Source organism: Paenarthrobacter sp. NPDC091669, assembly GCF_044756725.1.
Taxonomy (GTDB): domain Bacteria; phylum Actinomycetota; class Actinomycetes; order Actinomycetales; family Micrococcaceae; genus Arthrobacter; species Arthrobacter bambusae_C.
In genome coordinates this window covers 114483-343463 of record NZ_JBIVTK010000001.1, presented here as the reverse complement: position 1 = coordinate 343463, position 228981 = coordinate 114483, and the positions used below count along the sequence as shown (strand labels likewise).

211 protein-coding genes, 1 tRNA gene, 1 other RNA gene and 1 pseudogene (2 of these 214 running past the window's edge) are annotated in these 228981 nt (G+C 63.3%); 121 read left to right on the top strand and 93 right to left on the bottom strand.

Annotation, left to right across the window (positions count from 1 at the left end; translation table 11 throughout):
* From ACIQLI_RS01575 to ACIQLI_RS01555, 5 genes are all read left to right on the top strand, one after another.
* Positions 1–243 carry the 3' portion of a hypothetical protein gene (locus tag ACIQLI_RS01575; protein ID WP_089593422.1) on the top strand. Its footprint begins 138 nt before the window's first position, so the window shows 243 of its 381 coding nt (coding positions 139–381); its start codon lies off the left edge, out of view; its stop codon occupies positions 241–243.
* On the top strand, positions 240–905 hold the full coding sequence (locus ACIQLI_RS01570; RefSeq protein ID WP_400384326.1) for a DUF6286 domain-containing protein: 666 nt from the start codon (positions 240–242) through the stop codon (positions 903–905). Before ACIQLI_RS01575 ends, ACIQLI_RS01570 begins: the two co-directional genes overlap by 4 nt.
* Positions 902–1513 (top strand): hypothetical protein, encoded by a 612-nt coding sequence (locus ACIQLI_RS01565; RefSeq protein WP_400384322.1) that lies wholly within the window; start codon positions 902–904, stop codon positions 1511–1513. Before ACIQLI_RS01570 ends, ACIQLI_RS01565 begins: the two co-directional genes overlap by 4 nt.
* Before the next feature lie 99 nt (positions 1514–1612).
* On the top strand, positions 1613–1948 hold the full coding sequence (locus ACIQLI_RS01560) for a hypothetical protein (RefSeq protein ID WP_400384320.1): 336 nt from the start codon (positions 1613–1615) through the stop codon (positions 1946–1948).
* A gap of 139 nt (positions 1949–2087) precedes the next feature.
* Complete coding sequence (locus ACIQLI_RS01555; RefSeq protein ID WP_400384317.1) at positions 2088–2774, top strand: DNA alkylation repair protein; 687 nt, start codon at positions 2088–2090, stop codon at positions 2772–2774.
* 11 nt (positions 2775–2785) lie between these two features.
* On the opposite strand, the gene ACIQLI_RS01550 is transcribed toward ACIQLI_RS01555, so the two are convergent.
* Entirely contained in the window at positions 2786–3187 is a 402-nt protein-coding gene (locus ACIQLI_RS01550; protein WP_026542619.1) for a helix-turn-helix transcriptional regulator, read from the bottom strand.
* 251 nt (positions 3188–3438) lie between these two features.
* On the opposite strand from ACIQLI_RS01550, the gene ACIQLI_RS01545 reads away from it, so the two are divergent.
* From ACIQLI_RS01545 to ACIQLI_RS01530, 4 genes are all read left to right on the top strand, one after another.
* Positions 3439–4785 carry an extracellular solute-binding protein gene (locus ACIQLI_RS01545; RefSeq protein WP_354228660.1) on the top strand — a complete coding sequence of 449 codons (1347 nt, stop codon included), beginning with the start codon at positions 3439–3441 and terminating at the stop codon, positions 4783–4785.
* A gap of 96 nt (positions 4786–4881) precedes the next feature.
* Positions 4882–5847, top strand: coding sequence for a sugar ABC transporter permease (locus tag ACIQLI_RS01540; RefSeq protein WP_354228662.1), 966 nt, complete (start codon positions 4882–4884; stop codon positions 5845–5847).
* Positions 5844–6806, top strand: a complete 963-nt coding sequence (locus tag ACIQLI_RS01535; RefSeq protein WP_354228663.1) for a carbohydrate ABC transporter permease — start codon at positions 5844–5846, stop codon at positions 6804–6806. The genes ACIQLI_RS01540 and ACIQLI_RS01535 overlap by 4 nt, the downstream gene beginning before the upstream one ends.
* A gap of 113 nt (positions 6807–6919) precedes the next feature.
* On the top strand, positions 6920–7975 hold the full coding sequence (locus ACIQLI_RS01530) for a LacI family DNA-binding transcriptional regulator (protein WP_400384313.1): 1056 nt from the start codon (positions 6920–6922) through the stop codon (positions 7973–7975).
* A gap of 69 nt (positions 7976–8044) precedes the next feature.
* On the opposite strand, the gene ACIQLI_RS01525 is transcribed toward ACIQLI_RS01530, so the two are convergent.
* The 5 genes from ACIQLI_RS01525 to ACIQLI_RS01505 are packed head-to-tail and all read right to left on the bottom strand — an operon-like array spanning position 8045 to position 12297.
* Positions 8045–8989, bottom strand: a complete 945-nt coding sequence (locus tag ACIQLI_RS01525; RefSeq protein ID WP_354228667.1) for a hypothetical protein — start codon at positions 8987–8989, stop codon at positions 8045–8047.
* 31 nt (positions 8990–9020) lie between these two features.
* The gene (locus ACIQLI_RS01520; protein WP_400384309.1) at positions 9021–9827 is read right to left on the bottom strand and encodes an exodeoxyribonuclease III; all 807 of its coding nucleotides are present in this window, start codon (positions 9825–9827) and stop codon (positions 9021–9023) included.
* Positions 9828–9887: 60 nt separating this feature from the next.
* Complete coding sequence (locus ACIQLI_RS01515) at positions 9888–10454, bottom strand: HdeD family acid-resistance protein (RefSeq protein WP_400384306.1); 567 nt, start codon at positions 10452–10454, stop codon at positions 9888–9890.
* 26 nt (positions 10455–10480) lie between these two features.
* Positions 10481–11107, bottom strand: a complete 627-nt coding sequence (locus tag ACIQLI_RS01510; protein WP_354228670.1) for a response regulator transcription factor — start codon at positions 11105–11107, stop codon at positions 10481–10483.
* The gene (locus tag ACIQLI_RS01505; protein WP_400384303.1) at positions 11104–12297 is read right to left on the bottom strand and encodes a sensor histidine kinase; all 1194 of its coding nucleotides are present in this window, start codon (positions 12295–12297) and stop codon (positions 11104–11106) included. Before ACIQLI_RS01505 ends, ACIQLI_RS01510 begins: the two co-directional genes overlap by 4 nt.
* A 179-nt stretch (positions 12298–12476) precedes the next feature.
* Between ACIQLI_RS01505 and ACIQLI_RS01500 the strand changes: the two genes are divergently transcribed.
* Both ACIQLI_RS01500 and ACIQLI_RS01495 read left to right on the top strand, forming a co-directional pair.
* Positions 12477–13061 carry a heme-binding protein gene (locus ACIQLI_RS01500; RefSeq protein ID WP_400384300.1) on the top strand — a complete coding sequence of 195 codons (585 nt, stop codon included), beginning with the start codon at positions 12477–12479 and terminating at the stop codon, positions 13059–13061.
* Positions 13062–13141: 80 nt separating this feature from the next.
* Positions 13142–13867, top strand: coding sequence for an ankyrin repeat domain-containing protein (locus ACIQLI_RS01495; RefSeq protein ID WP_400384297.1), 726 nt, complete (start codon positions 13142–13144; stop codon positions 13865–13867).
* 14 nt (positions 13868–13881) lie between these two features.
* On the opposite strand, the gene ACIQLI_RS01490 is transcribed toward ACIQLI_RS01495, so the two are convergent.
* From ACIQLI_RS01490 to ACIQLI_RS01480, 3 genes are read right to left on the bottom strand one after another with little or no spacing between them, the layout of a single operon-like run.
* A complete protein-coding gene (locus ACIQLI_RS01490; RefSeq protein WP_400384294.1) occupies positions 13882–15096 on the bottom strand; it encodes an acetyl-CoA acetyltransferase in 1215 nt (404 codons plus the stop codon).
* Entirely contained in the window at positions 15093–15779 is a 687-nt protein-coding gene (locus ACIQLI_RS01485) for a CoA transferase subunit B (protein ID WP_400384291.1), read from the bottom strand. Before ACIQLI_RS01485 ends, ACIQLI_RS01490 begins: the two co-directional genes overlap by 4 nt.
* A 19-nt stretch (positions 15780–15798) precedes the next feature.
* Positions 15799–16530, bottom strand: coding sequence for a CoA transferase subunit A (locus tag ACIQLI_RS01480; protein ID WP_354228681.1), 732 nt, complete (start codon positions 16528–16530; stop codon positions 15799–15801).
* 177 nt (positions 16531–16707) lie between these two features.
* Here ACIQLI_RS01480 and ACIQLI_RS01475 point away from each other — a divergent pair, with 177 nt between their 5' ends.
* Entirely contained in the window at positions 16708–17469 is a 762-nt protein-coding gene (locus tag ACIQLI_RS01475) for an IclR family transcriptional regulator (protein WP_400384288.1), read from the top strand.
* On the opposite strand, the gene ACIQLI_RS01470 is transcribed toward ACIQLI_RS01475, so the two are convergent.
* The gene (locus ACIQLI_RS01470) at positions 17462–18034 is read right to left on the bottom strand and encodes a GNAT family N-acetyltransferase (protein ID WP_400384285.1); all 573 of its coding nucleotides are present in this window, start codon (positions 18032–18034) and stop codon (positions 17462–17464) included. The genes ACIQLI_RS01475 and ACIQLI_RS01470 overlap by 8 nt on opposite strands.
* Before the next feature lie 210 nt (positions 18035–18244).
* Here ACIQLI_RS01470 and ACIQLI_RS01465 point away from each other — a divergent pair, with 210 nt between their 5' ends.
* Complete coding sequence (locus ACIQLI_RS01465) at positions 18245–18931, top strand: fasciclin domain-containing protein (protein WP_207596042.1); 687 nt, start codon at positions 18245–18247, stop codon at positions 18929–18931.
* A gap of 99 nt (positions 18932–19030) precedes the next feature.
* On the opposite strand, the gene ACIQLI_RS01460 is transcribed toward ACIQLI_RS01465, so the two are convergent.
* The 10 genes from ACIQLI_RS01460 to purU form a co-directional block, all read right to left on the bottom strand.
* Entirely contained in the window at positions 19031–19225 is a 195-nt protein-coding gene (locus ACIQLI_RS01460; protein ID WP_400384282.1) for a hypothetical protein, read from the bottom strand.
* Between the two features lie 51 nt (positions 19226–19276).
* Positions 19277–21307 (bottom strand): BCCT family transporter, encoded by a 2031-nt coding sequence (locus ACIQLI_RS01455; RefSeq protein ID WP_400384279.1) that lies wholly within the window; start codon positions 21305–21307, stop codon positions 19277–19279.
* A gap of 385 nt (positions 21308–21692) precedes the next feature.
* Positions 21693–22499, bottom strand: a complete 807-nt coding sequence (locus ACIQLI_RS01450) for an IclR family transcriptional regulator (protein WP_354228687.1) — start codon at positions 22497–22499, stop codon at positions 21693–21695.
* A gap of 128 nt (positions 22500–22627) precedes the next feature.
* On the bottom strand, positions 22628–23863 hold the full coding sequence (locus ACIQLI_RS01445; RefSeq protein ID WP_400384276.1) for a molybdopterin molybdotransferase MoeA: 1236 nt from the start codon (positions 23861–23863) through the stop codon (positions 22628–22630).
* Between the two features lie 124 nt (positions 23864–23987).
* Entirely contained in the window at positions 23988–25205 is a 1218-nt protein-coding gene (fdhA, locus tag ACIQLI_RS01440) for a formaldehyde dehydrogenase, glutathione-independent (RefSeq protein WP_026005570.1), read from the bottom strand.
* A gap of 199 nt (positions 25206–25404) precedes the next feature.
* On the bottom strand, positions 25405–27723 hold the full coding sequence (locus tag ACIQLI_RS01435; protein ID WP_400384273.1) for an FdhF/YdeP family oxidoreductase: 2319 nt from the start codon (positions 27721–27723) through the stop codon (positions 25405–25407).
* A gap of 10 nt (positions 27724–27733) precedes the next feature.
* A complete protein-coding gene (locus ACIQLI_RS01430; RefSeq protein WP_400384270.1) occupies positions 27734–28618 on the bottom strand; it encodes a bifunctional 5,10-methylenetetrahydrofolate dehydrogenase/5,10-methenyltetrahydrofolate cyclohydrolase in 885 nt (294 codons plus the stop codon).
* Positions 28615–29241, bottom strand: a complete 627-nt coding sequence (locus ACIQLI_RS01425) for a cyclodeaminase/cyclohydrolase family protein (protein ID WP_400384268.1) — start codon at positions 29239–29241, stop codon at positions 28615–28617. Before ACIQLI_RS01425 ends, ACIQLI_RS01430 begins: the two co-directional genes overlap by 4 nt.
* Before the next feature lie 134 nt (positions 29242–29375).
* Positions 29376–31868, bottom strand: coding sequence for an FAD-dependent oxidoreductase (locus ACIQLI_RS01420; protein WP_400384265.1), 2493 nt, complete (start codon positions 31866–31868; stop codon positions 29376–29378).
* Positions 31869–31915: 47 nt separating this feature from the next.
* Complete coding sequence (purU, locus tag ACIQLI_RS01415; RefSeq protein ID WP_354228697.1) at positions 31916–32830, bottom strand: formyltetrahydrofolate deformylase; 915 nt, start codon at positions 32828–32830, stop codon at positions 31916–31918.
* A gap of 120 nt (positions 32831–32950) precedes the next feature.
* Between purU and ACIQLI_RS01410 the strand changes: the two genes are divergently transcribed.
* The 4 genes from ACIQLI_RS01410 to ACIQLI_RS01395 all read left to right on the top strand — a co-directional run bounded on the left by ACIQLI_RS01410 (position 32951) and on the right by ACIQLI_RS01395 (position 36480).
* Positions 32951–33631 (top strand): GntR family transcriptional regulator, encoded by a 681-nt coding sequence (locus ACIQLI_RS01410; RefSeq protein ID WP_400384262.1) that lies wholly within the window; start codon positions 32951–32953, stop codon positions 33629–33631.
* A 160-nt stretch (positions 33632–33791) separates the two neighbouring features.
* Positions 33792–34706 (top strand): pyridoxal 5'-phosphate synthase lyase subunit PdxS, encoded by a 915-nt coding sequence (gene pdxS, locus ACIQLI_RS01405; RefSeq protein WP_400384259.1) that lies wholly within the window; start codon positions 33792–33794, stop codon positions 34704–34706.
* A 6-nt stretch (positions 34707–34712) separates the two neighbouring features.
* Positions 34713–34937, top strand: a complete 225-nt coding sequence (locus ACIQLI_RS01400; protein WP_354514149.1) for a hypothetical protein — start codon at positions 34713–34715, stop codon at positions 34935–34937.
* Positions 34938–35142: 205 nt separating this feature from the next.
* Complete coding sequence (locus ACIQLI_RS01395) at positions 35143–36480, top strand: MFS transporter (protein WP_400384257.1); 1338 nt, start codon at positions 35143–35145, stop codon at positions 36478–36480.
* Between the two features lie 102 nt (positions 36481–36582).
* Here ACIQLI_RS01395 and ACIQLI_RS01390 read toward each other — a convergent pair whose 3' ends face one another.
* Positions 36583–37515 (bottom strand): LysR family transcriptional regulator, encoded by a 933-nt coding sequence (locus tag ACIQLI_RS01390; protein ID WP_400384254.1) that lies wholly within the window; start codon positions 37513–37515, stop codon positions 36583–36585.
* A 171-nt stretch (positions 37516–37686) separates the two neighbouring features.
* On the opposite strand from ACIQLI_RS01390, the gene ACIQLI_RS01385 reads away from it, so the two are divergent.
* Together ACIQLI_RS01385 and ACIQLI_RS01380 are read left to right on the top strand one after the other, a co-directional pair.
* Complete coding sequence (locus tag ACIQLI_RS01385; protein WP_400384251.1) at positions 37687–38988, top strand: SRPBCC family protein; 1302 nt, start codon at positions 37687–37689, stop codon at positions 38986–38988.
* Complete coding sequence (locus ACIQLI_RS01380) at positions 38985–40397, top strand: ferredoxin reductase (RefSeq protein ID WP_400384249.1); 1413 nt, start codon at positions 38985–38987, stop codon at positions 40395–40397. Before ACIQLI_RS01385 ends, ACIQLI_RS01380 begins: the two co-directional genes overlap by 4 nt.
* On the opposite strand, the gene ACIQLI_RS01375 is transcribed toward ACIQLI_RS01380, so the two are convergent.
* The gene (locus ACIQLI_RS01375; protein WP_400384246.1) at positions 40398–42551 is read right to left on the bottom strand and encodes a glycogen debranching N-terminal domain-containing protein; all 2154 of its coding nucleotides are present in this window, start codon (positions 42549–42551) and stop codon (positions 40398–40400) included.
* 278 nt (positions 42552–42829) lie between these two features.
* On the opposite strand from ACIQLI_RS01375, the gene ACIQLI_RS01370 reads away from it, so the two are divergent.
* From ACIQLI_RS01370 to ACIQLI_RS01325, 10 genes are all read left to right on the top strand, one after another.
* A complete protein-coding gene (locus ACIQLI_RS01370; RefSeq protein WP_400384243.1) occupies positions 42830–43168 on the top strand; it encodes a hypothetical protein in 339 nt (112 codons plus the stop codon).
* A gap of 91 nt (positions 43169–43259) precedes the next feature.
* Positions 43260–44651, top strand: coding sequence for a cryptochrome/photolyase family protein (locus ACIQLI_RS01365; protein ID WP_400384240.1), 1392 nt, complete (start codon positions 43260–43262; stop codon positions 44649–44651).
* 162 nt (positions 44652–44813) lie between these two features.
* Positions 44814–46313, top strand: coding sequence for a CoA-acylating methylmalonate-semialdehyde dehydrogenase (locus tag ACIQLI_RS01360; protein WP_400384781.1), 1500 nt, complete (start codon positions 44814–44816; stop codon positions 46311–46313).
* Positions 46313–47386, top strand: coding sequence for an enoyl-CoA hydratase/isomerase family protein (locus ACIQLI_RS01355; RefSeq protein WP_400384237.1), 1074 nt, complete (start codon positions 46313–46315; stop codon positions 47384–47386). The genes ACIQLI_RS01360 and ACIQLI_RS01355 overlap by 1 nt, the downstream gene beginning before the upstream one ends.
* On the top strand, positions 47383–48324 hold the full coding sequence (gene mmsB / locus ACIQLI_RS01350) for a 3-hydroxyisobutyrate dehydrogenase (protein WP_400384234.1): 942 nt from the start codon (positions 47383–47385) through the stop codon (positions 48322–48324). Before ACIQLI_RS01355 ends, mmsB (ACIQLI_RS01350) begins: the two co-directional genes overlap by 4 nt.
* 53 nt (positions 48325–48377) lie before the next feature.
* Complete coding sequence (locus ACIQLI_RS01345; protein WP_400384232.1) at positions 48378–49157, top strand: enoyl-CoA hydratase; 780 nt, start codon at positions 48378–48380, stop codon at positions 49155–49157.
* 62 nt (positions 49158–49219) lie between these two features.
* Positions 49220–49507 (top strand): DUF4190 domain-containing protein, encoded by a 288-nt coding sequence (locus tag ACIQLI_RS01340; protein ID WP_400384229.1) that lies wholly within the window; start codon positions 49220–49222, stop codon positions 49505–49507.
* Positions 49508–49631: 124 nt separating this feature from the next.
* Positions 49632–49772, top strand: a complete 141-nt coding sequence (locus ACIQLI_RS01335; protein ID WP_400384226.1) for a hypothetical protein — start codon at positions 49632–49634, stop codon at positions 49770–49772.
* Positions 49773–49847: 75 nt separating this feature from the next.
* Positions 49848–50039 carry a hypothetical protein gene (locus tag ACIQLI_RS01330; protein WP_400384224.1) on the top strand — a complete coding sequence of 64 codons (192 nt, stop codon included), beginning with the start codon at positions 49848–49850 and terminating at the stop codon, positions 50037–50039.
* A complete protein-coding gene (locus ACIQLI_RS01325; protein WP_400384221.1) occupies positions 50039–50173 on the top strand; it encodes a hypothetical protein in 135 nt (44 codons plus the stop codon). Before ACIQLI_RS01330 ends, ACIQLI_RS01325 begins: the two co-directional genes overlap by 1 nt.
* Here ACIQLI_RS01325 and ACIQLI_RS01320 read toward each other — a convergent pair.
* Complete coding sequence (locus tag ACIQLI_RS01320; protein ID WP_400384219.1) at positions 50170–50832, bottom strand: TenA family protein; 663 nt, start codon at positions 50830–50832, stop codon at positions 50170–50172. The genes ACIQLI_RS01325 and ACIQLI_RS01320 overlap by 4 nt on opposite strands.
* A gap of 106 nt (positions 50833–50938) precedes the next feature.
* Here ACIQLI_RS01320 and ACIQLI_RS01315 point away from each other — a divergent pair, with 106 nt between their 5' ends.
* Both ACIQLI_RS01315 and ACIQLI_RS01310 read left to right on the top strand, forming a co-directional pair.
* Complete coding sequence (locus ACIQLI_RS01315) at positions 50939–51808, top strand: universal stress protein (protein WP_400384216.1); 870 nt, start codon at positions 50939–50941, stop codon at positions 51806–51808.
* A gap of 59 nt (positions 51809–51867) precedes the next feature.
* A complete protein-coding gene (locus ACIQLI_RS01310) occupies positions 51868–52764 on the top strand; it encodes a helix-turn-helix transcriptional regulator (protein ID WP_400384214.1) in 897 nt (298 codons plus the stop codon).
* Positions 52765–53267: 503 nt separating this feature from the next.
* Here the strand turns inward: ACIQLI_RS01310 and ACIQLI_RS01305 are convergent.
* Positions 53268–54056 carry a hypothetical protein gene (locus ACIQLI_RS01305; protein ID WP_400384211.1) on the bottom strand — a complete coding sequence of 263 codons (789 nt, stop codon included), beginning with the start codon at positions 54054–54056 and terminating at the stop codon, positions 53268–53270.
* Between the two features lie 275 nt (positions 54057–54331).
* On the opposite strand from ACIQLI_RS01305, the pseudogene ACIQLI_RS01300 reads away from it, so the two are divergent.
* A pseudogene (locus tag ACIQLI_RS01300) lies at positions 54332–54466 on the top strand (SOS response-associated peptidase family protein); the annotation flags it as partial.
* A 21-nt stretch (positions 54467–54487) separates the two neighbouring features.
* Here the strand turns inward: ACIQLI_RS01300 and ACIQLI_RS01295 are convergent.
* Positions 54488–54745 (bottom strand): metal-sensitive transcriptional regulator, encoded by a 258-nt coding sequence (locus ACIQLI_RS01295; protein ID WP_014920545.1) that lies wholly within the window; start codon positions 54743–54745, stop codon positions 54488–54490.
* Positions 54746–54867: 122 nt separating this feature from the next.
* Between ACIQLI_RS01295 and ACIQLI_RS01290 the strand changes: the two genes are divergently transcribed.
* The 7 genes from ACIQLI_RS01290 (at position 54868) to ACIQLI_RS01260 (ending at position 60450) form a co-directional block, all read left to right on the top strand.
* Positions 54868–55488, top strand: a complete 621-nt coding sequence (locus ACIQLI_RS01290; protein WP_400384208.1) for a rhodanese-like domain-containing protein — start codon at positions 54868–54870, stop codon at positions 55486–55488.
* A complete protein-coding gene (locus ACIQLI_RS01285) occupies positions 55488–56387 on the top strand; it encodes a sulfite exporter TauE/SafE family protein (protein WP_400384205.1) in 900 nt (299 codons plus the stop codon). The genes ACIQLI_RS01290 and ACIQLI_RS01285 overlap by 1 nt, the downstream gene beginning before the upstream one ends.
* Positions 56388–56413: 26 nt before the next feature.
* The gene (locus ACIQLI_RS01280) at positions 56414–56710 is read left to right on the top strand and encodes a rhodanese-like domain-containing protein (protein ID WP_400384202.1); all 297 of its coding nucleotides are present in this window, start codon (positions 56414–56416) and stop codon (positions 56708–56710) included.
* A 64-nt stretch (positions 56711–56774) separates the two neighbouring features.
* Positions 56775–57137 carry a thioredoxin family protein gene (locus ACIQLI_RS01275; RefSeq protein ID WP_400384199.1) on the top strand — a complete coding sequence of 121 codons (363 nt, stop codon included), beginning with the start codon at positions 56775–56777 and terminating at the stop codon, positions 57135–57137.
* Positions 57138–57141: 4 nt separating this feature from the next.
* The gene (locus tag ACIQLI_RS01270) at positions 57142–57552 is read left to right on the top strand and encodes a rhodanese-like domain-containing protein (protein ID WP_400384196.1); all 411 of its coding nucleotides are present in this window, start codon (positions 57142–57144) and stop codon (positions 57550–57552) included.
* Positions 57553–57643: 91 nt separating this feature from the next.
* A complete protein-coding gene (locus tag ACIQLI_RS01265) occupies positions 57644–59053 on the top strand; it encodes a rhodanese-like domain-containing protein (RefSeq protein WP_400384193.1) in 1410 nt (469 codons plus the stop codon).
* Between the two features lie 110 nt (positions 59054–59163).
* Positions 59164–60450, top strand: a complete 1287-nt coding sequence (locus ACIQLI_RS01260) for an MFS transporter (RefSeq protein WP_400384190.1) — start codon at positions 59164–59166, stop codon at positions 60448–60450.
* 394 nt (positions 60451–60844) lie between these two features.
* On the opposite strand, the gene ACIQLI_RS01255 is transcribed toward ACIQLI_RS01260, so the two are convergent.
* Positions 60845–62041 carry an MFS transporter gene (locus tag ACIQLI_RS01255; protein ID WP_400384187.1) on the bottom strand — a complete coding sequence of 399 codons (1197 nt, stop codon included), beginning with the start codon at positions 62039–62041 and terminating at the stop codon, positions 60845–60847.
* Positions 62042–62189: 148 nt separating this feature from the next.
* Here ACIQLI_RS01255 and ACIQLI_RS01250 point away from each other — a divergent pair, with 148 nt between their 5' ends.
* On the top strand, positions 62190–63518 hold the full coding sequence (locus tag ACIQLI_RS01250) for an HNH endonuclease (protein WP_400384184.1): 1329 nt from the start codon (positions 62190–62192) through the stop codon (positions 63516–63518).
* A 25-nt stretch (positions 63519–63543) separates the two neighbouring features.
* On the opposite strand, the gene ACIQLI_RS01245 is transcribed toward ACIQLI_RS01250, so the two are convergent.
* Entirely contained in the window at positions 63544–64053 is a 510-nt protein-coding gene (locus ACIQLI_RS01245; RefSeq protein ID WP_024819327.1) for a MarR family winged helix-turn-helix transcriptional regulator, read from the bottom strand.
* A 42-nt stretch (positions 64054–64095) separates the two neighbouring features.
* Positions 64096–65814 carry an AMP-binding protein gene (locus ACIQLI_RS01240; protein WP_400384180.1) on the bottom strand — a complete coding sequence of 573 codons (1719 nt, stop codon included), beginning with the start codon at positions 65812–65814 and terminating at the stop codon, positions 64096–64098.
* 134 nt (positions 65815–65948) lie between these two features.
* Here ACIQLI_RS01240 and ACIQLI_RS01235 point away from each other — a divergent pair, with 134 nt between their 5' ends.
* The gene (locus ACIQLI_RS01235) at positions 65949–67166 is read left to right on the top strand and encodes an acyl-CoA dehydrogenase family protein (RefSeq protein WP_400384177.1); all 1218 of its coding nucleotides are present in this window, start codon (positions 65949–65951) and stop codon (positions 67164–67166) included.
* A 25-nt stretch (positions 67167–67191) separates the two neighbouring features.
* On the opposite strand, the gene ACIQLI_RS01230 is transcribed toward ACIQLI_RS01235, so the two are convergent.
* From ACIQLI_RS01230 to ACIQLI_RS01215, 4 genes are all read right to left on the bottom strand, one after another.
* Positions 67192–68769 (bottom strand): APC family permease, encoded by a 1578-nt coding sequence (locus ACIQLI_RS01230; protein ID WP_400384174.1) that lies wholly within the window; start codon positions 68767–68769, stop codon positions 67192–67194.
* A 146-nt stretch (positions 68770–68915) separates the two neighbouring features.
* Positions 68916–70571, bottom strand: a complete 1656-nt coding sequence (locus ACIQLI_RS01225; protein ID WP_400384171.1) for a GMC family oxidoreductase — start codon at positions 70569–70571, stop codon at positions 68916–68918.
* Positions 70572–72083, bottom strand: a complete 1512-nt coding sequence (locus ACIQLI_RS01220; RefSeq protein ID WP_400384168.1) for an aldehyde dehydrogenase family protein — start codon at positions 72081–72083, stop codon at positions 70572–70574. It abuts the gene before it with no gap.
* Between the two features lie 81 nt (positions 72084–72164).
* On the bottom strand, positions 72165–72902 hold the full coding sequence (locus tag ACIQLI_RS01215; RefSeq protein WP_400384165.1) for a hypothetical protein: 738 nt from the start codon (positions 72900–72902) through the stop codon (positions 72165–72167).
* Between the two features lie 125 nt (positions 72903–73027).
* On the opposite strand from ACIQLI_RS01215, the gene ACIQLI_RS01210 reads away from it, so the two are divergent.
* Positions 73028–74614, top strand: a complete 1587-nt coding sequence (locus ACIQLI_RS01210) for a molybdopterin-dependent oxidoreductase (RefSeq protein WP_354228761.1) — start codon at positions 73028–73030, stop codon at positions 74612–74614.
* Positions 74615–74925: 311 nt separating this feature from the next.
* On the opposite strand, the gene ACIQLI_RS01205 is transcribed toward ACIQLI_RS01210, so the two are convergent.
* On the bottom strand, positions 74926–75564 hold the full coding sequence (locus tag ACIQLI_RS01205) for a LysE family translocator (protein ID WP_354228763.1): 639 nt from the start codon (positions 75562–75564) through the stop codon (positions 74926–74928).
* Positions 75565–75682: 118 nt separating this feature from the next.
* Entirely contained in the window at positions 75683–76456 is a 774-nt protein-coding gene (locus ACIQLI_RS01200) for an SAM-dependent methyltransferase (RefSeq protein WP_400384162.1), read from the bottom strand.
* Between the two features lie 154 nt (positions 76457–76610).
* Here ACIQLI_RS01200 and ACIQLI_RS01195 point away from each other — a divergent pair, with 154 nt between their 5' ends.
* Entirely contained in the window at positions 76611–76862 is a 252-nt protein-coding gene (locus tag ACIQLI_RS01195; protein ID WP_400384159.1) for a hypothetical protein, read from the top strand.
* A 56-nt stretch (positions 76863–76918) separates the two neighbouring features.
* Here ACIQLI_RS01195 and ACIQLI_RS01190 read toward each other — a convergent pair whose 3' ends face one another.
* The 7 genes from ACIQLI_RS01190 to ACIQLI_RS01160 all read right to left on the bottom strand — a co-directional run bounded on the left by ACIQLI_RS01190 (position 76919) and on the right by ACIQLI_RS01160 (position 85566).
* Positions 76919–77119, bottom strand: a complete 201-nt coding sequence (locus ACIQLI_RS01190; protein ID WP_400384779.1) for a GNAT family N-acetyltransferase — start codon at positions 77117–77119, stop codon at positions 76919–76921.
* A 610-nt stretch (positions 77120–77729) separates the two neighbouring features.
* Positions 77730–80720, bottom strand: a complete 2991-nt coding sequence (locus tag ACIQLI_RS01185; RefSeq protein WP_400384157.1) for a carboxypeptidase regulatory-like domain-containing protein — start codon at positions 80718–80720, stop codon at positions 77730–77732.
* A 209-nt stretch (positions 80721–80929) separates the two neighbouring features.
* Positions 80930–81355: a peptidase inhibitor family I36 protein gene (locus ACIQLI_RS01180; RefSeq protein ID WP_400384154.1), complete on the bottom strand. Its 426-nt coding sequence runs from the start codon at positions 81353–81355 to the stop codon at positions 80930–80932.
* 100 nt (positions 81356–81455) lie between these two features.
* Positions 81456–82409, bottom strand: a complete 954-nt coding sequence (locus tag ACIQLI_RS01175; RefSeq protein WP_400384152.1) for a carbohydrate kinase — start codon at positions 82407–82409, stop codon at positions 81456–81458.
* A 119-nt stretch (positions 82410–82528) separates the two neighbouring features.
* Positions 82529–83323 carry an ATP-binding cassette domain-containing protein gene (locus ACIQLI_RS01170; protein ID WP_089593486.1) on the bottom strand — a complete coding sequence of 265 codons (795 nt, stop codon included), beginning with the start codon at positions 83321–83323 and terminating at the stop codon, positions 82529–82531.
* Positions 83320–84366 (bottom strand): ABC transporter permease, encoded by a 1047-nt coding sequence (locus ACIQLI_RS01165; RefSeq protein ID WP_400384150.1) that lies wholly within the window; start codon positions 84364–84366, stop codon positions 83320–83322. Before ACIQLI_RS01165 ends, ACIQLI_RS01170 begins: the two co-directional genes overlap by 4 nt.
* A gap of 87 nt (positions 84367–84453) precedes the next feature.
* Positions 84454–85566, bottom strand: coding sequence for a substrate-binding domain-containing protein (locus ACIQLI_RS01160; protein ID WP_354228780.1), 1113 nt, complete (start codon positions 85564–85566; stop codon positions 84454–84456).
* Positions 85567–85742: 176 nt separating this feature from the next.
* Between ACIQLI_RS01160 and ACIQLI_RS01155 the strand changes: the two genes are divergently transcribed.
* Together ACIQLI_RS01155 and ACIQLI_RS01150 are read left to right on the top strand one after the other, a co-directional pair.
* Positions 85743–86753: a LacI family DNA-binding transcriptional regulator gene (locus ACIQLI_RS01155; RefSeq protein WP_400384777.1), complete on the top strand. Its 1011-nt coding sequence runs from the start codon at positions 85743–85745 to the stop codon at positions 86751–86753.
* Positions 86754–86790: 37 nt separating this feature from the next.
* Positions 86791–87084 (top strand): putative quinol monooxygenase, encoded by a 294-nt coding sequence (locus ACIQLI_RS01150; RefSeq protein WP_400384147.1) that lies wholly within the window; start codon positions 86791–86793, stop codon positions 87082–87084.
* A gap of 24 nt (positions 87085–87108) precedes the next feature.
* Here the strand turns inward: ACIQLI_RS01150 and ACIQLI_RS01145 are convergent, their stop codons facing one another.
* Positions 87109–89712, bottom strand: a complete 2604-nt coding sequence (locus ACIQLI_RS01145) for a GH32 C-terminal domain-containing protein (protein WP_400384775.1) — start codon at positions 89710–89712, stop codon at positions 87109–87111.
* A gap of 309 nt (positions 89713–90021) precedes the next feature.
* On the opposite strand from ACIQLI_RS01145, the gene ACIQLI_RS01140 reads away from it, so the two are divergent.
* On the top strand, positions 90022–90813 hold the full coding sequence (locus ACIQLI_RS01140; protein WP_400384144.1) for an NAD-dependent epimerase/dehydratase family protein: 792 nt from the start codon (positions 90022–90024) through the stop codon (positions 90811–90813).
* A 9-nt stretch (positions 90814–90822) separates the two neighbouring features.
* Here ACIQLI_RS01140 and ACIQLI_RS01135 read toward each other — a convergent pair whose 3' ends face one another.
* The 5 genes from ACIQLI_RS01135 to ACIQLI_RS01115 all read right to left on the bottom strand — a co-directional run bounded on the left by ACIQLI_RS01135 (position 90823) and on the right by ACIQLI_RS01115 (position 95110).
* Entirely contained in the window at positions 90823–91416 is a 594-nt protein-coding gene (locus ACIQLI_RS01135) for a TetR/AcrR family transcriptional regulator (RefSeq protein ID WP_400384141.1), read from the bottom strand.
* Between the two features lie 44 nt (positions 91417–91460).
* Positions 91461–92219 (bottom strand): MerR family transcriptional regulator, encoded by a 759-nt coding sequence (locus ACIQLI_RS01130; RefSeq protein ID WP_400384138.1) that lies wholly within the window; start codon positions 92217–92219, stop codon positions 91461–91463.
* Between the two features lie 77 nt (positions 92220–92296).
* Positions 92297–92947 (bottom strand): PadR family transcriptional regulator, encoded by a 651-nt coding sequence (locus ACIQLI_RS01125; protein ID WP_354228792.1) that lies wholly within the window; start codon positions 92945–92947, stop codon positions 92297–92299.
* Between the two features lie 243 nt (positions 92948–93190).
* Positions 93191–94012, bottom strand: a complete 822-nt coding sequence (gene nadE, locus ACIQLI_RS01120) for an ammonia-dependent NAD(+) synthetase (protein WP_400384135.1) — start codon at positions 94010–94012, stop codon at positions 93191–93193.
* 75 nt (positions 94013–94087) lie between these two features.
* Positions 94088–95110: a LacI family DNA-binding transcriptional regulator gene (locus ACIQLI_RS01115; RefSeq protein ID WP_400384132.1), complete on the bottom strand. Its 1023-nt coding sequence runs from the start codon at positions 95108–95110 to the stop codon at positions 94088–94090.
* Between the two features lie 135 nt (positions 95111–95245).
* Here ACIQLI_RS01115 and ACIQLI_RS01110 point away from each other — a divergent pair, with 135 nt between their 5' ends.
* The 16 genes from ACIQLI_RS01110 (at position 95246) to ACIQLI_RS01035 (ending at position 115315) form a co-directional block, all read left to right on the top strand.
* Positions 95246–96604, top strand: a complete 1359-nt coding sequence (locus ACIQLI_RS01110) for an ABC transporter substrate-binding protein (RefSeq protein WP_400384129.1) — start codon at positions 95246–95248, stop codon at positions 96602–96604.
* Positions 96605–96616: 12 nt separating this feature from the next.
* Positions 96617–97678, top strand: a complete 1062-nt coding sequence (locus ACIQLI_RS01105) for a carbohydrate ABC transporter permease (protein ID WP_400384126.1) — start codon at positions 96617–96619, stop codon at positions 97676–97678.
* Positions 97675–98610: a carbohydrate ABC transporter permease gene (locus tag ACIQLI_RS01100; RefSeq protein ID WP_400384123.1), complete on the top strand. Its 936-nt coding sequence runs from the start codon at positions 97675–97677 to the stop codon at positions 98608–98610. Before ACIQLI_RS01105 ends, ACIQLI_RS01100 begins: the two co-directional genes overlap by 4 nt.
* A 2-nt stretch (positions 98611–98612) precedes the next feature.
* Entirely contained in the window at positions 98613–99461 is an 849-nt protein-coding gene (locus tag ACIQLI_RS01095; protein WP_400384121.1) for a sugar phosphate isomerase/epimerase family protein, read from the top strand.
* Positions 99458–100654: a Gfo/Idh/MocA family protein gene (locus ACIQLI_RS01090; RefSeq protein ID WP_400384118.1), complete on the top strand. Its 1197-nt coding sequence runs from the start codon at positions 99458–99460 to the stop codon at positions 100652–100654. The genes ACIQLI_RS01095 and ACIQLI_RS01090 overlap by 4 nt, the downstream gene beginning before the upstream one ends.
* A complete protein-coding gene (locus ACIQLI_RS01085; protein WP_400384115.1) occupies positions 100651–101583 on the top strand; it encodes a sugar phosphate isomerase/epimerase family protein in 933 nt (310 codons plus the stop codon). Before ACIQLI_RS01090 ends, ACIQLI_RS01085 begins: the two co-directional genes overlap by 4 nt.
* Before the next feature lie 3 nt (positions 101584–101586).
* A complete protein-coding gene (uxaC, locus tag ACIQLI_RS01080) occupies positions 101587–102993 on the top strand; it encodes a glucuronate isomerase (RefSeq protein WP_400384112.1) in 1407 nt (468 codons plus the stop codon).
* Positions 102990–104360 (top strand): mannitol dehydrogenase family protein, encoded by a 1371-nt coding sequence (locus tag ACIQLI_RS01075; protein WP_400384109.1) that lies wholly within the window; start codon positions 102990–102992, stop codon positions 104358–104360. Before uxaC ends, ACIQLI_RS01075 begins: the two co-directional genes overlap by 4 nt.
* A 35-nt stretch (positions 104361–104395) precedes the next feature.
* Positions 104396–105625 carry a D-mannonate dehydratase ManD gene (manD, locus tag ACIQLI_RS01070; protein ID WP_089593517.1) on the top strand — a complete coding sequence of 410 codons (1230 nt, stop codon included), beginning with the start codon at positions 104396–104398 and terminating at the stop codon, positions 105623–105625.
* Complete coding sequence (locus ACIQLI_RS01065; protein WP_400384106.1) at positions 105615–107894, top strand: gluconokinase, GntK/IdnK-type; 2280 nt, start codon at positions 105615–105617, stop codon at positions 107892–107894. Before manD ends, ACIQLI_RS01065 begins: the two co-directional genes overlap by 11 nt.
* A gap of 377 nt (positions 107895–108271) precedes the next feature.
* Complete coding sequence (gene chvE / locus ACIQLI_RS01060) at positions 108272–109420, top strand: multiple monosaccharide ABC transporter substrate-binding protein (protein ID WP_280626368.1); 1149 nt, start codon at positions 108272–108274, stop codon at positions 109418–109420.
* 142 nt (positions 109421–109562) lie between these two features.
* Entirely contained in the window at positions 109563–111092 is a 1530-nt protein-coding gene (gene mmsA / locus ACIQLI_RS01055) for a multiple monosaccharide ABC transporter ATP-binding protein (RefSeq protein ID WP_400384103.1), read from the top strand.
* A gap of 5 nt (positions 111093–111097) precedes the next feature.
* Positions 111098–112381, top strand: a complete 1284-nt coding sequence (gene mmsB, locus ACIQLI_RS01050) for a multiple monosaccharide ABC transporter permease (RefSeq protein ID WP_354228824.1) — start codon at positions 111098–111100, stop codon at positions 112379–112381.
* A gap of 117 nt (positions 112382–112498) precedes the next feature.
* Positions 112499–113485 carry a LacI family DNA-binding transcriptional regulator gene (locus ACIQLI_RS01045; RefSeq protein WP_400384773.1) on the top strand — a complete coding sequence of 329 codons (987 nt, stop codon included), beginning with the start codon at positions 112499–112501 and terminating at the stop codon, positions 113483–113485.
* 26 nt (positions 113486–113511) lie between these two features.
* Complete coding sequence (gene pyrE / locus ACIQLI_RS01040; RefSeq protein ID WP_159735654.1) at positions 113512–114084, top strand: orotate phosphoribosyltransferase; 573 nt, start codon at positions 113512–113514, stop codon at positions 114082–114084.
* Between the two features lie 106 nt (positions 114085–114190).
* Complete coding sequence (locus ACIQLI_RS01035; RefSeq protein WP_400384099.1) at positions 114191–115315, top strand: thioesterase domain-containing protein; 1125 nt, start codon at positions 114191–114193, stop codon at positions 115313–115315.
* Between the two features lie 30 nt (positions 115316–115345).
* Here the strand turns inward: ACIQLI_RS01035 and ACIQLI_RS01030 are convergent, their stop codons facing one another.
* The gene (locus tag ACIQLI_RS01030; protein WP_400384096.1) at positions 115346–116095 is read right to left on the bottom strand and encodes a tyrosine-protein phosphatase; all 750 of its coding nucleotides are present in this window, start codon (positions 116093–116095) and stop codon (positions 115346–115348) included.
* A 12-nt stretch (positions 116096–116107) separates the two neighbouring features.
* Positions 116108–116929, bottom strand: coding sequence for an HAD-IIA family hydrolase (locus tag ACIQLI_RS01025; RefSeq protein WP_035761154.1), 822 nt, complete (start codon positions 116927–116929; stop codon positions 116108–116110).
* A 303-nt stretch (positions 116930–117232) separates the two neighbouring features.
* Between ACIQLI_RS01025 and ACIQLI_RS01020 the strand changes: the two genes are divergently transcribed.
* Entirely contained in the window at positions 117233–118354 is a 1122-nt protein-coding gene (locus ACIQLI_RS01020) for a hypothetical protein (RefSeq protein ID WP_400384093.1), read from the top strand.
* A 96-nt stretch (positions 118355–118450) separates the two neighbouring features.
* The gene (locus ACIQLI_RS01015; RefSeq protein WP_354229240.1) at positions 118451–119119 is read left to right on the top strand and encodes a TrmH family RNA methyltransferase; all 669 of its coding nucleotides are present in this window, start codon (positions 118451–118453) and stop codon (positions 119117–119119) included.
* A 35-nt stretch (positions 119120–119154) separates the two neighbouring features.
* On the opposite strand, the gene ACIQLI_RS01010 is transcribed toward ACIQLI_RS01015, so the two are convergent.
* On the bottom strand, positions 119155–120237 hold the full coding sequence (locus ACIQLI_RS01010; protein WP_400384090.1) for a hypothetical protein: 1083 nt from the start codon (positions 120235–120237) through the stop codon (positions 119155–119157).
* Between the two features lie 187 nt (positions 120238–120424).
* Here ACIQLI_RS01010 and fbaA point away from each other — a divergent pair, with 187 nt between their 5' ends.
* The gene (gene fbaA / locus ACIQLI_RS01005; protein WP_400384087.1) at positions 120425–121444 is read left to right on the top strand and encodes a class II fructose-bisphosphate aldolase; all 1020 of its coding nucleotides are present in this window, start codon (positions 120425–120427) and stop codon (positions 121442–121444) included.
* A complete protein-coding gene (locus ACIQLI_RS01000) occupies positions 121444–121866 on the top strand; it encodes a DUF3151 domain-containing protein (protein WP_011773312.1) in 423 nt (140 codons plus the stop codon). Before fbaA ends, ACIQLI_RS01000 begins: the two co-directional genes overlap by 1 nt.
* Positions 121867–121948: 82 nt before the next feature.
* Here ACIQLI_RS01000 and ACIQLI_RS00995 read toward each other — a convergent pair whose 3' ends face one another.
* Genes ACIQLI_RS00995 through ACIQLI_RS00985 form a run of 3 tightly spaced genes read right to left on the bottom strand, consistent with a single transcriptional unit; the run spans position 121949 to position 124868 of the window.
* Positions 121949–122770 (bottom strand): ABC transporter ATP-binding protein, encoded by an 822-nt coding sequence (locus tag ACIQLI_RS00995; RefSeq protein ID WP_354228838.1) that lies wholly within the window; start codon positions 122768–122770, stop codon positions 121949–121951.
* Complete coding sequence (gene fepG / locus ACIQLI_RS00990) at positions 122767–123813, bottom strand: iron-enterobactin ABC transporter permease (RefSeq protein WP_400384083.1); 1047 nt, start codon at positions 123811–123813, stop codon at positions 122767–122769. Before fepG ends, ACIQLI_RS00995 begins: the two co-directional genes overlap by 4 nt.
* On the bottom strand, positions 123810–124868 hold the full coding sequence (locus ACIQLI_RS00985; RefSeq protein ID WP_400384080.1) for a Fe(3+)-siderophore ABC transporter permease: 1059 nt from the start codon (positions 124866–124868) through the stop codon (positions 123810–123812). The genes fepG and ACIQLI_RS00985 overlap by 4 nt, the downstream gene beginning before the upstream one ends.
* A gap of 195 nt (positions 124869–125063) precedes the next feature.
* Here ACIQLI_RS00985 and ACIQLI_RS00980 point away from each other — a divergent pair, with 195 nt between their 5' ends.
* Positions 125064–126056, top strand: coding sequence for an iron-siderophore ABC transporter substrate-binding protein (locus tag ACIQLI_RS00980; protein ID WP_354229242.1), 993 nt, complete (start codon positions 125064–125066; stop codon positions 126054–126056).
* A 158-nt stretch (positions 126057–126214) separates the two neighbouring features.
* Here ACIQLI_RS00980 and ACIQLI_RS00975 read toward each other — a convergent pair whose 3' ends face one another.
* On the bottom strand, positions 126215–126847 hold the full coding sequence (locus ACIQLI_RS00975) for a uracil-DNA glycosylase (protein ID WP_354228844.1): 633 nt from the start codon (positions 126845–126847) through the stop codon (positions 126215–126217).
* 352 nt (positions 126848–127199) lie between these two features.
* Between ACIQLI_RS00975 and ACIQLI_RS00970 the strand changes: the two genes are divergently transcribed.
* The 6 genes from ACIQLI_RS00970 to ACIQLI_RS00945 all read left to right on the top strand — a co-directional run bounded on the left by ACIQLI_RS00970 (position 127200) and on the right by ACIQLI_RS00945 (position 131786).
* Positions 127200–127841, top strand: coding sequence for a SipW-dependent-type signal peptide-containing protein (locus ACIQLI_RS00970; protein ID WP_400384077.1), 642 nt, complete (start codon positions 127200–127202; stop codon positions 127839–127841).
* Between the two features lie 3 nt (positions 127842–127844).
* Positions 127845–128504 (top strand): SipW-dependent-type signal peptide-containing protein, encoded by a 660-nt coding sequence (locus ACIQLI_RS00965; protein WP_400384074.1) that lies wholly within the window; start codon positions 127845–127847, stop codon positions 128502–128504.
* Complete coding sequence (locus ACIQLI_RS00960) at positions 128501–129025, top strand: signal peptidase I (protein WP_400384071.1); 525 nt, start codon at positions 128501–128503, stop codon at positions 129023–129025. The genes ACIQLI_RS00965 and ACIQLI_RS00960 overlap by 4 nt, the downstream gene beginning before the upstream one ends.
* Positions 129012–129743 carry a hypothetical protein gene (locus tag ACIQLI_RS00955; protein ID WP_400384068.1) on the top strand — a complete coding sequence of 244 codons (732 nt, stop codon included), beginning with the start codon at positions 129012–129014 and terminating at the stop codon, positions 129741–129743. Before ACIQLI_RS00960 ends, ACIQLI_RS00955 begins: the two co-directional genes overlap by 14 nt.
* Positions 129740–130270 carry a hypothetical protein gene (locus ACIQLI_RS00950; RefSeq protein WP_400384065.1) on the top strand — a complete coding sequence of 177 codons (531 nt, stop codon included), beginning with the start codon at positions 129740–129742 and terminating at the stop codon, positions 130268–130270. Before ACIQLI_RS00955 ends, ACIQLI_RS00950 begins: the two co-directional genes overlap by 4 nt.
* A gap of 226 nt (positions 130271–130496) precedes the next feature.
* Positions 130497–131786 carry an adenylosuccinate synthase gene (locus ACIQLI_RS00945; RefSeq protein ID WP_089593539.1) on the top strand — a complete coding sequence of 430 codons (1290 nt, stop codon included), beginning with the start codon at positions 130497–130499 and terminating at the stop codon, positions 131784–131786.
* 40 nt (positions 131787–131826) lie between these two features.
* On the opposite strand, the gene ACIQLI_RS00940 is transcribed toward ACIQLI_RS00945, so the two are convergent.
* Complete coding sequence (locus ACIQLI_RS00940; protein WP_400384062.1) at positions 131827–132570, bottom strand: DUF2306 domain-containing protein; 744 nt, start codon at positions 132568–132570, stop codon at positions 131827–131829.
* 120 nt (positions 132571–132690) lie between these two features.
* Here ACIQLI_RS00940 and ACIQLI_RS00935 point away from each other — a divergent pair, with 120 nt between their 5' ends.
* From ACIQLI_RS00935 to ACIQLI_RS00910, 6 genes are all read left to right on the top strand, one after another.
* The gene (locus ACIQLI_RS00935) at positions 132691–133401 is read left to right on the top strand and encodes a TetR/AcrR family transcriptional regulator C-terminal domain-containing protein (RefSeq protein ID WP_400384059.1); all 711 of its coding nucleotides are present in this window, start codon (positions 132691–132693) and stop codon (positions 133399–133401) included.
* Positions 133402–133496: 95 nt separating this feature from the next.
* Entirely contained in the window at positions 133497–134954 is a 1458-nt protein-coding gene (locus tag ACIQLI_RS00930) for an MFS transporter (RefSeq protein ID WP_400384056.1), read from the top strand.
* A 10-nt stretch (positions 134955–134964) separates the two neighbouring features.
* Positions 134965–135846, top strand: a complete 882-nt coding sequence (locus ACIQLI_RS00925; protein ID WP_400384053.1) for an SMP-30/gluconolactonase/LRE family protein — start codon at positions 134965–134967, stop codon at positions 135844–135846.
* Between the two features lie 97 nt (positions 135847–135943).
* A complete protein-coding gene (locus ACIQLI_RS00920) occupies positions 135944–136177 on the top strand; it encodes a DUF6480 family protein (protein WP_214815640.1) in 234 nt (77 codons plus the stop codon).
* Positions 136178–136238: 61 nt separating this feature from the next.
* Positions 136239–137159: an NADP-dependent oxidoreductase gene (locus ACIQLI_RS00915; protein ID WP_400384050.1), complete on the top strand. Its 921-nt coding sequence runs from the start codon at positions 136239–136241 to the stop codon at positions 137157–137159.
* Between the two features lie 59 nt (positions 137160–137218).
* Entirely contained in the window at positions 137219–140038 is a 2820-nt protein-coding gene (locus tag ACIQLI_RS00910; RefSeq protein ID WP_400384047.1) for an FAD-binding and (Fe-S)-binding domain-containing protein, read from the top strand.
* A 5-nt stretch (positions 140039–140043) separates the two neighbouring features.
* Here ACIQLI_RS00910 and ACIQLI_RS00905 read toward each other — a convergent pair whose 3' ends face one another.
* Positions 140044–141792 (bottom strand): L-aspartate oxidase, encoded by a 1749-nt coding sequence (locus tag ACIQLI_RS00905; RefSeq protein ID WP_400384045.1) that lies wholly within the window; start codon positions 141790–141792, stop codon positions 140044–140046.
* A gap of 71 nt (positions 141793–141863) precedes the next feature.
* Between ACIQLI_RS00905 and ACIQLI_RS00900 the strand changes: the two genes are divergently transcribed.
* On the top strand, positions 141864–142805 hold the full coding sequence (locus ACIQLI_RS00900; RefSeq protein WP_400384042.1) for a LysR family transcriptional regulator: 942 nt from the start codon (positions 141864–141866) through the stop codon (positions 142803–142805).
* Between the two features lie 6 nt (positions 142806–142811).
* On the opposite strand, the gene ACIQLI_RS00895 is transcribed toward ACIQLI_RS00900, so the two are convergent.
* The 3 genes from ACIQLI_RS00895 to ACIQLI_RS00885 all read right to left on the bottom strand — a co-directional run bounded on the left by ACIQLI_RS00895 (position 142812) and on the right by ACIQLI_RS00885 (position 146382).
* Positions 142812–143798, bottom strand: a complete 987-nt coding sequence (locus ACIQLI_RS00895) for a malate dehydrogenase (protein WP_400384039.1) — start codon at positions 143796–143798, stop codon at positions 142812–142814.
* Positions 143799–143939: 141 nt separating this feature from the next.
* A complete protein-coding gene (locus tag ACIQLI_RS00890; RefSeq protein WP_400384036.1) occupies positions 143940–145307 on the bottom strand; it encodes an MFS transporter in 1368 nt (455 codons plus the stop codon).
* 241 nt (positions 145308–145548) lie between these two features.
* Complete coding sequence (locus ACIQLI_RS00885; protein WP_400384033.1) at positions 145549–146382, bottom strand: alpha/beta fold hydrolase; 834 nt, start codon at positions 146380–146382, stop codon at positions 145549–145551.
* A gap of 96 nt (positions 146383–146478) precedes the next feature.
* On the opposite strand from ACIQLI_RS00885, the gene ACIQLI_RS00880 reads away from it, so the two are divergent.
* The 3 genes from ACIQLI_RS00880 to ACIQLI_RS00870 all read left to right on the top strand — a co-directional run bounded on the left by ACIQLI_RS00880 (position 146479) and on the right by ACIQLI_RS00870 (position 149957).
* Positions 146479–147057 (top strand): TetR/AcrR family transcriptional regulator, encoded by a 579-nt coding sequence (locus tag ACIQLI_RS00880; RefSeq protein ID WP_400384030.1) that lies wholly within the window; start codon positions 146479–146481, stop codon positions 147055–147057.
* A gap of 418 nt (positions 147058–147475) precedes the next feature.
* Entirely contained in the window at positions 147476–148777 is a 1302-nt protein-coding gene (locus tag ACIQLI_RS00875) for a cation:proton antiporter (protein WP_400384027.1), read from the top strand.
* Positions 148778–148814: 37 nt separating this feature from the next.
* Positions 148815–149957: an App1 family protein gene (locus ACIQLI_RS00870; protein WP_400384024.1), complete on the top strand. Its 1143-nt coding sequence runs from the start codon at positions 148815–148817 to the stop codon at positions 149955–149957.
* 3 nt (positions 149958–149960) lie between these two features.
* Here ACIQLI_RS00870 and ACIQLI_RS00865 read toward each other — a convergent pair whose 3' ends face one another.
* The gene (locus ACIQLI_RS00865) at positions 149961–151682 is read right to left on the bottom strand and encodes a PHP domain-containing protein (RefSeq protein ID WP_400384021.1); all 1722 of its coding nucleotides are present in this window, start codon (positions 151680–151682) and stop codon (positions 149961–149963) included.
* A 220-nt stretch (positions 151683–151902) separates the two neighbouring features.
* On the opposite strand from ACIQLI_RS00865, the gene ACIQLI_RS00860 reads away from it, so the two are divergent.
* Positions 151903–153408, top strand: coding sequence for a CoA-acylating methylmalonate-semialdehyde dehydrogenase (locus ACIQLI_RS00860; RefSeq protein ID WP_400384018.1), 1506 nt, complete (start codon positions 151903–151905; stop codon positions 153406–153408).
* 22 nt (positions 153409–153430) lie between these two features.
* Here the strand turns inward: ACIQLI_RS00860 and ACIQLI_RS00855 are convergent, their stop codons facing one another.
* A complete protein-coding gene (locus ACIQLI_RS00855; protein WP_400384015.1) occupies positions 153431–154960 on the bottom strand; it encodes a PucR family transcriptional regulator in 1530 nt (509 codons plus the stop codon).
* A 128-nt stretch (positions 154961–155088) separates the two neighbouring features.
* On the opposite strand from ACIQLI_RS00855, the gene ACIQLI_RS00850 reads away from it, so the two are divergent.
* On the top strand, positions 155089–156417 hold the full coding sequence (locus ACIQLI_RS00850) for an aspartate aminotransferase family protein (RefSeq protein WP_400384012.1): 1329 nt from the start codon (positions 155089–155091) through the stop codon (positions 156415–156417).
* A 72-nt stretch (positions 156418–156489) separates the two neighbouring features.
* Here the strand turns inward: ACIQLI_RS00850 and ACIQLI_RS00845 are convergent, their stop codons facing one another.
* Complete coding sequence (locus ACIQLI_RS00845) at positions 156490–158121, bottom strand: metallophosphoesterase (RefSeq protein WP_400384009.1); 1632 nt, start codon at positions 158119–158121, stop codon at positions 156490–156492.
* Between the two features lie 330 nt (positions 158122–158451).
* On the opposite strand from ACIQLI_RS00845, the gene ACIQLI_RS00840 reads away from it, so the two are divergent.
* Positions 158452–158907, top strand: coding sequence for an iron chaperone (locus ACIQLI_RS00840; RefSeq protein WP_400384006.1), 456 nt, complete (start codon positions 158452–158454; stop codon positions 158905–158907).
* Positions 158908–158937: 30 nt separating this feature from the next.
* Here ACIQLI_RS00840 and ACIQLI_RS00835 read toward each other — a convergent pair whose 3' ends face one another.
* Positions 158938–160074, bottom strand: coding sequence for an AI-2E family transporter (locus ACIQLI_RS00835; protein WP_354228919.1), 1137 nt, complete (start codon positions 160072–160074; stop codon positions 158938–158940).
* A 405-nt stretch (positions 160075–160479) separates the two neighbouring features.
* Here ACIQLI_RS00835 and ACIQLI_RS00830 point away from each other — a divergent pair, with 405 nt between their 5' ends.
* The 14 genes from ACIQLI_RS00830 (at position 160480) to ACIQLI_RS00765 (ending at position 173289) form a co-directional block, all read left to right on the top strand.
* On the top strand, positions 160480–161526 hold the full coding sequence (locus ACIQLI_RS00830) for a saccharopine dehydrogenase (protein ID WP_400384003.1): 1047 nt from the start codon (positions 160480–160482) through the stop codon (positions 161524–161526).
* On the top strand, positions 161523–162137 hold the full coding sequence (locus tag ACIQLI_RS00825) for a TetR family transcriptional regulator (RefSeq protein WP_400384000.1): 615 nt from the start codon (positions 161523–161525) through the stop codon (positions 162135–162137). Before ACIQLI_RS00830 ends, ACIQLI_RS00825 begins: the two co-directional genes overlap by 4 nt.
* Entirely contained in the window at positions 162134–163453 is a 1320-nt protein-coding gene (locus ACIQLI_RS00820; protein WP_400383997.1) for an alpha-L-fucosidase, read from the top strand. The genes ACIQLI_RS00825 and ACIQLI_RS00820 overlap by 4 nt, the downstream gene beginning before the upstream one ends.
* 98 nt (positions 163454–163551) lie before the next feature.
* Entirely contained in the window at positions 163552–164892 is a 1341-nt protein-coding gene (locus ACIQLI_RS00815) for an HNH endonuclease (RefSeq protein ID WP_400383994.1), read from the top strand.
* Positions 164893–165198: 306 nt separating this feature from the next.
* A complete protein-coding gene (locus ACIQLI_RS00810; protein WP_400383991.1) occupies positions 165199–165753 on the top strand; it encodes an RNA polymerase sigma factor in 555 nt (184 codons plus the stop codon).
* Positions 165750–166622, top strand: coding sequence for a hypothetical protein (locus tag ACIQLI_RS00805; RefSeq protein WP_400383988.1), 873 nt, complete (start codon positions 165750–165752; stop codon positions 166620–166622). The genes ACIQLI_RS00810 and ACIQLI_RS00805 overlap by 4 nt, the downstream gene beginning before the upstream one ends.
* A gap of 71 nt (positions 166623–166693) precedes the next feature.
* Entirely contained in the window at positions 166694–167119 is a 426-nt protein-coding gene (locus tag ACIQLI_RS00800) for a CoA-binding protein (RefSeq protein WP_354228933.1), read from the top strand.
* 63 nt (positions 167120–167182) lie between these two features.
* Positions 167183–168076 (top strand): polysaccharide deacetylase family protein, encoded by an 894-nt coding sequence (locus tag ACIQLI_RS00795; protein ID WP_400383985.1) that lies wholly within the window; start codon positions 167183–167185, stop codon positions 168074–168076.
* A gap of 74 nt (positions 168077–168150) precedes the next feature.
* Complete coding sequence (locus tag ACIQLI_RS00790; protein WP_089593574.1) at positions 168151–168561, top strand: MmcQ/YjbR family DNA-binding protein; 411 nt, start codon at positions 168151–168153, stop codon at positions 168559–168561.
* 96 nt (positions 168562–168657) lie between these two features.
* The gene (locus tag ACIQLI_RS00785; RefSeq protein ID WP_354228940.1) at positions 168658–169284 is read left to right on the top strand and encodes a hypothetical protein; all 627 of its coding nucleotides are present in this window, start codon (positions 168658–168660) and stop codon (positions 169282–169284) included.
* A gap of 175 nt (positions 169285–169459) precedes the next feature.
* Positions 169460–170869, top strand: coding sequence for an N-acetylglucosamine/diacetylchitobiose ABC transporter substrate-binding protein (ngcE, locus tag ACIQLI_RS00780; protein ID WP_354228942.1), 1410 nt, complete (start codon positions 169460–169462; stop codon positions 170867–170869).
* 5 nt (positions 170870–170874) lie between these two features.
* Entirely contained in the window at positions 170875–171891 is a 1017-nt protein-coding gene (locus tag ACIQLI_RS00775; protein ID WP_400383980.1) for a carbohydrate ABC transporter permease, read from the top strand.
* The gene (locus tag ACIQLI_RS00770) at positions 171891–172784 is read left to right on the top strand and encodes a carbohydrate ABC transporter permease (protein WP_172324320.1); all 894 of its coding nucleotides are present in this window, start codon (positions 171891–171893) and stop codon (positions 172782–172784) included. Before ACIQLI_RS00775 ends, ACIQLI_RS00770 begins: the two co-directional genes overlap by 1 nt.
* Positions 172785–172968: 184 nt before the next feature.
* Positions 172969–173289, top strand: coding sequence for a putative quinol monooxygenase (locus tag ACIQLI_RS00765; RefSeq protein WP_354228947.1), 321 nt, complete (start codon positions 172969–172971; stop codon positions 173287–173289).
* Positions 173290–173355: 66 nt separating this feature from the next.
* On the opposite strand, the gene ACIQLI_RS00760 is transcribed toward ACIQLI_RS00765, so the two are convergent.
* From ACIQLI_RS00760 to ACIQLI_RS00735, 6 genes are read right to left on the bottom strand one after another with little or no spacing between them, the layout of a single operon-like run.
* Positions 173356–173880: a flavin reductase family protein gene (locus tag ACIQLI_RS00760; protein ID WP_311211378.1), complete on the bottom strand. Its 525-nt coding sequence runs from the start codon at positions 173878–173880 to the stop codon at positions 173356–173358.
* A 1-nt stretch (position 173881) separates the two neighbouring features.
* Positions 173882–174253 carry a cupin domain-containing protein gene (locus ACIQLI_RS00755; RefSeq protein ID WP_172324323.1) on the bottom strand — a complete coding sequence of 124 codons (372 nt, stop codon included), beginning with the start codon at positions 174251–174253 and terminating at the stop codon, positions 173882–173884.
* A gap of 2 nt (positions 174254–174255) precedes the next feature.
* Positions 174256–175728: a 4-hydroxyphenylacetate 3-hydroxylase family protein gene (locus ACIQLI_RS00750; protein WP_400383975.1), complete on the bottom strand. Its 1473-nt coding sequence runs from the start codon at positions 175726–175728 to the stop codon at positions 174256–174258.
* Positions 175725–176411: a DUF2848 family protein gene (locus ACIQLI_RS00745; RefSeq protein ID WP_400383972.1), complete on the bottom strand. Its 687-nt coding sequence runs from the start codon at positions 176409–176411 to the stop codon at positions 175725–175727. Before ACIQLI_RS00745 ends, ACIQLI_RS00750 begins: the two co-directional genes overlap by 4 nt.
* A 35-nt stretch (positions 176412–176446) precedes the next feature.
* On the bottom strand, positions 176447–177241 hold the full coding sequence (locus tag ACIQLI_RS00740) for a carbon-nitrogen family hydrolase (RefSeq protein WP_400383970.1): 795 nt from the start codon (positions 177239–177241) through the stop codon (positions 176447–176449).
* Positions 177238–178605, bottom strand: a complete 1368-nt coding sequence (locus ACIQLI_RS00735; protein ID WP_400383967.1) for an MFS transporter — start codon at positions 178603–178605, stop codon at positions 177238–177240. Before ACIQLI_RS00735 ends, ACIQLI_RS00740 begins: the two co-directional genes overlap by 4 nt.
* 219 nt (positions 178606–178824) lie before the next feature.
* Between ACIQLI_RS00735 and ACIQLI_RS00730 the strand changes: the two genes are divergently transcribed.
* The gene (locus tag ACIQLI_RS00730) at positions 178825–179466 is read left to right on the top strand and encodes a GntR family transcriptional regulator (RefSeq protein ID WP_400383964.1); all 642 of its coding nucleotides are present in this window, start codon (positions 178825–178827) and stop codon (positions 179464–179466) included.
* Between the two features lie 6 nt (positions 179467–179472).
* Here ACIQLI_RS00730 and ACIQLI_RS00725 read toward each other — a convergent pair whose 3' ends face one another.
* Positions 179473–179766 (bottom strand): DUF503 domain-containing protein, encoded by a 294-nt coding sequence (locus tag ACIQLI_RS00725; RefSeq protein WP_400383962.1) that lies wholly within the window; start codon positions 179764–179766, stop codon positions 179473–179475.
* A gap of 161 nt (positions 179767–179927) precedes the next feature.
* Between ACIQLI_RS00725 and ACIQLI_RS00720 the strand changes: the two genes are divergently transcribed.
* The 6 genes from ACIQLI_RS00720 to ACIQLI_RS00695 all read left to right on the top strand — a co-directional run bounded on the left by ACIQLI_RS00720 (position 179928) and on the right by ACIQLI_RS00695 (position 188853).
* Positions 179928–181964 carry a cellulose biosynthesis cyclic di-GMP-binding regulatory protein BcsB gene (locus tag ACIQLI_RS00720; protein WP_400383959.1) on the top strand — a complete coding sequence of 679 codons (2037 nt, stop codon included), beginning with the start codon at positions 179928–179930 and terminating at the stop codon, positions 181962–181964.
* Complete coding sequence (locus ACIQLI_RS00715; RefSeq protein ID WP_400383957.1) at positions 181954–183660, top strand: ArnT family glycosyltransferase; 1707 nt, start codon at positions 181954–181956, stop codon at positions 183658–183660. Before ACIQLI_RS00720 ends, ACIQLI_RS00715 begins: the two co-directional genes overlap by 11 nt.
* A complete protein-coding gene (locus tag ACIQLI_RS00710) occupies positions 183660–185618 on the top strand; it encodes a glycosyltransferase (protein WP_400383955.1) in 1959 nt (652 codons plus the stop codon). The genes ACIQLI_RS00715 and ACIQLI_RS00710 overlap by 1 nt, the downstream gene beginning before the upstream one ends.
* A gap of 96 nt (positions 185619–185714) precedes the next feature.
* Complete coding sequence (locus ACIQLI_RS00705) at positions 185715–186932, top strand: GGDEF domain-containing protein (RefSeq protein ID WP_400383953.1); 1218 nt, start codon at positions 185715–185717, stop codon at positions 186930–186932.
* Positions 186929–187432, top strand: a complete 504-nt coding sequence (locus tag ACIQLI_RS00700) for a hypothetical protein (RefSeq protein ID WP_354228973.1) — start codon at positions 186929–186931, stop codon at positions 187430–187432. Before ACIQLI_RS00705 ends, ACIQLI_RS00700 begins: the two co-directional genes overlap by 4 nt.
* The gene (locus tag ACIQLI_RS00695) at positions 187429–188853 is read left to right on the top strand and encodes a putative bifunctional diguanylate cyclase/phosphodiesterase (protein WP_400383950.1); all 1425 of its coding nucleotides are present in this window, start codon (positions 187429–187431) and stop codon (positions 188851–188853) included. The genes ACIQLI_RS00700 and ACIQLI_RS00695 overlap by 4 nt, the downstream gene beginning before the upstream one ends.
* A 76-nt stretch (positions 188854–188929) precedes the next feature.
* On the opposite strand, the gene purL is transcribed toward ACIQLI_RS00695, so the two are convergent.
* From purL to purS, 3 genes are read right to left on the bottom strand one after another with little or no spacing between them, the layout of a single operon-like run.
* Positions 188930–191239: a phosphoribosylformylglycinamidine synthase subunit PurL gene (gene purL, locus ACIQLI_RS00690; protein WP_400383948.1), complete on the bottom strand. Its 2310-nt coding sequence runs from the start codon at positions 191237–191239 to the stop codon at positions 188930–188932.
* Entirely contained in the window at positions 191236–192018 is a 783-nt protein-coding gene (gene purQ / locus ACIQLI_RS00685) for a phosphoribosylformylglycinamidine synthase subunit PurQ (protein ID WP_400383945.1), read from the bottom strand. Before purQ ends, purL begins: the two co-directional genes overlap by 4 nt.
* 1 nt (position 192019) lies before the next feature.
* On the bottom strand, positions 192020–192271 hold the full coding sequence (purS, locus tag ACIQLI_RS00680) for a phosphoribosylformylglycinamidine synthase subunit PurS (protein ID WP_011773385.1): 252 nt from the start codon (positions 192269–192271) through the stop codon (positions 192020–192022).
* 340 nt (positions 192272–192611) lie between these two features.
* Between purS and ACIQLI_RS00675 the strand changes: the two genes are divergently transcribed.
* Both ACIQLI_RS00675 and ACIQLI_RS00670 read left to right on the top strand, forming a co-directional pair.
* A complete protein-coding gene (locus ACIQLI_RS00675) occupies positions 192612–192797 on the top strand; it encodes a hypothetical protein (RefSeq protein WP_354228983.1) in 186 nt (61 codons plus the stop codon).
* Between the two features lie 161 nt (positions 192798–192958).
* Positions 192959–193249, top strand: coding sequence for a DUF1540 domain-containing protein (locus ACIQLI_RS00670; RefSeq protein ID WP_018779990.1), 291 nt, complete (start codon positions 192959–192961; stop codon positions 193247–193249).
* A gap of 63 nt (positions 193250–193312) precedes the next feature.
* Here ACIQLI_RS00670 and ACIQLI_RS00665 read toward each other — a convergent pair whose 3' ends face one another.
* The gene (locus ACIQLI_RS00665) at positions 193313–194284 is read right to left on the bottom strand and encodes a manganese catalase family protein (RefSeq protein ID WP_354228986.1); all 972 of its coding nucleotides are present in this window, start codon (positions 194282–194284) and stop codon (positions 193313–193315) included.
* Between the two features lie 128 nt (positions 194285–194412).
* Entirely contained in the window at positions 194413–195360 is a 948-nt protein-coding gene (locus ACIQLI_RS00660; RefSeq protein ID WP_400383942.1) for an NAD(P)-dependent oxidoreductase, read from the bottom strand.
* Between the two features lie 180 nt (positions 195361–195540).
* On the opposite strand from ACIQLI_RS00660, the gene ACIQLI_RS00655 reads away from it, so the two are divergent.
* Together ACIQLI_RS00655 and ACIQLI_RS00650 are read left to right on the top strand one after the other, a co-directional pair.
* Positions 195541–198483, top strand: a complete 2943-nt coding sequence (locus ACIQLI_RS00655; protein ID WP_400383940.1) for an exo-alpha-sialidase — start codon at positions 195541–195543, stop codon at positions 198481–198483.
* A 295-nt stretch (positions 198484–198778) separates the two neighbouring features.
* Positions 198779–201865 carry a S8 family serine peptidase gene (locus ACIQLI_RS00650; protein WP_400384770.1) on the top strand — a complete coding sequence of 1029 codons (3087 nt, stop codon included), beginning with the start codon at positions 198779–198781 and terminating at the stop codon, positions 201863–201865.
* A 75-nt stretch (positions 201866–201940) separates the two neighbouring features.
* On the opposite strand, the gene ACIQLI_RS00645 is transcribed toward ACIQLI_RS00650, so the two are convergent.
* The 4 genes from ACIQLI_RS00645 to ACIQLI_RS00630 form a co-directional block, all read right to left on the bottom strand.
* Positions 201941–202342 carry a serine protease inhibitor gene (locus ACIQLI_RS00645; RefSeq protein ID WP_400383938.1) on the bottom strand — a complete coding sequence of 134 codons (402 nt, stop codon included), beginning with the start codon at positions 202340–202342 and terminating at the stop codon, positions 201941–201943.
* A gap of 29 nt (positions 202343–202371) precedes the next feature.
* Positions 202372–203310, bottom strand: a complete 939-nt coding sequence (locus tag ACIQLI_RS00640; protein WP_400383936.1) for a 3-methyladenine DNA glycosylase — start codon at positions 203308–203310, stop codon at positions 202372–202374.
* Positions 203297–203830, bottom strand: a complete 534-nt coding sequence (locus ACIQLI_RS00635) for a serine protease inhibitor (protein ID WP_400383934.1) — start codon at positions 203828–203830, stop codon at positions 203297–203299. Before ACIQLI_RS00635 ends, ACIQLI_RS00640 begins: the two co-directional genes overlap by 14 nt.
* Positions 203831–203966: 136 nt before the next feature.
* Positions 203967–204434 (bottom strand): MarR family winged helix-turn-helix transcriptional regulator, encoded by a 468-nt coding sequence (locus ACIQLI_RS00630; protein WP_400383932.1) that lies wholly within the window; start codon positions 204432–204434, stop codon positions 203967–203969.
* Between the two features lie 105 nt (positions 204435–204539).
* Between ACIQLI_RS00630 and ACIQLI_RS00625 the strand changes: the two genes are divergently transcribed.
* The 3 genes from ACIQLI_RS00625 to ACIQLI_RS00615 all read left to right on the top strand — a co-directional run bounded on the left by ACIQLI_RS00625 (position 204540) and on the right by ACIQLI_RS00615 (position 205599).
* On the top strand, positions 204540–204764 hold the full coding sequence (locus ACIQLI_RS00625) for a hypothetical protein (RefSeq protein ID WP_026541816.1): 225 nt from the start codon (positions 204540–204542) through the stop codon (positions 204762–204764).
* A 168-nt stretch (positions 204765–204932) separates the two neighbouring features.
* Positions 204933–205169 (top strand): hypothetical protein, encoded by a 237-nt coding sequence (locus ACIQLI_RS00620; RefSeq protein ID WP_159705659.1) that lies wholly within the window; start codon positions 204933–204935, stop codon positions 205167–205169.
* A gap of 70 nt (positions 205170–205239) precedes the next feature.
* Positions 205240–205599 (top strand): LapA family protein, encoded by a 360-nt coding sequence (locus ACIQLI_RS00615; protein WP_354228999.1) that lies wholly within the window; start codon positions 205240–205242, stop codon positions 205597–205599.
* Positions 205600–205722: 123 nt separating this feature from the next.
* On the opposite strand, the gene ACIQLI_RS00610 is transcribed toward ACIQLI_RS00615, so the two are convergent.
* The 3 genes from ACIQLI_RS00610 to ACIQLI_RS00600 all read right to left on the bottom strand — a co-directional run bounded on the left by ACIQLI_RS00610 (position 205723) and on the right by ACIQLI_RS00600 (position 209954).
* Positions 205723–206022: a DUF4193 domain-containing protein gene (locus ACIQLI_RS00610; protein ID WP_011773410.1), complete on the bottom strand. Its 300-nt coding sequence runs from the start codon at positions 206020–206022 to the stop codon at positions 205723–205725.
* A gap of 155 nt (positions 206023–206177) precedes the next feature.
* On the bottom strand, positions 206178–208673 hold the full coding sequence (locus ACIQLI_RS00605) for a beta-glucosidase (RefSeq protein ID WP_400383929.1): 2496 nt from the start codon (positions 208671–208673) through the stop codon (positions 206178–206180).
* Positions 208674–209954 carry an MFS transporter gene (locus ACIQLI_RS00600; protein WP_400383927.1) on the bottom strand — a complete coding sequence of 427 codons (1281 nt, stop codon included), beginning with the start codon at positions 209952–209954 and terminating at the stop codon, positions 208674–208676.
* A 136-nt stretch (positions 209955–210090) separates the two neighbouring features.
* Here ACIQLI_RS00600 and ACIQLI_RS00595 point away from each other — a divergent pair, with 136 nt between their 5' ends.
* Positions 210091–210687, top strand: a complete 597-nt coding sequence (locus tag ACIQLI_RS00595) for a TetR/AcrR family transcriptional regulator (RefSeq protein ID WP_400383925.1) — start codon at positions 210091–210093, stop codon at positions 210685–210687.
* Positions 210688–210757: 70 nt separating this feature from the next.
* Here the strand turns inward: ACIQLI_RS00595 and ACIQLI_RS00590 are convergent, their stop codons facing one another.
* Both ACIQLI_RS00590 and ACIQLI_RS00585 read right to left on the bottom strand, forming a co-directional pair.
* Positions 210758–212104 (bottom strand): aspartate kinase, encoded by a 1347-nt coding sequence (locus ACIQLI_RS00590; protein ID WP_400383923.1) that lies wholly within the window; start codon positions 212102–212104, stop codon positions 210758–210760.
* 145 nt (positions 212105–212249) lie between these two features.
* Entirely contained in the window at positions 212250–212777 is a 528-nt protein-coding gene (locus ACIQLI_RS00585; RefSeq protein WP_400383921.1) for a DUF427 domain-containing protein, read from the bottom strand.
* Between the two features lie 105 nt (positions 212778–212882).
* On the opposite strand from ACIQLI_RS00585, the gene ACIQLI_RS00580 reads away from it, so the two are divergent.
* Positions 212883–213968, top strand: coding sequence for a hypothetical protein (locus ACIQLI_RS00580; RefSeq protein WP_400383919.1), 1086 nt, complete (start codon positions 212883–212885; stop codon positions 213966–213968).
* Here the strand turns inward: ACIQLI_RS00580 and ACIQLI_RS00575 are convergent.
* The 6 genes from ACIQLI_RS00575 to ACIQLI_RS00550 form a co-directional block, all read right to left on the bottom strand.
* Positions 213965–214555, bottom strand: a complete 591-nt coding sequence (locus ACIQLI_RS00575) for a dihydrofolate reductase family protein (RefSeq protein ID WP_400383917.1) — start codon at positions 214553–214555, stop codon at positions 213965–213967. The genes ACIQLI_RS00580 and ACIQLI_RS00575 overlap by 4 nt on opposite strands.
* A 37-nt stretch (positions 214556–214592) precedes the next feature.
* Positions 214593–215192 (bottom strand): recombination mediator RecR, encoded by a 600-nt coding sequence (gene recR / locus ACIQLI_RS00570; protein WP_354229015.1) that lies wholly within the window; start codon positions 215190–215192, stop codon positions 214593–214595.
* Positions 215193–215225: 33 nt separating this feature from the next.
* Positions 215226–218444, bottom strand: coding sequence for a DNA polymerase III subunit gamma and tau (locus tag ACIQLI_RS00565; protein ID WP_400383915.1), 3219 nt, complete (start codon positions 218442–218444; stop codon positions 215226–215228).
* A 33-nt stretch (positions 218445–218477) separates the two neighbouring features.
* Positions 218478–218574: signal recognition particle sRNA small type (gene ffs / locus ACIQLI_RS00560), an RNA gene on the bottom strand.
* Between the two features lie 98 nt (positions 218575–218672).
* Positions 218673–219218: a M15 family metallopeptidase gene (locus ACIQLI_RS00555; protein WP_400384768.1), complete on the bottom strand. Its 546-nt coding sequence runs from the start codon at positions 219216–219218 to the stop codon at positions 218673–218675.
* 230 nt (positions 219219–219448) lie between these two features.
* Positions 219449–219772, bottom strand: a complete 324-nt coding sequence (locus ACIQLI_RS00550; protein WP_400383912.1) for a hypothetical protein — start codon at positions 219770–219772, stop codon at positions 219449–219451.
* Between the two features lie 304 nt (positions 219773–220076).
* On the opposite strand from ACIQLI_RS00550, the gene ACIQLI_RS00545 reads away from it, so the two are divergent.
* Positions 220077–220161, top strand: a tRNA-Ser gene (locus tag ACIQLI_RS00545).
* Between the two features lie 65 nt (positions 220162–220226).
* On the opposite strand, the gene ACIQLI_RS00540 is transcribed toward ACIQLI_RS00545, so the two are convergent.
* A complete protein-coding gene (locus ACIQLI_RS00540; RefSeq protein WP_089593622.1) occupies positions 220227–221156 on the bottom strand; it encodes a LysR family transcriptional regulator in 930 nt (309 codons plus the stop codon).
* 123 nt (positions 221157–221279) lie between these two features.
* Between ACIQLI_RS00540 and ACIQLI_RS00535 the strand changes: the two genes are divergently transcribed.
* The gene (locus ACIQLI_RS00535; protein ID WP_400383909.1) at positions 221280–224741 is read left to right on the top strand and encodes a bifunctional proline dehydrogenase/L-glutamate gamma-semialdehyde dehydrogenase; all 3462 of its coding nucleotides are present in this window, start codon (positions 221280–221282) and stop codon (positions 224739–224741) included.
* Positions 224742–224956: 215 nt separating this feature from the next.
* On the opposite strand, the gene ACIQLI_RS00530 is transcribed toward ACIQLI_RS00535, so the two are convergent.
* Together ACIQLI_RS00530 and ACIQLI_RS00525 are read right to left on the bottom strand one after the other, a co-directional pair.
* A complete protein-coding gene (locus ACIQLI_RS00530) occupies positions 224957–225880 on the bottom strand; it encodes an oxygenase MpaB family protein (protein ID WP_400383907.1) in 924 nt (307 codons plus the stop codon).
* Positions 225881–225980: 100 nt separating this feature from the next.
* A complete protein-coding gene (locus tag ACIQLI_RS00525; RefSeq protein ID WP_400383904.1) occupies positions 225981–227423 on the bottom strand; it encodes an MFS transporter in 1443 nt (480 codons plus the stop codon).
* Positions 227424–227538: 115 nt separating this feature from the next.
* Here ACIQLI_RS00525 and ACIQLI_RS00520 point away from each other — a divergent pair, with 115 nt between their 5' ends.
* The 3 genes from ACIQLI_RS00520 to ACIQLI_RS00510 all read left to right on the top strand — a co-directional run.
* Entirely contained in the window at positions 227539–227916 is a 378-nt protein-coding gene (locus tag ACIQLI_RS00520) for a MarR family transcriptional regulator (RefSeq protein ID WP_354229031.1), read from the top strand.
* Positions 227917–227979: 63 nt separating this feature from the next.
* The gene (locus ACIQLI_RS00515; protein ID WP_400383901.1) at positions 227980–228435 is read left to right on the top strand and encodes a prevent-host-death protein; all 456 of its coding nucleotides are present in this window, start codon (positions 227980–227982) and stop codon (positions 228433–228435) included.
* A gap of 314 nt (positions 228436–228749) precedes the next feature.
* On the top strand, positions 228750–228981 hold the 5' portion of the coding sequence (locus ACIQLI_RS00510; protein WP_400383898.1) for a M23 family metallopeptidase. The gene runs 1436 nt beyond the window's last position; only the first 232 of its 1668 coding nucleotides appear in the window; its start codon is at positions 228750–228752; the stop codon falls past the right edge of the window.

Sequence of the window (228981 nt, the reverse complement as noted above, 5' to 3'; positions counted from 1 at the left end):
TGGGCGGACGACGACGGCCTGCTGGCTTTGTCGATCGTGGCACCTATCAGCATCCCGGCTTTGACCGAGGTCCTGCGGGACCCGTTGCGCGTCCAAGGCTTCGGCGGCTCCATCTGGGACCGTGCAGTAGCTGCCAAGGCCGCTGTTCTTGAAACGGTCACACGACTCAGCGGATCCCAGTTAAGCAGGGTGGACATCAGGATCAGTGGAGCCCACGTCACGGAGGGTGGCCGCGTTCAGTGACTCAGGACCAGGAAACCCAGAACAGGAACACCCGGGATCAGCAAGCTCAGCTGGAGGGATATGCAGGAGCTGGACCGGTGGCGGGCGAAGACCCCGAAATGAGCCGAATCCTGCGCCGTGAAACCCACTCTTCCCGGGCCGCTGCTGCCGCCATTGCCGCCGTCCTGGTCATTGTTCTCTGCCTCTACGCCCTGCTTGAGGCAGGCGTGCGGGCAGTTGGTCAACCCCCGTGGCTGATCGATCCCACCACTGCGGCCGGGCGCATCATCGCTCTCCCTGAAGGTATTTCCCCACTGTTGCTTGGTGCCAGTGGCGCCGTAGTTGCCATGGTGGGACTGTTCTTCTTCCTGCTCGCAGTGCTGCCCGGCAGGCGGGCCCGGCATCTGCTCAGGGACGCGCGGACCGCCGTCGTGGTTGATGACGAGGTTCTTGCCTCAGCGCTGGCACGTCGTGCACGAACTGCTGCGAACGTTACCCAGGAACAGGTCATGGTGATCGTTTCCCGGCAGCTGGTGGTGGTCAATGTGCGGCCTACATCCGGCAGCAGGGTGAGCGAGGAAATTGTGCTGGCAGCAGTGCAAGCAGAACTTGAGGAGATGTCTCCCGTGCCGATGCCTTCGGTGCGGGTAAACCTGGCGTCGTCGGGGGTGATTGGTGCGTGAACGGAACACCGCGGGCTCTTAATCGTGTGCTGTTATTCATCATCGGGGTGAAACTCCTGGCCGTAGGGGTGCTTCTCCTGCTGCTGGCCACCGTGCCCGCTGTTGCGGCTTGGTGGCATGGCTGGTCCGCCGCTGCCTGGGCAGGGATGGAAAGTGCCTTCCGCCAAACGCGCTTCCCCGGACGTGAGGAAAGCTGGCTGTGGATTGTGGCAGGGGCGGTCCTGGTGGCGATCATCATCGCCATGATCGCCTGGCTGTCGCAGCAAGGTAAGGGCAGGGCCAACCTCCTGATCGCCAGCGATGACGACAGCCACATCAACGGAGAAGTACGGATCGGTGGCGGTGTCGCCGAGCAAGCGCTGAGGGCGGCACTCGCTGGGAGGACCGACCTCGCGGCCGCCTCAGTGGCGACCTACGAGGTACGGGGAAGACCAGGCCTGCGCATCCGGATTCAACCCAGGCAGGGAGTTGCGCCGCACCTGCTGGCTGCCGAAATATCGCAACTGGTTGACGCATTGGACCTGGTTATCGGCCAAAAAACCCCGGTACTGGTACACATGGTTTCCGGTGCCAGGTCCAGGTTTACCAAAGCGGAGCGCGTCCGCTGATATTGCAGAACGCAAGCCCAAGCCCTTAAGTTGACTCCAAGGGGGAAAACCTCCAATGGCACGCTACGTCATATATTCGACCGTAAAGAGGAGAACACCATGAGTGAAGAGACCACGGGAGCCGAAGCGGTGAACGGCGCAGCAGGAAACGCCAAGGACACGGCAGGTGAAGTGCTGGGGAATGCCAAGGAATTCGCGGGTGAAGCTGTAGAGAACGTCAAGGAATTCGCCGGTGATGCAGCTGAAAATGTCAAAGATTTCGCGGGTGACGCCGCTGAAAATGTCAAAGAATTCTTCTCCGGCGATGTAGGAGAAAATGCCAAGGAATTGGCGGGAGACGTCGCGGAGAAATCCAAGGAAATCGCCGGAGACGTAGCCGAAAACGTCAAGGGACTGGGTTCGAAGATTGCCGGTTTGCTGAAGGGCGACAAGTAGCAACTCCACAAAACGGGATGGCAGTTCGCAGCCGCCGCGGAATTCCGCGCGGAAGCGGGCTGCCATCACGCTGTTCGGGGCCAACAGGCGGCCCGAACCTAGTAACCTGAGGTCCATACGCGATGGACAGGAGACCGCAGTGGCTGGAACAACGGTGCTCGACACCACAGTGGCCGGGCTCATGGCCGAGCTGGCGGCGCTGGAAGAACCCCGTGCGCGGGAAATCAACGAAAAACACGGTGACGACCACGGCGTGAACCTCAGCAAGCTGCGCGCTGTCGCTAAGAGACTGAAAACGCAGCAGGAACTATCACGTGAATTGTGGACCACGGGTGACACCGCGGCCAGGCTGTTGTCCCTGCTGATCTGCCGGCCCAAGGCCTTTGAGCGGGACGAATTGGACAGCATGCTCCGGGAAGCGCGGACCCCCAAGGTGCAGGACTGGCTGGTGAACTACGTTGTCAAAAAGAGTCCGCACTCCGAAGGGCTGCGGGTGGCCTGGTTCGCCGACGCCGATCCTGTTGTGGCCAGCGCCGGGTGGGCTCTGACGTCGGAACGCGTGGTCAAGAAGCCGGACGGACTGGACATTGTGGTCCTGCTGGACATTATCGAGGCCACCATGAAGGACTCGCCGGACCGTCTCCAGTGGGCCATGAACCAATGCCTTGCCATGATCGGGATTGAATTTCCGGAACACCGGGCCAGGGCCCTGGACATTGGTGAGCGTTTGGAGGTCCTGAAGGACTACCCCACCCCGCCCAACTGCACCTCACCGTTTGCGCCCAGCTGGATCAACGAGATGGTCCGGCGCCAAGCGGGTAGTTGAGGCGACGATACTCAGCCTCTGTTGCGGTGCATCATCCGGTAGGTGAGCTCAGCGAGGAGTTCTTCGTCGGAAAGGTGCGACGCCCGGGCGATGGGAGCAGCGGGGACAGCGATGCGGGGAGGCCCCTGCCGTGGTTCGTCTCCCGAGCGCATGTCGTCCGGAGTGATCATTTCCGGAGCAAACGTCGATTTTCCCTTGAGGACCTCTGATACGGACCCCGCACGCCATCCCAGCGCATGCTCAAGCTTGCGCTGGTTGATTTCCTGGGTGCGCCGCGTTCCTGATTCCAAGGTTCGGACGGTCTTGATGGCGGTACCTGCCTGCTTGGCCAACTGCACCTGGCTCAATCCTTGGGCCAGGCGTTCTTCCTTGATCAATCGGCCGATGGTCTGCAGTGCTTCAAGTTCATCCACACTTCCTATTTTTCCATAGGCAACATTGGGTAACCAAATCGAATCCGGTTCCAGCCGGCAGGGGAGATGATTCATCTGCCCTGCCACAACGGGCCACGGCAGCCTTCCGGTCGATATCGGCAGGTTACTTGGTATCGATGCGGTTACGTTCGGTGTAAGCGCTTGCATTTTGACGCATATCCTAGCTAGTGTGAGCGTCACCACATCAATTGCGCCGCCGAATCACTTGTACTCAGCGAGGAGTCTTTAGCATGAAGAAAACCAAGTACCTGCTACCGGTCGCAGCCGCCGGTGTTCTGGCACTTACCCTTTCCGCCTGTAGCGGAGATGGAGGCGGCGGGGGATCGACCGCAGGCTCGGATGATTGCTCCGCTTACGAAAGCTACGGAAAACACGATGGCAAGACGGTCTCCGTCTATTCGACGATCGTGGACATTGAAGCAACCAACCTCGAGGAATCCTGGAAGCAGTTCGAAGACTGCACCGGCATCACCATTAAGTACGAGGGCAGCAAGGAATTCGAGACGCAGATCGGTGTTCGTGCCCAGTCCGGTACCGCCCCCGATGTCGGGATCTTCCCGCAGCCCGGCCTCCTTGCCACCCAGGCCCGGGCCGGTTACCTGAAGCCCGCTCCGCAGACCGTTTCGGACCTCGTGGACAAGAACTGGTCCGCGGACTGGAAGAAGTACGGCACGGTTGACGGCAAGTTCTACGCCGCTCCGATGCTCGCCAACGTCAAGGGTTTTGTTTGGTACGCGCCCAAGACCTTCAAGGACAAGGGCTGGGAAGTCCCCAAGACCTGGGACGAAATGATCGAGCTGTCCAAGAAGATCGCCGCGGATGACAAGAACATGAAGCCGTGGTGCGCCGGATTCGAATCCGGTGAGGCGACGGGCTGGCCCGGCACGGACTGGATCGAGGACGTGGTTCTGCGCGAACATGGCCCCGAGGTCTACGACCAGTGGATCACCCATCAGATTCCTTTCAACGACCCCAAGATCGTTGATTCCTTCGACAAGGCCGGCGACATCCTGCTGAACCAGGACATGGTTAACGGCGGCTTCGGTGACGTCCGCTCGATCCTGAGCACCGGTTTCGCCCAGGCCGGCCAGCCGGTCCTTGACGGCACCTGCGCCATGCACCACCAGGCCAACTTCCAGGCCGCCAACTGGCCTGCAGGAACCAACGTTGCTGAAGATGGCGATGTCTGGGCCTTCATCACCCCGCCGATCGACGAGAGCAAGGGCAAAGCAGTCACCGGTGGCGGCGAAATGGTAGGCGCCTACAAGGACACCCCTGAGGTTCAGTCCTTCCTGGCATACCTGGCCAGTGCCGACTTCGCGAACAACCGCGTGAAGCTGGGCGGTGTGGTCAGTGCCAACAAGGGCCTGGATCCCGCCAACGCCCAGTCCGACCTCGACAAGCTGACTGTCCAGATCCTCCAGGACCCGGACACCGTCTTCCGGTTCGACGGCTCGGACCTGATGCCGAGTGCCGTAGGTTCCAACTCCTTCTGGAAGGGCATCGTGCAGTGGATCAACGGCACGTCCTCCCAAGAGGTTGCCAACAGCATCGAATCCAGCTGGCCTAAGAGCTAACTCCCAAAGTGCTGCCTCCCCTGGCTGGGTTACCCAGCCGGGGAGGCAGTGCTTTTCCCGGAACTTAGTGATTCACTCACGCCCCGGAGGTTGGGTATGGAATTTATTGGAGAAAAACTCCTACAAGTAGTGATAGCCCTGGCGATATTCGCCGCGGTCATCGGCCTCATCATGTTGCTGGTGGACAGGGCTCCTAAATCAGTCAAAGACAAGGTCACGGTGGCAGGCTTCCTTGCTCCTGCCGCGATCCTGATGGTCGTGGGCCTGGTCTATCCGGCAATCCGCACGTCAATGCTCGCTTTCACGGATGCCGGTGGAAATGCCAACGGATTCGATAACTTCGTCTGGATGTTCACGCAGCCCGAGGCCTTGACCACACTGCGGAACACCGTCATCTGGACAGTCCTGGTGCCGTTGCTGTCTACCAGTTTTGGCCTTGCCTACGCGGTGTTCATCGACAAGGCCCGGGGCGAAAAGGTTCTGAAGTCGTTGGTCTTCATGCCTATGGCCATCTCCTTTGTGGGTGCCGGCATTATTTGGAAGCTCGTATACGACTACCGCGGACCCAACATCGAGCAGACCGGTGTCATCAACTTCTTCAGGGATGCCTTGGGCATGGACCCCAAGCAGTTCCTGCTGGATGCCCCGGAGAACACGATCTTCCTGATCATCGTGATGGTCTGGATCCAGACCGGCTTCGCCATGGTGATCCTGTCGGCAGCAATCAAGGGTGTCCCGGTGGAACTCATCGAGGCAGCCCGACTGGATGGTGCCAACGCGTGGCAGCAGTTCCGCAACGTCACAGTCCCCGGTATCCGTGGGGCCCTGGTAGTGGTGTTGACCACCATTACCATCGCCACACTGAAGGTCTTCGACATTGTCCGGACCATGACCGCCGGCAACTACGACACGTCCGTGGTCGCCAACGAAATGTACACGCAGGCTTTCCGCGCCGGTGAGCCGGGACGTGGTGCCGCTTTGGCCCTGATCCTGTTCCTGATGGTGCTGCCCATCGTTGTGTACAACGCTCGAGTCCTTCGCAAGCAAAGGGAGATCCATTGACAGCCACGCCAGCCCCGAAAGAGGCCTCGAAGGCCACCCGGCAGCGTCCTGGATCCGACCCCACGGAGGACGCCCAGCCGATCATGCGCCGCGTCAAGACCAAGCTCACCTCCAAGTGGGCCACAGCGGCAGCGATCATCATCGCCGTCGTATGGTCTGTGCCGACGTTCGGCCTCTTTGTCACCTCGTTCCGTCCTGCCGCCAAGCAGGTGGGTCCCCGGTCCGACGGCTGGTGGAATGCCTTCGTCGACTGGCAGTTCACGTTCAAGAACTATGCGGACGTCCTGACCCCGGCGGGGTCACAGTCCGCCAACCTCTCGCAGTACTTCGTCAACTCCATAGCGATCGTCATCCCGGTCACCATCTTTGTGCTGGTGCTGGCATCCATGGCCGCATACGTGTTTGCGTGGGGAAAGTTCAAGGGTCGGGACGCACTCTTCATCTTCGTCTTTGCCCTGCAGATCATCCCGCTGCAAATGGCGCTCATTCCGCTCTTGCAGTTCTTCACGCAGACCCTGCAGTTGCCGGCAGGATCATACGCGCAACTGTGGATCGCCCACACCATGTTCGGCCTTCCGCTGGGCATCTTCCTGCTTCACAACTTCATCTCCGAAATTCCCGGTGAAGTCATCGAGGCAGCAAGGGTGGACGGTGCCGGACACAGCACCATCTTCTGGCGGATTATCCTGCCGCTCTCCGTTCCGGCGCTTGCCTCGCTGGCCATCTTCCAGTTCCTGTGGGTCTGGAACGACCTGTTGGTGGCGTTGGTGTTCTCCGGTGGCACGGCGGACGTTGCTCCGATTACGCAGCGTTTGGCGGAGCTCTCCGGTACCCGCGGCGCCAGGGACTACCTGAACCCGGCGGCAGCATTTGTCTCCATCATTGTTCCGCTCCTGGTCTTCTTCGGCTTGCAGCGCTACTTTGTGCGCGGCCTGCTGTCCGGCGGCCTCAAGGGCTAAGAACCGCATCCTCGGTTACGCAGCGCATGACGCCGCTGCGTAACCGAGGGATGCAAAGCACAAGTCCACCTTTAAGGTGAAGGCGGAGCAACGGCGGCCGGAGAGGGGAGCCTGTGTCACGAACAACGGGTAGGTCCCAACGCGGTGGTCATACCGGCGTCAGTATTGAAGACGTCGCCGCAGCCGCTGGAGTTTCGACGGCGACCGTCTCACGAGCCGTGCGGGGTTTACCGCGGGTGTCTCCGGCCACCCGCGAGAAGATCCTCGAAGTAGCCAGTTCCCTGGGCTATGTGGCGTCGTCGTCGGCGTCTGGCCTTGCGACCGGCCGAACGCGCACCATCGGCGTCCTGGCCCCCTTCGTCAGCCGGTGGTTCTTCTCCAAAGCGATCGAAGGCGCGGACCGGGAACTGCATTCGCGCAAGTACAACCTTTCCCTGTTCAACCTGGGCGGCCACGGCAGCAACCGCGAGCGGCTCTTCAGTTCCACCATGGTCTACAAACAGATCGACGCCCTGCTGGTGCTGTGCATGTCCTTGACCGAGGAAGAGTTGGAACACCTCCACAAGATCGACATCCCGCTGGTGGTGGTGGGCGGCCACGTGGAGGATTGCGCGTACATCGGCATCAACGATTACGACGCCGCGTCCACCGCCGTGCGGCACCTCCTGGACCTGGGCCATAAGGACATCGCCCTGCTCCACGGGGACGACGAAACGGACCTGAACTTCGACGTACCGCGCGTGCGTATCCGCGCCTTCCAGGAAGTCATGACCGACGCCGGACTGGAAGTCCGCCCGGAATGGGACCAGTGGGGCGATTTCACCGTTGCCAGCGGCCAACAGGCCTTCAACCGGCTGTGGAGCCAGCCTGGACGCAAACCGACGGCCATTTTCTGTTCGTCGGATGAGATGGCGATGGGCGTCATTTTCGAGGCCGGCCGCCATGGCGTCAGGGTGCCCCAGGACCTCTCCGTCATCGGCATTGACGACCACGATTTCTCGGCCTCCATTGGCCTGACCACCGTGGGCCAGCGCCCGGACAACCAGGCCGAACTTGCCACGAAAATGCTGCTTGACGAGCTGGACGGCAACCCGGAAGCCGTCCATTCTGAAGTGGCTCCCCATGAGCTGATCGTGCGCGAGACAACAGCCCCGCCAGCAGCAAGCTAGGAAGACCCGGGCCTTCCCGTAGGCCTACCGAGGATGTGGTCCTCGAACGCTAGAGAAGCAAGGCCAACGTCAGGAAGCGCGTGCCAGCTGCCGGATGGGGATCCACCGCGAGGCGAGCCTGCGGTAGGCAGCGGCCGCGCCGGTCATGTCACCCTCGGCCAGGCACTCGATGCCCAAGCGCACATCCATGGGGGACTCGTCCGGGTACACCTTGTCTGCCACTGCGCCGTAGTCCAGCTCCACCATGGACTGGATATGAAAGAGTTCCAGCCATTCGGTGAGCTGAGTCAGGTCATCCAGCATGTCCAGGTCCGGTGCAGCCAAAGCCAAGTGCGCCACAGCGAAGCGTGCACGGTCCAGGGCCTCCGTCAGGGGAGTCCACACCCGGACGGTGAGAATGCGCCCCTCAGACTCCACCACGTCCTTGCGGTCCGACTCGGCGAAGAGCGAGAACCAACTGAACGGGATACCCCACGTTGAGGCCCGGGTATGGACGCGCTTGGCATCTTCCCCGGCATTGATCCGATCGATCCTGGCCTGGTGCTTGTCCCGTTGCGAGACGGGAATGAGGAGATCGGCCAGGGGACTGTGCACGCCGTCCATGAGCGCGTTGGCCGCCAACCCGGCCCGAATCACCAGTTGGCTGGGGCAGTAAAGCAGCCGTCCGGCGTCGTGCCCTTCCGGGGCCGATGCGGCACTGTGGTGGGACGCGGCAGCGGCTGCTTGGCCCGCTCCAGCTTGTTCCGGCGTCGCCGCGTGCCGTCCGGTGGGAACGCGTGTCATGCGTACAAGGTCGGTGCTGCCGGTGGGGAACGGGTCACCGCCGGACCGCGTGATGCGGCCCAGCGAGGCCTGCAGCTCCGCATTTTCGACGGCGGCCCGGGAACCGCTCTTGCTGCCCTTCGCCACGAGCTGGCCCTGCTGTTCGGGCGGGAACGCTTCGAGGGGCTCGTAAATGCGCAGCGAGGAAGAGAAGGGCAGCCCTGCCTGGCCCCGATACAGGTTTCCAGTCATATCAGCCGCCCCTTTCGTCAGTGATGTGTACTCAGTTGGCGAGCTCCACGATCACGGGAGCATGGTCCGAGGCGCCCTTGCCCTTGCGTTCCTCGCGGTCAATGGAGGCGCCGGTGACCCGCGAAGCCAGCGCCGGGGATGCGAGGCAGAAGTCGATCCGCATGCCTTCCTTCTTGGGGAAGCGCAGCTGTGTGTAGTCCCAGTACGTGTAGACGCCGGGGCCCGGAGTGTAAGGGCGGACGACGTCGGTGAATCCGGCGGCTTCGAAAGCGTGGAAGGCGGCGCGTTCGGGTTCGGAGACGTGGGTGTAATTGTTGGTGCGGAACAGTTCGATGTCCCACACGTCGTCGTCGAACGGCGCGATGTTCCAGTCACCCATGAGGGCGATCTGCGCAGTGGGATCGGACTTGACCCATTCGGCGGCGTGGCCCTGCAGGACGTCCAGCCATTTGATCTTGTACGGCATGTGTTCATCGTCCAGGGAACGACCGTTGGGAACGTAGAGGCTCCAGATGCGGATGCCGCCGCAGGTAGCGGCGATGGCGCGGGCCTCCTGGGCGGGATCCTTGCCGGCCTTGCCGAACGCGGGCTGGTCCAGGAACGTTCGTTGAACGTCTTCCAGTCCCACACGGGAGGCGATGGCAACGCCGTTCCACTGGTTCACGCCGAAGTGGGCAACCTCGTAGCCCATGCGCTCAAAGAGCTCCCAGGGGAAGTTTTCGTCCTTGCACTTGGTCTCCTGGATGGCCAGGACATCGCAGTCGCTGCGCTCGAGCCAGGCTTCAACGCGGTCTGCACGGGCGCGGAGGGAGTTCACATTCCAGGTAGCTATCTTCACAGCCACTAACTTACCGAACTTGGCGCTGAGCGCATCCCCTGACGGGTTTTTACCCCGACCTTAGTGGCCATACAACGGCTCCGTGTGGGACAGTTTGCGCAGCCCCATGCCGGAGGCGATGAGCAGCAATCCCATCACAATCGCGAAACCTGCCAACATCCACACCAGGCTCAGGAAGCCCAGGCCCGGATTCACCAGCACAAAGATGCCGAAAACGGTGGTGATGAGGCCGGTCAGGAACCAGATTCCCCAGTTGCTGACGAAATTCCTGGCGGCCAGGGACAGCACAATTTGTGAAAGGCCCAGCACCAGAGCCCACAGGCCGATGAGGACGCCCACTGCCGCGGCCGTAATTCCCGGCAAGGCTATGGCCAGGATGCCGGCAGCGATGGAGATCAGGCCGCCCACTATGCTCCAGCGGGAACGGCCTGCGGGGTCGTAGAAGTAATGCGCCACGCTGGTGATGCCGTCAATGATGGCGAAGACCCCGAACATGACGATCACTACGAACGCCGTGGCGCTGGGCAAGGCAATAATCAACAGGCCAAAAACAATGGCGAGGACTCCCCGGACGATCAAAGCCGTTCCCGGGGTTTTGAACATTTTGCGATCCGCTGCGTCCGACATAGGGCCAGAGTAGCCAACCGCGTCTCCTACCGCATCCCCTCGCGCCGGATAGCTGTGGCGATGGCCGCTGCCCGTGTCTCGACGCCCAGTTTGGCGTAGATGTGGGCGAGGTGGGTCTTGACGGTTGCCTCCGAGATGAAGAGGCGTTTTCCAAGGTCACGGTTGCTGAGGCCTTCGGTCAGCAGGCTCAGCAGTTCAGCCTCGCGCGGGGTGAGGATTTCGTCCGGGTTCCGCAGTTGCTGGAACAGGCGCGAGGCCACTGGTGCGCTCATCACGCTCTTCCCCTGCACAGCCCCGCGAACCGCAGCGAAGATCTCCTCCGGAGCCGCGTCCTTGAGCAGATAGCCCATGGCGCCGGCGTCCACGGCCCGGACGATGTCTGCGTCCGAGTCATAGGTAGTGAACACAATGACCGCCTGTTTGGGGGTTCGCTGGCGGAGCTGTTTGATGGCTTCGATACCGTCCATCCCGGTGCCCATGGCCAGGTCCATGAGGACGACGTCCGGGGCATGCTGCTGCGCCGCTTCCAGCGCTTCCTCACCGGAGGCGGCTTCCCCGACGACGGCGATATCGGCTTGGGTGCCCAACAACGCCTTGAGTCCGCTCCGGACTACTGTGTGGTCGTCCACGAGCACCACGGAAATGCTGGTCACAGGGCCACCTCTTTTGTGCCGTTGGCTGGTTGTGCGGGCGGACCGACCGGCAGTTGCGCCGCGATGATGGTGCCCTCGCCCGGCGTGCTCTCCACAGACAATTCTCCGCCCAACTGTTCCACGCGTTGCCGCATGGCCCGCAGCCCGTATCCTCCGGTTTCCGACGGCGGAGGTACCGTTCCGGGATCAAAGCCGCGGCCGTCGTCGTACACGTCCAAGGTGACCGCATCCGGAAGGTATCCAAGGGTCACGCTGGCGTTGTTCGCGCGGGCATGGAGTTTGATGTTGGCTACGGCGCTCTGGGTGACGCGCAGCAGGGCGTGCCGCACCTCGGAAGGGACGGTGCGCGGATCTCCGGTGACCTGGACACGGATGGTCTCCACGTACTGCCGGGCTGCGTGTTCCAAGGCCTCGGGGAGGGGCCCGGTTTCCAGGCCGGGCGCGGAGAGTTCGTGCACCAGGCTGCGGGTGTCTGCGAGGTTGCGTCGCAGGAGGTCAGTTGCCTTGCGGACGTCCTGGTCCGACGCAGGAGCCGGCCAGGAACGCTGGGCAGCTTCGAGGAGGAGCAGACTGCTGGCCAGGCCTTGGGTGACGGTGTCGTGGATTTCCCGTGAAACGCGCTCGCGCTCGGCGGCGACTCCGGCCTCCCGCTCGCCGGCGGCAAGCCGTTCCTGGTCGCGCTCAATCTTGTCGTAGATCAACGTGAGCAGGGCGCCCGCGGCGAGCGGGCCCAGCAACATCGCGATGTCTGTCCAGTCGCTCATCCTGAAGAGCCCGACGGCGGTGGCGGCCGCCGTCGCGCCTCCCGCCACATAGGCGGCCCACCCGCGGAATGCGGTTCGGGTGAGGAAGAAGATGGCGAAGGAACACCAGGCGAAGCTGGGGGCAGCAACCACGAGCGCCGCCCACGCTCCCACCAACACGATCATCCACGGAATCCATAGGCGGCGCGGCTGGCCGGGCTGCCGCCGGCCACGTTCCCGCCGCCGGGCCAGCACTGCCGTGACCGCGTACAGGACACAGACGGTTCCAGCCAACGCTACTGTCCAGAGGTTGTCGGCGGGGGAGTGCCGCATGACGTAGCGGACCGCCGACGCGACCATCAGGACGGCGAAGCCCAGATGCACCACAGCATCGATGCGGCCATCGAGCCGAATGCTCGGCGCCGGCTGTGGAGGGGCAGTGGGCATCTTCCCATGCTAGGTCCCATGCGGGCATTGGTCTCTCCACCTTTTGGCTGATACTGGTGGCGGAAAGGCTGAGCCCGGGAACGGCGACCGGGCGATGTGGCGTTGGGGGCGTCCGCGGAAGCATGGAGATGTACCCGCTGCCAACCACTGCACCCGACGCTCACTACAAGGAGAACCCCGTGAAGAAGTCCAACAAGATGATCGCCGCCGCCGCTGCCGGAGCACTGCTGCTCACCGGCGGTGTTACCGCCGTGGCCAACGCCGTGTCACCAGCCGCAGCACCGGCTGCCGCACAGGCCGCTCCCGCGAAGGTTGCGGCCGAGGTCCAGCCCGCGCCGGAGAACGTTGTTGCCCAGAACCGTATCTCCGTAGGTGCCTCAAGCGCAGCCGTCAACGCAGCGCTCGCCAAGTGCCAGGCGGACAAGCTTCCGTTCGTCACTGTGGCCCTGGTTGACCGTTTCGGTACCGTCCAGGCGCTCCTTCGCGGTGACAACGCCGCCGAGCACACCATCGAAGCCGCCAAGCAGAAGGCCTACACAGCAGCCGCATTCGGTGCTCCCACCAGCGAACTCGCCAAGCGCATCAACGGCAACGGCCCGTCCATCGCAGACCTCCCCGGCACTCTGTTCCTGGCCGGCGGCGTCCCGCTGAAGGTCAACGGCGTGTCGGTGGCCGGCATCGGAGTTGGCGGCGCACCCGACGGCGCCCTCGACGAAGCCTGTGCCACGGCCGGTGCCGAAGCCTTGGCCGCGGCAGCGAAGTAGCCATGAATCCTCGAGGAGTTTTTGTACAGATACCGCCCTTATGGAAGCGTTTTAGGGGCGTTATCTGTACAAAAACTCCAGTGGTGGGGGCTGGATTGCTGGTGCTCGCGCTGCTGTCCGGATGTACGACGGCGGCAGCCCCGCCGTCCGGCGCGCAGGCTTCCAGCACGACGCCGGTCGCCCCGCCTTCCAGCGCGCAGGCTTCCAGCACGACGCCGGTCGCCCCGCCTTCCAGCACGGAGGCTTCAGGCCCGGCGTCGTACGCTGGCCCGGCGTCGTCGTCTGCTGTGCCGCAAAAACTGTCACCGGAGGCCCAAATCGAAACTGACCGGCTCTTGATCCTCGCCGCAAAGGCCAACGACGCCGCGAGGGTTCGCGAACTCATCGCGGCCGGCGGAAACGTCAACGCCAAGGACGATATCCAGGACTCCGCGTTCCTGTATGCGGGTGCGGAGGGCTTCAATGAGGTCCTGCAACTGACGTTGGATGCCGGAGCGGATGTTCGCAGCACCAACAGGTACGGCGGCACTGCGTTGATCCCGGCGAGCGAGCACGGGCACACGGACACCGTCCGGATCCTCATTGCGGCCGGTGTCCCGGTGGACCATGTCAACAACCTGGGCTGGACGGCCATGCAGGAGGCCATCCTGCTCAACAACGGCGGGCCCAACCAGCAGGACGTGGTGCGGCAACTCCTCGAGGCCGGAGCCAACCCGGACATCCGCGACCCCCAAGGCCGAACCGCCCTGCAGAACGCAGAGCGGCTCGGGTTTACGGAAATCGCGGAGCTGATCCGGTCCCGCTGATCCAGTCCCGCTAGTCAGACGGCTTCCAGCACGCTCACGTAGTTGGCGATGCCGACGCCACCCATGTTCTGCACGGCACCGCGGCGGGCATTCGGGAGTTGCATGTCCCCCGCGGTGCCCGTGAGTTGCATGGCCGCGATGACATGCTGGGACACGCCTGTGGCGCCCACGGGGTGTCCCTTGGCTTTGAGTCCGCCGGAGACGTTGATGGGCAGCTTCCCGTCCTTGTATACCCAACCCTCCTGGACCGCGCGCGCACCTTCGCCGCGAGGTGTGAGCCCCATGGCCTCGTACATGATGAGCTCGGCGATGGTGAAGCAGTCGTGCACCTCGGCGAAGTCCAGGCCCTCAAGCCCAACGCCGGCCATGCCCAGCGCACGCTCCCACGAGGCCCTGGTGGCGGCGAACTCGGTGGGATCGCGCTTCTCCGCGGGGAAGAAGTCGTTCGCATGACCGAACCCGGCAAGGCGCACAGGTGCAGTTGCGCCCCCGGTCGCCGACGTGGAAAGCACGACGGCGGCGCCACCGTCCGAGACCGGCGAACAGTCCGTGCGGCGCAAGGGCTCGGCCACCATGGGATTCTTCTCGGAAATGGTTCGGCAGAATTCCTCGCCGAAGTCGCGATGCATCTGGGCATAGGGGTTGTCCATGCCGTTCCGGTGGTTCTTGGCGGCAATGGAACCCAGGACATCGCCGAGGCCGTTTTCAAAACCCGGGCCACTGATGCCAGCCCCGTAGCGCTTCCCGTAATGTTTGGCCACCTCAGCGAACAGGCCAGTGAATCCCGTGGAGGACGCCTTGCCCGCCATCTCGTACGAAGCGCCGAGGAGGGCTGCCCCCACCACATCCGCTCCGGCGTCGGTCATTTTCTCTGCGCCGATCACCAGGACGTTGCGTGCGGTTCCGGCCAGCACCGCTTTGACGCCCTGCTGGAACGCAGCCGATCCGGAAGCGCAGGCGTTTTCAGTGCGCGTTGCGGGGACGTTGGCAAGGTCCGCTGACAACTGGAGGGCCAGCGATGACGTGAAGCCCAGAGGCTGCATGCCGGAGTTGAACTGGCCGAGGTAGATCTCGTCGATGTCCTTGGGGTCCAGCCCCGAGTCCTTGATGGCTTCGCCGGCCACCTGGACGATCAGCGACTCCAAGGTGTCATCCGTCAGCTTGCCGAACTTGCTGTGTCCCCATCCCGTGAGCAGGATGTCTTTTCCGAACTGGTCTTTCAGGCTCATGCGTTGGCTCCTTCAAGCGTGTGTTCGTCAGAGGTGAGCGCTTCAGTGAACTCCGCGTCCGTCTTGCTGCGGAGCTCCTCCACCGTGGCGCCCGGGGCGAGACGGGTCAGCAGAAGGCGGGTGCCGCCGTCGTGGGTTTCTTCGATGTCAAAAACGGCGAGGTCCGTGATGATCCGGTCAACGCACCTGAGGCCCGTCAGCGGCAGCGTGCATTCGCGGACGATCTTGGCCGTGCCGTCCTTGGCATTGTGCTCCGTGAGGACCACCACACGCGGTGTCCCGGCCACCAGATCCATGGCCCCACCCATGCCTTTGACCATCTTGCCGGGGATGGTCCAGTTGGCCAGGTCCCCGGAGCCCGAGACCTGCATGGCACCCAGGATGGCCACCTTCACGTGACCGCCGCGGATCATGCCGAACGACGTGGCGGAATCGAAGATGCTCCCGCCTGGGGTGATGGTGACGGTCTGCTTGCCGGCGTTAATAAGGTCTGCGTCCTCCTCGCCTTCATAGGGGAAGGGGCCCATACCGAGCAGGCCATTCTCGCTTTGGAGGACCACCCGCACGCCGTCGGGCAGGTTGTTGGCCACCAGCGTGGGGATGCCGATGCCGAGGTTGACGTAGTCGCCGTCGTTCAGTTCTTCGGCCGCGATGGCGGCCATCTGGTCACGTGTCCATGCCATGGTGAATGCTCCTTTGCTTCTAAACCGTGAGGGCTTCGGGGCGTTGCGTCACGGCACGCTGCCGGACCGTGCGCTGTTCGATGTCCTTGACCCGTGCGGTGGCCTGAACCAGCCCCTGCACGTAAACACCGGGGGTCACGATGTGGTTGGGATCCAGCTCGCCGGGCTGCACAATGACCTCGGCCTCCGCGATGGTGACTTTCCCGGCGGTGGCCACCACCGGGTTGAAGTTCCGGGCGGTGTAGCGGTAGATCAGGTTGCCGTCCGTATCGGCCGTGTGGGCGTGAACCAGCGCGACGTCGGCGGTGATGGCGCGCTCGCGGACGTACGTGACGCCGTCGAACTCTTCCAGCGGCTTGCCTTCGGCAACCAAGGTTCCCACCCCGGTGCGCGTGTAGAAGGCGGGGATGCCGGCGCCGCCGGCACGGAGCCGCTCAGCCAGGGTGCCTTGCGGCGTGAACTCCACCTCGAGTTTCCCCGCAAGGTACTGCTCGGCGAAAAGCTTGTTCTCGCCTACGTAGGAAGCAATGACCTTCCGGACCTGGCCGGCCTCGATCAGGACGCCGAGACCCTTGCCATCCACCCCCATGTTGTTGGAAACGATGGTGAGGTCCTTGGCGCCCGATTCCCGGACGGCATCGATCAGGTCCGCGGGGATTCCGCTCAGGCCGAAGCCCCCGACGGCGATGGTCAGGCCGTCTGCCATCAGGTTCTGCAGCGCTTGGGCTGCGCTCGCGTACATGGTGGACATTCCGAACTCCTCGTTGAGCCTATGGATGATGCGTCCACTTTGTGGACTGCGCTTCTTTAGGACTGAGCCTAGGTTTCGTTCACGATTCCCGCAACGGCTCGCGGTATTGGCTACTCACGGTGTGGACGCTAGGCTTAAAGCTGTCCATATTGTGGATGAAATTTCCCGGAGGGTGTTGTGGCGGTACAAGGAGCGCAGGTCGTCGGCAGGGTAGCGCAGTTGCTCAGGCTCGTGGGCCGCAAGCCTGAGGGAACCTCGCTGGCGGGGCTGGTCCGGGAATCCGGGTTGACGCGGCCAACAGTGCACCGGCTGCTGACCTCGTTGGCTGCCGAGGGTTTATTGGAGCACGACGCCGGCAAGTGGGTGCTGGGGCCGGAGATCTTCCTGCTGGGATCAGTGGCGGCTGCCCGGTTCCCCATGGAGGACATCGCCCGTCCATCGCTGCGCAGGCTCGCTGCGGAAACGGGGGAGAGTGCGTTCTTCTCCATCCGCCGCGGGAACGAAACCATCTGTGTTCTGCGGGAAGAGGGTGCGTTTCCCGTGAGGTCGTTTGTCCTTCACGAAGGAGTGCGCTTTCCGCTGGGGGTGGCTTCTGCGGGGACCGCCATCATGGCCTTCCTTCCCCCGGAAGAACAGGAATCATTGCTGGAGAAGTGGGCAGCCCACGCTGGCGATTTCGCCGTGGGACATCCTGCCGATGTGGTGCGGGACAACCTGGAACGGACGCGGCTGGCGGGGTACTCCGTCAATCCGGGGCTGATCCTGGAGGGCAGCTGGGGCATGGGAGCCGCAGTGTTTGACCAGCAGGGCCAGCCGGCGTGGGCTCTTTCGCTGACCGGGATTGAGCCCAGGTTCCGTCCGGACCGCCAGGAATTCCTGGGCAGGCTGCTCCTCGAGGAAGCCCACCGGATGACGGCAAGGTTGCAGGGCGCTAGTTGAGGTCCAGGCGCATCAGGACCCTGGGGAAGCCATTGAGGACCGACGTCGTCTCGGTCACCTTCTTGAAGCCCGCCTTCTCGAATAATCTGCGCGTGCCCACGTACGCCATGGTCAGATCCACCTTGCCGCCCTTGTTGTCCACGGGATAACCCTCAATGGCGGGCGCGCCGTGGCTCTTGGCAAAGTCGATGGCCCCGCGCAGGAGTTCATGGGAGACTCCCTTCCCGCGATGCCCGGGCCGTACCCGGATGCACCAGACCGACCACACATTGCTCTCGTCCACGTGGGGGATCTTGCGGTTCTTCGCGAAAGTGGTGTCCGCGCGGGGGTGGACCGCTGCCCACCCCACCACTTCGTCGCCGTCGTACGCCAAAACGCCGGGAGGCGGATCCTCTGAGACCAGCTTCTTCACGAACTTCCCGCGCTCCTGTTTCTGGAGCTCCTGGTTCAGTTTGGACGGGATCCTGTAACTCAGGCACCAGCACACGTTGGAATCAGGGCTCTTGGGCCCCACCATGGTCTTCACGTCATCGAACACCGCTGCGGGTCGAACCTCGATAGCCATGCGGCCCATCCTGTCACCGGGTTGAACCCCTTCACCAGTCCTGCGGAGGTTGGTTTAAAAAACTTTTTCAATCCGCACCCATCCACCCCGTCCCATCCTCCGAATAGCTGGTGAGACACAAACCGCCGGTGAAGCAAAAGCAGCATCAGCAGCCAGTGTCCCACCACCCAATGGACCCAACGCCCTGGTTCCAAAAACAAGGAGAATGACATGTTGTCCACAAAGCGCCCCGCCCTCGCCTTCGTTGGCCTCACTGCAGCCGCCCTTCTCGGTCTTACTGCCTGTGGTGGTTCCAGCACCTCCACTTCGCCCTCCTCGGCATCTGCCGCTCCGGAGACGTCCTCAGCCATGCCGTCTGCTTCGCCGTCGGCCTCCGCCATGAGCAGTGCCGCCATGGATCCGGCCGCCAACCTTGTTGGCCCCGGCTGCGCCGGTTACGCCGCACAGGTTCCGGACGGTGCCGGTTCGGTAACGGGCATGGCCAAGGATCCGGTAGCCGTAGCAGCTTCCAACAACCCGCTGCTCAAGACCCTGACCGCCGCGGTCTCGGGCAAGCTCAACCCCAAGGTGGACCTGGTCTCCACCCTGAACGGCAGCGAATTCACGGTGTTCGCACCGGTTGACGATGCCTTCGCCAAGATCGACCCCGCAACAATCGAGACGCTCAAGACGGACGATGCCCTGCTGAGCAAAATTCTCACCTACCACGTAGTCCCCGGTCAGCTGACCCCGGACCAGATCGTCGGCACCCACAAGACTGTCCAGGGTGGCGAAGTGACGGTTGCCGGCACCAAGGATGCCCTCACGGTTGACGGAGCCTCCAACGTGATCTGCGGTGGCGTCCAGACCGCCAACGCTACGGTTTACCTGATCGATTCAGTGCTGATGCCCAAATAGGCCTTAGGGCTTTAGAGACACCACACAGTAGACACACAACAGAGCAGGCGCCGGAATCCGGCGCCTGCTCTGTTGAGTTGCGGAGTGTTGTGGTGAGGCCTAGCGGCCGAAGTCACTGTCGACGTAGGAGCCGGCCCTGTTGTGTTCCGATCCGCACGGGCAGTGGTCAACCTCAATCCGGACTGTCATTGGCTTGGATGAGTCCAAGGTAAGGGTCACATCCTCGCTGGCTCGGGTATTGCGACTGTCCCGGGAGTTGAGGCGGAGGGTGCCTTGGGCAGATGTTTTGGGCATGGTGGACCTTCCTGGTGTGTGAATGCGTGAAGGGGGTTGGCCAAAGCCGGGTTACTTGCTGGTGGAGTCCTGGGGTGGCTTGCCAACCAGGGGGATGGTTCCCGTAGGTGTTCCCCCGGAGCAGTCGGAATCCGTGCATTTTTCAGCGCAGTCGTGCCTGGTGACGAGGTCAAACTGAACGCCGCCGTGCTGCTCGACGCCCGTCCGGATGGCTCGTTCCACCACGGAGGTGGCCAGACGTTTGTGCAGTTGCAGGGGATCGCGGCGAAGGTCCTTGACCAGGGCGAAACAGAGCAACAGCATGACGATCACAAATGGCAGGGCAGCCACAATGGTCACCCTTTGCAGGCCGGACAATGCCTCCGATGGTTTATCGCCGCCGGCAAGCAGCATGACCGCTGCCACTGCGCCGGTGAGGCTTCCCCAGAAGATGACGACTCCTCGACGCGGGTGCTCAGCACCGTTGGAGCTGAGGGATCCCATCACGATCGAAGCTGCGTCGGCACCTGTGACGAAGAAGATCGCCACCAGGACCATGGCCAGGACAATGACGGCTGCTGTCAGCCAGCCGGGCATGCCCAGGTTCTTGACGAGGTCGAAGAGGGCGCCATCGAAGTTGATGGAGGGAGCGCCGTCCACCATGGTCACAAGCCCGGGAGTGCCGGCCTTGTCCGCTTCCTGCTGCACGTGGAAGGCGGCGCCGCCGAAGATCCCGAACCAGATCACGCTGACTACGCTCGGCACCAGCAGGACACCGGTGACGAACTGGCGGATGGTGCGGCCGCGGCTGATGCGGGCAATGAACATTCCCACGAAGGGCGTCCAGGAGATCCACCAGGCCCAGTAGAAGATGGTCCAGCTGGTCATCCAGCTACGCAGGGAGTCGTCTCCCACAGCTTCGGTACGCGAGGACATTTCGGCCAGATCCCGGGCGTAGTCACCCACGGCTGAGGGGATCAGGTTGAGGATGAACAAGGTGGGTCCGGCGACGAACACGATCAGGGCCAGGACAACGGCCAGGACCATGTTGATGTTGGACAACCACTGGATGCCGCGGCTGATGCCTGAAACAGCAGATGCCACGAAGCAGAATGTCAGGATGGCGACGATGACCACCAGCACCGGGGTGCCGATTTCGCCCAGCCAGCCGTTGGACGTCATGCCGCTGCCGATCTGGAGGGCTCCGAGGCCCAGTGAGGCAGCAGTTCCGAAGAGTGTGGCGAAGATGGCCAGGATATTGATGAACTTGCCGAGCGGCCCTTCCACCATGCGAATGCCAAAGAGCGAGGTGAAGGCTGCGGAGACCAGTTGCTTGCGGCCCAGGCGGTAGGTGCCGTACGCCATGGCGATGCCGACTACTGCGTACATGGCCCAGGGGTGCAGGGTCCAGTGGAAGATCGAGGTAGCCATGGCTGTCTGGATGGCCGCGGGTGTGCGGCCGTCCACGGTCCCGGGTGGTGGTGAGATGTAGTGGTACAGCGGTTCGGCAACACCGTAGAACATGAGCCCGATGCCCATGCCGGCGGCGAACATCATGGCCACCCAGGAGACGGTTCGGAACTCGGGCTTCTCTCCATCCTTGCCCAGCGGGATATTGCCAAACTTGCCGAGGGCAAGCCACAGGACGAAGACGACGAACAATGAGGCGAGGACCATGAAGAGCCAGCCCGTGTATTCCATGACCCAGTTCAGGGCGCCCTTGGAGGTATCGGAGAGGCTGTCCCGTCCAACAAAGCCCCAGACCACAAAGGCGACGGCGATGGCGCCCGTGATCCCGAAGGTGACTTTGTCGAGGGTAAGTTTGCGGTTCCGGCGGGCAGAGACGGCCTGCTCGGTCTTGGCGTGGCGCAGCTCTTCCATGATCTGTTCGTGTTCAACAGAATCGGAGAGGGGATCTACGCCTCCGTCCTCAGCGTTGAGGGCTGCCAGGTTGGTGTCGTCGGGGGAGACTCTGATGACTGCTTCAGGGTTCTCCGCGTGGGCGGGGTTGGTTGGGCTGGCTGCACCCGGGGTACCTGCAACGTGATCGTCGGCAGGTAATTCCTCGGGTGTCAGCGGTTTTGTGTCACTGTTTGTAGCCATGAGCGGGTCCTTTGCTCGGCGTGTCATGAGCCTGAATTTCTACGAGGCCTTGGTGAATGGGTCGGTGGGAAGGTTGGGTCTTCCTCCGATCCGATGGTCATGGCGGGCCGTGGCGCCTCCCCGGGTGCGCGGTCACGGAGCGGGCAGGCGATAGGGATGATGCACCTCTTCTGGTTCGTGGGACGGGGGCGGTTGACTGCTCCAAGCCGTGTTCCGCAGGAATCAACAACATCCGCGCTATGCAACAGAGTGCGCTCCGTCACATCCAAAGTCAAGGGATCCACGCTCTTTAACAGCAGATTGATATATCAATTGGCTGGAAGCGGGGCGTTGCGTATCATGGGTTTCGTTGCGAATAGCGCGTCCCCAGAAGGTGAAGGAAGTGCTAGCGCCGCCTGTACCCCATCCGGGTGCTGATAGTCAGTCCGGCCTCCCGGAGGCCTTCAACAAGCCCAGGCTGGTCCTCCGGTGCGAACCGGAACGCCGGTCCGGAGACGCTGACGGCGGCGATGACGCTTCCGGCGTGGTTGAAGATGGGCACGGCGATGGCAGTGAGGCCAATTTCAAACTCTTCGTGGACAGTGGCGTACCCGTTGCGGGCCACGTCCAGCAGCTGCTTTTCCAGCTCTCCACGGTTGGTGACGGTACGCGGCGTACGCGCGGGCAGGCCCACGGCCTTGAGAATCTGGTTGCGTTCGTCGGCGGTCAGCGCAGCAAGAAGGACCTTGCCGCTGGACGTGGCGTGCAGCGGCGTCAGGCTGCCCACCCAGTCGTAGGTGGCCAGGGTTGAGGGTCCCATGGCCTGGTCCACGTTGACGGCATAGTTCGATCGCAGGACGGCCAGGTTGACGGTCTCCTTGTACTCGGCCGCCAGCGCCTCCAGGACTTCCCGTGCTTCATGCACCACGCTCAGCCTGCCGGGAATGGAAGACGCCAGCCGGAGGATCCCAAAGCCCAGCTGATACTTGCCGCGCTCACTGTTCTGCCTGACGATGTCCCGGTTGACCAAGGAGCCCACCAGCCTGGACACGGTGGATTTGTGGATGCCCATTTCTTCCGCGATTTCACTGACTCCGGCATCGCCTTCACGGGCCAGGATTTCCAGGATCTGGAGCGCGCGGTCCACAGATTGGACGCCGCCGCCTTGGGCGTCTGCGTCCTTGTCGATCTCCGGGTTGCTGCGTGCGGCCATGATGCCTCGTGTCGTTGTCCAGGCAGGCCGACCTGGGCTGGTAGCGCTGTCCGGCCTGCACGCTCGTCGTTCCTCATCCTAGACGGAGTTTTGCACGGACTCTTTCACGCCTTGGGGCCTCGCGTCATCTATACGCTGGGAGCTGTCCATGGAAGCGGCAAGACGGAAACGGGCGCGCCGGCTGCCACCCCTTCGGGGGGAACAGCCATGTAGCCGTCGGCCCAGGCAAGCCCACGCATCATCCCCGGACCTGTGCGGGACGTGGGGAACGCGAGGTCGTGGATGGAAGTGCAGGGCATAAGCCGCGTCCGCCCTGGACAAGGCTCGATGTCCGCACCGGACGTCACCAGGCGGGCTGCCCGAAGAGGCCGGTTTCCCAGTGCTGCCAGCAGGGGTTCGCCCAGGGTCATGAGCGCCATCATGGCGGCCAGCGGATTCCCCGGGAGTCCGATGACGAATCGGCCATCTGGAAGTTCAGCCAACACGGCAGGGTGGCCGGGTCGCATGGCAATGCCGTCCAGGAGAAGCCGGCCGCCGAGCGCGGTGATGGCATCGCGGAAATGGTCTGTCCCGGATTTGCCTGTCCCGCCGGTGGTGATGGTGACGTCCGGCGGTATGCCCTCAGGAGCATCTCCCAGCGCTGCCAGCCATTCCCCGTACGAGTCGCCAATCCTGAGCTGGCCCGCGGGCTCCGCGCCCAACTGCAATATGACGGCATCCAGTTGCGGTCCGAACGCGTCACGGACCTGTCCCGGTCCCGGCTCGCCCGAGGTCACTACTTCCGAACCGGTCAGTACGACGGCGGCCCTCGGCTTGCGCTGTACCTGGAGGTAGTCGTGGCCTGCGACGGCGGCCAGGGCGATGTGTGCAGGGTTGAGGTCTGTGCCGGCGGGGATGAGGACATCGCCGGCTGTGGCTTCTTCCCCGGCTGGACGGATGTGCCGGCCGGGACGTGCCTCATCCGGTTTCGCATCAGGTGTCAGCGTGAGGCATTGGATGCCGGATCCATCCGCGAAAACGTGGCCGCTTTCCTTGCGCAGGACTGCTGTGGCGCCGGCGGGTACGAGCCCGCCGGTGGCAATGACGCTTGCTTCTCCGGCGGAGAGTTGCCGCCCTGGCGACGCGAGGGTCCATGGACCGCTGCCGTTGGTGGCCCAGCCGTCCATGGCTGACGACGCATAGTGAGGAAGGTTTCGTTGCGCGGTGACGGCGCTGGTCAGGGTCCGCCCGATGGCTTCCCGGAGGGTGACGTTCACCGGAGGAAGCGGGCCGCCGCAGTGGTAGGCCAACTGCCGGGCTTCAGCCCAGGTGGGTGCGGGCCGCCGCAAAACGGAAGTGCCGGCGGCGGTTTCTTGGGTAAGCATGGATCTTCGCTTCCTGGGGTGGTGCTGCTGTCTCACCACAGATACCGGGGACTGCCCGGCCTTCCCGTCATGCTTGCCGCGCAGTCCCCGGTATCCGTGTGGTGCGTACTGAGCCGGTGGTGTACTAGGCCTTCACGTAACCGTTGGGGTTCAGTACGAACTTTGTTGCCGCTCCGGCGTCGAATTCGGCGTAGCCGCGCGGAGCGTCCTCGAGGGGGATGGCCTGGGCGTTGACTGCCTTGGCGATCTGGACCTTGTCATGCAGGATGGCCATCATCAGCTGGCGGTTGTACTTCATGACCGGGCATTGGCCCGTGGTGAAGGACAGGGACTTGGCCCAGCCGGTACCAAGGGACAGCGAGAGGGAGCCGTGCTTGGCAGCGTCGTCGATTCCACCCGGATCGCCGGTGACGTAGAGCCCGGGAATGCCCAAGGATCCACCGGCTGCAGTGATGTCCATGAGGGAGTTCAGTACGGTGGCGGGGGCCTCGTGGGAGGCGTCCTTACCGTGGCCGCGGGCTTCGAAGCCCACCGCGTCCACGCCGCAGTCAACCTCGGGAACGCCGAGGATCTGCGCGATCTGTTCCTTCGGATCGCCATTGGACACATTGACGGTTTCGCAGCCGAAGGACCGGGCTTGCGCCAGCCGGTCCTCGTTCATGTCGCCCACAATCACGACGGCGGCGCCCAACAGTTGAGCGCCGACGGCGGCGGCAAGGCCCACGGGCCCGGCACCTGCGACGTACACCGTGGAGCCAACGCCGACGCCGGCGGTGACGGCGCCGTGGAAACCTGTGGGGAAGATGTCCGAGAGCATGGTCAAGTCCATGATCTTCTCAAGCGCCTGATCGCGGTCAGGGAAGCGCAGCAGGTTCCAGTCAGCGTAGGGAACCAGCACAAACTCTGCCTGGCCGCCCACCCAGCCTCCCATGTCCACGTAGCCGTAGGCGCTGCCGGGGCGGTCAGGGTTGACGTTGAGGCAGATGCCGGTCTTCTGTTCCTTACAGTTTCGGCAGCGGCCGCAGGAGATATTGAACGGCACCGAGACGATGTCGCCCACCTTGATGAACTCGACGTCGGGTCCCACCTCCACCACTTCGCCGGTGATTTCGTGGCCGAGCACCAGGTCCTGTGGAGCTGTGGTGCGGCCGCGGACCATGTGCTGGTCCGAACCGCAGATGTTGGTGGTCACGGTGCGGAGGATCGCGCCGTGTGGCACTTTCCGCCCGACGTTCGCGGGGTTGACGCCCGGCCCGTCCTTAAGCTCAAACGTTGGGTAGTCAGTGTCAATAATTTCGACGACACCGGGTTCCTTGTAGGCGACTGCTCTGTTTCCTGACATGGTCACTCCCTGTTCTTTGGCTATTGCTGAAATCTGCTGCCCAATGGTCCGAAAGTGGTGCTTCGGTGAAGAAATACCTCCCCAGGTTTCAGGCCACCGAAGCACCATTCACGGACAACCGGACTGCTGATATTTTCGTGAATGCTCTATAGATATATCAGTCATCCTAGGTGACGCAGCTCATGCTGTACAGCGCCGCCTAGGCTTTCTCCAGTCTGATGATCACGGACTTGGACGTGGGCGTGCCGCTGGTGTCCGCAACGGAATCGAGGGGCACCAGGACGTTGGTCTCCGGGTAGTACGCTGCGGCGCACCCCTTGGGCGTCGAATAGGCCACGAGCCGGAAGTTCTCCGCCCGGCGGTCCGTTCCCTGGAATTCGGAGATCAGGTGGACCATGTCCCCGTCGGCAAAACCCAGCTCCGTGATGTCCTCGGCGTTGATGAGCACCACCCGCCGGCCGCCGTGGATGCCACGGTAGCGGTCGTCCTTGCCATAGATGGTGGTGTTGTACTGGTCGTGGGAACGCAGGGTTTGAAGAACCAGCCGGCCGGGCGGGACCTTGATGAACTCCAGCTCGTTGCCTGTGAAATGTGCTTTCCCGGACGCGGTGTCGAACTTCCTGGCATCGCGCGGTGGATGGGGCAGCACAAAGCCGCCGGGATGCTGGATCCGCGCTTCAAAGTCCTCAAAGCCATCGAACACGGCTTCGATGTGTTTGCGGATCAGTGTGTAGTCGTCCCGCATGGCCAGCCAGGAAGCCTGGGGCGTGTTGGGCAGGCGTTGGTGACCGTCTTTGAACAGCCTGTCTGCAAGGTTGCAGACAATGGCTACTTCCGAGTGGAGGTGGTCACTGGCAGGTTTGAGCCGTCCCCGTGATGCGTGCACGGCGCTCATGGAATCTTCCACGGTGACCCGTTGATCCCCGGTGCGCTGGGTATCTTTCTCGGTGCGTCCGAGGGTGGGCAGGATCAGCGCCCGGCGACCTGTGGACAAATGGGAGTGGTTCAGCTTCGTGGAAATCTGGACACTCAACCGGGTGTTGGCCAAGGCCAGCTCGGTCACGTCCGAATCCGGGGCGGCCCGGACGAAGTTGCCGCCCATCCCCATGAAGAACCGGACTTTCCCGTCCCGCATGGCGCGGATGGCTGCGACGGTGTCAAAGCCGTGCTCCCGCGGAGAGCGGAACTCGAATTCCTGGTCCAGCCGGTCGTGGAACGCCTCCGGCATTTTTTCGAAGATGCCCATGGTCCGGTCACCTTGGACGTTGGAGTGGCCGCGCACCGGGCAGACGCCGGCGCCGGGCTTGCCGATGTTGCCCTGGAGCAGCAGGACGTTGACCACATCGCGGAGGGTAGGCACGGAATGCTTGTGCTGGGTCAGTCCCATGGCCCAGCACACAATGGTGGCGCTGGAAGCGAGCATCCGCTCACCGGTTGCATGGATCTGTTCCAGGGTGAGGCCGCTTGCCTCCACAATGTCATCCCACTCCACCTTCTCCAGGAACCGCAGGTAGTCATCGATGCCCACGGTGTGGTTGTCAATGAAGTGGTGGTCCAGGACCGTTTGCAGGCCCGGGGTGTTCCGTCCGGCGGCTTCGGCTTCCAACAGATATTTGCCGAGGCCTTGGAAGAGGGCCTGGTCCCCGCCGGCCCGGATCTGCAGGAAGTCATCCGTCAGCTGCGTCCCTTGAATCATTCCGGCCACATGCTGCGGGTTCTCGAAATGCAGGAGCCCGGCCTCGGGAAGGGGGTTGACGGAAACGATGACCGCGCCGTTTTTCTTCGCCTTTTCCAGGGCACTGAGCATACGCGGGTGGTTGGTGCCGGGGTTCTGTCCGGCGACGAAGATCAGCGATGCCGTTTCCAGGTCCGTCAGGCTGACAGAGCCCTTGCCAATGCCGATGGTTTCCACCAGCGCGGAGCCGGAGGACTCGTGGCACATGTTGGAACAGTCCGGAAGGTTGTTGGTACCGATGCCGCGCACCAGGAGCTGGTACACGAACGCTGCCTCGTTGGAGGTGCGGCCCGAGGTGTAGAAGACCGACTGATCAGGGTGGTCCATACCCCGCAGCTCCTCGGCCATGAGGTCATACGCTTCCTCCCAACCGATGGGCGTGTAGTGCGTTGCGCCTTCATCGAGGAACATCGGGTGCGTGATCCGGCCCTGCTGGCCCAACCAGAAATCATCGCGGGTCTTGAGCTCGGCAACGGAATGCTTGGCGAAGAACTCGGGCGTGACGCGGCGTCGGGTGGCTTCCTCGGCCACTGCCTTGGCGCCGTTCTCGCAGAACTCTGCCGCATTGCGCTTCTCATGCTCAGGCCAGGCGCAACCCATGCAGTCGAACCCGTCCAACTGGTTCACCGCCAGCAAGGTCTGGACGCTTCGCAGCGGTCCCATCTGTTCCAAGGAAATTTTCAAGGCATTGGCAACAGCCGGGATGCCCACAGCCTTGGTCTTGGGTTTGCTGACGGTCAGCTTTGACTCATCAATGTTCTCGCGCGGAGCTTTGGAATGCATGGGAAACCCTTCAGATCCGGGAAGTGGAAGCAGTCAGCAGCGCGGCGGGGGACTGCTGCCGGGCGGCTTCCGTTGTGTGCAGCAGCAACAGTGCTGTGGTTACAGAGCCCACACCGCCTGGAACCGGACTCAGGCCGGCGGCGACTCCGGTGACGCTGGCTTCGTCGACGTCCCCCACCAGGGAACCGTCAGGCAGGACGTTTGTTCCGACGTCGATCACTACCGCCTCCGGTGAGACGTCGCTGCCCTTCAGCAGCCCGGTGCGCCCTGCGGCAACAACCACGACGTCGGCGGCCCGGGTGTGGCGTTCCAGCGGCCCCGATTTGGAATGGCAGATGGTGACGGTCGCGTCCCGCTCCAGAAGGAGCAGGGACAGCGGCTTGCCCACCACGGCGGAACGTCCGACGACGGTGATGTTCCGGCCCGCAACCGGGATTTCAAAGTGGTCCAGCAGTTCCACCACCGCCCGCGCAGTAGCGGGTGCGAAGGCCGGTTGGCCCACAGCCAAGCGGCCGAGGCTGAGGGGATTGGCGCCGTCGATGTCCTTCTCCGGGGCGATGTGCCCCACCAACCGGTCTGCCCGAACGGCGGCCGGCAGGGGAGTTTGGAGGATGATGCCGTGGACGGTTGGCTCCGCGCTGAGATCCGCCAGGACACTGGCCAGCGCTTGTTCGCTGGCGTCGTGGCCAAGATCGACAATCCTGCATCCAATTCCTGCGCGTTCTGCTGAACGCTCGATCGAATGGACGTACCAGAGCGTTGACTCGTCCTCCGTGGCCACCACAACAGCGAGGGTGGGCCGCGTTCCATCGGAGCCAAGGCTGCGGGCCTCATCCTGGGCTTGCTCCCGGATCAGGGAAGCGAGTCCCTTACCGGAAAGAACTGCAGTGGTCATGAGAGGATCCTTTCGCGGACACGCTTGACCAGGGCGTCGGCGGCCAGGACAACTTTGTCCTCAAGGCCGTCCGTCTGCTCCGCCAAACGCGTGCGGGCTGCGGTGTCTTTGATGGCCACCACGTTGATGTCGATGTTGACCCGGGCAGTGGTGGCGGCAGCGCGGGCTGCATCTGCTGCCGCTGCGACGTCGCTGATGACATTGGGGTTGGCCACGTCGAAAAGTTCGGTGGCGAGGTCCACCACCTCACCGGAAACCTTGATGAGCTGGGCAGGCGTGTGCGCGGCCTGGACCAGGGCGTCCCGGATGGCGGCGGTCTTTGTTGCCTTGAGTTGCCCGGTTTCTGATGGCAGCTTGTAGGAATCGATAACGGACTGGAAAGCGTGTTCGTCGGCGTCCGCCAGACGCAATGCCTCAATGATCAAGTGGTCGGCTGCGCTGGTGATCCTGGCGACGAGAGCCGCGTGCTGCTCATATTTTGGTCCGGTGGTGTATCTGGCCACCATCGCCACCAAGGCAGCACCCTGTGCCGCGTGCAAGGCCGCAGCTGCACCGCCACCGGGGGTCGGCTGACGTGAGGCAAGCCGGGAGAGGTAGTCATTGATGGTTTCTGAGCTGATCATGTGCCGTCCTGGCTGAACTGGGGAGAAGGCTGAACTGGGGGAGAAGGCTGAGGGGCAAAGCTGCGGCCCGGACCCTCCCGGCCGCGAAGGAGGAAGGGGCCCGGGCCGCATTCTGTGGCGAACTACGTGGCGTTTTAGCCGCGGAGCCTGCTCATGGTGGGGTCGTACAGCGGATCCTGGGTCACGGTCGCCTGGATGCGGCGGCCGAAGTACTCGATTTCCACGGAGTCTCCGATTGATACTGCAGCGGGCAAGTATGCGTAGGCAATCGGCTTGCGGACCGAGTACCCGTAAGCGGCGCTGGTCACGTAACCCACCGCTTGGTCCTTATAGAACACCGGTTCCTTGCCCAGCACCAGGCTCCTGCCGTCGTCGACCGTCAGGCAGCGCAGGCGACGGGCAGAGCCTTCCTCGGTGCGTCCTTCCAGAGCGGCCTTGCCAACGAAGTTCTCCTTGGTCATCTTCACGGCAAACCCAAGACCCGCTTCATAGGGATCGTGCTCAGTGGTCATGTCCGTGCCCCAGGAGCGGTAGCCCTTTTCGAGTCGCAGGGAGCTGAAGGCGGCACGTCCCGCGGCGATGACACCGAACGGCTGGCCGGCCTTCCACAGAGCGTCCCAGAGGCGCTGCCCGTTGTCCGCGCTGGTGTAGAGCTCCCAGCCGAGTTCGCCCACGTAGGACAGGCGCATCGCGGTGACGGTGACGCCTCCAATGGTGACCTTCTTGGACCGGAAGTACTTCAGGCCGTCATTGCTGAAGTCATCGTTGCTGACCGTGCCGATAAGGTCACGGGCCAACGGACCCCACAAACCGATGCAGCAGGTTCCGCCCGTGGTGTCGCGGACCTGGACCCAGTCCCCGGCGCTGCCGTTCTCGGTCTGGTGCCTGGCTGCACGCTCAAAGTAAGCGGTGTCGATGTTGCCGTTGGCACCCAGCTGGAACGTATCTTCGCTGAGGCGGGCCACCGTGATGTCGCTTCGCACGCCGCCGGCCTCGTCCAGGAGAAGGGTGTAGGTGACAGCGCCGGGCTTCTTGGACAGATCTCCGGTGGTCAGTTCCTGGAGCAACTTCAGGGCGCCGGGGCCGGATACCTCAAGGCGCTTGAGTGGCGTCATGTCGTACATGGCAACTGCCGTACGGGTCTTCCATGCCTCGGCGGCGGCGATGGGCGAGCTGAACATTCCGGACCAGGCATCACGGGCCGGGGGCTGCCAGTCATCCGGCATTTCCTTGAGCAGTTCAGCGTTGGCTTCGAACCAGTACGGGCGCTCCCATCCGGCGCCTTCCAGGAAGTAGCCGCCCAGCTGCTTGTGGCGGGCATGGAAGGGGCTGACGCGAAGGTTGCGGGGGGAGAGCTTGGGCTGGAGCGGGTGCATGACATCGTAGATTTCCACGAAGTTCTGCTGGGATGTTTCGCTGACGTATTCCGGGTTCAGCTGGACTTCTTCAAAGCGGTGGATATCGCAGTCGCCAAGATCGATCTGCGACTTTCCGGTGGTCAGCAGTTCGGCCACGGCGCGGGCAATGCCGGCTGAGTGGGTGACCCACACGGCTTCGGCAACGAAGAAGCCGTCGACTTCCTTGGACTCGCCCACCAGCGAGCCGCCGTCCGGGGTGAAGGAGAAGATGCCGTTGAAGCCATCCTCGATCTCGCTTTCCCGCAGTGCCGGCAGGATCTGCTTGGATGCTTCCCATGCGGGAAGGAAGTCCTCCAGGGTGAAGTCCAGGCGGGAGGGCATGTTGTGCTCGCTGATGCTGCTGGGTTCGTAGCTGCCCAATTCATCCAGATCCACGGGCATGGGGCGGTGCGCGTAGGAGCCGATACCGTAACGGTCGCCGTGCTCGCGGTAGTAAAGGTCCTGGTCCTGGTGGCGCAGGATGGGCAGCTGGGCGCCGTTGGGAAGTTCGTTCTTACCCTTCTGGGCGGGAACCGGGGTGGTCTTGACGTACTGGTGTGCCAGCGGGAGGAGCGGAACGGACATCCCGATCAACTCGCCCACCTTGGCGCCCCAGAAGCCGGCGCAGGAAACCACAATGTCCGCCGGGATGACGCCATCGGCGGTCTCGACGCCGGTCACGCGGCGGTTTGACTGCTCAATTCCGGTGACCTCGGTGTTGCCGATGTACTTCACGCCGGCAGCTTCGGTGCGCTTGATCAGCAACTGCACGGCGCGGGCCGCAAGCGCCAGGCCATCGGTGGGGACGTGAAGGCCACCCAGGATGTCTTCCTCATTGATCAGGGGGTAGAGCTCCTTGCATTCCTCGCGGGTGAGGATCTTGCCGTCGATGCCCCACGACTGTGCGTAGCCGAGCTTGCGCTTCAGGTCAGCCAGGCGCGTCTCGTTCGTGGCAACTTCAAGGCCGCCCACCTGGTTGAAGCAGCTCTGCCCGTCCTCGGTGAGGGACAGGAGTTTTTCCACCGTGTACTTGGCAAAGAGCGCCATGGACTTTGACGGGTTGGTCTGGAAGACCAGGCCCGGCGCGTGGGACGTGGAGCCACCGGGCATGTTCAAGGGGCCCTGGTCCAGGACGGTGATGTTGTTCCATCCGCGGGTGACCAGTTCGTCGGCGAGGTTGGTGCCGACGATCCCGGCTCCGATGATGACAATGCGGGGCGTGGATGTCATGGGGTTCTCCTGCTGAAGTTCGTGTGGGGTCTGGGGCGACGGGTGGCTTAGCGGAAAACCACGGTGCTGGTCTGGTCCAGCAGCACCCGGTGTTCGCAATGCCACTTGACGGCGCGGGACAATGCCAGGGCTTCGGCATCCTGGCCCACGGTTGAGAGTGTGGTGGGGCCGTAGCTGTGATCGACGCGGATGACTTCCTGCTCGATGATCGGCCCCTCGTCCAGGTCCGCGGTCACGTAGTGGGCAGTGGCACCCACCAGCTTCACGCCGCGGTCATAGGCCTGGTGGTAGGGGCGGGCGCCCTTGAAGCCAGGCAGGAAGGAGTGGTGGATGTTGATGGCGCGGCCCTCAAGGGCGCGGCAGAGATCGTCGGAGAGGACCTGCATGTAGCGTGCCAGCACCACGAGGTCCACGTTGTACTCCTCCACGAGGTCCAGGAGGCGCTGTTCAGCCTCTGCCTTGGTGTCAGGGGTGACGGGAATGTAGACGAAAGGCAAGCCTGCGGCTTCAGCCATGGCCCGGTGGGTCTCGTGGTTGGAAGCAACCACGACGAGGTCGCCGCCAAGGCTGCCGCCGCGCCAGCGGAAGATGAGGTCGTTCAGGCAGTGCCCGAACTTGGACACCATCACCAGGACCCGCTTTTTGGTCTGGTCATGGAAGCTGAACTTCATCTCGAAGCGGTCGGCAATCGCGCTGAACTCCTCTTCAAGGCGCTCCGGCGAGTAGGACAGCGGGCCCGAGAAAGCGGTCCGCAGGTGCAGCGTCTGGCGGAGGCCGTCGTCGAACTGTTGGTGCTCTTCGATGTTGAAGCCGCGTTCAAACAGGAAGGTGGTGACTGCCTGCACGATCCCGGCGCGTTCGACGCACGACAATGTGAGTACGAACTTCTGTGCTTGCTCTTCTTTGAGCAATTCGGGCTTGGGTAGTGTGCTTACCGGTGAGTCTGTAGCCACGAGGGTCATGTCTCCTCCTTTAGATATATTCCTGGGTCCTGAACTGATATATTAGGATTGGGATTCAGCGTATACTGGTGGCTCAGGCAGGTCAATAGGTTTGTCGGTTGTTAAGAAGGGGATGGCGCTGTGGCTTTTGAAACTCTGGCAATCGCCGGCCAAGACGCAAGGAAGTCCTTGGCTGACGTCGCCTACGAACGCCTCAGGGATCGACTCTTGATGTTGGACATCAAGCCCGGCGACCTCCTCAACGACGATCAGCTTGCCAAGGACCTGGAGATAGGCCGGACTCCGGTGCGTGAGGCCCTGAAGCGGCTGGAGCTGGACCGGCTGGTCATCACCTATCCGCGGCGGGGCACATTCGCCACCCGCGTGGAGGTAACCGACCTGGCTTTCATCTCCGAGATTCGGGCGCAGTTGGAGCCGCTCGCTGCCGCAAGGGCGGCCCGGGTCGCCTCGCCCGCCACCAGGCAGCACTTGCGGGACGTCATGCAAGCGGTGGAAGCTTTCGATGTCAGCGCTGCTTCAGTAGTGGAAACGCTGCGGCTCGATGCCAGTGTTCACCAAGGGATCTACGCGGCTGCCGCGAATCCCCACCTCGAAGACGTCCTCATCCGCTATGACAACCTGGCCACGCGCATCTGGTGCATGGTCCTGGATCGGCTGCCCAACCTTGAGCACCACGTGCGCGAACACCTGGATCTGCTCCGGGCTGTTATTGACGGCGATGAGGAGAAGGCTGCCGAGTTGGCCCGGGTTCACGTGAGTGGTTTCGAGCAAGCAGTGCGCCAGGCGCTTTTCGCGGCCTGACTCCGCCTGCGCTTTCCCCGACTGTTGACTCCCCGGGGGGCCGGTTGCATACTGAAAACGCCAACTAATATATCATCCGGATATCAGACTTCTGCGGGTTGCCGCTGGTCCATCCGGGCGCTTGTGATGCAATCACAGCCTTCAGCCCTTGGAGTATCGCGTGACGACAAGACCCCTCCTCTTCGAACACATCCCGCTGACGGGCAGCAGCCGCGCTAAGCGGGGCATGGCTGAGATGCTCAAGGGCGGCGTCATCATGGACGTCGTTAACGTCGAGCAGGCCCGCGTCGCTGAGGATGCCGGTGCCGTGGCTGTCATGGCGCTTGAGCGTGTCCCGGCTGATATCCGCGCCCAGGGCGGCGTGTCCCGCATGTCGGATCCGGACATGATCGATGCGATCATCGCTGCCGTGTCCATCCCGGTCATGGCCAAGGCCCGCATCGGCCACTTCGTTGAAGCCCAGGTCCTGCAGTCCCTCGGTGTTGACTACATCGACGAGTCCGAGGTCCTGACCCCGGCCGACTACATCAACCACATCGATAAGTGGAACTTCACCGTTCCCTTCGTGTGTGGCGCCACCAACCTCGGTGAGGCCCTGCGCCGGATCAACGAGGGCGCGGCGATGATCCGTTCCAAGGGCGAGGCCGGCACCGGCGATGTTTCCAACGCCACCGGCCACATGCGTAAGATCCGCTCCGAGATCGCCAAGCTCGCCGCCCTTCCCGAGGACGAGCTCTACGTTGCGGCCAAGGAATTGCAGGCCCCGTACGAGCTGGTCAAGGAAGTTGCCGCCACCGGCAAGCTCCCCGTGGTGCTGTTCACCGCAGGCGGCATCGCCACCCCGGCTGATGCTGCGATGATGATGCAGCTCGGCGCTGACGGCGTGTTCGTCGGTTCGGGAATCTTCAAGTCCGGCAACCCAGCAGAGCGCGCCGCCGCCGTCGTGAACGCCACTGCCTACTACGACGATCCCGATGTCATCGCCAAGGTCTCCCGCGGCCTGGGCGAAGCCATGGTGGGCATCAACGTGGACGACATCCCCCAGCCCCACCGCCTCGCAGAACGCGGCTGGTGAAGCCAAATGACGGATCTCGCTCTTGTTAGGACCGCTAATGGTCGCGGCCTGCGGAACGACTGGGCTCAACTCGTCGGCCACACGGTGGAGGTGTGGTTGTTGGAGCGCCACGTTCTCACCGGGGTGGTGGAGCAGGCCTCCGACGACGATTCGGTGCTCTGGATAGCGGCCGAGGGACTCTCCACCAGGAAGCTGTTCGACAAGCCCACGGGCTACCAAATCTGGGCCTGAGCAGCGCAAATGCGTTGAGGCGTAACAGATTGACAGTCTGTGAGGCGCAACACTACTTTCTCATATATCAGACCGAAGGTTTCTAGTATATTTACGTCTTTCCGCAGCGTCGCGGGAAGCAGGGCCAAGGAGAATCATGGGACTTAGCTCCACTCTGGATTCAGCACGCTTTTCTCCCTTTCATCGCAAACTAGTGGTGGGCTGCATGGGCGGCCCACTCCTCGATGGATACATGCTGAGCATCATTGGAATCGCAATGGTGGGGTTGACGGCGCAATTTGGCGCCAACGAGCTGGAAGTCAGCCTTATCGGCGCTTCCGCTCTGGTGGGTATCTTCTTTGGCGCGTTGTTCCTCGGGCCGTTGACGGATAAGATCGGCCGGCGCTTGATGTACACCATCGACCTGTGGGCGTTGGTGATAGCGTCCGCCCTTCAGTTCGTGGTCCAGGACGCCACCCAACTGATCATCCTTCGCTTCATCGTGGGACTCGCCATCGGGGCTGACTATCCCATCGCAAGCGCACTCTTGGCGGAATGGCTGCCCCAAAAGCGCCGGGGAAAGATGCTGGGCATGCTGATCACCGGCTGGTTCGCCGGCGCTGCGCTGGCGTCGCTCGTGGGGTTCATTATGTCCGAGGTGTTCGGCCCCGAAAGCTGGCGGTGGATGCTGGGTAGCTCCGCCGTGCTGGGTATTGCCGTTCTGGCCATGCGGCACGGAATTCCGGAATCACCCCGCTGGCTGCTGAACAATGGGCGGCGAAAGGAAGCCGAAGATGCACTGCGCGTGGGGCTGGGCGACCAGGTGGATGTGGCTTCAGTGTTTGCAGCGGAAGCGCACTCTCCTGCCCAGGCAGCGGCGAAAGGCAAAGTCGACTTCTCCTTGTTGCTGCGCCGCCCGTACCCCAAGCGACTGTTTTTCTGCAGCGCTTTCTACATTCTCCAAGTAACTCCACTGTTCGCGATTTTCACGTTCGGCCCCGTTATCCTCAGCTCATTCGGCCTGGGCGAGGGCAATCTGGCCAATCTTGGCTCGGTGATCATCAACGCGGTCTTCCTGCTGGGGTGCCTTCCTGCCCTTCGCCTGGTTGAGACTGTTGGACGCCGGCCGCTCATCATCTGGAGCTTCGCACTCATGGCCCTCCCGCTCTTCGTCCTCGGGTTCGCCCCGGGAGCGCCCGTTGCGGTCATCATTGCCTGCTTCTGCATGTACGCGTTCTTCTCGGGTGGCCCGAACATCCTCGAGTGGGCGTACCCCAGCGAACTCTTTCCCACGGAAGTGCGAGCAAGCGCAATCGGCATCACTACCGGTGCTAGCCGGATCGGGGCTGCAATTGGCACCTTTGTGATCCCCTTCGCCCTGCGCGATTGGGGGATTGGACCCACCATGCTGGCAGCCGCTGGACTCACAGCCCTCGGATGGTTGATCTGCGTCTTGATGGCCGAAGAGACCAAGGGCATGTCACTGGCCGCTGCAGCCGGCGGCGAGGAGGCAACGTCCGCAGCAGCGAAACAGAACCAGGCGGACGCCGCGTCCGTCCCGTAGAAGCCGCGCCCGTCGTATAGAGCCCGCGAAGGGGCACCTGTGCGCCCGTCACCATGCGTTCCGTGTGGTGACGGGCGTATGCGTCGTGGCAGCGCACTACGTTCAGCGGTCGTCCTCGGGGCGGGCCGTGAGGATCCGGTGTGCGCTCTCCTGCAGGATAGCGAGCGATTCCTGGATCAAAGGCGACGCGATGCTGCCCCTGCGCGCGGCTGCCACAATACGGCGTGCCGGTTTCCCTTTGCCGGTAATGCGTAGCCGAACCACGTTCTCGGCACTATGCAGGGGTGCCAACCGCGGCAGGAGGCCAACGCCCAGCCCTGCGCCCACGAAAGCGATTTGGGTTTCCCATTCAACGGCCTCGTGGGCAATGCGGGGTGTCACCCCTACGGCCGTGAATGCGGCTGTGAAGAGGGAGTGGTACGTGGAGCCGGCCGCCTCGGTGATCCACGGTTCTGCAGCGAGCTCTTCCAACGTCACCGTTTCCCGCGATGCCAGCCGGTGAGTAGCGGGAATGATCACGTCCAGGGGATCGTCCAGCAGAACGGTCTGTTCGAAGCGGGGATCGTCCTCAACGTGGGCGTCGGACTGCATGGCAACTATCACCGCAAGGTCGATTCTCTCGGCAACTAATAAGTCGAAGCATCGGGCAGGGTTTGCCTCGAGCACCTGCACTTCCAGCAGGGGGCGTGTGGAGCGCAGGGTGGCGGCCAGCGGCGCCAGCAACTGGGCGGCCGCCGTCGAGAATCCACCCAACCCAAACCGTGACTGCACCTGATCGCCGGCCTCCATGGCTGCTGCGCGCAGGCTCTCCCATTCGGCAATGAGGGCATCCGAACCGGCCACCAGATAGCGGCCAGTAGCGGTTAGCCGCACGCCCCGCCCGTCCTTTGCCAGCAGCTGCATTCCCAGCATGCGCTGGAGCTCCCGCAGCTGTGCAGAGACGGCGGAAGGGGAGTAACCGGTGAGCTCCGCCGTGGCGCCTATGGTGCCGCAGCGGGCAAACACCCGCAGTGTGATGAGCCTCGCATCGATCATGCACCCATCATGCACCTAATGTGCACGGTTATCTCCAAAATATTGCGCTTTTGTTGCAGGTCATTCATCCCTAATCTCGTACTACGAAGACTTCGATAACGCCGGTTGCGATGATGCACGCGGTCCCCAATGAAACACACACTTACACCCACGCCTCCTGGGAGGAAATACATGTCTGCTCCAGTCTTGCCCCTCAACTCACGCGGAAAACTCGCTTCATCCTTGCCTGCAGAGCAGCTGGAGGAAATCAGCAGGTTGTTCGAGTTCCGGCGCAAGGGATACTCCCTCGATGCGCCCTTCTACACCGACGCCACGATCTTCAAGATCGACATGGAAGCCATTTTCGGCCAGCACTGGATCTTTGCCGGAAGCATTGCCGAGTTGCCGGAGCCGGGCGACTACATCACTGTCGACTACGGCCCCTACTCCCTGATCGTGCTGCGCAATGACGACGGCGGCGTGAACGTCCTGCATAACGTCTGCCGCCACCGCGGTGCACGCGTCCTGACCGAGGCTGCCGGGTCAACAGGAAACCTCGTGTGCGGCTACCACTCCTGGACATACTCCCCGGAAGGAAACCTGATCCACGCCTCCGCACCGGGAGAGACGAAATTCGATAAGAGCTGCTTCGGCCTCAAGCGCGCCAACAGCCGAGTGGTGGCCGGGCTCATCTTCGTGTGCGTTGCAGACGAGCCGCCGGCAGATTTTGACGAAACGTCCAAGATCTTCGAGCCGTACCTGGCACCCCACGACCTCTCCAAGACGAAGATTGCCTACCAGCAGAACATCATCGAAGAGGGCAACTGGAAGCTCGTCATGGAGAACAACCGTGAGTGCTACCACTGCGACGGCCACCCGGAACTTGCCTGTTCGCTCTTCCCCACCTGGGGCCTGACGGAGGGGCTGATCCCGGCCCACCTTGAGGAAGTATGGGACCGCAACAAGGAAGCACAGGCCTCTCTTGAGGAGCGCTGCCGCCGCTACGGCCTGCCCTATGAGGTAGTGGAGGAGCTTGACACCCGGATCGCCGGAATCCGCATCTCCCGCGAATCGCTCGACGGCGAAGGCGAATCCTTCTCGGCCGATGGACGCAGGCTTTCCAAGAAGCTGCTCGGCGATTTGCGCGACTTCCGGTTGGGCCGCTGCTCCATGCACCTGCAGCCCAACAGCTGGTTCCACTTCCAGAGCGACCACGTCATCACTTTCGGCGTCTTCCCCATCAACGAACACCAGTCCCTGGTGCGCACCACTTGGCTGGTAGCTGACGACGCCGTGGAAGGCGTGGACTACGACCTCGAGAAGCTCACCTACACCTGGAAGCAGACCAACCTGCAGGACAAGGCATTCGTGGAGCTGTGCCAGACCGGTGCCGGAAGCCCCGCCTACGAGCCCGGCCCGTACATGAAGAGCGAGTACCAGGTGGAGGCTTTCATCAACTGGTACGTACAGCGTGTCCAGGAGCACTTGGCATGACCGAACTCCTCACTGAGACGCTGGTCCAGGAGCCACATCGCATTCGCGGCCTTGAAATGCCGTGGAACAGGGTGATGGGAAGCAGCGAGGGACCCGCCAGCGCAGCCCGTGCGTTGGGTCCCTGGCATCCGCAGGAGTTCATGGCCGAATGCGTGGAAATTGTTCCCGAAGTGGGCGGAATGATGACCTTTGTGTTCCGTCGCTCCGATGGTGCACCCCTGGCGTTCCGAGCCGGCCAGTACGTGAACGTGGCCTTCCCTGTGAACGGGGAAGACCAGGATCCGGCGGACCGAAGCTACTCGCTGTCCAGCGCCCCCACCAAGCCGTGGACTTTCGACATCACCGTCAAGCGCGATGCGACGGGCCTGGTTTCACCGTGGGTGCACGAGAACATCAAGCCCGGCACCGTCCTGGAGATGCTGGGGCCCGTAGGTGCCTTCCACCTGCCCGACGCCGACCGGCGGGCACGGTACCTCCTGCTGGCTGCGGGGGCGGGCATCACCCCCATCATGTCCATGGTGCGGACCATCCACTCCCTCCCTGGGCAGGCCGATGTGGTGGTGCTTTATCACGGGGCGGCGGACGAGGGTTTTGCCTTTAACAAGGAGCTCGCCTACATCGCCTCGGTGGACTCGCGCATCAAGGTGTTCTACTCCCTGGGCGATCGAGCCAAACCCGCGGACTGGGAAGGGCTGAGTGGAAGGCTCACGGCAGCAATGCTGGAGCAGGTGGCCCCGGATGCCAACGGCCGGCAAGTCTATGCGTGTGGTCCCGAGGGCTACTTGAACACCGCCACTGAGCTCCTGGGGAAGGTGGGCGTCGACGATACCTCCATCCACATGGAGTTCTTCACCGGCGATCGCCAGACCATCCTTGAATACCAGGAGGAGCTTGCGCACGCAGCGGACATCGCGGAGGAGATTGCCGAGGAAATCGCGGAATCCGCCGAGGACTACTACGAAAGCCAGCCCGCAGCGTTTGGGCTTTACGAGCCAGGTTACGACGCCGAGGGCACCCTGAAAGCGACCGGCCTGGAACTGGAATCCGCCGAGCCGGATCCGGCCGCCGAAGCGTCCGACGCCGGGGCAGACATGGAGCAGGAAGCTGCCACACCTGACGCTTCGAGCTTTGAGACTGTGGGAACCGGCAGCCTCACCCTGTCCTTCCTGCGCACGGGCATCAATGTGCGCGTGGACCCGTCCGAGCACATCCTGGGCCCGGCCCAGCGTGCCGGCGTCAGGATCGGCGCCAACTGCAAGGAGGGCATGTGCGGTTCGTGCAAAGTGGTCAAACTGTCCGGCGACATTGAGATGAACCATCAAGGTGGCATCCGTGCACGTGAGATTGACGCCGGTAAGTTCCTTCCCTGCTGCTCCACCGCAAAGACCGACATGGTGATTGACGCCTAGCTAAGGTTCAGCCCGCCTTAGCTCCGCCCGTTCCACCAACTCCGTGATCCACGGCCGTTGTGCGCGGTGGAGGGTCATGCCCTCGGGAAGTCCCTCCACCTGTGCCGACGAGCCCTCGATGTCTATGGTGATGCGTCCGCTTCCCATGGGGGCGTTGCTGATGTGCAGGTCGCCAAAGGACTCGGGCAGGACCGGGTCCAGCCAGAGCCCTCCCAGGGAGATGTGGGCGTCGTACCGCATGAGTCCGGTGATTAACTGGATGGGAGTGGTTGCAGCCCAGGCTTGTGGGGAACACGCCGTGGGGTACGGTACCGGTTCCCTGAACTGTTCGCGGGGAAAGCCGCAGAAGAGTTCCGGGAGTCTTCCGCCCGAGGACTCGGCCGCGTCAAGAAGGGCCGTGGCAATTCGCTGGGCTTCCTCCACGAATCCGTAACGGAGCAGCCCTGCCGCTATGAGGGCGTTGTCATGCGGCCAGACCGATCCGTTGTGGTAGCTGGCCGGGTTGTAGGCGCCCATGTCCGTGGCAAGCGTCCGGACGCCCCATCCACTGAACATCTCCGGAGACATCAACCGCTCCACCACCAGGGGTGCCTTGTCTTCATCCACCAGGCCAAACCACAGGCAGTGCCCCATGTTTGAAGCACAGGCGTCCACTGGCCGCTTGTCCTTGTCCAAGGCCACGGCGTAGTAGCCCTTGTCCGGGAGCCAAAACTCTTCGTTGAACTTCTTTTTCAGGCGATCCGCGCGTTCCCGGAGCTCCGCCGCCAAGGTGAGGTCGCCGTCGTCGTACGCCATCCAGGCGCGCGCCATATAGGCGCCATGCACGTACGCCTGGACTTCGCACAGCGCCAACGGTGGCTCAGCGATGGTGCCATCGGCAAAGTTGATGCCGTCCCAGGAATCCTTCCACCCCTGGTTGATGAGCCCATGCTGGTTGGGCCGCCCGTACTCCACGAAACCGTCGCCATCGCGATCGCCGTAGTCCCGGATCCAGTCAAGCGCACGGTCTGCGTTGGGGAGTAGCTCCGAAATGACGTCTTTGGCGAAGCCCCACCGGCTGACGGAGCCCAGGACAACCACAAAAAGGGGAGTGGCGTCCACGCTCCCGTAGTACGCGGACTTGCCGCCCAGGGCCAAGCCGCTGGAAACATCGAGCCGGACTTCATGCAGGATCTTCCCCGGCTCCTCCTCGCTTGCAGAGTCCACCACCGTTCCTTGCCGGTCAGCGAGGGTGCGGAGGGTTCCCAACGCCAGCGACGGGTCAACCGGCAACGCCATCTCGGATGCCCACAGCGAGTCCCGGCCGAACAACGTCATGAACCACGGCGCTCCGGCGGCCACCACCACCCTGTCCGGATGGTCCGGGTCCTGGATCCGCAGCGCCCCCAAGTCTTCGTAACTGCGGCTGAGAGTGCGTTGGATGGAACGGTTTCCCACCTGCAGACGGGGAATCTTGGCCACCCATTCCTGCCGACGGCGATCGCTGGGGGACATCTCGCCGCGGGACGGGTGTCCGGAGGGCGTTCCTGTGCCATCCCCGGCGGGAACAACACTCACACGGGTGCTCCAGCTTCCCGAAGACGGAATCTTTGCCGTGAAGCCCAAGGCCCGGGCTCCTGCGCCGGCGCCCTCAGCCCGGATCACCACGCCCTTGCGGATTCCCTCCCACTTTCCACGAATCACCAGGGAATCGCCCTCCGGGACGCGGGTTTCCTTCCATTCGCGGGTGATGCGGGCGTCCTTCACTTCAAAAAGGTCTGCAAAATCCGACTCGGCCGTCAGGAGAATCCGGCACTCCACGGGGTGCTTGGAGTAGTTGCGGACCGTGATCTCCTCGAAGATGCCTGCCCCGACTTCCCTGAGCCTCTCCACCAGCAGGGGGCTGTCCGCATAGCCATCGGAGCGGGGAACCCGTCCTGCGAACAGTGCGCGGTAGGGTTCCCGGATTTCTGCGGCCAAAGGCTCTACCACCTGGCCGTTGATGGTCAGTTCCCACCGCGAAAGAATGCGGGTATCCAGGTGGAAGACACCATGGGGCAGATCGGGATGGATGTCTCCGTTGGAGGAGGAAATGCAGAAGGACGAGCCTTCCACCAAAGTGATCGTGCCCGACCCCAAAGGCCCGGCCGCGGTGTCAGCATTCCAACCAGCCACTTCATGTTCCTTAGCACTGCGCCTGCGGATCGGTTGAGCCTATCGGCCGCTGGTGGCGGCCCTTCTGCATGGATGTAATTGACGGTACGCCGGAGAACGTACAGGCGCCAGAGTCAGGCCTGACCCGTCAAATCTGCGGCAGGCAAATGGTGCGCGGCACCCAAAGTTAACCTGGATTCCTCGTTCGCGCATCCGCAACAGGTCTATAGTGAGGGAACAGGACATTCGCTGATGCAGACCGGCGGCCCGATTTTTCTTCCGACGCCGGAGGCCCCGTAATGACCGACACCCAATTTGGCAGCTTTATCCGCGACTGCGTGGTGTTTGAGGACGACACTGAGAACGGCTTGGATTTTGACACTTTCTACGGCCTGTACATCAGCTGGTGCGTTCTCGGACGCAAAATCCCCATTCCCGACTCCGCCTTCAAAACCGCTCTCGAACTCGAGGGCCTCAAACCCATCAAAGAAAATGGCCGGCGGATCTACGCTGGCATGAGCATGGTTGGCCCGGCCGCGAGGGACTACGTGGTCAACAGTGTTCCTATGTGGAATGAAACAGCCCTTGATCTTCCGGTGGCTGAGATCCGTCAGCAAGCCGTCGCTTCCATCGCCTGATCCATACCAGCGAGCTTTCAGCCCATGCCCCTAGGATTCTTAGGGGGGCATGGGCTGTTCCTGTTTCCGGGGTGTGCGCTGAAAGGAATTGATGAAACCGTCCATCGTGTGGTTCCGGGACGACCTGAGGGTCGCCGACAACCCGGCCTTGCGGGCCGCCGTCGACGACGGCGAAGCCGTGGCCCTGTTCGTCCTCGACGAAGAATCTCCGGGCATCCGCGCCCATGGTGGCGCTGCGCGTTGGTGGCTCCACCATTCGCTGACGGCGCTGCGTGAAGAACTGGACAAACTCGGCATACCGCTGCTGCTCCGCCGCGGACCTGCCGCAGACGTAGTGCAGGCAACCGCGACGGCGGTTGGTGCGGGCGCGCTGTACTGGAACCGCCGGTACGGTGCGGCTGAGCGAACGGTCGACGCCGGACTCAAGGCCTGGGCGGCCGAGGCCGGGCTCCACGTAGCCAGCTTTCAGGCGTCCCTGCTTCATGAGCCGTGGAACGTGACCACCAAAACGGGTGGGCAATACAAAGTATTCACACCGTTCTGGCGGACGGTGTCCGCGCAGGAATTCCGCGAGCCGTTGGCCGTGCCCGCAAAGGGGCATGGTTACACGGGCAAACTGCCGGCGGATGAAAAGCTGGACTCCTGGCATCTCCTGCCCACCCATCCGGACTGGTCAGGGGGATTGGCCGGGATGTGGACGCCTGGAGCGGCTGCCGGCCACCAGCGTCTCGCTGCGTTCGTGGAGAAGGGGCTCTCCAACTACAGCGAGGGCCGGAACCGTCCGGATACCGATGGGAGCAGCTGCCTGTCGCCTTACCTGCGGTGGGGTGAGCTGAGCCCGTTTGAGGTGTGGCATGCGCTGGGCTCCAAGCGCTCCGAGAGTGCTTCCATTTACGCCTCCGAGCTGGGGTGGCGCGAATTCTGCTGGCACCAGTATTTCCACAACCCGGAGCTCGCCACCGCGAACCTTCGTCAAGAGTTTGATCGCTTCCCGTGGGCATGGCCCGGCAGCAGCGGAAGCAACGGAAAACATCCCGGCCACGAAAGCGCGCCGGAGGAGTTCCGCGCATGGCAGCAGGGCCGCACCGGGTTCCCCATGGTGGACGCCGGGCAACGCCAGCTATGGCACACAGGCTGGATGCACAACCGCGTGCGCATGGTGGCCGCCAGCTTCCTGGTGAAGAACCTGGGCATCCACTGGCAGCTCGGGGAGCAGTGGTTCTGGGACACCCTGGTGGATGCTGATCCGGCGTCGAATCCTGCCAACTGGCAATGGGTGGCAGGCTCCGGAGCAGACGCCTCGCCCTTCTTCAGGATCTTCAACCCTGAGGCCCAGCGGGTCAAGTTCGATCCCCAGGGGAAGTACATCGCCCATTGGATCCCCGAATTCGGAACGCCCGAATACCCGGAGGAAATTGTGGACCTCAAGACCACCCGGGCGGAAGCACTGGAAGCATACAAGGGGATGAAGGAAGTTCACTAGGACGCCACCACGCCCTGAAAACACCCCTCTGGAAATTAGTAGGAAGTCCGAGTATATTCGGGTTCAGAGATGACCTGGATCACAGTTGGTCACGTGTTCCCCGCAATGGTCCCAGCACCCAGCGGCACGGCAGTCATTCACGATGCAAAGGAGCATTCCACCATGGTGCGCGAGCTTTCACACTACGTAGACGGCCAGAGGATCGACGGCACGTCCGGCCGGTTCAGTGATGTCTACGATCCCTGCACGGGCGAAGTCCAGGCCCGGCTTCCGCTGGCCAGCGCCGACGAGGTCCGCAACGCCGTCGCAAATGCCGAGAAGGGCCAGCTCGAATGGGCGGCCATGAACCCGCAGCGCCGGGGACGCATTCTGCTCAAGTTCGTGGACCTGGTCAATGAGAACATGGACGAGCTCGCCACGCTCTTGTCCTCCGAGCATGGAAAGACCTTCGCGGACGCCAAGGGCGACATCCAGCGCGGCATCGAGGTAGTGGAGTTCTCCGCCGGCGCGCCGCATCTCCTCAAGGGCGAATTCTCGGACAACGCCGGCCAGGGGATCGACGTCCACTCGCTCCGCCAGCCACTCGGCGTGGTCGCAGGCATCACGCCCTTCAACTTCCCGGCCATGATTCCGCTGTGGAAGTCCGGCCCGGCGCTCGCAGCCGGCAACGCCTTCATCCTCAAGCCCTCCGAACGGGACCCGTCCGTGCCCCTTCGCCTCGCCGAGCTGTACAGCGAAGCCGGGGTTCCGAATGGCGTCTTCAACGTCATCAACGGTGACAAGGAAGCCGTGGATGCGCTGCTCGAAGATCCACGCGTGAAGGCCATCGGCTTTGTGGGCTCCACGCCGATCGCCCAGTACATCTATGCCACGGCAGCCGCGCACGGCAAGCGTGCACAGTGCTTCGGTGGGGCGAAGAACCACATGGTGATCATGCCCGACGCCGATCTGGACATGGCGGCCGACGCACTGATTGGTGCCGGGTACGGTTCCGCGGGCGAACGCTGCATGGCCATCTCCGTGGCCGTGCCCGTGGGACAGGAAACTGCCGATGCCCTGGTGGCCAAGCTGACCGAGCGCGTCAAGGACCTGAAGGTTGGCCACAGCCTGGACAAGGACTCGGACTTCGGGCCGGTCGTGGCAGCCTCTGCCAAGGAACGCATTGAGGGGTACATCCAGTCCGGCGTGGACGAAGGCGCAACCCTGGTCACCGACGGCCGCGGACTCACCGTGGACGGTTACGACGGCGGCTTCTGGGTTGGCCCCACCCTCTTCGACAACGTCACCAAGGACATGAAGATCTACAAGGAAGAGATCTTCGGACCTGTCCTGAGCGTGCTGCGGGCAGTTGACTACGACGAAGCACTCAGGCTCTGCAGCGAGCACGAGTTCGGCAACGGCGTCGCAATTTTCACCCGCGACGGCGACTCCGCCCGCGACTTCGCCAGCCGCGTGGAGGTGGGCATGGTGGGCATCAACGTGCCGATTCCCGTGCCGATTGCGTACTACACGTTCGGCGGCTGGAAAGCATCCGGCTTCGGCGACCTCAACCAGCACGGCGCCGACGCGTTCCGGTTCTACACCAAGACCAAGACCGTGACGTCGCGGTGGCCCTCCGGCATCCGCCAAGGTGCCAGCTTCATCATGCCGGCAGGCAGCTGATGCGGGCTGAAGAGGTAGAGGAAGAGGTCCTGTTTGAGCGTCGCGGCCACCTCGGCATCGTGACTCTCAACCGTCCGAAAGCCGTCAACGCCCTGAACGCGGGAATGGTGCAAGCCATGCTCCGTCAGCTGACGGATTGGGCCGACGACGACGCCGTTGCCACCGTTCTGGTGCGCGGCGCAGGAGACCGCGGGTTGTGCGCCGGTGGCGACATTGTGGCCATTTACAAGGACATGCTGCACAGCGGAACCGAAACCGCGGAGTTCTGGGCGGACGAGTACCGGCTGAACTCCTTGATTGCCCACTATCCCAAACCCTACGTGGCGTTCATGGACGGGCTGGTTTTGGGCGGTGGCGTTGGCATCTCAGCCCATGGCTCAGTGCGCGTGGTCACCGAACGGACACGTACCGGCATGCCGGAAACCACCATCGGTTTCGTGCCCGACGTCGGTGGCACCCTCCTGCTGTCGCGCTCGCCGGGGGAGACGGGAACCCACGCGGCCCTGACGGGAGCGCACCTGTCCGGTGCGGACGCGTTGTTCCTGGGACTCGCGGACCATTTTGTGCCGTCCGAAAACCTGCCCGCGCTGGCGGAAGCGCTGGAAAGCTCGACGCCGGAAGCCGCCGTCGAGCGCTTCACGCAAGCCGCGCCGGACTCGGCTGTGGCGGGCCAGCGCGAGTGGATCGACGCCGCGTACGTCCATGACGATGCCGAAGAGATTGTCCGGAGCCTGCGCTCTTTGGGCGACGAGGCAGCCGCCGCAGCCGACACGATTGAGGCGAAATCGCCCACATCCGTGAAGGTCGCTTTGGAATCGCTGCGCCGGGTGCGGGGGCTTTCCCTGGAGGAGGCTCTGGACCAGGAGTATCGCGTGGGGCTGCGCTGCCTTGCCGGTCCTGATTTCCGGGAGGGCATCCGTGCGCAGGTAGTGGACAAGGACAGGAATCCACAATGGATGCCGCCTGCCCTGGCCGACGTCCACGCGTCCGACGTCGAGGGCTACTTTGCGCCGCTCGGGGAACGGGAACTGGGTTTGGCCACACTGGGCAGCGAGTCGAAGGAGACGGTATGACGGAGAATGCAGCCATGTCAGATATCCAAGGATCGGAAACGGGACTCATCGCGTTCCTTGGCCTCGGACACATGGGTGGGCCGATGGCGGCGAACCTGATCAAGGCCGGGCATGACGTCATTGGCTACGATCCCGTTCCGGCGGCCGTGGAAGCGGCTGTGGCGCACGGAATTCCCATGGCATCGTCCGCGCAGGAGGCTGCAGCGGAGGCGGCCGTGGTACTGACCATGCTCCCCAGCGGCAAGCATGTCCTGGATGCCTACCGTGGGGTGGGCGGACCGGGGTTGCTTTCAGTTGTTAAGCCGGACACCCTGTTCCTGGACTGCTCCACCATCAATGTGGACGAAGCCCGGGAAGCTGCCGCTCTGGCCGTAGCGGCGGCTCACCGATCGGTGGACGCGCCCGTGTCCGGTGGCGTAGTGGGCGCCGAAGCCGGAACGTTGACCTTTATGGTGGGTGCCTTGCCGGAGGACTTCGAGACCGTAAAGCCCATTTTGGAGCTCATGGGCAAGAGGATCGTCCACTGCGGAGACCACGGCGCCGGGCAGGCTGCCAAGGTCTGCAACAACATGATCCTGGGGGTGTCCATGATTGCTGTTGCCGAGGCATTCGTGCTGGGCGAGAAGCTGGGCCTCACACATCAGGCATTGTTCGACGTCGCCTCCAATGCGTCCGGGCAATGCTGGGCGCTCACGACCAACTGTCCTGTTCCCGGACCGGTGCCCACCAGCCCGGCCAACCGCGACTACCAGCCGGGCTTTGCCGGAGCCTTGATGGCCAAGGACCTGCGCCTGGCCCTGAATGCGTTGGAAAGCACTGGCGTCGCGGCGGAGATGGGGCCGCTGGCATCACGAATCTACGACGCTTTTGCAGCGGGCGAAGGCGCCGGCAGGGACTTCTCCGGCATCATTACGGAGATCCGGGACAAGTCCGTGTGAGAGGTTGGAACTGAGTGGTTGAGGGATTGTTGGGCATGGCGGAGAGGGAGAGCATGACGGAGCAGTACCAGAACATTGTGGTGGAACGGCGGGGCCGGGTTGGACTGGTGACCCTGAACCGGCCGGAAGCGTTGAATGCGCTGAACACCGCACTCATGAACGAGCTCGTGGACGCTGTTTCCGCCATGGACACCGACCCCGACGTGGGCGCCGTGGTGATCACGGGATCCGCCAAGGCGTTCGCTGCCGGCGCCGACATCAAGGAAATGTCCTCCAACAGCTACATGGACATGTACGCCGCAGACTGGTTCCGCCGGTGGGAGGACCTCACCCGGCTCCGCATTCCCGTCATTGCCGCTGTCTCGGGCTTTGCCCTGGGGGGCGGCTGCGAACTGGCTATGATGGCCGATTTCATCATTGCCGGGGACAACGCCAAGTTCGGCCAGCCGGAGATCAACCTGGGCGTCATCCCTGGCATGGGCGGCTCCCAGCGGCTGACCCGCGCCGTGGGCAAGGCCAAGGCGATGGACATGGTCCTGACGGGCCGGTTCATGGACGCGGACGAAGCCGAACGGTCCGGCCTGGTCTCCAGGGTGGTTCCCGCCGCTGAGGTCATCGACGAAGCAGTGAAGGCAGCAGAAGTCATCGCGTCCAAGTCCAAGCCCGCCGCCATGGTGGCCAAGGAAGCCGTCAACGCGGCCTTCGAGATGGGGCTGTCCCAAGGTGTTGTGTTCGAACGGAGGGTGTTCCACTCGCTCTTCGCCACCGAGGACCAAAAGGAGGGCATGGCCGCGTTCAGCGAGAAGCGCCAACCCGAGTTCAAACACCGGTAATTCGCGCGTGTTTTCGGGTGTGGCGGGGATAGACTCGGTGCACTTACACATGGGGAGAGAACATGTCAACGGAGATCGTTCAGGCTAACCACACTGAAGCATCCACCCAGCCGATCAATCGGCAGGCCCTGGTGGCTGCAGCCATGGCCGTCCTTGCCCTTGTGGGGCTGTTTTTCGCGGGCATGGCAGTGATCGCGATATTCGTGGTGGGGGCAGGCCATATGGCCCTCAACCAGATCGAGCAGCGCGGCGAACGTGGACGGGGATTCGCCATTGCCGCTTTGGTAGTGGGTTACGGCATCGGGGTCCTGTCCTTGGGCTCGGCGCTGATCTTCGCTTTCACGGGCTAGTGCCTGCAGCTCCGCTGCTTCAGTCCGTTTAGTGGGGCGCAGCTCACGGTCCTTCCTTCGTCACGTTCCACCTGATTGCGCCTCCTACTGATGGATATACAAGCAGGCGAGACCGAGGGAAACCATGACCTGGCAATTTTGCGACAACGATCACTGCCCCGAGAGCTGGCATTGGACCACTCTGGCGGGAACGCCGGAGTCCTGCAGTGGCTCCGGCGAACAGGACAACCGCACAGGGGTTGTCCGCTCCTACTTCGCGGCGTAGGCTCCTGCGGGCCACCACCCGCATTCGAGGAGTGAGTCATGGGACAGCTGATCGTGCAGGATTTTGTCACCGCCGATGGTTTCGCGCCAGCTGAAGGAAGCCCCCTGGGGCGACTTTCCGCCGTCGAACGTTGAATCCGGCGACGTGATCGAGGCGATCCGCCGTATCAAGCGCGAGTCCACCAAGGACATTGTGCTGTGGGGCAGTCTGTCCCTCGGTGAGACGTTCTTCGCGGCAGCGAGGTGGACGCGGTCCGGCTGGTGGTGATGCCGGTCGGCCAGGGCGCCGGCAGGGGCGTGTTCCCCGCCGGGCACGACCCCGCCCTTCTGAAACTCGTGGACGTGAACAGCTACGACCAAGGCTTGGTGGAGCTCAGTTACACCGTCCGGAAGCAGGGCTAGCTGACAGCGGCGGGGGTCAGCACTGCGTCAAAGAACGCCCGCTCCAGCCGCACCGCTTCCGCGAAGACCGCAGCAACGCGCTGCCGCTCCTGAGGCAGTGAAGGCTCGACGGCGTCGAACTCGTCGCGCAGCCACGTCACCCACGCGTTGTACTCGAGGTTGTTGTGGAGACGGATCCACTCGGCGTGCTTTGCTTCGGCGGGCCACTGGGTGGGGTCTCCCGCGCGGGCTGCCCACTCTCCGTACAGCCATTCCGCCACCAGGAGCACGGCGAGGACCTCCGGGTAAGAACGGGTAGCGAGGGCGCTGCGCATGAGGGCGTCGAAGTCCCGGGTGGTCGTTCCCAGAGTGGGTGCTGTTCTGTCTGCTTCCGGCACATTCAGTTCCTCGAAGCAATCCTGGAAGTACGTATTTTCGTCCGATGCGAAGGCCCCGAGGACACCTGCGAACACCAGCCGGGAAGGCAACGAAGGCGCCGAAGCTACGGCCTGGCCCAGGAGGGCGGTGAAAGCATCGCAGAACTGGTAGTCCTGCACGAGGTAGTGGCGCAGCTGCTCATCGGGAAGGGACCCGTCCAGCAGTTGGTCCACGAACGGATGGTTGACGGCGGCGTCCCAATCCCCTGCGGACTGGTTCTTGAGTTCTTCGGCAAAGCCCACGGTGTTTCCTCCTGAAGTGTCAGCATCGGAGCCTAGCAGCGTGTTGCGTTGTGGCGGCGGGCATGACGCTATGGTGCCGCTCCCGGTGCCGGCGTAGGCTCTGGCCATGACGAACGAGGGCGCATCGAAGACGATCGTGGTTGGCTATGACGGATCCGAAGAATCGAACCGCGCCGTTCAGTGGGCCGCCAAGCATGCGATCCTGCGTGACTGTTCCCTCCGCGTGGTGCACTGCTCCTTGTGGGTACTGCTGTCCCACAACAGGGGACCCGTTCCAGGGGTTGCCGATAGTGGTCTGGAACGGGCTGCCCAGAAAGTTCTGGAGGAAGGTGTTGTCCTCGCCAAGGAGACCGTCCCCGAGCTGGAAGTCCACACCACTTTGTTGCATGGGATGCCCCGCGATCACCTGGCCCACGTTTCAGCCGGTGCTGCGATGTTGGTGCTCGGAAGCCGGGGACTTGGCGGGTTCATGGGTTTGCTGGTGGGATCCGTCAGCCTGGAGTTGGCCGCGACGGCAGAATGTCCTGTGGCCGTGATCCGTGCTGACGACAACCCTGATGGTTTTGTGTTGCTTGCCGTGGATGACTCGGGATCACCGGCGGCACTGGAAGATGCCTGCCATTTCGCTGAAGCAACAGGTGCTGATCTCAAGATCGTGCATGTGCTCCATGAACCTGCAGGGTACCGGCGGTTGCGCGATCCCGTAGAAGACTATCCCGAAGCAGAAGCCCTCCTGGATTCCGTCATGAGCCACGCCCGGCACAAGGCTCCCGGAATAAAGGTGGCCGGAGAATTGCTGGTGGATGCTTCCTTCTCCCGGGCCGTGGTCAAAGCCTCGCAAGGAGCCCGCCTGACGGTGGTGGGGACCAAAGGGCACGGGCTCATCAAGGGCACCATCGGCTCCACGGCACACGCTGTCCTGCACCATGCCCACAGCCCGGTGTTGGTGTCCCGCCGGAAGGCCGAGCCCGCATAAGCCGGTGGAGGCCCTCGCAGGGACTCCCTCCCGCGACGGCCCGGAACTAGGGTGAAGGTATGGATAATCGGGCTGAAGTACGCGAATTCCTGATCTCCAGGCGCGCCCAGGTGGCACCGGAGCAGGTTGGATTGCCCGTCGGCTCGAATCGGCGGGTCAAAGGATTGCGTCGCAGCGAGGTGGCCACCCTTGCCGGGTTGAGCGTGGAGTACTACACGCGTTTGGAGCGCGGCGCCATCAGCGGAGCCTCCCCACAAGTTCTTGAGAGTCTCGCGAGGGCGCTGAACCTCGATGATGCCGAGCGGGCCCACCTCTTCGATCTCGCCCACGCCGCCAGTCCGGTAGCGCGTCCGCCGAGGCGACGGAACTCCAAGACCTATGTGCCGCATCAGAGCCTGCAATGGGCGCTTGATGCGGTGACGGCCGGACCCGCATTCGTCCGCAACGGCCGGATGGACCTGCTGGCGGTAAATCCGTTGGCCCGGGCGTTCTACAAGGACTGTTATGACATGCCGGGCCAGGCGCCCAACATCGCGCGGTTCACATTCCTGGATGACCGTGCCCACGAGTTCTACCCGGACTGGGATGCCTTTGCGGAGGTGACCGTTTCCATCCTGCGCACGGAGGCTGGGCGGGACCCGCACAACAAGGAGCTTCACGACCTCATTGGCGAACTCAGCACCCGCAGCGAGGAATTCCGTACTCGCTGGGGCGCGCATAACGTCCGTCATCACGGCACGGGCTTCAAGACGTTCAATCATCCGGTGGTGGGCGAAATGACCCTCGCCTTCGAAGGCTTGGAAATGGCCGCAGAACCCGGATTGACCCTCACCATCTACGCAGCGGAACCCGGATCGCCGTCGGCCGAGCGTCTCCAGCTGTTGGCATCGTGGGCGGCCAGCGAATACGGGCAAGGCGTCCACCCGGCGTCGGAAAAGACACGAACGGATGGCTGACCGCCGGACAGCTCAGCGGCTGACTTCTACGCGGACCGCTGGCTCCCGAACCGTGTGAGTTCCGCCGGTGTGGCGTTGCCCTCTGCTGCGTCCTCACCTACGCCCGGCATTCCGCGGGCGCATGATCCTGCGCTCCACGGAAACCGCCGCCGCGTGGGAGAACGCGCCGCTGCTGGAGGAGTGGTTCAGGAGTTTATTACAACCGCCGCTTCAACCCATCGTGCACCGGGACTACAAGACAGTAGGGGTGAGATTGACGCTGCCCGGAATGGCCGAAGACTGGCCGTTCGACGCGCACCCACCGTTTGGTGGTTGCTGGCTGCCGTTGTCTAAACAGTTGTGCTCGTACGTGTTCTCAATGGCTGGGAACAGTCTCGGCGGGAGGTGTTCCAGTTCGCAGGAAGTGGGACACGGGTGGGCATTGGCCGTGATGGTGATGGTCTGGTGTGGAGTTGGAGAATACGTCGGAGCCCGCTACTGCGATCGGCCATCGGATCAGCTGGTCACTTGTAGGACTCGAACACGATTGAGTCGAAGACAGTGCGGGCCTCTCTCGTCAGTTCGGGATTGATCGATTCGTCGATATGGCCCACCGCGACAACAGCCCGCTTGCCGTTCAGGTCGACCACCCGGTAGGTTTCGTGTTGATTCTGAGTTTTGTACCAGCGTGAGCAGCGTTGTGTATCTTCTGAGTGGATGCATAACTGATCGCCGTTGCAGGCTGTGATGTCCACGTTGTCCTCGATGGAGTGGTCGAACTCGAAGCCGGAGTAATTGCCTACCACGATCTCGGCGGGAGGGGTGCTTGCCGTTGACGACTGCGCCGCCATCGCGTCAACGAATGCCTTGGCCGACGGACCGGAATCGGCAAGGGCGCCCCGCCAGGTGCATGCGTCCATCGCCACATAGTACGCGCGCGAAAGAGTCAGGTAGACGGCCCATTCAGCCGGGTGATCCGGGTCGTCCTTGCCCAGGCTGTTGCCGTCCAGAGCAAACCAGCCGTCTGGGACGGTGATCTGGAAAGGCTCCTTGTAGCCGGCGACGGGGACCAGGTATGTGCCGGCGTCGATATCGCCACTGTCCGGCAGCGTGCGGACCGTGCGAGGATTGCGACTCTCCGGCAGCGGTGGGTCCCTGCGGGCCTCCATCATCGAAGAAGTGACTGACGGGAGCGAGGCGTCTTTAGATTCATACTCACACCCGCCGAGACATCCAATCAGTGCGATAGTCAGCAAGGGCAAGAGATGGCGCGACTGCTTGGCGGCCTTTTCGAGCGGTGTCATGGAACTCATTGATCCACCAAGCCACTACAAGGTGTTTTGAGGCCCCGTGGCCGGGTGGCCCCCGCGGCGTCCCGGGACGGGACGCCGTCGCCTCAAGTCTCCTCTGGTAAAGAACCCGTGACAATGTCGAGTTGGACTGAGACCAGTTTCGACTCAAACTATCAGCCGTCCCCTATGTTCCGGCTCCAAGGAAGTGGGACTGCTAAAAGGGCAGGCACCGATACAAGGCGTACCGAAGGGGCCCTAGACCTCCGCGTTAAGGGCTTTTTGGGCAGAATGGGCTCCTGTGCGGCAGATACGCGATGTCCAAAGCAACAAGCGACGTTCTCAACCACTTCGAAGCCAAAGTAGTTGAAGGCAGTACTCCAGAGCCTAGCTGGAATGTCGCACCGACACAGAACGTGCCGGTCGTGGCCGAACGCACCGCCCAACCGCAGTCCTCAGGCGAGGGAGAGGAAGAGCTTTTCCAAGTCCTTCTTGTCCATCGTTGCGTCTTTTTGGACAATGCACTGCTCAAGGCCCGTTGCGATGATGGCGAACCCTGCCCGGTCCAGCGCCTTCGATACGGCTGCGAGTTGGGTGACGACGTCCTTGCAGTCCCGGCCTTCTTCAAGCATGCGGGTGACTGCGGACAGTTGGCCTTGGGCTCGCTTGAGCCGGTTGATGACAGGGGTCAGTTCTGAGGGATTGAGTTCCACGGGTTTCTCCAACTATTGATAACTTCCCTCAATCTTATACCCCCTAGGGTGTTTTGACTACCCCAGGGGGTATCTGTAATACTCGGTGGGGTATCCACCCGACCCCTTCCGAGAGGCCAACCATGACTTCCGCTTCCGCGGCACCGACCGTTACTGCACTCGCCCCTGAAACTCTCCAGTCCTGGTTCAAAGAGCACCAGGACCTCGTGGTGATCGACGTGCGTTCCGCCGCTGAGTTCGAATCCATGCATATCCGTGGCTCCTACAACGTGCCCCTGGCGCTTTTGTCCGAGCACACCGAGGAACTTGCCGCCCGTTTGGGATCACGCGTGGTCTTGGTGTGCCAGTCCGGCGTGCGAGCCGAGCAGGCCCGCCAGCGCCTTGCGAAGGCCGGGATCGACACCGCCTACGTCCTGACCGGCGGCGCACCAGGTTTCGCCGCTGCCGGCGGTGACGTGGTCAAGGGCAAGGACCGTTGGGATCTTGAGCGGCAGGTCCGCCTCGTGGCCGGTTCCCTCGTGGTTCTGGGCCTGGCCGGCGGCAAGTTCATCTCCCCGAAAATCCGGACCCTCGCCGGGGTCATCGGTACGGGCCTGACCTTCTCCGCAGCCACCAACACTTGCGCCATGGGTCAGGCCATCTCGGCCATGCCGTGGAACAAGGCGGCCAAGGAACCCACCCGCGAAAGCGCCATCCTCGCCCTGCCCGCCGTCGGCAACAAGAGCACGGAAGCCGCAGCCTAATGACAGTCACCCTGCTCCTGGTTCTTGCCCTGTCGGTGGTGATCGGGCTCTCGCTCGGCGTCCTGGGCGGCGGCGGATCCATCCTGACAGTCCCGATCCTGGTCTACGTGGCCGGATTCGAAGCCAAGGAAGCGATCGCAGCCTCCCTGTTCGTCGTCGGCGTGACCTCCGCCGTGAGCGTGATCAGCCACGCCCGCGGGGGTAGGGTGATGTGGCGAACCGGCCTGATCTTCGGCGCGGCCGGCATGGCCGGCGCATTCGTCGGCGGCCTCCTAGGCGGGCATATCCCCGGCCAGATCCTGCTCATCGCCTTCGCCATCATGATGGTGGCCACCTCCGTGGCCATGCTCCGCGGCCGGAAAAAGAGGAACGACGACGGCGCCGCGCCGGTCAAGCACGAACTGCCCATTGGGCGGGTCCTGCTGGACGGCGCTGTCGTCGGGCTCATCACCGGCCTGGTCGGCGCAGGCGGCGGATTCCTTGTGGTCCCGGCCCTGGCACTGCTCGGCGGCCTGCCGATGTCCGTGGCCGTGGGCACCTCCCTGGTGGTCATCGCCATGAAGTCCTTCGCCGGGCTCGCCGGATACCTCACCACCGTCCAGCTCGACTGGGGCATCACCCTCGGGGTGACCGCCGCAGCGATCGTGGGATCGCTGATCGGCTCCAAACTCGCCGGCCGCATCCCGGAAGCCGCCTTGCGCAAATCCTTCGGCTGGTTCGTCCTGGCCATGGGAACCTTCGTCCTCATCCAGCAAGCCCCGGCCGACCTGCAATGGTTCATCGCCGCCGGAGTCGCAGCCCTCGCCGCAGCCACCGCGGGCATCTGCTGGTTCTTCATCAGCTCCTGCCCCCTGCGCAGCCGCACCGGCCGCCGCAGCAACATCCCCTCACCCGCCTGAACTCATCACCACCAAGGAGAAACATCATGGCTGAAATCACCATCACCGAAACCGACCAGCGACGCTCCAGCGCCCGCATCCTTGATGTCCGCGAGGACTTCGAAGTCGCCGAAGGCATGATCCCCGGCGCCCTGCACATCCCCATGGGCCAGCTGCAGGCACGCCTGTCCGAACTGGACCCGGCAGTGCCCGTCATCGCGGTCTGCCGCAGCGGCAATCGCTCAGCCCGCGTAGCCGACGCCCTCAACGGAGCCGGCTTCACCGCCGACACCATGGCTGGCGGCATGACCGCCTGGACCCGCGCCGGCCTCCCCACCACCTGACCCCTCCGGTCCCCGCCACCCCAGACGCCTTCCACCTACAACGCCCGAAAGGACACGAAAGACGATGGCAACCATCGACATCACCGAAAAGAGCTTCGCCCAGACCCTGGAGAGCAACGAGATCGTCTTCGTTGACTTCTGGGCAGCATGGTGCGGCCCCTGCCGCCAGTTCGCCCCCACCTACGGCGCCGCGGCAGAACGGCACCCGGCCATCACCTTCGCCAAAGTCGACACCGAAGCCGAACAGACCCTCGCCGCAGCAGCGAACATCACTTCCATCCCCACCCTGATGGCCTTCAAGGACAAAACCCTGGTCTTCTCAAAGCCCGGAGCCCTCAACGCCACCGGCCTCGAAGAAGTCATCCAGGCCGTCAAGAACCTGGACTTGAATGAACTCCGCGCCCAAGCCGGACCCCAGAACGCCTGATGCGATGCCAGAGGGCCAGGCGTACCGCACGGTAACGGCAGACGAACTCGCCACGATGTGGCCACGCGCCACCCTGGTGGACGTGCGGACCCGGGAAGAGCATGCCACCGCACACGTACCCGGGAGCCTGAACATCCCCCTGGGCGAATTGCCCTCCCGGCTCGCCGACCTGCCCAACAACACGATCCATGTGCTGTGCGGGTCAGGAAAACGCAGCAGCCAGGCCGCACGGATCCTGACCGACCGCGGATACCAGACCGTCAACGTCGCCGGCGGGATCACCGAGTGGAACCGGGCAGGCCACCCCGTCACCTATCAACCCATTCCGGAAAACCCGTCACGGCAACAACCTAGCCACACCCCCGCAAGCCTGCGCAGGCTCCTGCACAAGCTGTTTCACAGAAAAACGACCTAGGTCGCAACCTGGTTGCTGGATACCCCCGGGGGTATCTATACTGGATTCAGAACACACCCCAAAACCCCTTTCAACCAAAGGAGATCACCAAATGCTTATCGAGCGCATTTACGATGAAGACCTCGCCCAAGCCAGCTACCTGATCGGCTGCCAGGCCAACGGCACCGCCGTTGTGGTCGACGGCCGCCGCGACATCGCCGTCTACCAGGAACTCGCTGAGAAGAACGGCATGAAGATCATCGCCGTTACCGAAACCCACATCCACGCCGACTACCTCTCCGGCACCCGCGAACTCGCCGCCGCCACCGGCGCGAAGATCTACGTCTCCGGCGAAGGCGGACCTGACTGGCAGTACGGATTCGACGGCGAACGCCTCTACGACGGCGACAAGATCACCATCGGCAACATCAGCATCCAGGCCGTGCACACCCCGGGCCACACACCCGAGCACCTTTCCTTCCTGGTCACCGACGGTGCCTTCAGCGACCAGCCCGGCTACCTGCTCTCCGGTGATTTCGTCTTCTCCGGCGACCTGGGACGTCCCGACCTGCTGGACGAGGCAGCCGGCGGGATCGACACCCGCTTCGAAGGCGCAAAGCAACTCTTCGCCAGCCTCCGCGACAAGTTCCTGACCCTGCCGGACTACGTCCAGGTCCACCCCGCACACGGCGCCGGAAGTGCCTGCGGCAAAGCACTCGGTGCCATCCCCTCCTCCACCGTGGGTTACGAGCGGCTCTACTCCTGGTGGGGCCCCTACCTCGCAGCCAACGACGAGCAGGGCTTCATCGACGAGCTCCTCGACGGCCAGCCCGACGCGCACGCCTACTTCGGCCGGATGAAGCGCGAAAACCGTGAAGGCCCCGCCGTCATGGGAGAACGCGCACCGCTCGAGGAACTGGACACCGCAGACGTCGCAAAGGACCTGGCGGAGGACAAAGTCACGTTCATCGACACCCGCCCCAACAGCGAAGTCCACGAAGGCACGGTAGCCCGATCCCTGAACGTACCCGCCGGGAAGTCCGTGGCCAGCTACGGTGCATGGGTAGTAAACCCCGAGACCGACAAGAACCCTCTGGTACTGCTCGCAGCAGACCAGGAACATGCCATGGACATGTGGGACCACCTGGTCCGGGTCGGCATCGACAACGTCGCGGGCTACGTCACCAGCATCGAGGGGCTCCCCATGACCACCCCGAAGCTGGTCCAGCCAGAAGAGCTGCAGGGCTTTGACGCCGCCATGGTCGTGGACGTCCGCAACCGCAGCGAACACACCGCTGGGAACATCCCCGGCTCGTACCAGCTCAGCGGCGGTCGGATCATGTGGCACCTGGACAAGCTCCCCACGGACGGAACCATCGTGACCTACTGCCAGTCAGGCGTCCGGAACTCCGTGGCAGCCAGCGCACTGCGCCGGGCCGGATACGACGTCGTCGAACTCGACGGCAGCTACGCTGCCTGGGCCGCACAGCAAACGCGACAGAACGCCGTCTCAGCAAAGTAGCCCCTAAGACCGCCCGGGCAGGACCCCCCTCCTGCCCGGGCCCGCCCGGACGCGTTCCCCCACGCGTCCGGGCACCTTTATGTTCCCGGCACGAAAGCGAGTACTCAGGAATGGCCAGAACAAAGGCGGAAAGCGCGCTGCACTCCACCCGCGCCGCACTGGGCCTGCGACAGAACCTGGCACAGTTCATGCTGCTGGTGGCAGTGAACGCCCTGGTGGGCGGAACGCTGGGCCAAGAGCGCACCGTGCTTCCCCTTCTCGCTTCGCAGACTTTCCACCTGGACCTGTACACAAGCGCCTTGACATACATCCTCGCGTTCGGTCTGTCCAAGGCCGCGATGAACTACTTCGCGGGCACACTCTCTGACAAGTACGGCCGCAAACCCGTCCTCATCACAGGATGGCTGGTAGCGATCCCCGTCCCGCTCATGCTCATCTATGGCCCATCATGGGAATGGATCGTTGCCGCAAACGTGCTCCTCGGCATCAGCCAAGGCCTGACTTGGTCCACCGCAGTCATCATGAAAATGGACCTGACCGGCCCGAAACAGCGCGGCCTCGCCATGGGCCTGAACGAAGCAGCGGGCTACCTCGGAGTCGCCGTCACTGCCCTCGCAACCGGGTACGTTGCCTCCGCTTATGGCCTCCGGCCTGGCCCGTTCCTCCTCGGCGCGGCTTACATCGCCCTCGGGTTAGGCCTATCAGTCCTGACCATTCGCGAGACCCATCACCATGCCAAAACAGAAGCCTCCCAGCACGTCAGTGCACACAGGAATGCCGACGCCTGCCTCACCACAGGACAGGTTTTCACCCTCACCAGCTTCAAAGACCGCTCACTCTCCGCAGCCAGCCAGGCAGGACTGGTGAACAACCTCAACGACGGCCTCGCTTGGGGCCTCTTTCCGGTCCTCTTCGTCACCTCCGGGCTAAACGTGCACCAGGTAGGGATCCTGGCCGCCGTTTACCCCGCGGTCTGGGGCGCCGGGCAGCTCTTCACCGGTGCCGCCTCAGACCGGTGGGGCCGCAAATGGTTCATCGTGGCCGGAATGATCGTCCAAGCCGCGGGACTCGCCATAGTCGCCGCCTCCCACAGCTTCGGTGCCTGGCTCATCGCCGCTGTCCTCCTCGGACTCGGAACGGCCATGGTCTACCCCGCTCTCCTGGCCGCCATCGGGGACGTTGCCCATCCCACCTGGCGTGCACGCTCCATCGGGGTCTACCGGCTCTGGCGTGACGGCGGATTCGCCGTAGGGGCACTCCTGTCAGGTCTTCTCGCAGATCTTTATGGGATCCCCGCAGCCATCGCGACCGTCGCTGCACTCACAGCAGCCTCCGGCCTGGTGGTTGCCGTTCGAATGCGCGGCAGCGACCATCCCGCACGGCAGAAACTGGTCTAGCACGACGTGGCAATCCGCACGGCTGAGCCCAATGCAAAACTGACGGGACGGCACCCACTCCCGACTGCTGACGTTGTCGACTCTTAGTGAATATCGGGGACGTTTTCTGTAGCGACTTTGGAAGGACCGGCCAGAGCCGGATCCACGTTCGCCGGCCTGTAGGAGTTCTGGCCCGATCCCGAGCTGCCCGAGGATGATCCCGAACGCTGGCTATTGACTCCCCGAAGTTGCTTGCGTGTTGACGTTCACTGTGTCCCTGGTCATTGACCAGGCCTGGGGAGATCAGCGATCTCCTCCCGGCCGTCGAACTCTTTCAAGGTAGAGGTAACAGGCTCAGGAAGTCCCGGCTGTCCGGGTTTTCCTCACGGATGGTCACGTCCGGCGATGCAGCGCGTCACGCCAAAGCGCCTTCCTTCCGGTCTTTCAGCATCAGCACAGTGAGCGGCAGGAAGTACAGAGCGGCGACGCCCGTACCCACCAGCACCGGACCGCTGGCTCCCAGCGCAGATTCCAACGCGAAGCCGGCCAGCCAGGATCCCACGGCCGTACCGAGGTTGAATGCCGAGGTGCTGAGCGCCGAAGCCAGGGTTGGCGCATGCCCGGCATATCCAACTGCCTTACCGATCAATATCGGGTTGGTTGCCATGCCGAAGAGGCCCAGCAGGAAGATCAGGACCACGGTGACCAGCGCGTAGTGGGAGAACAGGAAGAGGGCGCCGAGAACCAGGAATGTCATTCCTGCTGCGATGAAGAGGGCCGGGTACTGGCGGTGGGCCCCGAAGTGGCCACCCAGAGTGGAACCAATAAATGCCCCGACGCCGTAGGCCATCAGCACCAAGGGCACAGCTGCAGGGGCAAGCCCGGTATTCTCAGTGAGCAGCGGAGAGATGAAAGTGTACGCAGCCAAGGAAGATCCGCACACGATCGCGCAGCCTGCCAGGACGAGCCACACCCTCGAGTCCCGCATACTTGCCAGCTCAGCACGGACGGACGGGGTGTGTCCCGAAGCGGGATCTGCGGCAACCAACCGGTACACGGCGACTGCACCCACCAGTGCCAGCGCGGCGAGTATCCAAAACGGCCCCCGCCAACCAATCGCCTGACCGGCAAACGCTCCCAGCGGAACACCCACGACGTTGGCGAGCATTCCACCGCCCAAAACAACGCCCAACGCGCGGGACGCGGACGCCGCGCCGGCGGCTTTGGCACCCACGACGGCGGCTACCGCCCAGAAAGCGCCCGTCGCCAAGGCCGTGAGGAAACGCGCGCCAAGAATGAGTGTGAAATCTGAGGTGAGCGCCACGATGACGTGGCCCACGGCGAAGACCACCAGCGCGAGGCTCAGCGTCAGGCGGCGTGGCAGCTTGAGGGTCAGAATTGACATGGTGGGGGTGCCCACGATCATCCCCACCGCGAAGACCGTGATCATGAGGCCCGCATCGGCTATGGACGTGCCAAGATCAGCGGCGATCTCCGGCAGGATGCCCGCAACAATAAACTCGGTGGTTCCCATCAAGAAAACACCCGCTGCCAGAACGTAGGTCACCAGGGGTAGCCGCCGGGCGCCGGTAGGGGAAATGGTGGTGGTCATGACTCCAGATCATCAGGTTTTCAAAGCGTGGGGGAGTCCCGCCTAAGGGAGGTCCTCCGAGGGACTCCCTCACGTCGCGGCCACTGAGTTGGGCTTCGTCTGGGATCACTGACGTTATTTTGTCGGTGGCTGGTGCCAGAGTTAGGGCATGGAGCTAATTGGGGAGAATCGAGCGGGCGCAGGGGTGCCGGTTCTGCTTGTTGCTGCCTCATCCGCCCACACTCTTGGCGGAGCGCGATCCGCCGACGCCGCCACCGTCAGTAGCGACCTGATCGAACAATTGCGGGTCCTGGAGGAAATGAAGTCTGCGATCTCCGCTTTGCAGGCGCGGGTTGCCGTGGCTTTTGATCTTGCCCAGCGCGCCGAGCAAGCCGAGGAAGGCATCCCTGCGTCCGAGCGTGGACAAGGGGTGGGAGCGCAGGTTGCGTTGGCCCGGCGCGAGTCACCAAACCGCGGGTCCCGTCTCCTGGGCTTGGCGAAAGCCCTTGTCATGGAGATGCCCCGAACCTTGGCGGCCCTGAAATCGGGGCAATTGAATGAATGGCGTGCCACGCTTCTTGTTAAGGAAACGGCCTGCTTGTCTGTCGAGGACCGCTGTGCGGTGGATGAGGAGCTCGCGCCCGACACCGGGACTTTTGCGGGCAAGGGCGACAAAGCGATCATTGCTGCCGTGAAAGCTGCCGCATATCGGCGGGATCCGCGGTCGGTAGTCGGGCGTGCCAGCCGTGCTGCCGCCGAACGGAATGTCAGCCTGCGCCCGGCCCCGGACACTATGACGTACCTGACGGCCTTGCTTCCGGTTGCCCAGGGAGTAGCGGTGTACGCCGCGCTGACTCGAGCGGCTGATTCGGCCCGTTCCAGCGGGGATACCCGGGGACGGGGCCAGCTCATGGCTGACACTTTGACCGAGCGGATCACCGGAACCCCTGGTGGGATTTCGGGGATAAACCTGGACCTCGTTATGACCGACCGCACCTTGTTCCAAGGTGACAGCGAACCAGCCCGGCTCAAGGGCTACGGAATCGTCCCCGCCGAATGGGGAAGGGAACTGCTCGCGTCAGGGCAAACCACCCAAGATCACGCGGCAGCGCTGAGCGCAGAGTTCACCGTATGGCTTCGTCGGCTCTACACCGCGCCAGCTACCGGGGAGCTCTTGGCCACCGATTCCAAGGCCCGGCTCTTCGCGGGTGGGCTCCGGCGCTTCATCGAAACCCGTGACGATAGTTGCCGGACTCCGTATTGCGATGCGCCCATCCGGCATATTGACCATGTGGTTCCATGGCGTTCTGGAGGGAGAACCAGCCTGGCGAATGGTGCAGGCCTGTGCGAAGCCTGCAACCACACTAAGGAAAGCCCCGGCTGGAGCACCAAGGCCATGCCCGGGGACGTTCACACCCTGGAAATCAGCACCCCAACCGGTCACACGTACCAATCCAAAGCCCCACCCCTGCCAGGACACCAGCCCTCCAGAACGTAAAGGGAGCTTCTTGGGGGTGAATCCTTTATTCCTCCGTGAAATCTCCGGCATCCCTGCGGAAGGTGCCCAAGACGCGGATGAGGTGATCAACGTCGTCGGGCCCGAAGCCTGACTTGCCGAAAACCTCGGCGTTGAGCGCTGCCGTCGCCTTCTTCGCGAGGGTGCGGCCCTCGGCGGTGAGCTCGATCAAGGTGGTGCGCCCATCTGTTGGGTGCGGTGAGCGGGCTACCAAGGCTGCTTTTTCCAAGCGGTCGACGGCGTTGGTCACCGAAGTGGGATGCACTTGCAGGAGCGCGCTGGCTTTGTTCATGGGCAGCGCGCCGCTGCGGGCGAAACTCAGCAGTGCAAGAAGCTCGTAGCGTGCAAAGGTCAGCCCGAAGGGCTTAAGGACCGTCTCAATACGCGCAAGCAGGATCTGCTGGGTTCGCATGATGGCGGTAATGGCTGCCATGGGCGCGGCGACGTCGCCCCAGCCATGCCGTTCCCAGTTGCGCTGGGCGTCGGCGATGGGGTCTCGGGGGAGTGGCGTGCCCATGGGCCTCCTTCGGTTGCCGGAATCTCTTGGTGTTTCGGGTGGCTAGTCTTTCAGATTCGGGAACTCTTCCTCGGTGTATTCCACGCCCAAACCTGCGGGCAGCGGACCGTCGCCGTGCCGGGCGACTTCTGTACCGCGCAGTTCCACGCGACGGATCTTGCCTGAAATGGTCTTGGGAAGCTCGCCGAATTCGAGCCGACGGATGCGCTTGAACGGTGCCAGATGCTCGCGGCAATACTTCAGGATGTCTTCAGCGACGGCCGGTCCGGCTTCATATCCGGCGGCCAACACCACAAAAGCCTTAGGCACCGACAGCTTCACAGCATCAGGCGAAGGCACGACGGCGGCTTCCGCCACTGCGGGGTGTTCGATCAGGACGCTTTCGAGTTCGAAAGGCGATAACCGGTAGTCCGAGGACTTGAAGACATCGTCATCCCGGCCGACGTAGGTGATGACGCCGTCGGAGTCCCGGCTGGCCATGTCGCCCGTGTGATAGTAGCCATCGCGGAAGGCCTCGGCCGTTTTCACTTCGTCGCCGAAGTAACTCTTCATGAGTCCCACGGGCCGGGGGTCCAAGCGCAAGCAGAGTTCGCCGTCGTCGGCTTCCTGGCCGGTGAGCGGGTCAACCAGCACGACGTCGTACCCTGGCAGCGGCCGTCCCATGGAGCCGATCTTCACGGGCTGGGCAGGAGTGTTGGCGATCTGGACGGTGGATTCAGTCTGGCCGAAGCCGTCGCGAATGGTGACGCCCCAGGCCTCTTCCACTTGGCCAATGACCTCTGCATTGAGCGGCTCGCCGGCCGAAACCACTTTCAAGGGCGGGCTGGTGAGCTGGGTGAGGTCGGCCTGGATGAGCATGCGCCACACCGTGGGAGGGGCGCAGAAGCTGGTGACGCCTTCGCGGCCCATCTGGTCCATCAGGGCGGCGGCGTCGAAACGCTGGTAGTTGTAGATGAAGACGGTAGCCTCGGCGATCCACGGGGTGAAGACGTTGGACCAGGCGTGCTTGGCCCAGCCGGGCGAGGCGACGTTGAGGTGGACGTCCCCGGGTTCCAGGCCGATCCAGTACATGGTGGACAGGTGGCCCACGGGGTAGGACGTATGCGTGTGCTCCACCAGCTTGGCCCGGGATGTGGTGCCGGACGTGAAGTAGAGCAGGAGGGTCTCGTCGGCTTTGGTGGGGGCGTCGGGCGTAAAGTCAGTGCCGGCGTCGTACGAGTCTGAGTACTGCCTGGCGTCCGCATTGGCGCGCTCGGAACCGACCTCAATCAGGGTGTATTCACCTTCGACGTCAGCGAACTTGCCGATGTTGGTACTTCCGACGGCCACCCAGGCGGCCCCGCCGCGCTCCACCCGATCTTGGAGATCACGGGCGCCCATGAGGGTGGTGGTGGGGATCATGACGATGCCCAGTTTGATGCCGGCCAGCATGATTTCCCAGAGTTCCACCTGGTTGCCGAGCATGATGATCATGTGGTCGCCGCGTTGGACGCCTTGGTCCCGCAGCCAGTTGGCGAGCTGGGAGGATCTCCGCGAGAGGTCCCTGAAGGTGCGGCGAGTGGAGCTGCCATCCTGTTCCACGATGACCAGGGCGGGCTGGTTGCCCCTGGCCTCGTCTGCTGCGATCTGGTCGAACCAGTCGAGTGCGAAGTTGAACTCTTCAAAGCGGGGCCATTGGAACCCGGCGTGGGCCTGCTTGTAGTCCTCGCGCAATTCCAACAGCCGGTCGCGGGCCGCACGGAAGTCTTCTGTGACTGTCATAGTCCGCCTTTCGCCTTCGGGTTGTGCCGGCACCTTTGCCAAACCAGCCCGCCTAGTGATCCACATCACCTTGCAATATACTAGGACATCCAAGGGTTTGGAAGAGCCTATACGGGACATGACGAAGGGGTCTAATGCTCGACGAAAAAGCTGCCGGCACCGTTACCAGCGGTGCGGCACCAGAACGCGTCCTGCCTCCTTATCCGGAGGCGGACTTGATGCACGTCCTGGACCTGCTGCCTCCGGAAGAGCGTGCGCGCTATCTGGAGATCAGGGAATTCCTGCAAACGCGGATCCGTGCTGCGAGCATCGAGTACTGGAACCGGGAGGAGTTCCCGTTCGGGCTGTTGGCCGACATGGCCAAGTTGGGCCTGGGAGGGCTGCAAACTGATGGCTCCTCCAAGCTGTTCAAAGGGCTGATGTACACCGAAGTGGCGCGGGCGGACGTCTCGCTTTCCGCGTTGGTAGGCATCCACAATGAGCTGATCGTGGGCATGATTGACGAGCTCGGATCCCCTGAGCAGAAGCGCAGGTGGCTGCCTGGGCTGGAGGCATTTACCCAACTGGGTGCCTTCGCCCTCACTGAACCGGACCACGGCTCGGACATCGCAGGAGGACTTTCGACGACGGCGCGGCGCGACGGCGGCGAATGGGTCATCAGCGGTGCTAAGCGCTGGATCGGGGCGGGGACCATTGCCGATTTCGCGTTGGTGTGGGCCCGGGACGAATCCGACGGCCACATCAAGGGCTTCATCGTGGAGACGGACCGCCCCGGGTACTCGGCCACCAAAATCTCCAACAAAATCGGCCTGCGGATCATGCAGAACGCGGACATCGTGTTGGACGAGGTCCGCATTCCCTTGGAGAACCTCTTGCCGGGAGCCACGGAGTTTTCCCGTGCCAATGAACTCTTGCGCGACTCCCGGGCTTGGGTGGGATGGCAAGCTGCAGGAATCCAGCTGGCGGCCTTTGATATTGCCCGTTCCTACGCCCTGGAGCGCAAACAGTTCGGCAAGGAGCTGGCCCGTTTCCAGCTGGTGCAGCAGCAACTCGCAGACATCCTGGGCAACGCCAATGCCTCACTGTCCATGATGGTTGAGCTCGCGCGGATCCAGCAGGCCGGGAAACTTCAGATGGTGCAGGCGGCCATGTGTAAAGCCACCACCACCCGCCTGGCCCGTTCCTCCGTTGCGATGGGCCGTTCCCTGCTGGGTGGGAACGGAATCACCACGGACTATGAGATGGCCAAGCTCTTTGGCGACGCCGAAATCCTGTACACCTACGAGGGCAGTTACGAGATCAACTCCATGATCGTGGCCCGCGCGGTGACAGGGAAATCGGCGTTCGTCTAACTCCTGCGTTCGTCCAAGTACCGGGCTAGGATTTTTGGGTCACCACTTGGGGAGACTCCTCGGGAGTGACCAGGGCTGCGTGCTCGGCCAGGACTCCGGTCTTGTGCCTGATGCGGAGACGGTAGAGCAGCGTTCCACCGATGATGACCGTGCCAACAAAGATCACGCCACCCCATTGCAGGTACCACTCGAACGGTGGCACAGAGTTGTAGATCTCCGGCCGCGGCCACACCAGGTTCAATGTCATGGCGCCGCCCCACAGCACGGCCAGGATGTTGACGGGGAGCCCCCATTTTCCGAGGCTGAATCCCGGTTCCGATCCATCGTCCTTCAGGGGCCACTTCTTCAGGAACCGGCGCCGCAGCATAGGCACCGTCACCAGCAGGTAGGACAGGTAGATCAGGACGATGCTGATGCTGGAGAGAATGGTGAAAATGGCCGGCTGGGAGATGTTGACGATCAGCGGGATGACGGCAACGATGCCGATGACGATGGCAGCAACGGTGGGCGTTTTCCGGGTGGGGTGCACTTTGCTGAGCTGACGGCTGAAGGGAAGGTTGTTGTCCCGTGCCATGGCGAACATCATCCGGATGGCTGCAGCATGGACGGCGAGGGTACAGACCACCACGGCTACCACGATGCAGGCCAGGAAGGCCTTGCCGAACGGGCCGCCCAGTACTGAAAGCACGATGTACTGCAGTCCGCCGTCGGCGGCTCCGAGCTTGGGGTCGGAAAGATCCGGCGCGGCCAGGATTCCGCCGAGGAGGAGCAAACCTCCCAGAAGAAAGGAGGCCGTGACGGCACGCAGGATCGCCCTGGGAGCGGTCTTCTTGGGGTCTTTGGTTTCTTCGCCCAAGGAGCTGGCGGTGTCGAAGCCGTACATGACGTACCCCGAAGCCATGGCAGCAATGAGGAACACTCCGAAGAAGCCCAGGGGATGTTCTTCACCGAATCCGGCAGTATCCAGGAGGACCTCGGGCCCCCGCACGGAGTGCCAGATGAGGGCCGCAATGAGCAGGACGGCCGCAACCAGTTCCACGAACACGCCCACGCTGTTGATCATGGTCATGAGTTTCACGCCGAACGCGTTGATGAGTGTCGAAATACCGATCATGATACTGGCCAGGATGACGCCGTTGACGGCGAAGTCGTAAGGACCTGTTCCGTCGCCCACCAGCTGGAAGCCGCTCCAGATCTGGGGCAACGTGATTTGGAGGGCCAAGGCAACGGACCCCAGGGCCATGATGGAGGAGAGCAGCAGCAACCAGCCCGCCAGCCAGGCCCACGTTCCAGTCGAGAGCCTCTTGGCCCAGTTGTAGACCGAGCCTGCCACCGGATAACGCCCGGCCAGTTCCGCAAAGCACAGGGCGACCATCAACTGGCCGACGAAGACGATGGGCCACGACCAGGCGTAGGCGGGTCCCGCCGTCGAAAATCCGAAGTAAAACAGTTGAAAAACGCCGGTAAGGATGGAGATGTAACTGACGCCGGCCGCGAAGCTGGCAAACTTACCGATGCTGCGGTCCAGGGTTTGGGCATAGCCAAACTCGTCCATGCCGCTTGCATCGCTCTTGCAGGGTCCTAATTTGCTGGGTTCTGACATGCGAACTCCTAGTTCAGACGTGCACGAATGGTGATAGCCTGCGGCCGCCGTTGGTCGCAGTCGAAATCAAAGGCCGGGCACCACGCTGTGCCTCCGGCTGTTTCCCCCATTGTTTGTTGCGTGGGTCTAAAAAGCAGGGTGCCTGTTCAGGCGACAGACAAGCTGAAGCCGGCTTCCGCCGTCGTGGTTTCCTCCGTCCGGCTGTCCTTGATGAAATCGGCCTTGATGAGATCGGCGCAGCGCTCGCCGATCATCATCACGGTGATGTTTGGATTCACGGTGACGTGTTCCGGCATGACGGAGGCATCGGCCACGCGCAATCCGGTAACGCCCTTGACCCGCAGTTCGGGATCCAGGGGCGACATTTCGTCGTTCACGGGCCCCATGCGGACGGTGCCGACCGGGTGGTACACGGTGTTGTGTGTTTTGCGGATGTAATCCCGCAGTTCCTCGTCGCTCTGTGCCTCGATGCCGGGGGAGAGCTCCCGTCCGGTCCACTCAGCCATGGCCGGCTGTGCCGCGATTTCCCGGGCCTTGCGGATGCCGGCCACCATGACGCGCATGTCGTGGCCGTCGGGATCGGTGAAGTAGCGGGGGTCCACCATGGGCTTGTCGCGGAAGTCCCGGCTGCGCAGCCTGACCGTCCCGCGCGAACGCGCGTGGGTGACGTTCGGTGTCAGGCTGAAGCCGTTCTCCGTGGTGGGGTAGCCGTAGCGCAGGGTGTTCATGTCGAACGGGACGGAACCGTAATGCATCATCAGGTCCGGGCGGTCCAGACCCTCTTCGGTGGGAGTGAAGATGCCGATCTCCCACCACTGGGTGGAAGTCTGGACCATGGGCTGCTTGGCCTCGAACTGCACCACGCCTTCCGGGTGGTCCTGAAGGTGCTCGCCGACGCCCGGGGAATCCACCAGGACCTCGATGCCATGCGCGGCCAGGTGTTCGGCCGGGCCAATGCCGGACAGCATGAGCAGCTTGGGGGAGTCGATGGCGCCGGTGGAAAGGATGACCTCGCGGTGCGCGTTCAGCCTGTGCGTGCGGCCGAAGGCCGAGTCCACGACGTCGACTCCGGTGCAGCGCTTGTCCGCGTCGAACACCAGTTGACGCGCCCGCAAGCCGGTCAGCAGCGTGAAGTTCTCACGGTCCATGATGGGGTGGATGTAGGACACCGAGCTGGAGGAACGCGTCCCGTCCGAGCGGCGGTTGATCTGGAAGAAGTTGGCGCCGCTGATCACGGTGGTGCCGTCATTGAACTTTGCCCGGGGGATGCCGGTCTGCTCACAGGCATCAAGGAGCGCGACGCCGGCGGGATCATTGGGGGGAACGTTCATCAAATGCACCGGACCGTCGTTGCCGTGGTGTGGAGCTTCCGGTCCAGCGTCCTCGTTGGTTTCCAAGCGCTGGTACAAAGGCCACGCGGCAGCAGCGTTCCAGCCGGTGGCGCCGTACTTTGACTCCCACTCGTCCAGGTCCTCGCGGGGAGCCCAGAAAGCAATGCAGGAGTTGTGGCTGGAGCAGCCGCCCATGACCTTCGCGCGGGCATGGCGCATGAAGGAGTTTCCGTTTTCCTGCGGCTCCACCGGGTAGTCCCAGTCGTAGCCGGATTCCAGCAGCTCCATCCAGCGATCCAGTTGCAGGATCTCCGGCAGGTTGCGGTCATCCGGGCCCGCTTCAACAAGGGCCACGGTGACGGCAGAGTCCTCGCTCAGCCGGGCGGCGACGGCAGCTCCGGCAGATCCTCCGCCAATGACGACGTAATCGAACCCGCGCTCGCTGAGGTTTTCAATGGTGTCGACGTGCATCTAGTTCTCCTTGCCGTGGTCTGCGAACCAGCCGGTCACCTGGGGGCTGGTGTTCTGGTAGATGTGCTTGGCTTCCTGGTACTCGCCCAGCCCGGTGGGGCCGAGTTCGCGGCCGACGCCGGACTGGCCGAAGCCGCCCCACTCGGCCTGCGGAAGGTAGGGGTGGTAATCGTTGATCCAGACCGTGCCGTGCCGCAAGCGGCCTGCTACCCGCTGGGCCTTGCCGGCATCCTGGGTCCAGACGGCACCCGCCAGCCCGTAGATGGTGTCGTTGGCGGTGGCCACGGCTTCGTCTTCAGTACGGAAAGTTTCCACTGTTACTACCGGGCCAAAGGCTTCATCGATGACTACCGACATTCCTCTTTCGACGCGGTCCAGGATGGTCGGCTGGTAGTAAAAGCCGGCGTCGAACTTTTCGCCTTCAGGGGCCGCGCCGCCGCACCGCAGCCGCGCGCCTTCGGCAACACCGCGCTGGATGTAAGCGTCCACCTTCTCCCGGTGGGCCGCGGAAATCAGTGGTCCGGTTTCGGCGGACTCATCGAACGGGCCGCCGATGCGGATGGCCTTGGCCTTGCGCACCAGTTCATCCACGAAACGCTCCGCGATGGATTCCTCCACCACCAGCCGCGCCCCGGCGGAGCAGACCTGGCCTGAGTGCACAAAGGCACCGTTCAGCGCATTGTCGACGGCGGCGTCGAAGTCAGCGTCAGCGAACACGACGTTGGGGTTCTTGCCGCCGAGTTCAAGCGCCACCTTCTTCACTGTGCCGGCTGCGGCCGCGGCAATGCGCTTGCCGGTTTCCAAGCCGCCGGTGAAGGACACGAGGTCAATGTCGGGGTGCTCCGAAAGCGGTGCGCCCGCTTTTACTCCGGGGCCGGTCACCAGGTTGGCGACGCCGTCGGGCAGGCCGAGGTCCTGCAGCAACTGCATGGCAAGGATTGCGGTGGAGGGGGTCAGCTCAGCGGGCTTCAGGACAAAAGTGCAGCCGGCGGCGAGTGCGGGCGCGATCTTCCACGCGGCCTGGAGCAGCGGGTAGTTCCACGGAGTGATCAGGCCGCAGACTCCGACCGGTTCGTAGACGATTTTGCTGACGACGGCGGGGTCGCCGGCGTCGACCACCCGGCCCGCCGACTGCCCGGCGAGGCGTCCGAAATATTCGAAGCAGGCAGCGATGTCATCGATGTCGATGCGGCTTTCGATAATTCGCTTGCCGGTGTCCAGGGATTCGGCGCGGGCGAACTTCTCGCGGCGTTCGCGGAGTTCCGCGGCGACCTTCAGCAGGAACGCGCCGCGCTCGGGGGCGGGGACGTTCGCCCACACGCCGGAATCGAAGGCCGCGCGGGCTGCCGAAATGGCGCGCTCGGCATCTTCACGGCCGGCTTCGGACACCGTGGCGACCAGTTCGCCGTCGGCCGGGTTGTGGATCTCGCGCACCGCGCCGGACGCTGCCGGCTCCCACCGGCCGTTGATGAAAAGGGTGGAGGCAGTATCGGAAAATGTGGCTTGGGTCATACGAAGCAGGCTAGTGCATCTTGAACATCTGTTCAAGGAAAATTATGAACAGATGTTCAAAGTGACGCGGCCCTGCAGGCTTCAGCGGGCATTGATGGAGATGCTCTTGCGGATCTCGGGAAGGGTGGCCTTGAGGGTGTCGAGGGTGGGGCAGAGGGCTTCGACCCTAACTGTGACCGCTGGCTTGTTGAAGGTCCTTACCGCGGTGTATCCATAAGCGTCGCCAGATATGTATGTCACGGCCAGCATGTCCACTTCATGGCTGCCATCGATGCCATAGCCCAGCGTCGCGTCCTCGGCGTTGGCAATGAGGTCCGTCTTGCCGGGGAAGAGGATGGCGAGGATCTCTTGGGTTGATGCCTTGTCGTCGCCGGCAACGAGCTCGGCGGGATTGTTGCGCGCCTGGACCGTTCGCACCTTGCAGCGCGTGTTACCGGAGCTGAAGGTCATCATCCCGTCCGTTGCCATGCGGCTGTAGTCGGCTTCCCAGCCGGCAGCTGGGTCCGTTAGTGAGCTGGCAATATCGGGGGTGTGTCCACCATTTTCATCGCCGATGATCCTGTTGCCGTTGGTCCAGGAAAGATCTTCCGTGGCCGCATCAAGCATTCCGTCGGCGGTGTCGCTGTCAGTCTTTGCCTCCCCGCTGGCTGAAGCTGCGCTTCGGTCCGGACTCTGTAACCCGGTGGAGCTTGTTGCAGTGGGGGTGGAAGTGTTGATGGGGGCCGGCGCGCCGATGCTGCAGCCTCCCAGTGCCGTGATGGCAAGAATGGACGAGAACAGTACAAAGAACTGCGTGCGGGATGGGCTTGGCGTGGTCATATGGTTCCTTTTCCTGTGCGCTTACTCCGAGGCAAGTTACCTGCCTGGGGAGAATATCTATCGACTGGATTAATCTACCAGTTGGCTGCACCCATCCCTGCTCCCGCGCGCTACGAACCACTGTCATGAAAAAGCTCGGACTCCGGACCAAAGGCCCCGAAACCATGGCAGCGCTGGCAGGCGTGGTGTCGGCCGCCGTCGTGCTTGCCGTTGCCGAGCTGATCGGCGCCTTCTTCACCGCCAGGGCAACCCCCGTGTTTGCCCTGGGATCGACGTTCATCGACTTCACGCCGTCGTGGATGAAGGATTTTGCCATTGCCACATTCGGCACCAATGACAAGGCAGCGCTGTTTGTGGGCATGGGCCTGACCATCGCCCTGCTGGCCTGCGTCCTGGGCATTGTGGCCTACAAGAAGTGGGCCCTTGGCGTCCTGGGTGTGCTGTTCATGGGCGTGGTAATTGTGGCCGCCGTCCTGACCCGCGCCGGGGTGGGACCCGCCGACGCCATTCCCTCCGTCCTGGGAACCATCGCCGGGCTCATCGTCCTGCGTCGCCTCATCGTGCCGCTGTGGGGGTTGAAGGCATGGCCGGAAGCCCCTGCCGACATAGCCGCTGACGCCGACACCCAAGCAGGCGGAGCCGGCACCAGCCGCCGTCGCTTCTTTGCTGCTGCCGGGATTACCGCCGTAGCCGCCGGCATCGCTGCGACCGGTGGGCGGCTCCTGGGCGCCGCACGCAACAATGTTGCGCAGGCCCGGGACGCACTCCGGCTGCCGGCACCTGTCAGGGCCGCGGCTGCCGTTCCGGCTGGCGTCCAGTCCCCGGTTCCGGGAGTTTTCCCCTGGCTGACACCGAACAACGAGTTCTACCGCATTGATACGGCACTGAGTGTCCCGGAAATCAACGTCAATGATTGGTCGCTGCGGGTGCACGGAATGGTTGAGGAAGAGGTCACCCTCACCTTCCAGGACCTGCTCGACGCCGATCTGATCGAATCGCACGTCACCCTCACCTGCGTGTCCAACCCGGTGGGCGGAAAGCTTGCTGGGAACGCCAAATGGCTGGGTCTGCCCATCCGCGAAGTCCTGAAAAGGGCCAAGCCGAAGGACGGCGCGGATATGGTGCTCTCACGGTCCATCGATGGCTTCAGCGCCTCCACTCCACTGGAGGTCCTGCAGGATGACCGCGACGCCATGCTGGCGATTGGCATGAACGATGAGCCGCTGCCGGTGGAACATGGCTACCCCGTGCGCATGGTGGTTCCCGGGCTGTACGGATTCGTCTCCGCTACCAAGTGGGTGGTGGAGCTGGAGGTCACCCGCTTCGCGGACAGCAAGGCCTACTGGACCGAGCGCGGCTGGTCAGAGCGTGGCCCCATCAAAACCATGGCACGAGTGGACGTACCGACGTCCTTTGCGCGATTGAAGGCAGGGAAGGTCGCTGTGGGCGGCACCGCGTGGGCCCAGACCCGGGGAATCACCAAGGTGGAAGTCCAGATTGACGACGGCGATTGGGTGGAAGCAACGCTCTCCGACGAAGCCTCCACCATCACCTGGCGCCAATGGTCTTACGAATGGGATGCCACTCCCGGTATGCATTACGTCAAGGCCCGGGCCACTGACGCCACCGGCGAAACCCAGACCGACAAGCGTGCCGATCCTGTGCCTGACGGAGCTTCGGGTTGGCCGTCGGTGATGGTGACGGTGGAGTAGTTGTTGGGGCGGCATATTCGAATTCAAATGTGACGCCGCTAGGCTGCTACGGAGTGGCACTACACAATCCAGAAGCCGGATCAACGAGAGGACGGAAATATGAAGGGGTACCGATACGTTCACAGCGTCTTGTTTGTCGCTTCCTTCCTCCCGCTTGTGCTCTCCCTATGGCCCTTCTGGCAGGGAATCCTGCTGCCATTAATCGTGCTGATCCCCTTCTCGATCAACGAAATTGTGATCGACCGGCGAGAGAAGCGGGCCGGGCAAAGCAGGTCAGCCCGATTCAGAACGCTCCGTGTCTTTTGAGCTGATTATGTTTTGTTGCCGGTGAGGGCGAGACTTCCGCCGAGGCCGATCATCATGACGCCGCCGCCGGCGCTCATGCGGGCGAGGCGTTTCGGGTTTCGGGCGAACCAGGCGCGCGCGGTGCCTGCGGTGATGGCCCAAATGGTGTCGCTGGCGAGGGCGATCGTGAAGAAGATCATTCCGAGGGCCGCCATTTGGAGGGGGATGGCGCCGTGGGCGTAGTCGACGAATTGCGGGAGGACTGCGACGAAGAAGACGATGGTCTTGGGGTTGGTCACGCCGACTGTGAATCCTTCGCGTAGGAGCCGGAAAGACGACGGCGGAGCCTTGGCTGTGGAGGAGGTGTCTGTGTGGTCCTTGCGGTGACGAACGGCTTGGATGCCGAGATGGACCAGGTAGGCCGCACCGATGAACTTGATGACTGTGAAGACGATCAACGATTCAGCGACGATGGAACCCACACCGAGGGACACGAGGGCGACGGCGGGGAGCATGCCGAGGGCGTTGCCGAGCACACTTAGGACGCCGCTCTTTCGTCCGAGGGCGAGCGAGCGTCCGATCACGAAGAGCACGCTTGGACCAGGGATGACGATGAGCGCGAACGCCGCAAGGGCGAAGGCCCAGACGCTGGCTGCGGGTAGCATGTTGAGCTCCAATCGACGGCAGGATTACGTATACCGAATGTAACGCGTCCGTTGAGCCATCACATGGTGGAACCCCAGCATGTCTGTGCGTCACGTGACGGTGAATCGTAATGGACTCCTATCCCCTTAGGCAGAAATACGCCATCCCGAGTACGCCTCGGTAGCCCTCTTCATATGCAGCTCGCTGTTCCTCATATTGCCGACGGACCTGCTGTGCGGCGGGATGGTCGGCATCATGGGCTTCCAGCCAACGGGTATACCTGTCGCGATACCCGGCCTCGAAGACATCCCACTCCTGAACGCTTGCCTGGTCGTCGTCCACCACCTCGAAACCAGCGGCGCGGATCTGCTCGCGTAAAGCATCTTCTGTCAGGAACTCGTCTTCACGTCCAGCCAGAGGGGCAGTGGCAGCCGGATGAGGTGTCGCTGACCAGATCGCCTCGCCGTAGACGAGTCGGCCGCCGGGAAGCACCAGAGCTCGAAGGGCACGCAGGGCTGCGGCGTAGTCGAGCGGCTGCGCGTCCTCCACCGGCGGCCCCCAAATCTGGCTCGCGCCTATGCAGATGACAGCGTCCGCGGGGCGATCCCGGGCTTCCAGCCCGGGCATCGATTCAAACGTCGCTCTGTCGAGCAGCCCACGCGTCAATGCCTGTTGCTTCGCTCGGTCAATGAATGCGGAAGCCCTGTCCACTCCACGTCCCCGGGCCTGCGGGGCCGACGTTAAAACCCGAAGTAGTAGTTCACCCCATCCACACCCCATGTCCAGAACCTCAGCCGGCGCCGGGTCGGACAAGAACGCCACGAGGTGTGCAGCGCGTTCTTCGGAGAGCGGGGTAAGCCAGATTAGGGACTCGTAGAGGGGCGGCAGTTCAAGCGGAGTACTGTCGGTCACTCAATGATGCTCTCACGATTCACAGAAGCAACTGCTTGTCCGTAAGCCTGTGGTGCAGTCGGCCGGGCAGGCCAAATATTCGCCGGTTCGCTCGTTTTTGCCTACGGAAGTGGGACTCTCAATTAGATACCAAGCAGCTCGGTAAGGTATGTCCATGGCTATTTCAAGCAGGTCACTGCCGATTCGTCGGAGCCGCATGCAGAAAGCACTGGGTTTGATGTTCTGCCTGTCGATGGTGGGCTTGTTGGCTTCGATCTTCCTGACCGGTCGCAACCCGCTTTTCCCATGGATGTCTGGCCCACTGTTGGTGTTGTTCTTCTTCTTCCTGGCAGCAGCAGGCAGCGTTATCGGACTGGCAGTCATCAGATCCCGACGAGCTGCCACGGAAATCGCAGATAAGGGATAACTCCGAAATGTTCCCTCACTGTGCGTGGCTAGCGTCGCCGTAAACGAGTCGCTTGGCTAATGGTCACCGCGTGACATGTCCACGACAGGCGTGGCAGGGACGAACCCCGCCGCGACGTAGGTCGCCAGAGCGCCTTTATTGGATCCTTCGGCGGCCACCACGGCGCTGGATGACCCCATCTCCCGTAGCATCGCCGCTCCCGCGCGGGTGATCTCCACCCCGTAACCGCGCCCACGATGATCCCGGTGCACGCCCATAGGTTCGATGAGGCCGGGACGCCCCGGTCCTCGTCGATGGTCTCGATCAGGGTGCGGGTCGGCTGGACAGGTGCGGAGAGATCCAAGCGCAAGGGAACCCACGGTTCGTCCTCTTGCCAGCCTTGTTGTCCCAGGATTCGCGTCAGAGCACCGGCGCCTCGCCCCTCCACCGTTGCCTGCCCGGGGCCGAACACACCGCCTTTAGGGTCATTGATCGAGTCTGCGATCCGCCTTGCAAGGCCGACGTCGTCGCGTCGCGTCGGGTCGATCGCGAGACGGAGGAGCTGCGGTCCATCGAGAAGACCGATGGCGGCCGGTGCCCCACCCTCCGCCCAGATCCGTATCGCTGATGCCGTCTCGACGGCGCCGAGCCGCGAGTACCAGCCGAGGTCACCGGGATGCAGGTGGACGGGGCCGTCATCCATCTGCCATCGAGCAAGTGTCTCTCCAAGCTTCGTGAGCTGTGAGACGTCGGGCATGTTCATCTCTGCCTCCTGAACCGGTTTGCGGCCATTGATCGAGTCCCGACAGGAAGACGACGACGGCGGTGCTGCCGCCGTCGTCGTCTCTTAATCCCGTCACTAACGTCAGTTAGTTCCGCCGCTGATGATCAGCCGATCAGGGCAGTGGCAGCTGAGTAGCGGGCCAGTGCGGTGTACGCAGTCTTGGTCCCTGTCACGCGTACTTTGATGGCACTTCCCTTGTCCGCGGCGACCAGTTTGTACGTCTGGGCGGTGGCGCCCGAAATGGCGGTGCTTCCACGGAACCACTGGTAGGTCAACGTCACCGGAGCCGGCCCCCACACGCCAGGGGTTGCGGTGAGCGTGCTGCCCACCGTTGCGGTGCCTGCGACGGTGGGTGTGGGCCCGGTCAGCGTGCCCGCCGCGACGGCCGCAGTCGCAGCGGAGGTCTTCGCCGCCGTCGTAAACCCGGTCTTTGAGCCCGTGACCCGAACGGTCATGGTCTTACCCAGATCGGCGGCAGCCAATGAGTAGGTAGCTGACGTGGCACCCGTGATCGCGATGCCACTCCGGAACCACTGGTACGCCAACGTCACGGGGGCCGGGCCCCACGCACCCGGCACTGCCGTGAGGACCGCACCGACCTTCACCGTCCCGGAGATCGTCGGAACCGGCGCGGTCAACGTTCCCACCGCCACGGCGGCGGTCGCCGCGGAAGTCTTGGCCGCCGTCGTGAACCCGGCCTTGCTGCCCGTGACCCGGACGGTCATGGTCTTACCCAGATCGGCGGCAGTCAATGTGTAGCTGGCAGACGTAGCCCCTGTAATGGCAACACCAGTCCGGTACCACTGGTAGGCCAACGTTACGGGAGCCGGTCCCCATGCACCGGGAACTGCCGTGAGCGCCGAGCCAACCTTCGCCGTCCCGGACACCGTGGGTACCGGCGCGGTCAACGTGCCCACCGCAACGGCCGCAGTGGCAGTGGAGGTTTTGGCCGCCGTCGTGAACCCGGCCTTGGTTCCCGTGACCTGGACGGTCATGGTCTTGCCCAGATCGGCGGCAGCCAAGGCGTAGGTGGCCGATGTGGCACCCGTGATGGCGACGCCGCTCCGGTACCACTGGTAGGCCAACGTTACGGGAGCCGGTCCCCATGCTCCGGGAACAGCCGTGAGCACCGAGCCAACCTTCGCGGTCCCAGACAGGGTGGGCACCGGCGCGGTCAACGTGCCCGCCGCGACGGCTGCAGTCGCAGCGGAAGTTTTCGCCGCCGTCGTGAACCCGGCCTTGGTTCCAGTGACCCGAACGGTCATGGTCTTACCCAGATCCGCGGCAGCCAATGAATAGGCAGCTGAGGTGGCACCCGTGATCGCGACGCCGCTCCGGAACCACTGATAAGCCAACGTCACGGGGGCAGGACCCCACGTCCCGGGAACCGCCGTGAGGACCGAGCCAACTTTCGCCGTTCCCGTCACCGTCGGAACCGGCGCGGTCAGGGTTCCTGCAGCAACAGTGACAGAGGCCTGGCCGTAGTAGGGCTGAAGCGGCCAGTCGTGGACGCTGAGTCGTACGGTGACTTTTTTGCCGGCGTCGGAGGTTTGCAGAAGGAACGTGGGCCCGTTTGTCCGGTAGTCCGCCACACCGTTGACGAACCAGTCGTAATACGGGCCAAAATCAGGGGCGGGGTTCAAGGTGCCGTGGTCAACGGTCAGGGTGTTTCCGGCGCTGGGCGTGCCCAGAAGGGTGAAGGGCTTGGACGAGGTGACAGCCTCGGCGCCGGATTTTCCGCCGTGAACCGAGGTGGTGTGCGGGGCATATCCGGTCTTGGTCCCGGTGACCTTTGCCCAGATGTCGTACCCGGCATCAGCCGCGGTGGGGGTGTAGACGGTGGTGGTGGCGCCGGCAATGTCCTGCAATTCGGCATTGTCCTTGGAACGCTGCCACTGGTAGGCGAGGGTCACCGGGGCCGGTCCCCAGACGCCGGGATCGACGGTCAGTTTCTGTCCCGCCTGGGCAGAACCGTAAACGTACGGCCTGTCAGGAGTCAGCGACAGCCCAGCAACGTCCAGCTGCATGGTCAGCTTTACCCGCTGGCCGGCAGCAGTTGCTGTCAGAACGGTTGCCGTGTCTTTGGTGGCCGTGTTGTCGTAGCACTCGGCCTTGTACCGCTTATCGCGGGGCGTGCCCTCATAGATAGTGTCCGAGACGCAGAGCTTGTACTTCTTGCCCACTGTCATTCGCCAGTAGATCTTGCCCTGCGCATTCGAGGTCAGCGGGCCCATCTGCGGCCCTTCCCAGGCAGCCGTCGCGTCGTTGTAGACCCACGGGATATACCCGACGTCGGCAATCGGCGCACCCGCCGGATCGACGACGGTGGCCTCCATGAGCGTTTCATCCTTGAGAACAAAGTTCACGTTGGTCCATGCGACTCCTGCCGGGACCGTAGCCGCCGTGTACGTGTCCACGGTGCCGGTGCCGGTCCAGTACTGCTCCAGGTAGAGGCGCTGGCCCGACTCGTCCCGGACACTGATGTAGGCCTGGTTGGGCGGGATCTTGGTGAGGGTGAAGTAGCCGTTGGCGTCCGGCTTGGTACTGCTTATTTGTCCGCCGTTGTTGGGAGACGCGGAGACGGACACCGCTGTCAGGGGCTGGCCGGCCTTGTTGGTGACCCGGCCAGTCATGCTGCCGAACGCTTCCAGTTGCGGGTTGTACGTGGTGGTGGGGGCAGCATCGGTGACGGCGACCGGCGTCGAACCATAGGAGCTGGACTGGTTCGAGTTCCACTCGGAGGCGTACGTGGCGGAGCAGGGTCCGCTGCTGCAGGTGGTCCAGATTTTGTAACTGCCGGAAGCAGGCACGGTGAAACTGTAGGAACCATCGGCTGCAGACCACGCACCGGCAACGAAGTCGGCCCGGTCGTCATTGGTGTACGCACCCACCCACACGTCGCCCAGCGCAGTGGGCGTTGCGGTGGCCGTCAGCTTTCCCTTGACCACTCCCTTGAAGGTGTAGGTCGCGGCGGAGGCGGGAGCGATCCCGGCGAAGAGACCCGCGGCCACCAAAGCGACAGCCGCCAGGATGGCCCACACCCCCTGCCGTGTTCTCTGAAGTGGATGGTCGGCGGCAGGTCGCGGCAACGGCATGGGTAAGGTCCTTTTCCCCAAAAAAGTGACTGAAGGGACCGAGCGGTCCACTGCCATCGTAGGCGTCGTCCCGCAGCAGTGCCATGGGGAGTTCTGCCCCTCCCGCCAAAGCCAGGAAACCCACGACGTCGGCACCCGGCCCGGAGGGCATGTTCAGTCGCCTGCGGGCCGGGTTCCCCGATGAGTGACAGCGTTACCTGGCATAGTAACTATCTGTTTGCGCAGTTGCCTCGGTTGTCGATGAAGAACGAGGACACCTGGTTCTTCAGTCCCAGGGCTTCGAGGTTCCATCGTCCGCCGGGTCCTATGCTGCGTGGGTTTCCGCCGCAGTGGGAATCATCGTAGACCCAGACCGTTTCGCTGGTGTTGTTGATGATGGAGGCGGCGTTGTTGTTGACCTGGACATTCCATCCGTTCGCCCCGGCAGGGCCGTTGTTGAACAGTTCGTCACCTAACCAGCCATCAGAGTATTGGGTGTCGGCGCGGGCTCCCTCATAGTTGCTGTTGAAGTAGAGGCACAATCTTTCGTATGGACATGTTGAGCCTGCTTGGGCCGCTGGTGCTCCGGCAAGGAAAGCTCCTGCTGCCAGTCCCAGCAGTGATACGGTCCCAGTGATTCGTTTGACGAGCTTCATGGCAATACCCTCCCATTTACCGGCTGCCTGGGGCAGCGTCCCACCATGCGGCGGTGGCACAGTTACAGACACTAGTTCAGGAGACGCACTCGCGGAACGGCTATACCGAGAGTGGCTGCTGTTGGAGTCCTTCCAACCGCGCTTGAAGCTCGTCGGAGGTGGGAGGGTTGGCGCCGGGCCGGCTGACGGTGATCGCTGCGGCCAAGGCTGCGGTCTGTCCAATGCTCTCGAGCGCTGAAGGTGCAAACGCCTTTTCGCCCCTGGCCAAGAGTTCAAAGATGAGGGCGGCCATGTAGGAGTCGCCGGCGCCGATGGTGTCTGCAACGCGGGTCTTCGCTGATGGGGCGTTGAGGCGTGCCCCGGGTGTGGCCAGGAGCGCACCTTCAGCGCCCCGGGTGATGACAGCCAGCCGGGCCCCATGATCCAGGAGTCGGGAGGCGACGTCGTCCAGGGAGGATGCGGGGTACAACCAGTGCGCATCTTCGTCACTGAGTTTAATGACGTCGGTGAGGGGGAGCAGGTCCTCGAAGATCTGCTTGGCTTCAGAATGGCTGCCAAGGAGGGCCGGGCGGATGTTGGGGTCGTAGGTGACCAGGCAGGAGTCGTGGCTTTGTTCCAGGAGGGTACGCACGGTGGCGGCTCCCGGGGCCAGGAACGTGGCGATGGATCCGGTATGGAGGACTTTCGGGATCGTGGCCGGTGCTACGGGTGCAAGTTCCCACCGGATGTCGAACTCGTAGCTCGCCGAGCCGTCCGTTGCGAGGATGGCGGTGGCGGTGGCGGTTCGCTCCAAGGATGTTGATCCGGGAAGCAGCTGGACGCCTGCGCTGTGGAGGTGGGTGGTGATGGCGGTGCCGTGTTCGTCGTCGCCGATCGCCGTGAGGAGCCCGGTCGGTACCCCGAGGCGGCCCAGGCCGTAGGCGACATTCGCAGGGGAGCCGCCAGGGTAGCTGATGCTTCCTTCCCGGGTGTTCACAATGTCGACCAGGGCTTCGCCGATGACGAGGACGTCCAGTTGGTTATGGGCAAAGTCGCCTGGGTGAAGGGTGCGCATCTCGGTTCTTTCGTCGGGTTACTGGTGGGGCGGGGGAGGTATGGGTCCGTCCGCAGACCTGTGGGCAGGTCTGCGGACGGAGAAAGGAGTTCCGAATGGACGGAAGGTCCGGCATGGCCTTAGGCTTTGGCTGCACCGGTCATGATGGCGACGGCGTCGGTCATCGTGTGGGATTGCGGGGTGATGGTTGCCGCGCATTTGCCGAGGCGCTGGATGTGGATGCGGTCTGCAACGTCGAACACATGAGGCATGTTGTGGCTGATCAGGATGACCGGCAGCCCTCGGTCGCGGAGGTCCCGGACCAGCTGGAGCACCTGGTTGGATTCACGGACGCCCAAAGCGGCTGTCGGTTCGTCGAGAACCACCACTTTGGATCCGAACGCCGCTGCACGGGCCACGGCGACGGCTTGGCGCTGGCCACCGGAGAGATTCTCGACCGGCACGGTGACGTCCTGGAGGGTGGAGATGCCCAGGCGGGTCAGCTCTTCCTTGGCTTTCCTGCGCATGCCTTTGGTGTCGAGGATTCGGAAGAGGCTTCCCAACGGTCCGGGGAGCCGCTCTTCGCGGCCGAGGAACAGGTTCGAGGCGACATCGAGGGCGGGCGAAACAGCAAGGTTCTGGTAAACGGTTTCGATGCCGTGGACGCGGGCGTCCTGCGGCCGTTTGAAGTGAACCTGCTGTCCTGACACGAAGAGTTCGCCGGTGTCGGGAACTTCGGCGCCGGTGAGGCATTTGATGAGCGTGGACTTGCCGGCCCCGTTGTCGCCGATGATGGCCAGGACTTCGCCCGGGTAGAGGTCCAGGCTGACGCCGTCGAGACCGACGACGCGGCCGAAGGTCTTGACGAGGTTCCTGGCCTTGAGGATGGGCTCGCGGGTTTCGGTGCGGGGGGCTTCAAAATCTGTGGTGGTCATGACTTGACCTTTCGGATCCATTGATCGACGGATACGGCAATGATGATCAGGATGCCTACGGCGAGGGTCTGGTAGAGCACGTCCAGGCCAGCGAGGGAGAGGCCGTTGCGGAAGACGCCAACGATCAGGGCTCCGAGCAGCGAACCCCAGATCGAGCCACGGCCGCCGAAGAGGCTGGTGCCGCCAATCACGACGGCGGTGATGGAGTCCAGGTTCAAGTCGACACCGGCGTTGGGGCTGGCGGCATTGGTACGGCCGATCTGGATCCACGCGCCGACGGCGAGGACTGCACCCGCGGCAAGGTAAACACTCATCAGGACGCGGTTGACGGGGATGCCGGCCAGGCGGGCTGCTTCCTTGTCATCGCCCACCGCGTAGACGTGCCGTCCCCAAGCGGTCTTGCCCAGAATGAAAGCAACGGCCGCGTAGAGGAGGAGCATCATGACCACGCCAGTGGAGATCCGGACGGGTCCGATCGGGAAGGTGCTTCCCAGCCAGGTGAGCATGTCCGGCATGGCGGAGCCACGCACGGTGCTTCCGCCGGAGTAGAGCAGTGTCAGAGCGATGAAGATGTTCAAGGTTCCCAGCGTCACGATGAACGGCGGGAGCCGGAATCTTGTGACCAGGAAGCCGTTTAATGCTCCGGAACCAAGGCCGACGACGAGACCGGCCAGTAGGGCGACAGGCCCTGGAATGCCGTTGCTGACCGCGAGTTGAGCGATCACCATTGACGACAGGATCATGACCGCGCCTACGGAGAGGTCAATGCCTGCTGTCAGGATGATCAGCGTCTGGGCGATCGCCAGGGTGCCCACCACGGCAACCTGTTGAGTAATCAGGGACAGGTTCTCAACGCGCAGGAAACGATCATTGAGGAGCCCGAAGACCACCACGGCGATCAGCAGCACAATGGCAGGGCTGAGGGCTGGGTATCGGTGGAGGAGGTTGCGGATTCTGCTGAGGGGCGTCTGGCGGTCGAGGAATTCCTCGGCCAGGTCAGCATGCCCCGCGCTCGGGGGGCCGGCGGTCTGTTGCTGGGTCACTTGGGTTGCTCCTGAACTTCCATGTTCTGTAACTGCTGGGTATGCGGGGGAGACGCTCGTTGGAGCGTCTCCCCGCGGCGGAACGGGTTACTTGCCCCAGCAGATCTGGGATGCTTCGGTGGTGGTAATGCTCTTCACGCCGTCGGCGGGCTTGTCAGTGACGAGCTCGACGCCGGTGTTGAAGAAGTCCAGGCCCTCGGAATTGGCAGGCTTTTTGCCGGTCTTTGCCAGATCAACGATGGCTTTTACGCCCAGCTCGGCCATTTTGACCGGGTACTGCTGCGCCGTTGCGCCAATCACACCGGACTTGACGTTGTTCACACCCGAGCAGCCGCCATCAACGGAGACGATCAGGACGTCCTTTTCCTTGCCCGCCGACTTCAGGGCCTCGAAAGCACCTGCGGCAGCGGGCTCGTTGATTGTGTAGACAACGTTGACATTGGGGTTCTTGGCCAGCAGGGTCTCCATCGCGGTACGTCCACCATCTTCGGCGCCCTGGGAAGCCTGGCTGCCGACGATTTCGTAGTCGCCGCCCTTGCCGCCGGTGTACGTTCCCGTCTTGGCTTCGTCGCCGTTCTTCTTCTTATCCGCGGTGTCGATGCCGAGACCGGTCAGGAAGCCCTGGTCGCGGTTGTAATCCACCGAGACCACCTTGTCGTCAAAGAGATCGATGAGGGCGATGACGGCTTTCTTGCCCGCCAATTGCTGGGCGGTCCACTTGCCGATCAGCTCTCCGGCGTTGAAGTTGTCCGTGGCAAACGTGATGTCAGCGGCGTCGGCCGGGTCCGGCGGGGTGTCCAGTGCAATGACGAACAAGCCCGCGTCCTTGGCCTTCTTCAGGGCATCCACTACCGAGGGACCGTTGGGGGTAATCAGAATGCCCTTGTCACCCTTGGAGATTGCATTCTCAATGGCCTGGATCTGGGTGTCCTCGTCACCGTCGGCCTTGCCGGCCGCAAGCTTAAGATCGACGCCGTCAGCCTCGGCGGCCTTCTTCGCGCCATCCTGCATGGAGACGAAGAACGGGTTGGAGGTGGTCTTGACGATCAGCGAAACGCCGATCTTTTCATCGGAGCCCCCGCTGGATGAAGGGGAGGAGCTGCCTCCGCAGGCCGTCAGGCTCAGCGCGCCGAGCGTCAGGACTGCGCCGGCGGCAAGAAAACGGGTCCGGGCGGACCGGGTTGCTTTGGAACTCAACATTGAAACTCCTGGTTTTGTGGCTGTTGGCGGCGCAATTTCTACGTCTGACAACGTTGTCATTGAACATGTAAGCAAGCTCACACGATAGAGTCAAGTATTAAATCGAGTTGAGGAGCAGCAAGTTGACAACGATGTCTAATCGTTACCAGTCCGACTCCGGACGCAAGCGCCCCACCATGAAAAATGTTGCCGATCTCGCGGGCGTTGGGATCAAGACAGTCTCCCGCGTAGTGAACGATGAGCCAGGGGTCTCCGAGGCGACCCGTCAGCGGGTCATGCGGGCAACGGAACAGCTGCAGTACCAACTGGACATCACGGCAGGCAGCCTGAAGCGTTCCGGACGCAAGACCCAGTCCATCGGCCTGCTGCTTCCGAGCGTCTCCAACCCCTTCAGTGGCGAGATCCACAGGGCCATGGAGGACGCCTTGGCTGTGCGCGGCATTGCCGTCTTCGCTGCAAGCCTGGATGACGATCCCGACCGGGAAAGGAAGCTGATTTCAGCCTTCCTGGGCCGTCGGGTCGACGGGCTTGTGCTGACTACCATTGCCAAGAGCCAGGCCTACATGATTCCGGAGCACTCCCGCGATCTGCCCCTGGTATTCGTTGACCGCGAGCCCGCCGGCATTGAGGCTGACGCAGTAGTAACTGATAACGAAATTGGTGCGGCGAAGGCGGCGGCGCATCTCATCCAGCATGGGCATACCCGTCTGGCTTACCTTGGCGACCGGACGGATATCCAGACTGCCGGGAGGCGCCGGACAGGGTTCCTGGACGGCGTGGGACAAGCAGGCATTTCCACGTCCGGAGTCGCCGTTCGTGAAAACCTGCATGACGAGGAGACCGCATTTCGGGCTGCTCACGAACTGCTGACCTCGGAGAACCCTCCGACGGCGGTTTTCTCCAGTCAGAACTTGGTGACGTTCGGCGCCATGCGGGCCCTGAGAGCCCTCGGACTGCATCACAAGGTTGCCCTTATTGGATTTGATGATTTCACTCTGGCCGACATGATGGACCCCGGGATCACAGTGATCGCCCAGCATCCCGAACGCATCGGCAAGCTTGCGGCAGAGCGGATCCTTGCAAGGATCGATGGCGACGAGAGCCCCGCCCAAACGTATGTCATCCCAACTGAACTCATACAGCGGGGCTCCGGTGAAATCCGGCCCCAAGCTGACGCGGGCAAATAGCGGAACGATCCTAAACCAACCGAGCAAAGGACTGGCCATGACCAAGACACTGTACGCAGAGTTCACTGTCAAAGAAGGCAGTGAAACCCGCGTCGCGGAAATGATGGCAACGCTGACGGAACACGTCCGGAACGAACCGGGAAACGTGATGTTCCTGCCGTACACACGGGAAACCAATCCGCGGGAGTACTTCGTCTTCGAGGTGTACCGGGACGAGCAGGCCTTCCAGGAACATATCGGCGCCGACTACGGCCGGGAGTTCAACGCCGAACTTGCCGATCACATCGAGGGCGACGGTTCCGCCCTGACCTGGCTGAGCCCACTGGCATAGCCGTCCCTTGCTACGGGAGGTGGGTTACTTCTTTCCGGGAAGGAACATTGATCCTTCCATGGGGGTCACGGTGAGGGACTTCAGCTGCGCTGTTCCACCCTCCGCGAAGAGGGTCATCTTGTCAGCACCGGCGTTCGGGAATACCTGATCGGTGATGGTCCGGAGCCCGTCTCCGGAGAACGCTTCCACCGATGACCGGTCTACGTACACCCGCAGAGTGACATTGCCCTTTTCGTCCAGGGTGACAGGGGCGTCGTCAACGGACGCGAAGGTCGGGTGGAATGTGGTGTTTCCCGATTTTGTGCGGTCAACGAAGACCTTCCCGGTGGTGGAGTCGTAGCCGATGACGGTGGAAGAGCTGCCGTCGCCCAGTACGGTGATGCCTGACTTTTTCGCCGTGCCGGGTGCGAACGTGATGTCCACACGCTGGACCTGACCTGAAGCGGCAGCGGGCAGGGGGGTTGTTCCGGCCTTGATGGCACCGCCCTTCTTGTCCGTATAGCTGGGCTTTTTCGCGAGCTTGTCCACCTGCTTGACTACGCTTTGGGCAAGGCGCGGTCCATCGGGTGTCTGTGTCAGCTGAACCTCCCGGGGCAACGACATGGCGCTGCGCCACGGGTTGGTAGGAATGTTGTTGGCGTAATCCCAGTTGTTCATCCAGCCCAACATGACCCGCTTGTTATCGGGCATGTTCGAAAAGGAAACAGCCGCGTAATAGTCGCGTCCGTAGTCCAACCAGTCGTAAGACTCCAGCTTGGACTTCGCAGCTGTGGAGCTGGCTGTGAATTCATCGGCAAGGATGTGCCCCCATCCGAATCTGTTGTTATCGACAACCTTGATGTGTGCCTGCTGGCCAACGAATTCCTTGGTATCCCATGAGGTCCAATCCAAGCTTTCGCTGTCGTTGCCGGTGGCTGTACGGACCACTTGTCCGTTGACAACCAGGTTCACCGTTTCTTCATCGGACCTGGCGACGGCGGCTGTGTCAGTAAGCATGACGTGATCAAGGGTCATGTGGCCCCACCCGCCGGTAGCTTCGTCAACGATCCGCAGCTGTGCCTTCTGTCCGGCGAACTCCGAGACATCCCAGCCTTTCCAGTTCAGCAGTCCCGCGTTATCACCCGCCAGGGAGCGGACCACGGTGCCGTTGACAAGCAGTTGCACGGCCAGGGTCTGGCCTGGGTCCGCTGTTCGGTTGCCGCCTCCCACCAGCATGGACATGAAGTTCTTGGTGATGGGGAACTCGGGGGAGGTCAGGGTTCCTTGGCGGTCATCACCGGGTACGGCGCCTGTTTCGAAGGTGTTGATTCGCTTGGCGCCGATGTAGAAGTCCCCGCCGCTTGTGGCCGGCTGGAAATTGGGGGTCAAGTCGCCTGTCCCAGTCCAGCCTGCATTGGCCAGCGTTGTGCCGTCGGGAACCTCGAAGCCGTCAAACTTCAGCTCTCCCGGGGGCGGAGTGTTGTCCAGCTTGTCGGAGACGCGGGGGTGCTTGCCGCCGCCAACAAGGAAATTGAGGTAGTCGTCGGTCACGGTGAAGGTTGGTGACTGCATGGAACCCAGTGGCCAGTCGCCGTCGTTGAATGAGTTGATCAGTCCTGTTCCGCCGAACCCGGGTACCGGACTCTGGCCGGGCAGGGAGCCGGAGGCGGGAGCGTCACCGAAGGGACCGTTCTTCCAGTTGCCTGGTTCGTTGTTCAAGGTCCAGCCGTGGTAGGTCCCGTCGTTGAAGCCTGCCAGGACGGTGCCGGCCGGGACCTCGGCCACTGGTTTTGTGGTTTCGGAGGTGAACGTGGTGCCGTCAAAGTCGCCCACGAAGTACTGTCCGGCCGATCCTCCCGCGACACCGCCGGGATTGATGTTGACCACCATGACCCATTTGATGTTGTTCGTATCCCCATCCACCGCCAGCGGGAACAGATCAGGGCATTCCCACTGGCCGCCGGTGGCGTTGGCGGGCCCGAATTCGCTCAGGGCAGTCCAGTCCTTGAGGTTGCCGGACTTGTAGAGGAGCACCTTGTGATCCTGCGATTCGACTACGGTCATGACCCAGTAGCCTCCACCGGAGGGGTTGTCGTACCAGAAGACCTTGGGGTCCCGGAAGTTGGCAGAATTGCGGTCCAACACCGGGTTTCCTGAGTACTTGGTCCACGTCTGGCCATCATCCAAGCTGTAGGCCAGGGACTGGGCCTGCAGGCCCCGGTGCGGGGAAGGATCCTTGTAGGCGCTGGTGTAGATGGCCACCAGCGCGGGGTTCTCCTTGGTCCCGAAGCCCGTGGTGTTGTCCTTATCAACCACAATGCTGCCGGAGAACACGTCCTCCTGCGCATCGGTGGACAGGGCCAGAGGCTGCTCTTGCCAGTGAGCCAGGTCCTTCGACGTCGCGTGACCCCACGACATGTTCCCCCAGGTGTTGCCGGAGGGATTGTGTTGGTAGAACAGGTGATAGACCCCCTTGTGGAAAACCATCCCATTGGGATCGTTCATCCAATTTTTCGCTGGTGTGAAGTGGTAAGCAGGTCGAAACTCCTCACTTCCCACCCCGGGTGCTGCAGAGGCTGGTGCCACGCCGGCCATGATGCCCGAAAGCGTCAGGCCCGCCAGCGTCAACGCAGACGTCGCTGCCCGCATCCTACTGATCGTGAATTTAGTCATTGTTCTTCCAAGTCGCCCTTCATCGCGCGTGCCCATCCCCACTTAGACAACGTTGTCAGTGTGTTGAAAGCTACGATAAGTCCACCGGACAAGTCAACGGTCGTTCGAAAGGGTATGCAGGTGATCGTCGAGGCTCAGGCAGGTCGGACATCGTTGTCGACGTGAGGTTGAGCGGTGACGGACGGCCGACGGCGGCGGGTGCTGCCGCCGTCGTCGTCTTTCCGACATCTCTCCGACCGGAACCGGAAGCCTCCAGCCGGGGGGAAGGCGCAGTACGGTTGGGGGATGGTTGATGTTGCGGGGCGTCGTTGGGTCATTACAGGTGCGGCCGGGACGATTGGAACTGCCTTGCGGGCCGCCCTCGCCGAGATGCGGGTTGAGCTGGTGTCCACCGATATTCGCCCGGTGTCGCCGGTGGCCCCGCAGGATGTGGTGGCGACCGCGGATCTCAGTGACCTGAACTCGTTGGTGGAGCTGTTCGGAGGCGCTGATGGCGTGATCCACCTCGGGGGAATTCCTGATGAGGCGGATTTCCATGACCTGGCGGAGGTCAACATCGTCGGCACGTATCACGTTCTCGAGGCTTCCCGACGTGCCGGGGTTCCTCGAGTGGTGTACGCCAGCAGCAACCGTTTGACGGGCATGTACTCCGCTGGCGATCCGGTCTCATCGGACATGCCACCCCGTCCCGATGGCTTCTACGGAGTTTCGAAGGTCGCGGGAGAAGCCCTGTGCCGGCTCTACGCGGACAAATTTGGCATCAGTACCATCGCCGTACGTATCGGCAGCTACGAACATCGACCGGGTTCCGCCCGCGAGCAGCGGACCTGGCTTAGCCCGTCAGATGCGGTTCGGGCTTTCCTCGCCGCGATGACCACCGCAGAACACGTCGCCGTCTTTTACGCCGTCTCCGCGAACGCCGGCCGGTGGTGGGACCTCAAGGCGGGAGACGCCGTCGGGTTCATTCCTGAGGATGACGCAGCCCGGTGGGGAGCGCCGGAGGATTATGATCCAAAGTTGCCTCAAGGCGGGATTTACGCGACCCAGAAGTACTCCATTGACAAGATGTCCCTGTAGCAGGGGTGCTTAGCGCTGCGACGGCGCGAAAGCGATCTCTTCGGTGCGGGCAATGCCTCGCTCGATGGCCGCCTTGTCGATGCCCAGAAGCGTGGTGAGCCACATGCCGTTCTGCACCACAACGATGTCGGCGGCCCGCTCCCTGCATTCTTCGGGAGACAACCCGGAGATGGCGTTGCCGATCAACGCCGCAAGCCCTTGGAGATACCGGTCAAAGGCTGCGGCATTAATCTGTGCAAAGTCCTCATGTGCCTGGGCAAGAGCCCACAAATGGAGGCGGAGGGACAGGTAGGGCGTGGTCAGGAGCCCAGGGTCCGCAACGCGACGAAGAGACTCGCGGAGTTGTTCGTCCGGGGTGGAGGTGGGTGAAGGCTCCACCAGCAGGAGGTCGTGCTCTTCGATCTGGTGGAGCACCGCGCGAATCAAACTCGATTTGTCTTCGTAGTAGTAATTCACCAAGCCAAGTGCGACGCCGGCTTCACGTGCCACGGCGCGCATATTGATGCCCGAAATGCCGTGGCGGGACAGTAGTTCCAGTGCCGCGTCAAGAATGCGCTTCTGTCTGTCAACCTGTTCGCCGGACTTGACGGTGCTTGTACCCATCCGGCCAGACTATTGCCTAACCCGGATCAGCGCATCCTGACCGTTTAGAGGTTCTCATCCGCGTAGACCCGCAGGGCATCCCGGACGAAGGCAGCCCCTGATTCCCCGCCGTAATTGGCGGCAAACCTAGGGTCGGCGACGTACATCCCGCCGAGTCCCGTGACGTAACCCTTGACGTCTCCGCCAGGTACCGTCGTCGGGGTTCCCGGAATGCCGCGAAGCCACTCGACGTGGCGCCGTGCAAGGTCCTGCGCCTCGGCGCTGTCAGGGTCAACCCCTGACTCCGCGGCGGAAATCCAGTCCGTGCCCAGCTGTTGGACGCGGTCCTTCCACTGCTGCTTTTCGTCGGCGCACATCCCGCGCCACCACGAATCCCCGGCGGCGTAGGCATCCTTGCCCCAACGCTCCTCCACCTCGTCCTTGTACTGAGTGTGGTCGAAGCCATCAAACATGTTCTGTGCCATGTACTTTCCATCCCCTTTCATTGTGTCGATGGTCTGCCGGACGGACGCGATCTGCCGGGTCAGCCTGTCCTGCTCCTGGGCGAGCCATTCCAGATGGCTGCTCAGCGCTTTGACGGTGTCCGTCTCGCGATCGAGAACCTCGGCGATGGCAGGGAGTCCAAGCCCCAGTTCCCGGAGCAGGAGGATGCGCTGGAGCTGAACCAGGGCCGGACCGTCATAGTAGCGGTAGCCGTTATGGCCGGTCCGGCTTGGTTTCAGCAGTCCGATGTCGTCGTAGTGACGCAGCGTGCGGCTGGTAGTCCCTGCAATCTGGGCGATTTCCTGAATTGACCAGTCCATACGTCCTCCGTCCTGTGCTTGTCCTTCGACAGTAGGGGTTGACGTTACGTCAAGGTCAAGGGAATGGTGACCAGCACTTAGTCGGCCAGGATCAGGTAGAGGGCACGGCGGGTTTCGTCCAGCTTCTCAATGGCTGCCTGGCGCTGTTCGTCGGTGGCGGCCGAACGGAACTGGTGAACGACGCCCATGAGCTTGCCGACGCTTTGGTGGAAGGCTGCGCCGGTTCCGTCTGCCTCCGTGTTCCAGGCGTTGGCCAGTTCTTCCTCATGCTCGGCAACGTAGGCCTTGCCATCGTCCGTGAGCGTGAACTCGGTGCGTCGGCCTTCGCCGACGGCGACGATCAGTTCTTCGTCCACCAGTTGCTGCAGGGTGGGGTAGACGGAGCCGGGGCTGGGACGCCATGCGCCGGAGGTCTTCTCCGCGATGGTCTTGATCAGGCCATAGCCGTTGGAAGGAGCCTCCGCCAAGAGCGAGAGAATCGCTGCCCGGACGTCACCACGGTTTGCCCGGCGCGAGCCGCCGGGGCCGAAGCCCCTTGGCCCGAATCCGGGACCAAAGCCAGGACCAAAACCGCCCGGACCGAAGCCCGGACCAAATCCGCCGCCGCCGTGTCCGCCCGGTCCGCGTCGGCCCTTGCCCCTGTTGAAGCGGCCTCGGCCATGTCCGTGTTCAGGGTGGTCGTGGTCGTGCCCGGGGAATGAGTTGTTGTTTTCGTTGATGCCTTTCATAGCAGCATCGTCCTTTCGGTTGAATGATTCACCGAAGTATCGGCGATAGTTAACGATATATCGGTAACTATCGTGACGTCAAGAGGTGAAATCGAGAGGGTGAGCGAGGGATGGTGGGAAGGGCGCGGGATGTGAGAGAGGGATGGTTAACGCACGACGGCGGGTGCGGACTTCCGTACGGAAGCCGGCACCCGCCGTCGAGGTTGGTACTGGAGAAGCGTGGTTGGTTTTAAACGGACGCTGCTATTTCCACCAGGTGTCGAAGATGGTGACCGGAACGGTGCGCTTGTGGCGCGTGCGGAGGTATTTCCGCTCGATGAGCTCCGCGGCGTCCTGGGGGATGTCGCGGCCTTCGAGGTAATCGTCGATCTGGTCGTAGGTGACTCCGAGCTCGTCCTCGTCCGTGCGGCCGGGCTTGCTGTCCAGGAGGTCGGCGGTGGGAACCTTCTCCCAGACCCGTGAAGGTGCGCCGAGTTCGGCCAGGAGGGTGCGGTTCTGGCGCTTGTTCAGGCCGAACAGCGGCAGGATGTCCGCGCCGCCGTCGCCGAACTTGGTGAAGAAGCCCGTCACTGACTCTGCGCCATGGTCCGTGCCGATCACCAGGTAGTTGTGCTCACCGGCCAGTGCATACTGGGCGATCATGCGTGCGCGGGCTTTGGTATTGCCCTTATGGAAATCGGAGATCGGGGCGCCCGTGGTCTTTTCGAATTCGTCCTCGAAACCGTCCACGGCTTGGGAGATGTTGTAGGTCCACTCGGTCTTGGCTTTGATGAAGTCGAGGGCCGCCTGGGCGTCGTCTTCGTCATGCTGGATGCCGTAGGGGAGCCGGACGGCTACGAAGTTCGCTTCCACGCCCTCGGCTTCGAGCTCTTCCACGGCCAATTGGGCCAAGCGGCCGGCAAGCGAGGAATCTATGCCACCGGAGATTCCAAGAACGAATCCCTTAGTGTGCGTCGCCTTGAGGTAATCCTTCAGGAAATCGACGCGCTTGCGGACCTCCTCTGCAGGGTTGATCCGGGGCTGGACGCCCATTTCTTCAATGATCTTTTCCTGGAGTTCGCGCATGGTCCAACACTAGTCAGCCCGGTCACAAAGGCTCAACCATATTGCGCGGTGATTCGGGCTGGGCGGTGATTCGGGCTAAGCGGAGGGGACCGGACCCGTTGAGCCGCGCACTGTGAGGTGGGTGGGCATGACAGCTAGACGACGGCTGGATCCCGCATGCAGGGGATCCAACTGTGCAAGCAGCATGGAGACGGCCACGCGTCCGGCTTGCTCAATGGGTGAGGCCATGGTGGTCAAGGGTGGGTTACAGAAGTCTGCGCCGAAGATGTCGTCACAGCCCACAATGCTCATGTCCTCAGGGACCCGGATGCCGCGCTCGCGAAGTCGCTGGAGCATACCTATGGCCAGAAGGTCATTGAAGACAATGCATGCGGTTGCGCCTGTGCGGGCCGCGGCGTCGGCGGCTGCCGCACCCGATGTTGTCTTCGGCGTAAAAGGGCCAACTCGGGAAGTTGTGAGTCCGCGCTCCCGGCATTCGTCTTCAAACGTCTTCCATCGCTTGAGATTGGACCAGGACGACGCCGGTCCCCCCACGTAGCAGATTTTGGAGTGGCCCAGTGAGCTGAGGTGTTCCAAGGCTTGAACCACAGCACCCGGGGTGTCGATCATGACAGTGGGTGCGTTCGCCGAGGACCTGTTGATTGTTACGATCGCCTGTGATGACGCCGCCTCGAGTATCTGGGCGTCGGTTAGTCGGGACGCGGCAAGAATGAATCCGTCGGCCGTCCGCTGCATTTTGCGGAGAGTGTCCGCTTCCATCTCGGCGGATTCCTCGGTATCCACCAGCAATTGTGTGTACCCGGCCGCTTTTAGCTGGTTCTGGGTGCCTCTAATGATGTCGAAGTAGAACGGGTTGGTGACGTCGGGGACCAGTAGGGCGATGGCGTTGGTCCGTCCGGAACTCAAACCCCGCGCCTGCGAACTCGGCACATAGTTCAGCGCTGCCGCGGCCTGCTCAACCCGCTCCCGCGTCACGTGGTTTACCCGGCCAGGGTTGGAGAGCGCCCTGGAAACAGTAGATGTGGCAACACCCGCCAAGTCGGCAACGTCGCGGATGGTGGGGACTGCTGCAGCCGTGCGGGCTTTTTCGTCTGCCATGTCCGCTATTGGAGCACTTTTGGCAACTTTTGGCAAACGCTTGCCGCGCGGATTGCCATCTCCCTAGACTCGACATCGAAGCCCCTGTGACGCACGACACCACCACCTGCGGGCTTGGTATCCAAGGAGGAAACAATGAGGTTTGCACCATCAGCGAAGCTGGCCGCCGTCATAGCAACGGCCGCCCTGGCTTTGACTGCCTGCGGGGGAAGCGGCAGTAGTTCGGACAGCAGTGGAGGTGCCGTGGACGGCACCGGGAAGAAGTTGAGCGTCCTGACCGGGGTTAACAACCAATACCCGGAGCAGCAGAAGGAATGGTTCAAGGACATTGCCGCCAAGTTCAAGGAAAAGACGGGTGCAGATGTTGAGTTCGAAACATTTGCCTCCGCGAACGACGAACTGACCCGTATCCAAACATCCGTGGTTTCAGGCCAAGGTCCTGACGTCTACAGCCTCGGTACTACCTTCACTCCCACGGCTTACGCCACCAAAGCATTTGTGACCCTCACTGATGATGACTGGAAGAAGGTCGGAGGAAAAGACCGCTTCAACCAAGCTGCCCTTGGCATTTCCGGCCCGGACGCCGAGCATATGGCCGGCATCCCGTTTGTCAGCCGCCCGTTTGTCATGGCTTACAACAAGGATCTCCTTGCTGCTGCAGGCATAGAGAAGCCGGCAACCACGTGGGACGAACTCGCTGAGCAAGCCAAGAAGATGACCAATGCCGGGGCCGGTACCTACGGCCTGGCTACCGGGTACAAGGACAACTTCGACCCTTGGAAGTTCATTTGGGCCATGTCCATCCAGGCTGGCAACCCACTGGTGGACGGCGACAAGTTGAAGATGGATGACCCCACCGTCAAGAAGGCCTACGAGACCTACTTCGGCTGGCTCACCAAAGACAAGGTCGTGGATCCTGCAGCGATCGGATGGAGCAACAGCAACGCCGTTGCAGCCTTCGCATCCGGCAAAGCCGGCTATCTGATGATGACGACGTCCAGCTCGGTCCCAACGTTGGAGAAGTCGGCTATCGCAGGTAAGTATGCATACTCGATCATGCCCACCACGGCTCCCGGCGAGACCTCACCCAAGGGCGACGGCGATAAAGCCGCCAGCATCCTCTCGGGAGACAACGTAGTGGTTGCCGACTACTCCCAGCAGAAGGATCTGGCCTTCGCCTACATCGAGCTCATCACCTCCAAGGACGAGCAGTTGAACTACCAGAAGATCTTTGGCGAGCTGCCAGCCAACGCTGAAGCCCTGGCCGCTCTGACTGATCCGAAGCTGCAGCCCATCGCCGATGCTGCAGGTAAGTCCAAAGCAACTCCGTTTACTGGCGCATGGGGCGATATCCAGTTGGGATTTCTGAACGTAACGGTCCAGTCCATCCCGGACTTGGCCAATGGCTCCGTGGATAACTCGGCCCTGGAGTCACGGCTCAAGGACGCCCAGTCCAAAGGACAAGCGTCCCTCGACCGGGCCGCGAAGTCCTAGGCAGGATCCCCCATGTCCACTGATTCCTTCAGGGAAATGAAGGCCGTCGCCGGCCCGGCTGCCGCAGGGCAGCCGGCCCGGTCCGGTACCGCAGCCCAAGCGTCCGACGGCGGCACGTCACCAAAACCGGGCACAGGCACCATTCAGCCCACCAGCCGAGGGAAGAAACCCGCCCGCCGCAAGGGCCTGAGCGAGCGCAACCGCCCATTGTGGATGCTGATCCCGGGTGGCGTGCTGATGTTCGTCATCATTGTGATTCCGCTGTTCCTGGGTATCTACATGTCGGCCCTCAACCTGGATCAGTACACGCTGCGCAAATGGGTCAGCGCGCCGTTCATCGGCATCGACAACTTTGTGGAGGCACTGACCGATTCACCGCTGCTCCATTCGGTGTGGCTGAGCGTCAGCTATTCGCTGATCGCCATGCTGGTGACCTTGCCCCTGGGCATCGCGGCTGCCGTGGCCACCCAGAACGCCTTCAAGGGCCGCGCAGTCGTCCGCTCGATTTTCCTGATCCCCTATGTATTGCCCTCCTTCGTGGTGGCCACGGTGTGGCGGACCATGTTCCAGCCAGACGGAGTGGTGGACTCGGCCTTGGGCGTGTTCGGCATGGACGGTGGCCTGTGGCTCAATGGACCGCAAACGTATTGGACCCTCATCCTGGTCCAGATCTGGGCTTCCTGGCCGTTCATCTACTTGTTGGCCCTTTCCGGCCTGCAGTCCGTGGACCACGAGGTCCATGAGGCCTCGGCCTTGGACGGCGCGCTGTGGTGGAACAAGCTGCGGTACGTCATCTTCCCGTACCTCAAGGGCCCGCTGGCTCTGGCATTCCTGATCGGTATGCTGCACCACATCAACAACTTCACGCTTCCGTTCGTGCTGTTCGGCGTCCCGGCTCCGGCCGACGTCGAAGTCCTTCCGATCCTCACCTATGTCACCAGCTTCCAAAGCTTCCGCTTCGGCCTCAGTGCCGCCATGGCTTTCGTATCCCTGGTGCTGATCGCCATTCCGCTGTTCATCTACCTGCGCGCCGTCAAGCTGGACGACGCCGAGACGCCTGGAGGCAAGAAGTGAGCGCACCAACAACCTCCGTCCGCGGCACGGCCAGCCGGGGTTCGTCAGGGACCACGTTGCGGCCAGGCTCCAAACGGCAGCATGAAGTAACCCGTCTGCTGCCTGGCCCCATGTTGGCCATCATCCTGACGTTCCTGAGCGCCATTGTGCTAATCCCGGTTGCCTATATTTTCCTGGCGTCTGTGAACTCGGACATCGGCGTGGCCAACGGTGAATTCTGGCCGTCCACGTTCTCGTTGGAGAACTACACCAAGATCTGGTCCAGCGTCGGCCTGGCCAAGGGCCTCGCCAACAGCGTGCTCGTAGCAGGAGCCACGGCTGTGGTGTCCGCCGCGATGTCCGTTTCCATCGCTTACGTCCTGGTCAGGTACCAGTTCCGGGGCAGGCTCACCGTGCTGCGAGGCCTCCTGGCGCTGCAGTCAGTACCCGGAACACTCATGGTCCTGCCGGTGTTCGTTCTCTTTTCCTCAGCCGCCAGTTATCTGGGAGTCCAAGTGATCGGAACGCAATGGGGACTCTTCATCACCTACCTGACATTTGCCATGCCGTTCTCGACGTGGGTGATGGTCACCTACCTGCGCGGCTTACCGCGCGAGCTTGAAGAAGCGGCCAAGATCGACGGCGCCAGCAACCTTGGTGTCCTGGTCCGCATCATCCTGCCGCTCAGCTGGCCAGGCATTGTGGTTTCCGGAATCTTCGCTTTCCTGCTCGGCTGGAACGATGTCCTGTTTGCTTCAGTGATGACCAGGCCCGACAGCCAGACTGCCGCCGTCGCACTGCAGATCTTTGGTGCATCGCAGGAGGGTGGGGCCATTCCTCTTTATGGCCAAATGATGGCAGCCTCGCTCGTGTGCGCGGCACCCGTCGTGATTCTTTACCTGATTTTCCAGCGTTATCTAGTAGGCGGGTTGACCGCCGGAGGAGTCAAATAGCAATGACTGGTTCAGCAACAGTTGAGTGGACGCTTTCGGGCTTCGGGGACGAGATCGACGACGACCCCGTACAGCAGATCGCGGTGCTCCAGGCCTTGGGCGCCAACCACATCGAGGTCCGCAGCGCATGGGGAACCAACATCGTGGACCTGGACGCCGCGCAACTGGCCGCGCTCAAGGCTCTCCTGGACGCGGCAGGCATGGGCGTTTCGGCCATTGCATCGCCCATTGGCAAGGTGGACGTAACGCTCCCTGTGGAACACGAAGTGGAGCGTCTGCGTCGTGCAGCCAACGCAGCCCAGGTGCTGGGCGCCCGCTACATCCGCATCTTCTCCTTCTACTACGGGGAAGGCGTTGCCGTGGAGAGCATCCGGGACGACGTCATGGAACGCATGCGGGCACTGGCAGCTGTGGCTGAGGAAGCCGGCGTGGTGCTGCTCCACGAGAATGAAAAGGACATCTTCGGAGACACTCCTGACCGCGTGCTGGACATCATCGAATCGGTGGCATCACCAGCACTTAAAGTGGCCTGGGACCCCGCCAACTTCGTCCAGGTGGGCGTCAAGCCGTTCGAGGAAGGCTACGCGAAGCTCCGTCCCCACCTTGAGTACTTGCAGGTCAAGGACGCGCGGTCCGCTGACGGCGTCGTGGTTCCTGCCGGAGAAGGTGACGGCGACTTGCTGCGGACCGTGGAGGCGCTGAAAGCGGACGGCTTCATTGGCTTCGCGAGCCTCGAACCGCACCTGGCCGGAGCGCATGGCCTGGGTGGCTTCTCCGGGCCGACCGCGTTCGGAATGGCAGCCCGTGCCTTTGCCAAAGTAGTCAACCAAGCTGGAGTGGAAACCAAGTGAGCGCTGAACCGCAGAATCCCGTCCTGAACGTCGCCATCGCCGGATGTGGAAGCATCGGCCGCACGCACGCCGCCTCCGTCGGTGAGCTCCCAGAACTTCGCGTCACCGCTCTGGTGGACGAGATCATGGAATCCGCCGATGCCTTGGCACTGTATATCGAGGAGCACGGCGCGGCCCGCCCTGCCACCTTCGGTAGCCTGGCCGAAGCGTTCGCTGGTGCCGACGTCGATCTTGTCATCATCGCTACCCCCAGCGGACTTCACATCCAGCAAGCATTGGAAGTGCTCGACGCCGGTAAGCATGTGCTCATCGAAAAGCCGCTCGATGTGAATCTGGACCGCGCTGACGAGATCCTGGCAGCAGCCAAGGCGGCCGAAGAGACGGGACTGGTGGCGAGCGTCATCAGCCAGCACCGCTTCGATCCGGCGAGCATCATTGTGGACGAAGCCCGCCGGACAGGGCGCTTCGGCCGACTGACGTCCGCCATCGCATCGGTGAGCTGGTACCGCAGCCAGGGCTACTACGATTCCGGTGCCTGGCGTGGAACGTGGGCCATGGATGGTGGGGGAGCCGTGATGAACCAGGGCGTCCACACCGTGGATCTACTGCTCTGGTTCCTTGGCCGCCCGGTGGAAATCAGTGCCAAAACAGCGCTCCTGGCACACACGGATGTGGAGGTGGAAGACACTGCGGTGGCCACCGTAACGTTTGAGTCCGGTGCGCTCGCCGTGCTTCATGCGACCACGGCTGCATATCCGGGACTCACCGTGAGGTTGCAGGTCATGGGCAGCAAGGGCTCCGCGGTGATCGACAATGACAACCTTGAGTACTTCCACGCTGCGGGTTCAGACGCTGAGACTCAAAGCGGCCCCATGGGCCTGCGCGGGGCGGGCAACCAGGCTGAGGCGGAGCTGGCCAGGTTTGCCGAACCGCCCGTGCAGACAAACATCGATCCAACGCTCTACCCAGCAGGCCACATCCGTCAGTACCGGGATGTCGTGGACGCCATCCGGAACGGCAGGCCGGCAGGTGTCACCATCCACGATGCCGTCACAGCACTGGCCACGGTGCGTGCACTGTATGTCTCGGCCACGCTGGGCCGCCCTGTCCTCATCGCCGACGTTGTTGCGGGCAAGTACAACGACGTCGAAGTACGCACCGGCAATGGCCACCTTGAGGAGGTCACGGCATGAAATTCTCGGTATTCACGGCCTCTACGCCTGAGTGGACTCCGCAGGAAGCGGCTACGGAACTGTCAGCCCAAGGTTGGGACGGCATCGAGTGGCGGGTCACGGATCAGGCCGACGCGCCGGAACCTGGTTTTTGGGCCGGAAACAAAGCCACATGGCCAATGACGGGTCTTGAAGACTCCCTCCCGGAGATCGCCCGACTCACCTCCGAGGCAGGGCTCGAATACTCGGGATTGGGTGGTTACGCACGTTGCGACAACTACGACGGCGTCGAAAGGGTTCTGGCCGCCACGGCAGCCTTGGGTGCCCGCCAAGTCAGGGTCAACGTCCTGCCGCTGGGCAATTCCACCATGGGTGGCCAAGAGCCGAGCGGACTGTCCTATCCGGAGCTGTTCGAAGCAACGCGGGACCATTACGAGTGGGTGGCAGGCCGCGCTGCCCACTACGGAGTCAAAGCCTTGGTGGAGTTGCACCACGGCACGGTGACAGCCTCGGCATCATCGGCCCGCAGGCTTTTGGAAGGCTTGGACCCACAGCACGTTGGGGTCATTCATGACCTGGGCAACCTGTTGATCGAAGGCTGGGAATCACCTTTGCCGGCGCTCCAGTTGCTGGGACCGTATCTTGCCCACATTCACGTCAAGAACGCCCGGTGGGTCCGCACGGAGGATCGCGACGAATCCGGAGCCGCTGTCTGGGTGAACGAATGGGCACCGCTCGCCGAAGGGCAGGGGAGCGTACTGGGCTACTTCAAGGCACTGGCCGAGGTGGGCTACGACGGGTGGGTGACTGTGGAGGACTTCTCCACGGACCTCCCACTTGCCGAGCGAACCGCGGGCAACCTGCGCTTCCTCCGCCAGGTGGCAGAACTGTCCGGACTGGCAGTGCCCGGCAGCGCAAACCTCTCCGCCGGCTCCACTTCGAAAGGCTGACCTATGTCACAGTCCATCGCAGCACACCCTGACAGGCTCCTGCCCGCAGATCCCGGGACGCGCAGCATCGCGCGGTCCTTGCTGGAGCGCGTCCAGGACCTGCCCATCATTTCCCCGCACGGCCACGTTGACGCCGCTGTCATCGAACAGAACACGCCGTTCCCCGATCCTGCTGCGCTCCTGGTCAGCCCGGACCACTACGTCACCCGCCTGATCCACGCCAACGGAGTTCCGATGGATCAGCTGCTGGCCGGCACCGCGTCCGCCCCGGAGTCCAGGGAGATCTGGCGGACCTTTGTCCAAGCCTGGCCGCTCTTTGAAGGCACTGCCTCCGGGTATTGGCTGCGCACCCAGTTCAACGATGTCTTCAAGCTCGGCGCAGACCTCAGTGAGCTGTCCGCAGATGCCAGTTACGACGCCATTGCTGCCAAGTTGGTGGAACCCGACTTCCGTCCGCGGCAGCTCTTCAAGGACTTCAACATCGAGGTCCTCGCCACCACTGACGATCCCCTGGACACCCTGGCAAGCCATAAGGCGCTCACCGAAGGTCCGAGCTTCAACGGCCGCGTCGTGCCCACGTTCCGTCCGGATGCCTACCTGAATGTGGCCCACCCCAGCTGGAGTACCAACGTCGATCGGCTCATCGAAACCGCGGCTGACGGTGCCACTGGCTACGCCGGCTACATTGCGGCCCTGGAAAACCGGCGTCGATATTTCGTGGACCATGGCGCGGTATCGGCGGATCATGGCGTCCGCACCCCTGCCACGCTCAAGCTGGACCCCCGGGAAGCGGAGGCCCTCTTTGAGAAAGCCCGCGCCGGGAGCGCAACTGCGGAAGACCGCGACGCGTTCGAGGCCCACATGATGTACCAGATGGCCCGGATGTCCGTGGAGGACGGCTTGGTCATGACCATCCACCCGGGTTCGTACCGGAACCACCACGGCCCCACGTTTGCTGGGTTTGGCGCCGACACCGGCCACGACATTCCGTTCGCCGTGAACTACACAGAGGCCATCCGTCCGTTGCTGCAGGACTTCGGCACGGCCAAGGATTTCCACCTGGTGCTCTTCACGCTGGACGAGACAGTGTTTTCCCGCGAACTCGCGCCACTGGCCGGTTTCTACCCGTCGGTGTACATCGGTGCCCCATGGTGGTTCCTCGATGCCCCGGACGCCATGTTGCGCTTCCGCTCCGCAGTGACAGAAACCGCCGGCTTCTCGCGGTCCTCCGGCTTCATCGATGACACCCGCGCCTTCTGCTCCATTCCCGCACGGCATGACGCCTCCCGCAGGATCGAAGCGTCCTTCCTCGCGCGCCTTGTGGCCGAGCACCGCGTCACGGAAGACCGCGCGCACGAGCTGATCCTCGACGTCGTCGATTCCTCGCCACGCAGGGTGTTCAAGCTGTGACCGCCGCACTGCCGCGCCTCAACCGCGCGTCCCGGCCTGCCGGTAAGGCGCCGGTCCGCATTGTCCACCTTGGTCTGGGCGCCTTCCACCGTTCGCATCAGGCCTGGTACACGCAGCACGCCGGCGACGCAGGGGAGTGGGGCATCGCTTCCTTCACCGGACGCCGACCGGACGCCGCCGATGTCCTCGCCAGGCAGGACGGCTTGTTTACCGTGGTGGAGCGATCCGATGCCGACGACTCCTTCGAAGTAGTGGGCAGCATCGTCGAAGCCGTGGTTGGTGCCAACGTGGGCCGGCTGGTTGAATTGGTCGCCGCGCCGCAGACCGCAATGGTCACCCTGACCATCACCGAAGCGGCGTACGGCCCCGGCGCCGACGACGTCCCGCTGCTGGTTTCCGGTCAGGAACCCAAGACGCCGTTGGGCCGCTTGGTCTTGGGCCTCGCCGCGCGCAAGGATGCCGACGCCGGCCCGCTGGCGGTAGTTTCGTGCGACAACCTCTCGGACAACGGAAACGTCGCCCGGGATGGCGTGCTGGGTATCGCCAGAGAATTCGACGGCGGACTGGCCGCCTGGATCGAGGCGAACGTGAGCTTCGTGAGTACGTCCGTTGACCGGATTACGCCCCGGACAACTGCGGATGACGTTGCCCTGGTGAGTGAGAAGTGCGGCTACCGGGACGACGCTGCGGTGGTCACCGAACCCTTCCGCAACTGGGTGCTGAGCGGAGATTTCCCTGCGGGCCGCCCGCGGTGGGAGGACGCCGGAGCTGTCTTTGTGGACGACATCGAGCCCTACGAAAACCGCAAGCTTTGGCTTCTTAACGGCGCGCACTCCATCCTGGCCTACGCCGGGCAACTGCGTGGACACTCCACGGTGGCCGAAGCACTGGCAGATCCGGTGTGCCTGCAAGCCGTTGAAGATTTCTGGGACGAAGCCTCGAGACACCTTGACGGTGACGAGCTGGGCATTCCCGACTACAGGGAGGCTCTCCTGGAGCGCTTTGGCAACTCCCGGATTGCACACCACTTGGCCCAGATCGCCGTGGATGCCAGCACCAAACTGCGTATGCGGGCCGTCCCTGTACTCCGCGCCGAACGCGAAGCAGGGCGAACCGGTGAAGCTGCGGCAAGGATGATCGCCGTGTGGGCTGCGTACGTGGAAACGAACGCCGGTCTGCAGGATCCCCGCGCTTCGGAGGTGGAGCAGGCCAACCAGCTTTCCGGCCTTGACCGCATTGCTGCCCTGGTGTCGTTGCTGGATGCCGGGCTCGCCCGGGATTCCGAGGTAGTGACGCTCATCCACCGCCTCGGCCAGGCCTTTGCAGCGCAAGCGCAACCGGTTGCCGTCAGCGGCAATCCAACCTAACCCTTCAACCCAGCCACATCCCGAAAGGAAAAGCTGTGAAAATCATTGCCGCTGAAGTCTTTGTGACCAGCCCGTCCCGCAACTTCGTCACCTTGCGCATCACCACGGAGGACGGTGTGACGGGCATCGGAGACGCCACCCTCAACGGCCGTGAACTCGCGGTAGCTGCGTACCTCAAGGAACACGTTGCGCAGCTGCTGATCGGCAAGGATCCGCACAGGATCGAGGACACCTGGCAGTTCCTGTACCGCAGCTCGTACTGGCGCCGCGGACCCGTCACCATGGCGGCCATTGCCGCCGTAGACATGGCGCTGTGGGACATCAAGGGCAAGGTTGCCGGCCTGCCGGTGTACCAACTGCTGGGCGGCGCTTCCCGTAACGGGTTGCGCGCCTACGGCCACGCCTCCGGCGCTGACATTCCGTCGCTGTTCGACTCCGTTCGCGAACACCTGGAGCTCGGCTACAAATCCATCCGCATCCAGACCGCGGTCCCCGGTATCAAAGCCGTCTATGGTGTCGCCGCGCAAGCCCAGGCCTCGGGCGAACGGTACGACTACGAGCCCGCCGGCCGCGGCAACTTCCCGTTGGAAGAGGACTGGGACACCCGCGCCTACCTGCGCCACCTGCCCACCGTTTTCGAAGCCGTGCGCAACGAGTTCGGCCCCGAGATCCCGCTGCTGCATGATGGCCACCACCGCATGACGCCCATCCAGGCCGCCAAGCTCGGCAAGGCCCTGGAACCGTACGACCTCTTCTGGCTGGAAGACTGCACCCCGGCCGAGAACCAGGAAGGCCTGCGCCTGGTCCGCCAGCACACCACCACCCCGCTGGCCATCGGCGAAATCTTCAACACCGTGTACGACTTCCAGACCCTCATCAAGGAACAGCTGATCGACTACGTCCGTGCAGCCTCCACCCACTTCGGCGGCATCTCACCGCTGAAGAAAGTCATGGACTTCGCGGCCCAGTACCAGATCAAGTCAGGCTTCCACGGCCCCACGGACATCTCCCCGGTGGGCTTCGCCGCCCAGCTGCACGTTGGCCTGGCCATCCACAATTACGGCATCCAGGAATACATGCAGCACTCTGACAAGACCAACGAGGTCTTCCAGCAGTCCATGACCTTCAAGGACGGCTACCTGCACCCGGGTGACAACCCCGGCATCGGCGTCGAATTCAATGAGGAAGCCGCCGCCGCGTTCCCGTACCAGCAGGCTTACTTGCCGTACAACCGCCTCGTGGACGGCACGGTTCATGACTGGTAAACCTGCTGGCTCTGATGATGGGCACCGCCACCACATCGTAGTGATGGGCGTGGCAGGCTGCGGCAAGAGCACCGTTGGTGCCGCGCTCGCCGAACGCCTCGGCGCTGGATTCCTCGACGGCGATTCGCTGCATCCCCAGGCGAACATCGACAAGATGGCCGCGGGTACTCCGCTGAACGACGACGACCGCGCACCTTGGCTGGCGGAAATCGGCAGGCGGTTCCCGGCGTCGAACTCTGCTCTTGTCATCGCGTGCAGCGCGCTCAAACGCTCGTACCGGGACATCATCCGCAGTGCCGATCCATCCGTGGTGTTCGTGCACCTGCACGGCACCCGTGAACTGCTGAATGCGCGGATGACTGCCCGTCCCGGGCACTTCATGCCGGCCTCACTGCTGGACTCGCAACTGGATACGTTGGAACCGCTCGAGGACGACGAAGCCGGGATCGTGGTGGACATCGCGTCGCCCGTGGAGGACATCGTGAATGACGTACATGCCGCGCTGACGGGCCAGTCCGCAGCATCTGCCGGGCCGCACTTGGTGGACTTGAAAGCGGCTCCCTACAACCTGGATGACGCTGCAGTGGAGTGGGTGGAGAGCACCATTGGCTCCATGACGCTGGAAGAGAAGATCGGCCAGTTGTTCATCAATCACAACAACGATTACTCCCCGGCATACCTCGATGGCGTGCTGGAGAACTTCCATGTGGGCGGTATGCGGTACCGGCCGGGGCCCTCTTCTGCCGTGCAGGAACACATCCGTTACGCCCAGTCCAAAACCCGGATCCCGCTGCTGATTGCGTCCAATCCGGAAATGGGCGGCGCCGGCAGTTGCGACGACGGTACGTTCGTTTCCACGCACCTGCAGGCAGGCTCGCACCCGGACAAGACCATTGCGCGGCAGATGGGCCAGGTGGCCGGCGTCGAAACTGCCGCGCTGGGCTGCAACTGGGCCTTTGCGCCGATCGTAGACATCCACTACAACTGGCGCAATACGGTCATTTCCACGCGGGCTTTCGGAAACACCCCGGAGATTGTGGTGGAGCGGGCCAAGGAGTACTTCGACGGCATCTCTGAATCACCCACCGTCTGCGCCATGAAGCACTTCCCGGGGGACGGCATTGATGAGCGCGATCAGCACGTTGTCACGTCGTACAACACCCTTGGCTACGACGAGTGGAACGCCGGCTACGGGCACGTGTACCGCGAAATGATTGGGCACGGCGTGCAGTCCATCATGGTGGGCCACATCGGCGCTCCCGAGGTGTCCCGGCATTTCCGGCCAGGCTTGTCGGACGCTGAAATCCTCCCCGCGACGCTGGCGCCTGAGTTGTTGCAGGATCTGCTGCGTGGCGAACTCGGTTTCAACGGGCTGGTCCTGACGGACGCTTCACTGATGGTTGGTCTGACTCAGGCCATGAAGCGGCGCGACCTAGTACCTGCGACCATCGCGGCCGGCTGCGACATGTTCCTGTTCTTCCGGAACCTCGAAGAAGACTTCGGGTACATGCTGGATGGCTATAAGTCCGGGGTCATCAGCGAGGGGCGTCTGCAGGATGCCCTGCGGCGGATCCTTGGCCTGAAGGCGAGTCTCGGATTGCATGTGCGCCAGGAATTGGTGCCGCCGGTTGAGGCACTCGCGGTGATCGGCAGTGAGCCCCACCGTGCCATCGCCACCGACATCGCCGAAAAGACCGTCACGCTGGTGAAGGACACCGCCGGCAACCTGCCCATCAGCACTGAGACGCATCCGCGGATCCGCCTCTACGGCATCTCAGGCGGCGCCGACTTCACCCGCGCAGATCCTCTCGCCTACCTGGACACCGTCCGGGAAGAGCTGGAAGCTGCAGGTTTTGAAGTCAGCGTCTTCAGGACCGCTGAACAGCGCGAAGCCGCGGGGGAGCCCGGCATGAACTTCATGCGGGTCCTGTCCGAGGAAGCCACAGGAGACTATGCGGAGCGATACGACGCCGCCTTCGTCTTCGCGAACGTGAAGGGTTTCGCGCAGGAGGCCTCCATCCGGATCAAGTGGTCCTCGCCCATGGCTGCTGAGATCCCTTGGTACGCAACGGAGGTTCCCACGGTGTTTGTCTCGTTGAACCAGCCGAACCACTTGATCGACGTGCCCATGGTCAGGACCGTTATCCACGCACACGCGGCAACGCGAGAGGCCATTCGCGCCACGATCCACAAGATCCAGGGCAAGTCCGGGTTCCAGGGGACGTTCAACCAGAACGTTTTCTGCGATTCGTTCGACACCCGCCTCTGATTTCCCTGTTCCCAGCAGGGAAGAGTTCCTCGCGGCCATCACGCCAGGAACGTTCGATGCCCGGTACTGCCCATAAGGCGGTGCCGGGCTTTCTTGCGTTTCAGCTGCTTGGCCCTGGCGGCTGAAACGGTGAAACCGAGTGAAACCGAGTGAAGCCGCCAATTGTGAACGCTAACAACGTTTCAAGTCAAGAGTTCCGGGAACGGTGCGAGTCTGCAATCAATTCGTGATCCACGGCACTTGACCGACGGTATTGTTAGCGTTCACAATGGCATTCGCATCACTTTTCACCGGCATGTGCCGCCCCCAGCACACAGGCCACCCAGCTTTACCGTGCCGGACGCGCAGATGCTCCGGCTGCATCAGAGTTCGCGGCAATGCTGCCGCGGAAGGAGAGCATCGTGAGATTGAAGAAACTCCTGGGCGCCGTAGCGGTTGTCCTGACCTTGACCGTGGGAGCCACGGGCTGCGGAAGCCGTGGAGGCACTGCGGAGTCCACCAGCAGCGCGAACCCCAGCGATTCCCTGGTAGGCATTTCGATGCCCACCCAGACCTCCGAACGCTGGATCGCGGATGGCGCCAACGTGGAGAAGTCGCTGAAAGACCTCGGCTACAAGACGGACCTCCAGTTCGCCAACGACGACATTCCGACGCAGGTTTCCCAGATTGAGAACATGCTGACCAAGGGCGCAAAGGCCCTGATCATCGCGGCCATCGATGGCACCACCCTGACCGATGTCCTGGCCAAAGCCAAGGAGCAGAACGTCAAGGTGATCGCCTATGACCGACTCATCAACGGAACGCCGAACGTGGACTACTACACCACCTTCGACAACTACACCGTGGGCGTCCAGCAGGCTACCTCGCTGCTGACCGGGCTTGGGCTGGTTGACGCCAGCGGCAAGAAGGTAGAGGGCAAGGGCCCGTTCAACGTTGAGCTGTTCGCGGGAAGCCCGGACGACAACAACGCCAACTTCTTCTGGACCGGTGCCATGGACACCCTCAAGCCGTACCTGGATGCAGGCACCCTGAAGGTCCCCAGTGGCCAGACCAAGTTTGAGCAGGCAGCCATCCTGCGCTGGCAGGCACCCGTAGCCCAGAAGCGCATGGAAGACATCCTTACTTCGGCCTACAGTTCCGGCACCAAGCTGGACGGCGTCCTGTCCCCGTACGACGGCCTGTCCATCGGTATCATTTCCGCCCTGACCAGCACCGGCGGCTACTCCACCGGAAGCCTTCCCGTGGTCACCGGACAGGATGCAGAAAAGGGCTCCGTGAAGTCCATCGTCGCAGGCGAGCAGTACTCCACGATCTTCAAGGACACCCGCCAGCTCGGCGCGCAGGCCGTGAAGATGGTGGACGCTGTCCTCAAGGGCACCGAGCCGGAAACCAATGACACCAAGACCTACAACAACAAGGTCAAGGTTGTTCCGGCCTTCCTCCTGAAGTCCGTCATCATCACCAAGGACAACTTCCAGAAGGAACTCATCGACTCGGGCTACTACAAGGAATCCGACGTCAAGTAACGAGTTCCCGGTCTGTGGTCCCGCCGTTCTGTGCAGCAGCGCGCAGCTGTTTTAGTACACAGTGCGGCGGGGCCGCAGCCTCCCTTAGAGCCTGTCGAGTCCTCGGCCCGGCCAAGTTCCAACCAGTCAGCGGGAATTGACGATGAACGTACCCATTCTTCAAATGCGAGGAATCACCAAGACCTTCCCCGGGGTAAAAGCCCTGCAGGACGTCACCCTGGACGTCAACCGAGGTGAGGTTCACGCCATCTGTGGTGAGAACGGCGCCGGGAAGTCCACCCTCATGAAGGTGCTCTCCGGTGTTTACGCCCACAACACTTTCGACGGCGACATCCTCTTCGAGAACGAACCCTGCGAATTTTCGAGCATCACGGACAGCGAAAAGCGCGGCATCGTGATCATCCACCAGGAACTGGCCCTCAGCCCGTACCTGTCCATCGCCGAGAACATCTACCTCGGCAACGAGCTGGCCAAGAACGGCTGGGTGGACTGGCGGAAGACCAACCTGGAAGCCGCCAAGCTGCTGGCCCGCGTGGGCCTCAGTGAAAATCCGGTGACCCCCATCCAGCACATCAGTGTTGGCAAGCAGCAACTGGTGGAGATCGCCAAGGCACTGTCCAAGGAGGTGAAGCTCCTCATTCTGGACGAGCCCACCGCGGCACTGAACGATGAAGACTCAGACCACCTGCTGGACCTCATCCTGCACCTCAAGGGCCAGGGCGTCACCAGCATCATCATCAGCCACAAACTCAACGAGATCCGCAAAGTGGCCGACGCCGTCACCATCATCCGCGATGGCAAGTCCATCGAGACCCTGCGGCTGGATCAGGGCCAGATCACCCAGGAACGCATCATCCGTGGCATGGTGGGCCGCGATCTTGAAAGCCTCTACCCGGACAGGACACCCAATATCGGCGAGGAAGTCCTCCGCATCGAGGATTGGACAGTCCAGCATCCCCAGGACCATTCCCGCATGGTGGTGAACAATGCCAGCCTCAACGTCCGCAAGGGTGAAGTTGTAGGCCTGGCAGGCCTCATGGGTGCCGGCCGCACCGAGTTGGCCATGAGCGTCTTTGGCCGGACGTACGGGCGGGCAGTATCGGGCAAGGTGTACAAGTACGGGGAAGAAATCAACACTTCCACTGTTTCCGACGCCATCGAGCACGGGATCGCCTACGCAACCGAGGACCGGAAGCACTATGGCCTGAACCTGATCGAAGACATCAAGCGCAACATCTCCATGGCCGCACTGAACAAGCTGGCCAAACGCGGCTGGGTGGACGGCAACAAAGAGACCACCGTAGCCAACCACTACCGCCAGAGCATGAACATCAAAGCTCCCTCCGTTGCTGCCATCACCGGCAAACTCTCGGGTGGAAACCAGCAAAAGGTGGTGCTGAGCAAATGGATGTTCTCAGACCCGGATGTCCTGATCCTGGACGAACCAACCCGTGGAATCGACGTCGGCGCCAAGTTTGAGATCTACACGATCATTGCCGAGCTCGCAGCGGCGGGGAAAGCAGTCATTGTGATCTCCTCTGAGCTTCCGGAGCTCCTGGGCATCTGCGACAGGATCTACACCCTGTCCGCAGGCCACATCACCGGCGAAGTCCCCATCGCCGAAGCCACCCAGGAAACCCTCATGCACTACATGACCCAAGAGAAGGAATAGCGAACATGTCCGCCCTACGAGAATCCCTTGGCTTCCTCACAAGCCGCCTCCGCCAGGTTGGCATCTTCGTCGCCCTGATCCTGATCGTCATCCTGTTCCAGGTCCTGACCGACGGCATCCTCCTGCAGCCGCAGAACGTCACCAACCTGGTGGTCCAAAACAGCTACATCCTGATCCTGGCCATCGGCATGGTGATGGTCATTATTGCCGGACACATTGACCTTTCCGTCGGGTCGATCGCCGGCTTCATCGGTGCTGTGGCCGGCGTAATGATCGTGCACTGGGGCTGGGCGTGGTGGCTCGCCATCCCGGCCTGCCTCCTGGTTGGTGCGTTGGTGGGAGCGTGGCAAGGCTACTGGATTGCCTATGTGGGCATTCCAGCCTTCATCGTCACCCTCGCCGGCATGCTCATCTTCCGTGGCCTGACCCTCATCACCCTCAAGAACCAGCAGATCACCCCCTTCCCGAACGAACTCCGTGCACTGGGCGGCGGCTTCCTGCCGGACATCTCCGGGGGTACTTCCGTGCTGGAATGGTTGACGGTCATCCTCGGCGTCGGCGGCACTGCAGCCATCCTTTTTCAGGCCTTGAAGGAACGCCGGGTCCGCCGCAAGTTCAACCTCGAGAATGAGCCGATGGCCTGGTTCGCCGTCAAGAACGGCTTCATCGCAGTGCTGATGCTCATCATCACGTTCCTGCTGGCCAGCTACCGCGGAACGCCGATCGTCCTGATCGTCCTGGCTGTCCTGGTGATCGTCTACTCGGCGCTGATGAACAACAGCATTTTCGGCCGTCACACCTACGCGATCGGTGGAAACCTCCACGCAGCCGAGCTCTCGGGCATCAAGACCAAGAAGGTCACCTTCCGCCTGTTCGTCAACATGGGTGTGCTGGCCGCATTGGCCGGCCTGGTGTTCACCGCCCGCCTGAACTCGGCACAGCCTGCCGGCGGTACCGGCTTCGAACTCGACTCCATTGCTGCCGCATTCATTGGTGGCGCAGCGGTCCAGGGCGGTATCGGCACTGTAGCGGGCGCCATGATCGGTGGCCTGATCATGGGCGTCCTGAACAACGGCATGTCCATCCTGGGCCTGGGTACTGATTACCAGCAGCTCATCAAGGGCTTGGTGCTCCTGCTCGCCGTCGGCTTCGACATCTTCAACAAGAACCGCACCGGTTCCGGTGGCGGGTCCTCCGCGGGCCGTCGCTTCAAGTGGAAGACCACGCCTCCGGCAACCGAAGCAGCTCCGGCTACCAAAGCGGAGCCCGTAGGCGTCGACGCTAAGTAGGGACCCATGTCACGCGGCGAACATCCGCCCCCAGCGGGGCCCCGGGCACAGTCCGGGGCCCCGTTGGGCTCGCCCGCCCCGCTGGACCCGCCCGCGCTGCCGGCCCGGCCCCCTGTCATGGGCGACGTCGCGAAGATGGCCGGTGTGTCCCACCAAACCGTTTCCCGCGTCCTGAACAACCATCCCAATGTCAGCGGAAAAACCCGGGAGCGCGTGGAATCGGCCATCGCGCACCTTGGGTACAGACGGAACACCGCAGCCCGCAGCCTGGTGACCCGGCGGTCCAGGACCATCGGGGTACTTGCGTGCGAGACGGGCCAGTTCGGTCCGGCGAACACGCTCCTGGGGGTTGAACAGGCAGGCAGGGAAGCCGGGTACTTCGTCAGCATCGCCAATCTTCGCGAAGTAACCGGCGAAAGCATCAACGATGCCATTGCGCATTTCCGGAACCAGTCCGTGGACGGCATTGTCATCCTGGTTCCGCACCCTGATGTCCTGGCAGTCCTGCGCGACGTTTCGGTACCCGTGCCGATCGTTGCCGTGGGTGCAGGAGCCGGCAACCAACTGACGGGCGCCTCCCTCGATCAACGGCTGGGGGCCCGCCTGGCCGTCGACCACCTGATCGGTCTGGGGCACCGCAGTATTGCCCACATCTCCGGCCCCCCGCACTGGATCGACGCCGCGGAGCGCATCAAAGGCTGGCAGGAAGCGCTCGGTGCTGCAGGGCTGGAAGCCGGCGTCCTCCTCGAAGGTGGGTGGGATGCCGCCTCGGGTTACCGTGCCGGCCGCGATCTCCTGCAGCACAGCAGCATCACCGCTGTCTTCGTAGCCAACGACCAGATGGCCGTGGGTGTCCTTCGCGCCGTCCAGGAAGCGGGACGTCACGTGCCCGGCGACATCAGCGTGGTGGGCTACGACGATCAGCCCGAAGCTGAATTCTTCATGCCACCACTGACTTCCATCAAGCAGGACTTCGAGGAACTCGGCCGCCGTTGCATGGAGGCTGTGCTGCAACAATTGGACGGAGAACAAGCAAGCGGTGAACAAATGGTCAACCCCCGCTTGGTGATCCGCTCCACCACGGCTGCCCCTGCGCCTCGCTGAACGTCACTCCTACTAAACTAGGAGCCATGACTTCCACGCCTGATACTGCTGCTGCCCGCGCCCGCCTTCTTGAACTCATCAAGGAACTGGCGGTGGTCCGCGGCAAGGTGATCCTCTCCAGCGGAAAGGAAGCGGACTACTACATCGACCTCCGCCGCATCACCCTGCACCACGAGGCCTCCAAGCTGGTGGGCCAGGTCATGTTGGCAATGATCGACGACGCCGGCGTGTCAGTTGAGTGCGCGGGCGGACTCACCATGGGTGCCGACCCCGTCGGAACCGCTGTAATGCACGCCGCTGCCGATGCCGGCCGTGCCGTGGACGCCTTCGTGGTCCGCAAGGCCCAGAAGTCCTACGGCATGGGCCGTCAGGTGGAAGGCCCCTCCGTTGAGGGCCGTAACGTAGTGGTCCTCGAGGACACGTCCACCACCGGCGGGTCCGCACTGACCGCCGTCGAAGGTGTCCGTAAGGCGGGCGGCAATGTGGTGGCCGTCGCTGTGATTGTTGACCGTAACACCGGCGCCAAAGAGAAGATCGAAGCCGAAACGGGCGTTCCGTACCTCTTCGCTTTCGGCAAGGACGAACTCGGCCTCGACTAAGGAGTTTTTGTGCAGCTCCCGACCTTAAAAGCGCATCTTAAGGGCATCGGCTGTACACAAACTACGGGGCTGTGAGGTACCACCTTCCGAAGCCTATGCTTGCTGCGTGGACGTTCAAGTAGGGAAGCTCCCGGCACCGGCGGAGGTGGACCAAAACCTCCCCGTGCTGGCTTCTCCTGAACCGGAGAAGGCAGAGGATCCGGGCGCATGGGCCCGGATCCTGCCTTACGCTGCCCGCCTCAAGAAAACGTCCCGCCGGAACTTCCTCATCACCGCCGGAGCCTCCGCAGCGCTGGCCGGAGACATGCTCTTTACCCGCCGTGTCCAGGCCGAGCGGCGGGCTACCAAGATCCTCCGGGTACCTGATCCGTACTCGGACTTGTACTTCCCCAAAGCCAGCTGGATCCTGTTCCCCGGGTACAAAACCAGCTGGGAAGAAGCCCAGTGGATCCTCAACTCACTGCGTCCTGCCCTGCACCAGCGCGGCCGCCTTGCCGCCGTCGGATATTCCAACCTGGGACTGGACGTGGACGAGGTCGTCCGCGAAATCATCCTGCACGTCCGTGAACTGGAACTGGAGAAGCTCTACTTCTACGGCCACAGTTTCGGCGGGATGCTCGCCACCCAGGTGGCCGCCCGCCTGCTGGAACTGCACGGCGTGGAAACGCAGCTGATCGTCCTGGATTCGAGCCCGTTCAGCCGCGCCGACGTCCTGGACCAGAGCTGGTTCGACGGCGTCGTGTTCCTGTACGAGAATGGCTTCCGCATCCCGTCGGTCCTCCGGGGCGGCTATGAGCTGGGGGAGCGCGTGGCGCACAAGGATGAGCGCACGTGGCGGCAAATCCTCGACCAAAGCCTGGAACAGCTCTCGCCGATCGCGCCTTCCAGCGTGCTCATCCAGACGGAGTCGGCGTACATTTACCACTTTGACGGCCTCCGTTTGGCGGGAAAGATCGGTGGCGCCAAGATGGCCTTTTTGGGCAATCCCAAGGATGGCACCGTGGACTATGAGTCGGCGCGCGCTGGGTGGAGCAAGGTCTTCGGGGCCAACATGGCCCTGCCCACCCTCAGCACCGAAGGCGCGCGGCCCGCGCACGCAAGCCCGCAATGGAACGGCGGTGTGTACCGGCCACTGCTGGAACGGGTCCAGGACGAACTCCAGCCGCTCCCACCCGAGCCCCAGGAGCCGTCATACGAAGAGCCCAACGGCAAGGTCATCCGCCCGGCCTAGGTGCTGGCCGGGCTACCTTAGGCGCCACAGTTAACGCAGCGCTTCAACCTCGACGGCGGTGAGGCCCGCCTCGCGCAGGAAGCTCCGCGCGTCGCCGAACTCCTCCGCGAAAGCAGCCAGGAAATGCCGCATCGCAGCCTCGGGGCTCTGCAGGACCATCAGTTCGGGGCTGAAATAGGCCGCCGGAGTGGAGGGGACATGCAGGCGCCACGTTTCAGCCATGACTGCCAGCATGGTGGGAAGGCTGAGGGTGGTGGCGGTGTAATCCTCCACCACGGCATCCTCTGATCCGCCGCCCGCCAGGAGTGCGATTGCCGACACCACCCCCGTGCGGTCCTTGCCCAACGAGCAATGCACCAGGGTGCGCTTGCCGCGGGCAACGGGCCGCAGCGCATCGGCCACCCACTCCGGACGCAGCTTGATCCAGCCGAGGTACAGCTCGCCCAGATCCTCCGGCGTCTCCACTGCATGGAGCGAGCCGGCGATTGCGTTCGGGTCCAGCGGGTTGTTGACGAGTTCGACGACGGGCGGGGCCACGGCGGCCGGGACGACGGCGGCAGGCCGGGCGCCGCCGTCGTGAACCACATCGCCACTAAGCACGTCGTGGTCCTGGATCAGCCACGGAACCAAGGAGCGCTCAAGCTCACTCCGCAGGTCCACGATGGCCTGGATGCCGTGCTCCGCCAGGAAACCCGACGTCGCAGCGGCATCCAAACCGAACGGCTGGCTCCCCCTGAGAATCCGGCCACCGGCCAGAGGACGCAGATTGAGCACAGCCATGGATTTTGTTCCTTAGATCTGGCTCTTGAGGTCAGCCACGGAGTTCAGGATCTGGTTGGGCCGGAACGGGAAGGACACGATTTCTTCGCGCTGCGTGATGCCACTGAGCACCAGGACCGTGTGCAGACCTGCTTCCATGCCTGCCACGATGTCCGTGTCCATGCGGTCGCCGATCATGGCCGTGGTCTCGGAATGGGCATCGATCTGGTTCATGGCCGAGCGGAACATCATGGGGTTCGGCTTGCCCACAATGTAGGGCTCGCGGCCTGTGGCCTTGGTGATCATGGCCGCGATGGCACCGGTTGCGGGCATGGGCCCGTCCTTGGAGGGACCGGTGGCATCCGGGTTGGTGGCGATGAAGCGGGCGCCGGCCAGGATGTGGCGGACGGCCATGGTGATCGCTTCAAAAGAGTAGGTGCGGGTCTCGCCAAGCACCACAAAGTCGGGATCGGTATCAGTGAGGATGAACCCGGCCTCGTGCAGGGCCGTTGTGAGGCCGGCTTCGCCAATGGTGTAGGCGCGGTTGCCCGAATCCGAGGACTGGACCTGGTCCTTGAGGAACTGGGCCGTGGCCAGCGCGGACGTCCAGATGTTCTCTTCAGGAACCTCCAGGCCAGACGCGCGCAGGCGGGCTGCGAGGTCACGCGGGGTGAAGATGGAGTTGTTGGTCAGGACCAGGAATCGCTTGGACGTGTCCACCCAGCGCTGGATGAGTTCAGCTGCGCCCGGGATGGCCTGGTTTTCATGAACCAGGACGCCGTCCATGTCCGTAAGCCAGCATTCAATTTCGTGGCCGTTCCGATAAACCGATGTGGACGTGGTTTCTTCTGCCATATTTGCCTCCGGCTGGGATTGTTCATGCACTGCCACCAGTCTTTCATCAATCTGCGGCCCGAACACCCCGTGATCCCGCTTATGTGGGTAGTTCTGCCCATGTGGATATCCGTTATGACTTGCGTCCGGCGCCTCGGACTCGACTACGCTGGGGGCGGCGCAGGCGTGCCACCACCGTGGGTCGGGGGATCGACATGGTGGTTTTTTGTGTCGCCCACGCTTCAGCAGGTCCCCTCTTCCGGTTTATCCATCGGGTGTCCCCAGAAACATTCCGGTGACTCACTGCCTTCGAAAGGGCCCGCCATGAGCAGCAACAACGGAGCGCCTCAGCCTCCCTACAACCCCGACGGCGTGCCGCAGCCGCGCTACGACACCGGTCAGGGGCAGTACGGCCAGTACCAGCCGGGCCAGACCGAGGCGTTCCCCACGCAGCAACCGCCGACGCAAGCCTTCCCAGCGCAGCCGGGCCAGCCGGGCTTCCCACCGCCGGGTGCCGGATACCCTGGCCAGCCGGGCTACCCTGGCGGACCCAGCGGACCCAGCGGCCCCGGCCAGAATCCCGGCGACCACAACAAAAAGTCGCTGTTCCTCATCCTGGGCGGTGTCGCCGTCGTCGTGATTATTGCGCTGGTGGTGGCTTTCACCTGGCTTATCCCGTCGATGACCAAGCCCACCGCAGTGGAGAACCCGGCGCCGTCGGTAACATCCTCGGACGAAGCTTCGGATGCAGCGTCCGAGCCTTCTGCCGAACCATCAGCCGAACCCTCAGGCGACGCCTCGGCGTCGAGTGATATCCCGGCCGGCGCCATCCCGCTGCCGTCCGTGTGGGAAGAACTCGCCGGACCCAGCAACGTTCCCGCCGACGGGGACCCGCTGTTCAGCAAGTGGGTCACGGGAGAATCCTCCTTCCAGTACTTGGCAGAGTGGACCCACGACGAGTCGTTCGGCATCACCAAGGACCCCACCACAGGCGAAGAGATCCAGAAGAAGGCCCAAGGAACGGTGGAGACCGACGGCGACGGCATCGCGCTCGCCTATGCCTTCTTCGCAGAGTCGGAGGAAGGCAAGTTCGGCAAGGACCCGGCAGAGGTCAAGAAGGCCATCCAGGACATCGAAGCCCGTTACAAGGGCATGACCGCCACCGAACTGCCCCAGAACCTGGTGGGCCACAAGTGCACCTCCGACTTCAAGACCTCCATGCCGGAAATCCGTGAGTTCCGCCGTGGCGCCGCAGTAGTCATCGGCTTCACCTGCACCAATGCCCGTGGCGAAGCCATCCAGGCCGTGAACTTGTTCTCCGTGACACCGTGGGGCACACCGCAGATGCTCGGCGTCAGTGGCCACAAGGAATACTGGGACGCGCACCCGGGGCTCTTCGAGCAGTTGGCCAACTCGTACCGCATCAACAAGTGGAAGATGGGCTAGGGACCCCAGCACAACCCGCTCAGGCGGGCGGCGGGGCAGGGCTAAAGTTGAGGGGTGACTGACCTTCCCCCCAACTCAGCCCTGCCCACCCCTGCCATGTCTCCCGCTGCCACCTCTGCGGAGACCGCCCCGGAAGGCGAGGCAGAAGTGAAACCCGAGGTCGGCGTCGGACCTTGGGAAGGCGAGTTGCCGGTGGGTGACCATTGGGACCCGGACCTGTTGAGGGATGGTGACCGCCGCAACGTGGTGGACCAGTACAGGTACTGGAAGCACGAGGCGATCGTGGCGGATCTCGATTCCAAGCGTCACGACTTCCACATCGCCATTGAGAACTGGCAGCACGACCTCAACATCGGCACCGTGGTACGGACCGCTAACGCGTTCCTCGCCAAAGAGGTCCACATCATTGGACGACGGCGGTGGAACCGTCGCGGGGCCATGGTCACCGACCGCTACCAGCACGTGCGCCACCACCCCACCGTTGAGGAATTCGTCCAATGGGCGGAGGGGGAGGGGCTTGCGGTGATCGGCATCGATATCTTCCCGGATTCCGTGCCCCTGGAGACGTACGACCTCCCGAAAAACTGTGTGCTGGTGTTCGGACAGGAAGGCCCAGGCCTGTCGCCCGAGGTGCACGATTCCGCCGTCGCCACACTGTCCATCGAACAGTTCGGCTCCACCCGGTCCATGAACGCGGCCTCAGCCGCGGCCATCGCCATGCACGCGTGGGTCCGCCGCCACGTGTTCCAGCAGCCCGTCAGCTAGGCAAGCCTCAAGTATCAGCCCGCGCCGATGCCCGTCTACCGATCTTTCAGGGTGGCTTTTCCGTCCACGATCTGGATCTCACCTGAGGCTCTGGGTATTACAAGCTCAACCTTCGGCTCCCATTGCGGGGCGTCGTCACGGCCGCTGTTCACTTCGTAGCTCACCGAAGCCGCGCCCGATTGCGCCGACTGAATGATCCAACTGTCCTCGCCGCGAAGGAGAGTGAAGGTGGGCTCCTTCTCGATGGTCCATTTCACGTTGCGGGTAGGTCGGTATTCGGAGATCGCAAACCCGGAACAGCCACGACGCGTCGCTTCGGCGGTACTAGCCGGAGCGGAGGCAGTGCATTCAGTCCGTTTGTTCTCAAGAAGTGTCCGGGTCTCGTCCAGGAGCAGCTGGGTGGGTAACACTTTCAAACTTTCGGTGTTCTTGGAAATCGCCCGGTCAATGCTGATCAAGGCCTTCTGCTCTTCTGCCGTTGTGTACTTGTCTCCGGAAATGCCGAGGGTGTACTCGCCGGGGAAGGCCGGCATCAGCAGGGAATCACTGGCAGCGGTTCCGGAGTCAGGAGCGGCAACAACCACGCCGTTCACGGTGAACGACCCCACGGGACGGCTGGAACTGAGCCGGATCTTCTGGAAGTTTTTGGGTCCGACCTTCCACTCGCCCTCCCGTGACTTGGTCATCCTCAAAAGAATGTCCTGCTTGCGGCCGTTCTGGGTAACTTCGGCAGTGACAAAATCGGATCTTGTGTCCAGGATCCGGTAACCGTCAATGCGCTGTCCTGCACTTTTGTAAACGTTGTTCTGGAGGAGTGCTTTTTCATTCTCGGGGACGCCGGGATCGGAGACGCTCAGGGCTTTCTCTCCGTCTCCGTCGATCAGGGCCTGAAAGTATGTTCCAGCTGTGGCGCTCATGCCCCGGTCCGGTGAGAACAGCGGTAAAACCACGAGAACCAAGGCAAGGATTGCCGCGGTGAGGACTACCGCTGCGCCCGCTGCGATGGCAATAATAATGTTCCGCTTCCGCCCGGGTTTCCCTTCGGGGAAAGAACCGCCATGCTGCTGCAGGGGTGGCGCCAGACGGGGCTGATTGTTTGCACTCGGCGGGATCTCCATTCCCGCAGTATATCCACCGTTTAGATGAATCAGGGGCGATAGGTGGGGTGCCAACTCGGCGAAAGTGTTAAGAGCTCCAGTGACCCGAAACACGGAGGCCCGGCGGATATCGCTAGGATGGGTGCTAGCCGTAAGCGGTCTACTCCAGGGTTACCAACCCACAGACGAATTCAGCATAGGAGTCACCATGCCCATTGCAACCCCAGAGATTTACTCCGAGATGATCGACCGCGCAAAGGCAGGCGGATTCGCTTTCCCCGCGGTCAACGTGACGTCGTCGCAGACTCTGAACGCTGCGATCCGCGGTTTCGCCGAGGCCGAATCCGATGGCATCATCCAGGTTTCCACCGGTGGTGCAGCCTACTGGTCCGGTGCCTCGGTCAAGGACATGGTTGCCGGTTCCCTCGGCTTCGCAGCGTTCGCCCGCGAAGTTGCCAAGAACTACAACGTCAACATCGCCCTCCACACGGACCACTGCCCGCAGGATAAGCTGGCAGACTTCGTCCTCCCGCTGCTGGCCGCTTCCGAGGAAGCTGTCAAGGCCGGCAAGGACCCGATCTTCAACTCGCACATGTGGGACGGCTCGCACGAGGTGCTCTCCGAGAACCTGCGCATCGGCCGCGAACTGCTGGAGCGCGCTGCTGCTGCCAAGATCATCCTCGAAGTTGAAATCGGCACTGTTGGTGGCGAAGAAGACGGCGTTGAGAACGAAATCAACGAGAAGCTCTACACCACCACCGAAGACGCCCTCGCCACCATTGAGGCACTCGGAGCCGGCGAAAACGGCCGCTACCTCACCGCGCTGACCTTCGGCAACGTGCACGGCGTGTACAAGCCGGGCAACGTGAAGCTTCGTCCGGAACTGCTCAAGCAGATCCAGGCCGAGGTTGGCGCCAAGATCGGCAAGGAAAACCCGTTTGACCTGGTCTTCCACGGCGGCTCCGGCTCCACGGAGCAGGAAATCGCTGACGCCGTTTCCTACGGTGTCATCAAGATGAACATCGACACCGACACCCAGTATGCGTTCACCCGCCCGGTAGCCGGCCACATGCTCGCCAACTACGACGGCGTGCTGAAGATCGACGGCGAAATGGGCAACAAGAAGACCTACGATCCCCGCGTCTGGGGCGCTTCCGCCGAAGCCGGTATGGCCGCACGCATCGTCGAAGCCGCCCAGCAGCTCGGATCGGTGGGCAAGACCTTCTGATGTCCGACGAATTCCGGAAGAACCTGATGGGGCCGGAGCCCACGCTCCTGCCCGCCGAAACCGAGATCTACCAGCACCTGGCACTCGGCAACGAGGCGCTGGACCTGGTGGCCAAGAACCCCACGTCGTCTCTTCTGTGGGCCATCCTCGCCGAGGAAGCCTGGGCCGAAGGCCGGACCATCGAGTCCTACGCCTACGCCCGCGTCGGCTACCACCGAGGCCTGGATTCCCTGCGCCGCAACGGTTGGCGCGGCGTCGGACCCATCCCGTGGGAGCACGAGCCCAACCAGGGCTTCCTGCGTGCTCTCTACGCGTTGGGCCGTGCGGCGTCGGCGATCGGCGAGGCTGAAGAGCCGGAGCGGATCGAGAAGTTCCTGAACGACTCGGACCCGAAGGCCAAGGCAGCGCTCGAAGCCCGCTAAGGACCCAAGCAAACGACGACGGCGATCCTCACCGAAAGGCGAGGGTCGCCGTCGTCGTTAAGAGCGTCAGTCCGTAACAGCGTTAGTCCGTAACCGCCGAGTGCCGTGGCCGCCCCAACGGGACCACCAGCGGCGTGTGTGTCACGGGGTCGTCAATGATCCGGCAGGCCATGCCGAAGACTTCCTCCACCAGGGACTCGGTGATCACGTCGGCGGGGGCGCCCTCGGCCACCACCACTCCGTCCTTCATGGCAATGATGTGGTCCGCGTAGCGGCTGGCGTGGTTGAGATCGTGCAGTACGGCAACCAAGGTGTGGCCCTTGTCCAGATTGAGCTCTCGGAAGAGTTCCAGCAGCTCGATTTGGTGGGCGATATCAAGGAACGTGGTGGGCTCGTCCAGGAGCATGAGCGGCGTCTGCTGGGCGAGGACCATGGCCACCCACACGCGCTGCCGCTGGCCGCCGGAGAGTTCGTCCACCAGCCGGCCGGACAAAGAGGCGACGCCGGTGGCCTCCATTGCTTCCACCACAGCCGTTTCATCGGACACGGACCACTGCCGGAGCAGCTTCTGGTGCGGATACCGGCCGCGGGCCACCAGGTCCGCCACGGTGATGCCGTCGGGGGCGATGGAGGACTGGGGGAGCAGCCCGAGGCGGCGTGCCAGTTCTTTTGCGGGGAGGGACGTCACGGATTTTCCGTCCAGCAGCACCTGTCCACTGCGGGGCTTGATGAGCCGGGCGAGGGCGCGCAGCAACGTGGATTTACCGCAAGCGTTAGGGCCTACGATCACCGTGAACTGACCTTCGGGGATCCGCACATTGAGGTTCTCGGAGATGATCCGTTGCTCGTAGCCGATGGTCAGCGCTTCGGCATGGAGTTGTGGCGCGGCCGTAGTGAGGCTCATGATTTCCTTGCTTCCCTGGCCAGCAGCCAGACGAGGTAGATACCGCCGATGCACACCGTCACCACGCCCACAGGCAGCTGGATCGGGGCGAACAGGCGCTGGGCCGCGAGGTCGCTGGCCACCAGGAGGAAGGCGCCCATCACGGCGGATGGCACCAGGGTGATGCCCGCGCTGCGGGTCAGGCGACGGGCAAGCTGGGGTGCCGCGAGGGCAACGAATGCGATGGGACCGGCAACCGCCGTGACGGCTGCAGTCAACGCCACGCCCAGGATCAGCAACAGCAAACGGGTGGGTTCCGCCCGGACGCCCAAGGCGCGTGCGGCGTCGTCGCCCATTTCCAGAAGCTGCATCCGGCGTGCGGCGGCCAGCGTGGCCAAGCCAACCACCACAACCACGACGGCGGCAGGTGCCGCTTGCTCCCACGTGATGCCGTTGAGGGACCCGGCTCCCCAGACAGCTGCCGCCAAGGCGGCCTCAAGTTCTGCCTGCAGGATCAGCCAGTGGTTGAACGCGGCCAGCATCGCGCTGATGCCGATGCCGACGATGATGAGCCGGAAGCCCTGGGAGCCGCGCCGGTAGGCCAGCAAGTAGACGGCCAACGCGGTGAGGATACCGCCAACAAGTGCTCCTGCGGCAATGCCAAGATAGCCCCCGCCAAGGGTCAGCATGACGATGAGCGCCCCGGTGTAGGCGCCGGTATTGAAGCCGATGATGTCCGGGCTGCCCAAGGGATTCCGGGTCATGGATTGGAAGATGCCACCGCTCATGCCAAGCGCGGCACCGAACACCAGCGCCGCGAGTACCCGGGGGAGCCGCCACTCCATGACGATGGTTTGGGCCAGTCCGGGGGCATCACCAGTGAAGGCTTGCAGGACCTGTGGTACTGAAACGTCGTAGTCGCCGGTGGCCAAGCTGATCACAGCAACCGTCAGGGCGGCGAGGATCAACGGGATGCAGACATGGATGCTGCGGACATCGAACCGGAGGCTCAGCGAACGGTTGCGAAGCAGGACAACGGGCCGGCCACCATCCAAGCGCGTCATAGCCCACTCACTTTCCGGCGCCGCGCCAACGCGATCAGCACCGGTGCCCCGATGAATGCGGTCACCACACCAACCTGGAGTTCCCCGGGAGCGGCGATCCGGCCCACCACGTCTGACACCAGGAGCAGGATAGGGGAGAGCAGCACTGTGGTGGCCAGGATCCATCGCTGGTCCGGCCCTACGATCCACCGGGCAACGTGCGGAATCATGAGGCCCACGAAGCCGATGGCGCCGGCACCGGAAGTTGCTGCTCCGCTGAGGAGGGTGATGGACACGACGCCCAGGATCCGGGTGCGGTTGACGTTGGCGCCGAGGGAGGTAGCGAGGTCGTCGCCCAGTGCCATGGCGTTAAGCCCGCTCACGCAGAACAAGGCGATCACCAGTCCCAGGCCCATGAACGGTGCCACCGTCAGGACTGACTCCATGCTGCGGGTGTCCAGCGAGCCGATGCTCCACGAACGCAGGTGGTCAAATGCCTTGGGGTTCAGGAGCGTCAGTCCTGAGCCGATTCCCGTCAGGACCGCGCCCAGGGCTACGCCGGCCAACGTCAGGCGGATCGGGTTCACCACGTTCCTGCCGGAAGTGCCGATCAGGTAGACGGCCGCGGTTGTGAGGATGGCGCCCAGGAACGCGAACCAGATGTAACCGCTGAGGGTTCCGACGCCGAAAACGCCAATCGCAATGACAATGGCAAACGACGCTCCCGCATTGACGCCCAGGATGCCGGGATCGGCCAGAGGATTCCGCGTGATGGCCTGGATCAGCGCGCCCGCCACGCCCAGGGCAATTCCGACGGCGATGCCCATCAAGGTTCGCGGCAACCGGTTCTGCAGGATGATCGCGTGGTCGGCTGAGTCCTGCGGGTTGGTGAACGCTTCAAGGACTGTGGACGCCGGGATGAATTTGGCTCCCACGCCGAGGCTCAGGATCGCGGCACCCAGAAGGACCGCCGCGGCAAGGACCAGGAAGAGGATGCGCCAGCGGGATTTATTGACGACGCCGGAACTGGCAACCGCGGTTGCAGCCGGAAGGGCGGGAGCGGCTACTGGGGACATAGCGCCGTCAGTGGGGACACAGCAGGGACCATTTCGAAGAGGGGCAACAATAAGACGGCGATTCCGTGACTGTCATCACAACGTCACGGAAGTGTGCCTTAATTAGGTTAGCCTTACCCAGTGAAAAATGACGATTTTGAAGGACAGCCGCACAAGGCTTCCCGCGTGCGCCGAATGGCAGTGCGCAACCTGGCTATGAAGGTGGCCGGAGTCGCTGTGGTGGCAGGCCTCCTTGCGGGCTGCGGCGCCAGCGGCGGCTCGGGTTCGGCTGCCGGCAACGCCGATGTTGCCACCGGCGGCTCCAAGTTCACCACCGCGGACCAGGAAACAGCCAAGTTGGGCACCGACGCCGCTCCCGGCGTTTTCCCGCGCACCCTGAAGCACGCCAACGGTGAGACCACCCTGGAGAAGAAGCCCACCCGCGTGGTGGTCCTGGACACCGGCGAGTTGGACGACGTCGTGACCCTCGGCATCACTCCGGTGGGCATGGCCACCACTGAAGGCGCCAACCCTGTCCCCACCTACCTGGCGGACAAGGTCAAGGATGTGGCATCGGTGGGCACCATCCAGGACCTCAATCTCGAAGCCATTGCAGCGCTGAAGCCGGACCTCATCCTGGGCAGCCAGCTCCGCGCTGACAAGCTGTACAAGCAGCTGTCCACCATCGCCCCCACGGTCTTCAGCATCCGTCCCGGCTTCCCCTGGAAGGAGAACTTCCTCCTGGTGGGCAAGTCCCTGGGTGAGGAGGATAAGGCAGTCAAGGCCCTCAACGATTACCAGGCCGAGGCTGACGCCCTCAAGGCAGACGTGAAGGGCGACCCCAAGATCTCCTTGGTGCGCTTCCTTCCCGGCAAGATCCGCCTCTACGCCAACAAGTCGCTGATCGGTGTCATCCTGAAGGACGCCGGCCTGGCCCGCCCGGAGAACCAGAACATCGACGAACTCGCTGCCGAAATCTCGGCCGAGAACATCGAGCAGGGCGACGCCGACTGGATCTTCTACAGCAGCTACGGCGATCCCGCAGCAACCGGTGAAACCTCCGTGGTCGAAGGCGCTGTCTGGCCCAAGCTTGGCGCCGTCAAAGCCGGCCAGGCCAAGGCTGTCAGCGACGACGTCTGGTTCCTCGGCCTCGGCCCCACCGGCGCGCAGCTGATCCTCAAGGACCTCCGCAGCATGCTGGCCGGCTAACGCCGCCACTTCAGAAAGCGCCCCAACAACAGCACCCCAACGACGACGGCGGCCCTCACCGGAAAGGTGAGGGCCGCCGTCGTACGTGCGTTGCGGGGCCCGGTCTACGCCCTTACCCGGAGGTTTGGGGCGCAAAGCGGGCCACACAACGAAGGGAACTAAGCCTTGCGGGGGATACCCGTGCGTGCCATGGCCTCGGCGTAGGCGCCGTGGATGGCGTCCAGGTATTCCTGCTGGCGGGCCGGGGTGCCGGCGAACGAGCGGCCACCCAGCGAACGGACCTTGAAGGTCTTGAAGCCGCGGCGGGCGATGCTGGCCGGAGCCGCCTTCATGAGCTGATCGGCCAGACGGTGTGCCTCATTGCCGTGTGCCACCAGGGCGGAGGTGCGCGGCAGGAGCTGCAGGAGGCGCAGGAGCGGCTTCAGGCCTTCGGTGATGTTGGCCGGCGTGAGCTTTCCCGGTTCCTCACTGGGCTCAATCCACGGGTACGCGTTCCACGGCATCATGAGCTCGGGACGCAGGCCCAGCTGCCACTGCATGCCCAGCATGCGGGTGGTGGCTTCTTCGTCGCCCGGGTTGATGAAACCCTCGCCGGTGGTGGTGCGCTGATTGGAGAAAAGGCTGACGATGCGGCAATCATCCATGCTGTGGGCGGGGTCGATGTAGAGGACCTCGCTGCCCGGCTTCTGCACCTTGATGGAGTCGCACAGCTCGTTGACCTCGGCGATGTGCGGTTCGTAGCGGCGGTTCCAGAGGATTTCTTCGGGTGATTCAGTCGCCAGTTCTTGCATCAGGGGTTAGGTCTCCTAGGTGTTACAGCGCACCGTTCCAAGGGGCCGCGGGCATGCCGCAGCCGAACCTCAAAGGGTGCTGTTGGGGGCTAACTAACCTTACCGGACTATGGGGGTTAACGGGTCCTGCTCCGGCGCGCCCTTTAATTGCGACGCGGCGTGTTGCCCGGAAACGTGTCCGGCGTCTCGGCGGATGTGGCGGGCGAGTCGGGTCCTGTCACTATTTTTGCAGGTCAAAGCGTTGACATACCGTCGCGGGGATGATGGGTTGGAACTATCGGTTTTGGGGGAAACCAACTGGAGACCTCCACCTCCGGGCTCCGATCTCTTGATCGTCAGCATCACATCAATCGTGGGGGTAGTAGTGGTTGCATCAGCAGCATCGCCAGAGACGGATCCGGATCATCGCGATACCAAGCACGGACGGTCACCTAGAATCCGTGCCATCCTTGCCGGAGGGCTGGTGCTGGGGGTGGGCGCAGCCATCACCTTGGCAGCGTGGAATGACTCCGAGTTTGCCCAGGGAACCTTCACTGCCGGTGCGTTCAACCTTGAGGGCAGCACGGATGGGACGGCCTTCGGAGAGAACCCCGTTTCCGCCCCGGCAACTCTTGGCTTCACCGCGGCGCCGGGCAACCTCGCGCCCGGCGATGTCGTCACAGCACCCTTCGCGGTCAGGCTGGATGGCACCACAACCAACGACGCCACGGTCACTGTTTCCACGGAAGCGTCCACCGGAGCTTTGACCGGCCTGACGTACTCGCTCACCCAGTCCACGGATTTCGGGTGCGCTGAAGCCGTGACGGGAACGCTGGTGGCGGCCGGGCAGGCATTGGGCACGACGCCGGGCAGCGTCACCTTCGCACTGACGCAGGGCGCCGGTACGGCCGACGGCGACGCCGTGAACCTCTGCTTCCGGATCACTGCCGACGATGATCTCGTCCAATCCCAATCCGGGACCACCACCTGGGAATTCGCCGCACAATCGCAGTAATCCATGGGCCGACGACTAGCCGAAACCAAGCGCAGTGCGGCCCTGCTCCGTATCCGCGCACTCCTTGCCGGGACGTTGGTGCTGGGGCTCGGGAGCTCCGTGACCCTGGCATCGTGGACTGACAGCGATTTAGCCACGGGTTCTTTCGGAGCGAGTGTGTTCGTCACCGAATCCAACGTCACCAAGCCGTACAGCGCCGCGGGGACGTGGAGTGCCAATGACGTATCGCCCGGCGCTGCGCTGGTGTTCACAGCAACTGCCATGAGCCCCGGCAGTGTGGCCTACGCGCCGTTCGCCATCAGGACCAAAGCAACCTCGGTGGCAGGCGAAGTGGTACTTGGTGTCCCCGTGGTGACCAGCAGCGGCACCGGCACTGCTGATCTGGGTGCCGCCTTGCAGTACCGGGTGGTTCGTTCTGCGACGTGCGAGGCCGCGTCGTTCACAGGGACGCCAACGTTCGTAGTGGGCAGCGACGGCGCTAAGCCGTTCACGCAAGGGCAAGCGGCCGGCGTCGTCAATCCCTTGGCCGCCGCAACGGCAACGCTGCCCGGCGCGCCCACGCAGTTCTGCTTCGAGGTCACACTCCCGGCCGGCGCCAACAATGCGCTGCAGGGCCAAACCGCCACCGCTACCTGGCAATTTACTGCCACCTCAAGCTCATGAGCCGCCGTCGCTTCAGCGGCCGGCTGCAGGAAACTGTGTTGAACATCGCTGCGGCGGGCGGCGCGGTGTGCATCCTTGCAGTGGTTTGCGCGCTGCTGTTCAACATCACGTTGATCATGTTCAAGACCGGGTCGATGTCGCCGGCCATTCCGGCCGGTTCACTGGCCGTAGTCCGCGAGATCCCAGCCGAGGAGATCGCGGTTGGCGATGTGGTAACCGTGGACAGGCCCGGGAAGCTGCCCATCACGCACAGGGTCCAATCGATTGCGCCTGCGGACGGAACCGCGCGAACCATCACCATGAAGGGCGATGCCAACACCGAAGCCGATCCCGCGCCCTACGTCGTGGAGAAGGCCCGGCTGGTCCTCTGGTCCGTCCCGGGGCTCGCGCACCCGCTGGCCGCGGCCGCCAACCCTGTGGTCCTTGGCGCCACCACCGTGGCCGTGTCCGCGTTGGTGACCTGGGTGCTGTGGCCGCGGAGCCCAAGCCGACGCAAGACCGGGCAGCATGTCGCGGCGTAACTCAGTGGGGATGGCGGGGTTGCTGGGTGTACTGATGCTGGGTGCCGCGCCTGTTGCTCCGGCAGTTGCAGCCACGGTTGCCGCCGATAGCGACCCGTCCGGATGGTTGGAGCTCGACGCCGGTCCGGCCGGCCAGGTGCATCGGCTCACCCCGGGCGGGAGCGCAGATTGGGCGATGGACGTCACTGTCCGCGGTGAGCCCGCCGCCTCCCTCGACGTGGGGCTGACATCCGAGCCGGGGGCGACAGATGTGCTGCGGGACTTCCTGAGCGTCGAACTCCAGTCCTGCGCCCAACCTTGGAACGGAGGTTCCTGCCCCGACGGCCACCGTGTGTTGATGCACCGGACATCATTGAACAGCGCGGGCGGGGTGCGGGTGGACCTTATGGACCCTGGCAACTCCGAACCGGCCAATGCCCACGTCCTGCTGACGGCAACCCTGGCGGAGGATGTTCCCCGCGAAGTGCAAGGGAGCCGGACGCAGATCATTGTGGGCTTTCACGGGTCAGGGGACGGGGATGGCAACGGTGCTGGAGCGGGCGGCGGGGCCGGCTCAGGCGGGAACGCCGGGAGTGGAGGCGTCCCAGGAAACCCAGCCGGGCCGACGTCGGGCGCTCTGGCTGATACCGGGTTTCGGCTGGGAGGCTTCGCGTTCCTTGGTGTCGTTGCGGTCGCGGCCGGTTTTGGGCTGGCCCGGCTTCGGAGTGGTGTCCAGTGAGGGTGTTCAAGCGGGTGCGGGTGGGAGTGTTACTGGCGTTGCCCCTGGCCGTGGTGCTTTCGGTGGTGAACCCGCCGTCCGTCACGGAGGCGGCGTGGCAACGCGGCCAGTATTCCTCCGGCAGTTTCGGAACGGTGACTATTCCAGCGCCCACGCTGAATGGCCAGTGCACCTACGATCCCGGCTTTCTTGGCGCCGGTGCTTTCGTTCGTATTCTCTGGAAACCACCAGCGGGCTACACACTGGCGAATGCCGAAGTGCAGGCCTCCACCAGTGGGCTGGGATCGGCACTGGCTCCCCTGACGGGGTACAACCTGGCCGGCAATACGACAGGGAACGCCACCTCCGGATACATCACAGAGGTCCAGACCAACCTGTTGGGCGGGTTGATCGGCCTCGGAACGGAGCTTCAAATCGCCATTGTGATCAAGGACCTCGGGTGGACGTCCAAGTCCGCCTCCGTCGCCTCGAACGCCGGGCTGGTGGGCGGTCTCGGCGGAAACTGCCGGAATCTGCCCGCGGCGTAGTGCCCCCAGACCCGCCGAAGTTTCCCTGGGGAAAACTTCACCCGGCCGCCTTTGAAGACACCTTGACACCAGAGAAACCGGCGTCATCGGCTAAACTTGGCTGGTAAGAGCCCCGAACTCTTGCGTATGCCAGCCCTCATGGCAGGCTGCACCGGTATCGTCGGGGCATTCTCATGTACGGCGCCAATCCATCGCGGCTTGGCCCGAAAGAATGGGGGAGGATCCCATGCCCGCTATCGTGATCGTCGGAGCCCAGTGGGGCGACGAAGGCAAAGGCAAAGCAACCGATCTGCTCGGTGGCCGCGTTGACTACGTGGTCAAGCCCAACGGCGGTAACAACGCCGGGCACACCGTGGTTGTTGGCGGTGAGAAGTATGAGCTGAAGCTCCTTCCCGCGGGCATCCTGAGCCCCAACGCCATTCCCATCATTGGCAACGGCTGCGTGGTGAACCTCGAGGCCCTGTTCCAGGAGATCGACGGCCTTGAAGCCCGTGGCGCGGACACGTCCCGCCTGCGCGTCTCCGCCAACGCCCACCTGGTTGCTCCCTACCACCAGGTGCTGGACAAGGTGACTGAGCGTTTCCTTGGGAGCCGAGCCATCGGCACTACCGGCCGTGGCATCGGTCCCGCCTACATGGACAAGGTGGCCCGCCTGGGCATCCGGGTCCAGGACGTATTTGACGAGTCCATCCTCCGCCAGAAGGTGGAAGGCTCGCTGCGCCAGAAGAATGAACTCCTGGTCAAGGTCTACAACCGCCGGGACATCGTGGTGGACGAGATCGTGGACTACTTCCTCGCCTTCGCCGAGCGCCTGCGCCCGCTGGTCATCGACAGCACACTTGTCCTCAACAACGCCCTGGACGAGGGCAAGGTTGTGCTCATGGAAGGTGGCCAGGCAACGTTCCTGGACGTCGATCACGGCACCTACCCGTTCGTCACCTCGTCCAACCCCACGGCAGGTGGCGCGTCGGTCGGCTCCGGCATTGGCCCCACCCGCATCTCGCGCTCCATCGGCATCATCAAGGCGTACACCACGCGTGTCGGCGCCGGACCCTTCCCCACGGAATTGTTCGACGAGATGGGCGTTTACCTGCAGAAGACCGGCGGCGAGTTCGGCGTGAACACCGGCCGTCCCCGCCGTTGCGGTTGGTACGACGCCGTCCTGGCCCGCCACGCTGCCCGCGTGAACGGCTTCACGGACTACTTCGTCACCAAACTGGACGTGCTCACGGGCATCGAGCAGATCCCGGTCTGTGTTGCCTACGACGTCGACGGCGTCCGCCACGACGAGATGCCCATGACGCAGACCGAGTTCCACCACGCAGTGCCCGTCTTCGAGTACTTTGACGGCTGGACCGAGGACATCACCGGCGCCCGCACCCTGGAAGACCTCCCGGAGAACGCCCGCAACTACGTGCTGGCCCTGGAAAAGCTCTCCGGCACGCGCTTCTCGGCCATCGGCGTCGGCCCGGACCGCGACCAGACGATCGTCGTTCACGACCTGATCAACGACTAAGTTTTACGCAGTCACGACGACGGCGGGTCACCTTGGTTCCTTACGGAACCGACCGGTGGCCCGCCGTCGTCGTCTCAGGGGTGAGCACCCGACGTGCCGGGCGGGTTTCGCGGCCGGACGTTGCATGGCGTCGTCGAATGGCGTACTCGGCCACCGCCAGGTTGATGACCCAGGACGCGCCCATCAGGACTGCACGCGTGGTCTCGTCGGTGGGGCCCACCACCAGGATCCACGGCAGCAGCACCAGGGCTTGCGTTCCAGCTCCCAGTGCGATGGCGTAGGCGCGCGTCATCCAGGCTCCGTGTGCAGCGAAGTCCCGTCGGCGAATAGCCAGGACTCCCAGGATGATGGCCCCCATCATGGCAGTACCAAAGATCAGCCGAAGAACCAGCAGTGCCTCACCGTCGGTTTCCGGGAGGGCGTAGAACACGGACATCCACAGGCCGGACAGGCCGGCGAGCAGGCCTGCCGGAATCAGAATGCGCCCGGATATTTCGTGCCAGGACCGCCTGCCGCGGCGAAGTCCGGGGACCCGCCTGAGGGTAGGGGCGAACTGAAAAGCCCCCAGCAGGCTGTACACCGTGACTGTGACGATGTGCGTTATCACCGGGATGGGCGAAGCGAAGAACCTGGCGTTCTCCGGAGTGACGGTCGCTCCACCAGTCAGCTGGGTAAGACGCGCCGCACCGGCAATGACAGGTATGAGGCTGAGGGCAATCAGCGCCGCGGGCACCACCCACTTCATGCGGCGGCTCCGGGAAGATGTGGTGGTTTTCGATCTCATGACTCCGCCTCGGGCTAGAGGTGTACGGCGTACACCTTCATGATCGAAACACTAGGTGTACGCTGTATACCTGTCAAGGCCACGCCCGGACCTTGGGTGTGGAGGGGGAGGGACCAACGCATGACCCAGCTGGTGGAGGCCGCGCGGCGCGTGCCCTTAAACCGCGCGCGAGTGCTGCAAGCCGCCGTCGCGCTCGCCGACGAGGTAGGTCTCGAATCACTGAGCATGCGCCGGCTTGCCCAGGAACTCGGCGTAGTTCCGATGGCGCTTTATAAGCACGTCGCCAACAAGGAAGAACTCCTCGACGGCATGGTGGACACCATCGTCGGGGAGATCGACCCACCCGTGCCCGACGCTCCATGGAAGACCGTGGTCCGTCTCCGGGTGCTTTCGGCCAGGCGGGCACTCCTGCGGCATCCTTGGGCCCGCCCTGTCATCGAAACCCGCACCAGCACCACGCCGGCGGTCCTCGGGTACATGGATTCCTTCGTGGGCATGTTCCTGGCGGGCGGTTTCTCCGAGGACCTGACGCACCACGTCATGCATGCCCTGGGGAGCCGGATGTGGGGGTTCACTCAAGAGGTCTTTGACGATTCCGGGAGCGGCGCCAAGGACCAGCCACGCATCACGGTGGAAGCCCAGGCTGCGATGGCCCGGCACATGGCGGAGAGCTACCCCAATCTTTTCCGGATCGCTGTGTCGGCAGCGCATGACGACGAGTCCGTGGTGGGGAATGGCTGCGACGACCAATTCGAGTTCGAGTTTGCCCTGGACCTGCTTCTTGACGGATTCGAGCGGCTCCACGAACAGAACTGGACATCAGGCGCCTGAAAGGTGGGCCGTTTCTCCTACCCGGGACTAATTCACCATCCCGCCGGGTTACGCCATGGGAGCGCAACTGGTAATGACGACGCGAAGGGGAGCACATGAGCACAGTGGCTGAAGAAGGAGTCGGGTTCCGGTCCCGGCGCGGACCCATTCTGATTGCACTGATGCTTGCCACGGGCCTGGTGGCGATCGATGCCACCATTGTTGCCACGGCGGTGCCATCGATCGTGGAGGACATCGGCGGTTTTGCCTCCTTCCCCTGGCTCTTCTCCGCTTACCTGTTGGCGCAGGCGGTCTCGGTGCCCGTCTATGCCAAGCTCTCGGACGTTGTGGGGCGTAAGCCGATGATCCTGGGCGGGATTGGCCTGTTCCTGCTGGGCTCGATCCTCTGCGGGCTGGCCTGGAGTATGCCGGCGCTCATCGCGTTCCGGGTACTGCAGGGCCTCGGGGCGGGGGCAGTCCAACCTGTGGCGATCACTATTGCCGGCGATATCTACACGCTGGCTGAGCGGGCCAAAGTGCAGGGTTATCTGGCGAGCGTGTGGGCGGTCTCTTCCGTGGTGGGACCAACGCTGGGAGGCATTTTCGCTTCCCTGGGAATCTGGCGCGGGATCTTCCTCATCAACATCCCGTTGTGCCTTCTGGCTGGTTGGATGCTCCTCCGGACCTTCCACGAGGAGGTGGAGCGAACCAAGCACCGCATCGACTATTTGGGAGCGGGGCTGCTGACGGTTTCGTTGAGCCTGCTCATTCTGGGGGCGCTTCAGGGTGGCCAAGCATGGGCTTGGGACTCCGCGATCAGCATCTCTGTTTTTGCCGGCGGGGCCTTGTTGTTCATCGCGTTTCTCTTGGTGGAAAGGAAGGCTGCAGAACCGGTCCTGCCACCGTGGGTTGTCTCCCGCAGGCTGCTGGCGACGACGGCGATGATCTCCTTCGGCGTTGGTGCCGTCATGCTGGGGCTTACTTCCTACGTCCCAACGTTCCTTGAAGGGTCCCTGAAAACCTCACCCCTTCTGGCCGGGCTGGCCTTGGCGGCCTTGACCATTGGCTGGCCCATCAGTGCCTCGCAAGCCGGCCGGCTGTATCTCCGCATCGGATTTCGGAACACAGGCATCATCGGCATCGTGATCACAGTCATCGGCGCGGCTGTCCTTGCCCTCACGGCCTCATCGCCCAGTGTCATCCTGGTGGCGGTGGCGTGCTTCATCGTTGGGCTCGGACTGGGGCTGGTGGCAACGCCGAGCCTCATTGCAGCGCAAACCAGCGTCGAATGGAACGAACGCGGTGTGGTCACCGGTACCAACCTCTTTGCCCGTTCCATTGGCAGTGCCATTGGCGTGGCCGTTTTCGGTGCCATTGCCAACGCCATCTATGCCAACGGCACCAGCGGTGGTCCCGATCCGCAAACCACCGTTTCGGCCTCCACTGCGGTGTTCGTGGCTGTGCTTGTCAGCGCAGTCCTTACTGTCGTGGCGGTGCTGGCAATGCCTGCTGAGGGGAAAGGCAGCACCACCGAACCGGCCGAGAAGCCCAGCCCGGAACCCGCGAACGATTAGTCTCAAAGACATGGACGAACTGATCACCGGCACCCTGGAAAAGTTGTTTGAAGGAACTGTGTGGGCGGAGGGTCCTCTCTGGATTCCGCAGTCGCAGTCCGTTCGTTGGAGCGACATTCCCAACAACAGGATCCTTGAGTTCTCGCCTGCCACCGGCGCGACGCGCGAGTACGCCGTCGGCGTCGAATACACCAACGGGCGGACGCTGGACCGTGACGGCAGCGTAGTGCAGTGCAGCCACGGCCGCAGGCGCATTGAGCGGGACCACGACGGCGTGGTGACGCCGATCGTTGAAGCGTTCGGTGAGCATCGGCTCAACTCGCCCAACGATGTTGTGGTGGCTGGGGACGGGACGGTCTGGTTTACCGACCCTCCCTATGGAATTCTTCCCGGGACGGTGGAAGGGCATGAAGGTGAGCAGGAGTACGGCGGTTGCTACGTCTTCCGCTTCGACCCGGCCACGGAAGAGCCGGCACCCGTGGTCACGGATCTGGTACACCCCAACGGGCTGGCGTTCTCCCCGGACGAGTCGCTCCTGTATGTAGCTGACACGGCGGGTCCGGCGTTGGGGGTGCCGTACCGGATTGTTGCCTACCCGGTTGACGGCGGTTCGTGCGGCATAGGCAGCACGTTCGTTGAGCTCGAAGACGATGCGGCCTCGGACGGCTTCCGCGTGGACATCGAGGGTCGCGTGTGGACGTCGGCGGGCTCGTCAGTACGCGTCTACGCTCCCAACGGTGCGCTGCTGGCCGCCGTCGAGGTCCCTGAAAAGGTCTCCAATCTCTGTTTCGGAGGGGTCGACGGTCAAGATCTTTACCTCACGGCCACAACGTCCTTGTACCGGCTCCGGACCTCGACCCGGGATGCGACGTGGGATCGTCCACAGAGCTAAGTACGCGTTGACGGCGATTAGTAAGGTTGCTGTAGGTCTGGGGAAGGCGATTCGTTACGCTGGGACTGAGCACCAGCACTGCGATCGAGGAGTGAATGTGTCCGGAAGCAACCCCGACCCGTATGAGGACAAGATCACCGGCCTGGAGCCGGGTGGGGGAGTGCCCCCTGGTGAGACACCTCCCGGCGAATCATCAACAGCCGGTCCCCAAGGCCACGATGAAGGGGGCCCCAGGAAAGGCACGCAGTTCCTGTGGCTGGCAGCCATCGGCGCCGGCGTACTGCTGACGCTGCTGTTTTTCATCGGCTACATCGTCGGCTTCTTCGACTAGGCGGCAGGCCGCCGTCGTGCCTCTTTGGAATACGCTGCACTAAACGGGAGTTGTCGCTCATATGAAGGCGATGACTTACAGCGAATACGGAAACCCCGACGTCCTTGAACTGACGGAGCGGCCAATGCCCAAAGTGGGGCCGGGCATGGTCCTGGTCAAAGTCAAGGCGTCCGCGGTCAACCCGGTGGACTGGAAAATCATGGCGGGCTACCTGGACTCGTTCATGGACCTCCAATTTCCGGCGATCCCCGGATGGGATGTTGCAGGCGTTGTGGAAGCAGTGGGTATTGATGCACCCCATTTCAAGCCCGGCGACGAAGTGATCTCCTATGGCCGCAAGGACTACGTCCACGGCGGCAGCTTTGCCGAGTACATTGCCCTGCCGGAGCGGTTGCTGGCCCGCAAGCCGGAGTCATTGGACTGGAACGAGTCAGCGGGGCTGCCCTTGGCTGGGCTCACGGCGTTCCAGGTCCTCAACCGCTTGGGCCTGCGGTCGAGAGAGACCGTGTTGGTCCACGGCGGCGCTGGCGGCGTGGGCTCGCTGGGTATCCAGATCGCCGTGGCGCGGGGCGCCAAGGTGATCGCTACGGCGTCGGAGAAGAACCATGACTTCCTGCGGTCCTTGGGGGCTGAGCCTGTTGCGTATGGTGAGGGCCTCGCTGACAGGGTGAAGGCCCTGCGTCCTGGGGGCGTGGATGTTGTGGCCGACTTCGTGGGTGGCAATCTTGAAGCAACGCTGGAGGTCCTGGCAGCGAACGGGCGGCATGCTTCCATCGCCGACAGCGAGGTGGAAGCCCATGGCGGCACCTGGATGTGGGTCAATCCCGTCGGTGCCGAACTGCAGCAGCTCTCCGAGATGGTGGACGAGCATAAGATCCGCGTGGAGGTGGCGCAGGCCCTTCCGCTGGCTGAGGCAGCCGATGCCTTCAGGCTGAACATGGAGGGACACACCCGCGGGAAGATTGTGGTCACCGTCGCGTAAGGAGGCTGAACTGCTGAGATAATGCAGTCCACCCCCGTACTGGATTGGACGGTCCTTCAGTGGTTTCTCTTGACGTGTCAGGCTTCCGTGCTGCGGTGCAGGATCCCGCCGCAGTAAGTACCCGGGCCATCGATCTCCACGCCAATGCCCATGACGCCTCGCATTTCCTGTTGATTCCGCAGGCCGTCATCACCGCGAAGACGGCCGCCGACGTCGGAGGTTTGCTGCGAGCCAGCGCAGCCCAGGGCGTGCCGCTGACTTTCCGTTCCGGCGGTACCAGCCTGAGCGGGCAGGCTGTCACCGACGGCGTGCTGGTGGATGTTCGCAGGAACTTCAGGGACATTGAAGTGCTCGACGACGGCGCCCGGGTCCGCGTCCAGCCCGGCGTCACCGTTAGGGCACTTAATGCGAGGCTGGCACGCTACGGCCGGAAGTTCGGGCCCGATCCGGCCAGCGAAGCGGCGTGCACCATTGGCGGCGTGGTGGCCAACAACTCCTCCGGCATGAACTGCGGCACCGTGGACAACACGTACCGCACCCTGGAGTCGCTGACCGTCGTGCTGCCGTCGGGGACGGTCATCGACACCGGGGCGCCCGATGCCGATCACAAGCTCCGCACCGTTGAGCCGCAGCTGTACCAGGGCCTGGTACAGCTGGCCGGGCGGGTCCGGAACAACCCGGACTCTGCCCGGAGGATCCGGCAGCAGTTTTCCATGAAGAACACCATGGGCTACGGGCTGAACTCCCTGCTGGACTTCCGGAACCCGGTAGAGATCATGGCGCACCTGATCATCGGCAGCGAGGGCACCCTGGGCTTCGTGGCTGAGGCGGTCTTCCGCACCATTCCGCGGCTCCAGCATGCTGCAACGGCTTTGCTGGTCTTCCCTGGCCTTGAGGCAGCAAACGCCGCGCTGCCCAGTCTGGTGGAAACGGGAGCCGCCACCATTGAACTCATGGACGCGTTGTCACTCAAGGTGGGCCAGACACTGAAGGGAACACCCGCCGTCGTCCATGACATAGCGGTCCGTGACCATGCCGCCCTCCTGGTGGAGTACTCAGCAGGCAGTGCCGGTCAGCTGGACGAGCTCCAGGCCCGCGGTTCGGGAATCCTGCAAGGCCTGGGCTTGTCAGCTCCGGCGCACTTCACCCCCGATGCCAGGGAACGGGGTCAGCTGTGGCAGCTGCGAAAGGGGCTCTATGCCTCTGTTGCCGGCGCGCGACCCCAAGGCACCACGGCTCTTTTGGAAGACATTGTGATGCCGGTGCCCGTGCTGGGCCGTACCTGCCGGGGCCTGATCGGGCTGTTTGAAAAGTATGGGTACAGCAACAGCGTGATCTTCGGCCATGCCAAGGACGGCAACGTCCACTTCATGCTGACCGACGGCTTTGCCTCGACGTCCGAACTGGACCGATACAGCGCCTTCACCGAGGACATGGTGGACCTGGTCCTTGCCGAAGGAGGATCGTTGAAGGCCGAACACGGCACGGGGCGGGTCATGGCCCCGTTCGTCCGCCGGCAATACGGCGACGAGCTCTATGACGTCATGCGTACCATCAAGCGGCTCTTCGACCCCGCGGGCATGCTGAACCCGGGGGTGGTGATGGATGAGGACCCCGTGGCACACCTCCGGCACATCAAAACAGCGCCGCCAGTAGCGGAGGAAGTGGACCGCTGCGTGTCCTGCGGATATTGCGAACCAGTGTGTCCCAGTAAGGACATCACCCTCACACCGCGCCAAAGGATCGTCACCCTGCGCGCCATCGAATCTGCGCGATTGGCCGGCGATATGGCTTTGGTGAAGGCGTTGGAGAGCGACTACGAGTACGAGTCGGTGGACACCTGCGCCGTGGACGGCATGTGCCAAACCGCCTGCCCGGTGGACATCAACACGGGATCGCTGGTCAAGCGACTCAGGAAGAACGACGCCGGCAAACTCGCCAATCGTGCGTGGAACGCCGCAGCCAAGGACTGGGAAGGTGTCACCCGCGGAGCGGCTCTTGCGCTGACTGTGGCTGACAAGCTTCCGGTGGCCCTCATCAAGCCACCCAATAAAGCAGCGCGTGCGGTTCTGGGGGAAGATACCGTACCTCTCTACTCCGCTGAGCTTCCGGGCGGAGGTTCAGCGCGGAAACGCCCTGCGCCTTCAGGGCACGTTGACGCTGTGTACTTCCCGGCCTGCGTCAACACCATGTTCGGGCCGGCAGGATTGGGGCGGGGTGTGCAGTACAGCTTCGAGCAGCTTTCCGCCAGGGCAGGCCTTACGCTCTTGGTGCCCCCAGGCATTGACGGCCTGTGCTGCGGAACGCCGTGGTCTTCCAAAGGGATGGTTGACGGCCAGGAAACCATGAAAGCGAAAACCGTGGAAGCACTCCGGGCGGCAACCCGTGACGGTGAGCTGCCCATCGTCTGCGACGCGTCGTCCTGCACCGAGGGCCTGCGCCAGGCGGTGGAATCGGATACTCCAGCGGAGGGCCAGCTTCCCTTGCGCATCGTGGACGCAGTGGACTTCGCCGCCGAACGGATCCTGCCCCGGCTGCCCGAGCACCAGAAGCTGCAATCCTTGGCGCTGCATCCCACCTGTTCGTCCACGAGGATGGGACTCAATGATGCGCTGGGCGTGGTTGCCGGTGCCGTGGCGGAGCGCGTGGACATTCCCGAAAACTGGGGTTGCTGTGCGTTTGCCGGTGACAGGGGCATGTTGCATCCGGAACTGACGGCGTCGGCAACAGCGCGCCAGGCCGCGGACGTAGCGGACCTGGACGCTGCTGCCCACGCATCCTGCAACAGAACCTGCGAACTCGGCATGACACGGGCCACGGGATCCCAGTACCGGCATGTACTGGAGTTGCTGGAAGAGGTCACCCGGGAGCGCTCCTGAGTGTTTTACTCGACCAGCTTGCCGGCCACCGAGTCGTCCGCGTTGGCCTCGGCAAGGGCCCGGAAGGATTCCGGAGCCGGGGGCAGACTTTCGAACCTGACGCCTTCGTCTGTTGACCAGACAAAGTTCCCCTGCAAGGCGGGATCCGCCTCCGGGAAGTCGGCACGGTTGTGGGCGCCGCGGGTTTCGCGGCGTTCAAGGGCGCACTCGAGCGTGGCTCGTGCTGCCAGGAGGGAGCCGAGAAGGTCGTAGGCGTGGGCCAGATCATCAAACCCTGCGATGTCCGGGTGGGCGGTAACAAGCTGGGCGCGCTCCTCCAAAGCCGTCAGCTTCTCGAGGCCTTGTTCCAGTCCCTGTTCAGTGCGGACCACCCCGGCGTGTTCGGTCATGAGGTTGCGTAGTTCACGCTGCAGCCGGCGTGCGGACTCTGTTCCGCGTTCACTGAGCAAAGACTGCATTTCCCCGCGGGCTATTCCCACGGCGGCGGGATCCCGGACAAAATGGGTGCGCGAATGGACGTAATCGGCCACATGCTCTCCGGTAATTCGTCCGTAGACCAGCAGCTCAATCAGTGAATTGCCGCCTAGCCGGTTGGCGCCGTGCAGCCCGGACGAAGCCTCGCCGATTGCGTAGAGGCCTTTCACTCCCGTTCCGTGGTCCTCTGGCGCAACCCAGACCCCACCCATCGAGTAGTGGGCGGTTGGCGCAATCTCGATCTTGGTGGTGGTGATGTCCAGCATCTGCAGGTCGATCAGGGTGCGGTAGACCCGGGGCAGCTTTTGCATGATGGTTTCCCGAGGCAGGTGGGACACGTCCAGGTAGACGCCGCCCTTCGCGGTCCCTCGACCTTCGGCAACCTCGGTATAAGCGGCCAGCGCAACCCGGTCCCGGGTGGAGAGTTCCATGCGCTCGGGGTCGTAGCGTCCCATGAAGCGCTCACCGAGGGCGTTGGTGAGGATGCCCCCTTCTCCGCGTGCCGCCTCGGAGACCAAGGTGCCGGCCGCGTCGTCGGGCTCCAACAGGCCGGAAGGGTGGAACTGGACCAACTCGGCATCGCGGATCCGGGCTCCGGCAAGGGCCGCCAGCCGGAAGGAGTCCCCGGTGTTTTCATCGCGCCGGGAAGAGGTGTGCCGCCAGATGCGGGTATGGCCGCCTGCGGCCAGGATGACCGCATCGGCGTGGATCTGCACGGGGGTGCCGTCCACGACGTCGAATCCATAGGCTCCGAAGATGGTGCCGTCGGCGACGAGCAACCGCGTGATGTAAACGGTGTCGATGATGGGCACGTTCAACTCTGCCGCCCGGCGCATCAGCGTGCGCTGGATCTCCAACCCGGTGTAGTCCCCGGCGTAGGCCGTGCGGCGATACGTGTGGGCGCCGAAGAAGCGCTGGGAGATTCGTCCATCGTCCTCGCGGGCGAAGGGCATGCCCCACTCTTCAAGATCCTCGATGCCGCGGGCAGCGTTACGGGCAACGGTCTCGACGATGGACGGGTCGGCCAGGAAGTAGGACTCCCGCAAGGTGTCGGCGGCGTGCTGCTGCCAGCTGTCCTCGGGATCCATCGTGCCCAAGGCGCCGTTGATGCCACCGGCGGCAAGGCTCGTGTGGGCGTCGTGCTTGCGACGCTTTCCCACCGCCAGCACCTGAACGCCCCGCTGGGCGAGTTCAATCGAGGCGCGCAGGCCGGCGCCGCCGGTGCCGATCACCAGCACCGAAGTGGACAGGAGTCGTTCTGGATTGGTGTTGAGGTTCATGATGTCAACGCTAGGAGGAGTGCCATCATGTCTCCAATGAATTATTCGAGTGGTGCTGATGCGTTTAGGCTATGACCATGAAGCTGGAGCAGTTACGCACCTTTGAGACGGTCGCCCGAGTGGGCCATTTCACACGCGCGGCCGAGCAACTTTATCTCGCGCAACCTTCTCTCAGCAGGCAGATCGCAGCACTGGAAACCGATCTTGGAGTGGCTCTTTTCCACCGCGGGCCGTCAGGGGCGACTCTCACGAATGCGGGGGAGCTCCTCCTGCCTATCGCCCGGCGCATGCTCGGCGACGCGCAGACCGCGCGTGAGCAAATGAACGAGCTCGCGGGGTTGCGCCGGGGCCGCATTCGCCTGGGCGCCCCACCTACCCTCTGCGTCTCATTGGTGGCCGATGTGCTGACCTCTTTCCGCAGCGCGCATCCCGGAATTGAATTGCACATCACCGAAGGCGGATCCCGTTTCCTGGTGGGTGCCCTCAATGAGAGCGCGCTGGACCTGGCTCTGGTGGTCACCCGTGGAACGGACCCCGCCGTGCAGGGCACAGAACTGATTCCGTTGTTGACCGAGGAGCTGGTGGTGGTTTCCGCCGCTGGATCGTCGTTGCCCGAAGAACTCACCTTGGAAGAGCTGGCCCGCATTCCTCAGGTCGCCTTCAACCGAAGCTACGATCTGCGGATGGCTACCGAGGCTGCCTTCTCCGCCAGGGGCTTGGAACCAGTGATCGCCGTTGAAGGGGCCGAGATGGATGCCGTGCTGCGGTTCGTGGAAAGGGGACTGGGCGTCGCGGTGGTGCCGGCAATGGTAGTCATCGGCCGGCCCGGCCTGCGCAGTGCCCGCCTGATCAAGCCAGCGCTGACAAGAACGGTCAATCTGGCCCGACGTAACGACATTGGCCCTTCAGCAGCCACAGCAGCAATGCAAGAGTTCATCTTCAGCACGGTTGACCGATTGGCGGCACCCGGCACCGACCTTGCACGATTGGTCACACCAACGGCACGTCGCTGATGGAGATCAGATCAAGCCGAGTTCAGCCACGGCAGCCCGCTCCTCCGAAAGCTCTGTGGCTGTGGCGTCCATCTTCCTGCGGCTGAAATCGTTCACTTCCAGTCCCTGAACGATTTCCCAGTTCCCGCCTGCGGTAGTCACCGGGTAGGAATAGATGAGACCTTCGGGCACCCCGTATGACCCGTCGGAGGCAACGGCCATGGAAACCCAGTCGCCCTCGGGGGTGCCGAGCAGCCAGTCGCGGGCTGCGTCGACGGTTGCCGACGCTGCCGATGCCGCGGAGGACGCACCCCGGGCATCGATGATAGCGGCACCTCGCGTGGCAACCGTGGGGATGAAGTCATTCTCGATCCAGTCCTGATCGTTGACCACCTCGGCCGCGTTCCGTCCGGCGACCTCAGCGTGAAAGATGTCCGGATACTGCGTCGCAGAATGATTGCCCCAGACAGTCATTTTGCGGATATCCCCCACCTTGACTTGGGTCTTTTTAGCGAGTTGTCCAAGAGCGCGGTTGTGATCAAGGCGGGTCAGGGCGCTGAACCGCTCGGCGGGGATGTCCGGGGCGTTGCTCATCGCAATCAAGGCGTTGGTGTTGGCCGGGTTGCCCGTCACGCCGATCCGGACATCGTTGGCCGCGACCCGGTTCAGCGCCTTGCCTTGTGCTGTGAAAATGGCGCCATTGGCACTGAGCAGGTCGCCGCGTTCCATGCCCTTGGTCCGCGGACGTGCGCCAACGAGCAACGCAAGGTTGACGCCGTCGAAAATGTGGTCGGCGTCGTCGCCGATTTCCACCGAGTCGAGTGCGGGAAACGCGCAGTCATCGAGCTCCATCACCACGCCCTCCAGTGCCTTCAATGCCGGCGTGATCTCGAGGAGCCGGAGTTGCACTGGCGTATCGGCACCGAAGAGGGCACCGCTGGCGATCCGGAAGAGGAGGCTGTAGCCGATCTGGCCGGCCGCGCCGGTCACGGCGATCTTGATGGGCGTGCTCATGTCACGTTCTCCTTGCTGATCAGGGCTGCGGTTCCAGTTCAGACTAGCTGCGGGATCGCCGGAAACGCGCGAAATCGCCGGAAAGATCCAGCGAACTGGAGCCTTTCCGGCGATCTCGGTGCACAGACGGCTCTCGGCGATCTAGCGGGTTTCGAGGTCCTCCAGCGACTTGCCCTTGGTGTCCGAGGACATGAGTGTTGCCACAGCGGACACAGCGCAGATGCCAAGCGTGGTCAGGCCGATGACCAGGGGAATGTTCGCCGATCCCGGGGGAGCGATCGCCGTGAACAGGCTGGGGAAGAAGGACGCGATCATGAGCCCGATGTTCTGGGAGACCGCGAAACCGGTGACCCGCATACGCATGGGGAACTGCTCCTGGAAGAACGTGGCGAACGTGGCATTCCACATCTGGAAGAGGATGCCCTGCACGATCACCACGCAGAGGAACACCAGGGGCAGGCTGCGCTGTTCGATGGCCCACAGGTAACCCACGGTCAGCAATCCGCCGGCAATGCCGCCGGCCACCATCAATGTCCGCCGGCCGATCTTGTCGGACAGGGCACCGAACAGGGGGATGGTCAGCACTGCGGCCACGTTGGCTGCCAGGGTTACCCAGAGGAACTCGCTGCTGGAGAAGCCGATGCCGTAGCCCTTTTGGGTAGCGAAGGAGACGCCGAAGATGAGGGTTGCCATGCCGATCACGTTGGTGAAGGTCATGATGATGCATCGGACCAGGACCCAGGGGTGGGTGCGCAGGAGGTCCACCAGCGGGAAGCGGCGCTTGGCGGCGGCGTCGTCGGACTGGGCCAGGTAGGCAGGAGGCTCTTCCACGCGGCGTCGGATGACGTACCCGGCCACGATCACCACGGCGCTGAGCAGGAACGGCAGGCGCCAGCCCCAGGAATGGAACTGCTCATCGGGGAGGAAGGCGGCGAGCGGAATCAGTACCGCGGTAGCCAGGATTGAACCCACCTGCGTGCCCTGCAGGCTGAAGCTCGCGAAGAATCCGCGCTTCGCATCAGGAGAGTGCTCCACAATCATCGCGCTGGCACCGCCGAGTTCACCTGCAACGGCGAATCCTTGAATCAGGCGGAGGATCACCAGGAGGACTGGTGCAAGGAGGCCAACTTGCCCGTATGTCGGCAGGAGCCCGACGGCAAAAGTTGCGAAGCCCATGAGCAGCATCGCGAAAACGAGCACTTTCTTGCGTCCGTGCCGGTCACCGTAGGCTCCCAGGATCACGGCACCGAGTGGGCGGGAAACATATCCCACCGCGTAGGTAGCCAACGAGGCGATGATGCCCACCGTGGGATTTTCGGTGGGGAAGAAGATGGTGGGAAACAGCAGCGTGGCCGCCAGTGAATACAGGGCGAAGTCGTAATACTCCAGCGCGCTTCCGATCCAACCGCTCATCGCGGCTTTCTTCGGATCCTTCTGGCCGGTGGTTGGTTCGGGGCCGGCGGTCTGCTCGGGGGAGGGGACGGAATCCCTCCGGTGCGTGACTGTCACGTCGCTGTACTCCTCTGGCGTCGTTGGCAAGGAACAAGAACTCTTCCCATCCAGGACTGAACAAAGTGGTTATTCAGCGTGAGGAAGGTTACATCTTGAATCGATTCATAAATCATAGGACGTGACGTGCGCTACGTCAACGCACGACGACGGCAGGCCGCCTTTGGTTCCAGTGGAACCAGGGCGACCTGCCGCCGTCGTGATGGTCTTTAGCTTGTGCGCGCTGAGGCGTGGGGCGTGGCTACTTCGCCAGGAAGCGCAGCAGGACCTCGTTGATTTCCGCACCGTGCGTCCAGAGCATGCCGTGCGGGGCGTCCTCGATCTCCACGTACTCGGCGGAGGGCAGGCGCTTGGTGAACTCGCGGCCGGTGGCATCGATGGGCAGGATGCGGTCATCGGTGCCGTGGACGATCAGGGACGGGACGGTGACCTTCTCGATGTCGGAGCGGAAGTCCGTGAGCCAGGAATCCACTACTGCGAAGGATGCGTACCAGGACGAGCCGGCTGCGACGTTCCAGGCATTCCGCAGGGCTTCTTCGCTGAGGCGGTTGCCCAGGAAGTTATCGGTGTTGAAGAAATCGTTGTAGAAGTTGGTGAACCAGGCGTAGCGGTCCTCGATCGCAGCGTTGCGGATGCCGTCGAACACCGAAGACGGGACACCGGTGGGGTTGTCGTCGGTTTGGAGGAGGAAGGGTTCGAGGGATGCCAGGAAGGCGGCCTTGGCAATGCGGGCTTCACCGTAGGTGCCGAGGTAGCGTCCAACTTCGCCGGTGCCCATCGAGAATCCGACCAGCACCACGTTCTGCAGGTCCAGGGTTTCCAGCACGGTGTTCAGGTCCGCTGCGAAGGTGTCGTAGTCGTAGCCGGTGGTCGGCTTGCTGGACTTGCCGAATCCGCGGCGATCGTAGGTGATGACCCGGTAGCCGGCGTTGAGGAGGGCTGCGGACTGCTTCTCCCAGGAGCCGCCATCCAGCGGGTAGCCGTGGATCAGGACTACGGGCTGGCCTGTTCCGTGGTCTTCGTAGTAGAGCTCGATGTCCGTGGTGTTCTCGGTGCCGACTTTGATGAAGCCCATGATCATGTCCCTTTTCTCGAAGTGGAGAACGGTCGTTCTCCCTCTGTGTTCTTCATAGTAGAGAACGTTCGTTCTCATTGCAAGTAGAATGGATGCATGAATATTTCCGAGGTCCGCGAACGCATCGTTGCCACTGCTGACGAGCTCTACAACGCCAAGGGAATCCAGGCTGTTGGGATGGACGAGTTGCGTTCCGCTGCCGGGGTTTCACTGAAGAAGCTCTATGGGGAATTCCCGTCAAAGAGCAGCATTGTCATGGCCGTGTTGGAGCACCGCCATCAGTCCTGGACCGAAGGGCTGGACGCTACTGTCCGACAATCCGGGACGCCGCGTGAGCGTCTCCTCGCTATCTTCGACTACCTCGCCGGCTGGTTCTGCCAGGACTCATTCCGCGGGTGCGGGTTCATCAACAGCTTCGCCGAACTGGGTGCCGTGAGCCCCGAGGTTGCCGAGTACGCGCGGAAGCACAAGGAGTCGTTCCAGGAATACGTCGCCCGCCTGGCAATGGAGGCTGGTGCCCCAGCCTATTTGGCGCCGCAACTGGCCATCCTCGCCGAGGGTGCCCAGACGACGGCGGCCATCGCAGGGACGTCCGATGCCGCCGGGCAGGCACGGCAAGCAGCCGAGGTTCTGATCGACGCAGCGCTGAGCACGATTTCCTCCCCGCAGGCCTAAGTGCCGCTTTCGCGCCCCCCGGGGGGCACGCCATTAGCGATGCCTTGAATCGACGCTGAAGTCCTGTACCAGAATGACGAGGAGTGGGATCAGGGCTGACCACATGGCGAAATGATCGCCAGGGCCACTCAGGCGTGGCATCACAATGGTTGACGCGACCAACGCAAAGACGCACGCAGCGACCAGCTCGCCCGTCCCAGTTTCAGGTACTTCCCCCGCAGTTCCTGGCGGCGTTTCCAGCATTTACGTACCCTAGCAGGGGGCAAAAATGGGCGCCGGGCCTGCCCTCCGGGTGTCTGTGTTGTCAGCCGGGTGGCCCTCGCCGTAGGGTGATAAGTAGTCTTAGCTTTCATCCTGTAACGTGCGGCGGACTAGCTACTACCACGCGCCGTTCGGCTCGTCAGGAAGAGGACTATACGTGTTTGAAGTCCCCAGCATCTTGTTCCTCTCGGCAGGCGTTGCGGTATTAGCCGCGGCGGTTCTGCCGAAATTGCTGCGCAATATGCCGCTTTCCATGCCCATGGTCTTTTTGGGCAGTGGAGTCCTGGCGTTCACCCTGCTTCCAGACCTGCCAAGCCCGGACCCCGTCCTGCACGCGGATTTTACGACGCACCTGACCGAAGTCTGCGTCATCATTTCCCTCATGGGCGCCGGACTGGCCCTGGATAGACCGTTCCGTTGGCGTGGATGGTCCACTACCTGGCGTCTGCTCGGAATCGTCATGCCATTGTGCATTCTGGTGATGACGCTGCTCGGGCTGTGGGTGTTGGGACTTGGCCTTGCCGCGGCCATCCTGGTGGCCGCGGCGATTGCCCCCACAGACCCAGTGCTTGCCTCCGAAGTCCAAGTGGGAAAACCTGCGGACGCTGAGGATGACCCGGACGAGGACGAGGTCCGCTTCGCCTTGACCTCGGAGGCGGGGTTGAATGATGGACTTGCCTTCCCGTTTGTGTACCTGGCCATCCTCATCAGCGTGGTAGGGGCATCACCGGAAGCCTGGCTGGGGGAGTGGGTTGGCCTGGACGTTCTGTGGCGAATAGCTGTGGGTCTTCTGCTCGGTTTCGGTACCGGCAAACTCCTCAGCCAGATCTTCTTCTCCGCCAAGGTCAAAAGCTTCCGGTTGTCGGATCACTCCGAGGGCTTCGTGGCGCTCGCTGCCACTTTCCTTGCGTATGGAGTGACTGAACTGGTGGAAGGCTATGGATTCATCGCTGTCTTCATCTGCGCTGTGACCATCCGCTCCTCTGAGCGCCACCACGCATATCACCAGGTGCTGCACAGCTACGTGGAGCAGCTGGAGCGGCTCATGACGGTGGTGATCCTGGTGCTCCTTGGCGGTGCCATAGCCCGCGGACTGTTGGAGGGGATCGGCTGGGCGGAGTTGTTGGTTGCGTTCGCGTTCCTCCTCCTGGTCCGCCCCTTGGCTGGATGGCTCGGGCTGATGCGTGGCAAGACCGGTCCGCGTGAAAGACTTGCCATTTCCTATTTCGGCATTCGCGGGATCGGTTCGCTCTATTACGTGGCATATGCCCTGACCCATGGAAACTTCGACGCCGAGGCACACGACTTGTGGGCCCTGATCGGCTTGGTGGTTGCCCTGTCCATCGTGGTGCACGGAGCTACTACGGCGCCATTGATGAACAGGCTGGATCGACTCCGGGCCGCTGAAGCCCGCAAGCAGCATGGCGACGAAGGCCGGGCGCCAACAACTGCCGTTTAGCAATGAAACACGTCCGCAGCCATGGAAGACTGGACGTATGTCTCCCCGTCCCATAAAACCGCGCCCCCTTTCCGACGACGTTGGCAATGACAGCCTCACACCGCTGGGCAAAGGTCGCCGTCACCTCGCCATGAGGCTCGACGACGCGTGGCTTGGTTTTCAGACGCGTCTGGCCATCCGGCGTGGCCGGGTTGAAACGGTCATTCCCTACACGGGGTACGGAAGTACATCCTGGGTAAGGGTCCTGGCACGTGTCGTCCGCAGTGACCCCAGGGACGCTGCTGGTCACGCCAAACCCCTGCAGGAAAGCATGCGTGGTTGGCGCAACTTCACCAGTGCGCCCGTGGCCCATGCCCGGGTGAACGTGACCATCGCGGGCACCGTCTTCGACGTAAGGGCTGACCGAGGGGGCGTCGTCGATGCTCGTATACCGGTAGCCCTGGACGCCGGTTGGCACACCATCACCCTGCAATCCGGTGAGTCCAGGGAAGTGGAGGCTCCCGTTGAGATCGTTGCGGACGACACCGAATTTGGTGTGGTGTCCGACATCGACGACACCGTGATGGTGACGGCATTGCCCCGGCCGTTCTTGGCTGCCTGGAACACCTTTGTCCTCAACGAGCACGCGAGGACGCCCACCCCGGGCATGGCTGTATTGTATGAGCGCATCGCCCGGACGGCCCCTTCAGCACCTGTTCTGTACCTGTCCACTGGAGCGTGGAATGTAGCCCCCACGCTGTCCAGGTTCCTGTCCCGCAACCTGTACCCGGCCGGTCCCAAGCTGCTGACTGACTGGGGCCCTACTCCTGACCGCTGGTTCCGCAGCGGCCAGGAGCACAAGAGGAATTCCCTGGAGCGACTCGCGGAAGAGTTCCCCCACATCAAGTGGTTGCTGGTGGGCGACGACGGACAACATGACGAAGCCATCTACTCGGAGTTCGCCCAACGGCATCCCGAGAACGTCAAGGCCATCGCCATCCGACAACTCTCCGCCGGTGAGGCGGTGCTCGCGGGTGGCCGTTCGAAGTCCGGTGGCCAGCCCACGCCCGGCGTGCCGTGGATTTATGCTCCCGATGGTGCAGGAATGTCGGCCCAGCTTGAGGAATTGGGCGTTATCCGGAGTGAGGTCCGTTCCGCCGATGATCCCGAGGAAGGCGAAGTGAGCACGGCATCGGAGTGATGACTAAGCCACGTCGATGAATACCGGGTTCGCGTAGAACCAGGTATCCGTCCAGGGATCGGCGTCGCCGAGGTTGTTTCCGTGGCGGATGGGCCCGGCGGGGTCCACGGATGCGCCGTAGTATCCAGCGCCGTGCCGGTTTCCATCACTGCCGCGAAGACGGAAGTAGCAGGACTTTTGGACGTCCTTGATGACATGCTTGATGGTGAACGTGCCCGTGCGGCCTGAGACGTCCAACTGCTTCCACACTGCGGTTCCCGGCGCCTTCAACGTGTCGCGATCCGCCGCAGCACCGGTCACAGCGCCGCCGATCACATCCACATGGGCGAGTTTCGGAAGAATCCCCGCAAAGTTGCGGTAGTCCGTCGTCGTAATGGTGATGGAAATTTCGACGTCGGCGCCTCGCCGAACCTGCAGCCGGGAACCGAGCGTGACGCCGTTGCGTCCGTTGCTGTTACCTGCGCTGTTGCCCCGGACTTCGCGGACGCGGACATCCAGTCCTTGCAGCAGGTGTCCGTGGTCCACCCACATCCGGCCCCTGCGCATGGCGTCCAAAACGCCGGTGTAGGAGCGCTCGGTGACGCCCGTGTGCAGACGGCTGAACTGTCCGGGCCAGTAGTCGCTGCCGCCCTGCTTTTCGCCTGAATCGAAGGGGTCCGGCCGTTTGCCGGTGACGGCCCACCGGTCGAACTCGTTGGACAGGCTGAGATAGGGCTCCTCTGCCGGGTAGGGGCCGGTCTTCCACGTGTCCTTCACGGTGAGGTGGTTGTCTGAGTTGGACGTGATCCAGAACGGCAGGCCCTCGGCGAGCATGGAATCCCACATGCCGCCCACGGTTGCCGTGGCCCAGTCGAAGCCGCCGTAGGGACGGAAGGCGTCCGCCGGGTAGCCGGGGAAGCTGAACTGGGTGGGGTTGTTGGTGTACTCGCCGCGCTGGTCTCCGGCCCTGGAGAACTGACTGACTCCCGAGCCTTGGGCCCCGGGTGCACCTTCCATGCCGATCATGACGTCGCGGGCAGCGTCGCGCCAGGCGCGGAGCTCGTGCGGGGAATCGATGCCCAGGCGCATGGGGTGGTTGGCCAAAGCCACCACGTCCTCGATGTAGCCGGAACGCTTCTGGTTGGCCAGCCACGCGATGGCCTCAACAGCCTTCCGCTCGAAGGTTTCCACTTGGGCAGTCCCGGGAATCGGCTTCTCCCACTGGTTCAGCTTTCCGTCCCACACCAACTCGAAGGTGCGCAGGAGGTTCACCTCGTTGGGTCCGGGGGCCACCAGTACGGATGCGTGTTCCGCGCCGGGGATGTACCACTCGAGCCCTTGGAAGATCAGCAGCTCCGGGCGGGCAGCACGCTGCGCCTGGATTTCCTTGTTGGTGTTCACCGCGCCGCCGTTGTTGGCATGGCCAAAGTTGCTGTGTTCCGTCAATGCCACCCAGTCCACGCCATAGGACTGGGCGGTGTCGAGTTGCTGCTTGACCATGTACTTGGCGTCGTGACTGTACTGGGTGTGGACGTGGTGGTCGCCCACCAGCCACGTCAGTTGGGGATCGTTCCCGCCCGGGTTCGCCATCGCCGGCCGGGCCATGGCAACTGTGGCGGCGGTGCTGGCGGCCATGATGCCGGCCGACTGCAGGATGCGCCGGCGGCTCAATCCCATGGTTTTCAGCTCAGCGTCGGCGAGCTCCATGCTTCGGCTGTGGGTGGTCTGATCATCTGCGGTGCACATTGCATTTCCCTCTGTTGATTCCGATCCCCCAAGCGGGATCACAGTAGGGAAGCGGGATGGCGTCGAGGTTAACCGTGAAAGAACTCAAGGGTGCGTCATAGACATATGTCCAACAGGACTTGGCTCTTTGGCTTAATGGAGTGAGCAGGAAGAGCGGTGGCGAACCTACGGTGGATCCAGATGCTTCGCACATCGATCCGCCGTCAGAAAAGAGAGTGCAGTGACTGAAATCAACCAGCTCCCCGTGGTTCCGCACTGGATCGGAGGCGCCGCGGCGCCGTCGGCCGGCGACCGCACGGCCCCCGTCTTCGATCCTGCCTTGGGCAGGGAAACCAAGATGGTCAACCTTGGCAACGCCGAGGACATCGAATCGGCCATCGCCTCAGCCCACAAGGCTTTCCCCGCCTGGCGCGACATGTCCATCACCAAGCGTCAGCAGATCATCTTCCGCTTCCGGGAACTGCTGAATGAACGCAAGGGCGAACTCGCGGAGATCATTACCTCCGAGCACGGCAAGGTAGTTTCCGACGCCCTCGGGGAAATCACCCGCGGCCAGGAAGTCGTGGAACTGGCCACCGGCTTCCCGCACCTCATCAAGGGCGAGCATTCAGAGAATGTCTCCACCGGCGTCGACGTCTACTCCACCAAAGCGCCGCTGGGCGTCGTTGGCATCATCAGCCCGTTCAACTTCCCGGCCATGGTGCCGCTGTGGTTCCTCCCGATCGCCATCGCGGCCGGCAACACTGTGGTGCTGAAGCCGAGCGAGAAGGACCCGACGGCGGCCAACTGGCTCGCTGCCCTCTTCACCGAGGCGGGCCTTCCGGATGGTGTCTTCAACGTCCTGCACGGCGACAAGGAGGCCGTGGACGGGCTCCTGGAGCACCCGGATGTGAAGGCGATTTCCTTTGTCGGTTCCACCCCGATCGCCCAGTACATCTACGAGACCGCGGCCCGCAAAGGCAAGCGCGTCCAGGCTCTCGGCGGCGCGAAGAACCACATGCTGGTCCTGCCCGACGCTGACCTCGACCTGACTGCCGACGCTGCCATCAACGCCGGCTTCGGTTCCGCGGGGGAGCGGTGCATGGCCATCAGCGTGGTGGTGGCGGTCGAGCCCGTTGCCGACGCGTTGATCGAGAAAATCACCGCCCGGATGTCAACCCTGAAGATCGGTGACGGCCGCCGCAACTGCGACATGGGCCCGTTGGTTACCCGCCAGCACCGGGACAAAGTGGCCGCCTACATCGACGTCGCCCTCGAAGATGGCGCCAAGGTTGTAGTGGATGGCCGTGGCATCGAGGTGGACGGCGACCAGAACGGCTTCTGGCTCGGCCCGACGCTGATCGACGACGTTCCCGTCACCTCCCGCGTGTACACCGAGGAAATCTTCGGCCCTGTCCTGGCCGTGGTCCGCGTGAACAGCTACGAAGAGGGCCTGCACCTGATCAACTCCGGCGCCTTCGGCAACGGGACGGCGATTTTCACGAACGACGGCGGAGCGGCCCGCCGCTTCCAGACCGAAGTTGAAGTCGGCATGGTCGGGATCAACGTGCCGATTCCCGTGCCCGTGGCCTACTACTCCTTCGGCGGTTTCAAGGACTCCATCTTCGGCAGCTCCAAGGCTTACGGCTTGCAGGGATTCCAGTTCTTCACCCGCGAAAAGGCCATCACCTCACGCTGGCTCGACCCCAGCCATGGCGGCATCAACCTCGGTTTCCCCCAGAACTAGGGGGAAACGGGAGAGCGTTGGGCTAACGCTCTTCCAGGAACTCGACGGCGGCGAACAGTTCCAGCCTGTCGCGCAGACTATCCAGATTGAGCCCTAAAACGGTGCCAGCAGCATCGATCCGGTTCCTGAGGGTGTGCCGGTGGATCCCCAACTGCCGTGCCGTCCGATCCCAGACGCAGTTGTTCGCCAACCACGCTGAGACTGTTGGCAGCAGCTGGGTCTGTTCGGCGTCGTCGTGCTTGGCCAAAGGCTCAATGAGCCGCCGGGCAACGGAGCCGGCTTCATCACTGTGCAGCAGGCCCAGCATCCCGCCCCGGGAGATTTCTTCGAAGGCCACAAGTGGGCGGGCGAGTTCCAGAGCCCTTTGCAATGATCGCTCTGCTTCCTTCAAGGCCTTGGCGAGGTGGGCGACGTCCGTCTCTGCCGACGCGCCCGCCGTCGCGCCGTACCGTTCCAGGAGGACTGCGACCTTTTGCTGGAGTGCTGGGCCTGCCAGCACCACAATGTTCTCGTTCCGTTGGGCGTAAAAGACGGCGCCACGGTGGTCATCCGACAACAGTTCCAGCGCCTCCAGGAGGTTCTGTCCTTGCCCCGGAGGTTGGGCCATGGTCACCACCACGGGGTCTGCGGGCAACCTGCCCCAGACCTGGCGGGCCGTGCGCTCGGCAACGTCCGTGCTTCCTGCCAGCAATTGCTCAAAAACGCCTGCACGCAGGTGGCGGCGTGCGGTATCGAGGGTGCGCGTTTGCTCCAAGGCGAGGCTCGCCAGTGCGATCACACTGTTGATGATGTCCGTGCGGGCCGGGTCCAGGGGTTCGATGGCGCCCAGGACCAGCACTCCGCGCAAATGATGCCGGCGGCCCAGCGTCTGCAAGGTGATCTGCTCGCCGTCGACCGTCAATTGCGAGACCGATCGCGAGCCTTGGTCCAAGGATTTCCGTACGGCATCCATGACGCCGGGCATCATCGACGACGGTACGGGACGGTTATTGGGCATCAGGATGTGGTTTCCGGCGGCGTCGAACATCGCCACCCAGCCATGCAGCTGCCGTTCGAGCTCGGCCAGGATGGAACGCAGGCCGTCGGGACGCAAGGCAGCCCGCGCGATGGCCCGTTGTGCTTGGAGCGACCATTCGGACCTGGCGTTCTGTTCCTTCGCCAGCAAATCTGCAACGAATCGTATGACAGCGATGAACGGCGTCCTGTCGGGGACCTCCAGCAACGGCAACGCGTGGTTACGGCACGCCTCTACCAGGCCTGATGGCAGCACGCCGTGAATCACCTGGGTGGCGAAACCGAGGCCGCTGATCCCGTGCTTGACTAGCCGCGCCACGTAGTCGTTGTAGAGCTCCAGTGGACCATCGCCCACCGGGAACTGCGTTCCATCCGTCAGCAGCAGCTGCCCCGGATCGAGGAATGGCGTGGGGTCGTCAAGGTCGGAACTATGGACCCAGGACACGGATGCTTCCACCGCAGGATCACCTGCCTCCGGTGTCACCAGTCTCAAGTTCAGCGCGCTGTTGCGAATGATGGTGTTGATGGTTGGTGGCATGCTCAGGCGCTCCTTGGAAAAACGTAGTTCCACACCCTGCCAACTATACAAATGTCCTGAGGTGTTGCTCTGTTGAAAAGCCCAAGATGAAGGGGAAGCCCAACCCGCCCTTTCGAGAGGACCCTCCAATGTCTCCCACCCGGACTGCCCTGGCTGTTCCCACCACCAACGCAGAGGTCGCCGCGCTGGACACGGCGAATGTCTTCCACTCCTGGTCAGCCCAGAAAGCGCTGAAGCCGATGGCCATAGCCGGTGGATCCGGAAGTACTGTCTGGGACCACGAGGGCAGGACCTACCTGGACTTCTCCAGCCAGCTGGTCAATACGAACATCGGCCACCAGCACCCGCGCCTCATCGAAGCCATCAAGCAGCAACTGGACACGCTCACCACGGTTGCTCCCGCGCATGCCAACCACACCCGGGCCCTGGCGGCCCGGAAGGTCCTGTCCCACGCACCGTCGACAATGGAGAAGGTGTTCTTCACCAACGGCGGCGCGGACGCCAACGAGAATGCGATCCGCATGGCCCGCCTGCACACCGGGCGGGATAAGGTCATCTCCCGTTACCGCTCGTACCACGGCAACACCGGAGCAGCCATTGTGGCCACTGGAGACTGGCGCCGCATCCCCAACGAATACTCCCGCGGACACGTCCACGTCTTTGGCCCCTACCTTTACCGCTCCGAGTTCTGGGCCGAGACCCCGGAACAGGAAGCGGAGCGCGCCCTGCAGCACCTGCGCCGCACCATCGAACTGGAAGGGCCGCAGTCCGTTGCCGCAGTGCTCCTGGAGACCGTTCCCGGGACGGCCGGCATCCTGCTCCCGCCACCCGGCTACCTCGAGGGCGTCCGCGCCCTCTGCGATCAGCACGGAATCGTCCTGATCCTGGACGAGGTCATGGCCGGCTTCGGACGCACCGGCGACTGGTTCGCCCTGGACGCCTTCAATGTCAGGCCCGATCTCATCACCTTCGCCAAGGGCGTCAACTCGGGCTACGTCCCGGTAGGTGGCGTCATCATCTCCGAAGAAATCTCGGCCACGTTCGATGACTGTGTCTTCCCCGGCGGGCTCACCTACTCCGGGCATCCTCTGGCTGCTGCCTCGATTGTTGCCTCCATCGAAGCCTTTGAAGAAGAAGACATCATTGGGAACGCCGCACTGATTGGCCGCGACCACCTCGAGCCAGGCCTGGCATCTTTGGCTGATCGGCACGACGTCATCGGTGAAGTCCGTGGGCGGGGTGTGTTCTGGGCACTCGAGCTCGTGGAGGACCGCCAGACCCGGACGCCGGTCAGTGCAGCGTTCATGGGCAAGCTCAAAGCGGAACTGCTCCAGCGCGGACTGTTGCCCTTCATCGCCGACAACCGAGTGCACGTGGTGCCGCCCGCCGTCGTGACCCCCGAGGAAGTACGCCAGGCGTTGGCGATATACGACGACGCCCTGACCGCCGTCAGCTGATGCGCCGTTGAGGGGCCTGAGCCGGCCGGCAGCCGCGCTCAGGCCCCATGGGGGATCGGGTTGTTGGGCGAACTACTTGATGACCCTTGTGACCACCGGGGAGCCATTGCCTTGGGCGTCCACGGCCGTGACTTCGGCGAGGAACCTCGTACCGTCCCGTTTCACGGAAAGTGGTACGTCCAGGGCCGAGGGAACCGGGACAACATCAAATCTGTTGGCGAGCTTGGTATCCAGGACTTGTTCGTTGTTATCTTCGCGTTTCACCCGGACCAGATAGTGATGCACCATCTGGTCGTCAGTAGCTTGACTGATGCGCAGGGTGAGGTTGCCTTCTCCATTGGTCCCCGCTTCCAGGGGCTGAGCCACTGGCCAAGCTGGCGCGGTGCTGTTGCGGCGGGCGTCCGTGTACGTGAAGCCCTCGACGATCTTCCTGGCGTCCCCGCTGGTGTTCACTTCCCAAGGCTTGCCGGCCAACGTGCCATCGGACGAATACGGCGGCTGCCAATTCGCGGACCATTGGCCGCCGGAGTAGATGTCGTGGAGATCAGCATTGAAATTGATGCGGTTGATGACTGTTCGGCCCGGGTACACCTCAACTGCAACGCCTTGGGCCGTTGGGGTTTCAAATCGGTTGGCCAGCTGCCCTTCGTCGGTCAGCATTTGGTAGCCGTGGTCGATTTCAATGTACGACGAGCTGGAGTCGTTAACTGCTGTGAACGACTTTTGGTGAATGGATCGGGGATCGTTCAGGTTCAAGTGTGAGTGGCCGGAGAAATAGATGGCTTGGGGAAAGGCTGACAGATCCTGAGTCAGGCGTGGATTGCTGGTCTGTTGTCCATCCATGACCGTTCCGGGGGCGGGCCGGTGCCCTTGGACGATGACCGGGAGGTCGCGATACGAAGGATCGGCGGTGATGTCAGCCAGTTGCTCCCGCAGCCAGGATCCCTGCTGGATGGAGTAGTTTTCCGTGTTGACAGTGATCATTGGAACCCCGTTGACTTCGGTTCGGTAGTATCCGCCACCGGCGTCCGGGAACCATTCCTGGGGGTAGCCGGCCCGAAGTTCAGCCAGCGTCGCATCGTGGTTTCCGTATGACAGGAAGACTTCCGTGCCGGACATTCCTTTCCGCTCGAGGTTCTCGGCGAAAATTCGCTGAACGATTTTGTGGTCCTGACCGCGACCGTTCCAGTTGTCGTTGATCATGTCGCCGTTGGACAGGATGGCATCGGGGCTGCCCAGCACATTTTGTATGGTGTCGAAATACGATGCCCAGCGCTTTCGGTCACTTTCGTAGTTGCCCACGTGTACATCGGACATAATCATGAACCGGGCCAGTGGTTGCTCGCCCTTCCTGATGAGGTAGCCCTCGCTGGAGACGACGCCCGGTTGATTGCCCTTGAACGCACGTGCCGTGAGGTTCATGTCCTGGGTAACCTGGATCGGCTTGCCAGCAAACGCCGGGCTGGCCTTCGAGGGAACGGTTCCGTCCGTGGTGTAACGGATGGTCTCTCCAGGGGCCGCCCCCAGCTGAACCGATACTGATTGTTCATAACGTCCACCGCCAACACTGAAGGTCGGAGCATCGGGCATTTCATGCGGCGATGCGACGGCTGGCAGGGCCACAGGCAGCAAGGCAACAGCCAAAAGGGCGGACAATGCTGCATGGCGATACACAGGTGAGGGTCTCGTGGGGTGGTTGGTCATGGCGCTCCGTAATCCCATGCCGTGCTCAATGCACGGTCAATCAATGGTCTTTGTACCCCCTCAGCATTGAGTGAGGCGGTATATGTGGGCCCAACCGGTGATGAACAGCAATCGAGCCCTCGGAGAAAGTTGTATGTACAGGCTGTGCCTACGTAGGGTTTTGGCTGGTGAGGTCTCTTGGTGACAAATGCGGGCAGAGTTGCGCGGTTGTACATACTGGTCATCGCGGCCGTTGGGCAGGTCGAGCAGTTTCGGAGAAGCTTTCGTCCGGCTGGCACCGTAGCTTGGGGTTAACCGCACGATCACGCAGCAGAGACGAAGGAACCCACCATGGCTGAGACCGGAACATCCGATAAGACCAAGTCCTACGACGGCTTCACGGAGGAAGAGCGCGCGGCGATGAAGGAGCGCGCACAGGAACTGAAGAAGGCTCCGCGAAAGAAGGCGTCCAAAGCCGATGGCGAGGCTGACGTCCTGGCAAAAATTGCTGAGATGCCCGAGGGGGACAAGGCCATAGCCGAAGCGCTTCACGCGATCGTCAAGGAGCATGCGCCCGAACTCACGCCAAAGACCTGGTATGGGATGCCGGCCTACGCCAGGGATGGAAAGAACATTGTCTTCTTCCAAAGCTCCCACAAGTTCAAGGCCCGGTATGCCACGCTCGGTTTCGAAGAAAACGCCAAGCTCGACGACGGCGACATGTGGCCCACGTCGTTCGCCCTGAAGGAAATCACGCCGGAGGTCGAGGCAAGGATCGTGGAGCTGATCAAGAGGGCGCTGGGCTGATCGCTGCCTCCGAGGCTCTCTTCCCCGGCCCTAGGCCGGTTGGCTGTTGGCCGGCGGCAGATCCGGATTCATGGGTTCCAGGTCCGGATCTTCTGCCGTCCACACCTGCACAATGGCCCAGGCAACTGCCGCAATGGGAACGGACAATACGGCCCCGATGATCCCGGCGAGGATGGTGCCCGCGGTCAGCGCCATGAGGATGACCAGTGCGTGCAGTTCCAGGGACTTGCCCATGACCACGGGCTGAAGGAGGTCACCTTCAAGTTGATTGACGGCGATCACTGCGATCACGACGATCAGCGCCACGATCGGGCCGTTGGCGACGAGGGCGACCAAAGCTGCCAGGATCCCGGCGACCGTCGCCCCCACCAAGGGGACGAAGGCTCCGATGAACACGATGATTGCCAGGGGGATGGCCAGCGGCACTTGGAGGATGAGCAGGACCGTGCCGATCGCTACCGTGTCCACCAATGCGACGATCGCCGTGCCTCGAACGTAGCCACCCAGGACCTCCATGGTGCGCTTCCCAACCCGGCGAAGCTTGGCTTCCCTCAGGCCGGTGAAGGGTCGCAGGAAGAACTCCCAGATCTTGGCGCCGTCCTTGAGGAAGAAGAACAGGATCACTACCACCAGGCCGGCGCCGGCAAGGAACTCGGTCACCACCGATAACCCAGTAACCGCCCCGGAGCGCACCTGACTGCTCTGCGCGAACTCCACTGCCGCTTCACGGGCCTGGTTCAACTGCTCCCGGTCGATCGGAAACGGCCCGGTCAGCAGGAAGTTCTCCAACTCGTCCAGTCCGGCCGCGGCCTGGCTGATCAGTTCGTCCCACTGGCTGCGCACCGACAGGACGATCACCGTGATGACCCCGCCAAGCACTATGAGAAGGCCCAGGAATGCGACGCCGGTGGCCAGGCCGCCGCGCCAGCCGCGCCGTCGAAGCATATTGACGAACGGTCCTATGGCCGCCGCCAGGATCAGGGATATGAGCACCGGGATAACGAGCAGGCGGATTTGAAGCAGCCCGAAGATCGCCACCACCGTCAGGGTCAGAATGAGCAGTATCTGTGCTGCCCGCACGGACGCGCGGCCCAGGGAGTCCTTCCAGAGGTCGGGCTTGCGTTGCTTGCGGACGGAAACGGGCGCTGTTTCCTCGTGTGCCGTCATCGGGGCTCCTGTACGTTCGCATCGGTCAACCGACCAGATCAAACATAAGCCTACTGACTAATGCCCCTTCCTGGCGCGTCGGATCTAGTGCGTCGGATCTAGTGCGTCGGGTCAGGGTGCGGAGGTATCGGACCTGGGTCGGGAGCCGGCGACGGCCCCGGCGCGGGGTTTGGATCTGGAATGGGGCTGGGTGGAAACGGCGTGGTGGGGTCCGGCGGCGGCACTGGTCCTGGGTCCGGGGGGAACGGCTCGGGCTCGTGAGTGGGAGGAAGGGTCATGATCTCTCCTTTGCGTACGCGGTGTAGTGCTCCGGGCAGATGCTTGCAGCCTACTCCCGGTTGCGTGGCAGCTACAGGGGTGCCAGCATTTGTGAATTTCTAGGTCAAATGACCTAAAGTGAGCATTATGAATGATCTCCTTGAATCTGATCCCACCGGTCCCATCCTGATCGTCGGCGGCTACGGCACCGTTGGCACGGCACTCACGCGACTCGTAGGTACACAATGGCCGTTGCTCCTCACCGGCAGGAACCCGGATCGCGGCAGCCATCTGGCAGGCGGCAACGTGACGCTTCGATGGTGGGACCTCAGCCGCCCGGAACCCTTCGAGGCCAAGGTCAGGGCGGTGATCAGTACTGTCAACGATCCCGATGACAGGGTTCTCCGTGCTGCCGTCACTGCCGGGATTCCGTACGTCGACGTCACCCGCTGGACCAGCCGCGTCACCAGGGCGGCCACCCTGGCAACCCTCCTGCGGCCAACTGCTCCTGTATTGCTGAGCTCTGGCTGGATGGGCGGCGTGATCAACATCGTCGCTGCAGCTTTGGCCCAGGACGCGGGTGGCAGTGACCAGATTGACGTCGCCATCCGCTACGACATCAACGACCGCGCTGGAGTTGACTCTGTGGACTTCATGGACCGGCTGGGACTGGACTTTGAAGTACGCAAAGGCGGTAAGGCCGCCGTCGTACGTCCCTTGAGCGACACCCGTTGGGTGGACATTGCCGGGCACCGTACCAAGGTGGCGCGGCTCGACACGCCCGAACAGTTCACTTTGCCGCTCACCCTGGGCGCCGGATCGGTGGCCACCCGGATCGGCTTCAGCTCCAATACGTCCACGACGGCGTTGCTCGCCGCACGTGCGGTGGGACTGTTCCGCTGGGGTAGTGGGGAACGGTGGTCACCACTACGACGCTCCCTGTTGTACTCGCCCGGCGCGGGCGGCACGGCCCACATCCGTGTTGACGTAAAAGGGCCGGAGGGAATGCGAACGGCCGTCATTTCAGATCCTCAAGGCCAGGCCCATCTGACCGCACTGGGCGGATTGCTGGGGCTGCGCACAGTTCTCGCGGAGGGCGCACGGCCCGGTGTTTCCTTCCCCGAATCCGCGCCGGATCCCGCGTCCCGGCTCGCGGAACTTGAATCGCACGGTGTGACAATATTGAGGTCATGACCGAAAGCAAGGGCGCTCTGAGGAAGGCTGCGCTCCTTGACGCTGCTGAAGAAGTACTGGTCACCAAGGGCAACGCGAATGCTGCAATGCGGGACTTTGCCGCTGCCGCAGGGGTGCGGATCGGGCATCTGCAGCACTACTTTCCCACCCGCTCCGACCTCATCCACGCCGTCCTTGAGCGGGCCCTGGAGCGCTCGCTGCGGCGGCTTGAGGAGACCGCCGGGTTCGACCTCGGCTCAGACGCGTCAGGTACGTTGTCCCGGGACGATTCCTACCGGCTGCTCACTGCGCTGCTTCTGGAGCATTCGGAGTTGGCTGATGTGCGGATGCACGTGGAGATTTGGGCACTGGCCGCCTCGGATGATCAGGCGGCCGGTGCTCTACGGTCCTTTTACACCCAATACGCTGCGCACGTACAAGGCGTGGTCCGGCGGGGCCGGCCGGAACTCTCGGAGCCAACCCTGAGGGGAGTGGCGGCCGCCATCGTCAGTCTCTTTGAGGGGGCAGCCGTGACACGATCCGACATCGCGGGGCTACGCACCGAACAAGGCGATCACGCCATCATCCGCACCGCGCAGTGGTTGATCCACGGACAGGAAGCCGCCCAGTGACCCACCTGACGCCCACGCCCGCGCAGCTCCGTTGGCAGCACCTCGAATTCGGCGCCTTCATCCACTTCGGCATCAATACCTTCGCCGGCAAGGAGTGGAGCGACGGCACCATTCCGCCGTCGAAGTTCAACCCAACAGAACTCGACGCCGGAAGCTGGGTTCGTGCGGCCAAGGAAGCCGGAGCGAGGTACTTGATTCTCACTGCCAAGCACCACGACGGATTCTGCCTCTGGCCCACGGCGACAACCGACTACTCCGTCGCGTCCTCGCCGTGGCGCCGTGGTTCAGGCGATGTTGTTCGCGACGTTGCCGAGGCCTGCGCGGAACAGGGCGTAGGGCTGGGGCTCTATCTGTCACCTTGGGACCGGAACGCGGCCTGTTACAGCGATCCCGCAGCCTACGACGACTTCTACGTTCAGCAGCTCACGGAACTCTGCACCGGTTACGGCCCGCTGATGGAACTGTGGTTCGACGGCGCCGGGTCTGTTGGCCGGGAGTATGACTGGGAACGGATCATCGCTGTTGTTAAGGAGCACCAGCCGGACGCCATGATCTTCAACATGGGCCAGCCCACCATCCGCTGGGTAGGCAATGAAAACGGACTGGCGTCAGACCCCGTGAACTACGTGGTGGACCGCACGTCCGATACCCAGTACACGGATTCCAGCTCCGGGCTGCGGGCCGAACACTATCTGCCGCCGGAGTGCGATGTTTCCCTCCGCCGCGGCTGGTTCTGGCACCCGGACGACGAGCCCAAATCCACCGAACACCTGCTTGCGATTTACTACCAATCGGTGGGAATGGGGGCGAACCTCCTGCTGAACCTTCCGCCGGACACGCGTGGGTTGATTCCGGAGCAGGATGTCGCGAGGCTCCAGGAGTGGAAGGCCGAGCTGGACCGTCGCCTCTCCGGCGCGGTTGAAGCCACTGTTGAACATCACGACGGCGGAGCGACCCTGGGCTTTCCGGCCGCGGTGACATTCAACCAGCTGGAGCTCGTGGAGGACCTGAGTTCGGGGCAGCGGATCACCCAGCACACGGTGTTTGGTGATGACGGTATTGGTGATCCCGGTATTGGTGATCCCGGTGTTGGGGGAGCGGGACCTGGTGGAGTGGGCCTTGTTGAGGGGAAGACGGTGGGCAACCGTCGCATTCACCAATTGCCCGTTGTCACCGCGAAAAGGTTGCACGTGAAACTAAGCGGTGAGGGTGAAGGTGGCCGCCTTAGCTCAGCGCGTGTCTATACGGGAGCCCTGGATGCCGCAGTGCCGATGATTCCCGAAGGCTACGAAGCCCCTACGGACGCGCCTGACTAGCAGCACATCCTCTGCGCAACGGAGGCTGGTTCGGGGTGGCTCGGGCCCTGGGTTCTGGAGGGGCTAATAATGTCAGTGCCTCCTGCGAGAGTTGGGGCATGAAGCAGATCCGGGAAGGGCAAGCGAAGTCGGCGGCGTTGTCTGCTGCGCCGCTTCTTGCTTTGTCTCAAGGGGTGGCTCGGGCCGGCACCATCAGTGGCGATCTGATTGGGCAGTTGCGGGTGCTGGAGGAGATGAAGTCAGCTATTTCCGGGTTGCAGGCGCAGATTGCTGTGGCGTTTGATCTGGCGCAGCGGGCTGAGCAGGCCGAGGCCGGGGTGCCGGCGGCGGAGCGTGGCAAGGGCGTCGGGGCGCAGGTGGCGTTGGCGCGGCGGGAATCACCCAACCGTGGCTCGAGGTTGTTGGGGCTGGCCAAAGCCCTGGTGACGGAGATGCCGCGGACCCTGGCGGCGTTGAACAAAGGCCTGCTCAACGAATGGCGGGCCACGCTGTTGGTGAAGGAAACAGCGTGTTTGTCGGTGGAGGACCGGGCTGCGGTGGATGAAGAACTCGCCCCTGATACCGGGACGTTCGACGGTGTTGGTGACCGGGCCCTGGTCGCCGCCGTGAAAGCTGCCGCGTACCGGCGTGATCCACGGTCCGTGGCGCGGCGGGCCAGCCACGCCGCGACGGAACGGACCGTGAGTCTGAGACCGGCGCCGGACACCATGACCTACCTGACCGCGCTGCTCCCGGTCGCCCAAGGCGTCGCAGCCTATGCCGCGTTGACCCGGGCCGCTGATGCCGCCCGTTCCAGTGGTGATCCCCGTGGCCGTGGCCAAGTCATGGCCGACACCCTGACCGAACGCATCACCGGCACCCCGGGCGGGGTCGCCGGGGTTGAACTCCAGCTCGTCATGACCGACCGGACCCTGTTCCAAAGCGACTCCGAACCCGCCCGGCTCCACGGCTACGGCATCGTCCCGGCGGAGTGGGCCAGAACCCTCATCCGTGCAGAAGAGCCCCACGCCCGGGCCGGGACAAACGCCGCGGCAGAGCAGGACCAGGACTTCGCGGTCTGGGTCCGGCGGCTCTACACCGCGCCCCAAAGTGGTGATTTGTTGGCGATGGACTCCAAAGCCCGGCTCTTCCCCCACCGACACCGGCGATTCATTCAAGCCCGGGACCATACCTGCCGGACGCCTTACTGCGACGCGCCCATCCGGCACATCGACCACATCGTGCCCTGGCACTTAGGCGGCACCACCACCCTGGACAACGCCGCAGGACTCTGCGAAGCCTGCAACCACACCAAAGAAAACCCCGGCTGGACCGCCACCCCCCTGCCCGCAGAAACCCTGTCAGCAGACACCCACACCCTGCACATCAGCACACCCACCGGACACAGCTACCAATCCAAAGCCCCGCCACTCCCCGGACACCGACCCTCCAGAACGTGAACCACGGGGGAGCAGTTACAGCCGCCCTCAAAAAGTTTTCAAAAAACTTTGTACCCTGCGTAACCCTTTGGTGTCCGTGGTCGATTACGTCTGTGAAAGGGCCGAGCTGGAATTTGTCCCCCATCATGTTCCAGCTCGGCTCTTCCTTGTCCGGGGGAGTTTGTCCAAAGCAGTTATCCGGACAAGCGGGTCCTCCCTGGGGATGGCCCGGCAGAGCAGATACCCTTGGTGTGGTTGTCCCTCGTTCAACGCGGGTGACCTGGCTGAAAAGCCACGGACCTGCCGCCGATCGAAAGTCCCACAATTGTGACCGACGCATTGACCGACGAAGCGCTTCATGCGCTCAAGGGCAATACCGCGGAACTGTTCAGCGCCGTCTACCAGGCCTACGCGGGCCAGGTTCTCGGATACCTGACGGCCAAAGGCGTGCCCGATCCTGAAGCAAGTACGCAGGACGTGTTCCTGGCAGTGTTGCCGCGGCTCGATGATCTCAGCGGTGGCGTCCATGGCTTGCGGACTTTCATCTTCTCGGTGGCCCACGCACGCATGGTGGATGAGCACCGGAAACAAAACAGGGCGCCGATACAGCAAGAATTCGAGCCCGAACGGGACACACGCGAATCGAGCTCTGCGGAGGCCGAAGCTTTGTCCAGGCTGGCGCCATATGAGGTTGCGGCGCTCCTGGACAACCTGGGTGACGAACAACGGGAGGTCCTGCATCTCCGCCTCGTGGCCGGCCTGACGGTTGAACAGGTAGCCGACATCATGGGGAAAACTGCTGGCGCAGTCAAGCAATTACAGCGCCGGGCCCTCATTACGCTCCGTGAGCATTCGGCAGTAAAGGAATATGTGTCGCCATGACATCCAGGCAAACAGAACGCGAAGCGATCGTGGACGAGCTACTGCTCGACGCCGGACTCGCCGACGCCTCAGACGTCCGCCAAACGCTGGTTTCGCTGGGTACCTTTGCCAACCTTCCGGCTCCCGCTCCCAGCCCGGAACTTGCTGCCATGATCGCCGGCCCGCACGATGAACTGTCCAAGCGCCGCTGGCGTCACCAGCACCGGACCGCGGTGGTCAGCATCGCGGTAGTGGCTGCAATGGGACTTGGGGTGAGCGGCGTCGCTGCGGCCAGCTCGGGATTCACCCGGAACCCTTCCTTCATTGACCAGCTCATCAGCAACTTCCACCCCCGACCATCAGTCGCGGCACCCGAACTGCCATCGAATGACGCTCCCCGGGTCACCACGGAACCGGCACCTGCTGCAGACCCCGCGGCGATTCCACCTGCCTCGGATGCTTCATCCATCCCCGTGCCCGCGCCTGCTACCGCCGATAATGTGGCACAGGCACAGGCACAGGCACAGGCACCCGATGCCGCCCCGGCAGTGCCAACACCGAAGCCCGCTGACGCCGTGCCTGCTGACACCTTCGCTGCGCAGCCGGGCGCTGCCGACGCAAGCGCCGCCCAACCAAGAACTGCCAAGCCGAACAAATCACTTGACGGCGCAGCCCAGGAGCCGCAGGCCCAGGGGAACCAGCTCCGGCGCCAGGGCGCAGATGCCCCTAAGCCTGAAGCGTCAAAAGCCGACACCGGAAAACCGGCAAAGCCCGGGCTCGGCAGCAAGCAAGGAGCGCTGCTTCCGCCGCTGTCTGACAAGCGCACCGACGAACAGCTCCAGCCCGTGATGGACAAGTGGAAGAAGTGGCTGAAGCAGGGTCACCGCTAAACACCTGCCGCCTGGTACAGATGCAGCATATTCGGCCAGGATGCCCACCGGTGGGCGGGTAGTCTGGGGGCATGATGCATGTCAACGATCCTGCCGTCGTGGAACGCTTGATGCGAACAAAAGGCACGTGGGCCATCGTGGGCCTCAGCACCAACCAATGGCGTTCCGCGTATGAGGTCTCGCTCTATGTCAGGGACACCATGGGCATGGAAATCATTCCCGTCAATATCAAGGGCGAGGACGTGCACGGCGAGAAAGGGTACCCAACGCTGGCGGACATTCCGGCAGCCAAGCATCCCATCGACGTTGTTGAGTGCTTCGTCAACTCCCAGCGAGTTGGCGCGGTGATCGACCAGGCGATTGCGATCGGCGCCAAGGCTGTGTGGCTCCAATTGGGCGTATTCGACGACGAAGCTACCCAGCGTGCCAAGGACGCGGGCCTCGAAGTGGTAGTGAACTCCTGCCCGGCACGCGAAGGCTGGCACTACGGCTTGTGATTCCAGGCCCGATTCCTCTGTTAGATTTCAGCTGAATCATTTCTTGAGTCTTGGGGGACAGCCATGTTCGGCGGCCATTCTGCGGTGCCATTTTCCAGTCCCAGCAGGCGGGCCGCTTTCGGCATCTTCGGCGCTTCCGTGGTGGCCGGCCTGACAGCCTGTACAGCAGCGGAAAGTTCGACGCCGGCGCTGACGCCCACTGGTGCGGCCGGGTCGCCTGAGGTGCCGGGCCAGAACGGTGCACTGGGCGTCGGAGGCGAGGTTCCGACGTCGTCCGCTTCGCCGGCGTCGACGCCAACCCCGACGCCAACTCCCACCAAGCGGATCCGGCGCACCTTCATTCCGGACTATCAACTCCCGCCGATCGTGGGCGGCTTGGCGCCAGTGATCAGCAAGATCGCGACCAAGCACCCGGTGGTGTTCCTGACCATCGATGACGGCAACATCAAGACGCAGGAATCCGTGCAGCTGATGGCGGAGTACGACTACCCCGCGTCACTGTTCCTCACCAAGGACACCGTGGCGGACAACCCGGCTTTCTTCAACGCCTTCAAAAGCCAAGGCAGCCTGATTGAGAACCATACGGTTACGCACAACATCAACATGGTCCGGCAGTGGGGTTACCAGCAGCAGGTCAACGACATGGTGGGGATGCAGGAGTACGCGTTCCAGCACTACGGCCGCCGTCCCACGCTGTTCCGGCCGCCTGGAGGGGCCTACTCCAACGTGATGCGGCAGGCCGTGGCGGCGTCGGGCATGACGGCGATTGTCACCTGGGAAGCCAAAGCCAACGCGGGGAAGATGGACTATCAGGTGGGGAACTCCCTGCGTCCGGGGGACATTGTGCTCATGCATTTCCGTGCCGAATTCGCCGCCGACCTCGCTGCTTTCCGTGCGGCCCAGTTGGCTGCGGGGCTGGAAGTGGTGCTGCTGGAGGACTTCCTGGGCGTGGCGTAGGCGCTGGCGTGTAGATAGGCATAGGCACTGGCTTGGACGTGGCCTCGCGTCCGGAGCGCCAGTAGGCTCGCTCCATGGACGTTTCCACCCTCCGCGACATCTGCCTGGGCTTTCCAGGCGCCTTTGAAGACTTCCCGTTCGGACCTGAGACGTCCGTGTTCAAGGTGCGGGCCGCCGTCGCCGGGGGTGCCCGCCACGAGGCGAAGATGTTTGCCCTTTCCACGATGGATCCGGACAACTGGTCCGTGAGCCTCAAGTGCGAGCCCGCATTGGCGGAGCAGCTCAGGGCGGCGAACCCCGAAATCACGGGTGCCTGGCACATGAACAAGACCCATTGGAACGGTGTCCGCCTGGATGGTGCCCTGTCCGACGCCATGGTGCGGGACATGGTGGAGGACTCCTATGACCTGGTGGTGGCAACGTTGAGCCGCAAGCAGCAGGAGCAACTGGGCTGGGCCCGGCTCGCAAAACCGCAGGGCAACTGACACGCCCGCGTGCACCCTCCCCACGGCGCTGACATGGGGCTAGATTGATACTGCATACCTAAAGACCTCAGCTACGGGCTGGTCAGGAGCGGTTTGATGCTGGATCAGAAGACACTGGACCACCTTTGGAACTTTCGCGATCCTGCAGCCTCGGAAGCCAGATTCCGCGCCGCGATGATCGAGGAAATGTACGACGCCGATGAACGTGCTGAGTTGGCAACGCAGCTTGGGCGGGCCATCAGTTTGCAAGGCCGCTTTGAGGAAGCCGATGCACTTCTGGATGACATCGACGACGACGAGCCCACCGTGGGCGTGCGCATCCTCTTGGAGCGCGGGCGGGTTTTGAATGCCGGCGGACATCCCGCCATGGCCGTTCCCCTCCTGGAGCAGGCTGCCGAGTTGGCGGACCACCTTGGTGAGGAATTCCTGGCCGTCGATGCATTGCACATGCTCTCCCTCGCGGATGCCGCGCACGCCGAGGTGTGGATGCGAAGTGCCCTCGAATATGCCTCGACAGCCCGTGATGAGCGGACCAAGCGCTGGATGATTGCTTTGCACGTTGGCCTCGGCACGTTTCTGAGCGGTAAAAAGCGGCTCACGGAGGCCATGGTGGAGTTCCAATTGGCCGAACAATGGGCGGAACGACTGGGATCCGAGGGGCAGAAGGCTTTGGCCAGGGAGGCCATCACGGAGTGCGGAAAGGCCCTCGCCGAAGGCCCGTAGAAAGATCACGCTTTGACAAATGTTGATCGAAACTGCCGCGAAATATTGATTTTCGATCATTCGTGGTGAATTATGTCACAGAAGGTTGGTGCTGCCAGAGCGCCAACCCAGACTGTCTGACTGAACGGCTTTCCGCCGCAACAGTCGACACTACGAGTCACTGGAGGGTTTAGAAATGAACGTTCAGCACCAGTCCGTCGGTCGCCGTGGATTCCTGCGCGGAGCACTCGCTGCAGCCGTGCTCGTGCCCATGGGGGGAACCATTGCTTCATGCGCCGCAGGTGGCGGCACCACAACCACCGGCCCCACGGGCACCGTCTCCGAGACCAACCCGTTCGGCATGGCAGACAAGGCCGCCCTCGACGCCGTGATCTTCAAGGGTGGCTACGGGATCGACTACGTCGAGTTCGCCGGCAAGATCTTCGAGAAGACACATGAGGGCTCCACCGCCAAGATTTCCCCGTCCACGGACATCGCCCAGGAACTCCAGCCGCGCTTCGTCGGTGGCAACCCGCCGGACCTGATCGACAACTCCGGCGCGAAGGCGATCGGCTTCAGCACCATCCTTGCCCAGCTTGAAGACCTCACCAGCGTTGTGGAGGCCAAGAACCTTGAGGGCAAGGTCATTAAGGACACCCTGTACACAGGCGTACTGGCTCCGGGCACTTTTGACGGCAAGCTTGCCGCACTGAACTACGTCCTGACCGTCTTTGCCGTGTGGTATTCGGATTCCCTCCTCAAGGAGAACGGCTGGACCGTTCCCAAGACCTGGGATGAGATGTACGCACTGGGCGAGCAGGCCAAGGCCAAGGGCAAGTACCTCTTCGTCTGGGGCAAGGAAGCGGCCACGTACTACCAGGAACTGGCCATCGCCTCCGCTATCAAGGAAGGCGGCGACGACGTTCGCCTCGCCCTGGAGAACCTCAAGGCCGATTGCTGGTCGCACCCGGCCATCCAGTCCGTCTTCACGGCCCTTGACAAGATCGTCAAGGCCGGCTTCTTCAAGCCCGGCGGTTCCGGCACCCAGTTCACGGCCGCCCAGGCACAGTGGAGCAACGCCCAGGAGGCTGTGTTCTACCCCTCGGGTTCCTGGATCGAAAACGAAATGAAGGACCAGACCAAGGCCGGCTTCAACATGATGGGCGCTCCGGCCCCGTCCGTGAGTGCAAGCCCCAAGATGCCGCAGACAGCACTCCACAGCGCTGCAGGCGAGCCGTTCATCGTTCCGAGCCAGGGCAAGAACGCCGCCGGAGGCAAGGAACTGCTCCGGATCATGCTCTCCAAGGAAGCGGCTACCAACTTCGCCAAAACCAAGCTCGCGCCCACGATCGTCAAGGACACCGTTCCGGCCGATGGTTTCGGGTCCACAGCCTTGGTTTCGCAAACGAAGATGCTCAGTGACGCCGGCGAGAATATCTACACCTGGAACTTCATCGATCTCTACGGCACCAACAAGGACCAGCTGGTGGTTTGGAACACCTTCCTGGACGGCAAGTCTGACGTTGCAACCCTCACCTCCGCACTCCAGAACATCACCGACAAGGTCCGCAACGACAGCTCGGTCAAGAAGATCGAAGTGAAGTGACCTCAGTGAAAACTCAGCAGAGCCGGAACGACGACGGCCTGGCCGCCGTCGTTCCGGCGCCGGCTCCACCGCAAGTGATTAAGCGGCGGCGGAAGCCGTTGACGTGGGACAAGGTCAGTTTCTTTGGGGTCTTCCTCGGACTGCCGTTGGCGATCTACCTCTTGTTCGTCATTTGGCCGTTCATCCAGGCCTTCGGATATTCGCTGACGGACTGGTCCGGTTTTTCGCCGAACCAGAACTTCATCGGCCTTGAAAACTATGTGAAGATCTTTACCGACGACATCTTCATGAAGGCGATGTCCAACAACATCGTCCTGGTGATCTTCCTCCCGATCATCACCATCATCCTGAGTTTGGTGCTTGCCTCGCTGGTGACAGTGGGTGGAAGCAGCAAAGGCCAGATCAAGGGTTTGCGCAATTCCAGCTTCTACCGCGTGGTCTCGTTCTTCCCGTACACCATTCCCGCAGTAGCCATTGGCATCATGTGGGGGCAGATCTACGATCCCTCCGGTGGACTGCTGAACGGCATCCTCACCGGGATGGGCCTGGACCAGTTCAAGGACTTCGCCTGGCTGGGTGATAAGAACACCGCCATGATCGCCACCATGTTCGTGATCGTGTGGGGCTTTGTCGGCTTCTACATGGTCCTGTTCGTGGCCGGCATCAAGGGCATTCCTGCGGAGCTTTTCGAAGCTGCCAGGATCGACGGCGCGGGCCGCTTCCGCACCGCAATGTCCATCACCATCCCGCTGATCCGCGACAACATCCAGACCGCCTACATCTACATGGGCATCCTGGCTTTGGATGCGTTCGTCTACATGGCTGCGCTGAATTCCGGCGGTGGCCCGGACAACTCCACGCTGGTCATGGCACAGCAGCTGTTCTTCACTGCCTTCAGCAAGGGCCAGTTCGGCCTTGCAAGTGCCATGGGCGTTGTGCTGGCGGTTGCCACGCTGATCTTCTCCGGTTTGGTGTTCCTGGTCAACCGGCTCACCGGCGGCGATAAGGATGTGAGCCTGTAATGAGTACCAAAGTCTCAACGCCGGAAATGAAGTCACTGCACTTCCAGCCCCGGACCCCGGCAACCACCAAGGGCGACAAAGTGGTGGGAGCGGTGTCCCACACCGCGCTGACCATCTGGACCCTGATCGTTATCCTGCCGCTCCTGTGGACGTTCATGTCCTCGTTCAAGACGTCCAGCGAGATCTTTGCTTCACCGTTCGCTTTGCCCGGTGAATGGAAGCTGGACAACTACGTCAAGGCCTGGAGCGACGCCGGCATCGGCAGCGCCTTCCTGAACTCGATCGTCGTAGTGGCGGCAGCGCTGGTCATTGTCATGGTCCTCGGTGCCATGTGTGCCTACGTCCTGGCCCGGTACACGTTCCGTGGCAGCCGGGCCATCTACTACCTGATGCTCGCCGGGCTGACGTTCCCGATCTTCCTCGCCATGGTGCCGTTGTTCTTCGTGCTGAAGAACATGGGACTGCTGAACACCTTGCCGGGCCTGATCCTGGTGTACGTGGGCTTCGCGCTTCCGTTCACGGTGTTCTTCCTCTTCTCCTTCTTCAAGTCCCTGCCGCACGAAATCACCGAAGCAGCAGCCCTTGACGGCGCGGGGGAGTGGCGGACGTTCTTCCAGGTCATGTTGCCGATGGCCAAGCCGGGCCTCGCCTCGGTTGCCATCTTCAACTTCCTGGGCCTCTGGAACCAGTTCCTGATTCCGGTGTCCATCAACGCCGCCGGACCGCGCGTCCTTTCCCAGGAACTCGCGGCCTTCGCCGGCCAGATGGGCTACGCAGTGGATTACGGCGCGCTGTTCGCAGCCGTCAGCGTCACCGTCATTCCGGTGCTCATTGTCTACGTGATCTTCCAGCGACAGCTGCAGGGTTCCGTTTCGCAGGGCACGTCGAAGTAAGCGTCCCGAAGTAGTACAACCAAGCTAAAAACAGCGTTCGACGGCGGTCCTCACCTTAAGGTGCGGGCCGCCGTCGAGTTTTTGTACAGCTCCCGCCCTTTAGAAGGCCGGTTAAGGGCATTTCCTGTACAAAAACTCTGTCAGGATGGAAAGGATTCTGTAGTGCAACGAAAGGCAGCAGCCCGTGATCTTCATTGTGGTCAAGTTCAACGTCAAGCCCGACTGGTCCGAGCGCTGGCTGGACCTCGTGGGAGACTTCACCGAAGCAACCCGCGCTGAGCCCGGCAACCTGTGGTTCGACTGGTCCCGCAGTGTGGATAACCCCAACGAGTTCGTGTTGGTGGAAGCCTTCCAGGACGATGCCGCCGAAGCCCACGTCAACAGCGCCCACTTCAAGAAGGCCATGGCGGACATGCCGCAGGCCCTCGTGGAGACGCCCCACATCATCAGCCGGCAGTTCGAGGGCAGCGGCTGGGACCGCATGGGTGAGCTGACCATCGCGTAGGGGGAAGCAACAAAGAGGCGGTGCCGGACTCGTTGAGCCCGGCACCGCCTCTTTAAGCACTGCTCCTCAGAACATCCAGGGGATCTCGGCATGGCCAAAGTCGCTGAACGAGCCGAAACGTCCCGCCTTGAACGCCAGCACCTCGCCGTCCCGGTCCCGGCACGTGGTGACCTGGCCGAAGAAGACCTGGTGATCGCCGACGTCGTACTGCTGCACCACGCTGCAGTCCGCCTGGGCGAGGGCGCCCTTGATGACCGGCAGGCCGTTGTCGGTGATGTCGAAGTCGCCGTCGCCGAAGCGGTCCCCGCCGCGGACGGCGAACCGCCGGGCCACGGACTCCTGTTTAGCGCCGAGGATGGAAACCGCGAACTTGCCGCTCTCCAGCAACGCCTCGCCGGTGCGGGTGCCGAAGTTCAGCGAGATCATCAGGATGGGTGGTTCCAGGCTGATGGACGTCAGCGAGCTGATGGTCATACCGTATTGCTCGTCCTCGTGCTGGGTGGTGACCACGGCGACGCCGGTGAGGAAACGGCCCATGGCGCGGCGCATCCCCATGGCGTCGGGGATGGTGAAGGCTGGTGCCAGGCTCATGTCAGTTGCTCCGCTCCGCTGGTGCTGGATCCGTGTAGTACCGGACTTCGAACATCTTTGCGCCATTCTCCGAGACCCACGGTCCGTGTTCCATGCCCGGCGGACGGGTGGCCCAGTCACCGGCCTTGAAGGTCCTGCCGAGGCGTTGGTCCACGAATGAACCCTCGAAGATAAACACCTCTTCCCAGAAATCGTGGGTGAGGACGCCGTTGGGGGACGTGTCCGTTCCGGGCTCGAACTTGAGGATCCGGGTGACGCTGTCGTTGTCCGAATCCCGGGCAAGGATCGCTTCGGAGAGGCCCTCGATGTGCGGGGTACAGGGTGCGAAGTCCACCGACGATACGGGGGTGAACTCGAATTCGGGCTTTGCCATGGTCAGATCCCCTCCGATGCGGTGGTGCCGTCGATGCCGTAGGAGCCCAGGAACGTGTCCAACTCGGCCACCAGCGCGTCATAGCCGTAGTTCCGGTAGGTGTAGGCGCCCCGGACCACGAAGGGCGCACCGGCGTAGAACATTTCGTACTGCTGGTGGCGGCCGGCGAACTCGGAACCGATGATGTCCCAGGCCAGTTTGAAGAGTTTGACGCGCTCCTCGCTGGTGACGCCGGGCGACTGGACGTAGCGTTCCATGTCCGGGCGGGTCACGCTGCTGGTCATGTCGGCAACGCTGGACGGCAACTGCAGGACGCCGCCGCCCACCAGGTCCCTGAGGATCGAGATCACACGGGGGTAGGTTTCGGACTGCAAGCCCATAGCCCCGTACAGGGCGCTCTTTCCGGGAACCCTCATGCCGGCGTCGTCCGTTGTTGCCGTGTATTCCGCGGCGAGAACCGCCGATTCAACGGACTGTACGATTGCGGCGAGTTCGCCGAGCTTCTCCTGGACGCCGGGGATCTTGTCCGTGCCGTTCACCTGCGTTACTTTGCGGGCCACTGAGGCGATGAACTTCAGCTTGGTGGAGAACCGGATCTGGGCCTGCCAGTTACCCAGTGCGTGGGCGCCGGTGTCGAAGAACTGGCGGCGCAAGGTGTCGATGTTCCGGTTGATGAACACGCGGTCCCAGGGAATGAGCACGTCATCGAAGACCACAAGCGCATCGGGTTCGTCGTAGTGGCTGGTCAGCGGGTAGTCGAAATCGCTGGTCGCGGCCGGGGCGAACGGGCGGCGGCAGTAGAGCTTCAGGCCGTCGGTGGCTACGGGGATGGCGAAGCTGACGGCGAAGTCCACGTCGTCCGGGCCCAGGGGCTTGATGCAGGTGACGAAGACTTCGTCCGCGATCGCGGCGCCTGTGGCAAGCATCTGTGAGCCGCGGACAACAATGCCCTCCTCGGTTTCACGCACGACGCCGACCTGCAGGTATTCGCCTTCCCAACCGGACGCTGTGGTTGCCCGGGAAACCTGCGGGGGAATGATCGCGTAGGAAAGGTACAGGTTTTCGGACAAGACCTTCTTGTAGTACCGCTCCACGTTCCCGGCGAAGTCACGTTCCTCATTCTTGAAGACGTCCGGGTGGGAACCGAACGCTGCGAAGAAGGTCCCCACGTGGTCAGGGCTGCGGCCTACCCAGCCGTGCGTGTGCTTGGCCCACTTTTCGATTGCCTGGCGCCGCAGGACGAGTTCCTCCTGCGTGCGGGGAGCGGCAAAGGTCCGGTTGGCCGGTCCGTCGATCTCCTCGGAGTGGAACTGCATTCCGTTGGCGGGATCGGCTGCGATGTCGAACAGCTCGGACATGGTCCGGGCAACCTTCGCGAAGGCCGGGTGTTCCAGGACGTTGCCGACTACCTCGCCATCGAGGATCACTGTCCGGCCGTCGTTCAGGGACTTCAAATACTGCTTACCGGTTCTCATCGAAGTGAGCCTTTCTTGATTTTGTAGTTATGTTCAATGGTGGTCCCATTCGGGAACGAGAGCTCCAACTTCCAGGAAGTTCCATCCACGAACTTTCCATCCAGCAACGGCAGGGTGCCGCCAAGGCACATGAAGTCGGCGTCGCCGATGTCGGTACGGTCCAGAAGGCGCTCGACGACGTCGGCCGGCTTGCGCAGGCCGCTCAGCGAACCTTCCTGGTACAGGTTTCCGTCAACCCAGGTGCGTGCGGTGCACTGGTCGAGGTCAAGGTCTTCCAGCGATTCGACGGCGATGACCTCAGCGGCGACAGGCTTGGGACAGGCACGCTTGGAGTCTCCGATGTCCCGGGCTTCAATGTCCCGGTCCGTGTGGTCCGAGCCGATCCCGAGGTAGTACTGACCGTTGTGGCGGATATAGAGAGGCTCAATCTCACCGGAGGTCAGGTTCTCCGAGGTGTCATGCTCGCCCGCCGTGTCGAACAGATCCGAGTCCATCCGATAGAACATGGGGACCTCTGGCGGTGGAGCCACCCCGATGGCTGCCAGTTCATCGATGTGGTGCTGGACTGCTTTCGGATCCCGGCCTGTGTAACCGGCCACCACTCCGTGGAAATCCGTGACCACGATGGTCTTCTCTGTGCCCACTACCCGGAAGGTGAGGGGGACTTGCCTTGCTGTTTCCATTCCGTCTCCTTGAGTGCTTCTCAACGGTGTTGGTTCTAAACGGTGAGTGTGTCGTAGGCGGCAAGGCGGTCTCCGATGACGGGGAACTCGCTGCGGACCGCCTGGACCTGAAGGGGATCGATGTCCACCAGCAGCACTGATTCCGCGTCGTCCGCTTCGGCCAGGACGTTGCCGGCGGGGTCCACCACCCGGCTGTGCCCTCCGAGGTCCACACCTTCCTGCGTGCCTGCCGCGTTGCAGGCGATCACGAAGATCTGGTGCTCCAGTGCCCTGGCCGTGGTGAGCAGGCGCCAGTGTTCACGCCGGGCCGCCGGCCAGGCCGCGGGAACGATCACGATCCCTGCGCCACGGTCGCTCAACTCCATCCACAATCCCGGGAAGCGGAGGTCGTAGCAGGTGATGCCTGCAACCGCCCCAAAGGGCAGGCGAACCACGGGAAGCGAGGACCCGGCTGTCAGCAGGCTCGCCTCTTTGGACTGGTAGCCGAACACATGGATCTTCCGATACGTGTGGACCACGTTGCCATCAGGGCCCAGCAAAATGGAGGTGTTGCTGAGCCGGCCGTCGTCGCCCGCCTCGATGATGCTGCCGAGATGAAGGTAGACGCCCAGGTCTTTGGCTACCCGTGAGCACATGGTTACCGTGGGGCCGGTGAGCTTCTCTGCCAAGGCCTCGTATTCGTCGAAGTGGAAGTAGCCTGCGCTCCACAGCTCCGGCAGGACGATCAATTCGGCGCCGTTGATGCCCCGAAGGATGGCTTCGACGCGCTGGATGCGGTCTTCGCGGGTTTCGGAGTCCGGGCTGGCTACCTGGACGAGTGCGATTTTCATGCTTTTTCCTTTGCCGGGGTGCCGTGTGATTCGTTGTCCAGGTCGCTGAGGCGAAGGCCCTTGGTTTCCTTGGCAAACATCACCGAGACCATGGAGATCAGACCCATGGCGGCCAGGTAGATGCCGATTGCATAGCCGGTGCCGAAAGCGCTGTAGAGGGCCAGGGCAATGATCGGTGACAACGACCCGGCGATCAGTGATGCCAGGTTGTAGGCCACTGAGGTGCCGCTGTACCGGACGTCGGTGGGGAAGAGTTCGGAGAAGAAGGCACCGATGACCGAGCTGTACGCGGCGAAGATCAGCAGGCCGCCCACGGCAGCCGCGATGATTCCCCAGGTCTGTCCGGTATTGAGCAGGGCGAAGAACGCGAAGGCCCACACCATGGTGGCAATCGACGCTCCGATCAGGATGGGTTTCCGGCCCACCTTGTCCGCGTACAGAGCCAGGATGGGAATGGCGACGACGGCCACGCCCTGCCCGATCATGACGGCCGTGAGGCCCGTCTGCCTCTGCAGCCCCATGATCTGGGTGACGTAGGTAATGATGAACAGCGAATAAATGTAGAAGCCTGCGTTTTCGCCCATCCGGCTGCCGGTGGCGATGAGGATCTCGCGCCAGTTGCGGCGGAACAGGATGGTGAGCGGCATCTTCCGTTCCTTGTTGCCTTCGGCTTCGCGCTTCCGCTGTGCTTCCTTGAACAACGGGGTTTCCTGCACGTAGAGCCGCAGGACGAGGCCAATGACCACCAGCAGGGCAGACAAACCGAACGCGATGCGCCAGCCCCATGCCAGGAACTCGCTCTCCGGCATGGTGGCGGCGAGGATGGCCAGGACACCGGCAGCCATCAGGTTGCCCAGGGGCGGTCCCATGTTGGGCCATGATGCCCAGAACGCGCGCCGTGCGCTCTCATTGCTGTGTTCGGAGACGAGGAGGACGGCGCCACCCCACTCGCCGCCCAAGGCAAATCCCTGGATCAAGCGGAGCAGAAGGAGGAGCAGGGGTGCTGCGAGGCCGATCGCTGCGTACGACGGGATGAAAGCGATGAGGGTGGTGGCGACACCCATGAGCATCAAGCTGGCAACCAAAGTGGCGCGCCGGCCGTGTTTGTCGCCCAAGTGCCCCAGGACTATGGCGCCGATCGGACGGGCCAGGAAACCAGCCGCGAACGTCCCGAGTGCCAGCATGGTGCCCACCAGGGGATCGTCGGTGGGGAAGTAGAGCTTGTTGAATACCAGCGCCGCGGCAGTGCCATAGAGGAAGAAGTCGTACCATTCGACGGCCGTGCCGGCCAGGCTCGAAGCAGCCACCACAGGCAAGCTGGAGTGCTTCTGTTGCCTCAGTTCTGCTTTCTTCAAATCGGTCATTGTGGGGATCCTTTGCGATTGGGAACTGCGGAGCTTCCGGTGAATCGGGCCGCGTATCCCAGGAAAATTGGGGTATTTCCGATGCGTGAGCGGAGTCACTGAACAACACTGTAGACGAGTTGTATACAACCTGTCTATATTTGAAGAAGAAGTTTTCAGGAACGTCCCGAACAGTCTTGAATGCAACTCGTATACTGGGCTACGCGAGAAAGGCTCTGCATGATCCAGATGACCCCCACTGCACAGTCGCAGCCAGAAGTGGCCTACCAGTGGATGAAAAGCTACATCGCAGCCCTCCCTCGCGAGGAAGAAACTTTCCTGAACGAGGGAGTCCTGGCCAAGACCACGGGGACCTCACGAACGCCCGTCCGTGAAGCCCTGTTGCGCCTCGAAGCTGAGGGATTCGTCAAGCGGATCCCGCACAAGGGCGCCTATGTGCCACCCATCTCCGACCCCGATGTCCGCGCCATTCTGCAAGCGAGGTCGGTGGTGGAAAAGTGGGCCGTCTCTGCCGTGGAAACCATGCTTGATGCCCAGATCGATGCCTTCCAGCGCGTCATTGACCAGCAGCGGGAAGCCCGGGATGATCCCGCCAGGTTCATTGAGCTCGATACGGAGTTCCACACCCTCATGGTCCGTGCAGGCGGCAATCCCGTCCTCGCCGACTTCTACGCCTCACTCCGGCAAAAACAACTCAGGATCGGCGTCAAAGCCGTCACCCAGGGAACGGATCGTGCCGGAGACGTCCTCCGCGAACACCAATTGATCGTGGACGCGCTCCGCAGCAGAAGCCTCGACGCAGCGCACCAAGCCATCGATGCGCACCTGGATTCCACCCGACTGGCAGTTATCGGGTACTAGGCTCCGCTAGTCCTCGCTGTGCAGTTCCCGTTGCCGCGCACTGAGCAACTCAAACTCCGGCCGGGCAGCCACGAACCGTTCAACGGCGTCGAGCACTTGCTGCAGGTGGGCGTGATCCGGGGCCACCAATGCGGCTCCAATCAGTGCGCGCCGATGCTGGTCCTGGAACCCGGTCTCCGCAGCTGACACGTCGAAGCGGCGTTTGAGCTCGGCGACGAGGGGCCGGACCATGGAGCGCTTCTCTTTGAGGCTATGGACGTCGCCCAAAAGGACATCGAATTCAACCCAGCCGATCCACATGGTCCATTATCACCGCAGGTCAGGCGACGTGGGCCATGTGGACTTGATCAAATCTTGAGCCAACGCAGCAAGGCGCCTTGAGTTCCGTTCGGCAGTGTCTATGAGGTTGGCCCACAACGGCCGACGGACTCATTCGCTGCTAGTTACCCAGGACTGACATCGTGCCTCAAACCCCTGCCCGGTTACGCCCGCGCCCTCAAACCCTCCCTCATCCGGTCCGGATCATGCTCGCCTGCGCCGCCACGCTTGCACTGGCCACCGTCAGTGCGTTGGGAGTTGCCGCGGCACCTGCCTCTGCCTCGCCGTCAGACGCCACTCCGGCAGTCACCCCTTCGGGCCAGGGATCGGCTGTACGGGCAACCTCCAGTGTTTCAGCGCTCGCCGGCCAGGCTGAGCAGATGATAGTGGTGCCCGTGACTGCAGGTTTGGAACCCACCCGGGTGAAGGGGACCATCGCGGTCTCGGGGAAACCCGAGGGCACGGTCCGGGCAACGGTCAACGGCCGGGTCATCCTCGAAGCGGACGCAGCAGCCACCGTTCCCCTGGACGAAGCAGTCAGCAATGCCGACGTTCTTGGCCAGCAGCTCACAGTGGGGCTGCAGTTCATCCCGGTAACCCGGACCATGTGCGTGGTCTCCAACGCCACGGCAACCCTGAACAACATGACAGTCGACTTCAGCGGGACCGCGAAGGCTCCCACCACAGTGGGCGAGTTCTTCCCGGCGTCCGTGCCCGCCGTCGTGCTTCCCGTCCCCGAGGATCCCGGCGCGGATGTTTCCGCCGCCATCATGACCGCCTCGGCCGCCATGGCCCAGCGCTACCCGGAGGCCGCCGTTGCAGTGGTTCCGGAAGCCGAACTGGTGGCGCGGGTTGCCAACCTCCCCGCCGGGAGCCGGATCCTCAGCGTCATCACCGACCAGGGCGAAACCGCCACCAAACTGGCCACCGCGGCCGGCCTCCCGCAGCTCATCCTCAGCGGCCACGACGAAAAGCTCCGCACCGCAGCGCGCGCGCTTGCCAGCGACAAAACCGCGCTGGCCGTGACCTCTTCCGTGACCGGCCTGACCTCGGCGCTGCCGGCCGCACCCGGCCTGGTCCAGAGCCTCAAGGATCTGGGCAGCAGCACCCTCAAACTCTCCGGCTACGGCACCCCGGAATCCTATGTTGGCGTCACCCAGTCGCAGTTCGGCGGCCCGGTTTCCTCGGTGAAAGTCCAGCTCAAGGGCACACACACGGCTGTCCCGGACAACGCCCAGGCGCAGCTCTCGGTCTTCTGGAATGACTACCTGCTCAGTTCCAGGAACCTCGACGGCGGCGACACCTTCACGGTGGATGCAGAGGTTCCAGCGGGCCAGCTTCAGTCAAGGAACGGCCTTCGGATCCGGCTGGCGGCCCTTCCGGCAGGCGGCGATTGCACCGGGCCCGCGGGCGTCATGCCCATGGAAGTCACCCTGGATACCGCGGGCAGCACCCTCACCGCCGTCCGTGGCGGATCCGCGAAAGCCGGCTTCGAACGGTTCCCCCAGGCTTTCGGACAGAGCGTTCCGGTGGCGTTCGGCGATGGCAACGCCCAAGCCAACACCGTCAACGCGGCGACGCTGCTGGCTTCCCTGCAGCGTGACAGTGCTTCCTTGTTGGACACCCGCGTGGTGGGCCTCGACGCCCTGGCCGGTTCCAGCGAGTCCGGGCTGGTGGTGGGTGCCACCGCCGACGTCGCCAATAAGCTGTCCGCTCCGCTGCGGTTGGCGGAGTTCCGCACCATCTCGCCCGACGACGTCGAATACGGCGTGGGTGCCTCGGCTCCGTACGGCGTGTTGGAGGCTTTTGAGCAGGGCGGCCGGAATCTGCTGCTCCTTGGTGCGTGGGCACCGGAAAATGACGCGGCAGCCGCGTCCACGCTCCAGTCTTCATTGGCCTCCCATGTCGGTGCTGTTGAAGGCGGCTGGGCATCGCTGTCCCGGAACCTCCTGGTGACACAGCCGTCGGGAACTCCGGTCCTGCTGGAGAGCAATGTGGTGGTCCCGCAGAAGGCCGTGACCGATGACTACCGTCCCTATGCCTGGTGGATCGGCGGGGCAGTGGTGGTGCTGGGTCTGGCGTTCGCTGCCCGGACAGTGCTCCTGCGGCGTCGTGCCCGGGCAGCACGGGCATACGTGGATGCTGAACAGGCGGCGACCAATCCGGATCATGGCAACTAACGTCGCCACCCGGCCGCGGGCAGCCCACCGGCATCCCGCTCCGACGCTGGCGCTGCTGCGATCGCTCGCACAGTTGATCCGGCACGGCTGGGCGCGGCTCGGTGCACCCGTGGTGGGGCGCAAGGTTCCCGGCACCAGGATCGTGGCGGTGCTTTCACTGGTGGTGGGGTACCTTGCCTGCCTGTACACGGTCGGTCATGGCACCAACCTGGACTATTCGGATGCCCAGAGCCACCTGACCATCGCCCGGCGGATCTTCGACAGCAAGGCGCCCGGCTTTGAGCAGCTGGGCACCGTCTGGCTGCCCATGCCGCACCTGTTGCTGGCTCCGTTCGTGCTGAACATGTGGTTGTTCAGTACGGGTTGGGCTGCCGGAATCCTGGGGATCCTGTCGTTGTCCGCCACCGCCACTGGCCTGTACTTGATCGCAGCCCGCCTCGGATTGGGCAGGGCCGGGCGGCTCGCCACCACACTGGTGGTCCTCGCGAATCCGGCAGTCCTGTACGTCTACACCACGGCGCTGACCGAGCCGGTGCTCATCATGTGCATTGTGGGCGGCATGGCCGGCTTGGCGCATTGGGCCACCAGCCGCCGTCGAATGAGTGCCGGAGAGCTGGCCGTCTTCGCCGGCATTCCGTCGGCCGCGGCAGTGCTGTCACGGTATGAAGGCTGGGCGCTGGTCATGACCGGGACCCTCTTCGTGCTCATTGTTGCCAAGCGCCGCACGGGGGCGTGGCGGGAGGCATTCGTCATGGCCGGTGGTTATGTGATGATCCCGGCCGCAGCTGTCCTCTGGTGGATCTCCTACAACTGGGCCATCTACGGCAATCCGCTGGAGTTCATGTTCGGGCAATACTCCGCGTACGCGCAGCAGAAGAACATTACCGACGGCGGCCTGTTGCCTACCAAGGGCAACTTGGGACTCACGCTGACTACTTTCCATTGGTCGCTGCTGGAGACAGTTGGCGCGGTGGTCCTCGCGCTGGCGGCATGCGGCGCCGTCGTGCTGGTCTTCAGGCGGGGCTTTGCCAACAGCACCCTGCTGGTCGCGGTGACAGGCAGTGCGTATGCTTTTGCGGTCCTGAGCCTCTTTCTGGGGCAGACGGCCATCAACAACGACCATTCGCTGCCGTCAACGTGGTGGAACAACCGCTTTGCGCTGACGGCACTGCCCCTGGTGGCCATCCTGGCAGCCGTGGTGGTGGAGGAGTTCACCCGCCCGGCCCGCATCAAACCCGTGCTGATCGGCGCGTTGCTGACAGGACTCGTGGTGCAGAACCTGTGGTGGGCTGAGGATCCCACGGGTCGGCTCGCCGTCCTGGCGGAGGGGCGGATGTCAGCGGAGTCCACCACTAACTCCACGGCCGCGGCGCGCTGGCTCAACGAGCACTACGAGTCCGGCGGAATCCTGATGGATGAGAGCGCCCGGGGCAACGCAGTGCTTCCTGTCATGGGCATTCCCCTTAAGGAGATCTACAACCGGGCCTCCGGAGACTACTTCGGTCCGGCGCTGGAGGACCCTGCAAAGTACGCGCAGTGGGTGTTCGTCAACGTTGAAGCCGGAACGGGAGCACGGGACTCAGGGCCCACGGATCTGGTGTACCAGGCGATCGTGGCTAACCCGTCGTTCACTGTCCGCTACTCCGTGGCTTTCTCGACTCCAACCCACCGGATCTATGAAAGGTCCTCCCACTGATGACATCCCCTTCACGCTTGGCGGACTCCACGCTCAACCGGCAATCGATCGGCCAGACACTGCTTGCGGCGGGGCTCGTCACCCCGGAACAGCTGCAGCGTGCGCTGGATCGCGCGGCGAGCGAAGGCGGGCTGCTGGGCCGGCACCTGATCCTGGAAGCCGGGCTGGACCGCCGTCGGATTTATGAAGTCCTGGCGCAGCATTGGGACGCGCCTCTGGTGGACCTGGTGGCTGATCCGGTGGATGACCAGCTGATGGAGGTGCTCGGGTACAGCGACGTGGGCGAGCCGCAGTGGCTGCCATGGAAGATGGACGGTGACGTGCTGACGGTGGCTACTGCGGTGGCTCCGTCCACAGCCATCGCAGAGGAAGCGGCGCGTCTTTTCGGCGCCGCATCGGTTGAGTTTCGTACCACCACCGACTGGGACATCAACCAATCCATTCAGCGGTCCTTCCGCCGCCACCTCCTCTACGAATCCGCCGAGCGCCTGGCCGAAGAGCGGCCCGGCGAGTCCGCACGTACCGCCCTGACTCCATGGCAGCGCTACCTCCCGGTGGTCCTGCTCACGGGATTAATCACTGCGTTCGTGCTCTCTCCGCTGACGGCTTTGATCGTCCTGCTGGCCGCAGCAAACGTCGTCTTCCTGGTGAGCATCGGCTTCAAGACGCTCGCCAGTCTCCGCAGCCCCTTCGACCGGATGCATGACGCCGCGGTGGCCAAAGCCAGGGACAAGGAACGGGCGACCCGCGGACTGCCTCCCTTGGCGGAGGAACGGGTTCCCGACGGCGACTTGCCCATCTATACGATCCTGGTTCCGGTGTTCAGGGAAGCGAACATCATCGACAAATTGTTGACCAACCTGGGCCAACTGGACTACCCACGGTCAAAGCTGGATGTCCTGGTCCTCCTGGAAGAAGACGACGCCGAGACCATCGCCGCCGCGAAGGCTTCGCGGCCACCGGAATACGTCCGGATCCTCATCGTGCCCAAGGGCGATCCGCAGACCAAGCCAAGGGCCTGCAACTACGGGCTGACGTTCGCCCGCGGCGAGTACGTGGTCATTTACGATGCCGAGGACCGTCCTGAGCCCGGCCAGCTGCGTGCTTCCATCGCCGCGTTCAAGCAGGACGCCTTTGAACGGGAACACCTCAACCCGGACCGCAAACCGCTGATCTGCGTCCAGGCTGCACTGAACTACTTCAATGCCGACCAGAACGTCCTGACCCGGATGTTCACCATCGAATACACGCACTGGTTCGACTCGATGCTCCCAGGCCTGGATAACTCAGGGATCCCGCTGCCGCTGGGTGGGACTTCAAACCACTTTGTGACCCCGCTGCTGAAGGAAGTCGGCGCGTGGGATCCATGGAACGTGACCGAGGACGCTGACCTGGGGCTCCGGGCCGCCGTGGACGGATACCGCGTGGGCGTCATCAACTCCACCACGTGGGAAGAAGCATGCTCACAGGTGCCGGCGTGGATCAAGCAACGCACCCGCTGGATCAAGGGCTACATGGTCACCTCTGCCGTCAACACCCGGAACACGGTGCGCTACATCAAGAGCACAGGGATTGCCGGCGCCGTCGGGTTCCTTGGCCTGATCCTGGGCACCCCGTTGGCGTTCCTGGCCTATCCGCTGGTGGTGGGCTTCACCGTGGTCACATACATCGGCTATGACATTGTTGGCCTGGTCCTGCCCGAATGGCTGTTGGCAGGCGGCGTGGTGTCCATGCTGTTCGGCAACGCCATGATGATCATCGTCTCCGGCGTGGCCACCCTCCGCCGGCACGGATGGAGGATCGCGATCTTCGCCCTTCTCAACCCGTTCTATTGGGTGCTGCACTCGGTGGCGGCCTGGCGGGCGGCCTGGCAGATGCTCACCAGCCCGCATAAGTGGGAGAAGACGCCGCACGGGCTGGAGACTGAATACCACGACGACGGGCACTGGGTTGGGTGAGGAACACCCGATTCTGCCGCCCGTTGGAACCACGCCTGATCTTGAGCAAATCTTGAGCAAATGCCGCAGTGGGGTTGAGTAAGCCTCGCCACACTGATGTCAAAGCCGCAGGATGACCAGCTGAGGGGGTTGGACACGGTGCTCGATGCTTTCTCGGTACGGGTTGGTTTAGGCGTGGTCACGGTGACGCTCTTGGTGCTGTTCTGTATCTCGTTCCAACGCACCCGCTCACCCTATGCAGGCTGGTGGAGCCTGGCCCTGTTGGAATTCATGGTGGGCAACGCAGCTTTCCTGCTCAACGGCACCCCTCACCAGCAATGGGCCAACCCCGTGGGCAACATCCTGGTGGTGGCCGGAGCGTTCAGCGTGTGGGCAGGCGCAAAGACCCTTCGGGACCGGAAAGCGGCACCATGGCAGTTGGCCATCGGTCCCGCCGTCACCGCCGTCGCGTCCGTCCTGGATAGTCCCGGGACCAATGTGTGGTCCGGAGGTTTCGTCTATCTGGCGATGATGACCGCGGGCATTGCCTTGGCCGCCTACGACCTGTGGTTCATCAAGTCCTCGCACTCCCAGGTCCACAAAGCATTGTCCGTCGCGGCAGGTCTGCTGGCCGGCTATTACCTGGGCAGGTGGCTGGTTTTTGCGCTTGAAGGCCCATCAAGCCCAACGTTCACCACCTACTTTGGACCTGCGCCTTCGGCCCTGATATCCATGGTGCTCCTGGTCACCGTGTCCTTCAGCATGACCGCGCTCACCAGCGACCAACTCATCAAGGGACTGAAGGAACGGGCCGACCGCGACCACCTGACCGGCCTCCTCAACCGGGGAACCTTCCTGGACATGGCCACCACGGAGCTCCACCGCCTGCAGTCCGCAGGATCCGGCGCAGCCATAGTCCTTGCTGACCTTGACCATTTCAAGGCCGTCAACGACGAATTCGGCCACGGGGCCGGGGACAAGGCACTCCAGGCCTTCGCCGAAGCCTGCGGAGCCTCGGTCAGGTCCACTGATCTCATCGGCCGTTACGGCGGTGAGGAATTTATCCTGTTCCTGCCCGGTGCCACGCAGGACCGGGCTGAGGACATCGCAGCCGAAATCAGCCGCCGGATGGCAGCCACCCCGGCGCCCGAGGGCGTCGCATTTCCCACCATCAGCTATGGAGTCACCTCCAGCATTCCCGCCGGTGCTGACGTGAAATTCATGATTGAGGTGGCGGACGCAGCCCTGTACAGCGCCAAAGCGCAAGGAAGAAACCGGATTGTAGGAGCTGACCGCCACCAGGCGGCCATTATCGCGGATGAGGCACGCTCATGACCTTCAACGAACTCACCACCAGGATCCAGATCCAGCACACCCAGGAGCTGTCCGCCTTCCGGCAAAACATCACCAGCGCTCCCTACATGGCCGGAACGCCGACGTCCCTGAATGCGGACCGCCGGTCAGTCCGGATGGGTCCCGTCCAATCGGTGGAGGATGGGAACGCCAACCTGACCATCGTCGCCGACGTGGAAGGTCTGGCCTGGTTCACAGCTGACAAAGGCCTGCTGGGCAGTTGCATCACGGTGTCCATCGCCGGTCACCGCAGGAACACCGGGACCCGCGTCCACCTCCCGCTGGCCGAATGTGACGCCTGGATCGAGGCCATCCTCGGCGGCTCCTGGATCACCCACGTGTACCGCGCCGGCAAGAGGGTGGAGCCCGACGGCAGGATGGACATCGCATCCTACCGGCTGTTCCTGGACGAGCGCCGCAATCCCGTAGCCAAGCCCCAGGCTGTCGCCGATACGACGCTGCGACGCCTGGAAGAATCGTGACCAGCACCAAGCCCCGACGACTCGTCCCCGCTGACGCTGACTCCCGCATCGAAATGCTTGAGCGGCACGTCCAGGCGCTCATGGAAGAACTCCACCACGTCCGGCATGAGCAGCGCCGCGAAGCGCTCACTGATGCACTCACCGGGCTCGGCAACCGCCTGGCCTTGGGGGATGCTTTCGTTGCGGCACGGAACGCCGCGGTCCACGGTTCCGCCCAACCTGCGCTCCTTCTCGTGAACCTGGACGGCTTCAAGGCATTGAAAAACTCCGCCGGCCTTGCCGCGGCGGACCAGGTTCTGGTCACCGTGGCGATGCGCATCCAGTCGGCCGTACGGGAGAACGACGTCGTCACCCGCCTGGGTGCCGACGAATACGCGGTGCTGTTGCCCGCCACCCCGCAAAACAGTGCCACCGCCGTCGGCAACCGCATCCTGGCCGCGCTGGAACCGAACATCGATCTCGGGAACAACAGCGTCCGCTGCGGTGCAAGCATGGGACTGCGGACGGCAGAGCCACACCACACCCTCGAGGACCTGCTCCAGGAAGCCGATATCGCTGTGGAGGAATCCAAGAGCGAGGGGCGGAACAAGCTCAGGGTGTTCGATCCCGCCACCTTGCACGCCCGGCAGCTCCAGCGGCAGATTGTGGGTGAACTCCGCGAGGCCATCCGTTCGGACCAGCTGGTCCTGAACTACCAGCCGATCGTGGAACTGGCCACGGGAAGGATTGAAGGCTGCGAGGCTTTGGTCCGCTGGAACCACCCTGTGCACGGCTTGATCATGCCGGACCAGTTCATACCCGTGGCCGAGGCTACAGGACTCATCGCGGAACTGGGGAGGTGGGTCCTTCGCACCGCCGTAGGGCAGCTGCGGCAGTGGCGCGACAACCCGGCCACATCCCAGCATGACTTCTCCATGCGCATCAATGTCTCCGCCGCGGACCTGCAGAGCCTGGAGTTCGTGGACGACGTCAGCGAAGCCCTTGCAGAGGAAAGCCTGTCCCCGGAATCGCTGGTCCTTGAGCTGACCGAGAGCGCCATCATCCAGAACAATGAGCTGGACCGCTATACCCTGGCCAGCCTGCACAGGCTTGGCGTGGGACTTGAAATCGATGACTTCGGTGCCGGATATTCGTCCATGGGCTACCTGCGGAAACTGCCCGTGGACCGGGTGAAAGTGGACCGGCAGTTTGTGAAGGACCTCGGAAAGGACCCCTCCCAACTCGTGTTCCTGGCAGCCATCCAGGACGTCATCCGGTCCTGCGGGCTGGAAGGTGTGTGGGAAGGCATCGAAACTGCCGAGGAGGCTGAGGCTCTCAGGAGCATCGGCTGTGCCAGCGGCCAAGGGTATTACTTCGGCAGGCCCTTGCCCGAAGCCGGGTTCACGGAGCAGTTGACCCGGCTGCGGACCTGGCCGGCTTGATCTCCTAGCCGGACAGCAAAAGGCCCCTGCAACCGTCCTTGCGGACGAGTGCAGGGGCCTTTTGGCTGGCCAGTCCTTAGCCGAAGTACTTCGGCAGGGTGGCTTCGTGTGCTTCGCGGAGAGCGTCCAGGGAGAGCTCGTCCACTCCGTTGATCTCCAGCTTTCCACCGGCAGCGTCAACAACGCCGATCCGGAGGTGGGCGAAGCCGCGGGCGGTGCACATGTCCTTGAAGCGGACTTCCTCGGAGCGCGGCACGGACACGATCGCACGGGCCTGGGACTCGGAGAAGAGAGCCGTGAACAGGTCCACGCCATCGCGCTCCATGAGTTCTTCAAGGGCGATCCGGGCGCCCACGCCGTAGCGCAGCGAGGACTCCACCAAAGCAGCCGCGAGGCCACCTTCGGAGAGGTCGTGGGCTGCGTCAACCATGCCGTCGCGGGAAGCGTTGATCAGGATCTCGCCCAGGGCACGCTCCGCTGCGAGGTCGACCTTCGGGGGCAGGCCACCGAGGTGTCCGCGGAGGTTTGACCATTCCGAACCGTCCAACTCTGCTGCGGTGGTGCCCAGCAGGTAGATGGCCTGGCCGTCCTCACGCCAGCCCGACGGCGTGCGGCGGGCAACGTCGTCGAGCTTGCCCAGGACTGCCACCACGGGGGAGGGGTGGATGGGTGTGGTGCCGGTCTGGTTGTACAGGGAGACGTTGCCGCCCGTCACAGGGATGCCGAGCTCCATGCAGGCGTCCGAGAGGCCGCGAATGGCTTCGGCGAGCTGCCACATGACATCCGGGTCCTCAGGGGAACCGAAGTTCAGGCAGTCGCTGACAGCCATCGGAACAGCGCCGGACGTGGCGACGTTGCGGTAGGCCTCGGCCAGCGCCAGCTGTGCACCCTGGTACGGCTCCAGGTAGGTGTAGCGGCCGTTGGCGTCGGTAGCCAGGGCAACGCCCAGGCCGGTTTCCTCGTCAACGCGGACCACGCCGGAGTCATCCGGGAAAGCCATGGCCGTGTTGCCGCCAACGTAGCGGTCGTACTGGTTGGTGATCCAGGCCTTGCTGCACATGTTCGGCGACGCCACGAGTTCGGTGACGGCTGCTGCCAGCTCGGACGGAGCTGAGGGACGGCCGGCATCCTCAACAGAACCGGTGAAGGCGTTGGCCTGCACTGAGTCCTGCCACTCCGGGCGGGCGAACGGACGGTCGTAGACCGGGCCGTCGTGCGCAACGGTGCGGGGATCGACGTCGACGATTACTTCGCCTTCCCAGGTGATGATGAGGCGACCGGTGTCGGTGACCTCACCCAACCAGGAGTACTCCACGGCCCACTTGTCCATCACAGCTTCGAAAGCGGCGATGTTCTCCGGGGTGACCACGGCCATCATGCGTTCCTGCGACTCGGACATGAGGATCTCGCCCGGGGTCAGCGTGGGATCACGCAGCAGGACGGAGGTCAGTTCGACCTCCATGCCGCCGTCGCCGTTGGAGGCGAGCTCGGACGTGGCGCAGGAAATGCCTGCAGCGCCGAGGTCCTGGATGCCTTCAACCAGCGAGCCCTTGAAGAGCTCCAGGCAGCACTCGATCAGGACCTTCTCAGCGAAGGGGTCGCCCACCTGGACGGCCGGACGCTTGGACGGCTTGGTGTCGTCGAAGGACTCCGAGGCCAGCACCGAAGCGCCGCCGATGCCGTCGCCACCCGTGCGGGCACCGAACAGGACAACCTTGTTGCCCTTGCCGGAGGCATTGGCGAGGCGAATATCCTCGTGGCGCATGACGCCCACAGCCAGTGCGTTCACCAGCGGGTTGCCCTGGTAAACGGAGTCGAAGACCATTTCGCCGCCGATGTTCGGCAGGCCAAGGCAGTTGCCGTAGCCACCGATGCCGGCAACCGCACCGTGCATGACGCGCGCGGTGTCCGGGTGGTTGATCGCACCAAAGCGCAACGGGTCCATCACGGCAACCGGGCGGGCGCCCATGGAAATGATGTCGCGGACAATGCCGCCGATGCCGGTAGCGGCACCCTGGTACGGCTCAACGAACGACGGCGAGTTGTGGGACTCGATCTTGAACGTCACGGCCCAGCCGTCGCCCAGGTTGGTGACGCCGGCGTTCTCGCCGATGCCCACTAGCATGTCCTTCTTCATTTCCTCGGTGACCTTCTCGCCGAACTGGCGGAGGTGGTTCTTGGAGGACTTGTAGGAGCAGTGCTCGCTCCACATGACGGAGTACATGGCCAGCTCGGCGCCGGTGGGGCGGCGGCCAAGGACCTTGACGATCTCGTCGAATTCGTTCTGCTTCAGGCCCAGCTCGGCCCACGGGAGTTCCGTGTCCGGGGTCTTGGCAGCGTGCTCAACGGTATCGATGTTGAACTTCTTGGTGGTTTCCGTGGTCACTTGTCGCCTCCCACAATCTTGGTCAAAACGGAGGTGAAGAAACCGAGGCCGTCGGTGTCGCGGGGCTCGCCGGCGGAGCCGGACAAACCAGCCTCGGGACCGAAACCGGCCTCCACAGCGTGCTCCGGGTGCGGCATGAGGCCCACCACGTTGCCGGCTGCGTTGGAGATGCCGGCGATGTCGCGGCGGGAGCCGTTCGGGTTGAAGCCCACGTAGCGGAACACCACGCGGCCCTCAGCCTCAAGGGCATCGAGGGTCTTCTCGTCGGCGATGTACTGGCCGTCCTGGTTCTTCAACGGCACAATGATTTCCTGGCCATCGGTGTAGTCCACGGTCCAGGCGGTGTTGGCGTTCTCCACGCGCAGCGTCTGGTCGCGGCAGATGAACTTCAGGTGGTCGTTCTTGATCATGGACCCGGGCAGCAGGTGCGACTCGGTCAGGATCTGGAAACCATTGCAAATACCCAGCACGGGGAGCTTCGCCTCGGAGTTCGCTGCATCGATGATCTTGGACATCAGCGGAGCGAAACGCGAGATGGCGCCTGCACGGAGGTAGTCACCGTAGGAGAAACCACCGGGGATGATGACTGCGTCAACATCGCCCAGTTCGGAATCTCCATGCCAGAGCGGCACCGCCGTGGCGCCTGCAAGCCGCACTGCACGGGCGGCGTCGCGGTCGTCAAGGGTGCCGGGGAAGGTGACGACGCCGATCTTGGCGCCTGCCAGCCGGGGTTCGGCGGCGACGGCTACAGCCTCGCCAATCAGGGGGATCGACGTCATATCAGGCCTCGACGACCTCGACGTTGACAACATCCTCGATCACCGGGTTGGACAGGAGGGTCTCGGCAGCTTCGCGGGCCTGGGCCAGGATAGCGTCGGTCACCTCGCCGTCGACGGTCAGTTCAAAACGCTTGCCTTGGCGGACTGCGCTGAAGCTGTTGAAGCCGAGGCGGGGCAATGCACCCACGATGGCCTTCCCCTGGGGGTCCAGAATCTCGGGCTTGGGCATGACGTCAACGACGATCCGGGGCATCCGGTAACTCCTGTGCGTGAGTTGGGTGAACCTTAAATAAGGCTGCCGCGGAGGTGCCGTCTCACGCCATTCAGCCGCATTCAAACAGCGTCTAGAACACAGGGTTAAACACGGTGGTGAACTGCAATGTTTGAACGGCGTGGGGGGCGCTCCGCGAGCTTGCACACCTATTCTACCGGGAGTGGCCCACATACCCTATTCAGCCGGATTGCGCGAGGACACCCCGCCGCGGCGGTGCAAAAGACCCAACTGAAGGCTCGACGGCGGGGGCTGGTTGAGCCTGGCGGCGGGGTCGGCACCGGCACTGGCAGGGGGTGTCCGCCGTCACTAGGATTGCGGCATGGCTGAGAAACCGAAATCGATGGTGCTGGGTGTTGTGGCCGCTGCAGTTTTTGCTGGTTTGGGCCGGATGGTCATCCAGAAAATCCTGGCGGACCGAGCTGCGCGGAGCAGCCGTGTGACCGCTCCGTTGGACGCTGAAACGCGAGCCAAAATCAGTGACGCCTTGCGCACTCCAAGTAAGTGAAACCTCACCTTGGAAGTGCCGGTTTTCGGCGGAATGGCGCGGATTAGGGCACATACAAATGCGCTATTCAAAGCGGTCAAAAAGAACGTTTCCGGCGTAGTTTGGAAAGTACACGCGGGGTTAGGCCCCAGTACTATTCAGGATCCAAACCAGGAGGAACAATGACCGACCACATTGCCGAAGTATCCGCCTGTAGCGTTGGCAGCTGCGGATTCAACCATGATGGCTGCACCGCCTTTGGAATCACTATTGGTGGAACGCAGGACCATGCTTCCTGTGCCACCTTCATTGACACCAATGCCATGGGCGGCCTTCCCAAGGTCCTCGCCCACGTAGGCGCCTGCCAGCGGTCGGAGTGCGTCCACAACAACAACCTCATGTGCGAGGCACACGACGTCAAGGTCGGCCCGGGCCGCGAAGCCGCTGATTGCCTGACGTACGAGCACGCCTGATATTTTCCTGACGACCAAAAAGGGTCCCCGCCTCGGTTGAGGTGGGGACCCTTTTACGTGGTGCTACTTCTTCTTGGCCGCCTTGGGCTTGGTGGCTTCCTTGGGGCTGTCTGCGTCCTTGAGTTCCTGTTCGGCCGTGGCCTGGATCAGCGCCAGCAGTTCCGGGTCCAGCCCCGGCGCGAACTCTTCCTTGCGTTCGGGGGAGATGGTGATGGGGAATCCATCGGGCATGACGTCGGTGCTGAGCTCGGTCCCGTCGTTGGAGGGGGAAGCCCCGCGGTACAACTTGCCGGCCTCGCTGAGATTGTCGGCACTGAAGGTGTACTGGATGCTCTGGAGGCCGGTGTCCAGCAGCTTCTTTACTTCAGGGAATTGCTCCGCATTGGTTTTGGGGATCGGCAGGACCTTGCCCCAGTTCACTCCCAGGCTCTCCAGGGCCTTGGCGTAGGCGTTCTCATGCGCTTGGTCGCGGACGATCAGGTAGGCGATGGTGGAACGGGCAGTCTTGTTCTCCGTCATCTCGTAGATGCGGCACTTCTGCAGCCTGCCCGTGGATTCGAGCATCAGGTTGTAGAGCAAGTCCAGGACGAGGTTTCCGCTGTTGTAAACGTAGGATCCGCTCCAGGGGTTGCCCGCCGCGTCTACTGGCAGGGCGCCCTGGGCGCCCACCAGGTAATGATGGATGTTGCTGGTGTCCAGGGCGATCTTCAGCGGTGTGGCTCCTCCGGCGCCGGGCTGGTCCACAGGATCGGACTTTTTGCCTTGGTATCGCGGAGAACCGTCGAGGAGCTGGGAGATGGTGGTTCCAATGAGTTCCACGTGGCTGATCTCTTCGGTGCCGATTCCTTGCAGGAGGTCCTTGTAGGGCTTGGAGGCGGGGTCGCCACGGAAATTCATGCTCTGGAAGAGGTACTGCATCATGGTCCGCATTTCGCCGAACTGACCCCCCAGTCCCTCCTGGAGGGCATTGGCTGCAGCGGGATCGGGTTCGTCTACGGCAATTTCGTTGATGAGAAGTTGGGTGTGCAGATACATTGCGATTCCTCACGTTGTTCATGCTGCTTCCGCGGGATGGAAACCCACTGCTGGCCACCCCGGAAACCTCACCATAAGCATGCTTATTATTTTCACGCAAGGAAATCACCCAAGAAAATGGGGAGGTGTCAGCCGGCCACCTGGTTGGTCAGCGGTTGGCCTTCCTTGAGGGCCGTGACGTTTGCGGTGACCAATTGTGCCGAGCCCTTGGGGCGGTTGCCGGCAACGTGCGGCGTGATGATCAGGTTCGGCGCACCCCACAACTTCGAGTCGGAGGGCAGCGGCTCCTCTTTGGTGACATCGAGGGCCGCCGCCCGCAGCCTGCCCTCCTGCAGCGCCACAAGGAGGGCGTCCTCGTCAACCGTGGCACCGCGGCCAACGTTCACAAAAACTGCGGTGTCCGGAAGGGCCCGCAGGATCGAGTCATTGAAGGAGTCCGTGGTCTCCGGTGTGGCGGGCAGAATGGAGATCAGGACGTCCGTGGTGCCCAGCACTTCCGGCAGTTCCTGGGTTGAGACCACCGGGAAGCCGTAGCGTTCGCCCTTCGAGTTGGCCACTCCGGTGACCTTTGCACCCAAGGCTGCCAACAGGGGAGCCAGGCGTCCGGCAATCGAACCGAAGCCCCAAATGGTGACCTTGGCGCCGTCGAGCGTGTAGTGCTGTTCGGTTTTCGGATTGGACTGAACCGCGTTGTAGGGCACGTTCCACGTCGCGTCCTTCTGGGATTCGAGCAGGATGTCCAGCCGGCGGATGGCCGCCAGGACCAGGGCCAGCGCGTGTTCGGCCACGGGGCCGTCATGAAGTGAGCGGCCGGAGGTAATGCCCACCGTGTCCGCGAATCCGGCCGCGAGGACTGAATCAGGGCCTGCGGCCAGTGTCTGGACGAGCCTGAGCGAGGGCATCGCCTGGGCCGCGTCGGCCAGGTTCTCCGACGTGTTGCGCCAGACCACCAGCACCTCGGCATCGCAGTGTTCGCTGGGAATGGGCTTGTCCACCGCGTACACCACCGGGTGGTCCCCTGAAGTGGTGAGATCGGCGAGGTTCAATTCGATGGTGTCCGGGACGAGGATTTTCACGGCAACTCCAGGTTCAAAAGCGGTGGGCGGTGTGCCCTTGAGGCTACCGCTTCAGCGCGGGGGGAGGTGCGCCCGAAAGTCATCCCTAGCAATGTGACGGCGAACACCCTATGGTTGTAGGACGTTCGACGTAGCACGTAACACGAACGTCCCTCGCGCCGATTCGAAAGGACCTTGGATTTGAAATCCATACCCCCTGCACCATCACTCGCCCGCACCGCAGCCGCCGGCGCACTGAGCCTTGGCCTCCTTGGAGGCCTCGCTCTTCCGGCCACCGCCGCCCCCATCCCCCCCAACAACCCTGCGGCAGCGCCGGGTACCTTCACTGAGGCCAACATCGCGGCTGACCGCACGGCCGCCAACTTCTTCTACCGGATCCCCGCCCTGACGTATCTGGGCAACAACGTGGTGCTCGCATCATGGGACGGTCGTCCGGGCTCAGCCGCGGATGCTCCGAACCCCAACTCGATAGTCCAACGCCGCAGTACTGACGGCGGACAGACCTGGGGACCTGTCACCGTTATAGCCGCCGGGCACGTGGGCGACGCCAGCGGTCCCAAATACGGCTACAGCGACCCCTCCTACGTCTACGACGCCGAGGCCGGCAAGGTCTTCAATTTCTTTGTGTACTCCAAGGACCAGGGCTTCGGCGGCAGCCAGTTCGGTAACAACGATGCCGACAGGTCAGTGATTTCCTCGGCGGTCATCGAGTCCTCGGACGGCGGCGTCACCTGGAGCCAGCCGCGGCTTATTACGAATGTCACCAAACCCGGAACCAGCAAAACCAGCCCGGTGGCCGGCGACGTGCGCTCCAACTTTGCATCCTCGGGCGAGGGCATCCAGCTCAAGTACGGCCCGTACAAGGGCCGCCTCATCCAGCAGTACGCCGGTGATATCCGCCAGGCAGACGGCACCAACAAGATCCAGGCCTACAGCGTCTACTCCGACGACCATGGGGTGACGTGGAAGAAGGGCGCCAACGTCGGTGACCGGATGGACGAGAACAAGACCGTGGAACTCTCCGATGGCCGGGTGCTGCTGAATTCCCGGGACAATGCCAACCAGGGCTACCGTAAAGTGGCCATTTCCACGGACGGCGGCGCTACCTACGGTCCGGTCACGCAGGACACGGAACTCCCGGATCCCGCCAACAACGGGGCCATTGCACGCATATTCCCCAATGCGGCGCAGGGCTCGGCCGACGCGAAAAAACTCATCTTCACCAACGCGAACTCCAAGACCGGACGTGAAAATGTCTCGGCCCGTGTCTCCTGCGACGACGGTGCCACCTGGCCGGGCGTCCGCACCATCCGCTCCGGCTTCTCCGCTTACTCAACGGTCACCCGCTTGGAAGAGGGCAAGTTCGGGGTGCTTTACGAAGGCAACTACACGGACAACATGCCGTTCGCGAAGTTCGACGACGCCTGGCTGAATTACGCTTGCGCTCCGCTCTCCGTCCAGGCCGTCACCACCACGCCGGGGGCCACCCAGCAGGTGCCCGTGACAGTGACCAACCAGGAAGCCGCCACACTGTCCGGCGCAACAGCCACCGTCTACACCCTCAGCGGATGGTCGGCCACCACGGTGCCGGTTCCCGACGTCGCCCCCGGGGCCTCGGTGACCGTCAACGTTGCCCTGACGGCACCGGCCAACGCCAGTGGCCCGCAGAATCTCAACGCAGCATTTACGACGGCGAATGGCCGGGTTTCGCAGTTCACCTTCACCGCCACCGTGCCGGTTGCGCCGCAGGTGGGCCTGACGATCACGGGAACGGCACCCACCCGGGATGTCGTGGCCAGCCCCTACCAGGTGGGCGACGTCCTCAGTTACTCGCTTAACGTCAAGAGCACCGCGAACGTCACGGCCAATTCAGTACCGGTTTCCGGGACGTTCGACTCAGGCTTCCTCCCGCCGTCTGCCCCCAATTGCCGGTTCAACAACCTTGCCGCCGGTGCGAATTACAACTGCACCACCGCCAGGCATGTGATCACGGCAGCCGACATCGAGCGTGGCTACTTCGTGCCGGAAGCCAGCTTCAGCATCACAGCCAGCTCGACGCCGTCGCTCACTAAGACGGTGCCGTTCACCGGCGCTGCCGTCGCTTTGCGCGACGGCCTGCTGACGGCCGGGATCAGCGGGGCGCGTGCCGACGTCGGGCGTGACCTTGCGACCCAGCCGTACGCGGCAGGGGACCTGGTCCCGTACACCTTCACGGTGAAGAACACGAGCCCGCTGGTTGAGAAGGTGGTCCCGACCGCCGGTAACTTCAGCCCCTTCCTTCCGGAAGGCCCGGGCAACTGCCGCTACAGCGTGCTGCCGGCCGGCCAGAGCTACCAGTGCACCACCCCTCGCCACACGGTGACTGCACAGGAAGCTGAGCAGGGGTTCTTCATTCCGACAAGCACGTGGGAAGTCAGCTCGGCCGGCCAAACCACCAAGACCATCACGGTGAACGGCGGCGAAGTGGACCTGAAAGTCCGCGAGCCCAAGCTTGAGGGAACCGTTTCTGCCCAGTGGATCGACACCGACGGCGACCGGTTCGCCAGCGTCGGCGATCCCGTCACGTACACGTACACCGTGGGCAATGCGGGCAATGTCGCCGTGACCGGATTGGAAGCACCTGACGCAGGCATCTCGGCGGCGGTGCTCGCCGCCAGTGCCACGGTGACCGCAACACGTGAGCATGTGCTGACGGCGGCAGACATCGTTGCCGGAGCGCTCGGTGCTGCTTCCTTCGAGGCGACGGCGCGCAACGGTTCCCGTGACGTTGCCACAACTGCCCAGGGTGATCCGCTGGTGCTGGCCGTGCAGCCGCCACAGCCAATGGCTGAGCCCGCGCTGACTGTCCAGGAACTGGGCACGCCGCCCACTGACTTGGGAGCTGCGGACAAGTATCGCACGGGCCAGAAGGTGGTGCTGAACGGCCTCGTGTATGGCGACTGGTATTACGTCTACCTGAACAAGACTGGCTACCGCCTTGGATGGGTCTTCCCGACCACGGACAACACTGTGGAGTTCATCCTTCCCTCCGACGTGAAGAATGGGCGGGATGACGTAGTGGTCCTGGACGCGGACGGCGTTCAGGTCTCCTTTGACCGTCTGCAGGTGACGCCGAAGGGTTAGCACTTCGCTGGGGGAGGGCCGGGGTGATTGTGACAAGACAAAATTCCCGAAATGTGCTGTATGTCATATTAGGCTCTCACTAGGTACTCTGTGACTCGGCTGGTTGCGCGGCTTTGACAAGAACTGTCAAAGGTTCAACCAACTAAAAGTTGACAGGTCCAGGCGATGGAGCCTGGTCCTCCCTCAGTGAAAGGTGCAACCACTCGTGAAATCACAAGGAAAGAGCTTCGTCAGAAGCGGGGGGCTTCGAAAGGCCGCGGCACTGGCCGTGGGCTTGCCGTTGCTCCTCTCTTCGATGGCGATGCCGGCCCAGGCCGCTCCCACGCCGGAGACGCCCGGGAACGTTGCAGGCGTGGCCAAGAAGAACCTTGACCCCAGCGCCTATAAGGACGGCCGCTACATGGTTGTCCTGGCGGAGAAGCCTGCAGCAACCTACGACGGCGGAACGGCGGGCCTCGCACCCACCAAGCCGGAAGAGGGCAAAAAGCTCGACGCCGACAGCGCCGAGGTGAAGGAATACCAGCAGCACCTGCAGGCGCAACAGCAGGACATTGCCACCCAGGAAAGCATCACCATCGAGCGTGACTTCACCACCGCCGTTAACGGCTTCAGCGCCAACCTGACGGCCGACCAGGCCATCAACCTGGCCAAGGACCCCAAGGTCCTCATGGTGGCACCGGACACCCAGTATGCCCCGGATTACTCCACCACGGACTTCCTCAAGCTCAGCGGCCCCAACGGCACCTGGGCCACCCAGTACGGTGGCCAGGACAACGCCGGCAAGGGCACCGTTGTTGGCGTGATCGACACCGGCTACACCCCCTCCAACCCGTTCTTCGCCGGCGAACCCGTCGGCCCGCTGGTCGGTAACCCGCAGGTCGGCGTTCCCTACCGCACGGCAGATGGCAAGATCGCCATGCTTAAGGCCGATGGCGATACTTTCGTCGGCGAATGCCAGCCCGGAACTGACACCGGCGCGGACTACGACGGCAGCGCCTGCAACTCGAAGGTCCTCAGCACCCACTACTTCGCAGACGCCTTCCTGGAGACCGTTCCCCCGGAAAACCGTGCTTCGGAAGAAGTCATCTCTCCCGTGGACGTGGACAGCCACGGCACCCACACGGCCAGCACTGCGGCGGGCAACGCCAACGTGGACGCCGTAGTGGACGGCCGCAGCTTCGGAACCACCAGCGGGATCGCACCCGCCGCCAAGCTTGCCGTCTACAAGGTCTGCTGGGAAGACACCGATCCCGCCACGGGCGGCTGCTATGGCTCCGCTTCCGTGGACGCGATCGAGCAGGCCATCCTGGACGGCGTGGACGTGCTGAACTACTCCATCTCCGGTTCCACCACCACTACGACGGATCCTGTTTCGTTGGCGTTCCTGTCCGCAGCTTCCGCCGGTATCTTCGTGGCCACCTCGGCAGGCAACTCCGGACCGACCGCCAGCACCGTGAACCACGGAGCGCCCTGGCTGACCACGGTTGCCGCGACCTCGTTCTCGCAGGAGCTCCAGGGCACCGTTGAATTCTCCGATGGCAGCAAATTCCGCGGAGCGTCCATCATGAACCGCGAGGTGAGCGGGGCCGGCGTCGTGCTGTCCACCAACGCTGCAAGCGGTGAAGGCAACGCGGCCCTGTGTGCTCCGGGCTCGCTTGACCCGGCCAAGGTAGCCGGCAAGGTTGTCGTCTGCGACCGCGGCGTGGTTGACCGCACCGCCAAGAGCGCCGAAGTACTGCGCGGCGGTGGCGTCGGCATGATCCTGGTGAACCTGACGGATTCGTCGCTGGACACGGACAAGCACGTCATCCCCACGGTCCATGTGAACCCGCCGGCAACACAGACCATCAAGGACAAGGTCACTGCCAACCCGGCCATCACCGTCTCCCTACTGAACCGCGACACCACGGGCCTGCCCGCCGAAGCGCAGCCGCAGATTGCCGGCTTCTCGTCGCGCGGTCCGCTGCTCGCCACCGACTCGGACCTGTTGAAGCCTGACGTATCCGCTCCCGGCGTCGCGATCCTTGCTGGTGTTTCGCCGATCGGAACCGGTGGAGACAACTTTGGCTTCCTCTCCGGAACGTCCATGGCCTCACCGCACGTTGCCGGTTTCGGCGCACTGATCCTGGGCAAGAACCCGCAGTGGTCGCCGGCCACTGTGAAGTCCGCCATGATGACCACCGCCGGACCGGTCAAGCTGGCCAACGGCGCCGTCAACAAGGACGTCTTCGCCACCGGCGCCGGACAGGTTGACCCCGCAAAGGTCCTCTCGCCCGGCCTCGTATACGACGCCACCACCGAGGATTACCTCAAGTTCATCCAAGGCACGGGCATGGACCTGGGCATGGAAGGGCTTGGCACCACGGCACCACGCGACATGAACGTTCCTTCGTTCGCCCTCGGTAACCTCGCAGGCAAGATCGAGGTCACACGCACGCTCACCGCCCTGACCGCGGGAACCTACCGGGCCTCAGTCAACGTTCCAGGTGTCAACGTCAAGGTCACGCCGTCCGTGCTGACCTTCGGAGCTCCCGGTGAGAAGAAGACCTTCAAGGTCCAGTTCGAAAACAAGAACGCGGAGCTGGGCAAGTTCGCCATGGGTTCGCTGAGCTGGCAGGGTGCCAACAAGACCGTCACCTCGCCGATCGCCGTCAGGCCGCAGTCCGTCATCGCGGACAAGGCCCTGGCTTTCACGGGAACGGGCCCCAACGGCTCCGCCACCATCAACATCACCTCCGGCACCAACCTCCCGGTGGGCGTCACCATTGACGGACTGTCCAAGGCTGATTCCTCGGCTGTTGAGCTGGTTCCCGGCCCGTTCGCGGGCGAGACCAATGCCTCCAACTTCGTGAAGAAAGTGACCGTTGGCCAAGGCAGTGCACTGGCCAAGTTCTCGGTGATCTCCTCCAACGAGGCCGCGGACTTCGACATGCTGGTGCTCACCCCGTCCGGTCAGCAGTTGCCGGCCGCCACGGCGTCCGCCAGCGAAACCCTGTCCGTGCCCAACCCGGCACCCGGCGACTACTACGTCTTCGCCAACCTCTACGCGAGCCCCAACAACCAGGCCACCAAGGCCACTGTTGATGCTGCAGTCCTCGGTGCCAACCAGGGCAACGCCACCGTGACGCCGAATCCGATCCGCCTCGCCAACGGCAAGACGGGCCAGATTTCGCTGAACTGGAAGAACCTGGAACCTGGCTCCTACATCGGCCGCCTCACCTTCGCAGGCACCAGCGAGCCGAGCTTCGTCACCGTCCTGGTCAACCCCGGCGGCACCGTAGTGGTCCCGGACGAGGAGGACCCGAAGAAGGACAAGAAGGACAAGAAGAAGGGCGGCAAGATCCGCGCTGACGAGCCGACGCAGAGCAACAACGCCGGCTAGTTCATTCTTGATCCAGTAACAGATGCTGAAACGGCAGTGGCCGGCGGGAATTCCCGCCGGCCACTGTTGTTTCCCTTAGACGTTTCCGGATGAGCCCCCGGTGTTGCCCAGCAGCGATGCCAGCGTCTTCCAGCGTGCGATCTCGCAGCCGTCAGTCCGGCTGAACTGGCTGTGGACCTTGCGACCACGGAACCAGCCCGTGACGACGGCTACCTGCGGGCCGCCGTATTGCTGCGTGCAGATCCGGTTGGGCCGGGGCTCCGGGAAGAAGATCTCCTCGCCAAACTGCTCGACGGCGGCCAGCGCCGCAGGTGCATCCGGCAGGTTGGAGTCCAGGGAGTCGGGGTCCGGGGAGAGGATGCCTGCTGCGGAGCGGAGATGGAACTCGTGGCTCTCAGCGCCAGGTGCCTCCGTCAGCGTGACTGTGAGGTCGACGTCGTACTCGCTGTTGGGTGACTCGCTCGTGGGGGAAACCATAGTGACCTTTCGCTGGTGGCGGCGGGTGCTCAGGCGGCCAATCCACTCAGCTCCTGGAGGAGCGGATCTACTGCCTGGAGCACGCGGGTCCGCAGCTCCTGGGATTCGGCCGCGAAAGCCCGCTGGTATTCAACGTACTCGGCCTTGCCCTGCGGTGTCTCGATCCTGATGGGTGGGTAGCCCCATTCTTCGAGATCGTACGGAGAAGCCTTCATATCCATGGCGCGGATCCTCCACGAGAGCTCGAAGCAGTCCATCACCAGTTCGCTGGGCAGCGCCGGGGTCAGCTTGTACGCCCACTTGTAGAGGTCCATGTTGGCGTGCAGGCAGCCCGGCTGCTCCATGGTCCGCTGGTTTTCACGGGTGGGTTCGAGCTCGTTCAGGGGAATGGCGTCCGGAGTGTAGAACCGGAACGCGTCGAAATGCGAGCAGCGGATACGGTTTTCTTCCACCACGGTGTCCGTGCCCTCGCCGCCGAGCCTGAGCTTCAGGTATTCGTGCCGCAGCTCGAACTTCTCCTGCCGGTACACCATGGCCCACTCGTGCAGGCCAAAGCAGCCGAACTGGGCCGGGCGCTTCGCCGTGCCCGCAAGGATGATGCCCGCGAAGCGGACCGCTTCGGTACGGTCGGCCAGGAAGCCGCTTCGATCAAAGGTGACCGCCGGCGTTCCCGCCGGCAGCCCCAAGGAGGCGAGTTCGCCGTCGTCGAGCGTTCGGTAGAACTTCCACGTGGCGCGCTCAACGGCACGTGGACCGCTGAGGACCGCGCCGTCGCCCGGATGCCAGCGCAGCAATTGCCCCGGCTTCTGCGTGTAATAGGTGAACAGGAAATCTTCAACGGGGTGCTTTTTCCCGGCCGAACGCCGGGCCAGGTAAGGGTCCGTATAGCGGGCCACCCGGGCATGATGGGTTGCCTCCAGCCCGAGCCATTGCTCCTGGGGGAGGTGCCGCAGCCTAGAGTCCGCCATCTGATCCGAGGATGCTCTTCGCGGCATCCCACAATGCGATTTGGCAGCCGTCTGTCCGGCTGAAGGCCGCAGTGACTTCCTTGCCGTCCACGGCGCCGGTCACCTTGGCCGTTGCCGGACCGCCGTTCTGCTGGGTGCACATTAGGTCGGTCCGGGGAGGAGCGGGGCTCAGGATGGCAGGGCTGTTCTTGATGGACGTGCAGGCCTCGGCGGCTGTTGGGTGGTTGCTTTCAGCGGCCGGGACACCGTCCGCGCAGACGAGCGTGAAAGTCTGGGGCGCGGCTTCGGGGGATTCCACCAGCGTGATGGAGAGTTCGGCGCTGCCGGCGCCGGTGGCTGTTGACGCACTGGGAGTCGCGCTGCTGCTGGGGCTGCTGCTTGGGCTGCTGCTTGAAGGCGCCGACGACGACGGGGCTTGGCTTGCGCTGCCTGTGGCACCTGGGGTTGGGGTGCCTGAGCATGCGGCCAGGCCGGCGACGGCCAGGACTGCCAACAGGGGCCGAACAAATCGCATGCGCATGGAATCTCCTAGGTTGCGTCCATTTTACGTGGCACTTGTGGTGCCCGTTTCTCTGTTCGCTTCCAGAACACCACCGGGGCCGTGCCCTTGGCTAGGGGGCACGCGGGTGGTCTGCCTGGATTGCCGGGTTGGTCCGTTAGTGGGAGATGTTCCGCTGGGTTGCCGCGATCAGGCCCGTCATGGCTTGGTGAAGCCCGGCTACCTCTTCCCGGCTGAGCTGAAGGCGCTCGCGGATTTCGCCGGGGACGGCGGTGGCCTGTTCGCGGAGGGCGGCGCCTTTTTCCGTCAGTGTGATGGCGAGGGCGCGTTCATTGCCCGGGACGCGTTCGCGGGTGATGAGCCCGGCTTCTTCCAGGCGCTTCAGCAAGGGGGAGAGTGTTGCTGGTTCGTGGAGGAGGCTGTCGCTGATGTCCTTCAACGAACGGGGGCTCCGCTCCCAGAGTGCCAGCATCACAAGGTACTGCGGGTGCGTGAGTCCGAGGCGTTCCAGCACGGGCTTGTAAACGCCCACCACGCTGCGGGAAGCAACGGTGAGGGCAAAGCACAGTTGGCGCTCCAAGAGGAGGTCGTCGACTTCCTGGGTGCTCTGGTCTGTGGCCGTCATGGCTGTCTCCTGTGCTGGCATCCGCTCGCGCTGATCAATTGGTTAGTGTACTAATGATTAGCGTACTATGGACTCATTGAACCGTCTAAAAAGGAGTCGATCCGCGTGGCCAAGGAATCCCTCACCCGGAAGTTCATGCGCGCCACAGGCAAGTTCAGGGTTGTTTTCGGCCCCGCGCACAGCAGTTCCCTCGACCATGAAATGACCGAAGCCAACCGGAAGCTGCTCGCCCAACGCCAGGCCGAGACCCAGCAGTGGGAAACACTCCGCCGCCCCGACGGCAGCACCTACGTGGTGCCCCGCAACCCGGACGACAAATCCCTGCGGTAAGCCACCCTTCCTTCTCCGCCGGGTTGTCACTTGGCCCCCGTGTTTCCCAAAAAACATGGGGGCCAACTGCCATCTCGGCGACGTATTCGGGCGTAAAATTGGCCTCACTGAACGGCACGCACTGACCCTGCCGCTCTTTCTCTCCCGTAAGAAAGGAGGTGGAAGAATATGGGACGCAAATTGGAGGGTTTCCAGCATGTGACCGAGCGGTTGCAGTCCGTTTTTGGACCTGCAACCCACGGCGACACGGACACCCCGGTGCTGCACAAGCATGATGATTTCGAGACGGCTTCCGAGGCGGACCTGAAGAACTTCGACGTCGAGACCGATTCCGAAGGCCATCACTACGCTGTCCGTAACAACGATCCCGGCCCTACCTCAACCGACTACTCCGTGCGTCACTGACTACCGCGCAAGTCATCAGCATGCTTAGTATGTGAGGGCAGGGTGATGCCGGGACAAGAGGGGGTCGTCGATGAGTTTCCAGGATGATGTTGCAGGGGTTCCCAGTGGGGCTCCCCGACAGGAACGTGCGGTCCCACCTCCGGTGGCCAGCCCGTCCAGGCCAACCCGCACGGCCGCCCTGTGGGTGGCGGTCGCCGTTGGCTTGGTGGTCCTGGTGATGCTGATCGTGTTCTTCGTCCAGAACCAGGACATGATCACGGTCCGATTCTTCGGGCTGCAGGGAACCCTCGCACTGGGCACCACCCTCTTCATCGCGGCCGTGGGCGGAGGCGTGCTGGTGGCCCTTGCCGGAGGTGCGCGGATCCTCCAGCTCAGAATGGTCAACCACCGCCGCAAGAAAACCATGGGCGGCCCGGGAGCCGCGCCATAGGGACTCGTGGCCGGTGGCTGTTAACTGCGGAAGGACCGGAGCGCTTGCTCCGGTCCTTCCGCAATTTAATCCCGACGGCGGCACTCCCTGACGATGTTGATTCCGCCGGGGTGGTGGGCTGTCTTAGCCTTCGCAGTCGGTGCAGTAGGCGACGCCATCTTTTTCGCGTGCGATCTGCGAGCGGTGGCGAACCAGGAAGCAGGAGTGACAAGTGAACTCGTCGTTTGCCTGCGGAATGACCTGGATCACCAGTTCTTCAGCGACGATTTCGCCGCCGGGGCCGTTGGCGTCGAGGCCATCGGTTTCGTCCAGTTCAAGCACGACACTCTTGGCCGTGGGAGCGCTGGCGGATTGAAGAGCCTGGAGGGACTGCTCCTGGTTCTCTTTTACATCGGTACGGAGTTCGTCGTAATCGGCTGCCACTTTTTAATGCCTCTTCGTGTTAGGGGGTTACCGGGTATGCAACGTACAGCATGCCACGAAAATTCCATACCATACCCCAGTTCTACCGCTTGTGGCGAAAACCACGTGGGTGGAGGGCAAAAAAACCCGCCACCCAGCGTGATTTCGCCCAGGTATTACCGGAGTTCGATGTCCAGCGCTTGGAAGTCGTCTGCCGCGTGGCGACCCACCAGCAGGCGGAACGTGCCCTGCTCAAACTGCCAGCCGCCGTCGTAATGTGAAAACGCCTTGGCGGGGATATGTATTTCCACGCTCTCGGTTCCGTTCGCGGCGAGGTGCGTTCCGGCGTAGCCGGCCAGCCAGCGAACGGGACGTTCGACGGCGGAATCGGCGCGGTCCAGATACACCTGGACCACCTCCCGGCCGGTGCGTGTGCCGGTGTTCTTGACGGGAACGTGCACCACAATATCGTTTCCGGCCTGCGCTGCCTGCGGGGCGTGGGCGGTGCCGAGTTCGAACGTGGTGTAGCCGAGTCCGTAGCCGAACGGCAGGGCAGGAGCTGCGCCGCCCGCCGCTTCCTGCTTGAGCCAGGCGCGGTAGCCAATGTGGATTCCTTCGGCGTAGACCACCTTGCCGTCAACGGGCGTGGTGTTCAACACCGGGACGTCCTCCAGCGCGGCGGGCCAGGTGGTGGGCAGGCGTCCGCCAGGTTCTTCGATGCCCAGCAGGATGTCTGCGATGGCGCTGCCGAACTCCTGGCCGCCGAACCACCCCAGCAGGACCGCATCCACCGTGTCCAGCCATGGCATGAGTACTGGCGAGCCGGAGTTCACCACCACTACCGTGCGCGGATTGGCTGCGGCGACTGCCTCCACCAGCTGGTTCTGGTAGCCGGGGAGGTCCAGGTCCTTGCGGTCAAAGCCCTCGGACTCAATGGCGGCGTTGGTGCCAACCACAACCACAGCGACGTCCGAAGTCCGGGCAGCTTCCACCGCGGCATCGATCTCGGCCTGCGGGTCCGCCACCACGGTCTCCTCGCCCAGCAGGATGGCTGTGAACGGGATGATCTGCTGTTGGGGCAGCTGGTACTCGGCCTCGATCCGGATGGTTTGGCCTGCGGTGGTTTCCACGGCGTGGACGGTCTTGGGGGGATCGAAGAGGGCGGCACCCAGGACGTCGGTGTCGTCCTTGATCTCGTCGTTGAAGACTTCCGTTCCGTCCAGGACAAAGCGGATCTGTCCCACGGTCCCAACGCCCAGGTGGTGGACGCCTGCTGTTTCGGCTGTCCAGTCCGCTTCCATACGGATGGAGGCGGCGCCGTCGGGAATTCCCACGCCGAACCAGATCAGGTGCGAGGCCAGGCGGTCTTCTCCCGAGATTTCCGTGCCGTCGTCGGCGAGGAAGGTCACGCGGATTCCGGGGACGTTGGAGATGGGGTTGTGGAGTGAGGTGCGGGGGAAGGCCTGGATGCCTTCTGCCACCTTGGCGCCGCGGGCGTAGGTGACTGTGACGTCGTCGGGCAGTGCTTTCTGCAGGCCTTCGAGCGGTGAGACGGTGTATTTGGGCATCACGGTAGCGCTGCCGCCGCCTTGGGTGCGGGCTTCGTCGGCGTTGTGGCCGATCACCGCGACGCTGCTGAGGGCCTTGGCATCCAGCGGAAGCAGGCCCTTGTTGCGGACCAGCACGGCGCCGCGGACGGCGACTTCACGCGCGACGGCGGCCCCGTCCAGTGACGCCGGGAGCTGGGTGACTGCAGGTTCGAAGCCTTCCAGGGAGCCCACACGGGCTGCGAGGCGCAGGATCCGGGTGACCTTTTCCAGGATCGCCTCAGGGCTGACGCGGCCATCGTTGACGGCAGCGAGGAGCTTAGGACCCCAGTGGCCTACCGGTCCGGGCATTTCCAGGTCCTGGTGTGCGTTGGCGGCTTCCACTGAGCGGACGCCGGTCCAGTCGGACACCACGACGCCGTCGAAGCCCCACTCGGTAGACAGTGGCGTTTCAAGGAGCGTGTTCTCGCTCGCGGTGGTGCCGTTGATGGAGTTGTAGGAGCTCATGACCAGCCAGGCGCGTGCTTCGGTGATGGCGTCCTCGAAGGCTGCCAGATAGAGCTCGCGGAGCGGCCGCTCGTCCACTACGGAGTCTGCGGTGAAGCGCTCGGTCTCGGCTTCGTTGGCCAGGTAGTGCTTGGGCGTGGCGCCGACTCCCATGGACTGGACGCCTGCCACGTACCCGGCGGCCATGGTGGCGGTGAGTCGCGGGTCCTCGCTCATGCATTCGAAGTGGCGGCCGCCCAGCGGGGAGCGGTGCAGGTTGATGGTGGGGCCCAGGACGGCGTGGACGCCTTTACGGCGGGCCTCCTGGCCCAGGACCTGCCCGTATCGGCGCGCGGTTTCAACGCTCCAGGTCGCGGACAGAGCGGACGACGACGGCAAGGAGACGGAGTCGTGCCGCTCGTCGAAGTCTTCACCCCGGACGCCTGCCGGTCCGTCGGACATGACCACACGGGACAGCCCGATCTCAGCGATGGCGTGCGTGGACCACACGTCTGCGCCCGTCAGCAGTTGCACCTGCTGCTCAAGCGTCAGGCTCCGGGCGAGTTCCTGGATCCTGGTTTCGGCATCCTGCGCTCCTGCTGCTGGTGCTGTGACTGCGGCCGAAAGTGTGGGATTCATTTACTTGACTCCTTTGATGCGTGTGACGAGAAGGGCACCGATGATGCCAACAACAGCACCACCGAGGAACAATGCGGGGTAGCCGCCCAGTGCGATGACCGGGAAGGCAATGGCAGGCACCAGGGATTGGGGGAGGGCCTGGGCGATGTTGAACACGCCGAAGGTCTTGGCGTTCTCCGACTGGTCTTCGGGCAACAAGTCGGTGATGAGCGCGACGTCAACGGCGCTGAAGACACCGAGACCCAGGCCCAGAATTCCTTGGCCCACCAGGACCTGGCCGGTGTCGGTGCTGGTGGCGATAACCACCAGGCCGCCCATCATGATGAGGGCAGAGATGATGACCATGCTTTTGCGTTTGCCAAGGCGGTCGCTGATCCAGCCACCGGCGAGGCTGGTGATGACGGTTCCGGCAGAGCTCACCAGGGTTGCTTGGAACACCAGGCTGGTGACTTGGGTTTCGGCGACGTGGAGGTGGTCCGTAAAGAAGTACGGCAGGTAGAGCAGGCCGGCGCAGTAGCCCACATAAACCAGGAACTTGGTGACCCAAGCCCATCCCAGGCCGGGGTGATCCTTGGGGTTGAAGTAGAAGGAACCAAGGACTTCCTTGAGGTTCAGCGGCGCCGGTTTTTCGGTGAGGACGCGGTCCTTGAAGGTGAAGGCGAAGGCAATGGCTATTGCCGTGCCTACGATCCCCGGGACAACGGCCATCTGCAGGGCGGTCTCGAACATTTGGGCGAAGAAAGCCGCCGCCACGAGGCCAATGGGCAACGTCATGCCGATGAGCCCGGAAAGGCGCCCGCGCTCCGCCGGTCCCGCTTGGTCCGGAAGGGTCGCGACCAGGGCGGCCAGGGCTGCGTTGAAGCCCAGCTGTGCTACAACCCAAGCCACAAGGACCACCCCGACTTCGGTGGCCGAACCCAGCATGAAGAGTGCTGCAAGGCCGATCAGGGAACCGCCCACAATCCACGGTTTGCGCATCCCGAACCGGGACGTGGTCCGGTCGCTGAGCCGGCCAAAGAACGGGTTGGCGAGCAAAGCGACAGCCGCTCCGACGCCTGCCACGAGGCTCAGTGCTCCGGCGCGCGTATCTGGAGTGGTGATCTCCGAAACCTTGATGGCGAGGACCACCAGCGCTGGTGCAAGAACGGCCATCCAGAGGCCGGCGCTGGCGATGGGCATGCCGATGACGTAGGCGCGGGAAGCGGATTGAGGCTGGGTGCTTCCGGTACCCGGGGCGGCGGTTTCCGCGCCTGCCATCTGCTGGTCGATATTGAGGGCCACATTGCCTCCTGATGAACGGGTGGCCCACCGTTGGGCCGCTGGAATGACTCTAACTCCAAAAACCAAGTGTGACTAGGTTTTTGGTCAAAAAAGTCGAGTGACCCTGGATATTTGAACCGTGAAATAGACTGAACGGATGTCTACGACGAGGGCCCGGGGCCAGTACGCCAAGGGGGCCGAACGCCGCGAACAGATCATCCAGACGGCAACCGATGTCTTCGCTACCGAAGGATTCGAGGGCACTGCACTCAAGCGCGTTGCCGAGTTGGTGGGCGTCAAGGAAGCCACGCTGTTCCACTACTTCAAGGGCAAGCAGGAACTGCTGACTGCCGTCCTTGCCGAACGGGATCGCCGCTCGCTTGCCGTTGGCGGCGAGGTGGAAGTGGGCCTCAACCTGATGCCGCCCATCGCCGAACGGAACGTGCGCGAGCCCGGACTGACCACGCTCTACGCGGTCGCCTCAGCTACTGCCAACGATCCCGGGCATGCCTCACATGGCTACTTCAAAGAGCGGTACCAAACGGTGGTGCGGGACATCGCCGTCGACATCGAGCGGCGCCAGACATCCGGCGAGGTACGCACCGACGTCGACGCCGTCATGCTGGCACGGCTGACCGTGGCCGCCTTCGACGGGCTCCAGCTGCAGTGGCTGTATGACAAGGACGTGGACATGGCTGACGGACTCCGGCAGCTCATTGACGTTCTGCTGGCACCGTCCCACCCAACTGAGTAGCAGATAAGGCCGTTCTGAGAGCTCAGAACGGCCTTATCTGCTACTTACATGGGGCGTTGCCCGGGTGAGGCTAGCGGCCGGTGCCGCCGTAGACGGTAGCCTCGGCGTCGCCGTCGAGCTCAAACGCATTGTGGATGGCGCGGACGGCGTCATCCAAGGCGTCCGCGCTGGTGACCACGGAGATGCGGATTTCCGAGGTGGAGATCATGTCAATGTTGATCCCGGCGTCGGAGAGGGCCTTGAAGAACGTGGCAGAAACGCCCGGGTGTGAACGCATGCCCGCACCGATCAGGGAGAGCTTGCCGACGTGCTCGTTGTATTCAATGCTCTCGAAGCCGATCTGGCCTTCGGCAGCCCGCAGGGCGGCCAAGGCGTCGGCGCCTTCGACGATGGGCAGGGTGAACGAGATGTCCGTGCGGCCGGTGCCGTGCGTGGAGACGTTCTGGACAATCATGTCGATGTTCGAGTGCGCATCGGCGATCACCTGGAAAATCGCGGCAGCCTTGCCGGGGATATCCGGAACGCCTACTACGGTGACCTTGGCTTCGGACCGGTCGTGTGCAACGCCGGAGATGATTGGCTGCTCCAAGGCAACTCCCTCTTGAATGTTGAACTTTTCGTCGGCGCCGGGAATGACCCACGTGCCTTCGTGCTGGCTGAATGAAGAACGGACGTGCAGCGGCACCCCGAAACGGCGGGCGTATTCGACGCAGCGCAAGTGCAGGATCTTGGCGCCGGAAGCGGCCAACTCCAGCATTTCCTCGCTGGAGATCCGGTCGATCTTCTGGGCGGACGCCACCACACGGGGGTCGGCGGTATAGATGCCGTCCACGTCCGTGTAGATCTCGCAGACATCGGCTTCCAGCGCTGCGGCCAAGGCTACAGCGGTGGTGTCCGAGCCGCCGCGGCCAAGCGTGGTGATCTCGTTGGTGCTGCGGCTCATGCCCTGGAAACCGGCCACGATGGCGATGTGTCCCTTGTCCAGCGCGGTGCGGATGCGGTGGGGGTCGACGTCGATAATCCGCGCCTTGCCGTGGATGCCGTCGGTAATCATGCCGGCCTGGGATCCCGTGAAGGACTGTGCGGAGGCACCGAACTTATTGATGGCCATGGCAAGCAGGGCCATGGAAATTCGTTCGCCTGCGGACAACAGCATGTCCATTTCGCGGGCGGGAGCGGAATCAGTGACCTGCCCCGCGAGGTCCAGGAGTTCATCGGTGGTGTCACCCATTGCGGAGACAACAACCACAACCTCGTTGCCGGCCTTCTGCGCATCCACGACGCGCTGTGCGACCCGCTTGATGCCATCGGCATCGGCAACCGAGGAACCGCCGAACTTCTGAACGATCAGCTGCTTGGTAATGGCAGCCTCGTTGGAGAGCTCTTCGATCTTCACTTCGGTAGTGGGCATAGTCATGCGCGCACCCTCACTGCATCAATAGGGTTCGAACGCGGCATGCCAAATTCCAAATTTGAGCACGCCAACGTAGCTTATTTGCCCAGTTTATCGCCGCGCACTGTCCCTGCAGGAATTGTGACCACATGGCGGCTACCGGCGATGACTACCACCCGGCAGTGCCCGGACCACCCTTGAACGGGCCAACGATCTGCTGTGTGATCCACCCTCCATAGAAGTTGCCTTCCTGGAACGTCACCCGCTCGCCGTCCACCTCGCATGAGTCCATGTGCTCCGGGTACAGCGCCACCCTGCTGCCCAGCGCTTCGAAGCCCCGTGTGGGGCTTGGGTAGGTCCACCCTGCCCGCTCAACCACTGTCCCGCCGGCGATGATGGTGAAATAGCAGGCCTCGCCCTTGAACTCGCAGAAAGTGGTGCCCCCAACAGGGACCAGCGCACCCTCCGGGAAGGCGTCCAACGGCACGTAGTAGACAGGAGGATGGCTGGTCTCCAGGACCCTGACGGAGTCCGTGGTGTCCACAATCACCTGACCTCCAAGCCGCACTACAACCCGCTCGGATCGAGCCTCTACCTTGGGCGGCCGCGGGTAATCCCATACCGATTCCTGGCCAGGGGCCGGCTTGATGGGACGGGGACGCCGGAAGACGCCGGAAACACTGCGATGGGAGACCATGCACCCATGGTGGCACCCTCGGCTGGGATCTCCCCGTGAAGTTTTCGACGTATCGGTGGTGGCGTGCCCGGCGTACCATCCACTTCATGAGGACTTCGGCAGGCGATGGCCGGCGTACCTGACCACACGGGCGGATCGGGTCCGGCGGGCCACGAGCCCGAATACGAAGTGATCGGCGGCGTGATCGACGATCAGCCCTCCGGTGTGGCCCGCCCACAGCCAGGAGCCGGATCCCCGCCCCGAACCGCCGGAAACTTTGGGGCCGCCGCAGCGGAGGCTTGGGGGAGTGCCCGGACATCCTTTACCTCGTGGTGGTTCTGGCTTGCCTGCGCAGTGGGAATCTCCGTCGCCTGGGGCTTAGCCGCGGCCGCGGTTTCCTTTGCAGAAGCCAACGGATGGTTCGATACCAGAATCGCAAGTGCCAGCTACCTGATCACGGCAGTATTTCTGGCGCTCGCTGCCGCCGTGCTGGGAGCCGCGTGGGGCTTCCGGCATTCCCACGGCCGCTTTCTTGTCCTGTTGCTGGCTGGAGGTATTCGAGGAACGGCTTTGGGCGCGCTCGGTGGTGGTGTTTTGTTCCTGGTGGGCGCCAGCGTCGGTGGGCCGATGGCACTGGCCGTTGCCGCCGTCGTCGTGATGGTCCTGGAAGTGGCCCTCTTCGGACTGATCGGTGCGGGTGCGCGGGCATGCTTTGCGGCAGCGGCGCCGGCGGCGGCATTGACCGCTGTGGTGGTGGCTTTCCTGTGCGTGGGAAACGTGGTGGCCACCCTTCTGCTCCTTCCCGGGACCACCGTGATGGACCAGGCTTCAGTACCGGTGAACGTGGAACGAGACGATTCCGGCAGGATCCTTGCCTACGAATGCGTGGGTGATCTCCGCCCGGTTGAAGTGGTCCACACAGAACGGGTCGCCTGGCTGGCGGCAGCCAACCCGGCCCTGCTCCTGGGAAGCGTGGGCGCCGACGTGGTGCCTATGGACGATGAACTTGGGTGGGTGCTGGCAGGCCTGCAGTGGGCCGCCGATGGGCCCTCACGGGAAGTGCCGTGTCTCGGGGGAGAATCGAGCGACGGGCTGGCACCTTCCATGCCCGTTGCTCTGACAGGCTTGGCGCTCCAGTCCTTGGTGGCCGCCCTGGTGCTGGTACCTGGCCGGTGGCTGAGGGCCCGGCGACAGGCGGCGGACCCTGTCTAGGCCCCTCGGCGCACGTACTCGGAAATCACGACGCCGGAGCCGAACGCCGTCGTCGAGACCTCTTCGAAGGTGCTTGGCTGGTAGGCGCCCGGCGCGAAGAGCGGTATGCCATTGCCGAACAGGAGTGGGCTTCGTTTAAGAACCAGCCTGTCAATCTCACCGGAAAGCTGCGTAGCCAGTTGGCCACCTCCACACAGCCAGATCGACTTTCCCGGCTCGGATTTCAAGCGGCGCACTACCTCCACCGGGTCCTCATGGGTGAGCTCCAGATTTGGTTGCTCGCCCGGGATGTCTTCCTCGGTTCGGTTCCGGGAAAAGACAACCTGCTGGAGATGCTGGTAGGGGCTGGTCATGCCGGCAGGCAGACCCACCGCGTAGGTGTTCCAACCCATCACCACGGTGTCGAAGGTCGCTTTGATTTGGTTTATGCCCATGGCGTCCGCGGCCACTGTCGGTATGGCTTCCGGGAATCTCTTAATTTGGGCGGCCATATGGTCGCCTTCCACGGGAAACGCGTCGAATTCGCCTCCGGGACCGGCAATATACCCATCCAGGCTGACGGCAACGTAGTACACGAGTTCTCGCACGGGACCCCCATCACGGTTGTTGTTGGTGATTGCGAGACTACAACAAGGCGTTGCGCCTGCCCTCGAAGGCCCTGCCGAGGGTAACTTCGTCGGCATACTCCAGGTCTCCACCCACCGGCAGGCCCGACGCCAATCGTGTGACCGTGATTCCGATCGACTTGAGCATGCGGGCCAAGTACGTTGCAGTCGCCTCGCCCTCAAGGTTTGGGTCGGTGGCGATGATGATTTCCTGGATGGCGCCATCATTGAGGCGTGTGAGGAGTTCCCGGATCCGCAGCTGCTCCGGACCGATGCCCGCGATGGGATTAATGGCCCCTCCGAGCACGTGATACCGGCCGCGGAAGGACCGGGTGCGCTCCACGGCCAGGACGTCTTTGGACTCCTCAACCACACAGATGACCGACGGGTCGCGGCGCTGGTCGCGGCAGATGTTGCACTTTTCCTGCTCGGTCACGTTGAAGCACACGGAGCAGAACTTCACGCGTTCCTTGACCGTGGTGATGGCTGAGACCAGGCGCTTCATATCCTCGGGGTCGGCCTCAAGAATGTGGAACGCCAGGCGCTGCGCTGATTTGGGGCCCACACCGGGAAGCCGGCCGAGCTCATCAATCAGCTCTTGAACTGCACCTTCGTACACAATGTCCTCGTTAGTTTGAAATCAATGCTGGAGTCAGCGGGGTTGCAGGGGAGAACCGTCCAAGGCGCGCTCTTCAATCAGCTTTCCGCCCAGAATACGCTCCACCGCAGCCCGCCCAAAGACGCGGGACTCTTCGATGGTTTCGTCTTCCGGGCTGGGAATGTCGTCCGCGACCGACTCCGGCTTCGCCTGCGTCCTCACCGGCGCCTGGACACGACCCGCTTGGGCTTCGGGGCTGTTGGTCAAGCGTTGGTACAGGCTTTGGCGGCCATTCGGATTTCCCGACGGCGCGGCCTCCTCCAGCGTTGCAACCGAACCATGCGCTTCCTCGGGTTGGGTCGCCAAGGAGGGCCAGGTGGGCGGGGCGCCGCTTCCCCCGGGGGCGCTGCTGCTGACGGCCGGGGCGCCACTGCTGACGGGCTCGGGCATCGATTGCGTTGCGGGCCAGCTCGACGCCGGTGCGACGTCCCAGCTGGAGCTTGGGTTCTGCTCCGCGTTGGTCGGGTGGCCGTAGGCGCCGGTGGTTGCTTCAGGAACCTGGGCTGCGGCCGGCTCGTAGTCGGGGGCCTCCGCTGCGGCCGCTGTTTCTTCGGCCGCTTCGGCGGGCTTCTTGCCCACGTTGGATTCCGTGCCCACTACCCACGTACCCGGCGCTTGCTCGACTGCCCTGGACCAGGGGTCGTTGGACGCCGACGCCGGGGCGGAGCCGGCAGAGGGCGAAGGCGCAGCCGCTGTTGCGCTGCTTGCTGGGGCCGCCGGTGCTGTCCTTGGTTGGCCGTAACCCGAGGGGGGCTCCCAATCCGCAGGTGGCTCTTCGTCCAGGGGCGGAGCGTCCTCGTCGAGCGGCGGACCCCAGTCATCGTCAGGGTACGAGTAGTCGCCGGAAGGCTCCGGAGTCTGAGGAGCGGCGGGGATCGGTGTGGTGGGTGCTTGCGTTGAAGTAGCCGGTTCCGGCATGTGGGTAGCCGGCGTCGGGGCCGTGGGTGCTGGTGGTGCGGGTACTACTGGGGCGGGGGCAACTACCGCCGCGGCGGGTTCTGCAGGGGCAGGGGTTGCCTCTGCTGGCACGGATGCTGCTGCCGGTGCGGCGGCGGGTGCCAGACCCCACGCGGAGTCGACAGCTGACACCGGTGCCGGCGCCGATGCTGTTTCGGCAGGCGACGACGTGACGTTGGCCGCTGCTGTCTCGAGGGATTCAGCACCCGCCGACGCCGGGGCGCCCGCTGGTGCTGCAGCAGCCGGAGTTTCCCGGCTAGTAGGTGCTTTTGGGTTTGGCTCAGAGCTCGCTGAGCTGTTGCCGCCAGCGACCGCGACGATCTGGCAGTCGATGCCCAGGGTCTTGTGAATCGCCTGCCGAAGGTTCTCGGAATGATCCGCACGTCCGAACGCACCTGCAAGGCCGCCGGTTGTGAATGCCAAAGTCAGGACCTGGCCGTCGAACTGGGCAACCTGGGCATTCGGTTCCACGAGCGCCCAGGTGCTGCGCTTGATCTTGGTCAACGTCTGCAGGACATCCGGCCATGCACGGCGCAGCGCCTCAACGTCTCCGGTTCCGCCGGATGCGGGCGCTCCACTGGAAGCAGGCGCTCCACCGGATGCAGCCGCTCCGCCGGCCGTGTTCGGCTGCGGTGTCGGTGCTGGCGCCTGCGGTGCGGCTTGCGCTGGTGCGGACTGTGCCGGCTGCACTGGTTCAGGGCGCACTGGGGCTGGCTGGGTGGGTGCCGCCTGCTGTGGCTGTGGCGTTGCTCGGGCTGGAGGAGGTGTCGGTGCCTGGGCGGGTTCGGGGTGCTGTACTGGTGCCGGGGCAGCAGCTTGGGTTGCGACCTCCTGCGCAGGAGCGGACTGTGAAGGGCGACCGGAGGTTTGACGGTCCTCCACTGGCCAATCACTGGTGGATACCCGAGGCGCCGTCAGGGAATCCCGTGACGCAGGCTCAGGAGTCGGCTCGGACACAGCCGGCGCGGCGGGGATAGCGGGTGCGGGCTGGGATACCGGCGCGGCTTGGGCAGCCGGCGCGGCTTCCCGCACAGCAGCCGCAGCAACCGGCGGGCCAGCAGCAACAGCAGGCGCGCCGCCGTCGCCCGCGTAATTCAGGCGACGTTCCACGCGGTCGATGCGGGCAGCAATGCCTCGCTCGGTCTGCTCAGCGCTGGGCAGAAGGATGCGCGCGCACAGCAGTTCAAGGTGAAGGCGCGGGGACGTGGCGCCCGTCATCTCGGTGAGGGCGGTGTTGGTGACGTCCGCTGCCCGGGACAGTTCGGCAGCGCCAAGGTTGGTTGCCTGGTTGCGCATCCGGGCGATCTGGTCCGCCGGCATTCCACGAAGAATGGCCTGCGCGCTCTCGGGCATCGCTTGAACGATGATGAGGTCGCGGAAGCGTTCCAAGAGGTCCTCTACGAAGCGCCGGGGGTCGTGACCTGTCTGGATGACGCGGTCCACGGCCCGGAACACCGTGGCGGAGTCGGCCGCGGCAACGGCATCTACGATGTCGTCCAGCAAGGAAGCGTGGGTGTAGCCGAGCAGGGCAACGGCAAGCTCATAGTCCAGGCCATGGGGACCGGCACCTGCCATGAGCTGATCGAGGACGGACAAAGTATCGCGAACAGAGCCGCCGCCTGCGCGGATGACGAGGGAGAGCACGCCGGGAGCGACCGGAACGTTCTCCTGCTGGCAGAGGAGCTCGAGGTACTGCATCAGCGGCTCTGGCGGCACCAGCCGGAAGGGGTAGTGGTGGGTGCGGGAGCGGATGGTCCCGATGACCTTGTCCGGCTCCGTGGTGGCGAAGATGAACTTGATGTGTTCCGGCGGCTCTTCGACGATCTTCAGGAGCGCGTTGAAGCCTGCCGACGTGACCATGTGGGCCTCGTCAATGATGAAGATCTTGTAGCGGTCGCGGACCGGGGCGAAGGTCGCGCGTTCGCGGAGGTCCCGGGCGTCGTCAACGCCACCGTGGCTGGCGGCGTCGATCTCGATGACGTCCAGCGAGCCGGAGCCGCCACGGGCAAGCTCGATGCAACTGGGGCATTTGCCGCAGGGGGTGTCAGTGGGGCCCTCGGCGCAGTTCAGGCAGCGGGCCAGGATGCGGGCCGACGTGGTCTTGCCGCAGCCGCGGGGGCCTGAGAAGAGGTAGGCGTGGTTCACGCGGTTCTTGCGGAGCGCCGTCATCAGCGGCTCTGTGACGTGTTCCTGCCCGATAACGTCCGCGAAAGAGTCCGGGCGATACCTTCGATACAGGGCAGTTGTAACAGTCACAAGTGAAACCTACCTATAGAGACTGACATTTAAATAAGTGACCCCTCATGCACCCGCCAGAGCCCATCTACCCTTGCTACCTTCCGGTCCTGGGGGAGTTCAACAGGATGACGCCACATGAGGGGCCGTCGACAAGCTTACCCGAACTTGGGTTGGGGTTCGAATCGGCTCGAAGGGCTGTGGATAAGGCTCGACGGCGGGTGGCTGGGTTCGCGCGCCCGGCTTCGGCTAAGGAACGTAGTCCGGCGCGTCCTCAAGGCCGAGGTAGCGTTCCAGGGCGCCCAGGTCCGCAGGATTGGAGGCCTTCCAAGCCTCAAGGGACCCGGCGAGTTCTTTGCCCACGTACCGAAGGTGCCATGGTTCGTAGGTGTAGCCCGTGATGGCCTGGGCCCCTGCCGGATAACGGATGATGAACCCATATTTCCAACCCTCTGATGCCGCGAAGCGTCCCACCGGAGTATCGGCAAAGCACGCTTGCAGGGCGCAGGCGCCGTTGGAGTTCCCGATATCCATGGCCAACCCCGTCTGGTGCTCGCTGTGTCCTGGGCGGGCAGCAAGAGTGTCAGCAGTCTCTTGGCCGTACCGTAAAACGTAGTCGTGGTAGAGGCTCTGCTGCTGCGCATAAGACCGGTATCCGCTGACAGCGCGCACATTGACGCCCCCAGCTTTGGCGGCCTTCACGAAGGCGTTGAACGCCGTCGCCGCTTCTGACCGCAGCCGTTCCGTGGACACCCGGGTCAACGTGGGCGGGACGTAGGTGGATGGAGCCAGCATGCGGTGCTTATTCACTACGACCTGCAGGCTGCTGGCAGAGTCGATGTCGTAATCGGCCGCTACAGCGGCCTGGGGTGTGATCAGCCCGAGGGAGAGCAGCGCCCCTGCAATCCCCAGCCAGTATTTACGCAGCTTCATGGGTGCCTCCGTGGCTGGTCCTTTATGCGATGTGGTGACTTTACGCCCGCAAAGTGCCGCGGACAACGCCAGTCACTTTCGGTTTCCGCGATTTATCGCCAGCCATTCACCGGCCACGTCATGAAAGCTGGCTCCTCATAAGGGTGGGCGGCCCGCAGAGCCCGCACGACGCCGTCGAGCATGTCCTCCTCCACCACGCACTCGACCCGGATTTCCGGCACCTGCTCCTCAATCCCCACCACGCCAACGGAGGGTTGCGCTCCTGGCAGGGGAGTGAAGCGGCCAGTGCCCGGCGACGTAAAGGCGCAGTGGGAGTAGTTGCCGATCCGCCCGGCGCCGGCGTCGCCAATGGCCAAAAGGACTTCCTCGATATGCGTCTCTGGAACGTAAACCACCAAGGCGTGGAGCTGCTTCATGGGAACATCCTGTCAATAAACTTCGGCTACAAACAGGTCTCAACCATTGCAAAAGCCGGTACCACAGCGGACCATGGGTATGTACACCGATTGGGGCAATCTCAAGATTGTGAGCTGCAGGGCCTGGGAGCGAGGGGCCGGACCCGGCAGCTCAACGATGTACCGCAAGAATGGGCGCGTTGGGGGCGTCCATTTTTCCGTTAACGGGGCAGTTTCCAGCGCCTTCCACGGGTAGTCATTCGGCCCGATTACACGTTGCCGAAATTCTCAGGTACAGTAGTATCTGCTTTCGAATCGGAAGCAAGGAGAATTCGCCTAGCGGCCTATGGCGCACGCCTGGAACGCGTGTTGGGTTAACGCCCTCGGGGGTTCAAATCCCCCATTCTCCGCGGTTGGCCCCAGTCCTTGGACTGGGGCCTTTTGCGTTCCCATCGGGTTCTTGCACGGCCGGACGCTAGTCCGCGTCAGCTTGCTGTTCGGCGTCCTGCTGCTGCGCCGCCGCCACTCTTTCCAACACTTCGCGGCAGGCTGCGGTTGCGGGGTGGATGCGGCCGGCTGTCCTGGTGGAGGTGAACACGGTCCGCTTTGGCAGGGCTGGAAGATCCAGCAGTTGAACGGTACGCGAGCGCCCGGTCCAGACAAGGTCCGGCATGAGTGCCACGGCGTTGCCGGACTCAATGAGCCGGATCTGTGCTTGGAGGTCGGCTGTTTCGTACCTGACGTCGGGTTCGAAGCCTGCAGACCGGCAGGCCTGCTCAGCCCAGTGCCGTGACGCTGCGCCTCGGGGTTCCATGACCCATGGCATCGAGGCCGTGTCCGCAAGGGTCGACACCGTTTCGCCGCCGAGTCCCACCGGGGGAGTGGCCAGGCGGATGGCATCGCTGGTGAGGGTGACGCGGTCCAGCCCGCTGTGGTGCGGGGCAGCGTGGCCGGGGTATTGCTCGGCCACCACGAGGTCGAAGTCCCGCGCCCACGTTTCGTACAGGGCGGTTTCGGGCTCGCGTTGGGTCATCTCCACGCGCACCTCGGGATACTCCTGCCGCATGATGGTGAGGAAATCCGGCAGCAGGGCCAACGCCGCGGACTGGAAGACTGCCAAGCGAACCGTTCCTGTGACCATGGAAAGCGAGGCTGCGAGCTCGGTTTCCGCACGTTCCAGCGTTTCCAGCAGCGCCGCGGTGTGTGCGACCAGGATCTCCGCTTGCGGGGTCAGTTGCACGCGTCGCCCCGCTTTGCGCAGCAATTCCACGCCGGCTTCCTTCTCCAGGAGGGTCAACTGTTGGGAGACCGAAGATGGGCTGTACTGCATGGCATCGGCCACCTCCGCGAGGGTTCCGCGGATCTTCAACTCGTGCAGCAAACGCAGCCTGCGGACGTCCAGCACGGGGGCCTCCAAAAGATCGGGATGGGTAATCAATATTCGTCAGAAAAGATCGCTTTTCCTAACGTGATTGTAGATCCATACTGATGGAAACAAACAAACTTCTCCGTCCCAGAAGGAGCCCCCATGACCAGCACCATCCCGGATGCCACCGCCCCGAGCAGCCAGGATTCCGGACACTTCGACGCCTTGGCGCAGGAAGCCATCGCCCTGGTCCGCCACTGGCTCACAGAAGCCGGCAAAATCCCCGTGGACGTCTCCGCGCAGCGCCTTGCCGGCGTCTTGAAGGACCCCAACGGCCTGGACTTCACGGTTGGATTCGTCGACGGCGTCATCCGCCCCGAGGACCTGTCGGTCGCCGGCCGTAAACTCGCAGAGCTGGCACCCAAGGTGCCCAAGTTCCTCCCGTGGTACATGCGCAGCGCTGTCCGCGTGGGTGGCGTCATGGCGCCGATCGTCCCGCAGGTAGTTATCCCGATCGCCCGCCGCGTGCTCCGCGAAATGGTGGGCCACCTGATTGTGGACGCCACCGACGCGAAGCTCGGCCCGGCCATCGCCAAGATCCGCCAGGACGGTGTGCACTTGAACGTGAACCTCCTCGGCGAAGCCGTTCTGGGGGAGCACGAAGCGCAGCGTCGCCTGGAAGGCACCCTGAAACTCCTGGCCCGCGATGACGTGGACTACGTTTCCATCAAGGAATCCTCCACCGTGGCACCGCACTCCCCGTGGGCCTTCGACGAAGCCGTCGACCACGTGGTGGAGAAGCTCACCCCGCTGTACCGCCTCGCCGCGTCCTTCCCCAAGCCCAAGTTCATCAACCTGGACATGGAAGAATACAAGGACCTCAGCATGACCATCGCGGTGTTCAAGCGCCTCCTGGATATGCCGGAGTTCAAGAACCTCGAGGCCGGCATCGTCCTCCAGGCCTACCTTCCCGACGCTCTCGGGGCCATGCAGGAACTGCAGGAATGGGCCACTGCACGCCGCGCCCAGGGTGGTGCTCCCATCAAGGTCCGCGTGGTCAAGGGCGCCAACCTTCCCATGGAGCAGGTTGAAGCTTCGCTTCATGACTGGCCGCTGGCCACCTGGGGTACCAAGCAGGACTCGGACACCAGCTACAAAAACGTCATCAACTACGCCCTCACTCCGGAGCGCATTGACGCGGTCCGCATCGGCGTCGCCGGACACAACCTGTTCGACGTCGCCTTCGCGTGGTTGCTTGCCAAGGAACGCGGCGTAACGAAGGGCATCGAATTCGAGATGCTCCTGGGCATGGCAACCGGCCAGGCCACCGCAGTCCGCAAAGACGTCGGCAGCCTCCTGCTTTACACACCGGTGGTCCACCCCGGCGAATTCGACGTCGCCATCGCGTACCTGATCCGCCGCCTCGAAGAGGGCGCCAGCCAGGAAAACTTCATGAGCGCCGTCTTCGAACTGAGCGAAAATGAAGCCCTGTTCAAGCGCGAGCAGCAACGCTTCCTGGACTCCCTGGCAGGCATGACGGCAGAAGTTCCCGGTCCCAACCGCCAGCAGGACCGCCGTCTCCCCGCAGAGCCCGCACCGCTCGAGGGCTTCAGCAACACCCCGGACACCGACCCGGCCCTCCCGGCCAACCGCGCCTGGGGCCGCGACATCCTCAAGCGCATCCCCGGCTCCACCGCCGGCAACAAGATCGTCGATTCCACCAAGGTCTCCGACGCCGCCGAGCTGGATCGCATCATCGCTACCGCCGTGGACCACGGCAAGGCCTGGGGAGCCCGTCCGGCCGCCGAGCGCGCAGCGATCCTCCACCGTGCCGGCGAGGTCCTTGAAGCACGCCGCGCCGAACTCCTGGAGGTCATGGCGTCCGAGACAGGCAAGACCATCGACCAAGGCGACCCCGAGGTCAGCGAAGCAATCGACTTCGCGCACTACTACGCCGAGCGCGCCAAAGACCTGGAAACGGTCGACGGCGCCACGTTCGTCCCAGCCAACCTCACCGTGGTGACACCGCCGTGGAACTTCCCGGTGGCGATCCCCGCAGGCTCGACGCTTGCAGCGCTCGCCTCAGGCTCCGCCGTCGTGATCAAGCCTGCAAAGCAGGCCCGCCGCTCCGGTTCCGTCATGGTGGATGCGCTCTGGGAAGCCGGCGTGCCACGCGAAGTGCTGGCACTGGTGCAGCTTGAAGAGCGCGAGCTCGGCACCCAGCTGGTCTCACACCCCAGCGTTGACAGGGTCATCCTCACCGGCGGATACGAAACCGCTGAACTGTTCCGTTCCTTCCGCCAGGACCTGCCGCTGCTCGCGGAGACGTCCGGCAAGAACGCCATCATCGTCACCCCGAGCGCTGACCTGGACCTGGCTGCCAAGGACGTCGTGTACTCGGCCTTCGGCCACGCAGGCCAGAAGTGCTCGGCTGCCTCGCTGGTGATCCTGGTGGGTTCGGTGGCCAAGAGCGCCCGCTTCCACAACCAGCTGATCGACGCCGCCCGCTCCCTGACGGTCGGTTACCCCGAGGACGCCACCACGCAGATGGGGCCGATCATCGAGGCGGCCAACGGCAAGCTCCTCAACGCCCTCACCACCCTGGGTGACGGCGAAACCTGGGCCGTCAAGCCCGAGCGCCTCGACGAAACCGGCCGTTTGTGGTCCCCGGGCATCCGCTCGGGCGTCAAGCGGGGCTCCTACTTCCACCTCACCGAGTTCTTCGGCCCGGTCCTGGGCGTCATGACCGCCGAGACCCTCGAGGAAGCCATCGCCATCCAGAATGAGATCGAGTACGGCCTCACCGCCGGCCTGCACTCCCTGGATTCCGCTGAAATGGGCGTCTGGCTGGACACCATCCAGGCCGGAAACCTCTACGTCAACCGCGGCATCACCGGTGCGATCGTGCAGCGCCAGCCGTTCGGTGGATGGAAGAAGTCGGCAGTCGGGGCCGGAACCAAGGCCGGTGGACCGAACTACCTGATCGGCCTGGGCAGCTGGCTCCCCGCCGAAGCCAAGGCCAAGCGTGGCACCGTACTCCAGGGTGCGGCCGCGCAGCTTCTCGCTGCTGCCAAGTCCGCGGACGTTTCCGGAGATGAGCTGCAGACCCTGCAGCAGTCACTGTTCAGTGACGCCGCAGCGTGGGAATCCGAGTTCGGTACCCGAAAGGACGTCTCCGCCCTGTCCGCCGAGCGCAACGTCTTCCGCTACCGCTCCCTCCCGGTCACCATCCGCCTCTCCGAAGGCGAGCGGCTCGCTGACCTGCTCCGCGTAGTAGCAGCCGGCGCAGTGGCGGGTTCGAAGCTGACGGTGAGCTCCGCCGTCGTACTTCCCGACGCCGTAGTGACGGTCTTCGCGAACCTGGGCGTCAGTGTCCGGATCGAGGACGACGCCGCGTGGCTGGCCCGTGCGGCAAAGTTCGACGCCGGCCGGATCCGCCTGATCGGTGGCGACTTCACTGCGCTGAGTGCAGCCATGGGTGGCCGTCCGGACGTCGCGGTCTACCACGGTGCTGTGACCCAGGCTGGCCGGATCGAGATGCTGCCGTTCCTCCGCGAGCAGGCTGTGTCCATCACCGCCCACCGCTTCGGCACCCCGAACCACCTGTCGGATCACCTGATCTAGTGAGTCCCGCCGAGGGGTGAGTTCTCGGCAGTAAGCACGCTTCAAAAGGTTGAAAGCCAGCCCCTCGGCGACGTCCACACCACGTGGGTTGACGCCGAGGGGTTGGCTTTCGCCTTTAAGGGGTCCGCGCCGAGGGGTGAGTTCTCGGCAGTAAGTGCACGTGAAAAGGTTGAAAGCCAGCCCCTCGGCGGACGTGGGGGAGAGCGAAAGGCACCTCAAGCCTCGGCGTACCCCAGCCTTTGCAACCTTCGGCGGGCGGCTAGCTCGCTCGGTCCGTGGGAGCCCAGGGCAAACCGGACCATTCCCAGCACGGCCCTGGCAGCGGTGACCACCGGTAAAGGAACTGGCCCAACCCGCGGGGCGCGAAGGCCTAGTAAGTCCCGATACTTGGGCTCAAGGCTTGCGACGGCGGCCGCGAACAGGATGCGGTAGCCGGGCGCCAGCAAGGGGCTCAGAGGCGGATTCCGGATGAAGGACACCGTCTCGGCCAGGCGTTCGTCGGCCCGGAGTATCCCCGAGGCGTACCAGTGCTCCAGCTCGTCTCGAACCTGGGCCTCGGTGAGTGGCGGGTCAACAACTCCCATCAGCCGTCCCGCCGCGGCCCATTCCCGGACGTAGGCGTCCGCACCCCCGGGGATCGGCCTGCCCCAGATCCGGTTGGCAGTGAGGAAGGAGTCCGCGTAGGTGACGTGGACCCAGCGGAGGAGTTCGGGATCATTGGCGGCGTATTCGCGCTCCACACCCAGTCCGTCAAGGTAGGTTCCCCGGACACGCTCGTGGATCTTCCGGACCCGTGCGGTCGCGGCCTCGGCGGCCTCCGTGGAGCCGTACGTCACCGTGAAGATCCACCGCACGGTGTTGGCGAGCCGGCCCAAAGGGTCTTTTTGGAAACCGGAGTGCTCGTACACACCGGCAAGGGCGCCGGGATGGAGGGCCTGCATCAGCAGGACGCGGATGCCCGCCACGATGGTCGCAACGTGCCCGTGCACCGCCCAGACGGCCGACCCCGGAAGGTGATATCCGGCGTCGTTCCCGTCTGCCAGCCGTGGCACCCACTCCGGAGGCGTGCCCGACGTTCCCGTGAAGGTGCGCTGCAGTTCATGCCTGTACTCGGTGAGGTAGTTCCTCATAAATTCCATGAGACCTCCATTTGGCGGAGGTGTACAGAGCAGATTGTGTACAGATAATGCCCTTATGAGGGTCACATAAGGGCATTATCTGTACGAAAACTCCGGCGGGTCAGGAGCGGACGCGGCGCCTGCTTGGTGCCGCTGCCACCAGCAGGGCGGCGATCGCGACGGCGGCGCTCAGGATCAGTCCCGGCCGGTACTGTTCCAGCATGGCTTGGGCGCTGACGGTTCCGGCCGCTTGGCCGTGACCGCTGACCAGCGCTGTGGTGACCGCCAAAACCAAGGCGGCGCCCACCTGGGTGCTGGTCTGGATCAGGCCGGCGGCCAGTCCCTGCTCCGAATCCTTGATCCCTGCGGTGGCCTGGACGTTGATGGATGGGAAGGCCAGCGCAAACCCGACGCCCAGCAGGACTACCGACGGCAGGATATCCAGCACGTAGTTGGGCGTAGTGCCGACGCGGAGGAACAGGACGTAACCCAACCCCATCGCGGTGAGGCCTGCCAGAATCAGCTGCGTGGCGCCGAACTTTTCGATGAGCTTGTCCGCGAAAGGTGCGCTGGTCGCGACCAACAGGCCGGCGGGCAGCAAGGCCAACGCCATGCCCAGCGGGGTCCAACCGAGCACCGACTGCAGGTACATGGTGACGATGAACTGGAAGCTCAGGTAGGACCCGAACAGACCCACCGCGCTGAGGTTGGCCCGAGCCACCCAGCCTTCCTTGAGGATGCTGAAGCGGATCAGCGGGTGCTTGACCTTGTTCTCGATCACCGCGAAGGCTGCCAGCACGGCAACGGAAACTGCGAATCCGGCGATTGTTGCCACAGATCCCCAGCCCTGTTCCGGTGCTGAAACCAAGGTGTAGACGAGACCAAGCATGCCCAGGGCGAGGGTCACGGCGCCCCAGACATCGTGCCCGCTTTCCTCAACGGACGGCTTGTCCCTGGGAATGAACTTCATGCCCAAGAGGACAACCACCACTGCGATCGGCACCGAGACCAGGAACGTCCAGCGCCAACTCAGGCTGGTCATGAGACCGCCCACCACCAGGCCCAGCGAGAAGCCGCTGGCGCCGAAGGTCGTGAAGATGGACAGCGCCTTGTTGCGCTCGCGCCCCTCCGCGAAGTTGGTGGTGATGATGGAGAATCCTGTGGGCGCGGTGAAGGCGGCCGCGAGTCCCTTGATGAACCGGGTGGCGATCAGGATGGCGGGGTCGTCCACCAGTCCGCCAAGAAGCGATGCCGCGGCGAAAACTGTCAAAGCAATAAGGAAGATACGACGGCGGCCCAACAGGTCCGCGAGTCGGCCGCCAAGGAGCAACAGGCTCCCGTAGCCGAGGACGTAGGCGGAGACGATCCACTGGAGCGAATCGGTTCCGAGATTGAGTTCCTGTCCGATGGACGGCAGGGCAACGCCAACCATGGAAACGTCCAGCCCGTCGAGGGCCAAGACGGTGCAGACAACCATCAGCAGCAGCCACTGGGCGCGGGTCCAGTGAACGGCTGAAACCAAAGGCGGCTCAGTTGAGGTTTTGAGGGTGGTGGGTGATGTCATGCGCTTCAATCTATATGACGCGTCATTCAATGACAAGGACTACGATGACATGTCATTGGATGACGCAGAATTGTATGACGTGGATTCAAATCGCGTCATGAACTAGAATCGGCACATGGCAACGACGCGTGACCGTCAACTGGTTGAGCAGTGGCGCAGCATCCAGAACTCCTACTTCCGCACCGCAGGAGCGATCGACCGCGCCCTCGAAGCCAAGTTCGACATTGGGCTCAACGAGTTCGAAATCCTGGACCTCGTGGCTGAAAGCGAAGAATCAGCCTGCCGGATGAAGGCCCTGGGGGAGCGTACCCCCATGACGCAGAGCGCCGTCTCCAAGGTGGTGGACAGGCTCGAAAAGGCAGGACTGGTGTCGCGCCAAACCTGCATTGACGACCGCCGCTCCCTGTTCCTGGAATTGACGGACGCCGGCCGCGCGCTCCACTCCACGGCCGCCGTCGAGCACCGCGCGCTGCTGAAGGAAAACCTGGGCTAGGTAACGCCCCTTGGGCTAGTGGACTAACGGACTTCAGAATACGTTCTGAGTAAGTGTTGTTGTATGAGCGGAGCACTGCTATCGAAAACGACATTCAAGTCTTCTGAACTCAGCCGCGCATCGGCAGACGTCTTTGCGGCCGCGGTAGATCACCCTGTCCAGGTAACCCGACGCGACGGCGAATCGCTGGTGCTGATGTCCGAGAGTGCCGACAAAGCGCGCGATGCACTGCTGGATCTCGCGGCGCACCTCGTTGCGGTCTCCACCACCGCCGAAGGGACCCTGGCTGGCCGCATGAGCGACCGCTTCCCCTGGATGTTGGCCCTGAGCCTGGCTGACCAGGAAGCCTGCGCGACTGCTGTGCTAGCAGCAGCCCGTGCCTCGTTCGCCACCCATCAGCCCCACCTCGCCATTGCCGAGCTTACCTCCTGGCGTGAAACGGCCTCGGCTATCGCAGCGGGGCTGGGCAAAGAACCCGTGGAATGGCTCGATGAAGCCGAAGCCGTCGAACGCCCGTAGCGCAGCACAAGCCGACGCTCAAGGGCGCCGCCCGCCTCTGGTTCTACGTTGAGGGACAGGTTGTCTACTTGGAGCATGTCCACACCAGCCGCCCCAACGCAACGAAGTAGCACTTCCCTCCGCTGCGCCCATTGACCCGTCACTATCGTTGACGCTTGCACTCAGATCGAAGCTCAAGACATCTTGAGCCAAAACTGAGCCAACCTTTCGACAGAAGGCACCCGCGAAGCCTTTATTTCTCCCCTGATACCCGCAACAATGGTGCTTGCACGCCAGGCTGGGGTTTGGTGCCGCTGGCTTTTGGGGAGTGTTTTGTGGGCAAGCATCATGATTCAGACCGGGCAATAGACCTGATCCGTGCCGAAGGATTCCATCGCGTTATCATCGCGGGAAGCCTCGCAGTTCTGGCCTTCTTCGCCTTCGGCTTCCAACCGCTCAATGCGGTCCCCACCAGCGCGGTTGATACTTCCTTGGCGCAGGGCGTCGTGGGGCCCACGGCATTGGGCACCCTGGTGCCGCCGGAGGCCGAGACACTCGTCATCGATC

Coding starts and splice junctions, on each gene's coding strand:
- mmsB (WP_400384234.1), top strand. CDS start 47,383: ATGACGGAGAATGCAGCCATGTCAGATATCCAAGGATCGGAAACGGGA.
- ACIQLI_RS01540 (WP_354228662.1), top strand. CDS start 4,882: ATGGAATTTATTGGAGAAAAACTCCTACAAGTAGTGATAGCCCTGGCG.
- ACIQLI_RS01395 (WP_400384257.1), top strand. CDS start 35,143: ATGGGCGGCCCACTCCTCGATGGATACATGCTGAGCATCATTGGAATC.
- ACIQLI_RS01150 (WP_400384147.1), top strand. CDS start 86,791: ATGACCAAGACACTGTACGCAGAGTTCACTGTCAAAGAAGGCAGTGAA.
- ACIQLI_RS00825 (WP_400384000.1), top strand. CDS start 161,523: ATGACCGAAAGCAAGGGCGCTCTGAGGAAGGCTGCGCTCCTTGACGCT.
- ACIQLI_RS01460 (WP_400384282.1), bottom strand. CDS start 19,225: ATGCCCAAAACATCTGCCCAAGGCACCCTCCGCCTCAACTCCCGGGAC.
- ACIQLI_RS00525 (WP_400383904.1), bottom strand. CDS start 227,423: ATGACATCACCCACCACCCTCAAAACCTCAACTGAGCCGCCTTTGGTT.
- ACIQLI_RS01455 (WP_400384279.1), bottom strand. CDS start 21,307: ATGGCTACAAACAGTGACACAAAACCGCTGACACCCGAGGAATTACCT.
- ACIQLI_RS01235 (WP_400384177.1), top strand. CDS start 65,949: ATGCTCGACGAAAAAGCTGCCGGCACCGTTACCAGCGGTGCGGCACCA.
- ACIQLI_RS00740 (WP_400383970.1), bottom strand. CDS start 177,241: ATGAAAATCGCACTCGTCCAGGTAGCCAGCCCGGACTCCGAAACCCGC.
- ACIQLI_RS01215 (WP_400384165.1), bottom strand. CDS start 72,902: ATGACCACGCCAAGCCCATCCCGCACGCAGTTCTTTGTACTGTTCTCG.
- ACIQLI_RS00515 (WP_400383901.1), top strand. CDS start 227,980: ATGAGCGGAGCACTGCTATCGAAAACGACATTCAAGTCTTCTGAACTC.
- ACIQLI_RS00955 (WP_400384068.1), top strand. CDS start 129,012: ATGTCGCGGCGTAACTCAGTGGGGATGGCGGGGTTGCTGGGTGTACTG.
- ACIQLI_RS00730 (WP_400383964.1), top strand. CDS start 178,825: ATGATCCAGATGACCCCCACTGCACAGTCGCAGCCAGAAGTGGCCTAC.
- ACIQLI_RS00605 (WP_400383929.1), bottom strand. CDS start 208,673: ATGAATCCCACACTTTCGGCCGCAGTCACAGCACCAGCAGCAGGAGCG.
- ACIQLI_RS00750 (WP_400383975.1), bottom strand. CDS start 175,728: ATGAGAACCGGTAAGCAGTATTTGAAGTCCCTGAACGACGGCCGGACA.
- ACIQLI_RS01385 (WP_400384251.1), top strand. CDS start 37,687: ATGTCTGCTCCAGTCTTGCCCCTCAACTCACGCGGAAAACTCGCTTCA.
- ACIQLI_RS00640 (WP_400383936.1), bottom strand. CDS start 203,310: ATGGCGGACTCTAGGCTGCGGCACCTCCCCCAGGAGCAATGGCTCGGG.
- ACIQLI_RS01330 (WP_400384224.1), top strand. CDS start 49,848: ATGGTTTCGCGCCAGCTGAAGGAAGCCCCCTGGGGCGACTTTCCGCCG.
- purQ (WP_400383945.1), bottom strand. CDS start 192,018: ATGACGTCGATCCCCCTGATTGGCGAGGCTGTAGCCGTCGCCGCCGAA.
- ACIQLI_RS01110 (WP_400384129.1), top strand. CDS start 95,246: ATGAGGTTTGCACCATCAGCGAAGCTGGCCGCCGTCATAGCAACGGCC.
- ACIQLI_RS00665 (WP_354228986.1), bottom strand. CDS start 194,284: ATGTATCTGCACACCCAACTTCTCATCAACGAAATTGCCGTAGACGAA.
- ACIQLI_RS01170 (WP_089593486.1), bottom strand. CDS start 83,323: ATGACCACCACAGATTTTGAAGCCCCCCGCACCGAAACCCGCGAGCCC.
- ACIQLI_RS00785 (WP_354228940.1), top strand. CDS start 168,658: ATGCTGGATCAGAAGACACTGGACCACCTTTGGAACTTTCGCGATCCT.
- ACIQLI_RS01095 (WP_400384121.1), top strand. CDS start 98,613: ATGACTGGTTCAGCAACAGTTGAGTGGACGCTTTCGGGCTTCGGGGAC.
- ACIQLI_RS00595 (WP_400383925.1), top strand. CDS start 210,091: ATGTCTACGACGAGGGCCCGGGGCCAGTACGCCAAGGGGGCCGAACGC.
- ACIQLI_RS01285 (WP_400384205.1), top strand. CDS start 55,488: ATGACAGTCACCCTGCTCCTGGTTCTTGCCCTGTCGGTGGTGATCGGG.
- ACIQLI_RS00520 (WP_354229031.1), top strand. CDS start 227,539: ATGGCAACGACGCGTGACCGTCAACTGGTTGAGCAGTGGCGCAGCATC.
- ACIQLI_RS01265 (WP_400384193.1), top strand. CDS start 57,644: ATGCTTATCGAGCGCATTTACGATGAAGACCTCGCCCAAGCCAGCTAC.
- ACIQLI_RS01490 (WP_400384294.1), bottom strand. CDS start 15,096: ATGAGCCTGAAAGACCAGTTCGGAAAAGACATCCTGCTCACGGGATGG.
- ACIQLI_RS00585 (WP_400383921.1), bottom strand. CDS start 212,777: ATGGTCTCCCATCGCAGTGTTTCCGGCGTCTTCCGGCGTCCCCGTCCC.
- ACIQLI_RS00735 (WP_400383967.1), bottom strand. CDS start 178,605: ATGACCGATTTGAAGAAAGCAGAACTGAGGCAACAGAAGCACTCCAGC.
- ACIQLI_RS01360 (WP_400384781.1), top strand. CDS start 44,814: ATGGTGCGCGAGCTTTCACACTACGTAGACGGCCAGAGGATCGACGGC.
- ACIQLI_RS01130 (WP_400384138.1), bottom strand. CDS start 92,219: ATGGACTGGTCAATTCAGGAAATCGCCCAGATTGCAGGGACTACCAGC.
- purU (WP_354228697.1), bottom strand. CDS start 32,830: ATGACCCTCGTGGCTACAGACTCACCGGTAAGCACACTACCCAAGCCC.
- ACIQLI_RS01160 (WP_354228780.1), bottom strand. CDS start 85,566: ATGTTGAGTTCCAAAGCAACCCGGTCCGCCCGGACCCGTTTTCTTGCC.
- ACIQLI_RS01230 (WP_400384174.1), bottom strand. CDS start 68,769: ATGTCAGAACCCAGCAAATTAGGACCCTGCAAGAGCGATGCAAGCGGC.
- ACIQLI_RS00985 (WP_400384080.1), bottom strand. CDS start 124,868: ATGTCCCCAGTAGCCGCTCCCGCCCTTCCGGCTGCAACCGCGGTTGCC.
- ACIQLI_RS00580 (WP_400383919.1), top strand. CDS start 212,883: ATGGCCGGCGTACCTGACCACACGGGCGGATCGGGTCCGGCGGGCCAC.
- ACIQLI_RS00755 (WP_172324323.1), bottom strand. CDS start 174,253: ATGGCAAAGCCCGAATTCGAGTTCACCCCCGTATCGTCGGTGGACTTC.
- ACIQLI_RS01365 (WP_400384240.1), top strand. CDS start 43,260: ATGAAACCGTCCATCGTGTGGTTCCGGGACGACCTGAGGGTCGCCGAC.
- mmsB (WP_354228824.1), top strand. CDS start 111,098: ATGTCCGCCCTACGAGAATCCCTTGGCTTCCTCACAAGCCGCCTCCGC.
- ACIQLI_RS00550 (WP_400383912.1), bottom strand. CDS start 219,772: ATGAAGCAGCTCCACGCCTTGGTGGTTTACGTTCCAGAGACGCATATC.
- ACIQLI_RS01310 (WP_400384214.1), top strand. CDS start 51,868: ATGGATAATCGGGCTGAAGTACGCGAATTCCTGATCTCCAGGCGCGCC.
- nadE (WP_400384135.1), bottom strand. CDS start 94,012: ATGCGCGAACTCCAGGAAAAGATCATTGAAGAAATGGGCGTCCAGCCC.
- ACIQLI_RS00905 (WP_400384045.1), bottom strand. CDS start 141,792: ATGAACCTCAACACCAATCCAGAACGACTCCTGTCCACTTCGGTGCTG.
- ACIQLI_RS01485 (WP_400384291.1), bottom strand. CDS start 15,779: ATGGCATGGACACGTGACCAGATGGCCGCCATCGCGGCCGAAGAACTG.
- ACIQLI_RS01280 (WP_400384202.1), top strand. CDS start 56,414: ATGGCTGAAATCACCATCACCGAAACCGACCAGCGACGCTCCAGCGCC.
- ACIQLI_RS00705 (WP_400383953.1), top strand. CDS start 185,715: ATGTCAAAGCCGCAGGATGACCAGCTGAGGGGGTTGGACACGGTGCTC.
- ACIQLI_RS01025 (WP_035761154.1), bottom strand. CDS start 116,929: ATGGCAGAAGAAACCACGTCCACATCGGTTTATCGGAACGGCCACGAA.
- chvE (WP_280626368.1), top strand. CDS start 108,272: ATGCTGCCGCGGAAGGAGAGCATCGTGAGATTGAAGAAACTCCTGGGC.
- ACIQLI_RS01560 (WP_400384320.1), top strand. CDS start 1,613: ATGAGTGAAGAGACCACGGGAGCCGAAGCGGTGAACGGCGCAGCAGGA.
- ACIQLI_RS01065 (WP_400384106.1), top strand. CDS start 105,615: ATGACTGGTAAACCTGCTGGCTCTGATGATGGGCACCGCCACCACATC.
- ACIQLI_RS00845 (WP_400384009.1), bottom strand. CDS start 158,121: ATGACCAACCACCCCACGAGACCCTCACCTGTGTATCGCCATGCAGCA.
- ACIQLI_RS01015 (WP_354229240.1), top strand. CDS start 118,451: ATGTCTCCCGCTGCCACCTCTGCGGAGACCGCCCCGGAAGGCGAGGCA.
- ACIQLI_RS01145 (WP_400384775.1), bottom strand. CDS start 89,712: ATGCGGGCAGCGACGTCTGCGTTGACGCTGGCGGGCCTGACGCTTTCG.
- ACIQLI_RS00675 (WP_354228983.1), top strand. CDS start 192,612: ATGGCTGAGAAACCGAAATCGATGGTGCTGGGTGTTGTGGCCGCTGCA.
- ACIQLI_RS01315 (WP_400384216.1), top strand. CDS start 50,939: ATGACGAACGAGGGCGCATCGAAGACGATCGTGGTTGGCTATGACGGA.
- mmsA (WP_400384103.1), top strand. CDS start 109,563: ATGAACGTACCCATTCTTCAAATGCGAGGAATCACCAAGACCTTCCCC.
- ACIQLI_RS00535 (WP_400383909.1), top strand. CDS start 221,280: ATGACCAGCACCATCCCGGATGCCACCGCCCCGAGCAGCCAGGATTCC.
- ACIQLI_RS01270 (WP_400384196.1), top strand. CDS start 57,142: ATGCCAGAGGGCCAGGCGTACCGCACGGTAACGGCAGACGAACTCGCC.
- ACIQLI_RS01430 (WP_400384270.1), bottom strand. CDS start 28,618: ATGACCACTGCAGTTCTTTCCGGTAAGGGACTCGCTTCCCTGATCCGG.
- ACIQLI_RS01085 (WP_400384115.1), top strand. CDS start 100,651: ATGAAATTCTCGGTATTCACGGCCTCTACGCCTGAGTGGACTCCGCAG.
- ACIQLI_RS01465 (WP_207596042.1), top strand. CDS start 18,245: ATGTTGTCCACAAAGCGCCCCGCCCTCGCCTTCGTTGGCCTCACTGCA.
- ACIQLI_RS00840 (WP_400384006.1), top strand. CDS start 158,452: ATGGCTGAGACCGGAACATCCGATAAGACCAAGTCCTACGACGGCTTC.
- ACIQLI_RS00935 (WP_400384059.1), top strand. CDS start 132,691: ATGACCCAGCTGGTGGAGGCCGCGCGGCGCGTGCCCTTAAACCGCGCG.
- ACIQLI_RS00710 (WP_400383955.1), top strand. CDS start 183,660: ATGACATCCCCTTCACGCTTGGCGGACTCCACGCTCAACCGGCAATCG.
- ACIQLI_RS00590 (WP_400383923.1), bottom strand. CDS start 212,104: ATGACTATGCCCACTACCGAAGTGAAGATCGAAGAGCTCTCCAACGAG.
- ACIQLI_RS00940 (WP_400384062.1), bottom strand. CDS start 132,570: ATGAGATCGAAAACCACCACATCTTCCCGGAGCCGCCGCATGAAGTGG.
- ACIQLI_RS01225 (WP_400384171.1), bottom strand. CDS start 70,571: ATGCACGTCGACACCATTGAAAACCTCAGCGAGCGCGGGTTCGATTAC.
- ACIQLI_RS00895 (WP_400384039.1), bottom strand. CDS start 143,798: ATGAGCACGCCCATCAAGATCGCCGTGACCGGCGCGGCCGGCCAGATC.
- ACIQLI_RS01140 (WP_400384144.1), top strand. CDS start 90,022: ATGGTTGATGTTGCGGGGCGTCGTTGGGTCATTACAGGTGCGGCCGGG.
- ACIQLI_RS01175 (WP_400384152.1), bottom strand. CDS start 82,409: ATGCGCACCCTTCACCCAGGCGACTTTGCCCATAACCAACTGGACGTC.
- ACIQLI_RS01105 (WP_400384126.1), top strand. CDS start 96,617: ATGTCCACTGATTCCTTCAGGGAAATGAAGGCCGTCGCCGGCCCGGCT.
- ACIQLI_RS01210 (WP_354228761.1), top strand. CDS start 73,028: ATGAAAAAGCTCGGACTCCGGACCAAAGGCCCCGAAACCATGGCAGCG.
- ACIQLI_RS01335 (WP_400384226.1), top strand. CDS start 49,632: ATGACCTGGCAATTTTGCGACAACGATCACTGCCCCGAGAGCTGGCAT.
- fbaA (WP_400384087.1), top strand. CDS start 120,425: ATGCCCATTGCAACCCCAGAGATTTACTCCGAGATGATCGACCGCGCA.
- ACIQLI_RS01420 (WP_400384265.1), bottom strand. CDS start 31,868: ATGACATCCACGCCCCGCATTGTCATCATCGGAGCCGGGATCGTCGGC.
- ACIQLI_RS01445 (WP_400384276.1), bottom strand. CDS start 23,863: ATGCTTACCCAAGAAACCGCCGCCGGCACTTCCGTTTTGCGGCGGCCC.
- ACIQLI_RS00620 (WP_159705659.1), top strand. CDS start 204,933: ATGGGACGCAAATTGGAGGGTTTCCAGCATGTGACCGAGCGGTTGCAG.
- ACIQLI_RS00700 (WP_354228973.1), top strand. CDS start 186,929: ATGACCTTCAACGAACTCACCACCAGGATCCAGATCCAGCACACCCAG.
- ACIQLI_RS00835 (WP_354228919.1), bottom strand. CDS start 160,074: ATGACGGCACACGAGGAAACAGCGCCCGTTTCCGTCCGCAAGCAACGC.
- ACIQLI_RS01240 (WP_400384180.1), bottom strand. CDS start 65,814: ATGACAGTCACAGAAGACTTCCGTGCGGCCCGCGACCGGCTGTTGGAA.
- ACIQLI_RS01435 (WP_400384273.1), bottom strand. CDS start 27,723: ATGCATTCCAAAGCTCCGCGCGAGAACATTGATGAGTCAAAGCTGACC.
- ACIQLI_RS01390 (WP_400384254.1), bottom strand. CDS start 37,515: ATGATCGATGCGAGGCTCATCACACTGCGGGTGTTTGCCCGCTGCGGC.
- ACIQLI_RS00945 (WP_089593539.1), top strand. CDS start 130,497: ATGCCCGCTATCGTGATCGTCGGAGCCCAGTGGGGCGACGAAGGCAAA.
- ACIQLI_RS01400 (WP_354514149.1), top strand. CDS start 34,713: ATGACGGATCTCGCTCTTGTTAGGACCGCTAATGGTCGCGGCCTGCGG.
- ACIQLI_RS00850 (WP_400384012.1), top strand. CDS start 155,089: ATGTCTCCCACCCGGACTGCCCTGGCTGTTCCCACCACCAACGCAGAG.
- ACIQLI_RS00745 (WP_400383972.1), bottom strand. CDS start 176,411: ATGGAAACAGCAAGGCAAGTCCCCCTCACCTTCCGGGTAGTGGGCACA.
- ACIQLI_RS00635 (WP_400383934.1), bottom strand. CDS start 203,830: ATGCGCATGCGATTTGTTCGGCCCCTGTTGGCAGTCCTGGCCGTCGCC.
- ACIQLI_RS00630 (WP_400383932.1), bottom strand. CDS start 204,434: ATGACGGCCACAGACCAGAGCACCCAGGAAGTCGACGACCTCCTCTTG.
- ACIQLI_RS01220 (WP_400384168.1), bottom strand. CDS start 72,083: ATGACCCAAGCCACATTTTCCGATACTGCCTCCACCCTTTTCATCAAC.
- ACIQLI_RS01480 (WP_354228681.1), bottom strand. CDS start 16,530: ATGTCCACCATGTACGCGAGCGCAGCCCAAGCGCTGCAGAACCTGATG.
- ACIQLI_RS01470 (WP_400384285.1), bottom strand. CDS start 18,034: ATGGCTATCGAGGTTCGACCCGCAGCGGTGTTCGATGACGTGAAGACC.
- ACIQLI_RS01195 (WP_400384159.1), top strand. CDS start 76,611: ATGGCTATTTCAAGCAGGTCACTGCCGATTCGTCGGAGCCGCATGCAG.
- ACIQLI_RS01340 (WP_400384229.1), top strand. CDS start 49,220: ATGTCAACGGAGATCGTTCAGGCTAACCACACTGAAGCATCCACCCAG.
- ACIQLI_RS00770 (WP_172324320.1), top strand. CDS start 171,891: ATGAGTACCAAAGTCTCAACGCCGGAAATGAAGTCACTGCACTTCCAG.
- ACIQLI_RS01115 (WP_400384132.1), bottom strand. CDS start 95,110: ATGGCAGACGAAAAAGCCCGCACGGCTGCAGCAGTCCCCACCATCCGC.
- ACIQLI_RS00760 (WP_311211378.1), bottom strand. CDS start 173,880: ATGAGCCTGGCACCAGCCTTCACCATCCCCGACGCCATGGGGATGCGC.
- ACIQLI_RS00530 (WP_400383907.1), bottom strand. CDS start 225,880: ATGGAATTTATGAGGAACTACCTCACCGAGTACAGGCATGAACTGCAG.
- ACIQLI_RS01020 (WP_400384093.1), top strand. CDS start 117,233: ATGAGCAGCAACAACGGAGCGCCTCAGCCTCCCTACAACCCCGACGGC.
- ACIQLI_RS00865 (WP_400384021.1), bottom strand. CDS start 151,682: ATGTGCACCGCAGATGATCAGACCACCCACAGCCGAAGCATGGAGCTC.
- ACIQLI_RS01380 (WP_400384249.1), top strand. CDS start 38,985: ATGACCGAACTCCTCACTGAGACGCTGGTCCAGGAGCCACATCGCATT.
- ACIQLI_RS00790 (WP_089593574.1), top strand. CDS start 168,151: ATGGACGTTTCCACCCTCCGCGACATCTGCCTGGGCTTTCCAGGCGCC.
- ACIQLI_RS01370 (WP_400384243.1), top strand. CDS start 42,830: ATGACCGACACCCAATTTGGCAGCTTTATCCGCGACTGCGTGGTGTTT.
- ACIQLI_RS01190 (WP_400384779.1), bottom strand. CDS start 77,119: ATGGGCGTGCACCGGGATCATCGTGGGCGCGGTTACGGGGTGGAGATC.
- ACIQLI_RS00715 (WP_400383957.1), top strand. CDS start 181,954: ATGGCAACTAACGTCGCCACCCGGCCGCGGGCAGCCCACCGGCATCCC.
- ACIQLI_RS00725 (WP_400383962.1), bottom strand. CDS start 179,766: ATGTGGATCGGCTGGGTTGAATTCGATGTCCTTTTGGGCGACGTCCAT.
- ACIQLI_RS01275 (WP_400384199.1), top strand. CDS start 56,775: ATGGCAACCATCGACATCACCGAAAAGAGCTTCGCCCAGACCCTGGAG.
- purS (WP_011773385.1), bottom strand. CDS start 192,271: ATGCCCCGGATCGTCGTTGACGTCATGCCCAAGCCCGAGATTCTGGAC.
- ACIQLI_RS00555 (WP_400384768.1), bottom strand. CDS start 219,218: ATGCTGGCTCCATCCACCTACGTCCCGCCCACGTTGACCCGGGTGTCC.
- ACIQLI_RS01450 (WP_354228687.1), bottom strand. CDS start 22,499: ATGGCCGCACGCAGCAACCCGGAGATCGACAAGGACGCAGACGCCCAA.
- ACIQLI_RS01030 (WP_400384096.1), bottom strand. CDS start 116,095: ATGGCTGTGCTCAATCTGCGTCCTCTGGCCGGTGGCCGGATTCTCAGG.
- ACIQLI_RS00930 (WP_400384056.1), top strand. CDS start 133,497: ATGAGCACAGTGGCTGAAGAAGGAGTCGGGTTCCGGTCCCGGCGCGGA.
- ACIQLI_RS00915 (WP_400384050.1), top strand. CDS start 136,239: ATGAAGGCGATGACTTACAGCGAATACGGAAACCCCGACGTCCTTGAA.
- ACIQLI_RS01180 (WP_400384154.1), bottom strand. CDS start 81,355: ATGAAGCTCGTCAAACGAATCACTGGGACCGTATCACTGCTGGGACTG.
- ACIQLI_RS01505 (WP_400384303.1), bottom strand. CDS start 12,297: ATGCCCACTGCCCCTCCACAGCCGGCGCCGAGCATTCGGCTCGATGGC.
- ACIQLI_RS00980 (WP_354229242.1), top strand. CDS start 125,064: ATGAAGGTGGCCGGAGTCGCTGTGGTGGCAGGCCTCCTTGCGGGCTGC.
- ACIQLI_RS00645 (WP_400383938.1), bottom strand. CDS start 202,342: ATGGTTTCCCCCACGAGCGAGTCACCCAACAGCGAGTACGACGTCGAC.
- ACIQLI_RS01185 (WP_400384157.1), bottom strand. CDS start 80,720: ATGCCGTTGCCGCGACCTGCCGCCGACCATCCACTTCAGAGAACACGG.
- ngcE (WP_354228942.1), top strand. CDS start 169,460: ATGAACGTTCAGCACCAGTCCGTCGGTCGCCGTGGATTCCTGCGCGGA.
- fdhA (WP_026005570.1), bottom strand. CDS start 25,205: ATGTCAGGAAACAGAGCAGTCGCCTACAAGGAACCCGGTGTCGTCGAA.
- ACIQLI_RS01290 (WP_400384208.1), top strand. CDS start 54,868: ATGACTTCCGCTTCCGCGGCACCGACCGTTACTGCACTCGCCCCTGAA.
- ACIQLI_RS01325 (WP_400384221.1), top strand. CDS start 50,039: ATGCCGGTCGGCCAGGGCGCCGGCAGGGGCGTGTTCCCCGCCGGGCAC.
- fepG (WP_400384083.1), bottom strand. CDS start 123,813: ATGACGCGCTTGGATGGTGGCCGGCCCGTTGTCCTGCTTCGCAACCGT.
- ACIQLI_RS00805 (WP_400383988.1), top strand. CDS start 165,750: ATGACATCCAGGCAAACAGAACGCGAAGCGATCGTGGACGAGCTACTG.
- ACIQLI_RS00925 (WP_400384053.1), top strand. CDS start 134,965: ATGGACGAACTGATCACCGGCACCCTGGAAAAGTTGTTTGAAGGAACT.
- ACIQLI_RS01135 (WP_400384141.1), bottom strand. CDS start 91,416: ATGGGTACAAGCACCGTCAAGTCCGGCGAACAGGTTGACAGACAGAAG.
- ACIQLI_RS00965 (WP_400384074.1), top strand. CDS start 127,845: ATGGGCCGACGACTAGCCGAAACCAAGCGCAGTGCGGCCCTGCTCCGT.
- ACIQLI_RS00650 (WP_400384770.1), top strand. CDS start 198,779: ATGGCGATGCCGGCCCAGGCCGCTCCCACGCCGGAGACGCCCGGGAAC.
- ACIQLI_RS00880 (WP_400384030.1), top strand. CDS start 146,479: ATGAATATTTCCGAGGTCCGCGAACGCATCGTTGCCACTGCTGACGAG.
- ACIQLI_RS01305 (WP_400384211.1), bottom strand. CDS start 54,056: ATGAGTTCCATGACACCGCTCGAAAAGGCCGCCAAGCAGTCGCGCCAT.
- ACIQLI_RS00830 (WP_400384003.1), top strand. CDS start 160,480: ATGAATGATCTCCTTGAATCTGATCCCACCGGTCCCATCCTGATCGTC.
- ACIQLI_RS01045 (WP_400384773.1), top strand. CDS start 112,499: ATGGGCGACGTCGCGAAGATGGCCGGTGTGTCCCACCAAACCGTTTCC.
- ACIQLI_RS00900 (WP_400384042.1), top strand. CDS start 141,864: ATGACCATGAAGCTGGAGCAGTTACGCACCTTTGAGACGGTCGCCCGA.
- ACIQLI_RS00960 (WP_400384071.1), top strand. CDS start 128,501: ATGAGCCGCCGTCGCTTCAGCGGCCGGCTGCAGGAAACTGTGTTGAAC.
- ACIQLI_RS00615 (WP_354228999.1), top strand. CDS start 205,240: ATGAGTTTCCAGGATGATGTTGCAGGGGTTCCCAGTGGGGCTCCCCGA.
- ACIQLI_RS01260 (WP_400384190.1), top strand. CDS start 59,164: ATGGCCAGAACAAAGGCGGAAAGCGCGCTGCACTCCACCCGCGCCGCA.
- ACIQLI_RS00995 (WP_354228838.1), bottom strand. CDS start 122,770: ATGAGCCTCACTACGGCCGCGCCACAACTCCATGCCGAAGCGCTGACC.
- ACIQLI_RS00670 (WP_018779990.1), top strand. CDS start 192,959: ATGACCGACCACATTGCCGAAGTATCCGCCTGTAGCGTTGGCAGCTGC.
- ACIQLI_RS01250 (WP_400384184.1), top strand. CDS start 62,190: ATGGAGCTAATTGGGGAGAATCGAGCGGGCGCAGGGGTGCCGGTTCTG.
- ACIQLI_RS00855 (WP_400384015.1), bottom strand. CDS start 154,960: ATGCCACCAACCATCAACACCATCATTCGCAACAGCGCGCTGAACTTG.
- pyrE (WP_159735654.1), top strand. CDS start 113,512: ATGACTTCCACGCCTGATACTGCTGCTGCCCGCGCCCGCCTTCTTGAA.
- ACIQLI_RS01425 (WP_400384268.1), bottom strand. CDS start 29,241: ATGATCAGCTCAGAAACCATCAATGACTACCTCTCCCGGCTTGCCTCA.
- ACIQLI_RS01345 (WP_400384232.1), top strand. CDS start 48,378: ATGACGGAGCAGTACCAGAACATTGTGGTGGAACGGCGGGGCCGGGTT.
- ACIQLI_RS01010 (WP_400384090.1), bottom strand. CDS start 120,237: ATGGAGATCCCGCCGAGTGCAAACAATCAGCCCCGTCTGGCGCCACCC.
- ACIQLI_RS01545 (WP_354228660.1), top strand. CDS start 3,439: ATGAAGAAAACCAAGTACCTGCTACCGGTCGCAGCCGCCGGTGTTCTG.
- ACIQLI_RS01255 (WP_400384187.1), bottom strand. CDS start 62,041: ATGACCACCACCATTTCCCCTACCGGCGCCCGGCGGCTACCCCTGGTG.
- ACIQLI_RS00975 (WP_354228844.1), bottom strand. CDS start 126,847: ATGCAAGAACTGGCGACTGAATCACCCGAAGAAATCCTCTGGAACCGC.
- ACIQLI_RS01515 (WP_400384306.1), bottom strand. CDS start 10,454: ATGTCGGACGCAGCGGATCGCAAAATGTTCAAAACCCCGGGAACGGCT.
- ACIQLI_RS00800 (WP_354228933.1), top strand. CDS start 166,694: ATGATGCATGTCAACGATCCTGCCGTCGTGGAACGCTTGATGCGAACA.
- ACIQLI_RS00815 (WP_400383994.1), top strand. CDS start 163,552: ATGAAGCAGATCCGGGAAGGGCAAGCGAAGTCGGCGGCGTTGTCTGCT.
- ACIQLI_RS01155 (WP_400384777.1), top strand. CDS start 85,743: ATGAAAAATGTTGCCGATCTCGCGGGCGTTGGGATCAAGACAGTCTCC.
- ACIQLI_RS01525 (WP_354228667.1), bottom strand. CDS start 8,989: ATGACTGGAAACCTGTATCGGGGCCAGGCAGGGCTGCCCTTCTCTTCC.
- ACIQLI_RS01355 (WP_400384237.1), top strand. CDS start 46,313: ATGCGGGCTGAAGAGGTAGAGGAAGAGGTCCTGTTTGAGCGTCGCGGC.
- ACIQLI_RS01000 (WP_011773312.1), top strand. CDS start 121,444: ATGTCCGACGAATTCCGGAAGAACCTGATGGGGCCGGAGCCCACGCTC.
- uxaC (WP_400384112.1), top strand. CDS start 101,587: ATGTCACAGTCCATCGCAGCACACCCTGACAGGCTCCTGCCCGCAGAT.
- ACIQLI_RS00870 (WP_400384024.1), top strand. CDS start 148,815: ATGTCTCCCCGTCCCATAAAACCGCGCCCCCTTTCCGACGACGTTGGC.
- ACIQLI_RS00885 (WP_400384033.1), bottom strand. CDS start 146,382: ATGGGCTTCATCAAAGTCGGCACCGAGAACACCACGGACATCGAGCTC.
- ACIQLI_RS01205 (WP_354228763.1), bottom strand. CDS start 75,564: ATGCTACCCGCAGCCAGCGTCTGGGCCTTCGCCCTTGCGGCGTTCGCG.
- ACIQLI_RS01245 (WP_024819327.1), bottom strand. CDS start 64,053: ATGGGCACGCCACTCCCCCGAGACCCCATCGCCGACGCCCAGCGCAAC.
- ACIQLI_RS00795 (WP_400383985.1), top strand. CDS start 167,183: ATGTTCGGCGGCCATTCTGCGGTGCCATTTTCCAGTCCCAGCAGGCGG.
- ACIQLI_RS01125 (WP_354228792.1), bottom strand. CDS start 92,947: ATGAAAGGCATCAACGAAAACAACAACTCATTCCCCGGGCACGACCAC.